At 42.0% G+C, this 209,658-nt stretch carries 214 protein-coding genes, 8 tRNA genes, 2 pseudogenes and 1 riboswitch (2 of these 225 only partly in view); of the genes and pseudogenes, 88 read left to right on the top strand and 136 right to left on the bottom strand.

Annotated features, from left to right (window positions below):
* From ACLIN2_RS31855 to ACLIN2_RS31820, 8 genes are all read right to left on the bottom strand, one after another.
* A tRNA-Met gene (locus ACLIN2_RS31855) sits at window positions 1-76 on the bottom strand (it extends 1 nt beyond the left edge of the window).
* A gap of 9 nt (window positions 77-85) precedes the next feature.
* Window positions 86-161 (bottom strand) — tRNA-Val (locus ACLIN2_RS31850).
* Window positions 162-164: 3 nt separating this feature from the next.
* A tRNA-Glu gene (locus ACLIN2_RS31845) sits at window positions 165-241 on the bottom strand.
* A gap of 13 nt (window positions 242-254) precedes the next feature.
* Window positions 255-347: transfer RNA gene (locus ACLIN2_RS31840), tRNA-Ser, on the bottom strand.
* Between the two features lies 1 nt (window position 348).
* Window positions 349-424 (bottom strand) — tRNA-Thr (locus tag ACLIN2_RS31835).
* Between the two features lie 6 nt (window positions 425-430).
* Window positions 431-506, bottom strand: a tRNA-Asn gene (locus ACLIN2_RS31830).
* A gap of 40 nt (window positions 507-546) precedes the next feature.
* Window positions 547-622: transfer RNA gene (locus ACLIN2_RS31825), tRNA-Ala, on the bottom strand.
* 18 nt (window positions 623-640) lie between these two features.
* Window positions 641-717 (bottom strand) — tRNA-Ile (locus ACLIN2_RS31820).
* A gap of 281 nt (window positions 718-998) precedes the next feature.
* Here ACLIN2_RS31820 and ACLIN2_RS31815 point away from each other — a divergent pair.
* A complete protein-coding gene (locus ACLIN2_RS31815; protein WP_411504713.1) occupies window positions 999-1,838 on the top strand; it encodes a hypothetical protein in 840 nt (279 codons plus the stop codon).
* 45 nt (window positions 1,839-1,883) lie between these two features.
* A complete protein-coding gene (locus ACLIN2_RS31810) occupies window positions 1,884-2,657 on the top strand; it encodes a hypothetical protein (RefSeq protein WP_411504712.1) in 774 nt (257 codons plus the stop codon).
* A 235-nt stretch (window positions 2,658-2,892) separates the two neighbouring features.
* On the opposite strand, the gene ACLIN2_RS31805 is transcribed toward ACLIN2_RS31810, so the two are convergent.
* The 21 genes from ACLIN2_RS31805 to ACLIN2_RS31705 all read right to left on the bottom strand — a co-directional run bounded on the left by ACLIN2_RS31805 (window position 2,893) and on the right by ACLIN2_RS31705 (window position 26,051).
* The gene (locus tag ACLIN2_RS31805) at window positions 2,893-3,633 is read right to left on the bottom strand and encodes a stalk domain-containing protein (protein WP_411504711.1); all 741 of its coding nucleotides are present in this window, start codon (window positions 3,631-3,633) and stop codon (window positions 2,893-2,895) included.
* A 377-nt stretch (window positions 3,634-4,010) separates the two neighbouring features.
* A complete protein-coding gene (locus ACLIN2_RS31800) occupies window positions 4,011-5,417 on the bottom strand; it encodes a CHC2 zinc finger domain-containing protein (protein WP_411504710.1) in 1,407 nt (468 codons plus the stop codon).
* Window positions 5,418-5,446: 29 nt separating this feature from the next.
* Entirely contained in the window at window positions 5,447-7,114 is a 1,668-nt protein-coding gene (locus tag ACLIN2_RS31795) for a DEAD/DEAH box helicase (protein ID WP_411504709.1), read from the bottom strand.
* A 224-nt stretch (window positions 7,115-7,338) separates the two neighbouring features.
* Window positions 7,339-8,244, bottom strand: a complete 906-nt coding sequence (locus ACLIN2_RS31790; protein WP_411504708.1) for a hypothetical protein — start codon at window positions 8,242-8,244, stop codon at window positions 7,339-7,341.
* A 3-nt stretch (window positions 8,245-8,247) separates the two neighbouring features.
* Window positions 8,248-8,835: a hypothetical protein gene (locus ACLIN2_RS31785; RefSeq protein ID WP_411504707.1), complete on the bottom strand. Its 588-nt coding sequence runs from the start codon at window positions 8,833-8,835 to the stop codon at window positions 8,248-8,250.
* Entirely contained in the window at window positions 8,832-9,017 is a 186-nt protein-coding gene (locus ACLIN2_RS31780) for a hypothetical protein (RefSeq protein ID WP_411504706.1), read from the bottom strand. The genes ACLIN2_RS31785 and ACLIN2_RS31780 overlap by 4 nt, the downstream gene beginning before the upstream one ends.
* Window positions 9,018-9,475: 458 nt before the next feature.
* A complete protein-coding gene (locus ACLIN2_RS31775; protein ID WP_411504705.1) occupies window positions 9,476-10,066 on the bottom strand; it encodes a hypothetical protein in 591 nt (196 codons plus the stop codon).
* Between the two features lie 184 nt (window positions 10,067-10,250).
* Window positions 10,251-14,987, bottom strand: coding sequence for a hypothetical protein (locus ACLIN2_RS31770; protein WP_411504704.1), 4,737 nt, complete (start codon window positions 14,985-14,987; stop codon window positions 10,251-10,253).
* Window positions 14,988-15,017: 30 nt separating this feature from the next.
* Window positions 15,018-15,884, bottom strand: coding sequence for an S-layer homology domain-containing protein (locus ACLIN2_RS31765; RefSeq protein WP_141295503.1), 867 nt, complete (start codon window positions 15,882-15,884; stop codon window positions 15,018-15,020).
* A complete protein-coding gene (locus ACLIN2_RS31760) occupies window positions 15,868-16,491 on the bottom strand; it encodes a hypothetical protein (protein ID WP_141295506.1) in 624 nt (207 codons plus the stop codon). Before ACLIN2_RS31760 ends, ACLIN2_RS31765 begins: the two co-directional genes overlap by 17 nt.
* A 344-nt stretch (window positions 16,492-16,835) precedes the next feature.
* A complete protein-coding gene (locus ACLIN2_RS31755) occupies window positions 16,836-17,420 on the bottom strand; it encodes a hypothetical protein (protein ID WP_141295509.1) in 585 nt (194 codons plus the stop codon).
* 12 nt (window positions 17,421-17,432) lie between these two features.
* Window positions 17,433-17,852: a hypothetical protein gene (locus tag ACLIN2_RS31750; protein ID WP_411504703.1), complete on the bottom strand. Its 420-nt coding sequence runs from the start codon at window positions 17,850-17,852 to the stop codon at window positions 17,433-17,435.
* 195 nt (window positions 17,853-18,047) lie between these two features.
* Window positions 18,048-18,479 (bottom strand): hypothetical protein, encoded by a 432-nt coding sequence (locus tag ACLIN2_RS31745; protein WP_141295515.1) that lies wholly within the window; start codon window positions 18,477-18,479, stop codon window positions 18,048-18,050.
* Between the two features lie 156 nt (window positions 18,480-18,635).
* Window positions 18,636-19,787 carry an RNA-guided endonuclease InsQ/TnpB family protein gene (locus ACLIN2_RS31740; RefSeq protein WP_411504702.1) on the bottom strand — a complete coding sequence of 384 codons (1,152 nt, stop codon included), beginning with the start codon at window positions 19,785-19,787 and terminating at the stop codon, window positions 18,636-18,638.
* 312 nt (window positions 19,788-20,099) lie between these two features.
* The gene (locus ACLIN2_RS31735) at window positions 20,100-20,312 is read right to left on the bottom strand and encodes a hypothetical protein (RefSeq protein WP_141295521.1); all 213 of its coding nucleotides are present in this window, start codon (window positions 20,310-20,312) and stop codon (window positions 20,100-20,102) included.
* Between the two features lie 33 nt (window positions 20,313-20,345).
* On the bottom strand, window positions 20,346-20,516 hold the full coding sequence (locus tag ACLIN2_RS31730) for a hypothetical protein (protein ID WP_170184427.1): 171 nt from the start codon (window positions 20,514-20,516) through the stop codon (window positions 20,346-20,348).
* 60 nt (window positions 20,517-20,576) lie between these two features.
* Entirely contained in the window at window positions 20,577-21,530 is a 954-nt protein-coding gene (locus ACLIN2_RS31725) for a hypothetical protein (protein WP_141295524.1), read from the bottom strand.
* Window positions 21,530-22,510: a hypothetical protein gene (locus tag ACLIN2_RS31720; protein ID WP_411504701.1), complete on the bottom strand. Its 981-nt coding sequence runs from the start codon at window positions 22,508-22,510 to the stop codon at window positions 21,530-21,532. The genes ACLIN2_RS31725 and ACLIN2_RS31720 overlap by 1 nt, the downstream gene beginning before the upstream one ends.
* Before the next feature lie 2 nt (window positions 22,511-22,512).
* On the bottom strand, window positions 22,513-23,862 hold the full coding sequence (locus ACLIN2_RS31715; RefSeq protein WP_411504700.1) for an ATPase, T2SS/T4P/T4SS family: 1,350 nt from the start codon (window positions 23,860-23,862) through the stop codon (window positions 22,513-22,515).
* A gap of 27 nt (window positions 23,863-23,889) precedes the next feature.
* Window positions 23,890-25,125: a hypothetical protein gene (locus ACLIN2_RS31710; protein ID WP_411504699.1), complete on the bottom strand. Its 1,236-nt coding sequence runs from the start codon at window positions 25,123-25,125 to the stop codon at window positions 23,890-23,892.
* A gap of 26 nt (window positions 25,126-25,151) precedes the next feature.
* The gene (locus ACLIN2_RS31705; RefSeq protein WP_141295535.1) at window positions 25,152-26,051 is read right to left on the bottom strand and encodes an SAF domain-containing protein; all 900 of its coding nucleotides are present in this window, start codon (window positions 26,049-26,051) and stop codon (window positions 25,152-25,154) included.
* 668 nt (window positions 26,052-26,719) lie between these two features.
* Here ACLIN2_RS31705 and ACLIN2_RS31700 point away from each other — a divergent pair.
* The 3 genes from ACLIN2_RS31700 (at window position 26,720) to ACLIN2_RS31690 (ending at window position 29,270) form a co-directional block, all read left to right on the top strand.
* Window positions 26,720-27,049 (top strand): ArsR/SmtB family transcription factor, encoded by a 330-nt coding sequence (locus ACLIN2_RS31700; protein WP_373863328.1) that lies wholly within the window; start codon window positions 26,720-26,722, stop codon window positions 27,047-27,049.
* A gap of 319 nt (window positions 27,050-27,368) precedes the next feature.
* On the top strand, window positions 27,369-28,622 hold the full coding sequence (locus tag ACLIN2_RS31695; protein WP_411504698.1) for a M20/M25/M40 family metallo-hydrolase: 1,254 nt from the start codon (window positions 27,369-27,371) through the stop codon (window positions 28,620-28,622).
* Between the two features lie 429 nt (window positions 28,623-29,051).
* Complete coding sequence (locus ACLIN2_RS31690; protein ID WP_141295541.1) at window positions 29,052-29,270, top strand: hypothetical protein; 219 nt, start codon at window positions 29,052-29,054, stop codon at window positions 29,268-29,270.
* Between the two features lie 166 nt (window positions 29,271-29,436).
* Here the strand turns inward: ACLIN2_RS31690 and ACLIN2_RS31685 are convergent, their stop codons facing one another.
* The 10 genes and pseudogenes from ACLIN2_RS31685 to ACLIN2_RS31640 form a co-directional block, all read right to left on the bottom strand.
* Entirely contained in the window at window positions 29,437-29,961 is a 525-nt protein-coding gene (locus ACLIN2_RS31685; protein ID WP_141295544.1) for a GNAT family N-acetyltransferase, read from the bottom strand.
* A gap of 500 nt (window positions 29,962-30,461) precedes the next feature.
* Window positions 30,462-30,953 (bottom strand): annotated as a pseudogene (locus ACLIN2_RS31680) (arsinothricin resistance N-acetyltransferase ArsN1 family A).
* Window positions 30,954-31,011: 58 nt separating this feature from the next.
* Window positions 31,012-32,244, bottom strand: coding sequence for an MFS transporter (locus ACLIN2_RS31675; RefSeq protein WP_411504697.1), 1,233 nt, complete (start codon window positions 32,242-32,244; stop codon window positions 31,012-31,014).
* Between the two features lie 112 nt (window positions 32,245-32,356).
* Window positions 32,357-33,760, bottom strand: coding sequence for an NAD(P)-binding domain-containing protein (locus ACLIN2_RS31670; RefSeq protein WP_141295553.1), 1,404 nt, complete (start codon window positions 33,758-33,760; stop codon window positions 32,357-32,359).
* A gap of 67 nt (window positions 33,761-33,827) precedes the next feature.
* Entirely contained in the window at window positions 33,828-34,292 is a 465-nt protein-coding gene (locus ACLIN2_RS31665; RefSeq protein ID WP_411504696.1) for a MarR family winged helix-turn-helix transcriptional regulator, read from the bottom strand.
* A gap of 103 nt (window positions 34,293-34,395) precedes the next feature.
* Window positions 34,396-34,953 (bottom strand): NAD(P)H-dependent oxidoreductase, encoded by a 558-nt coding sequence (locus ACLIN2_RS31660; protein WP_411504695.1) that lies wholly within the window; start codon window positions 34,951-34,953, stop codon window positions 34,396-34,398.
* A 30-nt stretch (window positions 34,954-34,983) separates the two neighbouring features.
* Window positions 34,984-36,054 carry an NAD(P)-binding domain-containing protein gene (locus ACLIN2_RS31655; protein ID WP_411504694.1) on the bottom strand — a complete coding sequence of 357 codons (1,071 nt, stop codon included), beginning with the start codon at window positions 36,052-36,054 and terminating at the stop codon, window positions 34,984-34,986.
* A gap of 56 nt (window positions 36,055-36,110) precedes the next feature.
* Window positions 36,111-36,560 (bottom strand): MarR family winged helix-turn-helix transcriptional regulator, encoded by a 450-nt coding sequence (locus tag ACLIN2_RS31650; RefSeq protein ID WP_411504693.1) that lies wholly within the window; start codon window positions 36,558-36,560, stop codon window positions 36,111-36,113.
* Between the two features lie 198 nt (window positions 36,561-36,758).
* The gene (locus ACLIN2_RS31645; protein WP_141295567.1) at window positions 36,759-37,211 is read right to left on the bottom strand and encodes a putative iron-sulfur cluster-binding metallochaperone; all 453 of its coding nucleotides are present in this window, start codon (window positions 37,209-37,211) and stop codon (window positions 36,759-36,761) included.
* A 103-nt stretch (window positions 37,212-37,314) separates the two neighbouring features.
* A complete protein-coding gene (locus ACLIN2_RS31640) occupies window positions 37,315-37,665 on the bottom strand; it encodes a hypothetical protein (protein WP_411504692.1) in 351 nt (116 codons plus the stop codon).
* A 348-nt stretch (window positions 37,666-38,013) separates the two neighbouring features.
* Here ACLIN2_RS31640 and ACLIN2_RS31635 point away from each other — a divergent pair, with 348 nt between their 5' ends.
* Together ACLIN2_RS31635 and ACLIN2_RS31630 are read left to right on the top strand one after the other, a co-directional pair.
* Window positions 38,014-38,412: a MerR family transcriptional regulator gene (locus tag ACLIN2_RS31635; protein ID WP_141295573.1), complete on the top strand. Its 399-nt coding sequence runs from the start codon at window positions 38,014-38,016 to the stop codon at window positions 38,410-38,412.
* Window positions 38,413-38,423: 11 nt separating this feature from the next.
* A complete protein-coding gene (locus tag ACLIN2_RS31630; protein ID WP_141295576.1) occupies window positions 38,424-38,750 on the top strand; it encodes a YnfA family protein in 327 nt (108 codons plus the stop codon).
* 139 nt (window positions 38,751-38,889) lie between these two features.
* Here the strand turns inward: ACLIN2_RS31630 and ACLIN2_RS31625 are convergent.
* The 17 genes from ACLIN2_RS31625 to ACLIN2_RS31545 all read right to left on the bottom strand — a co-directional run bounded on the left by ACLIN2_RS31625 (window position 38,890) and on the right by ACLIN2_RS31545 (window position 51,632).
* Window positions 38,890-40,247, bottom strand: a protein-coding gene (locus ACLIN2_RS31625) for an IS3 family transposase (RefSeq protein ID WP_327933914.1) whose coding sequence is annotated in 2 segments (ribosomal slippage) — window positions 38,890-39,794 and window positions 39,794-40,247 — 1,359 coding nt in all. Because the reading frame shifts where the segments join, the coding sequence is not laid out codon by codon here.
* Between the two features lie 208 nt (window positions 40,248-40,455).
* Window positions 40,456-40,854: a protein-tyrosine phosphatase family protein gene (locus tag ACLIN2_RS31620; RefSeq protein ID WP_141295579.1), complete on the bottom strand. Its 399-nt coding sequence runs from the start codon at window positions 40,852-40,854 to the stop codon at window positions 40,456-40,458.
* Window positions 40,855-40,896: 42 nt separating this feature from the next.
* Window positions 40,897-41,838 (bottom strand): thioredoxin-disulfide reductase, encoded by a 942-nt coding sequence (trxB, locus tag ACLIN2_RS31615; RefSeq protein ID WP_411504691.1) that lies wholly within the window; start codon window positions 41,836-41,838, stop codon window positions 40,897-40,899.
* Window positions 41,839-41,897: 59 nt separating this feature from the next.
* Entirely contained in the window at window positions 41,898-42,350 is a 453-nt protein-coding gene (locus ACLIN2_RS31610; RefSeq protein WP_276531835.1) for an ArsI/CadI family heavy metal resistance metalloenzyme, read from the bottom strand.
* 25 nt (window positions 42,351-42,375) lie between these two features.
* Window positions 42,376-42,801 carry an arsenate reductase (thioredoxin) gene (gene arsC / locus ACLIN2_RS31605; protein ID WP_251244428.1) on the bottom strand — a complete coding sequence of 142 codons (426 nt, stop codon included), beginning with the start codon at window positions 42,799-42,801 and terminating at the stop codon, window positions 42,376-42,378.
* 3 nt (window positions 42,802-42,804) lie between these two features.
* Complete coding sequence (gene arsB / locus ACLIN2_RS31600) at window positions 42,805-43,863, bottom strand: ACR3 family arsenite efflux transporter (RefSeq protein WP_251244429.1); 1,059 nt, start codon at window positions 43,861-43,863, stop codon at window positions 42,805-42,807.
* A gap of 18 nt (window positions 43,864-43,881) precedes the next feature.
* Complete coding sequence (locus ACLIN2_RS31595; protein WP_141295594.1) at window positions 43,882-44,205, bottom strand: ArsR/SmtB family transcription factor; 324 nt, start codon at window positions 44,203-44,205, stop codon at window positions 43,882-43,884.
* Between the two features lie 331 nt (window positions 44,206-44,536).
* Complete coding sequence (locus ACLIN2_RS31590) at window positions 44,537-44,674, bottom strand: YmaF family protein (protein ID WP_246071007.1); 138 nt, start codon at window positions 44,672-44,674, stop codon at window positions 44,537-44,539.
* A 259-nt stretch (window positions 44,675-44,933) separates the two neighbouring features.
* Window positions 44,934-45,728, bottom strand: a complete 795-nt coding sequence (locus tag ACLIN2_RS31585; RefSeq protein ID WP_411504690.1) for a DUF2935 domain-containing protein — start codon at window positions 45,726-45,728, stop codon at window positions 44,934-44,936.
* Between the two features lie 513 nt (window positions 45,729-46,241).
* Window positions 46,242-47,099 carry a cupredoxin domain-containing protein gene (locus tag ACLIN2_RS31580; RefSeq protein ID WP_251244430.1) on the bottom strand — a complete coding sequence of 286 codons (858 nt, stop codon included), beginning with the start codon at window positions 47,097-47,099 and terminating at the stop codon, window positions 46,242-46,244.
* A 42-nt stretch (window positions 47,100-47,141) separates the two neighbouring features.
* The gene (locus ACLIN2_RS31575; protein WP_141295606.1) at window positions 47,142-47,378 is read right to left on the bottom strand and encodes a DUF2933 domain-containing protein; all 237 of its coding nucleotides are present in this window, start codon (window positions 47,376-47,378) and stop codon (window positions 47,142-47,144) included.
* Window positions 47,379-47,455: 77 nt separating this feature from the next.
* The gene (locus ACLIN2_RS31570) at window positions 47,456-48,055 is read right to left on the bottom strand and encodes a class I SAM-dependent methyltransferase (protein ID WP_411504689.1); all 600 of its coding nucleotides are present in this window, start codon (window positions 48,053-48,055) and stop codon (window positions 47,456-47,458) included.
* An 88-nt stretch (window positions 48,056-48,143) separates the two neighbouring features.
* The gene (locus ACLIN2_RS31565; RefSeq protein WP_141295612.1) at window positions 48,144-48,407 is read right to left on the bottom strand and encodes a hypothetical protein; all 264 of its coding nucleotides are present in this window, start codon (window positions 48,405-48,407) and stop codon (window positions 48,144-48,146) included.
* A 108-nt stretch (window positions 48,408-48,515) separates the two neighbouring features.
* Window positions 48,516-48,725, bottom strand: coding sequence for a hypothetical protein (locus ACLIN2_RS31560; protein ID WP_141295615.1), 210 nt, complete (start codon window positions 48,723-48,725; stop codon window positions 48,516-48,518).
* A complete protein-coding gene (locus ACLIN2_RS31555) occupies window positions 48,722-50,098 on the bottom strand; it encodes a sensor histidine kinase (RefSeq protein WP_411504688.1) in 1,377 nt (458 codons plus the stop codon). Before ACLIN2_RS31555 ends, ACLIN2_RS31560 begins: the two co-directional genes overlap by 4 nt.
* Before the next feature lie 41 nt (window positions 50,099-50,139).
* The gene (locus ACLIN2_RS31550) at window positions 50,140-50,844 is read right to left on the bottom strand and encodes a response regulator transcription factor (protein ID WP_411504687.1); all 705 of its coding nucleotides are present in this window, start codon (window positions 50,842-50,844) and stop codon (window positions 50,140-50,142) included.
* A 38-nt stretch (window positions 50,845-50,882) separates the two neighbouring features.
* A complete protein-coding gene (locus ACLIN2_RS31545; RefSeq protein ID WP_411504686.1) occupies window positions 50,883-51,632 on the bottom strand; it encodes a sulfite exporter TauE/SafE family protein in 750 nt (249 codons plus the stop codon).
* A gap of 148 nt (window positions 51,633-51,780) precedes the next feature.
* On the opposite strand from ACLIN2_RS31545, the gene ACLIN2_RS31540 reads away from it, so the two are divergent.
* The gene (locus ACLIN2_RS31540) at window positions 51,781-52,119 is read left to right on the top strand and encodes a four-helix bundle copper-binding protein (protein ID WP_411504685.1); all 339 of its coding nucleotides are present in this window, start codon (window positions 51,781-51,783) and stop codon (window positions 52,117-52,119) included.
* A 55-nt stretch (window positions 52,120-52,174) separates the two neighbouring features.
* On the opposite strand, the gene ACLIN2_RS31535 is transcribed toward ACLIN2_RS31540, so the two are convergent.
* The 3 genes from ACLIN2_RS31535 to ACLIN2_RS31525 all read right to left on the bottom strand — a co-directional run bounded on the left by ACLIN2_RS31535 (window position 52,175) and on the right by ACLIN2_RS31525 (window position 55,414).
* Entirely contained in the window at window positions 52,175-52,624 is a 450-nt protein-coding gene (locus ACLIN2_RS31535; RefSeq protein WP_411504684.1) for a putative iron-sulfur cluster-binding metallochaperone, read from the bottom strand.
* 90 nt (window positions 52,625-52,714) lie between these two features.
* The gene (copZ, locus tag ACLIN2_RS31530; protein ID WP_411504683.1) at window positions 52,715-52,921 is read right to left on the bottom strand and encodes a copper chaperone CopZ; all 207 of its coding nucleotides are present in this window, start codon (window positions 52,919-52,921) and stop codon (window positions 52,715-52,717) included.
* Window positions 52,922-52,996: 75 nt separating this feature from the next.
* Complete coding sequence (locus ACLIN2_RS31525) at window positions 52,997-55,414, bottom strand: heavy metal translocating P-type ATPase (RefSeq protein WP_411504682.1); 2,418 nt, start codon at window positions 55,412-55,414, stop codon at window positions 52,997-52,999.
* A 356-nt stretch (window positions 55,415-55,770) separates the two neighbouring features.
* Here ACLIN2_RS31525 and ACLIN2_RS31520 point away from each other — a divergent pair, with 356 nt between their 5' ends.
* A complete protein-coding gene (locus ACLIN2_RS31520) occupies window positions 55,771-56,604 on the top strand; it encodes a hypothetical protein (RefSeq protein WP_411504681.1) in 834 nt (277 codons plus the stop codon).
* Between the two features lie 64 nt (window positions 56,605-56,668).
* Here the strand turns inward: ACLIN2_RS31520 and ACLIN2_RS31515 are convergent, their stop codons facing one another.
* On the bottom strand, window positions 56,669-57,736 hold the full coding sequence (locus ACLIN2_RS31515; protein WP_411504680.1) for a F510_1955 family glycosylhydrolase: 1,068 nt from the start codon (window positions 57,734-57,736) through the stop codon (window positions 56,669-56,671).
* Between the two features lie 171 nt (window positions 57,737-57,907).
* A complete protein-coding gene (locus tag ACLIN2_RS31510) occupies window positions 57,908-58,168 on the bottom strand; it encodes a metal-sensitive transcriptional regulator (protein ID WP_411504679.1) in 261 nt (86 codons plus the stop codon).
* Between the two features lie 120 nt (window positions 58,169-58,288).
* On the opposite strand from ACLIN2_RS31510, the gene ACLIN2_RS31505 reads away from it, so the two are divergent.
* Entirely contained in the window at window positions 58,289-59,965 is a 1,677-nt protein-coding gene (locus ACLIN2_RS31505) for a multicopper oxidase family protein (protein ID WP_411504678.1), read from the top strand.
* 37 nt (window positions 59,966-60,002) lie between these two features.
* Here ACLIN2_RS31505 and ACLIN2_RS31500 read toward each other — a convergent pair whose 3' ends face one another.
* The 15 genes from ACLIN2_RS31500 to ACLIN2_RS31430 form a co-directional block, all read right to left on the bottom strand.
* Window positions 60,003-61,337 (bottom strand): sensor histidine kinase, encoded by a 1,335-nt coding sequence (locus ACLIN2_RS31500; protein ID WP_411504677.1) that lies wholly within the window; start codon window positions 61,335-61,337, stop codon window positions 60,003-60,005.
* 3 nt (window positions 61,338-61,340) lie between these two features.
* Window positions 61,341-62,036: a response regulator transcription factor gene (locus ACLIN2_RS31495; protein ID WP_411504676.1), complete on the bottom strand. Its 696-nt coding sequence runs from the start codon at window positions 62,034-62,036 to the stop codon at window positions 61,341-61,343.
* A gap of 44 nt (window positions 62,037-62,080) precedes the next feature.
* Window positions 62,081-62,869: a prolipoprotein diacylglyceryl transferase gene (gene lgt / locus ACLIN2_RS31490; RefSeq protein WP_411504675.1), complete on the bottom strand. Its 789-nt coding sequence runs from the start codon at window positions 62,867-62,869 to the stop codon at window positions 62,081-62,083.
* Window positions 62,870-63,394: 525 nt separating this feature from the next.
* Window positions 63,395-63,961 (bottom strand): YdhK family protein, encoded by a 567-nt coding sequence (locus tag ACLIN2_RS31485; RefSeq protein ID WP_411504674.1) that lies wholly within the window; start codon window positions 63,959-63,961, stop codon window positions 63,395-63,397.
* Between the two features lie 175 nt (window positions 63,962-64,136).
* Window positions 64,137-64,922: a YwmB family TATA-box binding protein gene (locus ACLIN2_RS31480; protein WP_411504673.1), complete on the bottom strand. Its 786-nt coding sequence runs from the start codon at window positions 64,920-64,922 to the stop codon at window positions 64,137-64,139.
* Between the two features lie 437 nt (window positions 64,923-65,359).
* Window positions 65,360-67,900 (bottom strand): heavy metal translocating P-type ATPase, encoded by a 2,541-nt coding sequence (locus ACLIN2_RS31475; RefSeq protein ID WP_411504966.1) that lies wholly within the window; start codon window positions 67,898-67,900, stop codon window positions 65,360-65,362.
* A complete protein-coding gene (locus ACLIN2_RS31470; protein WP_411504672.1) occupies window positions 67,900-68,973 on the bottom strand; it encodes a flavin-containing monooxygenase in 1,074 nt (357 codons plus the stop codon). The genes ACLIN2_RS31475 and ACLIN2_RS31470 overlap by 1 nt, the downstream gene beginning before the upstream one ends.
* 219 nt (window positions 68,974-69,192) lie before the next feature.
* Window positions 69,193-70,569, bottom strand: coding sequence for an alkaline phosphatase (locus ACLIN2_RS31465; protein ID WP_411504671.1), 1,377 nt, complete (start codon window positions 70,567-70,569; stop codon window positions 69,193-69,195).
* Window positions 70,570-70,792: 223 nt separating this feature from the next.
* Window positions 70,793-70,963: a twin-arginine translocase TatA/TatE family subunit gene (locus ACLIN2_RS31460; RefSeq protein WP_411504670.1), complete on the bottom strand. Its 171-nt coding sequence runs from the start codon at window positions 70,961-70,963 to the stop codon at window positions 70,793-70,795.
* A 12-nt stretch (window positions 70,964-70,975) separates the two neighbouring features.
* Entirely contained in the window at window positions 70,976-72,175 is a 1,200-nt protein-coding gene (locus ACLIN2_RS31455; protein ID WP_411504669.1) for a ZIP family metal transporter, read from the bottom strand.
* 14 nt (window positions 72,176-72,189) lie between these two features.
* Window positions 72,190-73,170, bottom strand: a complete 981-nt coding sequence (locus tag ACLIN2_RS31450; protein ID WP_411504965.1) for a multicopper oxidase domain-containing protein — start codon at window positions 73,168-73,170, stop codon at window positions 72,190-72,192.
* A 237-nt stretch (window positions 73,171-73,407) separates the two neighbouring features.
* Window positions 73,408-74,499 carry a CopD family protein gene (locus ACLIN2_RS31445; RefSeq protein WP_411504668.1) on the bottom strand — a complete coding sequence of 364 codons (1,092 nt, stop codon included), beginning with the start codon at window positions 74,497-74,499 and terminating at the stop codon, window positions 73,408-73,410.
* 1 nt (window position 74,500) lies between these two features.
* The gene (locus ACLIN2_RS31440) at window positions 74,501-75,082 is read right to left on the bottom strand and encodes a copper resistance CopC family protein (protein ID WP_411504667.1); all 582 of its coding nucleotides are present in this window, start codon (window positions 75,080-75,082) and stop codon (window positions 74,501-74,503) included.
* 42 nt (window positions 75,083-75,124) lie between these two features.
* Window positions 75,125-75,409: a hypothetical protein gene (locus tag ACLIN2_RS31435; protein WP_411504666.1), complete on the bottom strand. Its 285-nt coding sequence runs from the start codon at window positions 75,407-75,409 to the stop codon at window positions 75,125-75,127.
* Window positions 75,410-75,438: 29 nt separating this feature from the next.
* Window positions 75,439-75,939, bottom strand: a complete 501-nt coding sequence (locus ACLIN2_RS31430) for a PCYCGC motif-containing (lipo)protein (protein ID WP_411504665.1) — start codon at window positions 75,937-75,939, stop codon at window positions 75,439-75,441.
* 188 nt (window positions 75,940-76,127) lie between these two features.
* On the opposite strand from ACLIN2_RS31430, the gene ACLIN2_RS31425 reads away from it, so the two are divergent.
* The 3 genes from ACLIN2_RS31425 to ACLIN2_RS31415 all read left to right on the top strand — a co-directional run bounded on the left by ACLIN2_RS31425 (window position 76,128) and on the right by ACLIN2_RS31415 (window position 79,374).
* Window positions 76,128-76,487, top strand: a complete 360-nt coding sequence (locus ACLIN2_RS31425; protein ID WP_411504964.1) for an ArsR/SmtB family transcription factor — start codon at window positions 76,128-76,130, stop codon at window positions 76,485-76,487.
* A gap of 292 nt (window positions 76,488-76,779) precedes the next feature.
* Complete coding sequence (locus ACLIN2_RS31420) at window positions 76,780-78,030, top strand: cell wall-binding repeat-containing protein (RefSeq protein ID WP_411504664.1); 1,251 nt, start codon at window positions 76,780-76,782, stop codon at window positions 78,028-78,030.
* A 327-nt stretch (window positions 78,031-78,357) separates the two neighbouring features.
* Window positions 78,358-79,374 carry a cation diffusion facilitator family transporter gene (locus tag ACLIN2_RS31415; protein WP_411504663.1) on the top strand — a complete coding sequence of 339 codons (1,017 nt, stop codon included), beginning with the start codon at window positions 78,358-78,360 and terminating at the stop codon, window positions 79,372-79,374.
* 54 nt (window positions 79,375-79,428) lie between these two features.
* Here the strand turns inward: ACLIN2_RS31415 and ACLIN2_RS31410 are convergent, their stop codons facing one another.
* Window positions 79,429-80,403, bottom strand: a complete 975-nt coding sequence (locus ACLIN2_RS31410) for a cation diffusion facilitator family transporter (RefSeq protein WP_411504662.1) — start codon at window positions 80,401-80,403, stop codon at window positions 79,429-79,431.
* 249 nt (window positions 80,404-80,652) lie between these two features.
* Here ACLIN2_RS31410 and ACLIN2_RS31405 point away from each other — a divergent pair, with 249 nt between their 5' ends.
* The gene (locus ACLIN2_RS31405; RefSeq protein ID WP_411504661.1) at window positions 80,653-81,102 is read left to right on the top strand and encodes a CBO0543 family protein; all 450 of its coding nucleotides are present in this window, start codon (window positions 80,653-80,655) and stop codon (window positions 81,100-81,102) included.
* A gap of 13 nt (window positions 81,103-81,115) precedes the next feature.
* Here ACLIN2_RS31405 and ACLIN2_RS31400 read toward each other — a convergent pair whose 3' ends face one another.
* Complete coding sequence (locus ACLIN2_RS31400) at window positions 81,116-81,823, bottom strand: ZIP family metal transporter (protein WP_411504660.1); 708 nt, start codon at window positions 81,821-81,823, stop codon at window positions 81,116-81,118.
* Window positions 81,824-81,951: 128 nt separating this feature from the next.
* Between ACLIN2_RS31400 and ACLIN2_RS31395 the strand changes: the two genes are divergently transcribed.
* Entirely contained in the window at window positions 81,952-83,523 is a 1,572-nt protein-coding gene (locus ACLIN2_RS31395; RefSeq protein WP_411504659.1) for a spore germination protein, read from the top strand.
* A gap of 140 nt (window positions 83,524-83,663) precedes the next feature.
* Here ACLIN2_RS31395 and ACLIN2_RS31390 read toward each other — a convergent pair whose 3' ends face one another.
* The 10 genes and pseudogenes from ACLIN2_RS31390 to ACLIN2_RS31345 all read right to left on the bottom strand — a co-directional run bounded on the left by ACLIN2_RS31390 (window position 83,664) and on the right by ACLIN2_RS31345 (window position 94,163).
* A complete protein-coding gene (locus ACLIN2_RS31390; RefSeq protein WP_411504658.1) occupies window positions 83,664-85,094 on the bottom strand; it encodes a peptidoglycan DD-metalloendopeptidase family protein in 1,431 nt (476 codons plus the stop codon).
* Window positions 85,095-85,413: 319 nt separating this feature from the next.
* Window positions 85,414-86,623: pseudogene (gene ccsA / locus ACLIN2_RS31385) on the bottom strand (cytochrome c biogenesis protein CcsA).
* A gap of 91 nt (window positions 86,624-86,714) precedes the next feature.
* Complete coding sequence (locus ACLIN2_RS31380; RefSeq protein ID WP_411504657.1) at window positions 86,715-87,005, bottom strand: hypothetical protein; 291 nt, start codon at window positions 87,003-87,005, stop codon at window positions 86,715-86,717.
* A 369-nt stretch (window positions 87,006-87,374) separates the two neighbouring features.
* Window positions 87,375-87,698: a hypothetical protein gene (locus ACLIN2_RS31375; protein ID WP_411504656.1), complete on the bottom strand. Its 324-nt coding sequence runs from the start codon at window positions 87,696-87,698 to the stop codon at window positions 87,375-87,377.
* 256 nt (window positions 87,699-87,954) lie between these two features.
* Window positions 87,955-88,263 (bottom strand): cytochrome o ubiquinol oxidase subunit IV, encoded by a 309-nt coding sequence (gene cyoD / locus ACLIN2_RS31370; RefSeq protein ID WP_411504655.1) that lies wholly within the window; start codon window positions 88,261-88,263, stop codon window positions 87,955-87,957.
* Window position 88,264: 1 nt separating this feature from the next.
* Window positions 88,265-88,885 (bottom strand): cytochrome o ubiquinol oxidase subunit III, encoded by a 621-nt coding sequence (gene cyoC, locus ACLIN2_RS31365; protein WP_411504654.1) that lies wholly within the window; start codon window positions 88,883-88,885, stop codon window positions 88,265-88,267.
* Window positions 88,885-90,855 (bottom strand): cbb3-type cytochrome c oxidase subunit I, encoded by a 1,971-nt coding sequence (locus ACLIN2_RS31360; RefSeq protein ID WP_411504653.1) that lies wholly within the window; start codon window positions 90,853-90,855, stop codon window positions 88,885-88,887. Before ACLIN2_RS31360 ends, cyoC begins: the two co-directional genes overlap by 1 nt.
* A 23-nt stretch (window positions 90,856-90,878) precedes the next feature.
* The gene (qoxA, locus tag ACLIN2_RS31355) at window positions 90,879-91,889 is read right to left on the bottom strand and encodes a cytochrome aa3 quinol oxidase subunit II (protein ID WP_411504652.1); all 1,011 of its coding nucleotides are present in this window, start codon (window positions 91,887-91,889) and stop codon (window positions 90,879-90,881) included.
* 813 nt (window positions 91,890-92,702) lie between these two features.
* On the bottom strand, window positions 92,703-93,545 hold the full coding sequence (locus tag ACLIN2_RS31350; protein ID WP_411504651.1) for a cytochrome c oxidase assembly protein: 843 nt from the start codon (window positions 93,543-93,545) through the stop codon (window positions 92,703-92,705).
* A 99-nt stretch (window positions 93,546-93,644) separates the two neighbouring features.
* The gene (locus ACLIN2_RS31345) at window positions 93,645-94,163 is read right to left on the bottom strand and encodes a toll/interleukin-1 receptor domain-containing protein (RefSeq protein WP_411504650.1); all 519 of its coding nucleotides are present in this window, start codon (window positions 94,161-94,163) and stop codon (window positions 93,645-93,647) included.
* A gap of 698 nt (window positions 94,164-94,861) precedes the next feature.
* Between ACLIN2_RS31345 and ACLIN2_RS31340 the strand changes: the two genes are divergently transcribed.
* Window positions 94,862-95,041, top strand: coding sequence for a hypothetical protein (locus ACLIN2_RS31340; RefSeq protein WP_411504649.1), 180 nt, complete (start codon window positions 94,862-94,864; stop codon window positions 95,039-95,041).
* Window positions 95,042-95,086: 45 nt separating this feature from the next.
* On the opposite strand, the gene ACLIN2_RS31335 is transcribed toward ACLIN2_RS31340, so the two are convergent.
* Window positions 95,087-95,524, bottom strand: a complete 438-nt coding sequence (locus ACLIN2_RS31335) for a hypothetical protein (RefSeq protein ID WP_411504648.1) — start codon at window positions 95,522-95,524, stop codon at window positions 95,087-95,089.
* Window positions 95,525-95,928: 404 nt separating this feature from the next.
* Window positions 95,929-96,915 carry a cation diffusion facilitator family transporter gene (locus ACLIN2_RS31330; protein ID WP_411504647.1) on the bottom strand — a complete coding sequence of 329 codons (987 nt, stop codon included), beginning with the start codon at window positions 96,913-96,915 and terminating at the stop codon, window positions 95,929-95,931.
* 224 nt (window positions 96,916-97,139) lie between these two features.
* Here ACLIN2_RS31330 and ACLIN2_RS31325 point away from each other — a divergent pair, with 224 nt between their 5' ends.
* Window positions 97,140-97,607, top strand: coding sequence for a CBO0543 family protein (locus ACLIN2_RS31325; protein WP_411504646.1), 468 nt, complete (start codon window positions 97,140-97,142; stop codon window positions 97,605-97,607).
* 115 nt (window positions 97,608-97,722) lie between these two features.
* On the opposite strand, the gene ACLIN2_RS31320 is transcribed toward ACLIN2_RS31325, so the two are convergent.
* Window positions 97,723-99,159, bottom strand: a complete 1,437-nt coding sequence (locus tag ACLIN2_RS31320) for a LysM peptidoglycan-binding domain-containing M23 family metallopeptidase (RefSeq protein WP_411504645.1) — start codon at window positions 99,157-99,159, stop codon at window positions 97,723-97,725.
* Between the two features lie 190 nt (window positions 99,160-99,349).
* Here ACLIN2_RS31320 and ACLIN2_RS31315 point away from each other — a divergent pair, with 190 nt between their 5' ends.
* The gene (locus tag ACLIN2_RS31315; protein ID WP_411504644.1) at window positions 99,350-99,637 is read left to right on the top strand and encodes a hypothetical protein; all 288 of its coding nucleotides are present in this window, start codon (window positions 99,350-99,352) and stop codon (window positions 99,635-99,637) included.
* Between the two features lie 45 nt (window positions 99,638-99,682).
* Here the strand turns inward: ACLIN2_RS31315 and ACLIN2_RS31310 are convergent, their stop codons facing one another.
* Both ACLIN2_RS31310 and ACLIN2_RS31305 read right to left on the bottom strand, forming a co-directional pair.
* Window positions 99,683-100,765 carry a M42 family metallopeptidase gene (locus ACLIN2_RS31310; RefSeq protein WP_411504643.1) on the bottom strand — a complete coding sequence of 361 codons (1,083 nt, stop codon included), beginning with the start codon at window positions 100,763-100,765 and terminating at the stop codon, window positions 99,683-99,685.
* A 71-nt stretch (window positions 100,766-100,836) separates the two neighbouring features.
* Complete coding sequence (locus ACLIN2_RS31305) at window positions 100,837-101,040, bottom strand: hypothetical protein (protein ID WP_411504642.1); 204 nt, start codon at window positions 101,038-101,040, stop codon at window positions 100,837-100,839.
* A gap of 69 nt (window positions 101,041-101,109) precedes the next feature.
* Between ACLIN2_RS31305 and ACLIN2_RS31300 the strand changes: the two genes are divergently transcribed.
* Window positions 101,110-101,613: a PepSY domain-containing protein gene (locus ACLIN2_RS31300; protein ID WP_411504641.1), complete on the top strand. Its 504-nt coding sequence runs from the start codon at window positions 101,110-101,112 to the stop codon at window positions 101,611-101,613.
* Between the two features lie 448 nt (window positions 101,614-102,061).
* Here ACLIN2_RS31300 and ACLIN2_RS31295 read toward each other — a convergent pair whose 3' ends face one another.
* Window positions 102,062-102,412, bottom strand: coding sequence for a hypothetical protein (locus ACLIN2_RS31295; protein WP_411504640.1), 351 nt, complete (start codon window positions 102,410-102,412; stop codon window positions 102,062-102,064).
* A 330-nt stretch (window positions 102,413-102,742) separates the two neighbouring features.
* Between ACLIN2_RS31295 and ACLIN2_RS31290 the strand changes: the two genes are divergently transcribed.
* The 5 genes from ACLIN2_RS31290 (at window position 102,743) to codY (ending at window position 108,115) form a co-directional block, all read left to right on the top strand.
* A complete protein-coding gene (locus ACLIN2_RS31290) occupies window positions 102,743-103,138 on the top strand; it encodes a MerR family transcriptional regulator (RefSeq protein WP_411504639.1) in 396 nt (131 codons plus the stop codon).
* Between the two features lie 18 nt (window positions 103,139-103,156).
* Window positions 103,157-104,146 carry an arsenic resistance protein gene (locus ACLIN2_RS31285; protein ID WP_411504963.1) on the top strand — a complete coding sequence of 330 codons (990 nt, stop codon included), beginning with the start codon at window positions 103,157-103,159 and terminating at the stop codon, window positions 104,144-104,146.
* A 213-nt stretch (window positions 104,147-104,359) separates the two neighbouring features.
* The gene (gene istA / locus ACLIN2_RS31280; RefSeq protein ID WP_411504638.1) at window positions 104,360-105,868 is read left to right on the top strand and encodes an IS21 family transposase; all 1,509 of its coding nucleotides are present in this window, start codon (window positions 104,360-104,362) and stop codon (window positions 105,866-105,868) included.
* The gene (gene istB, locus ACLIN2_RS31275; protein ID WP_411504637.1) at window positions 105,865-106,608 is read left to right on the top strand and encodes an IS21-like element helper ATPase IstB; all 744 of its coding nucleotides are present in this window, start codon (window positions 105,865-105,867) and stop codon (window positions 106,606-106,608) included. Before istA (ACLIN2_RS31280) ends, istB (ACLIN2_RS31275) begins: the two co-directional genes overlap by 4 nt.
* 730 nt (window positions 106,609-107,338) lie before the next feature.
* Window positions 107,339-108,115 carry a GTP-sensing pleiotropic transcriptional regulator CodY gene (gene codY / locus ACLIN2_RS31270; RefSeq protein ID WP_411504636.1) on the top strand — a complete coding sequence of 259 codons (777 nt, stop codon included), beginning with the start codon at window positions 107,339-107,341 and terminating at the stop codon, window positions 108,113-108,115.
* A gap of 158 nt (window positions 108,116-108,273) precedes the next feature.
* On the opposite strand, the gene ACLIN2_RS31265 is transcribed toward codY, so the two are convergent.
* The 10 genes from ACLIN2_RS31265 to ACLIN2_RS31220 form a co-directional block, all read right to left on the bottom strand.
* Window positions 108,274-108,576, bottom strand: coding sequence for a hypothetical protein (locus tag ACLIN2_RS31265; RefSeq protein ID WP_411504635.1), 303 nt, complete (start codon window positions 108,574-108,576; stop codon window positions 108,274-108,276).
* 324 nt (window positions 108,577-108,900) lie between these two features.
* Window positions 108,901-109,575: a hypothetical protein gene (locus ACLIN2_RS31260; protein WP_411504634.1), complete on the bottom strand. Its 675-nt coding sequence runs from the start codon at window positions 109,573-109,575 to the stop codon at window positions 108,901-108,903.
* Window positions 109,576-109,703: 128 nt separating this feature from the next.
* Window positions 109,704-109,988 (bottom strand): hypothetical protein, encoded by a 285-nt coding sequence (locus tag ACLIN2_RS31255; RefSeq protein ID WP_411504633.1) that lies wholly within the window; start codon window positions 109,986-109,988, stop codon window positions 109,704-109,706.
* Between the two features lie 21 nt (window positions 109,989-110,009).
* The gene (locus ACLIN2_RS31250; protein ID WP_411504632.1) at window positions 110,010-110,603 is read right to left on the bottom strand and encodes a hypothetical protein; all 594 of its coding nucleotides are present in this window, start codon (window positions 110,601-110,603) and stop codon (window positions 110,010-110,012) included.
* A 51-nt stretch (window positions 110,604-110,654) separates the two neighbouring features.
* On the bottom strand, window positions 110,655-111,110 hold the full coding sequence (locus ACLIN2_RS31245; protein WP_411504631.1) for a metal-dependent hydrolase: 456 nt from the start codon (window positions 111,108-111,110) through the stop codon (window positions 110,655-110,657).
* 3 nt (window positions 111,111-111,113) lie between these two features.
* Window positions 111,114-111,257, bottom strand: a complete 144-nt coding sequence (locus ACLIN2_RS31240) for a hypothetical protein (protein ID WP_411504630.1) — start codon at window positions 111,255-111,257, stop codon at window positions 111,114-111,116.
* 237 nt (window positions 111,258-111,494) lie between these two features.
* Window positions 111,495-112,097: a hypothetical protein gene (locus tag ACLIN2_RS31235; RefSeq protein WP_411504629.1), complete on the bottom strand. Its 603-nt coding sequence runs from the start codon at window positions 112,095-112,097 to the stop codon at window positions 111,495-111,497.
* Between the two features lie 118 nt (window positions 112,098-112,215).
* Window positions 112,216-112,509, bottom strand: coding sequence for a hypothetical protein (locus tag ACLIN2_RS31230; RefSeq protein WP_411504628.1), 294 nt, complete (start codon window positions 112,507-112,509; stop codon window positions 112,216-112,218).
* Window positions 112,510-112,534: 25 nt separating this feature from the next.
* Entirely contained in the window at window positions 112,535-112,738 is a 204-nt protein-coding gene (locus tag ACLIN2_RS31225) for a hypothetical protein (RefSeq protein ID WP_411504627.1), read from the bottom strand.
* 65 nt (window positions 112,739-112,803) lie between these two features.
* Window positions 112,804-113,145, bottom strand: a complete 342-nt coding sequence (locus tag ACLIN2_RS31220; RefSeq protein WP_411504626.1) for a hypothetical protein — start codon at window positions 113,143-113,145, stop codon at window positions 112,804-112,806.
* A gap of 462 nt (window positions 113,146-113,607) precedes the next feature.
* A riboswitch (cyclic di-AMP (ydaO/yuaA leader) is annotated at window positions 113,608-113,764 on the top strand.
* 7 nt (window positions 113,765-113,771) lie between these two features.
* Between ACLIN2_RS31220 and ACLIN2_RS31215 the strand changes: the two genes are divergently transcribed.
* Window positions 113,772-114,392: a CAP domain-containing protein gene (locus ACLIN2_RS31215; protein ID WP_411504625.1), complete on the top strand. Its 621-nt coding sequence runs from the start codon at window positions 113,772-113,774 to the stop codon at window positions 114,390-114,392.
* Window positions 114,393-114,712: 320 nt separating this feature from the next.
* On the opposite strand, the gene ACLIN2_RS31210 is transcribed toward ACLIN2_RS31215, so the two are convergent.
* The 5 genes from ACLIN2_RS31210 to ACLIN2_RS31190 all read right to left on the bottom strand — a co-directional run bounded on the left by ACLIN2_RS31210 (window position 114,713) and on the right by ACLIN2_RS31190 (window position 119,961).
* Window positions 114,713-115,873 (bottom strand): type I restriction enzyme HsdR N-terminal domain-containing protein, encoded by a 1,161-nt coding sequence (locus tag ACLIN2_RS31210; protein WP_411504959.1) that lies wholly within the window; start codon window positions 115,871-115,873, stop codon window positions 114,713-114,715.
* A gap of 365 nt (window positions 115,874-116,238) precedes the next feature.
* Window positions 116,239-116,859, bottom strand: a complete 621-nt coding sequence (locus ACLIN2_RS31205; RefSeq protein WP_411504958.1) for an HD-GYP domain-containing protein — start codon at window positions 116,857-116,859, stop codon at window positions 116,239-116,241.
* Window positions 116,860-116,930: 71 nt separating this feature from the next.
* A complete protein-coding gene (locus tag ACLIN2_RS31200) occupies window positions 116,931-117,350 on the bottom strand; it encodes a response regulator transcription factor (RefSeq protein ID WP_411504957.1) in 420 nt (139 codons plus the stop codon).
* A 15-nt stretch (window positions 117,351-117,365) separates the two neighbouring features.
* On the bottom strand, window positions 117,366-118,865 hold the full coding sequence (locus ACLIN2_RS31195; protein WP_411504956.1) for a hypothetical protein: 1,500 nt from the start codon (window positions 118,863-118,865) through the stop codon (window positions 117,366-117,368).
* Window positions 118,866-119,073: 208 nt separating this feature from the next.
* Window positions 119,074-119,961, bottom strand: coding sequence for a thermonuclease family protein (locus tag ACLIN2_RS31190; RefSeq protein ID WP_411504955.1), 888 nt, complete (start codon window positions 119,959-119,961; stop codon window positions 119,074-119,076).
* Window positions 119,962-120,088: 127 nt separating this feature from the next.
* Here ACLIN2_RS31190 and ACLIN2_RS31185 point away from each other — a divergent pair, with 127 nt between their 5' ends.
* Window positions 120,089-120,298 (top strand): small, acid-soluble spore protein, alpha/beta type, encoded by a 210-nt coding sequence (locus ACLIN2_RS31185; protein WP_411504954.1) that lies wholly within the window; start codon window positions 120,089-120,091, stop codon window positions 120,296-120,298.
* Between the two features lie 94 nt (window positions 120,299-120,392).
* On the opposite strand, the gene ACLIN2_RS31180 is transcribed toward ACLIN2_RS31185, so the two are convergent.
* The 11 genes from ACLIN2_RS31180 to ACLIN2_RS31130 form a co-directional block, all read right to left on the bottom strand.
* Entirely contained in the window at window positions 120,393-120,626 is a 234-nt protein-coding gene (locus ACLIN2_RS31180) for a hypothetical protein (RefSeq protein WP_411504953.1), read from the bottom strand.
* Between the two features lie 384 nt (window positions 120,627-121,010).
* Window positions 121,011-121,592, bottom strand: coding sequence for a hypothetical protein (locus ACLIN2_RS31175; protein ID WP_411504952.1), 582 nt, complete (start codon window positions 121,590-121,592; stop codon window positions 121,011-121,013).
* A gap of 32 nt (window positions 121,593-121,624) precedes the next feature.
* Window positions 121,625-122,086: a hypothetical protein gene (locus ACLIN2_RS31170; RefSeq protein ID WP_411504951.1), complete on the bottom strand. Its 462-nt coding sequence runs from the start codon at window positions 122,084-122,086 to the stop codon at window positions 121,625-121,627.
* Window positions 122,087-122,857: 771 nt separating this feature from the next.
* Window positions 122,858-124,396, bottom strand: coding sequence for a hypothetical protein (locus ACLIN2_RS31165; RefSeq protein WP_411504950.1), 1,539 nt, complete (start codon window positions 124,394-124,396; stop codon window positions 122,858-122,860).
* A gap of 1,887 nt (window positions 124,397-126,283) precedes the next feature.
* Window positions 126,284-126,625: a hypothetical protein gene (locus ACLIN2_RS31160; RefSeq protein ID WP_411504949.1), complete on the bottom strand. Its 342-nt coding sequence runs from the start codon at window positions 126,623-126,625 to the stop codon at window positions 126,284-126,286.
* A 245-nt stretch (window positions 126,626-126,870) separates the two neighbouring features.
* Window positions 126,871-127,041 (bottom strand): hypothetical protein, encoded by a 171-nt coding sequence (locus ACLIN2_RS31155; RefSeq protein ID WP_411504948.1) that lies wholly within the window; start codon window positions 127,039-127,041, stop codon window positions 126,871-126,873.
* Between the two features lie 74 nt (window positions 127,042-127,115).
* The gene (locus ACLIN2_RS31150) at window positions 127,116-127,355 is read right to left on the bottom strand and encodes a hypothetical protein (protein ID WP_411504947.1); all 240 of its coding nucleotides are present in this window, start codon (window positions 127,353-127,355) and stop codon (window positions 127,116-127,118) included.
* A 39-nt stretch (window positions 127,356-127,394) separates the two neighbouring features.
* Entirely contained in the window at window positions 127,395-127,793 is a 399-nt protein-coding gene (gene tnpA, locus ACLIN2_RS31145) for an IS200/IS605 family transposase (RefSeq protein WP_411504946.1), read from the bottom strand.
* A gap of 319 nt (window positions 127,794-128,112) precedes the next feature.
* Window positions 128,113-129,393 (bottom strand): hypothetical protein, encoded by a 1,281-nt coding sequence (locus ACLIN2_RS31140; RefSeq protein WP_411504945.1) that lies wholly within the window; start codon window positions 129,391-129,393, stop codon window positions 128,113-128,115.
* Window positions 129,394-129,908: 515 nt separating this feature from the next.
* Window positions 129,909-130,280 carry a hypothetical protein gene (locus tag ACLIN2_RS31135; RefSeq protein ID WP_411504944.1) on the bottom strand — a complete coding sequence of 124 codons (372 nt, stop codon included), beginning with the start codon at window positions 130,278-130,280 and terminating at the stop codon, window positions 129,909-129,911.
* Window positions 130,281-130,412: 132 nt separating this feature from the next.
* Window positions 130,413-131,012 (bottom strand): stalk domain-containing protein, encoded by a 600-nt coding sequence (locus ACLIN2_RS31130; protein ID WP_411504943.1) that lies wholly within the window; start codon window positions 131,010-131,012, stop codon window positions 130,413-130,415.
* A 194-nt stretch (window positions 131,013-131,206) separates the two neighbouring features.
* Here ACLIN2_RS31130 and ACLIN2_RS31125 point away from each other — a divergent pair, with 194 nt between their 5' ends.
* Together ACLIN2_RS31125 and ACLIN2_RS31120 are read left to right on the top strand one after the other, a co-directional pair.
* Window positions 131,207-132,127 (top strand): hypothetical protein, encoded by a 921-nt coding sequence (locus ACLIN2_RS31125; RefSeq protein WP_411504942.1) that lies wholly within the window; start codon window positions 131,207-131,209, stop codon window positions 132,125-132,127.
* A gap of 41 nt (window positions 132,128-132,168) precedes the next feature.
* Window positions 132,169-132,840 carry an SOS response-associated peptidase gene (locus ACLIN2_RS31120; protein ID WP_411504941.1) on the top strand — a complete coding sequence of 224 codons (672 nt, stop codon included), beginning with the start codon at window positions 132,169-132,171 and terminating at the stop codon, window positions 132,838-132,840.
* 48 nt (window positions 132,841-132,888) lie between these two features.
* On the opposite strand, the gene ACLIN2_RS31115 is transcribed toward ACLIN2_RS31120, so the two are convergent.
* Both ACLIN2_RS31115 and ACLIN2_RS31110 read right to left on the bottom strand, forming a co-directional pair.
* Entirely contained in the window at window positions 132,889-133,287 is a 399-nt protein-coding gene (locus ACLIN2_RS31115) for a hypothetical protein (protein ID WP_411504940.1), read from the bottom strand.
* Between the two features lie 28 nt (window positions 133,288-133,315).
* Window positions 133,316-134,248, bottom strand: a complete 933-nt coding sequence (locus ACLIN2_RS31110; protein WP_411504939.1) for a hypothetical protein — start codon at window positions 134,246-134,248, stop codon at window positions 133,316-133,318.
* A 391-nt stretch (window positions 134,249-134,639) separates the two neighbouring features.
* Between ACLIN2_RS31110 and ACLIN2_RS31105 the strand changes: the two genes are divergently transcribed.
* Window positions 134,640-135,227, top strand: coding sequence for a hypothetical protein (locus tag ACLIN2_RS31105; protein ID WP_411504938.1), 588 nt, complete (start codon window positions 134,640-134,642; stop codon window positions 135,225-135,227).
* A gap of 71 nt (window positions 135,228-135,298) precedes the next feature.
* Here ACLIN2_RS31105 and ACLIN2_RS31100 read toward each other — a convergent pair whose 3' ends face one another.
* The 8 genes from ACLIN2_RS31100 to ACLIN2_RS31065 form a co-directional block, all read right to left on the bottom strand.
* Window positions 135,299-136,456 (bottom strand): hypothetical protein, encoded by a 1,158-nt coding sequence (locus tag ACLIN2_RS31100; protein ID WP_411504937.1) that lies wholly within the window; start codon window positions 136,454-136,456, stop codon window positions 135,299-135,301.
* Between the two features lie 45 nt (window positions 136,457-136,501).
* Entirely contained in the window at window positions 136,502-136,819 is a 318-nt protein-coding gene (locus ACLIN2_RS31095) for a CPBP family glutamic-type intramembrane protease (RefSeq protein ID WP_411504962.1), read from the bottom strand.
* Between the two features lie 709 nt (window positions 136,820-137,528).
* Window positions 137,529-139,115, bottom strand: a complete 1,587-nt coding sequence (locus ACLIN2_RS31090; RefSeq protein WP_411504936.1) for a hypothetical protein — start codon at window positions 139,113-139,115, stop codon at window positions 137,529-137,531.
* Window positions 139,116-139,157: 42 nt separating this feature from the next.
* On the bottom strand, window positions 139,158-139,388 hold the full coding sequence (locus ACLIN2_RS31085; RefSeq protein WP_411504935.1) for a hypothetical protein: 231 nt from the start codon (window positions 139,386-139,388) through the stop codon (window positions 139,158-139,160).
* Window positions 139,389-139,500: 112 nt separating this feature from the next.
* Window positions 139,501-140,580 (bottom strand): MarR family transcriptional regulator, encoded by a 1,080-nt coding sequence (locus tag ACLIN2_RS31080; protein WP_411504934.1) that lies wholly within the window; start codon window positions 140,578-140,580, stop codon window positions 139,501-139,503.
* Window positions 140,516-141,439: a hypothetical protein gene (locus ACLIN2_RS31075; protein WP_411504933.1), complete on the bottom strand. Its 924-nt coding sequence runs from the start codon at window positions 141,437-141,439 to the stop codon at window positions 140,516-140,518. Before ACLIN2_RS31075 ends, ACLIN2_RS31080 begins: the two co-directional genes overlap by 65 nt.
* A 290-nt stretch (window positions 141,440-141,729) precedes the next feature.
* The gene (locus ACLIN2_RS31070; protein ID WP_411504961.1) at window positions 141,730-144,651 is read right to left on the bottom strand and encodes a type IV secretory system conjugative DNA transfer family protein; all 2,922 of its coding nucleotides are present in this window, start codon (window positions 144,649-144,651) and stop codon (window positions 141,730-141,732) included.
* Between the two features lie 448 nt (window positions 144,652-145,099).
* Window positions 145,100-146,407, bottom strand: a complete 1,308-nt coding sequence (locus ACLIN2_RS31065) for a replication-relaxation family protein (RefSeq protein ID WP_411504932.1) — start codon at window positions 146,405-146,407, stop codon at window positions 145,100-145,102.
* A gap of 953 nt (window positions 146,408-147,360) precedes the next feature.
* Between ACLIN2_RS31065 and ACLIN2_RS31060 the strand changes: the two genes are divergently transcribed.
* Window positions 147,361-148,701 carry a hypothetical protein gene (locus tag ACLIN2_RS31060; RefSeq protein ID WP_411504931.1) on the top strand — a complete coding sequence of 447 codons (1,341 nt, stop codon included), beginning with the start codon at window positions 147,361-147,363 and terminating at the stop codon, window positions 148,699-148,701.
* Between the two features lie 29 nt (window positions 148,702-148,730).
* The gene (locus tag ACLIN2_RS31055; protein WP_411504930.1) at window positions 148,731-149,348 is read left to right on the top strand and encodes a hypothetical protein; all 618 of its coding nucleotides are present in this window, start codon (window positions 148,731-148,733) and stop codon (window positions 149,346-149,348) included.
* 313 nt (window positions 149,349-149,661) lie between these two features.
* Here the strand turns inward: ACLIN2_RS31055 and ACLIN2_RS31050 are convergent, their stop codons facing one another.
* The 3 genes from ACLIN2_RS31050 to ACLIN2_RS31040 all read right to left on the bottom strand — a co-directional run bounded on the left by ACLIN2_RS31050 (window position 149,662) and on the right by ACLIN2_RS31040 (window position 151,553).
* The gene (locus ACLIN2_RS31050; RefSeq protein ID WP_411504929.1) at window positions 149,662-150,147 is read right to left on the bottom strand and encodes a hypothetical protein; all 486 of its coding nucleotides are present in this window, start codon (window positions 150,145-150,147) and stop codon (window positions 149,662-149,664) included.
* A 181-nt stretch (window positions 150,148-150,328) separates the two neighbouring features.
* Complete coding sequence (locus tag ACLIN2_RS31045) at window positions 150,329-151,171, bottom strand: hypothetical protein (protein WP_411504928.1); 843 nt, start codon at window positions 151,169-151,171, stop codon at window positions 150,329-150,331.
* Between the two features lie 253 nt (window positions 151,172-151,424).
* Window positions 151,425-151,553, bottom strand: coding sequence for a hypothetical protein (locus tag ACLIN2_RS31040; protein WP_411504927.1), 129 nt, complete (start codon window positions 151,551-151,553; stop codon window positions 151,425-151,427).
* Window positions 151,554-152,592: 1,039 nt separating this feature from the next.
* Between ACLIN2_RS31040 and ACLIN2_RS31035 the strand changes: the two genes are divergently transcribed.
* Entirely contained in the window at window positions 152,593-153,309 is a 717-nt protein-coding gene (locus ACLIN2_RS31035) for a hypothetical protein (RefSeq protein ID WP_411504926.1), read from the top strand.
* 218 nt (window positions 153,310-153,527) lie between these two features.
* The gene (locus tag ACLIN2_RS31030) at window positions 153,528-154,745 is read left to right on the top strand and encodes an IS256 family transposase (RefSeq protein WP_411503268.1); all 1,218 of its coding nucleotides are present in this window, start codon (window positions 153,528-153,530) and stop codon (window positions 154,743-154,745) included.
* Window positions 154,746-154,903: 158 nt separating this feature from the next.
* Here ACLIN2_RS31030 and ACLIN2_RS31025 read toward each other — a convergent pair whose 3' ends face one another.
* Window positions 154,904-155,266, bottom strand: coding sequence for a hypothetical protein (locus tag ACLIN2_RS31025; RefSeq protein ID WP_411504925.1), 363 nt, complete (start codon window positions 155,264-155,266; stop codon window positions 154,904-154,906).
* Between the two features lie 19 nt (window positions 155,267-155,285).
* Window positions 155,286-155,768 carry a hypothetical protein gene (locus ACLIN2_RS31020; RefSeq protein WP_411504924.1) on the bottom strand — a complete coding sequence of 161 codons (483 nt, stop codon included), beginning with the start codon at window positions 155,766-155,768 and terminating at the stop codon, window positions 155,286-155,288.
* A gap of 205 nt (window positions 155,769-155,973) precedes the next feature.
* Between ACLIN2_RS31020 and ACLIN2_RS31015 the strand changes: the two genes are divergently transcribed.
* From ACLIN2_RS31015 to ACLIN2_RS30860, 32 genes are all read left to right on the top strand, one after another.
* Entirely contained in the window at window positions 155,974-156,354 is a 381-nt protein-coding gene (locus ACLIN2_RS31015) for a hypothetical protein (protein WP_411504923.1), read from the top strand.
* A gap of 59 nt (window positions 156,355-156,413) precedes the next feature.
* The gene (locus ACLIN2_RS31010) at window positions 156,414-156,971 is read left to right on the top strand and encodes a thermonuclease family protein (RefSeq protein ID WP_411504922.1); all 558 of its coding nucleotides are present in this window, start codon (window positions 156,414-156,416) and stop codon (window positions 156,969-156,971) included.
* A 17-nt stretch (window positions 156,972-156,988) separates the two neighbouring features.
* Window positions 156,989-157,321 (top strand): PrgI family mobile element protein, encoded by a 333-nt coding sequence (locus ACLIN2_RS31005; protein ID WP_411504921.1) that lies wholly within the window; start codon window positions 156,989-156,991, stop codon window positions 157,319-157,321.
* The gene (locus tag ACLIN2_RS31000; RefSeq protein ID WP_411504920.1) at window positions 157,321-158,217 is read left to right on the top strand and encodes a hypothetical protein; all 897 of its coding nucleotides are present in this window, start codon (window positions 157,321-157,323) and stop codon (window positions 158,215-158,217) included. The genes ACLIN2_RS31005 and ACLIN2_RS31000 overlap by 1 nt, the downstream gene beginning before the upstream one ends.
* Window positions 158,210-160,333, top strand: a complete 2,124-nt coding sequence (locus ACLIN2_RS30995) for a VirB4 family type IV secretion system protein (protein WP_411504919.1) — start codon at window positions 158,210-158,212, stop codon at window positions 160,331-160,333. The genes ACLIN2_RS31000 and ACLIN2_RS30995 overlap by 8 nt, the downstream gene beginning before the upstream one ends.
* A gap of 16 nt (window positions 160,334-160,349) precedes the next feature.
* Window positions 160,350-162,374: a hypothetical protein gene (locus tag ACLIN2_RS30990; protein WP_411504918.1), complete on the top strand. Its 2,025-nt coding sequence runs from the start codon at window positions 160,350-160,352 to the stop codon at window positions 162,372-162,374.
* Complete coding sequence (locus ACLIN2_RS30985; protein WP_411504917.1) at window positions 162,374-163,870, top strand: M23 family metallopeptidase; 1,497 nt, start codon at window positions 162,374-162,376, stop codon at window positions 163,868-163,870. The genes ACLIN2_RS30990 and ACLIN2_RS30985 overlap by 1 nt, the downstream gene beginning before the upstream one ends.
* A gap of 50 nt (window positions 163,871-163,920) precedes the next feature.
* Window positions 163,921-164,526, top strand: a complete 606-nt coding sequence (locus ACLIN2_RS30980; RefSeq protein ID WP_411504916.1) for a hypothetical protein — start codon at window positions 163,921-163,923, stop codon at window positions 164,524-164,526.
* 365 nt (window positions 164,527-164,891) lie between these two features.
* Window positions 164,892-165,497 carry a hypothetical protein gene (locus tag ACLIN2_RS30975; RefSeq protein WP_411504915.1) on the top strand — a complete coding sequence of 202 codons (606 nt, stop codon included), beginning with the start codon at window positions 164,892-164,894 and terminating at the stop codon, window positions 165,495-165,497.
* Between the two features lie 45 nt (window positions 165,498-165,542).
* A complete protein-coding gene (locus tag ACLIN2_RS30970; RefSeq protein ID WP_411504914.1) occupies window positions 165,543-165,986 on the top strand; it encodes a hypothetical protein in 444 nt (147 codons plus the stop codon).
* A gap of 348 nt (window positions 165,987-166,334) precedes the next feature.
* The gene (locus ACLIN2_RS30965; RefSeq protein WP_411504913.1) at window positions 166,335-167,093 is read left to right on the top strand and encodes a hypothetical protein; all 759 of its coding nucleotides are present in this window, start codon (window positions 166,335-166,337) and stop codon (window positions 167,091-167,093) included.
* A 463-nt stretch (window positions 167,094-167,556) separates the two neighbouring features.
* Window positions 167,557-168,321, top strand: coding sequence for a hypothetical protein (locus ACLIN2_RS30960; protein WP_411504912.1), 765 nt, complete (start codon window positions 167,557-167,559; stop codon window positions 168,319-168,321).
* Between the two features lie 55 nt (window positions 168,322-168,376).
* Window positions 168,377-169,870 (top strand): IS21 family transposase, encoded by a 1,494-nt coding sequence (istA, locus tag ACLIN2_RS30955; RefSeq protein WP_411504727.1) that lies wholly within the window; start codon window positions 168,377-168,379, stop codon window positions 169,868-169,870.
* The gene (gene istB, locus ACLIN2_RS30950; protein WP_411504726.1) at window positions 169,867-170,586 is read left to right on the top strand and encodes an IS21-like element helper ATPase IstB; all 720 of its coding nucleotides are present in this window, start codon (window positions 169,867-169,869) and stop codon (window positions 170,584-170,586) included. The genes istA (ACLIN2_RS30955) and istB (ACLIN2_RS30950) overlap by 4 nt, the downstream gene beginning before the upstream one ends.
* A 372-nt stretch (window positions 170,587-170,958) precedes the next feature.
* Window positions 170,959-171,180 carry a hypothetical protein gene (locus ACLIN2_RS30945; RefSeq protein WP_411504911.1) on the top strand — a complete coding sequence of 74 codons (222 nt, stop codon included), beginning with the start codon at window positions 170,959-170,961 and terminating at the stop codon, window positions 171,178-171,180.
* A 171-nt stretch (window positions 171,181-171,351) separates the two neighbouring features.
* Window positions 171,352-171,678, top strand: coding sequence for a helix-turn-helix domain-containing protein (locus tag ACLIN2_RS30940; protein WP_411504910.1), 327 nt, complete (start codon window positions 171,352-171,354; stop codon window positions 171,676-171,678).
* Window positions 171,618-172,502: an IS3 family transposase gene (locus ACLIN2_RS30935; protein ID WP_411504909.1), complete on the top strand. Its 885-nt coding sequence runs from the start codon at window positions 171,618-171,620 to the stop codon at window positions 172,500-172,502. The genes ACLIN2_RS30940 and ACLIN2_RS30935 overlap by 61 nt, the downstream gene beginning before the upstream one ends.
* Before the next feature lie 211 nt (window positions 172,503-172,713).
* Complete coding sequence (locus ACLIN2_RS30930; protein WP_411504908.1) at window positions 172,714-173,742, top strand: helix-turn-helix domain-containing protein; 1,029 nt, start codon at window positions 172,714-172,716, stop codon at window positions 173,740-173,742.
* Window positions 173,743-173,775: 33 nt separating this feature from the next.
* Window positions 173,776-174,360, top strand: coding sequence for a ribonuclease HI family protein (locus tag ACLIN2_RS30925; protein WP_411504907.1), 585 nt, complete (start codon window positions 173,776-173,778; stop codon window positions 174,358-174,360).
* A 32-nt stretch (window positions 174,361-174,392) separates the two neighbouring features.
* Window positions 174,393-175,586 carry a S16 family serine protease gene (locus tag ACLIN2_RS30920; RefSeq protein ID WP_411504906.1) on the top strand — a complete coding sequence of 398 codons (1,194 nt, stop codon included), beginning with the start codon at window positions 174,393-174,395 and terminating at the stop codon, window positions 175,584-175,586.
* A 17-nt stretch (window positions 175,587-175,603) separates the two neighbouring features.
* The gene (locus ACLIN2_RS30915; RefSeq protein ID WP_411504905.1) at window positions 175,604-176,014 is read left to right on the top strand and encodes a hypothetical protein; all 411 of its coding nucleotides are present in this window, start codon (window positions 175,604-175,606) and stop codon (window positions 176,012-176,014) included.
* A 334-nt stretch (window positions 176,015-176,348) separates the two neighbouring features.
* Complete coding sequence (locus ACLIN2_RS30910; protein WP_411504904.1) at window positions 176,349-176,645, top strand: LysM peptidoglycan-binding domain-containing protein; 297 nt, start codon at window positions 176,349-176,351, stop codon at window positions 176,643-176,645.
* A gap of 12 nt (window positions 176,646-176,657) precedes the next feature.
* Window positions 176,658-176,954: a hypothetical protein gene (locus ACLIN2_RS30905; protein ID WP_411504903.1), complete on the top strand. Its 297-nt coding sequence runs from the start codon at window positions 176,658-176,660 to the stop codon at window positions 176,952-176,954.
* A gap of 59 nt (window positions 176,955-177,013) precedes the next feature.
* Entirely contained in the window at window positions 177,014-177,373 is a 360-nt protein-coding gene (locus ACLIN2_RS30900; RefSeq protein ID WP_411504902.1) for a hypothetical protein, read from the top strand.
* A 138-nt stretch (window positions 177,374-177,511) separates the two neighbouring features.
* Window positions 177,512-178,048: a hypothetical protein gene (locus ACLIN2_RS30895; protein WP_411504901.1), complete on the top strand. Its 537-nt coding sequence runs from the start codon at window positions 177,512-177,514 to the stop codon at window positions 178,046-178,048.
* A 111-nt stretch (window positions 178,049-178,159) separates the two neighbouring features.
* Complete coding sequence (locus ACLIN2_RS30890; RefSeq protein ID WP_411504900.1) at window positions 178,160-178,771, top strand: hypothetical protein; 612 nt, start codon at window positions 178,160-178,162, stop codon at window positions 178,769-178,771.
* A gap of 233 nt (window positions 178,772-179,004) precedes the next feature.
* Window positions 179,005-180,408, top strand: a complete 1,404-nt coding sequence (locus ACLIN2_RS30885; protein ID WP_411504899.1) for a hypothetical protein — start codon at window positions 179,005-179,007, stop codon at window positions 180,406-180,408.
* A 233-nt stretch (window positions 180,409-180,641) separates the two neighbouring features.
* Window positions 180,642-182,198, top strand: a complete 1,557-nt coding sequence (locus ACLIN2_RS30880) for a DNA cytosine methyltransferase (protein WP_411504898.1) — start codon at window positions 180,642-180,644, stop codon at window positions 182,196-182,198.
* A gap of 182 nt (window positions 182,199-182,380) precedes the next feature.
* The gene (locus tag ACLIN2_RS30875) at window positions 182,381-183,610 is read left to right on the top strand and encodes a hypothetical protein (RefSeq protein WP_411504897.1); all 1,230 of its coding nucleotides are present in this window, start codon (window positions 182,381-182,383) and stop codon (window positions 183,608-183,610) included.
* 305 nt (window positions 183,611-183,915) lie between these two features.
* Window positions 183,916-185,298: a DNA sulfur modification protein DndB gene (locus ACLIN2_RS30870; RefSeq protein WP_411504896.1), complete on the top strand. Its 1,383-nt coding sequence runs from the start codon at window positions 183,916-183,918 to the stop codon at window positions 185,296-185,298.
* Window positions 185,299-185,462: 164 nt separating this feature from the next.
* A complete protein-coding gene (locus ACLIN2_RS30865; RefSeq protein WP_411504895.1) occupies window positions 185,463-188,327 on the top strand; it encodes a cadherin-like beta sandwich domain-containing protein in 2,865 nt (954 codons plus the stop codon).
* 152 nt (window positions 188,328-188,479) lie between these two features.
* A complete protein-coding gene (locus ACLIN2_RS30860; RefSeq protein ID WP_411504894.1) occupies window positions 188,480-188,689 on the top strand; it encodes a hypothetical protein in 210 nt (69 codons plus the stop codon).
* A gap of 331 nt (window positions 188,690-189,020) precedes the next feature.
* On the opposite strand, the gene ACLIN2_RS30855 is transcribed toward ACLIN2_RS30860, so the two are convergent.
* Window positions 189,021-190,580 (bottom strand): IS1182 family transposase, encoded by a 1,560-nt coding sequence (locus ACLIN2_RS30855; protein ID WP_411504893.1) that lies wholly within the window; start codon window positions 190,578-190,580, stop codon window positions 189,021-189,023.
* Window positions 190,581-190,842: 262 nt separating this feature from the next.
* Here ACLIN2_RS30855 and ACLIN2_RS30850 point away from each other — a divergent pair, with 262 nt between their 5' ends.
* From ACLIN2_RS30850 to ACLIN2_RS30740, 23 genes are all read left to right on the top strand, one after another.
* Complete coding sequence (locus ACLIN2_RS30850; protein WP_411504892.1) at window positions 190,843-191,037, top strand: hypothetical protein; 195 nt, start codon at window positions 190,843-190,845, stop codon at window positions 191,035-191,037.
* Window positions 191,038-192,139: 1,102 nt separating this feature from the next.
* Entirely contained in the window at window positions 192,140-193,099 is a 960-nt protein-coding gene (locus ACLIN2_RS30845; protein ID WP_411504891.1) for a hypothetical protein, read from the top strand.
* Between the two features lie 241 nt (window positions 193,100-193,340).
* A complete protein-coding gene (locus ACLIN2_RS30840) occupies window positions 193,341-193,925 on the top strand; it encodes a hypothetical protein (RefSeq protein WP_411504890.1) in 585 nt (194 codons plus the stop codon).
* Window positions 193,922-194,290 carry a hypothetical protein gene (locus ACLIN2_RS30835; RefSeq protein ID WP_411504889.1) on the top strand — a complete coding sequence of 123 codons (369 nt, stop codon included), beginning with the start codon at window positions 193,922-193,924 and terminating at the stop codon, window positions 194,288-194,290. Before ACLIN2_RS30840 ends, ACLIN2_RS30835 begins: the two co-directional genes overlap by 4 nt.
* A 62-nt stretch (window positions 194,291-194,352) precedes the next feature.
* Window positions 194,353-195,705 carry a hypothetical protein gene (locus ACLIN2_RS30830; protein WP_411504888.1) on the top strand — a complete coding sequence of 451 codons (1,353 nt, stop codon included), beginning with the start codon at window positions 194,353-194,355 and terminating at the stop codon, window positions 195,703-195,705.
* Between the two features lie 12 nt (window positions 195,706-195,717).
* On the top strand, window positions 195,718-195,882 hold the full coding sequence (locus tag ACLIN2_RS30825) for a hypothetical protein (RefSeq protein WP_170184406.1): 165 nt from the start codon (window positions 195,718-195,720) through the stop codon (window positions 195,880-195,882).
* A 216-nt stretch (window positions 195,883-196,098) separates the two neighbouring features.
* Entirely contained in the window at window positions 196,099-196,743 is a 645-nt protein-coding gene (locus ACLIN2_RS30820; protein ID WP_411504887.1) for a hypothetical protein, read from the top strand.
* 140 nt (window positions 196,744-196,883) lie between these two features.
* Window positions 196,884-197,708 carry a hypothetical protein gene (locus ACLIN2_RS30815; protein WP_411504886.1) on the top strand — a complete coding sequence of 275 codons (825 nt, stop codon included), beginning with the start codon at window positions 196,884-196,886 and terminating at the stop codon, window positions 197,706-197,708.
* A gap of 116 nt (window positions 197,709-197,824) precedes the next feature.
* Window positions 197,825-198,154, top strand: a complete 330-nt coding sequence (locus ACLIN2_RS30810) for a hypothetical protein (RefSeq protein ID WP_411504885.1) — start codon at window positions 197,825-197,827, stop codon at window positions 198,152-198,154.
* Window positions 198,155-198,376: 222 nt separating this feature from the next.
* Window positions 198,377-198,922, top strand: a complete 546-nt coding sequence (locus ACLIN2_RS30805) for a hypothetical protein (protein ID WP_411504884.1) — start codon at window positions 198,377-198,379, stop codon at window positions 198,920-198,922.
* 990 nt (window positions 198,923-199,912) lie between these two features.
* Window positions 199,913-200,140 (top strand): hypothetical protein, encoded by a 228-nt coding sequence (locus tag ACLIN2_RS30800; protein ID WP_411504883.1) that lies wholly within the window; start codon window positions 199,913-199,915, stop codon window positions 200,138-200,140.
* Between the two features lie 642 nt (window positions 200,141-200,782).
* Window positions 200,783-201,229, top strand: a complete 447-nt coding sequence (locus tag ACLIN2_RS30795; RefSeq protein WP_411504882.1) for a MarR family winged helix-turn-helix transcriptional regulator — start codon at window positions 200,783-200,785, stop codon at window positions 201,227-201,229.
* 765 nt (window positions 201,230-201,994) lie between these two features.
* The gene (locus ACLIN2_RS30790) at window positions 201,995-202,222 is read left to right on the top strand and encodes an AbrB/MazE/SpoVT family DNA-binding domain-containing protein (RefSeq protein WP_411504881.1); all 228 of its coding nucleotides are present in this window, start codon (window positions 201,995-201,997) and stop codon (window positions 202,220-202,222) included.
* Window positions 202,223-202,451: 229 nt separating this feature from the next.
* Complete coding sequence (locus ACLIN2_RS30785) at window positions 202,452-202,964, top strand: hypothetical protein (RefSeq protein WP_411504880.1); 513 nt, start codon at window positions 202,452-202,454, stop codon at window positions 202,962-202,964.
* A gap of 63 nt (window positions 202,965-203,027) precedes the next feature.
* On the top strand, window positions 203,028-203,567 hold the full coding sequence (locus tag ACLIN2_RS30780; RefSeq protein ID WP_411504879.1) for a hypothetical protein: 540 nt from the start codon (window positions 203,028-203,030) through the stop codon (window positions 203,565-203,567).
* Window positions 203,568-203,855: 288 nt separating this feature from the next.
* On the top strand, window positions 203,856-204,185 hold the full coding sequence (locus ACLIN2_RS30775) for a DUF1643 domain-containing protein (RefSeq protein ID WP_411504878.1): 330 nt from the start codon (window positions 203,856-203,858) through the stop codon (window positions 204,183-204,185).
* Between the two features lie 652 nt (window positions 204,186-204,837).
* The gene (locus ACLIN2_RS30770; RefSeq protein WP_411504877.1) at window positions 204,838-206,058 is read left to right on the top strand and encodes a murein hydrolase activator EnvC family protein; all 1,221 of its coding nucleotides are present in this window, start codon (window positions 204,838-204,840) and stop codon (window positions 206,056-206,058) included.
* A 29-nt stretch (window positions 206,059-206,087) separates the two neighbouring features.
* Window positions 206,088-206,585, top strand: a complete 498-nt coding sequence (locus ACLIN2_RS30765) for a FixH family protein (RefSeq protein WP_411504960.1) — start codon at window positions 206,088-206,090, stop codon at window positions 206,583-206,585.
* 136 nt (window positions 206,586-206,721) lie between these two features.
* Window positions 206,722-207,306: a TVP38/TMEM64 family protein gene (locus ACLIN2_RS30760; protein WP_411504876.1), complete on the top strand. Its 585-nt coding sequence runs from the start codon at window positions 206,722-206,724 to the stop codon at window positions 207,304-207,306.
* On the top strand, window positions 207,303-207,818 hold the full coding sequence (locus tag ACLIN2_RS30755; RefSeq protein WP_411504875.1) for a TlpA family protein disulfide reductase: 516 nt from the start codon (window positions 207,303-207,305) through the stop codon (window positions 207,816-207,818). The genes ACLIN2_RS30760 and ACLIN2_RS30755 overlap by 4 nt, the downstream gene beginning before the upstream one ends.
* Before the next feature lies 1 nt (window position 207,819).
* Window positions 207,820-208,539: a hypothetical protein gene (locus ACLIN2_RS30750; RefSeq protein ID WP_411504874.1), complete on the top strand. Its 720-nt coding sequence runs from the start codon at window positions 207,820-207,822 to the stop codon at window positions 208,537-208,539.
* Window positions 208,536-209,324, top strand: a complete 789-nt coding sequence (gene lgt / locus ACLIN2_RS30745; RefSeq protein WP_411504873.1) for a prolipoprotein diacylglyceryl transferase — start codon at window positions 208,536-208,538, stop codon at window positions 209,322-209,324. Before ACLIN2_RS30750 ends, lgt (ACLIN2_RS30745) begins: the two co-directional genes overlap by 4 nt.
* A gap of 48 nt (window positions 209,325-209,372) precedes the next feature.
* On the top strand, window positions 209,373-209,658 hold the start of the coding sequence (locus ACLIN2_RS30740; protein ID WP_411504872.1) for a response regulator transcription factor. It continues 410 nt past the right edge of the window; the window shows 286 of its 696 coding nt (coding positions 1-286); the start codon lies at window positions 209,373-209,375; its stop codon lies off the right edge, out of view.

The following is a 209,658-nucleotide window of genomic DNA, read 5'->3' as shown; positions in this document are numbered from 1 at the left end:
GGTTGCGGGAGCAGGATTTGAACCTGCGACCTTCGGGTTATGAGCCCGACGAGCTACCGAGCTGCTCCATCCCGCGACGATAGTATGGTGGAGGCTGACGGGATCGAACCGCCGACCCTCTGCTTGTAAGGCAGATGCTCTCCCAGCTGAGCTAAGCCTCCATATGGTGACCCGTAGGGGATTCGAACCCCTGGATGACAGCGTGAAAGGCTGCTGTGTTAAACCGCTTCACCAACGGGCCATATGTATTTTGATGGCGGATGGAGTGGGATTTGAACCCACGAGACGAGTTAACCCCGCCTACACGATTTCCAATCGTGCTCCTTCGGCCACTCGGACATCCATCCATGGTGCTCCCGACTGGAATCGAACCTGCGACCTCTTCCTTACCATGGAAACGCTCTACCGACTGAGCTACAGGAGCATCATATGGCTCCTCGGGACGGTCTCGAACCGCCGACCGATCGGTTAACAGCCGATTGTTCTACCAACTGAGCTACCGAGGAACAATCTATAGGTAAGGCTATTCAGCCATGAAAAGGATCATGGTGGAGCTGAACGGGATCGAACCGATGACCTCCTGCTTGCAAGGCAGGCGCTCTCCCAACTGAGCTACAGCCCCATGAATGGTTATTTAAAGTGGTGGGCCTAGGCTGACTCGAACAGCCGACCTCACGCTTATCAGGCGTGCGCTCTAACCAACTGAGCTATAGGCCCGCTTCGCCTCATAGAATCAGAATATTAGCAGAGCATCAAATAAAATGCAATGGTATTATTAGGAATATATACTATACTACTGCTATTCGGACCAAACGTAGCGAATGTTCATTAACATCCTTATTAATTGGAATCTTACGTTTCATCAAAAAAGCTAATCCATTTTGCAAAATTCTAGGTGAATGATAGATGAATAACGGTATGTTTGTGTGTGCTCATGCCCATCTGTTCTGGATTTGCCCGTGGAAAAGCTTGCACAAGCGAATGAGGAGGCATTGGATATGATGTATGGTGTCCCGTTGAAAAGGATGGAGTGGCTGGAATTATCCCCCTTTATCGAACACTACAATTACACCTATAATACAGATTTTCACATCACAGAACCGGGTATTGACCTCAAGGATTCTTCCCGGAAGCATCCGGAATTGCTGGCCGTTGACAAAAAGAGTGGACAGCGGATGGTAATTGAGAAAAAAACGATTGTGGTGCCGAAAGATTATGTCGGCTTCGCTTCCAACAATCAGTTGTTTACCGATGAAATGGTGTTTCAACTGCGTCAAAAGATACCCGGGCTTTTTCAGTCGGAGGGGAATGTGCTGGTGGTGTCATCTCCAATTCCCAGAGATAAAAAGTTGATTGCCGCTTATGCTGAATCAATCGTGGATCAGATCCTGGAGAGGTTCAAACAAATTGTAGCGGGTTCAAAGTTTACGCCAAATGAAGATAACAGCACTGTTTCTTCCGAACTTCCAGTCAAATGGGCATTTGGAAAAAAGCGTATTGATGAAGATACCGGAAGCACACAGCCCTTTTCCGTTCAGTTTGTTGGCGGTACCTATGACCGCTTTCGCACAACGGCTTCGGATGTGCAGTATGTACAAGATGAGGTGAAAAAGCGCATTGAGGAAGCGAACAAAAAATTCGAGGGATATGAAGATTGTATAAAGCTTCTGATGTTCTCGTGCTATTCCCCTTATGTTGATACAGACCGTCATATTCAGGAAGCGGTTTCTGTCATACCGGATTACGGCAGAGTGGACGGAATCTGGCTGGAAGCTCCGGAATGGCTGGATGACGACGATCATTATGAAATGTCGTACCGTGTTTTAGGAGAGAGGTAAAAGGGGTGGGTATTTCTGATTGGCGATGTATGGAGAAATGTGCACGTGAAGACGGCTTTTGGTCGAGACGATGAAAAGGCCAAGCGTATGGTTTTACATGCAATCAACTTCATAACGGAAAAGTTGGAAATGGATATCGGGGGCATCAACCTATCGATTCTGTTTTCGGAAGACTATGCAGGAGATACGGCAGCCGTCCATTTTCAACCGGGACAAAACGGCAACGAGAACGGCATTTTTATCCCCGAGTTTTATCAAAAAGAGCAGGTCAGGGAGAGAAATATCCCCATTATTATCATTAATTGGGGCAAACTGTCTAAATTGAAAACTCCCATGAAAGATACCTTTCTTGTATCTGTCATCGTCCATGAGCTTGTCCATTACTATGATTATTGTGTTACCTATCCGTCCTGCATAGTTGAGCGGTACGGAAAAGTGCTGGAGAATGGGGCGCGAGGAAGCTTGGAAGGCTACATCGGCGGATATTTTCTGTATCGTTCGGAGTTGCGTGCGAAATTCTATCAGGAAACCTATATACTGACAAGTGAGAGAGTTGCATGCACCCTCGCCAATCTGTCAAAAAAAGCAACCAAAATCGAAGCCTCGTACTATTCGTTGGCACATGCAAGGGGGGAACTGCTTTGCTGGAAATCGTTGCTTGAGTCTTCCTTTCTTCCTGACGAGATGGAAATGCAAGCATTTCTCGCCAAGCGCGAGCAAGCGATTTCGCAAGTTGAAACAGGTAGATACGTGAACCTGGCTGAATTATTTGAGCTGGAACCATTTTTTACGTATTGTGATAGCATCAAACTGGAATAGAACGTGAAGTGAAACGAGCAGCGGTAGTCTTGGACGGGAAAACAGTGTCCTCGACTACCGTATTTTCATTGACAGCGGATTTCTGCACAAAACAGGTGTGATCGCAAAAGGAGCGGATATGCGCTCAATGGTGGAACACCAACCTTTTAATTTTGTTTTGCGTATTCATCCGAAATCATTTAGAGGATTACCATTCCCGCGTACATTCAAGACATTCCATCGTTATGGCCTTCCGTTATTTCCTGAAGAAAGCGTCTCCAAAGATGACTTTGGTATACCCATCCGCTCCTTCTACAGCAATCCTGATTTCCTTTTTCCCCTCTATTCGGATTGATACATGTTCCCCTTCGTCAGAGCTTTTCATGGGCTTATAAGTATCGGAAAAAAAGGCTACCTCTTTCCCATTTACCACTTCAAATGCACGGAGCGTAATGTTTTTTTTCGAAGATGATTTCTTCGTCTTGTTATTCGGATCCTGATACACGACAACAATATCTGATTCAAAGCTGCGGTAAGAACCTTCTGGGAAGGAGAAGGCTAATTTCGTGTTCCCTTTAATCACGGCCCCATGAGAAAAATCTGTATCCGCAACATTCAAATCCTTGTCCACCAAGGATAAGAGAACATTCCCTCCCAGTCGCCCCTTGTAGTCTACCAGTCGAAGGTCCCCTTCAGGTTGTTTCGTATTGACTTGGACTTCACGTTTTTGTTGATCATAATTTACCGTTAACCCAAGCCCTTCTCCAATTGTTCTTACAGGCAAATAGGTCACACCATTATAGATAAGCGGGGAGAGGACTCGTCCATTTTGATCTCTCATAGTCAGATAGCTTCCGTCCTTTGTTACTTTCAAGCTTGCATCTTTCACCGCTTGAACCACCTGCTGTGCCGGAGCTGCCGAACCAATTACAACTCCACCTGCGAATACTGATACAATTCCAGCAACAATGATAGCACCTTTTTTTATTGCACTCATGAGATAGCCCTCCGTATTATCGTCATTTTTGCCTCATTACCGGCGATCCTTATATCTACCGGGAACCGTGAATACCCCGAGTTAGAAAGTGAGACACAGTCTCCTCCTTGGTAATTGCCGAACCATTTCTCAGATAAAGTCTACGAAATCATCTTTGTTTGCTGTCTCTTTCAACGATCGCCAAAAGTCCAAAAAGAATAGCAATAGCAATCGAAAAAATACGGGAATCAAATACGCCAAAGAATCCAAGAGAATAAAACAACAGCGCACAAGTTCCGAGAACGATCGTAAGTAGCAGCACTATGTACATCAAGTCCACCCTTGGCACAAATTTATTTCAAAGTTCATAGCTTCAGATCTAAGCAGCCGTGTGTACTTCACACCTCGAAAACAGAGAAAATATTGGGTTTTAGTCCGGAAGTGTACAGATCATCGATTCCCTTGGATGACATTTTGGCGTCCCATATAGCAAGATCAATGCTTACCCCTTCACTCGCAAACGATCGTATCAAGGACCGAATGACCTCTCCCGCTTCCTCTCTTTCATCATCTGTATCTTTGTCTTTCACTGTATGCAATGCGTCTCCATCTACCGCGATAACGACTCTGTTCGGGTTTAATTTCATAGCTCCCTCAACCCCTAAGTACCACTGGGAAAGACCAGGAAAGCTCACAACCGGCTTCCCAATATACTCGCTTGAGATATCCCCCTTTAGTGGACCTTCTGTGACAAAGACAGTACTACAATCGATCGTAGATCCATCTGGTATTCCAGCAGGTGGGTAGGAAACGTGATAGGTAGGTACAGCCTTTGTTCCTTTCCGTCTTCCAGATGATGATAACCAGATATACTTATTCCTCTTCTTCAGTGTCACAGTACCGACGAGTTGACCGGCCACACGGATTGGGATTGTTTCGCTGCCGGTTACTTTTCCTGAGTAAACAAGGCGCTTCTTATAGAGAACAGTAAGAACTTGCTTGTCAGTGATCTCGGCTTGCAAGTGATGTTCCTCGACGGATTTAATTACGGGACTAAGCTTTGGTGATTCCACTCGGAGTTGAAAACCTTGAATGACGCCATATTCATCGCGAACGGGTATGAGGATCCCCGGTGTACCCGCTAGATTCCAATACGTACCGGAGTCATCTCGTTTTACGGATTCATAAAAGCCGGGCACTCCCTCTAAGGTAGTGAACTCTTCTCCAATATCCCTTGCTATTAGGTACGGCCGTTCCGGATAAGAGCGATATTGCCGTAGTGCGATGACACTAGGTGATAACTTGCGTTCATTCAATAAGTGATGGTAATGATCGATGTTAAGTGTCAGCTTATTAACGAGAGACTGATATACCGCTGTAATCAACTGAGGCTCCGCAAGAGGTGAGTCTCGCCTTTCCTCTATCTGAGTGTGCTGTTGAACGGGGCGATCCGATTTCATCTCCGTCCCATCCCGGTACATAACGGTATGCCCCATGAGATAGCAAACATCTTCCACCGCTTCGAGAAAGAATGACTCGTCAAATTTGCCCCACTTGTAATACATATAAAACGAGATACCGCCCTTCCCCCCGGTATCTTCGCAGCTGCCAAAGCACTTAAACCGATTCTTTTCTGGATCTATGCTTAAAGAGGGGGTCTTTTCTCCATGGACAAAGCAGCTAGTAAAATAGGATCGCCCCACTCTTTCCAGTGAAATGCCTAAGGCGCGTGCGAGGTCATACACATTGACGCTCTTTGCATAGTCAATCGTCTCAGCTGTAAGCTGTTTTTGATTCCCTCCCATCTCTATCCCTCCTAAGGTGCGAATTGTGGTTAGCGAATGATTTGAAGCTCCAGCAGCTTTTCGGTGATCTTAAATCGATCCAGAAGTAACGCTGCTTCCCCCATCGTGTTAGGGACTGGTAATTTCAAACGTCGTAACTCTTCTTCCTGCTCTGGTCTCACTGCGTCCTTTTTTTCTATGGCTTCCTTAAGCACCAACTGCTTCATCCAAGTTTCCTTGGCACGTTTCTCGACCAATTCCTCGGCCTTACTCTGTGCATCTCCTAACGTCGGAAACGGATCCAGGTTCATACAGCTAATGGAGTCCTTCTCTTTGGCATAGGCCCAAATATTCCATCCAGGATAATCAATGTCCGCTGAAGGGACCAAACACAAGCTGCCCGCTCCTAAATTAATGCTGTAACCGACCGGGAGCGGATTCCAGTCAAACTTACTTTCCTTTGGAAGCAGATCCACTGTCTCCACTTGTTGAAACTTCTCTTCCAGCGCTGCTTCATACGCTCGCATAATCAACTGCTGCTGGATGATATCAGATGTACTGATCTCAATGTCTTCCTTTACCCGGCCGGACGATTCGTCTTCACTAGTAATCCCTTTAGCACGCTTCACTTCTTCTTGTTCCTTTGTCGTTCCAATAATCGAGAGAAGCGTAACAAGCTGATGACGACTGGTATTCCCCGCAAAATCGATAACTAAGCAGTCCTTCTTGTCAGGAAACAGTCTCATTCCTCTCCCTACTGCTTGAACATAGAGAGAGCGACTTTGTGTGGGACGTACCATCAAAACACATGAGACTTCAGGGCAATCGAAACCTTCTGTTAGTACCATCACATTGGTTACAACCCGGATCTCACCTTTTGCGAAGCGCGCCAGGATATCTCTGCGCTCTTCATCCTTCATGGTACCGTCTACATGATGAGCAGAGATTCCAAAAGCACGGAAGGTTGCAGCCAATTCAATGGCATGTTGGACTGAACAGCAAAAGGCAACGGACAGTCTCCCTTCGCATCGATTCATATATGTTTCAACGACTAACTCGTTAATTTTCGGTGTGTTGAAGTTCTTGGATAGTTGAGCTTCATCAAAATCTCCATAGGATGTCTTAATCTTTGATAAGTCCACGCCTGTATCGACACGCTGCCCTCGAAGGTTTACTAGATACCCTTCCTTAATCAGGTCTAACATGTTGATTTCGAATATGATCTGCTCAAATACGCTGGAGAGTTCTTTCCCATCCGTTCGATCTGGTGTCGCGGTAACCCCTACGATTAATAAATCCGGATTTTTCTCTAAGAAGTAATCAATGACTCTGGTGTATGTTGGGCTTACCGCATGATGGCATTCATCGATGATGATGAGGTGTACGGTCTCTTTAATTTGATCCATGCGGTTCACGAGAGATTGTACAGAACAAGAAATGATCTGCTTCTCAACCTCGTTTTCTTGCCCTTTGATGATGCCTACATCTGCTTCTGGCCAAACTTGCAATAGCTTACTGGCTGCTTGGCGAACTAACTCATCGCGGTGTGCGATAAAGAGCGATTTCTTATTCATCCGTCTTAGGATCTCACTACTGATGATAGTTTTCCCCGCTCCTGTTGCTGCAATGATCAACTGTCTTTTCACTTCGTGCTGCAAGCGGAATACTTCGGATACCGCTTTTTCTTGGTACCACCGCATGGACATAGGGGCTGTCACGTTACATCCTCCTCTACGCCATCTTCATTCCCCTAATAGAAGCCTGTTTGACTACAGTTTTGGAAGAAGAAAGTATGACTAGGAATTGATTTGTGTATGTGGTCGCTGACCTGGAAGATGATTGTACTGTGGCATAGAAATCGTAAAGAAGAAAAGGGTTATGAAAAAAAGCAGGCTGATGGAACCAATGAGCATGTAAACCTTTTTGGTTTGAATGTTCATTTTCATCCATCACTCCTATCGGTTGGCTCCATTTGCTCCCCCACTTGTTTACGCTTTCGAAAAGCAGCAATATAATCGTTGGATTTAATCACCATCTCCGCGTGGCTTTCACGTTGCTGATTCTTCCGAAGCTTCCCGTAGATGACACAGTGCTTATCAACCAGCTGCTCATTGGTGTATGTGAAATAGGGGAAGTGAGCTTGGAAGACAACGAGAGTAAAATCAATGCCATTCACCGGATACAGGTTAATGAAAATCACCTTTTCACGCCGGTTCACATGCTTAACTCTGCCCAGAACGAAATACTCCCCAGTATCGTTATTCTCTGTTACGTACCGGTAGGCAACGTCAGGGGTTATCACCAGCTCGGAAAGCGGCAACTTTACCCGTTTTGGTCCCCGCTTCACGGAGAAGTAAATGTTCGTTAATTCATCCGGTGTGAGTTTGGTCAGGAGCTTTACAATGGACTTCGGAGAGGTACATTTGGTTATTTTCTTGTTGTCTTCTCCTACCTCTTCTTCTTCCGGTTTTTCCTTTTTCTTTGTAGGCTTTTTTTCATTTTCGTCATCAGATAAATACGTTCGATCCGGATCAATTCTCCCGAGATTCAGATCAATAACATACTCATCCTCATCCAATTGAGTAGAGGCCATGATCGTGCGATACTCATTGGCTTTTTCCAGAGCCTCGATTGGGTCTAACTTTTGGAAGAACCCACACTCAGGCTTATGCTGAGAGTCAGCATAACCGGTCGTTTTGAAATGTGGTACAATATCGCTATTTCCGCGATTTACAATTACACTTACCCGGCACTTTTCATCAATGCACTGAACCATACCATGTTCCGCTTGATCATAATCAGCTGCCAAAACGCTCCGTTTCACTTTCGTAGACCATGCCACCTTCACGGACTATCTCCCCTTTCGAACAGCTCGTTGCGGCTTCAACAATTCCCTAACGAGTTCTTCGTCTTCTGACTCCTCAGTACTATGTAGGTCCGTTTTATCTACCGAACTGCCCGCGTGATTAAGAGCGGCCACTTCAGTGGGATTGTTCTCTTCGATGTCGGCAGTGCTATTTTTAGACAGAATGGTAACGGAATGAGCAGCAGTCTTCTTTTCCTTCTTCTGTTTTGCTGCATGTCCAATTCGAAGGAAGAACTGAAGGGTATTTTGGCACATCAAGTACCATCCCATGAAGAAACCTCCAAATACTCCTAGGAGGAAGCCCTTAATCCGCTTCATTTCACGATTGAAACCTAAGCAAACCGCAACCGCCTGTAGGAGGGACATGTCGTGCTTGTGTTGGATATACCACCAGAAGCCCGGAAAAGCGAAGGCTACAAAGAGGAAGGCGACAGAACCCTTGCTTAAGAGTAGAACGACCATCTGAGTGATCGCCACGACAGCTAACAACAAATTCCCGATGACAACCGGCCAACTTTGTTTTTCAACGAAGACCGTATCGTTTGCAGTCGCATGTATCATACGTTCAGTCATACCCCCCTAATGAGAGAACCGTTTGCATCTAGGCGCCAATATCTACGATCGCGCAGGTCTTCTTTGATTTGTGCATCCTGGATCCCCACTCGCAATATCGTGCCAAATTCCGCTGCGGGTACACTCTCCAACCTTTTGATAATTGCATTCATTGGATCTGGCTTGACTCGTTTCTTGGACATGTCATTTGTTCCCCTCTCGTTTTGGTAGTTGATCGGAACCGTGTGACGCCTGAAAAAACAAAAAGGCGAATCCCCTTTCCTTTGGTTAAGGAAAAGGGATTCGCCGGGATGTCCGCCGATCATTATTGAATTCCAGATTATTATAGTACATGAGACTTAGAGTCCGCAACAATTGAATCTATGAATGCAGCTCTAGACTGTATTCATAGATGAGAACAGCTTACAATTTACTTAAAGGTCTTGTATGAATCAGTATCATAGTTCAACTTGATGCCAATTTAACTCTCCGCGCTTTATGCCAAGATCGTCTAAACCGTTTCCTCCAAACAGCATAATATGAAGGGAGGGATTACAGCAGGAAAAAGGGATGCCTTGAAATTATTTAGGCATCCCTTGAAATTTAATGTGGGGTATAATTTTTAATCAGATTGAGACTTTCTGTTAATACAGGTTCAGAATCAGTACTGAAGTATCTTGTTAAGATACTCTGTATAGCTTTTATCAGCTGCCAGTTTAGCATTAAATGAAGTGTCCCAAGCTTTATTTGAAATATCCCAGAATACTTTCTTATTCTGGTCTGTAGGCGTTGCATAAAGCACATACAGTTTGTTTATACTTTCTTTCTCTAATACCAATGCCTTTGAGTATTGAGACATAAAAACGTTCATATTCGATACATTCAGGCCATATTTAGCAGCCTCTTGAGTAATTTTATTTACATCTTTTTGTATTGAGGCATGTATGGGGTTTAAACCCTCTAAAAGGGTCTCGGGTAACAGAATATTGGTAAGATATCTCTCTTGATAATAACTAAGTTCCATGGCACTGTGGCCGATTAATACATGAATATCCCCTATCTGCTCATGAAAGATAGATAATCTTTTGTACATGTCTGCGATTTTTGCATAAACTTTAATTTTGTTCAAATCATTCTCTGTGATGGTCTTTGCTAGGGCCGGTTGCTGTGCGTAAGATATGCCTATGGGAGCCATGAGTAAGATGCTGGAGCAGATAAATACACCAAGAAAATTTCGCAACTTCTGAACCAAATGAATTTCCCCCCTTCAATTACTACTATCCTATTACTAAGACACATTAATCTTTCCTAGTTTACAACGTTTGATACTACACCCGGGTTTTTCACTTGGCATCAGCTATTTAACACCTTTCCCCGTAAGAAAAAAAGCATAAAATGCCATGATCGGCCATTTTATGCTTTATCACTTTTATCGCTTATTTGTAATGAGTTTTGTATCCTTGCCATTCGTACGCATTTCCGAGGATCTCCAATGGTACTTTATAATCGTCCATATTGTGTCCCCTCAATTGCGTCTTGTCATAGATAGGGTATCCCTTATCTACTCCAAACTTGAAGCGAGGCAGGAAGTACACGCTGTAGTTTCCACGCTGCAATCCTGTCCATACATCCCCCATCTTCATTGTATCCACGCCATCCTCACGCGATCCTAATTTCGCAACTTGGATTTGAGGCCCGTGCCATTCCAATCCAACTTTCACGAGATTGAGAGAGTTTCGCAGATCCGTACTCTTCCCGCCTCTTTCTTGCATCCAAGACGTTGCGGAAAGGATAACCGGATATTGATTTGAAAACGGATGCTTATGCCGTGGTTCGAAGATAACATGTGTGAGGATCGTTTCCCCAGCATAGAAAGAGTTGTTCGTACTAGCCTTGTAACGATCTCGGGAATGCTTTTCGACCCACTCAGGCGTGTGAAGCAGGATCCCTTTCGCGTTAGGCTCGTACACTTCAAATTGTGTGTCATCACCCAATACATTGATTGTGAAGCTGTTTTGGATGCTTTCCCTGTCGGTTCCAGGCGTACATTCCTTCGTTGGAGGTGCATCTGGATCATCTGGGTCAGGCTTTTCTTCGCACTTCTCGTAGCTTACATCAAAATCAACTTTGTAAGGTACATCGATCTGGAACGAATCAGCTTTCACAACATAATCCTCTGAATTGAGCTGCATAGCCCAAGTCGTGAGTGTCGGTACGGTCGTTCCATCATAAATATTACTTTGGACACTCAGTTTTGGGTTAAGTGCGAAGTTCTTATCAATTCCTGGTCCCGAAACAGACATCGGTACCGAAGACGGCCACTTCGTCATTGAATTTGTTTTGGAGTTCCAAGTAGAAGGACTCGCTGTAACCACTACATTTTCGTAATCCGGAGCTGGGTACTTCGCTTCAAAGTATGCCTTCTTATCCACGATCGCTTGGGCAATCTCCTGGTCTGCTTGTGCAAAGGCAGAGTTGATCTGATTTTGATCGATCTCTACTTCAATACGAGCTGGTTCCTTCTCCCACGTACCATCCGCAGTACTCACTAGTAAACGATTGTCGGAATCGTAAACCTTTACGTTCATTTTTCCACCCGGAATCTCGCCTCCGGGCTCGCATGACGTACACGGTGGTGGCTCCGATGGCATGTCCTGCCCGATGATAATAGTAACGGTGAAGTTACAACCGTTTGCGTTTGGCCATTGTGGATCATTTACCTTTGCGTTAATGGTATAGCTGCCTTCCTTTAATTGATCTTTCGGACGGAAACCAATATTTTCTGGTACCACGTTTTCCATCGGTGGTGGAGCTGTCCAATCCGCGCTTATCCACGACCCCCCAGATACTTCTAATATCGGGGCTGGGGAATCCCACAGAATGAGCGTAATCTCATCCGGTGCAGATGGATAACTCACTTGAGCACCACTTTTAACAACGGTTTCTTTGAATTCGCCTCCGAACCCTTCTACGATGTGGAGATAAACTGCATCGCAACCACCTGAAGTATCCGTAACCGTTATCGTTAAGTAAATCTCACAATTAAGTAGGGCGGGATAGCGAGAATCAGTTACCTTTGCCTTAATGAAGTACGTGCCTGCTGGCAACGCATTTTTCTGAAACATCTCGTTAGGATTTGATGACTGGTTTGTGAGGGACTGACCCGTTAATTTGTTTGTTGCTGTCCATGTTACTTTCAATCGATTGCTTGTGCTTGGATCGTCGTTCGTCGTGGTTACAGCAATCTTGATGTCGACAGGCTCACTACTTGTAAGTGGATGAGTCATTCCCGTTCCTGGGTTTTCATGACTTTCAGCACCTGTATCCGAAAACCACTTGTTACGAACTGAACTCCAGTAGTGAATATACATGTCATCGCAACCGGCTTCAGATATCGTAATCTCCATGTATTTAATACACGTAATTCCATCACCCTTGATAGTTGCTTTCAGTGTATATGTTGTGGCCGATGAATCGTTGAATCTCTTCGTATATGGGTTACTAGAGCTGGTGTTAGTCCCGTTCTTACCCACAAGCTCCCACTTAACCGAATCAATACCTTTCGTAGTTCCATTACCAGATCCGTTGTCAAAGAGAGCATAGAATTCAACATCATGAGCGGAGCCAGCAGTCATTCGAATTTTGTATGGATCCGATTGGGTACCTGATCCTTCTTTCTTTGCAAAAGCGCCGTCTACCTTAGCTCGCAAATACAAATTATCGCAGTCTAGTGCGTTCGGAGGATCACCCCATACCACTTTAATTGTGTAGCAGATCTCCACGCCTCCTTGGTCCGGATTTGTCCGTGAGACCGTTACCGTATAACCGTCTGGCACTGTAGCCGGATCGTCGTCAAAGGTATACGCAGTTCCATAATCCGCCCCACCCGAACCACCGAGCTTATACTTCATCCTCCAGTACACTTTCACCGATGGCTGACCGTTGTATAGCGCTTTGAATTCGGTGTAGTTCTCTTCTCCTGGTGAAATCGTCAAAATATACGGATTGCTCGGTGTACCAGTACCACTAGAAAAAGTTCTTTGGATACCATCAACCGTTACTGTACCTAATGAGAAACCTTCACAACCGGCGACTGGTGGACTTGTGGCAATGACGATGTTAATAACCCAAGGAGGACAATCCACCTCTTCGTATTCCTTCATCATTTCGTGTTGGTTGTTTCTAATTTTGTACGTTCCCGGTGTTGTAAACCATACTTGATACTTCGTAGGTAGTCCTTTATTGTATGTGGACTTGTAAGTAAAGTTATCGGTTTCATATTGGCCGTATCCACGATCACCTTCTATGATCGGCCACGGATGTACACTTCCATCTGGATAGACAACTTCCCACTCTACTGAATACGGCTGGTTATCGTCTCGTCCTGTATTGTACACAACATGAAAGTCAAATTCGGCAGTCTCAGGGGTGCGATAGATAGTGGTTCCAGATGACAAAAGTTCTCCACCCACATGCATGTTGTAGACTTTCGGACAACTCGCTTGGACTGGGCCTGTCCTCTTTTCAGTAGTCAATGTGACATTGTAGCACCACACCTTACCATTACTTCCTCGATATTCCACCTTAAAGGTCATCGAGTCATCCTCACTGATGCTGGTTGCATAGTCGCTGATTACCAGCCCTGTGCCATTGTACAAAACTGCACTAGCTTTAGCAGGAGCTCCGTCAACGTACCAGCTTGCACCAGATCCAGCATTGGAAGGTTGTATGGTTACCTTCTCTTGCTTGCTATTCATCCATTCAGCGTTAACTTTAACATCTGCAATGGCCGTAGCATGCGGTGTAAGAAGGGAATATTCTGTAGCCTCTGAACTACCTGAATTCAACTTATGCATAATATCCATCTTTTCCGCTTTTGAAGAATCTGATGGTGGACAAGGGATACTTCCTTGTGAGTTTACTTTCAGATAGAACGTCTTACATGACACGGATGATCCAGGTAGAGAATAGGTCACGACTAACGTTTGACCTTGGGCATCCGGAACAGTGAAGCTATATGCAGCAGTATTGCTTGCATTAAAAGCAGGATAGCCTTCAACTTTCCAGTCCCCTTTTGCTCCAGTTCCATTCGCTTCAGCAAAAAACTTTACAGCGTCTCCACTCGTGACAATTTGCGTTTCTCCGGGAGACATAGTTGGAGCTGATGCGTTTGTACCAAAGTGGACATTGATATTGGCGCAAACCGCTGGTGCTGCGCCACCGACTGTAAAAGTAGCGATTGCATCTGTTGCAACACGGATATCACTAGACTCGCGATTGGAGCGTTTCTTTGAGTCTACGATCAGCAGATGTACTTCGTATGTACCCGGTTCATGACCGCCTGCTGGTGGTTTGTATTCTAGCGGTACACCACCATTATTCCAGGTATAAGATGGCTTATCTGCATTAACTGGATCAGGGTAGTACTTCATTTGATCCTTGTACTGAAGATAACCCCTTCCCGTGGTCTTATTTATCACCCAAAGGTTTAATACCTCAATTCCTTTATCGTATTTAGAATAGTCAGTTGCCGATGGGGATATTTTTACAGTTTCATTTGGTTGGTACGTTGTTTTGTCTGTTTTTACTTCTCGGGTCGGTCTTGGCGTCGTAAAGAATTTTGCCTTACGCCTGTACTTTCCGCCACCTGTGTCATATAGGGAGCTATGATCGTAAACTCCCCAACCTCCAGAAGCAATTGCTACTTCTGCGAGGTTTTTCATGTTTCTATGGGTAGATAGCGAACCTTTGTTATAAATTTCATGACCATAAGCGTTTGACCCGCCACCATTTACATAACTTGGATTTCCATTGAACATTGTTGCCCATTCAGCAGCTTCTGAAAGTGTCCCAAAGATATACCCATTGTCAGAATCACTTTCCATCCAAGAGAAATTTAAGGCAGTTCCCTTCTTCTGGTCATCAATTAGCATATCTATTTTGGTTACAGCCATGTTTTTTTGTGTTAGAGATGGTCCTGTAATATCCGACAAGTCATACGAACCATCCACCGGTTTACCCTTGCTGTCTAGCCATCCAACATGAAAATCCAACTCAGATCCATTCAACTCCGCAGCAGGTGCAGGAGTAGCGACGTACGCCACTCCCGTAACAGCTATGCAAATACTTAACAATCCGTTAAGTATTCTTTTCCTTGAGGCATTAATTTTCATTTTCTACCCCGCCAATTTGGAGGTATCAATTTACCTTATCATGTCATTGATCCTCGTCAATTTTGGAAATTCTTTGTATACGTAACTTGCTACAGCTTCACCTTTGCCAGGAATAAATACCATAAACACCATATGTTTAATATCAGGTATCTTGGTCTTTATAGTCATCCCTGCCTTCAGATCAATTCTTGTACCATCCTTTTTAACGATGAGGCCATAGATCCTAAAACCCTTTAAGTTAGGAACTATCCCTGTTAACATTCCGTTATCTACTTTCAAACTGTAGTGAAACTGATCTGCTACCTTTCTACCAGCCGTAATTCCGTTGTACTCAATGTGTAGGAACTTAAATACCTGAGCCCCTTCCGCACGAAGAAACGGACTCTCAGGTGTTTGGCCCCATACTTTCGGAAGAATACCTCTAGAAATCAAGTGCTGGTAGTTGGTAATCCCTGGCCAGATTCCCCCACGATATGGTTTCCATGCGTTGTTCACAATTAGAGCAGCCTCTTCTTTAGTCACAAGACGATTTGGATCGATGGTTATACCCGCGAGAATTCCCTTTTTATGAGCTTTTTCATAAACATCCTTCGCCCAATGTCCTACTGGAAGCTGAGCAACCGGAGCTTTCTCTTTCAGTTGCATGACAGCAACCAAGCTCGTCAAAAGCTGCCCTTGGGTCATTTGAGTGTTAGGCTTGAACGTCCCGTCAGCGTATTTCCACATCACTCGTTTTTCCAGCACGTAATCAATGGCATCTTTATATTGGTGGTTCTGATAATCGGATTTAACACCGACAACAGCTGCCTGTGCATGAGCAGCTGGAGAAAATGTAGATACCGAAATACCCGTTACCAACAAAGAAGCCACCAGCAACGTGTTAACTTGTTTTTTCATTTAAAATGCCTCCTCGTGTTACGTAATTTTTACTTGCATAGACTTCATCCATTTTCCGAAGCAACTTGGCAGCGAAATCGTAATTGAGCGGTGCAACTGTTCCATCCTTAACGCCAACCCACGATTCAATGTCTTGAACAGTTACTACATGCTGACCGGTCTTTTTATTAATCGCGTACATTACGAACTCTGCACCCTCACGCAGCGAGAGCGTCCGCATAGGCTGAATCTTGCATCCACATGGAATCACACCATAAAACTTGGCAGACTCGTAAACTGCCTTATAAGCCGGGTCTTTGACTTCTGGGACATCTACATTTTTGGTGGAAATGTCGCCAAATTGGGTCATAACCATTCGAAGAAAATCACCTTGGAGAGGTTGTTCATACGTCTGGATTTCTTGAGTGATAAGTCCTTCTTGTTTAGCCCAGTCGACGTCCGACATAATAATCTGTTGGGGAGCTGCACTTGTCCGAGATTCATTTACATAGATCCCACCAAAGAAAGCACCAACAATGGAAACTGCTGCCAATCCCCCTACAATGATTTTCCCTTTAAACCTGTGTAAGAAACCTGTCCCTTGTTCGTTACGCTTGCTAGTTAACATCGAGATTCCTCTCTCCTCTTAGTATAATTAAACAACTCTACATATACAATTACTGGTGTACAAATAATGGTTCGAAAAAAATCTGGCCCTTAAAAAAACAAAAGCGGATCAAATCCCCTCTTTCTTTAAAAAGAAAAGGATTTAGATCCGCTGGTATTGCCAGTCAGTCGCATATTCATTTCTTTAAGATGCACTCCTGCATCTCTCTCCCAGCCAACTTGCTGAAAAGTGTGGTTCTCCCACAAACATTGATAGACACGTCGTCATATCAAAAGGAAATGACTTCGCTTTAACTATATCATTCCGATTTGGAAGAATCTACTGTTTTTTCGTGATCTGTTAGTTTAAAAGCGTAGTTCCTGTACACTGATGACCGGAATGAGCTGTCTACCTACTCGCGGGCTTATACCAGGATCATCCACGTAAGCAACCGCAACTAAACATGGCCCTGTCATTACCTTTGGAGGCAGCTCGTAGGTTGTTCCGTTTACTATCAAGGATGCACGAAGGATAGAGCCCGGTCCCATATCGGTAAAGTTGGTCTCTTGAATTAATGCCCCGTTCATGGTCATCGTAAGGTCGTAAGTGTTATGCCACTGTTGAAAGTCAATGTACTTCCAGCCAACAAAGACGTTTGTCTTGGTAATGGATTTAGGGCCAGGCATATAGGCACCCACCCCATTCCAAGTATAGCTTCCATTCTGATTCATACGGGCATGAAATCGCTCCAATGCGGTAGGCTTATCAATCTCAATCACGCCTTGGCGTTTTAACTCTTCAACCAAAGCAAAGGAAGCATGATGGTTCGAGTTGTCAATCAAACGCTCGATCTCCATCTTCTTCCCGGCAGTGACATCGGTATCGATCACCATGACACCCGCAAGAATCAAAACGAAATGTAAAAACAACGCTAGCAAGATCTTAGGCATACGTCGATCTCCTTAGGGATTAGCATCATACGGTAGCGGTTCCATTGTCCCGCGCATTGAAAAAACAAATTTCTTATTGTTTTGGAAAAACGCAACGAGTTTTGGTTTTTCATAGGTAAGAGTGCAAAGAAACTCATCGTTATATGTTAACGCATCATCGCTGATCCCGGTTGTGCGGGAGACCGTTATGTTCATTTTGTTAATATCAAGTCGAAAGTTCTTATTTGCAATTTCATCGGCTAAATAGGTTCGAAGGAGTGGCCCAGTATTGGCTGGAAGTAAGTTTCCCTCTGCTTCTACCTTTTTAACTGCATCTGCTTGCAATTCGCGCAGTTCTTGCTTCATTTGCTCTACCGTATGGACTTGTACAAATCCCGATGAAATCAAAAACATCACGAGAATCGATAATAAAGTCCCGAGATAGTTATTCATGTATTACTCCCCCTTTGGGGTATTGTTGAGGGACATAATCATGTCCCCCACGTATTCAAAAAGCGTAGTAAATGGTCAAAGATTGAAATAGTTTGTGGGTTAACGGACGTAGAGTCTGCTAGGAAAGTGTAGACTCCCATTACAAGGGTAAAAATGCTGATTACGATGATTGCCAAGCCGTCTCTCATAGAAGCATTAACCTCCCAAAAAGGGTATGTACTGGCTTTCTCGATCGTTTCGGAAGAGAAAATCTCCATTGCCTGTTCGTAACCAATTAACAATTTCCGTACTGAAACTTGGTTTAACACGCGTCTCCAAATGAACAAAGTTGACGTGGGGATCGACTTGACTGTAGACCGGCTTTAACGCTCGATTCATAGGATCCGTATGGGAAGCGGTAAAGAACGCACCTATTAAATTATCAAACCCTTCTTGTCTCAGTCGATCAGAATAATACGCAGAGACGGCGGGGTCGAGGTAACCAGCCCCCGCCATCTCTTTGATGACCTGAAGATGAACAGTTCTGACAGCAGCCTGCTCCTCTTCATACACAAATGTAATTGCCGACAGCGTAAAGAGAATTACAAAGGTTAATAGAGAGAGAAGGCTAGATGAGTATTCGGACATTCTATACAGTCTGCTACTGGAAACATAGACAAACGTTCATGTTCAGAGTGTTCCTGCTTCGACGTGCCCCGCCTCGGCCATAGCCTACTACGGTTTGCTATAGCACTCCACAGGCGTAAATTCCCGGCTAGCCACCGGTACATAAACGCGTTCCTGTTATTTAAGAACTACATAGTCACTTGCTCGCTTCAGGTTGATTGCTGCATTCAAGTCTCTATCAATTGATACACCACAGGATTCGCAAACATAAATTCGTTCGGATAACCGGAGTCGTTCTTTCTTATATCCGCAACAAGAACATAACTTACTAGATGGATAAAAGTGATCAACTTCTCGAAGCTCTGCTCCGATCTTTTTGCAAACGTTTAGTAGCTTCATCTTGAAATCATAGAATCCCTGATTGGCAATCGCTTTGCTCAAGTGACGATTTTTCATCATGCCTTTAACATTAAGTTTTTCGATCGTAATAAACGCCGGCTTGGTTTTCGCCAGCTCTCGTACGACATAGGCACGATATGCGGACCTTATGCGGGCAAGTCTCACTTGCAACTTTTGCACTCTGAGCACGTTCTTGGCTATATTGCGGTACGTTCCAGTAGAAGATTCTCCACCTTTCTTTTTAGATTCATATTTCCTCGACAGTGACCGCTGTTGTCGTTTCAATTTTTTCTCTATACGTTTAATGGCGGCAGTCTTGTTGATATTGAAAAATGTTTTTCCACTGGAGACGACCGCAAATTCCTTCAACCCTAAGTCGATACCGATGCCAGTGCCTGTAGGTATTTCGGGTTCTATTTCTTCCTGCTCAATTGTCACACTGACGTAATATCGATCCGCCTTCTGTGTCACGCTTCCGCCCGTTACTCTAGCATCCAGAGGGATGTAGCCGAACTCTTTGATACGTACCCATCCGAGCGTCGGGATTTTGATCCGATGGCGTTCTACAGTCCAGTCTCCAGTATTGTTCTTTGGCGCGTAAAAACCGGTGTTTTGGTCCCGTTTCTTCTTGAAACGAGGGAATCCGCTTTCTCCCTTGAAAAAACGTTTAAATGCCGTTTCTGCATTAACTATGGCTTTCTTACGGGCTTTAGAGGACACATCCTTGATCCACGGATGATCAAGTGAATAATCGTTATTTACCCATTTGTCGAACTCATTTGCATTCTGAAACGATATTCCCTTTTCGTGCCGTCTCATATTCGTCACGATGAACAAGTTGTACAAATAGCGACATACTCCAAATGTCCGATTGATTTTTCGTTTTTGCTCGTACGTCGGTTTGATCTCGGTTTTAAAGGCTTTTAACATGTTGGATCATTCTTAAACTTTTTTGTATTTCCCCACTCCATCGTTGCGACAAAGCACTAGATGGCTGATCGGAGATTAAATCCTGTACCATTTCTTCTCGCGGTGACAAGGATTCGTTGTCTACTTCGATATTCCATCCCACGTGACTCTTATACCTCCTTTATCGATTTGAGTTCAGATTGTTCGAGACAAATCTTGCTTTCCTTGCATCATGCGCTGCTCCTATATCTTTGTAACTGGTTAAGTTTTGAATGGCACCTACCATCACGATTACAAAGATGGATAAAAGGAGCGTACAGAGTAATGCCTTCATTACTTAATGATGTTTACAGAGGAGCTACCTGATTGCATTTCAGGTACATCCGCTGTACCGTTCATGGGATCAGCTGCGATCGTGGAAAATTGAACAGCAGTTTTTTGGCCAAGTTCAGAACCACCTACGGAAACCCCTTCAGCGATTACCCAAACGGTAAAGATTAGACCCAGCACAAGACCAACAAGCTTTCCAAAAGTACTATCAAACATCGTGTATTTCCTCCCTTGAATTGGATGATTAGTTTACTGAGGAACAATGCTCCACATGGTATCCGTTACTTCTTTTTTTAAGCTGGCCCTGTTTGCATCATTAGGATCCCCAGCGATGGAAGGGGTAAGGTCAGTGAACACATAGGTGAGAAACATGAGCATGAAGACACAGATCACTAACTTCCCCAGAGTCGAGTCAAACATCTTTTCCCTCCTTAATGGAACAAGTGATGTGAGCATCACCCCTTTCGAAGCGTGGGGGATTTACCACCCAATTAACTTACCAAGTTCCTGTTTTAAGAATTGATACCAAGGCAAACAGAGAACCCCGATGCAAATCGAAAACGGCCCGAGAATGAACGAGTTAAAGCCGACTTCGAGTTTCTTCAATTCTTTTTGTTCATCCGCTGAGCGAGCCTTTTGAATACCTATCTCGGCCCGTGTGATTTGACTCTCCTTGTTCTCAGGGTTGTTCATGATGTAAAGGAGCGTATTTTTAAACAAGATGGCTTCATCTGTGCCAACTCGGGAAGCAAACTCCTCCATCGCAGCAACCGGATTATGTTTGAACAAATCCACCCGGGGCGTATAGTTCTTTAAGATTCGGGTACCAGCAAGAGAGATCTCCAGCATACGATGGGAAGTTTCCTTGTTCAGGTCACCTAGCCGATTAAAGGCTCGCATGAAGTCATACTGAATGACGGATTCCCGTTTCTTTGCTTTCGATCTGATATGAAGCAGTAGTACACCCACTGCCGCAAATGGCGAGACCATAAAGGTAAACAAAGGGAATGAATTCGTTTTCCGAACCATGACATCAAAGAAAAACTGAAGGATCACGATCAAGGACACCAAGACTCCCACGGCGATCAAGAGCACAAACCATTCCCTCGCAGATAATCCCCAAGGATAATCAGCTAGCTTGACCAATCGCTCAAACTGAGCGTATTTCTTTGACTTACTCAACCCAACCTTTTCAATCTTGCTTCCGACTTGATTCACAGTCTTACGGAGTGTATCCACTCGCTGTTTTTTCGTTGGTTGAGGCTTATCCAGCCTGCTGGTAAACAAATAGGTGATGGCAAGGATAAACAGGGCAATCGGAACGGCCAAGACCGTAATGATTCCGAGACGAATAAGCAGACCTCCATCATCAGTTCCGGAAAGAACCCTAAACGCAAGTGGTGCATTCGAAAAGAAGTCAAGTATGGCATCCATTACAACCGATTCCCCCTCTTCGACCAAATGAGTGCGCCTAGGAAGGAAACGACCAAAATTAGTACGCTGATGGTCAGCATGTTAATCCCCTCTGGCGTTGCGAAGTACATTTGCTTCGCTTCAGTGAGAAATTCCATGTTCAGTTGCATAAGGAAAAATGCCACCACCGTGAGAACGGTCATGATGAGAAATACGACTTTTATGATGGCGTTGCGATCCAAGTCAACCGATTTTGCTGCCCAAAGCGAAATCGAAAGGTTGTTCAGAGCACCTTCAATGCTCTTGTACTCCCCGTTCTTACCACTGATCACGATCGAAACAAAATCGTGCGCCCACCCAAAGTTAAGGATCTCTGCAAATTTGAGAATCGATTTCTCGAATGGTACCGTCGAGTCCGCGATACAAAGGTTGATGTAATTGATCACCGAACGCATTTCTTCCGGGCAACGGTTCCCTAATTCCTTGAAAGCGAGGGTAACCACCCGATCATAGTCAAGGTATGTTTGTGTATAGGCATCAACGAAAGGAAGGAACACCTTCCGGGTGGCCGAAGCCACACTTAGAAATTTCACGTAAACGAGAAGGATCGGTAAAAGAAATCCCACTATTCCACATGCCATTGCTAAGAGGAAGGTCAATGTTACCTTCAGTACATAGATGAATACAAACACACCAAACCCCGTCGAGGTTACGAGAAACGCGTAGGGATCATATTTTGGCTTGTACCCATTGCCGATAACCATGAGCCACATCTCCATCGCATCAAACCACTCGATCTTCCATTCTTTCTGATATCGCTTAATTTTGCGCAAGCTATTTGCCCGGAGCGTATCATACATGGCCTTGGTTCGATTTTCTTTAGACAACCGGGAGCTACCCAGCATCAAGATGAAGAACATGAAGCTCGCAAAGAGTAATGTGATGGTCAGACTAAAGAAAATTGCGCCGAAACTGAAGTTGGAAAGAAAGGACTGGAACATGCTTAGACCTCCCTTTTCAAATCCGTTAGCTTCAGCTCTCGTAATACTTCCAGGTCGGCCGTCCCCTTATTTGTCATGTAGTGGACCATTTGATCAGGCAGCATGTTCCCAGTCCAAGCCAGTTGCTTCTCTACTGGATCGTACTTGGCAAGGACCCGCGCTCGTGGTTCTGGTGGAATATAATCACCACGTTGAGACAGATGGCCTTCCATAATTTCTGGAACGAAGATGGAATAATCGACGCGATTGCCTTTGATGTTCTCTAAGATCCAAAACAAATCGATCCCAGATGCGATATTACGATAAACATCGATGATGTTCGTTTTACGATAGTCATTCACCAAAGTGGCAAACTCACGAACAGCTGCAACAGGATTATCCAGATCAGGTACCCGTAAGTGAATGGTCATCACTGTTTGGTCTGTTCCTCGTCCACAACTAGTTAATGCGTAATGGGCTTCGATCCCCTCCCGTGGCTCCGCAAAAACGATGGTATGTGACCCATTTCGGAACACGTCACGTTGAACCGCGGAGAATCCTTGATCATGAATATCTTGTAGTTCCACTACTGTGCCTTTCCACTTTTTCTGGAACCGCATCTCATGTTCCGTTTCATAAATCGTGATGTTCTCGGTATTGGGATCCTTTAGGACCAATAAGCTGATCTGTCTCGTCGTTTTCCCTACTCCCTGCCCTCCACCAATGCAGATATTTAACCGCCCGTATACAGCTTGCTTGGAGAACTCCCTTGCTCTTTCATCCATTCGGATATCATCCAAGGAGAAGGATGGTGTTACAAATCTTCTCGTTCGAAGTGACCGGCTATAGGAGCGGGGTGGCATGTAGGATTGAATCCGAGTCTCCGTCGACTCGATGAAACCACGAAGAATGGGCTCAGACTTATTGTGTGGCTTCCCGCAGATTTCCTCTAAGCGGGATTGAATGGCTAGCATCTCTGCATCATCCGGAACGTAACCGAAGTAATCCTTCGTTAATCCACTTTCCACATACCTAGCAATTTGACCAGCAGACAGCCAAACGGATTCAATGGTTGGGGATTGGTGGATAATCGCGTCATACACGCCCAATCCATAAATTCGGAATACGATTCCTTCTACAGGGGGAACGTTTGGATAAATCTCATGTTCGTCCCCTAGAACGATGTTCTTCTTCTGTAACACCGTATCCAGGTCAGAGATTAGGTTCTGCTTGGCCACATTATCGTCTTCTTTTTGAATCTTAATGATCCAATCCCGAATCAGACTTTTTTGATTTTCGTCCGTAATCTCATTCATCTCTTTGTAGTAATTGGTTACGAACTCGGTTACCTCTGCTAAAGAAAGCCGACTCATGGTTTGCTACCTCCTCTCACTGTTTCCTTAAAAAGAAGCGATCCAAAGCTTCTTTTTCTTCTGTGATACTTTCACGTCCATTTCCCACTTGTACTCTGCAAATGCCTTCTGCATTTGTTTCGAGGGTTGAAGTAAATCTGTGGTTGTTTGCTTAGGAATGATCCCCCGCTCGTACGGCATCACCCCAAAGATAGGAAGGCCCAGATACTTCTCAATCTCGCTTTTCGAAGCATAATTCGCATCATAATGCGAGATGAGTACTTTTGATTTCAGCTTTTCCAGCACGTTCATATAACGAAGGGTCCGATTTAATGAAAAGCTATCCGGTCGTACAATTACGATGACTTCATTCGATTCCATCATGAGGCGAATCTTTGCATTTTGAGTGAGGACCAACTCTCCCATATCGAAGAAGATCATGTCAAACTCATTACGCACTTTTTCCAGGAACATGACTATCTCGTTAGGGGACCATTGATGCTGGTCTTGTACAGCGGATATCACTTTCAGATTCGGCAACTTTTTATAAGGCACGTGGTACTTCATTTCGATTTCTTCCAAGCTCTTTTTCTGGAACGCTGGCTTGAAGTAATGAAGACGATAGTTTTGAGAGTCGGTTGCTGCCACCAAATCCTTTTTGTCGTCATTAATATCGACCATAAGGAATTCTTTGTCGGGATTCAGCTCTGCAAGAAAAGGCACATGGTATAAAGCCAGCGTCGTTTGTCCCGAGGATCCCGGCCCTGTTAAGGTCACTACATGGCCTTTTCGTCCCTCGTCCCTTTGCGTAGCGCCGAGGAGAATGGACAGCTCATCCATTTCGTCTGGAGCGTTTGGTACAGATTCACCCTTTTTCTGATCCCGCTCTTTTCCGGACAACTGATCGGCCACTTCTTGGAAGGTAAGGTTGGCTCCCAGCAATCGAATCTGTCCTGTCCACTGGATTTCTTTCACCAATTCTCCAATTACGATTTGGAGATGGTAGTAGTCCATTTCAGACTTCGGCAAAATGAACAGGGTTTGATCCCCCTTCGTAAGGTAGCTCATGACTTCAGGAATCCACTTGTAAGCAGATTCGGTTAAGTCCGAATTTAATACCAGAATCATCTTTGGTTCGTATCCCTTCAGCTTTTGAACCAACTGCTCGTAGGAGGTTACATTCATCGGGTCAACTTTCTCAGGCGCTTGGTTCTGAAAAGAAATCGTTTCAGGGAGATATTGTGGTGCTTGTAGCGGGCGAGATGATAATACCAATGCGATCATGGAAACGTCTCCTTTCCGTTAGTGATTTACTTATTAATCGCTGTTGCTTGCGATTGATTACTGGAAGTACCTTGAGGGTTATCAGCAGTGATTACTTTCCCTCTCTTGTCGACCGAGATTTTGTTGGGTTGAGGCATATACACACCAACTTGCACGTCCCCGTACTTGAGTGCTTCCACGAAAATCTTGTACTGCTGATCTGACCAGTTAAATAGCAGTCTGCTTGGAATTGCGGAAGGAGCCCCACGATATGTCTGTTGCAGCCTTCTTTGTGTATCTGAGGAAGTTTCCGGTTTGTTATCGATAAACTCACCAACCGCTTGGGTTGCTTGTGCTGCTGGCGCTTGTAAGCTGAAAATCTCCTCCCCTTGTGAGCCTTTCACACCTGCTACTTGACTCGTAAATAGGAAGTCAGAAGCTGCGCCTGGCGTTTGCTTAAACTCAATCGGTACGCCAAGTTGTTCGATCATTTGCTCTTGTTTCTTAGCCGAGTATCGAACCCATACTTTCACATAGTCCCCTTTACGGATTTCCGTCATCGGGGTGAACTCCGTAATGGGAATCTCGTAACGTGTCTGGTCCAATGTAGGAAGCAACTTCTTACCGTCGATGATTTTCCAGTCCAGAAGCGGTTCCCCGTTTGCAATCGGAACCCATGCCATCTTCCCAATCACTTTGGGCAAATTACTTCCGCTGATCATGCCATCAACGAGGGCAGATTTTTCTACTCGCTTGATCTCCAAGTCTGTTTCTACAATGGGTGTGTATTGATTCAGTACCTTACCAGGTCGGATTGCCAAGATTTCCTCGTAGTTGTTTTGGCGAAACAAACTCTCGGATTTTGTAAACAAGAGATTTGCTGCAACACTGGCACATATTAACGACAAGGCTGCAAGCCCCATCATCTTCTTCTTGTTAACATTCACTCTCATTGCCTCCTTTTGCTTTTAAGCTTTTATGTACATATCGCTGAGATCAGTTTGCTGTTAAATTGTCTTAGAAAAAAATAAAAGCGCACCTCTCAACTACCTAACCATAGGTAGTTGAGAGGTACGCTTGGGATGTCCAGGCGACATTAGTAGTCTTTTTTCCTATAATACGTGACTTTTGTTCAAAATGAATTGTAGCATTTCCAATTCCCGACAGCAAGCAAAAATAACGAAATATTTCCATACCTACTAAACAAACTGAACTGTCGTCGTCTGGATCGTAATTAAAATAACTTCCGTGAGGTGTTTTATTAATGACCGTTAATAAAATGACGTCTATGGCATCTCAAAATATATGGGAACTCATCATTGTAATAATTCAGTTACCAGATACTTTCGTGACGTGAATTTTCTAACTTATCCTACCTCAACGACGGACTTATTCCTATATTTTGCCGCAACACACGTCACAGAAGATACATTCTGTCGCGTGTAATGGATAAGAGGTCAGTCACCTTTACAAAGCAAAGCTTTCCTAAATCACGCATAGCTTAAATAAAGAGTTATTCGATTATTTATCAAAAAATCTTGATATTCCTGTTGCATTTTGGAAAAATGAGGAGTATAGTAACATCATCAAGGAATTTTGATGAAGGGATGCAAATATGAACGAACTACCGATCATCTTAGACCAAATGGGTAGCACCTTTGAGACGTACGAGGCAAAGTTTAAAGCGTTGGCTGATAAGAAAAGACTTCAAATCATGTATGAATTAACACAGCGTGGAAAGGTTTGTGTTTGTGATCTTGCCGATCTAATGGGTATGGCACAATCCAAACTCTCCTATCATCTCAAAATACTTCTTGATGCGAATCTCTTGATAAAAGAAACAGATGCAACGATGAACTACTACGAATTGAATCATAAAGAGGTCAACCATCTGTTATCAGCTGAACTTTGCTGTCTCTTTCGTACAAACAACAACTGTTGCTAAATTTTTTTCATGAATTCATCAATTTTTTTTGATGTTTACATCAAATATATTTGATAAAAGGAGATGTTTCACATGCTGAATAACGACGTAGTTTTCGACCTTATCTATCGCGAGGAGAAAAGAAAGCTTGATCAAGTGACAAGGAAAGGATGGCAGTTTATTAAGCAAGACACTAAAAATTCTCTCCTTCCTTCTATTTCTTGCTGCAAGCTACCTGTAGTGCAAGTCCAGAGCGCTAACTGCACTACTTGCTAAAGGCCACTTAACTATTAAATGGAGCTATTAATTTCCGATCCCCTAGAGAGGAGAAGCTCAATCCATGGTTCAATTTGCAAAAAGGAACGTAGCCCGAATTTACCAGGATATCTTGTACCTTAGCAGCCCTGATTTATCCGGCAGGTTGTCTGGTACAGTAGGGGCCCGGAAGGCAGCCGCCTTTCTGTCCGAATCCTTACTCCAGGCTGGTTTATCACCGGCAGGAGAAAGGGAATACTTTAGTTCGGTCAATGTCCCGGCAGCTCGATTAGTAGGTCCAGCACACTTAAAAATTGGCGATCATGTCTTACAGCATCGAATAGATTTCTCGGAGATGTCTCCCTTTTCTTCAGGAGGTATTTGTAAAGGACCTTTAGTTACTGTCAGAGATGGTGATGATCTCTCCCCCGATCAATTGGCTGGGAAGATTGTGGTGATTCCAGAATTACCTCCCGATTTTGACCTTGGAAGTACCATTCAGTCTGCTGCCGATCTTGGTGTAGCTGCTCTCCTAATCGAATCAGGAGAACCCAATTGGTTTCATAAAACAGTGTTTGGCTCCACCCAAAGCAGAATTCCAGTTATTCGTTTGCGCCGTTCAATCGCAAAGGCTGTAGCAGATCACCCTGGTTTGAAGGTACATCTCGAACTACCTTTAGAAATAAATGTACTTGCTTGCCAGAATGTCATGGGATTTCTTCCAGGAATCAATCAGAATCGCACCTTATTATTATGTGCCCATTACGACCACCTTGGTGATGACCCCGATGGTCTTCGATTCCCCGGAACAATTGATAATGCATCTGGTGTTGCTGTCATACTTGAAGTTGCCAGATTGCTTGCTAAGCGTGAATACGCCCTTCCCTTTAACGTCTTAGTAGCCTTTTTAACTGGTGAAGAATCGGGATTGTGGGGATCAAAGCAGTTTGCCTCGAACCCACCGATGCCATTAACTGCAGTTGTAAATCTTGATTGTTTAGGGTTTGAGACAGAACTTCATGCACTTCGAATCGGTCATCAAGCTTCTGGAGACTGGCTAACCGAACTAGCTTCTAGTGTGATCAAAAATCATGGGGTTGATGTTCGGTGGTTGGCAGGCGGAGATGACTCTGTAGCATTTATTCAAAAAGGAATTCCTACAATTGGGTTGGGTCAGAAACCTACTTTACCTGAGTCGACCAGCATTCACACAGTAAATGACAGCCCAGACAATCTCCATCTGAAACCAATTGAAAAAGGCTATGCGATTGTTTGTGAACTTGTGAATAAACTCGTTGACTCCCCTCACTTCTGGGATCAAGAAAATAAAAACATTTAGGAGGATCGTATGACAAATTTTATTAAAAAACATGTGAATGTCGACTCTGAAAAAGGGCAAGGTTCCTGCTGCGAAATCGAAACTAAGATAGAAGTAACCAGCCAAACAAAGGATGTTGATTCATGTTGTGGATCCACGACGAATGAAAGCACCCCTTCATGTTGCACAACAGAAACGAAAGCAAACAGTTCTTCTTGCTGCGGATAATGGGCACAGGTGGATTTTTCGGTGATAACTATACTTTACTAACTCTGTTCTCTGTTCTGCTAATAACTGCTGAATACAGTGATAAATGATTTTTCAATGTTTATGGGCAGCATATAAGCTGCCCATTTTTCGCTATTTTTAAAGATCCAAGCTTGAGTGAGCAACTTTTTTGACTCCTTTCCTTCTGGTACAATGCATGAGAGGAAGGAGCGCGCAAACATTATGGAAAAAACTTTTTACTACTCTGTCTCCTGGCCAGATATCAGCTATTTAAAAATCGCACTTGAAATCATGGAAGTACCATTCTTAATAGAGCAACCATCTGATCGTCTTCAACTTCCCCCTGGAGAAGTGGCGTTCGTCTTTCCGGATTTGAATGTCCGCGTATATCAAGGTGTCCGCGAGTTATTTGGCAGCCACGGTCAACGTTATCCCAGCTAATATTCTAACTTGCATTCCTTACATGGCAACACTTTACCGTCCACTCTCAAGTTAAATACACTCGTTATTTCATTTGTTTTTTAGGAATAGGCTCTGTTAAATATAAATGTTGATTTTCAAAAAATATTAAAGGGCAGCATTAAATGCTACCCTTTTCAGCTCAAAGTCAATTTTCTATCCAGAACCTTTTGACAACCTTACCATTTTCTTCAGTGAAACTTGCATCTTGTTTCCCACCGTTTTTTATAATTGTTCTTTCAGACGCTAAATTGCTCTGGTCGCATACAACAAGAACTTTATTAATGCCCAATTCTTTAGTTTTTTCCAAAGCTAAGGCTAAAAGCTTGGTGGCATAGCCTTTTCTTCTTTCAGAGGGACGGATACCGTAACCAACATGACCGCCACAATTAAATAGTTTTTCTGAAAGCCCATGTCTGATGTTTACTGCACCGACTACTCTATTATTATCTGTGACTAACCAAAAAGTAGAATCTGGAACCCAATTTTCAGGTAAGTTTTCGCCTTTCTCATTATTCAACAAGAACTGAACCATTCCTTGGAAATCCGACGGGTCTTTACTTATAACCCATGGAACCATGTCTTCTCCACTATCTTTCCATTCCTGATAGAAATCTAAATATTCATTTCTCAAATTTACCGTGGGTTTCACTAATTGGACATTTTCAACCATTGGTTCCTCCCTAACATGATAATTACAACATTTTCCTCTTAATGTATTATACTGAAAATTTGTTCACAAGGGTCAACATAACGTTTCTGCCAATGAAAAGCTTTCGCACTTTTCGTGTGGGACTTAACTTATCTGAGAATTTAAGTCACTGAAAATAATATTATCTATTTTTGGCACATTCATTTGTGTTTGTCGTTTTATCAACACTCTACTTTAACAGAGCCTAGGAATAAGTAAAGGCTGCCACTAATACAAACGGCAAAAGATAATCTAAACCCTGCAGCATGATGACAATGTCAGCTCGTGATAAGCACTTACGAAGTTTTTATGTGTCTCTACTCCATAAGCATCCAAGTCACCACGAAAAAGCCGTTCTAGTGTTTTCAATTTAGCCTCTTCGGCATCACATTGAAAAACCAACATAACATGCTTAATGTAAGCGAGAAAATACTCCTTACTTAGAACACTTCCTCGGTTTACTTTCATAATCTCCACGCTCCTTAGAGAATTTTCTCCATTGCCATCACATCAACAAAATTCCCATCTAAAATGCCCTGGTTCTGAAAAACCCCCACTTCTCGATACCCACTTTTCTTATATAATCCCTGCCCTAGACCATTAAAAGGGAAAGTGAACAATAGAATTTTGTAAAATTGCTGGGATCGAGCAATCTCCTCAAGCTTCTCTAAAAGAACCTTTCCGACGCCTTTTCCTCTATAAGTTCGGTCGATATAAATGGATAAATCCGCAACGCCATCATAAGCGCTTCGTTGAGAGTAGCGATTGAGGGATGCCCATCCAATGATTTCTTCTTCCAAAACTGCGACTAGTACAGCTTATCGCCCCTGATGTTCATCAAACCACCTTTGGATGTAGCTGTAATCCTTCTCTTCAGATTCTAGAGTAGCAATTCGATCTGCAATACCTTGATTGTATATCGCTAAGATAGACTCAAGGTCTTCTTCCCTTGCTTTTCGAATAGAAAGGTTCATAGCAATTCCCCTTTACAATTAATCTGATCACTCGTTAACCAATCCCTGTTAAATTTCTTCACGAAACTTGTTCTACTCCTTTCTCATAAGGAAGATAGCCTAGTATCTTTCTACCTGAGAAATGCCAAGTCCCCCAAAGAATCAACCAAATTCCTGCTGCTACCCAATACGTAATTTCTAACCCAAGAACAGATACCATAAAATAGCCTAGTGTAGGTCCAATAGCTGCCCCTAAATCAGTAATGACAGTAAAGCCCGTCATCACAGCCACTCTTGACGTCCTTTGAGCAACATCCAATGCAATAGCATCCATAACTGTTGTCAGTACGGTCGCCATTAATTGAATCCCCATCAGAACCAATAACCAAAGGCCAAAAGAAATATCCATCGGTACCATGGCAAACAAAAAGGCTGTTATGAATAGTGATGCAACTAACAAAATAAGTCTCTTATTTCCCCCATCTGATAATTTCCCAAACCGAGGAGCAAGAAATGGTTCCCACCCCCATCGTATGGCTTGTAATATCCCTGCCAAAGACGCAGCTCCAATACCAACCCCCATCAGGTTGATATGTGGATTATTAGACTCAATAACATAGCTGAGAATCGAGATAAACATTCCCTGAAAAAGCATCGTTACTACAAGAGAGGTAACAAAAGTAAATAGAACACTTCGGTCCTTCAAAAATAATAGTCGCGACCCAACAGCTGCTATTTCTGAGCCACTGCCTTTCCCGGTGGATTGAATAGTCACAAGGGGTAACAACGGAAGGGCAAGTAGAGCCAGGAACCCTAATATCTTTGCCACAAGCTCCATACCTACGAAATCGGCAAAGATTCCACCAAGAAGCATTCCAAAAAGGCTTCCTAACCGATAAAGTCCATTAAAGGTTCCCATGAGGTGTCCGCGATTTTGTTCCGTGGATGCATCTAAAATTGCAAAGTATGAGCCTAACCTCAACAATGACCAGGCAATCCCCCATATACATCTCATGATCAAAAGGAGCCAAAACGTTGAAAATAGTCCATAAGATGTCGTGGTTATTACGGATAACAAAATAGCGATTAGCAATCCAGTTCGGATGCTCATTTTTCGGTAAATCCATCCAATAAGTGGACCCAATGGAAGTCTGATGAGCCGGTTCACTGATAGCAGGATTCCACCTTCCCACAATGAAGTTAATCCAATCTCCTCCCAATGTGTTGGTAACACAACATATAGCATGGAATCACCAAGTAAACAAATAGCCGTAATATAGGCCATGACCTTTACCTGTCTTGTCTGATCCATTTCGCACTTCATCCTTCTGTGTCTTGCTTATGAAAGAACCCCCATCTGGAAAGACAGGGGACTTTTAATGTAACATGATGCAACTCGGTTCCAATAAAGTGAGTAGTCTTACTTATCCGCAGCAATTGGACGATTTTACTGGCTGTGGCGTGCAGCTTGATGCTATTACCTGTTCGCTTACTTTTTGGGGCTCCACACCGCAACAACTGTTCGATTTTACAGGTGTTGTTGGTGCGCAACAAGACGACTCTTCCTGCAAACCTAACCCGGCATTGCTAATGCTACATACCCCTGTCTCTGGTAGGTGGAGTTCTACTCTCTTCGCAGCGTCCCAATCCCCCACAAGTGCAGCAACAACGGATCTCACTTGCTCGTAACCTGTCGCTAGCAGGAATGTCGGAGCACGCCCGTAACTCTTCATTCCCACGATATAAAAATCCTTCTCAGCCTGACGTAGCTCTGCTTCACCATGTGGTCTAACTGTTCCACAGCTATGAATGTTGGGATCAATAAGATCTGCTAGTGCAGGAACACATTCAATAGCCGGATCAACTTGGTATCTAACTTCTCGCAGGAAGTGAGTATCAGGGCGAGAACCCGTATTTGTGATGATTTCGTTGACGCCCTCCAGTTGGAACGCTTCACCGTTCATCCTTCCCCGAATGACAAGAACGTCACTTTGGTTTGAAATCTCCTGAATTTGAACCGGTGTATATACGGTTAGGCGGCCGTTCTCTACTAAGTTCTTAATGGATGTTCCTAACGCTCCACGTGCTGGCAATTGGTCAGCGTCTCCTCCACCGTACGTTTCCTGAATGCTTTTTTTCCGCAGCGCCCAAACAATTTCTGTAGATGGCACCTCATTTTTCAAACGATTCAATTCGAGAATCGTATTGATAGCAGAATGCCCACTCCCTACGACCAAAACCTTCTTCCCTGCATAGCGATCGCGTTGTTTTCCATATACATCAGGAATTCCGTAGGTGATACGATTAGAGGCCTCACTCTCACCCTTTGCGACAATACCTCCAGATCCAACTGGATTAGGATGTTTCCAAGTTCCGGATGCATCGATGACAGCTCTTGCTTCAAGTGTTTGCTGTTGGCCATTTTGTTCATAGTGAATAACGAAAGGTACTTGATCTCTTCCCTTGGTTTTCATTTTATCGATGTCTTTTTTCCCAACGGAAATGACTTTGCAGTTTACGTGAATGAACGGTGCTAATTCTGGAAGGTCGGCCAGTGGCTGCATATACTTTTCTACGAGATCCTTACCCGTTGGAATGTCATTTGGATCCGGTGCATCCCATCCATGCTTGGAGAGCAGTGTAACAGCAGTTTTGTCCATGTTATATTCCCAAGGTGAAAACATGCGTACATGTCCCCATTCCAGTACACTGGACCCTACTTGACTTCCTGCCTCCAGGATTACAAATGGCTCTCCTCTATTAATCAGCTGTGCTGCAGCTGCTAGCCCGACAGGTCCTCCACCGATAATAGCAACAGGTCGTTTCATCTTTCATCAATCCCCTTTTTAAACAATTGATATTTGCAACTATATCTGTTAAGTAAACTCCTCTAGGTTATAGAGGAGGGGTACAACAATCTGCGCTATTCCTCATTGCTTCGCTAACTAATTGAAGACTTTCCAAAACCTGCTCGTGCTTTTCTGCAGGAATTTGATTAAATACATTCAATATATACGTCTCCATGTAAGCCGCAATTTCCTTGTGTTGCTCTTCCCCTTTTTGCGTTAGCGAGAGAACAACATACCGCCTATCTTTCGAATCGGGCAACCGGTTAACCATCTCCATTTCTACAAGATAATTAACCTGGCGACTAAGCGTACTTGTATCGATGGATAAGATGTCTGAGAGTTCGTTCAAGGAAATGTTTGGCCTCTTTTGGAGCTCATAAAGAATATGACTTTGAACAACTGAGATGCCACAGCATTGCGCCCCATCCTTTTGTAAAACTCCAAAACGCCTTACTAATACCTGAAATATTTCTCTAACGTTAACGTATTGAGCTAACTGTTTCATCTTCATCACCTGAATCCATCTTACATCACAACAATTGATAAATGCAACTATTATTTTGTGAAATTTTCCAATTTCTAAATTGAAGTGCTTCCGTCAATGTCTTTTACAATTATGCACGATTGCTGAGTCTTTGCAGCGGATTCAGATTTATATCGGTAATATGCTCTACATAGGCTTTCGCGCTTTCGCAGATAATCTCCTGATCCGCATAGACTGCACCATATTGCACAAAGTGTGATAAAAAGAACATCCCTGTCAAATTTGCTGTTGCCTGCAACGGTCTTGTTAGTTCACTGATCGTGTAATGATTGGTTCCGCCTGCCTGGTAAGACTTCTCCCTTCCCCCGATAGATATCGCCAAGACCAGTTCTTTACCGTTCAAGGCCTTTCCTCCAGAGCCATAAGCCCAGCCATACATCAACACATCATCCATCCACTTTTTCAGAAGAGGCGGGGTGCTGTACCAGAAGAACGGAAACTGAAATACGATTCGGTCATGGGCCGCCAACAGTTCTTGCTCTCTTTTAACGTTTATGATTTCATCGGGATACTGCTCATAAAGATCATGCACCGTCACTTGCTGCACTTGCTCAAGTTCCTTCTTCCATTTACTATTCACACGAGATCTCTTCATATTCGGATGAGCTATGATAACCAGGATGTTCATGGCTTTTCTCTCCTTATTTCAAATCGGGACCTAGGCCTTCGACGTTCTTCCCTTCAGGTAGCGATCTAAATTTTTCACAACATATTTCGCGTCTGGCCCTACTCCCCTTAGTGTGGCAGAAGCGAAGGATCGCTGACCTTCCAACCCGACAAAATAAAGTCCAGGAACTGAAAGACTTATACCGGCTTTTTGTAACGGTCTCCCTTCGGAGTCAAGTGCACCAATTAAATTGAGATAAGAGTAATTGGGGCGATATCCTGTCGCAAAAATGACCGTGTCCACAGTTTCCTTCGTTCCGTCTGGCCAGACAATACCATCGGGGTAAAAGGAAGTAAACATGTCCCGTTGATCTGGCTTTCCAGCCTCTAGCTTTTGTTTGTAATCCCCTAAATCTGCAACCGAGCTCGGCACAGGTGCCTTTTTACCAAACCGCCAGAATGGGAAAGTATCCAAGCCGAGACCTCTTACCCAATAATGCAAATCCACTCCAAGTATTTTTTGTTTAACAAACTCAACCGGCTGTAGCACTGCTAGTGAGGTATAGCTGTGATCGGCCAACTCGACTGCAATTTGAACAGCTGAATTTCCACGTCCCACAACAACTACTCTTTTCCCCTTATACTTATTTGGATTTCGGTAGGCAGAAGAGTGGAGTACTTCCCCTTGAAAGGCTTCTTGATCTTTAATTTTGGGCGTATACGGGTTATGAAAAGAACCCGTTGCATTAATGATTGCTCGTGCCCTAAAAATGTCGCCTGTCTGGGTATGGATGCTAAAGCTATCTTCGCTTTTCTCCACGGCTGCAACCCGCTGATTCGTCCTAATCGGAAATTCGAATTTTTTGGCATAATCCTGTAAATAACGAATGACTTCATCTCGCTGTGGATGGTCTCTTGTTCCTCTTATTTTCATCCCTGGTAGTGATGACAGACTCGCTGGTGAAAATAGCTTTAGACTGTCGTAATAATGAGGCCAAGAACCAGTAGCCTGATCGCTGGCTTCCAGAATCAAAAAAGAGATTCCCTTCTTTTTCAAATGGTACCCAGAAGCAAGACCAGCCTGCCCTCCCCCGATGACAATTACATCCCAGTGTTTTTCCAAGTTGATCACCTCAAAGTATAATTATTTGCATAATGCAAGTTTTGATAAAGAAAAAACTACCCTTGGGTAGGAGCACAGCACTGTCCTGCTTTTGACATCGCCTCATTCAATAGCTTTACGGAACGAATAACCGTTTCTCTTTCAAAGTCATTCATATGCGAAAATATCTCATTCAGGTAAGCATTCATTTGCTGATCGATCGTCGCTGCCACAAAAGTTCCTTCTGTTGTCAACGATAGTTCAAATACTCTTCTGTCCTCTGGTGTGGGGGTTTTCTTCACTAGATTCATCTTCACTAATGATTGAACTTGTCGGCTAAAAGTTGTTATATCCGTTCCCAATGCCTCTGCAACCTGTTGGATAGACGGCTTATGTTGGCGGTCAATCTCATACAAAATTTGACTTTGGACTACAGAAAGATTCACCCCACCTACTGAACAACAGTTTTTATTTAGGAAACCAAAACGCCGAGTCATTATTTGAATTAAGTCGCGTACATCCTCCACGTCTTTCACCTCATGAATTATTTATACAGCATTAATTTGCAACTTTTTTATCGTTCGTTCCGGTTTGTATGTACTAATCACATTCTGTACAAAAAGTAATGACGACAATAGGGAAATCGACAAAAAAGGATGGTGGAAATAATACCAGCATCCCTTTTATTTTACTATTATATTGTTCCTAATTGATACAACAGAAGGCTATGTCTTGTCGAGGTCCTGAATAAACGAGTTGACATTGCCCAAACAACAGGTTCCTTGTGGGTTATTAACCTCGCAACCACAGCGGTTGGCTTGAACTTGTCCACGAATATGGTCAGTTGGATGTTGATTTTCTTGAACTGCCTGTATTATCCCTTCTCTGGTCCATCCAAAACAGTAGCAAACAGGCACATCCAATGCCTTATCTTTCTGGAATACCGATACTTTGAGCGTAGTTTTGTCTAAGGTATGCATATCGCTAAAATAGACCACATCACAAGACGAGTTTGAGCAAAAAGCGTAAGTAGATTCAGGATATATGGTTCCTAATGCTTTGGGTTTGAGCATCGCTTTGAGAGTAATCATTTGAACACTTCTACCCTTTTGATAACAAGCAGGGCATTGGCATGTTTGCGTCAACCTGTCGGTTGATGTATGACAACAATTATCCATTTTTTATCCTCCTTTATTCACCGAATTTTATGGTTCCAAGATAGTAAATAGCTTGTTGAAAAGAGCCTTAGTATTAAATTAACAACCAACTACATCTAAACATTTATGTCTCAACTTCATCTATAGATGCAACGACACTAATTTGGTTTTGAAACTCATTTTTTAGGTAGCTTTTTGCATCTTCTGTTCCAGTTAACTGTAATATGACAGGTTCCTCTTTGTTTGCAACAATCACTGTAAACGTCAGAAAAGCACAACACTGTCGTTCGAAGCTTATCCACTGAAATGAAAGCTGCAATGTATCATTGTCACTAGAGAATTGAAATTCCAAGCCATCTTCAATCTCAAGCGTTTGAAACCTACGTTTTTCTAGAAGACCCCAATTTTTTTTATATTCTTGAAGCTGTTCCTTATCAAATACTCCTGGGCAACAAGCAACAGGTTTCGTATTCATTTTCAAACCACCTCTTTCGTTACTCATATATTTGTTGTTTTACAACTACAAGTGGCATTCGAACAAGAACTTATCCTGCTCTTACGGTGCCTTTTGAAAACATACAATCCCGTTAATATCACCAAGACAATGACACTAATCCATGCAGGGCTTAAAAAGAACGAAGATACACCGAGAGTAGCTACCCCTCCGATAATAATTGGTAAAGCACAGCATAAACCACAAGCTCCAAGTACTCCGAGTCCTGTTAACCATGCTCCTCTTTTCATTTGCTTTCACCCTCTTTCCAGACTATACTTTGAATCATAAAACTTAAAGCTAACTTTAAGTCAAGAAGAGGGTGAGGAAGTGGCGACCTTTAGCATTGGTCAAATTGCTTCACGAGCTGAATTGAATTCATCCACGATTCGTTATTATGAGTCCATTGGTTTGATGCCTGAACCAGAGAGAATAAATGGACAAAGAAGATATTCTGAAGATGTTTTAGACCGTATTCGTTTTATCAAAACTGCTCAAGCCGCAGGATTTAGCATTCCAGAAATAACGGTACTTCTCGAAGGCTTCGAACCCCACATCTCTCCATCTGATAGATGGAAAGAACTTGCTAAGGAGAAATGTGAGGAGTTGGAAGAGAAGAAAAAACAACTGGATAACATGCTTCAAGTTTTAGAAAATGGCTTGAAATGTAAATGCCTAACTTGGTCGGAATGCTTTGTGAAAATGAATAGCGATGGCACTTGTTGCTAAGGGAGAACGGTATGTTATTGTCAATTTTGATTTTTATTATCGCAGGACTCGCAGAAATTGGTGGGGGATATTTGGTCTGGCTATGGCTTAGGGAATCCAAACCTATTTGGTACGGGGTGGTTGGAAGCATTATTCTTATCTTGTATGGGATTATTCCAACACTCCAGAGTTTCCCGTCATTTGGACGCGTATACGCAGCATATGGGGGCGTATTTGTAGTCCTGGCGGTGTTATGGGGCTGGTGGGTAGATAAGAAGACACCTGACGTATACGATTGGGCAGGAGCAGCCATATGCGTTATTGGTGTGTCAATAATGCTGTGGGCTCCTCGAAGCTAATCTTCATAAGTAACAGCTTATTCAGAGTAAGCATTGGCTCATTTGTAAGGCAGGACTTGTTGGCTTTAATAAAACACGTAAAAAAACGAAGACCGCCACTGACGTGAAGTGACCCCGAAAAGTTAGACAGATTAATTTATTAGGCAGCCTCTAGGGCTTGAATTCGGTATTGCACCGGACTCAGGCCTTTTAATTTTGCCTTAATTCGTTTGGAATTATAGTATTCAATATATTTGGCTAGTTCTGTCTTAAAGTGCTCCACGCTGTGAAATTCTTTTAGATATAGAAGTTCTGATTTCATAATACCAAAGAAATTTTCCATCACTGCATTATCGTAGCAGTTCCCTTTTCGGGACATACTCTGTGTGATGCCTCGCTCATGAAGGGCATGATGATATTGTTTCATTTGGTAGTGCCAGCCCTGATCAGAATGAATCATAAGAGTATGGTCATCTGTCAATTGTTCAAAAGCTTGTTCTAACATGGTTGAAACTAAGGAATAGGTTGGTCTTGAACCGATTGTATAGGTGATAATTTCGCCGTTAAACAAATCCAATATCGGTGAGAAATAGAGCTTTTCACCAAATAATTTAAACTCTGTAATATCTGTTACCCACTTCTCATTTGGTTTTTCAGCTTTGAAGTTACGGTCCAAAATATTTGGAGCAATCGTACCGACTTTTCCTTTATAAGAGCGATATTTTTTCATGCGGACAAGACATTTTAGCCCCAATTCCTTCATGATTCGCTGGACTTTTTTGTGATTGACTATATGCCCACGATTTCGAAGTTCATCACGGATACGACGGTAGCCAAAGCGTCCTTCATGTTCGTCATAAATGGCTTGAATCAACACTTTTAACTCCCCATCCAAATCTGGACGACCAAAGTTTTTCACGCAAAAATAATACGTACTTCTAGGAATATCTGCGAGTTGAAGAAGTGCTTTCACCGGAAATTCATGCCTTAGTTCATAGACTACTTGTGCTTTGTCTTGCCTGGTGATTTTTCCTTGTTTTGAACTAAGGCATTCAACTTTTTTAAATAAGCATTCTCCATACGCAAACGTTCATTTTCCGCCTTCAATGCCTCTAGTGATCCTTCTGCTGGTACTTGATTTTTCATTGAACTGGAGTTTTTCTTTTGCATAGATGGACGCCCCTTCTTCTTTGATTCAAGGGCATCCAATCCTTGCAATTCCAGCTGCTTTTTCCATTGAATCAGCAACGAATGCGAGATGTTAAACCGTGCAGCTGTTTCCCTGATAGACGTCCCTTGACCGTTCATATAATTGAGTACGTCTAGTTTAAACTGAACCGTGTAACCTGTATAGAGTTTCATAAACGCTTCGGTACCGTGGTGCTGGTAATGTTGAACCCATTTAACCACCTCAGATTTAGCAATACCCATTGACGAGCTAATGGAAGCAAAGCTTTCGTTACCGTTTAAATAGCGGAGAACCGCTGTTATTTTATCTTCTGGAGAAAATTTAGCCATAGAAAAAACTGCACCCCCAATCGTTAGATGTGTCTAACAATTGGGGTGCAGTTCAACGATGGCGGTCATTCTTTTAGTAATAGGAGTAATTTCGATAAGTATCACATTATAGACGATATCCTTTTAATAAAGTAGTACCTGTATCTAAAGTGATTTAAGTTCACATATTATCTGGTCGTTCCTATAGAATTTACTTAACAAGTATCCCCTATTTTTCTTCCGAGAACAACTTATATAATACCTGCCTTTGTCCCGGCTTAATGTTGATTTCAGAACGAATATCTTTCACTTTCTCTTCTGCTTCTTGAAGTGATTGACTCAACCCAAGCGTGAGATGTGTACCGGCAGCTACCGTACCCGTTCTTCCACGTCCACCACTGCAGTGGAAGGCAACTTTCTTGCCATTTTTATAGGCTTTTACTACTTCGTCGATCGCTTGTTTAAAAAGTTCTTCCTGATTGTCAGTCCCATTATCGCCAAGTGCGATCTGTAACCATTGAACAGCAGGGTTTGAAAAGGCTGGTTGTTCTGCTTCCCCACGTAGATCTACGACAATCTCTATCCCTTCATTTTTTATCATAGATTCCACATCGCTTGCTCCACCCATGAATATCTTATCTTCCACTAAGGCGTGGTACTTTTTTGGTTCTTACATGCCCCAATTGTGTACGGCATTGCCCTCCAGGTATTTTTCACAATCCAATGCCGCCATGCATCCAGTTCCAGCAGCTGTAATTGCTTGACGATATCGGTGATCTTGAACATCACCACATGCAAACACTCCAGGAATATTGGTTTCGGTTGTACCTGGGGTTACCATGATATATCCAGTCTCGTCCGTTTTTAATTGACCTTGTAGAAAAGCTGTATTTGGACGATGACCGATCGCAATAAAAACGCCATCCGTCTCGATGATTTCTTCGATGCCGGTATCATTATCTTTTACTTTAAGTCCTGTTACTCCTTTTTCATTAGCAATAACTTCAGTCGGAGTAGAGTTCAAACTCCATGTGATCTTCTGATTATTATGTGCCCGGTCTTGCATAATTTTTGATGCCCGCAGTTCATTTCTGCGATGAACGACTTTTACTTCCGTAGCAAATTTTGTTAAGAAATTGGCCTCTTCCATTGCTGAGTCACCGCCACCAACAATGACAACCCTTTTTCCCCTGAAGAAAAAACCATCGCAGGTAGCGCACGTACTTACGCCGCGTCCGATATTTTCCTTCTCACCAGGAATACCAAGCAGCTTTGCGGATGCACCCGTAGAGACGACGAGGGTCTCTGTTTGTATTTCTTCTGTTCCGTCAATGGTTAGTGAGAAAGGCCTTCTCACTAGATCGGCATTTGTTACCCACCCGGTCCGAAATGTTGCTCCAAATCGTTCTGCTTGTTTACGCATGTTTTGCATAAGCTCTGGCCCCATTATTCCATCTGGAAACCCTGGGAAGTTCTCCACTTCTGTTGTGAGTGTCAATTGACCCCCGGGTTCATTCCCTTCAATGACAAGTGGATTCATATTAGCACGTGCAAGATAAATGGCTGCAGTAAGACCAGCAGGACCTGTTCCGAGGACAACAACCTTATGCATTATTTCCCCTCCTGTATTGTTTAGTAAAATACCCCTCATATTTGAGGGGCATCCTGCTTTTACTTTTTCCAAGATCCAAATTCAATCGAGACTGGACCCGTAGGTGGTGCACAGCATAAGGATAAATCCCGTTGTTCGCCAGCAGACTCAAATTCCGAATCCGCGCTCGTATAGAAAATTTCCCACGCGTTTCCGTCCGGATCATATACCCAGACTTTATCCTGCACGGCATAGCAGCAAGTAGTTCCCATCTCATCAATGGTTAACAAACCTGCCTCGCGAAGCCTTTCCCCCATTTTTAACACATCTTCTGTATTGTCTACCTGGAATCCCAAGTGATTGAGCACCCCCTGCTTTTCAAAAGGGCGTACATTCAGTGAAAAATGGAGGGCTGGTGTATCCAACTCAAATTTAGCGTAGTTGTCCTTCACTTTGGTTGGCTCTGTTCCAAAAAAGCCACGATAAAATTTCAAGGAAGCTTCGAGATCGGTACAGTTTACAGCCACGTGCATCCTTTGTATCACGTCTGTCTTCCCCCTACTTGCCTTCAGCAAGGAATTTTTCAATACGTCCTTTTATGGAATCACGAACGGTACGAAAGCTTGCCATAATTTCCTCATCAGTTCCCGTTGCCTTCGCTGGATCATCAAATCCCCAGTGCCATTTCACTACGTTTTTATTAGAAATAACCGGGCAATGCTCATCGGCATGACCGCAAAGAGTGATTACATAGTCCGCACGATTTAATGTCTCAGGGTCGATGACATCAGAAGAATGTCCACTAATATCAACGCCTGCCTCGTTCATTACTTGAACGGCACGGGGATTTAAACCATGAGCTTCTAAGCCAGCACTTTTTACTTCGTATTTGTCGCTGCCCAATGCCTTTAAAAATCCATCCGCAATTTGGCTTCTGCAGGAGTTTCCTGTGCAAAGGAAGTATACAAGAGGTTTTTTATCCATGATTTAGGCTCCTTTTGTTTTGCCGAAATATTTCTTTTGAAACCAAAGGGCTACATTCACTAATGCGATCATGACAGGCACTTCTACCAACGGCCCGATGACAGCCGCAAACGCTGCTCCTGAGTGAATTCCGAATACCCCTACCGCCACCGCAATGGCTAACTCGAAGTTGTTACTCGAAGCTGTAAAAGCAAGTGTTGAGGTCACAGGATAGTTGGCTCCTGCCTTCTTGCCCATCCAGAACGATATTAAGAACATCACAACAAAGTAAATAAGCAGTGGAATGGCGATACGAACTACATCCAAAGGCAGTGCCACAATTACCTCGCCTTTTAGCGAGAACATCACAATAATCGTAAACAGTAATGCAATCAATGTAATCGGGCTAATTTTCGGGATGAATACCTTTTCATACCACTCCCGCCCCTTTGATTTCACCAGCGTATATCGTGTAATCATTCCGGCAATAAAGGGGATCCCTAAATAAATGAACACACTTTTGGCTACCTCTACAATCGTGATGTCCACGACCATCCCTTGTAAACCAAACCAACCTGGCAATACAGTAATAAAAAAATAGGTGTAAATGGAGTAGAACAAGACTTGGAAGATCGAGTTAAAAGCCACGAGACCTGCAGCGTATTCAGTATCACCTTTACAGAGATCATTCCATACAATAACCATCGCAATACACCTAGCCAGGCCGATCATGATCAAACCAACCATGTATTCTGGATATCCTTGTAAAAAGACAATGGCTAAAATAAACATCAAGATTGGCCCAATTATCCAGTTTTGAACGAGGGAGAGTCCTAGTATCTTTCCGTCCCGAAAAACTCGCCCCAATTCTTCATAGCGCACTTTAGCAAGTGGCGGATACATCATCAGAATGAGACCAATCGCTATTGGAATAGATGTAGTACCTACCTGAAACTCATTAAGTACAGACACGAAGTTCGGGAAAAGAAACCCACTCCCGATACCGACGGCCATCGCTACAAAAATCCAAAGAGTTAAGTAGCGATCAAGAAACGATAATCGTTTCCCCACCTTTTCACTCATGTTCGTAAAACTCCTTTCTTAGTCACAGGTTACCAGCAAGCCTTGTTTCTCCAGTTCATCGAATTCCGACGAAAAGTCAGGTAAACGAGTTAAAGAAAAACCAATGTCTTCAAGTTGCTTTCGATTCAAGGAATAAAATACCCATTGCCCTTTTCTTTGCTCTGTAACAAGGTCTACATTTTTCAATCGACTCATGTGCTTTGATATCGATGGCTGAGAAATACCAAAGATCGGCACCAGCTCACATACACAACAATCTCGCATGTTCAATAAAGCAATGATCTTTAAACGTGTTGGGTCGCCTAGTGCTTTTAAGGCATCTGCTAATTTGTTAAATTCCATGCTCGATCTCCTCCCCCTTCGATATTAATATAGCCATATGGCTATTTCAATATTTAGGTTCGTAAAGATTTTGTAAACTACGTCAATTTCATAAGTTATATGCTGAATGGAATTCGAGGTACAACTGCAATCGAAGGAATGAAACGTCATTCTCATAAGACAAACAACTTTTACAGACAGGTAAACAAATATGAGAACAAGAACCTGGATAAGAAATTATAGTAAAGAAGCCGGTTAACCCCTATGGGGTAACCCGGCTTCTTGATCGTTTCGCAGCAATAAAAAAAGCCACAGAGAAACATTCTAAAGAACAGTCGCATGCCGCCTTCTACTAAATTGCCTCACCAGTGACACCCCGATAATAATGAATGTGTCTATCGTCAAAAGTGGATTGACCTGAAAACTCATGGTAATGATGTCTGTCAGGTAATAGAATACGTGGACCAGTCCACCTTCTGTAGTAATGCACATGACCTTCGTCAAATGATGTGGTTCCTTCATAATAATGCGATTTTCGAAACCTGTGGAAGCTATGTTCTTCCAAACATTCGATGACGGTGACGACCAGAAATCGTTGTTTGGATGTAGTAGCTGTGTAGATGACCTGGATGAATGGCAATTCTCACAAAGCTCAATGAATGACTGTGGTTGTCATTCAACTTGAAACGCCTCCTTCGAATTATATAAGCCATCAGTAAGGGACAATCAGCAAGGGATTAATGAGGCAATTAGCACTTTGAGGAAGTTAGGGCCATTTCAAATGAATCTAAGATTTCGAGGAAATGTGAGGCTTCTCTAAAAACATGATCAGCGAGTAAAGGAGGGATTATACTTTTTATTCTGCATTCTTCAATCAGATCACGTGCAGTTTTCTTGAAGTCTCGCAACTGACGCACTGAGACACGACTCTGATCTACAAACTGATCAAGGAGGGGCTGGGTTTGGGATTGTGGTCGCATAGAGTCAAGGTCCTGTGCTTGAAATAATAATTGATCAAAATCATGGCTAAAATCTCTTGCCTGTTCCACTAGTTTTCTTTCAGATGGATCGAGCAAATGGTTAATAAACTTTGCGTGGTCAGCCATAATTCGTAGGAAAAAGACGTTCTCGTTAATAACAGCATCTGGCAGTGGATCAAGGGTTCCGGTGTTAAGTTGTTCTAATCGATTCCTAAAATATGCTGCTTCCCTACTCACGTGATCAACCAACAAGGGAAAATTGTTTCCACCGATTTTGCAACGAATGATTAACCCGAGTACGTGTCGTTTATATGCCCAAATATGAGAAACAGCATTGTAAACAACTTGGTTGAAATCGTAGATCCTCTGTGGATCAATATCAGGAGAAAAGGAGTGAGCTCGGTTCTCAATATCCTCAAAAATGCTATAAAAGCGATCTGCTTCATTAATTAGTTTGGTGTCGTCGCAGTTAAAACCAAGTTTCAAAAAAAGTGAGTGTTCCTTCATAATACGAGACCAAAAGCGAATTTCGTCTAATGACCTTTCAACAAATACGTCTGCCATATAGTACCTCCAATAATCATTTTTGAGTAGTGTATAGTACAAAGCAGCAGGCATAGCTACAGATAGATTTCAATTCTAGACGGTCCCTCTGTCAATTGAACCCGATGTATTTCTATGCGTTTACCCATAACCATGAATAGGTATTCGCCCAAAAATTCAAAAAGGACTGCGCCCATTTTCTGTGGAGAAGTCCTATAATGCAAACCTTACAAAACTCACGATGTCAAATTTTAGATATTTGGCTTTGAAACTCGTCTCATCCCATTTGTGATAAGAAAAAAAGACGATCGAGATATTCCGACCGTCTTAAGTACTGCTTATCTCTGAGTTTTTCAAATAAACGGACGCACATTACTTTTCATTAATATAGTCAATGCATCATTTACGGCTTAAAAAAGCTAAAGGCTTTTCAAAGTCTTCACTGGTTCAATGTGAACATGGACGTTATTAATTTCATGCTCTGATTTTACACGTTCCTCTATTTTTTCAGCCGTCCTTCCTGCTGCACTTCCTTTATTTCACAGTAATGGTCCCCCCAAACATACCCATCCCACAAGTATAGGAATAGACCCCAGGTTTCAGCCCATCCATCATGATGAAATTGTCTTTCTCTGCATCCAGAATATTATTGATCCCAAGCTCCTTTGATACTACTTGTCGTAAACAGCCTGCATCTGCGCCTGTCTTAAAGTTAATCTTTGCAGGTACACCTGCCTTTATTTCTATATTTTGCGGTCCATAACCAGAGGAATCTACATTTATCGTAGCTTCCTGTATCACATCCGGTATTTGCTCCAATGGTGATCCCTGAGCACTGACAGCCTTTGAACTAGCCGTGTTCCCTGGCAAGAATCCCGATTTAAAAACCATGATCATTCCTACTATCGCCACGAATCCAATGACCATTCCTACACTACCGAAAACCGGCCTTTTGCCTTCGGGATATTCTTTTTTTGTGCCCCCTGTTTCCTCTTCGATCAGTTGGAGCAGAACGAACATGACTGCAGCATAGAGGATATTAATAAACCATACCATGGTAGTTGGAATGACGAGCATGACACCCAACATGGCTCCCATCATACCGCCCATAATGCCCGCCAACATTCCGTCCAGTGCCGCCATGAGGCTTACCGGCTTACCCGCCGCGTACCCGGCGATCATACCCGTAATCACAGAAATGATGGTAGACTTCGTCAAGTCATGCTCAAAGTAGATGCCTAATAATACTCCAAGGCAGATGCTCACCATCATTCCAATTGTCATGGCAATCATCATGCCTGCCATACAGGTCAATTTATTGCGGCGCTGATAAACATCAAAAATGATATAAGCAGCTATTATTGCGATAATCATAGCATTCAGTAACGTCATCGTTCGTCCTCCAGGAAGTTCCCGTAAAAAATGTCAACCTATTTAATCAGCGATTGGTTTTGCAGGAGTATCCGTATTTTTGTTGGATCGTAATTCTTTCATCAAATTTTGATTCTGCTCCGACAGCTCGGCCACTTTTTGCTGAAGCTGTTGGAACTGCTCATGAGAAGCACCTTGAGTCCCATGCTTTTTGCAACTGTCTTTGCTAAACATGCCTCGCATGCAGAACAACATCATAACCGGACACGCAAGAATTGAGACAATCTGTAACCAGGTCATATTCCATCCCCCTTTTCGGCTGATGGAACCCATTATAAACAGAAAATGTGATAAAAGTTTGTTGGAACTGGGTTCACTTAGATTTCCTTGTTATTTATCGCTTCAATCGTTACAAAAAGTCTTTTGTAGTGCGTATTTATTCGAGTAACTCTAAATCCTTCCTGCTTCAACTCTTCTATCGTATTTCGATTAAGATGACATCCGTCGCACAGATGTTTCCATAGAGGCGTAGCCCAATCCTGTATGCGCCCTACTAATGGATGATCGAGACGAACATGCTCGAAAAGAAGAATCTTTGCATCTGGTTTGCAAACCCTTTTGATTTCTTGAAAAGCCATTTTAGGATTCGGAATCGTACAAAATACTAAGGTCGCTACAGCCGTATCAAAGCTGTTGTCTGTAAAAGGCATCCTCTCTGCCCCGCAGTCAACTACAAGAATAGGACTGTTAGCTTCCTTCAGCCTTGTCATGGACTTACTTCTCATATATGAGTCAGGCTCGATCGCAATGATTTCTTCAGCGTTCTTATAGTGAGGGAAATTCAATCCGGTACCAGAACCAATTTCAAGTACTTTACCGGTCGCTTTACTCAACAGTAGTTCACGAATTTCCCTCATCCCCCGTTGTTCTAACGGGCTCATCATAATGTCATAGTAATGAGAAAACCATTTAGCCATTTGCTTCTCCACTTCCTTGCTCGAATGGATGAATGCTCCTACAAGCCAAAAACCAGTGCCCTTACTCAGGCACTGGTTGATACCGGACTTACTTTGTTGTCCCGCCGTTTTCTGTTCCGTTGTACGATTCCATGAACTTACTGCAGCTCTTCATCATTTCTTGTCCCTCGGGTGAGTTCATCGCATCCATCATTTTCGTCATGCCATGATTGTCCATCATCTTCATCATATTCGTCATGCCGTTCGTCGTGGTTGTCTGATCCTTATCGGTTTCCGCTGCAAAAGAAACCTGACCTACTGCCAGCAGGGCCATCAAAGAAATCCCCAAGAATACCTTTGTCTTTATTTGCATGACTGATTCCTCCTCTTGTTTAAGGAAATTTGTACTTGCAAGGTCAGTATAGGAAATCAATGTGTTAGAACCTTGTTGAATATTTGATGAAATGATGGAGATCCCTCTTCAATCGTCTTTTTTTCCTCTCTTTTTCGCGATGACATAAAGCACGGATGCAACAAGAATCGGTATGCCAGACCATAAACATATTTTGAAAAAATTATGAAAGTACATTCCTATAGAATCTGGGCCCATCATCCATGTTGCTGACATGGTCAAACATGATAAGCCAATGACGACTAACAGAGAAACAATGAGCCAATCTCCCCATCTCATTCCTCGTCCTCCCCTATGCTGGTCTCGGATGTAGTGGGGAAGGTCAACTCAAAACGGGTCCCTTTCCCTAAGATGCTGGAAACGAGAATGTCCCCTCCCTGCAATTCTACCAAGTCCTTGACAATTGCCAGTCCCAACCCTGTCCCTCCAAATTGACGGGAACGAGATTTTTCCACACGATAAAAACGGTCAAAAATGTACGGCAGTTCTTTTTCTGGAATTCCCATTCCCGTATCTTTCATCGCAATCTTGATTTGAAGATCCTCTTGCCACATCTCTACATAAATACCGCCTTTATCCGTGTAGCGAATCGCATTGTCTAAAAGGTTGATGAAGATCTGTGTCATACGGTTCCCATCACAATAAACGAGTGGAAGCTTGTCTTGTACATTTAATTGTATGTTCAATCCTTTTTCTTTCGCTTGAATGGTAGCTTTTTGAATGGCTCCCTCCATCACTTCCGTAACATCGTTCCATTCCAATTGTAATGAGATTTTCCCTTCATCGATCTTGGAAAGGTCAAACAAATCGCCAATCATTCGCGAAAGCCGGATCGATTCGTCATGGATAATGCTGAGGTATTGGTCTTTCTCTTGCTCTGATTCGTACAACTTGTCTTTCAAGACTTTTGCATATCCTTCTACATACGTGATCGGGGTTCTCAGCTCATGGGAAATATTCGCGAAAAACTCTTTACGAGTGTCACGATAACGCTGTAGATCAAAAGCTAGATCATTAATCGCCTGAGCCAGCGAACCGATTTCATCTGTGGAAGTCAGTTTTACTCGTGTATTCAAGTCTCCCTTTGCTATCTTCCGGGCTGCTTTTTCCATCTGGATCAAAGGATTTGATAATTTCTTCGAGAGGATATAGGTTACACCCACAGCAAGGAAAAATGCCCCCAATCCCGCCAAGGTCAACATTTCTCTAACCTTTTGCAAGGATTGATCAATACCTTCGAGGGAGGACATTACATACACTCCCCCAAGGACACCTCCCTTGCTCACAATCGGCGTTCCGAAAACAAGGTATCGCTTTGCAGTAGCAGATTCTACGTACACCTTTTCAATTGCTTTCCCTTGGGAAAGGGTAGTCGTCTCTTCTACAGGTACACTTTCTCCTTTGATAAGGTCAGGCACTCCGGAAATCGCGATAATTTGTCCGCGGCTGTCCACGATATATAGCTTAACCTGAGAAAAACCAGCCATCATTTCCATCATCGGTATGATATTCGCATTAGGAGCAGTGGCAAGTACATTCGCATAATGAGCGGACAACTGCTCATTTTGGTCTCGTACTTCGTTGAAGTAAAAGCCAGAAAAAATCCGCTCGATCACGAATCCCACCGGCAGAAGCACAATGAGAAACAACAAGATTATCGTCCCGCCTAGTTTGAAAACAATGCGATTCCCAATCATTTTCGGTCATCTATCCCTTGAAATTTATAACCCACACCCCAGACTGTTTGAATGGGATTATAGGATAACCCGGCTTTTCTTACTTTTTCTCGGATGTTTTTCACATGGGTATCGACTGTTCGAATGTCTCCAAAATAATCATGTCCCCAAATATTTTCCAACAAATGATCCCGATTATAAACCCGGCCCGGTTGTTCTGCCAACAAAAGCAGCAGATCAAATTCCTTTGGCGTAAACTCTACCGGCTCACCTTGAACCAACACCTGTCTCTCCTCAGGGGAAATGGACATATCATGGTGAGTAATCGTTTTCCTAACAGTTGTTGGCTCTGATATACTTGCCCTCCTTAGCAGAGCAAAAACCCGTGCGATCAGTTCTTCCGGTTCGAATGGCTTTACGAGATAATCATCCGCGCCAATTTGCAATCCTTTTACTTTATCTTTTGTTTCGTTCCGTGCAGTCAGCATAATAATAGGTGTATCTTTCTTCTCACGTATCTTCGCGCAGACTTCCCAGCCATCCACATCTGGCATCATGAGATCCAAGATAATGAGATCAAAAGACCGTTGATTGAACAACGTGAGAGCCTCATACCCATTTGTCGCTTCTGTCACATCAAACCCGTTTTTCGCAAGATAAATGCGGAGAAGGTTACGCATGTTCCATTCATCATCAACTACCAACACCTGTAGTTTCATCATCATAATCCCTCATCTTCTTTATCTATACTTTCTTCTCCTTACCAAAACGTCAAAAAGTCAGATATGCCCATAAGAACAAAGATTCCACCGGCCAGTCTCTGGACGACAGATCCCCATTTTCTGGACTGTTTCATGATGGAGATTCTGTCTCCCATTACTGATAACAAGAGAAGAATAACCAAAAGTGGAATGGCAGTCCCTATCGCAAATACAGCCGGAAACATCGGACCTAATGAACTGGACAACATCAAAGGCATTGCCAGACCGAAAAACAACCAAAACATCGTGGGACAAAAACCCAGGGAAACTGTTAATCCAAGTAGGAAAGCCTGAGTTGGGCCTTCAACACGTTGTATTATCCGGTCGGTATTTCGAAACAGTGCTTGCGTTTTAAGGAATGGCAGTCCAATAGCCCCAAGCATGAACAACCCGGTCAGAAGAAACATCGGAGCGAGCATTTTTCTCGCCCATTGAAATACAGGAATCGCCTGTGTGGAAAGCTGTTCTCCAAATAGAAATACGATGCCGCCCAATGCAGAGTAAACAATCACTTTCCCCAGTATAAAAAGAAAAAGATTACGGCCCCATATTCCTTTTTCAATCATATTCTTTCCGAATACAGTAAAAGCCGCAACGTTTCCCGATAATTGGCAAGGAGCAAATGCCCCAATGAGGCCAAGTAGAAGTGCACCAATCAACGGTGCCTGTTCCCCCATCACGTAATACAGATTCGAAAAGGGCTGGGTGACCCATGAACTCCATTGGGACAGGTAGGCGTACCAATCCATAATCGTCTTCCTTTCACACCAATTGCGTGCATTTCATGCTACCAACCATTTTACGATACGCTTGTGAGGGAATTGTGAAGGAACCCGTTTAATTCCCGTTCCTTGATACATACTACTTCTGGATCATCTAAAAAGGAGGCCAACCACAATGCCCGTAACCGTCTCGAACACCTATCAACACTGCATTGATGCATGCATGAGATGCCTGCAGGCGTGCGAACAATGTTTGACAGCTTGCTTGCAGGAACCGGATGCACAAAACCGGACCATGTGCATTCAAACCCTTCGCGATTGCATTGATATCTGTGTCCTTTCCGTTCAGTTCATGTCACGTAACAGCCAATACGCAAAGCAGCTATGCGGTGTCTGTGCTACCATCTGCGAAGCGTGTGCCACCCATTGTGAGATGTATAAAGATACTCACTGCCAAGAATGTGCGAAAGCATGCAGAGAATGTGCAGAGCATTGCCGTAAAATGGCAGGATAGATTGAAGTGAGGGGCAAGGATTATTCCTTACCCCTCTTATTCATTAGTTGAATCATTATTTGCTTAATGTTTGGACAAAGGCTTTAACGTTCCCCAAACAACAGGCCCCTTGCGGATTATTCACTTCACAACCACAACGATCAGCTTTCACTTGATCACGGATGAATTCCAAAGGGTCATTGTTTTGTTCGAATGCATGGTTCAATCGCTCCCTCGTCCATCCAAAACAGTAGCAGACAGGTACTTGTAATTGATGATCCTTCTGAAACACAGCCACTTTCAAATCATTCGTTCTGAATGTGTCTATTTCACTGTAATAAACCACGTCACAGCTTGGCGTTGAACAAAAAGAATAATCCAAGTTGGAGTGCAGTATGGAGAGGGCGTTAGGCTTAAGCAATGCTTTCACAGTGATGATAGGAACACGACGACCATTTTCCTGGCAATCCGGGCAACGGTTGACCTTTGAATTCGTTTCTGAAGTAGTCTGACAGCAGTTCCCCATAATCCATTCAACTCCTGTTTCAGAATAGATTGTCTCTTTTATACAAACAAAGGCCGCGAATCAGTTCCGCAGCCTTCTCCCATTCCTACATCAAACGACGTCATAACCTTGGTCTTCGATCGTTTCCTTTACTTTATCCAGAGACACAACAGAATCGTCAAATGTCACCGTCACCTGGTTGTCAGCCAGGGAAACTTTCGCCGACTGTACACCCTCCAGTTTACCCAACGCCCCTTCGATAGAGTTCACGCAGTGATTGCAAGACATTCCTTGTACATTCAGAGTAACTGTATTCATGATCAATCTCTCCCTCTCTTTTAATGAGATTTATAAACACTCAGATTGCATTTGCTGCCGCCCCATCCTGGCTAATTAGATCTTTACCCGTTTCAGACGTAATGCATTCAGTACCACAGAGACAGAACTGAAAGCCATTGCAGCCCCTGCAACCCAAGGTGCCAACAGCCCTAATGCTGCGATTGGAATTCCAACACTATTGTAGAACAGTGCCCAAAACAAGTTTTGTTTAATGTTTTGCATGGTTTTATGACTAAGAGTAATAGCCTGAGGGATGTTGGTAAGCTCCCCTCGCATCAGGGTAACATCGGCTGCCTCCATGGCAATATCAGTACCCGTTCCGATCGCCATTCCTACATCGGCTGTCACCAATGCAGGAGCATCGTTAATCCCGTCACCCACCATTGCCACTTTTTTGCCTTGCTTTTTGAAGGCTTCCACTTCTTTTGCTTTGTCTTCAGGCAGAACTTCAGCGCGAACCTGAGTAATCCCTACCTGCTCGGCGATGGAGCGAGCTGTGCGCTGATTGTCGCCGGTAATCATGACCACCTCAAGACCCAGTCCTTTTAGTTGGGCGATCGCTGCTTTGGAGCTTTCTTTTAATGTGTCAGCAACAGCAACGATTCCGGAAAGCGTCCCGTTACCTGCCACCAGCATTGCCGTTTTTCCTTGATCCTCCAAGTGTTGCATCTGAATTTCCACAGAAGAAGGATCAATGCCGTGATTCAGCATGAGCTTCCTTGTTCCAATCAGAAGTTGTTCACCATTCACTTCCGCCTGCAAGCCATAGCCAAGAATCGCTTCAAAATTCGTCACCGGAGCCAAGGATATGCCTCTCTCTTGTGCTCCTTTTACGATGGCCTGCGCAAGTGGATGCTCAGAGCTTTTCTCAGCAGAGGCAACCAAAGTAAGCAGCTTTTCCTCGGAGTACTCACCAAATGGGAGGATGTCGGTTAAAGAAGGTTCTCCTTTAGTGATGGTCCCTGTTTTGTCCAAAACGACAGTGTTCAGTCTATGAGCTGCCTCCAAATGTTCGCCGCCCTTGAACAGGATGCCCAATTCCGCCCCTTTTCCGGTACCTACCATAACAGAAGTAGGAGTCGCCAATCCTAGAGCACATGGGCACGCTATCACCAGAACCGCAATTGCCGGTTCCAAGGCAGCTGTAAAGTTACCGGGCTCAATGAAGAAGTACCATACAATAAAGGTAAGCACCGAGATTCCTACCACAATAGGAACGAAAATGCTGGATATCTTGTCGGCCATCCGTTGGATCGGGGCTTTCGAGCCCTGGGCTTCTTCGACGACTTTAATAATTTGGGCCAACGCCGTATCTTTTCCAATCTTTGTCGCCTGAATGGTAAGCACGCCATTTTTGTTAATGGTAGCCCCGATTACTGCATCCCCTGCCTTTTTGTCGACCGGTACACTCTCTCCTGTAAGCATAGATTCATCAACAGCGGATGTTCCGTTCATGACTTCTCCATCTACTGGGATTTTCTCGCCTGGTTTGACAAGGATCAGATCCCCTACAATTACTTCTTCAAGAGGGACAACGGTTTCCACGTCGTTTCTGATAACTGTGGCTGTTTTGGCTTGAAGCCCCATCAATTTCTTGATCGCTTCTGACGTACGCCCCTTCGCCAGCGCCTCAAAAAGCTTGCCAAGAATAATTAGCGTAATTAGTACGGCACTCGTCTCGTAATACAATTTATCCGTACGTCCACCGAGAGTAGCAAAGAAACTGTAGAAATACGCAGCTGAAGTACCCAATGCCACAAGCACATCCATATTGGCACTGCCATTTTTTAATGCCTTATAGGCCCCCTTGTAGAAAGGCCATCCAATAATGAATTGGACCGGGGTAGCCAATGCGAATTGAACCCATGGATTCATTAAGAAATGAGGCATGTATATACCAGTCAAGCCAAGGTGTGCCACCATCGTGTAGAGGAGTGGTAACGATAATGCAGCTGCTACGAAGAATCGGGTCTTTTGAATCTTTATTTCCCTTCCGCGATCATCATCCTTTTTGCCTGCTTCTTCATGCAAACGACCACCATACCCCAGATCCTTGATTTTTTCTATCATCTGTCCCGTACTGACTGCACCGGAGTCGTACTGTACGGTCGCTCTTTCCATAGTCAGGTTGACATTTGCATCGATCACGCCAGGCATTTTCTTTAAGCCTTTCTCAATACGCACTGCACATGCCGCACAAGTCATTCCGTTAATATCCAGTTCGGCTTTTTCGGTGGATACTTTGTATCCAAGGTCGTTTACCTTCGCCTGCAAGGCTGTGAAATCCACTTTCGATGGATCATACATGACTGTAGCCTTTTCCATCGCATAATTTACATTGGCTTGCTTGACCCCTTCTATCTTGCCTAATCCTTTCTCAATTCGGATTGCACAGGAAGCACAGGTCATACCCTCGATCTTTAAGGTTGCACTGCTCTCATTCGTCTCTTTTGCAGTAGCTGCGGTGCTCATACAATTTGCCACCTCCATCGATACCAAAATCTCTTGTTGACACCATAATACTATACCCCCCTATAGTATGCAATACCCAAATTTATTACTTACCGCTACTAACCGTCACTGCTTACTTTTTTACTTTCGTCCGCTTTTCTTTCCAGTAACCATATATGTAATAAGCAACTCCACTTCCAACAATTAATGCGGTTAAATACAAAAATTCATCCAATAGACATCATCTCCTGTTTTTTACTGTATCCAATCTACCTTGCTTTATCCGATTGCCTCCTATAAAAGGGAATGAATCCATTGAATGCGTACATGCTATACAAAGACACTAGAAGAATGCATGTACGGAGGATGATGCGCCCGTGAAAATTACGCTATCATGTGTAATCCTAGCCAGTTTAATCGTTATGGGAGCCTGTACCCCTAATGCCAGCCAGCAACAACCGGCACAGGACCATACGAAACATAATCAACCAGCTACAGGAGGCAAAGAAACGACCAACAGCTCTCAAATACAGGCTGTCTGGAAATTTAGCAGTCAAACCCCTAAAAGCAATCAAAGTGAAGAAGTATCCATTCAGATACAGGACAACACAGGAAAACCAATCGAAAAATTTGACATCAATCATGAAAAAGAGATGCATTTGATTGTGGTAAGTAAAGACCTCTCCACTTTTCAACATCTCCATCCAGAGAACAAAGGAAATGGAATGTTTACCGTTACAACCACTTTTCCTGCCGGTGGCAACTACAAACTCATCGCAGATTTTATTCCTAGCGGCGGAGAAGCCAAAACGGAAAGCCAGTGGATTACGGTTTCTGGTCAAGCTCCTTCACCATCTCAACTCCAGCCTGACAAGAATATGACCAAAGTCGTGGAAGGAAAAGAAGTTACATTAGCCTTTGACAAATTGAAGTCCGGACAAGAAGCAACGATGACATTCTCGTTTAAGGACGCAACCAGCAAACAGCCAATTACCAATCTGCAACCCTATTTAGGAGCGGTTGGCCATGTAGTCATCATCAGTTCCGATGTGGAGAAGTATATCCATAATCATCCGTTGGAAGAGAAGGCAACGGGACCTGACGCCAAATTTGGAACGGAGTTTCCCAACTCTGGGATCTATAAGATTTGGGGGCAGTTTCAACAAAACGGAAAAGTATTTATCGTGCCATTTGTAGTTGAGGTTCCTTAGAAGTATCATTTCTGTATAATACGACTCCCCATACTAACAAACGGGGAGTCGCTTGTTTTTTCTTTTACTGTTCCGTTTTTTCTTCAGAAATAGTATTGCCTTTATCAGCAATTTTCCTCCAGTTCAGTCCTTTATCTTTGGAAATATACACGTCCTTATTAAAAGTGGCAAAGGTTATTTGGTTGTCATCGATAGGATTCTGGGAAAGGTACGCGATGGCATCGTCAGAAAAGGTAGGAATTGTAAATTGTTCTCCTTTTTTGTTCGAGATGTCCATTTTTTGCAAATATGCTTGATTTTGATATCCTCCTATAAACAGTTCCCCCTGTTTGTTAAAAAACAATGCGGTTGCCTGTCCATCTGACGCTATTTGTTCAAAACTATTTCCGTAATCCTTCGAAAGATAAACACCATTCGGAGTACCAATCGCCAATACAGACTCTTCAGAAGGATGAACAGCCATAGAGGAAGGCTCCACGTTAACCCCTTTCATTTCACTTTTTGTCCAGGTACCACCTTCGTCTTTTGAGTAATAAAGGCCGGCTGCACTCATTTTGGAATTGGGCTGAGGGTTTATTACGTATATGACATGAGATTGATATCCGACAGCCATATTGTGGAAATCAGTTTCACCTTCAAGACCAAGCATTTTCATCGACTTGCCTTCGTCCGTGCTCTTTACCATTCCGAGTGGATCCTTCAGGTCAGATCCTGGCGCAGGGTGACCACTGGAGTAAAATCCATCATTAACCGGAGAAAAACCCATGTAATCGTGCTTAGCTCCTTCCGGTGTTTCCCAACGACCTTCTCCGTAAGCTTTAAGCCCATCATGTGCTGGAATCAGTATTCGTTTACCGTCCGTTGAAAATCCCAGACCATGAACGTGCTCAAGGTATATGCCTTTATTCCCTTGTGAACCAAAGATCGAAAGGCTCCCTGTTACCACAACTCCTATAATAGTTGCTACTAATCCCCATTTCGCCATTCGTAGGCTTTTGGATAACAGCACACGCCTTTCCCTATCTTCTGCTCTCTTCACATTCTTCAAAGCAAGGATTTGCCGTTTGATCGCTACATACCATGCAAAGAAAAGTACAGTAATTAACGCCATTCCGATTAATGCCAGACCCATTCAAGTTACCCCTTTCAGCAATTTCAAGCTTGTCCAATTGTAACCGGCACTTGTGAAGAATCTATGATGAAAATGAAAAAAGCACCTCATCGCAAGGTGCCCTAGTAGCTATTACTTCATCAATTTATTTACAGTAACAAGGAGTTCATCGATAACTTCATGGTCCCCCTGTTAGACACGATCAATCACACAGCTTTTCATGTGCCCTTCCAAAAGCAGACGCGCCACACCGTTTAGGGCAGACTGAACAGCTGAGATCTGATTCAAAACGTCGTCACAATACGTATCTTTTTCAATCAATCCTTTTATGCCACGAACCTGACCCTCTATCCGATTGAGACGATTCATCAGGTTTTGTTTGGTCTTAGCTGAATGATGGCTGTGTCGAGAGTGTTCCGTTGCACAGCAATTGTCGATTGTGTCTTGTGACATGTGTATCGTTCCTCCTTTTCTTGTTATTTTACACATACCCCTATACCGTATGCAAATCTCCATCTTTTCTACATAATCATGTGATACTCTTTCGTCAGAAATAAAGAAGGAGGTAAGAACATGATTTGTAACCCAAACATAAAGAAGTGGATAGCACTTCCTGCCGTTCTGGCGGGTATTTTGGTGCTCTCAGCTTGCTCCAATAAAAGTCAACCAACTGACCATCAGGGTCACGATATGGGGACCATGACCGAAGCGAAGCCAGTAAGTGATCAGTCAAAACCTATGTCTGCTTCAGGTGATGCTGCAATGGAAGTGCTGACAGGAAATACATTTACGCTTACTGCAAAGGAAAGCATGCTTCACCTTGATAATAACACGATGAAAACGGCGTGGACTTACAACGGAACGGTCCCAGGCCCGCAGCTTCGCGTCAAACAGGGTGAGACAATCAAGGTTGTCTTGAAAAATGAGTTGCCAGAACCTGTGACCATTCACTGGCACGGTGTCCCGGTACCCAATAACATGGATGGAATACCGGGTGTTACCCAAAATGCCGTAAAACCTGGCGAAAGCTTCACCTATCAGTTTAAGGTGGACGTCCCCGGAACGTATTGGTACCACTCGCATCAAAACGGCGTGGTACAGGTCGATAAAGGGTTGTACGGATCTCTTGTAGTGGAACCAAAAGACCAACAGCCTGTTGACAAGGATTATACGCTTGTACTAGATGAATGGATGAAAGATGAGAGCATGGCTGGGATGAGTCACGGCGGAGGCCAATCAGATATGAACATGAGTAACAGTAATAGTGGTAGTAACAGCAATTCCAACGCTAGCCACTCTAATATGAACATGAGTAATTCCAGCAACAGTCACTCCAACATGAACATGGGCAGCTCAGATAAGCCGATGAGTGACGCCGAAATGATGCCGCTTATGTATACGATCTTCTCAGCAAACGGGAAGACTGGATCCGCAATTCAACCGCTGAAAGTAAAAGAAGGGGAGAAAGTGAGAATACGCCTCGTCAATGCTGGCTTCCTCTCCCATAAGCTCAACCTCCAGGGGCATGAGTACAAAATTGTTGCAACGGATGGCCAGCCAATTAATTACCCGCCCCTGGTTAGCGGACAATTGTTGAATATCGCTCCAGGAGAACGTTATGATATTGAATTTGTTGCCAATAAACCTGGAAGTTGGCTGCTGGAAGAGCGAAGCTCCAACCCGGGTGCAAAATCTCTTGCTGTACCAATCATTTACGAAGGTTCTGAAAATGTCGCACCGACATCAGAAACCGGTGACTTGCCATTGGTTGATATCACCAAGTATGGGGAATCATCAAAAAGCATTTTCTCATTGGATGGCAAATATGACATCGAGTATACAATGGATCTGAATACGGAAATGAGCAACGGAGAAATGGCATTTACGATTAATGGCAAAACGTTCCCTAACACGCCTCCTCTCAATGTCAAGGAAGGGGATCTCGTGAAGGTAAAACTGGTGAATAAATCTCCCAAAGATCTTCACCCCATGCATCTACATGGTCACTTCTTCCAAGTCCTAAGTAAAAACGGCAAACCTATATCTGGATCGCCATTAGTGAAGGACACGTTGAACCTTTTACCTGGCGAAGAATATGTAGTTGCATTTAAGGCTGACAACCCAGGGGATTGGATGTTCCATTGTCACGATCTGGGCCATGCATCTCAAGGAATGATGTCCGAAGTGAAATATGAAGGCTTTAAACCCGACTTTACAATTGATCCAACTGTAAACAATATGCCGGAATAAGTGGAATCAGTTTAGGGCAGGAACGATTGTTCCTGCCCTACTCTTTTCTTGCCGGAAATGTGACCGTAACGGTTGTCCCTTTTCCCTCATTACTGTTGATCTGAACTTCTCCCTGATGTGCCTCGACAATCCCCTTTACTATCGTTAATCCGAGCCCTGTACCCCCACTCTCCCGATTACGAGAACGGTCCCCTCGGTAAAATCGCTCAAACACAAATGGCAAATCTTTATGTGAGATACCACGTCCGTTGTCAGTTACGTTCACCTCAATGAAATCTCCTTTATTGATGACGGAAACCATTACTTCTCCGCCCTTGGACGTGTGCTTTAACGAATTGGTTAGCAAATTGGAAACCACTTGGGCCAATCTTTGCTCGTCACCAACTATCCACGAATCCGGGTGTATACTGCTTGTAAGTGAAATTTCCTTCTGTTGAAATACTGCGTTCATGGCATCTACGGTGCTTGCTACTACTTTACTAAGATCTACAGCATCACGGGAGATACTTAGTGCACCGGCTTCCGCCTGAATGACTTGATCGAGATCGCTGACGATCCGGATAAGCCTCAGTACTTCCGAACGGGTTGCCTCCAGATGTTCGGGAGTGGCTTCCCATATCCCATCGATCATTCCTTCCGTTTGGGCTAACAAAGTATTCAGCGGCGTACGCAATTCATGCGCAATATCGGAGGTAAGCCGTTTCCTCAAATCCTCTTGGTTTTGCAAGCTTTGAATAAGCTGGTTAAACGTTTCGACCAGGCTAGACAGCTCGTCCTTTCCACGGGGTACCGCGACCCGAACAGCCAAATTACCTTTCGATACGTCCATCGCTGCATCACTCATCATGACAATCGGCTTGGCAAAACGTTTTGCTGTAAATATGCTTACCAAACATACAATCAAAAGCAGCGCGAGCATCGTCCATTGCATCGCATTGGTATGGGCAATTTGGAAATGTTCCTCCAAAGAAATCATCCCAGAATTATCATATCGGATGCCTATGTATCCGAGTAATTCTCCTTGATCCGTTATCGGTATCATGTCTTCACTGAGATTTGAAAAGGCGGCAGACTTCGCTTCTCCAAACGAACGGATGAATTCTACATCTCGGTCATATAGTGTAATTTGCTGCCCGAGCAGAAGTGAAGCAGCTTCTAGTTTGAGCATAGACCCATTTTCCCATCCGTGTTCCTTTTTGTACTCCTCTTGGAGAAGAGATACAAGATCCTGCTTATGCTTTTGATTTACATCACTTAGATAAAGTGAAAAATGATAGTCCATTTCTTTAAGGGAAAGTATCGTTGAAATGAGAATACCACTGGCGCTGACAGCCATGAATATCAGCGCCAGTCTCATCCAAATGCTCTTCATCTGTTACCCCCGAGTCTTATCATGATTATCGATCCGGTACCCCAAACCGTACACTGTTTTTATATATACAGGTTGTCTTGGATCTTTCTCAATCTTTTGACGTAAGTTCTTAATGTGTGTGTCGATGGTACGATCGCTTCCCTCGAAATCCAATCCCCATACCTCTTCCACAAGTTCTTCTCGTGTCCATGTACGGCCTGGATAACGGAGTAGCGTTGTCAATAAACGATACTCATTCGGAGTCATATCCATCGGCTTTCCTTTCAGGGTTACATTCTTCTCACGTAGAGATACCATCAAGTCCCCTAATTCCACGATATCACTCAGTGACTGGTAATCACCTATCCTACGTAATATGGCTCGAACTCTGGCCACTAACTCACGGGGACTAAACGGTTTTACAAGATAGTCATCGGCACCAATCTCCAATCCAGTGATTCTGTCAGCTTCGCTGCTTTTTGCCGTCAACATTAGGATGGGTATACGAGAAGTTTTACGTATTTCCATACACACGTCTTCTCCAGTCATATCTGGCAACATAAGATCAAGGATAATGAGCTCCAAGGGATATGATGAGGCGATCTCCAATGCTTCTCGGCCGTTCTCAGCGGTCATTACATGGTAACCTTCCTTGCTCAGATAAGACGATAAAATTTCCAGAATCTTAGATTCATCATCAACAATTAGAATCGTAGACACCGCTACTGCACCTCCAGTAAAGATCGAAGAACGGATATCGAAAGCTAACGAGTCATTTCTGATGGTTTTCCCAAGCGCTCTTTGTACGTCAGGAAAGCCATGATAGTAAGCATAACCAAAACTACGATAAAGCTTGTCCACTGAGCAGCTGTCCAATTGAATAAATATCTCGGTGTGTCACCACGTAAAAACTCCAGAATAAATCTCCCCAGCGCATATAAGATTTGATAGGTGGCAAAGATCATTCCCTTTGGTAACCGCTTGTTTTTTATCGCTAGCAAGATTCCGAAAATGACAAAATCCCATTGACCTTCCCAAATTTCAGCTGGCCACAACGGCTGAGAGCCGTAACGTTCATAAGCAATCGTTCCTTCCGGATAGACAATACCGAAATTGCTGCCCGTTGGTGATCCAAACGCATCTCCATTCAAAAAACAGGCAATCCTTCCAACCCCTTGTCCGAAGACAACAGCCGGAGCCAATGTATCAACAAAGTCCCAGAATGACAACTTATGCCGCCATGTGTAGTAAATCGCTGATCCAATCCCTCCAACAATCGCCCCTTGGATGGATAAGCCACCGTTCCAAATTGCTGCCATTTCCAAGGGATGAGCGGAATAATACGACCATTGAAAGAATAAGACCTCCCACAGTCTTGCTCCTATGATAGCGGAAATGACTGCAGTAACAGTAAACGAGGATAAATGATCACGGTATACCGTTTCCCTTGCCAAGTACCTGGCAAGACCGAGTGATAAGAGAATAGCCAGGGCAACGACAAGACCATAGGAACGAACAGGATAATCCCCCAAATAAAATAAGATCACTCTCATAAGTAATTCTCCTTTCTAACAAACTTATAGGTTGCATTCAAATCAAGTATTTTTCATAGAAAAACCTTCACTGTATAGCTGAAAATTGCTTTCACATATCCAATCCAAAACAACCTACAACCTTGTTTCTGACCTTACTTAATGTAAGTATAGAAGTTAAGTTTGTTGAAATTATGGAGAGTACGATTTTAGATGGTCACAAATAGTCGAGAGTTAACTTAAAACATGCAATTATAAAATCCTCTCGTTACAAGTAAAATATCCCCTCTTAAAAGAGGAGATATCATTCGGTTCAATCTATTCTGTATATTGGAAAGGAAAACGTAAGCCCCCGTCACGAATGACAAGGGCTTTCACAAAAACTATCCCATCCGAAAAATTCGAATTTCGGTGATCTAATGGGCAGTCCTTAATATAGCGCTTTTATTTCACAGGCAACTATTACTCAATTTCAAATTTCTCTTCCTGAAGGGTAAACCGAGTTTGTTGTGTTCTAATTACGCAAATAGCTGCCAGGTTGACAGCTCACTTAGTTGATAATTCGCTTTCTATGACCCATTTATGATTTCTCACCATTGCTTCCCCCGTTGTCGGCATGTAATCAACCATATAAACCGTAGTAGGTTGGGCTGAATCAATAGTAGCGGTTACATCGTTCATACCACTTATATGATCCGCCTGTACTATCACTTCGGAGCCTGGTTTGAATGGTTCAGAACCTGCATTTTTAATCTCTTCATGAATAATCCATTTATGATTTTTAACTTTTGGTCCTCCTGTTGTCGGAGTATATGAAATAGAATAGGCTGTTGTATCATAAGCACCTACGACCGTTGCTGTAGCGCCGTTCATTCCTTCCATGTGATCTGATTTAATAATTACTTGCGAACCAACTTTATATGTCGGATTGCTTGCTTCTTTCAATCCTTTCGGAACTTCAGCCGAACCTGAATGATTCAAGTTAGCATGATTCATTCCTTGATTAACATTTTCTTGACTTTGGTTAGGTTGATTACTAGGGGTCCCATTATTTCCACAGCCACTGATAGCAATAATCGAAGCGACACAAATAATAGCTAGCTGTTTTTTCATCTACTAAATACCTCGTTATTGTTGTAATTAATACTAGCATTAAATCCTCCAGGAGTGTTTAAACATACAAATATTGGTTATTGTAATTATGAGATTCCATTTCCCCCAATTTGGACAAGGATAAGAACAAAGGTAATCATTCAGTGTGTCTTAAATACGTTAAGCCTACAACTACTTAATCAATAATGATAATGGGGAAACCAATAAACACAATTGTTTCCTCTCCATTACTACTCAAATGGGTATTCATTTGAATATTCACTTTTTTTCCTTTGCTACTCACAAATCTAGAGAGTTTTCCAGAATATCCCGTAACACTAGCAGATGCCTCTCCCCAAAACCCCTCCACAACAGTCCCGTTAAACTTATTGAGGAGAGAACGGATGAAGGATTTTTGAGTACTTATATCCATTTTTGCAGGGTAAACTCCTTTTAGCGAGACATTAATGACTGGCTGAATACCGGCCTCTCTAAGCAACTCAGTCAATTTTTTGAAGTTCATGTTTAATTGTTGCTCGTCTTTTACTTGTCCAATCATTTCTACTACAATGAATGTTTTATAAAGAATCTGGTTCAAAGAAACCCGCTCTCTTTCTCCTCCCCATACGACCCGAAGCATTTGACCGTCAGAGAGCAGTTTTTGTCCCTGAAATTTTATTAGACGGTCTCTCTGTTTTGTATGAGTGACTTCTTGCAAAGACAGTGAAAAGGTTGTCTCTATTTGTGTCTTCTTGGAGAGCACACTAGCAAGACTTTGGTTTCCTTTTAAAAAATTGCTGTGCTGTAAAGCCATTTTCTCCACCTTGAGTTGAGAATCGGTGTATGATTGGTACAATAAACGGGCGTCCTTTATACCGCCGTCCTCCACTCCATATACGGTTTTGACGACAACAAACGCTCCAAAGAGAATGATAAGACAAAGTATTGCGACAAATAAATTTCTTTCATACTTAATCCCCATATTGATCCCCTCCCTCCATATCAGTATGGTCATATCGACCAACAGATAATCTTACCAATAATGAACTTATGAACCTGTTTATGAAACCATTTTTCCATTTAATCAAGGCATTACTATAATGGAGCCAAAATATACGGCACCTCTTATCAAAAGCCCACATTTCTGAGCCCTTTACTGTTCCCATCATAACAGCTGTAGGCGTAGCGAGACCTACAGCATACAGGCAATCAATTAGAAAACTGTAACCGCACGATTCAGGGCTGGGCTGGTGTAAAGCCAATTGTAACCACTGCGATCCCAATGAACTATAAAATAAGACCGCCTTTTCCCGAGGCGGTCTTATTGTTCGGCATTTTTCAATGTAAGCTAGAAGAACTCTTGTAGGGTTCAAATAACAATGTACATAAATGGACTATAAAGGGCGGATGTCCCTTTACTTATTCCTTCATTTTCAACAAGCGCATGCTATTTAATATCACAATTAATGCTGCCCCGGTATCACTTAAAACGGCAAGCCACAAGGTGAGCCATCCCGGAAAGATGAGAACGAGTGCAGCCAGCTTGACGACAATCGAGAACCAAATGTTTTGTTTAATAATTTGCAGAGCTGTTCGGCTTAATTTTACTGTGTGCGGAAGTTTCTCCAGGTTATCCGCCATTAACACGATATCAGCAGTTTCCATGGCAGTGTCTGTACCTGCTCCCCCCATGGCAATTCCCAAATCTGCCGTCGCCAATGCTGGTGCGTCGTTGATTCCATCTCCAACCATTGCGACTACTTTGCCTTCTTGCTGAAGTTGTTTCACTGCCTTTACTTTCTCTTCTGGAAGCAATTCCGCAAAGTATCTGCTTACACCAGTTTGCTCTGCAACCTTCTTCGCAGTGCCGGTGTTATCTCCGGTCAGCATGACAACCTCGTTCATTCCGGTATCTTTTAATTTGCGAATGGCACTAACAGTAATGTCTCGAATGGAATCGGCAACTGCAATAAGCCCGAAGATTTTCTGGGAGTTACCGATGATGACCAATGTGTTCCCTTCGCTTTGTAACGACTGGATTCGAGGCTTCAAATCTTCGAACGAGATCCCAAGTTCTTCAAATAAGGCAGGTTTTCCAGCGTAATATTTCTCTCCATGAATCGTAGCCGAAGCCCCTTTTCCGACAATGGCTCGGAAATCCTCGGCCGCCATGGCAGAAATATTTTTATCTGCGGTGTATTTCATAATGGCCTGTGCGATTGGATGTTTGGAATGCTCCTCAATTGTACGTGCAATACTCAGCAATTCTTCCTCGCTATCTTGGAGCAAAATGATCTCCGATACCTTAGGTTTTCCTTCAGTTAATGTTCCTGTCTTATCAAACGCGATTGCGTTTATCGCTCCGGCAGTCTCTAAAAAAGTACCGCCTTTAATTAAAACTCCGTTTCTTGCTGCATTTCCAATGGCAGATACAATCGCTACCGGTGTGGAAATGACCAACGCGCAAGGGCAAGCAACCACTAAGAGCTCAAGCCCCTTATAAAGCCATTCTGTCCACGTCCCAAAACCAAGAAGCGGTGGAAAGACAATGACTAGCAATGCAAGAACCAACACAATTGGAGTGTAAATAGCTGCAAACTTATCAACGAATGCTTGGGTCGGAGCTTTTTTCTCCTGTGCTTCTTCCACAAGATGAATAATCCTCGCTATGGCTGTGTCCTCAACAAGCTTGGTTACTGTTATTTCCAGTGATCCGCTCTCATTCACGGTCCCTGCGTAAACGTCATCTCCCACTACTTTATCTACAGGGATTGATTCTCCAGTAATTGGGGCCTGGTTTACACTAGAAGCACCTTTTACAACCTTGCCATCCAGTGGGATTTTTTCACCTGGCTTAACGATAAGAACGTCTCCTACGTTAACCTCTTCAACAGGCGTTCGAGTAAGGGACTCGCCTCTCTTTACCCATGCTTCAGAAGGCGCCACATCCATCAAATTTCGAATGGAATTCCTCGTCTTTTCAATGGATTTGGTCTGCAGCATGTTTCCAAGTGAAAAAAGCCAAACCACTGTTGCCCCTTCGAACCACTCACCGATGAATGCAGCTCCAACCGCCGCAACCGTCATTAACACGTTCATGTCCAACGATCCACTCTTGATTGCGTAAAAAGCGCTGCGAGCTGGTCTGTAACCACCAACTAGAATCGAAAGGGCGTACAAAACAGTGATGACCAATGGGGATGCGTTTGTAAATGACCCTAAGAAACCAAGAGCTAAAAGAACGCCTGAAACTACCGTCAACGAAGTACCTGTTTTATCCGTAGCTGCCTCCTTCTTGGTTTTGCGTTTTGAAACCAGATTTGCCTTGTATCCTGCTTTGGAGACTTCATTCACAATTTCTTCAGTACTAAGCCCTTCTTGAACAATCTGCATTTTGCCTGTTGAGAAGTTTACATTTACTTCTTTGACAGCTGCATTTGACTTCATATGTTTTTCCAGCGTAAGCGCGCATGAGCTGCAATCCATTCCTTCAATCAAAAACACTTGAGCATTTTTTCTTTGATCAAGAACTTCCGCCCGATATCCAATTTTACCTACCTGCTGTTCAACAATATTTAATACAGATAGGTCTTCCACCTCAACCTGCATCTTGGCAGTGCTGTAGTTCACGTTAACGTTTCTAACTCCCTGGATCTTCCCTATTCCTTTTTCAATGGTGACAGCGCATGCCGGACAATCCATACCGTAAATTCGGTACTCCGTTGCATTCGAAGACAATACTGCTCTCGCGTTCTCCTTCGCTTTTGAATTGCATTGATCGTCCGCACAGCAATTAGCCTTCACTTTTGTCTCCAAAATCGGGAGACTCTTTATAAATGTAAAATCAGCTGGTTTGCTGGATGATGTAACTTCACAGCACGAATCGTTTTTCACCTTTTCCTGTTCCGCACTACAGCTATTGTCATTGCAGCAGGCGTCCTTTTTTATTTCTTCTTGCATCATCTCTCACCGCTTTCCAACATTCTGCAATTGATCTCTTTCATTAGGTACTCGGCATCCTTGCCAACTCCGCCAATCAATGCCGAACCTCGTCGATACTGCCATGGCTGGCCAAGAAAATATAAGCCTGAAATGGGGCTGATTCCTCGTTGATGGATCACGTTCCCTTTTTGATCAAGAACTCCGTCTATATCAATCCATGAATAATCACGATAAAATCCTGTAGCCCATACTACATTTTGTACTGTTATTCTGCTTTTATCGGGAAAAACAGCTTCCTTCCCAGAAAATCCGCTTACTTTGGGCATCAGTTTGATTTTTCCTTGCGCTACAAGTGATTTCAGTTCAGGACCTAATCCAAAAATAGGATCTTTTTGTTGCTTAAGCCATTTTCCAAACTTTGTGTCAATGTTAGCATGTAGCATTCCCAGTTTATCGAACCACCAAAATATGCTTTTGGTAAGAAGGTTCAAGGGCATAAATTTTCGTTCTTCACCTAGTGCAAGATAAACTTCTCTCTCTTTGGAAAGCTCAATTGCTATCTGAACCCCGGTGTTCCCTCCTCCTACGACGAGTGCGGCACCGGGACGCAATTCTTTAGGAGAATGATATACAGCGGAATGCATTTGATAAACTTTTTCGGAAACACTACCTGCCATATTCGGGGTAAAAGGTTTCTGAAATGGACCTGTTGCAATTACGACTTGTTTTGCATAGTAGTCACCTTGGCTTGTAAGGACATGAAATACTCCATCTGCGAATTCCATGCCTTGCACTTTTGTCTGTAAATCAATCGGAATTGAAAATCGATTCGCATATGCCTCAAGGTAATCAGCAACATCGTCTTTATTCGGTAACCCATTGGGATCACCAGGAAAAGCTAATCCAGGCAATGAACTATAGGAGCGAGGAGTGAACAGAACTAAGGAGTCATATCGATTCCTCCATACATCCCCCACTCGCTTTTCTGCGTCAACAAGTACGAATGATTTCGATTGCTGCTTCAAAAAGTACCCCATAGCCAGCCCAGACTGACCAGCTCCAATCACCAATATATCAACATTGCGGCCCATGCCAGATCTTCCCCTTGCTAATACATTTAAATACTCATTTGAATATTATAGTAACTTAGCATCATTACCGACGCAAGCGTTTTGTATAGAAATATCTGCCTATTTCTTGGTACAGAGTAGATATTTATAAATCAAGAAGACCTCATCCTTTGATGAAGTCTCCAGGGCAAAGGAACAGGCTGCCAAAGTTGCTCGGCAGCCTGTCACCACGGACCTTAATTATTTTTTACCTTTCGTTCCACCCAAAATTTCAAAAATTACTTCTGCATTTTTCGTGTTATCAATCAAACCAGAGAGCTTTTCTTTCCCAGGGCCAAACGCATATACGTTCACGTCTTCTCCTGTGTGTCCACCGGTTGTCCAGCCTGTAAAGGAACGGGTATTAATAATTGATTCGATCGCATTGTCGATATCCACTTGTTTTTTCGTTTCGGCAGCCTTCTTCACAGATGCGATTTCTTCCGTTGTCAGTTCCAGGTCAATATACTTCTTAAGTGTTTCTTCAACATTTGCACCTTTCGCGATTTCTGCAGAAATGACATCTGGCGTACGTTTCGCTGCTTTAATGGGTGCTACGAGGAAGTTGTATTGATCTTTTGCACCAACAGATAATCCACCTGTGGAGTGGTCAGCAGTAGCTACCACCAACGTGTGTCCGTCCTTCTTCGCGAAATCAATTGCCGCTTTAAATGCCTTTTCAAAATCCTCCATCTCGCTCATTGCGCCAACGATATCATTATCGTGTCCAGCCCAGTCTATCTGGCTTCCTTCCACCATCAAGAAGAAACCATCTTTATCTTTGCTTAGACGATCAATAGCAGCTGTTGTCATATCTTCGAGGGAAGGGGTCGCTTCAGAGCGGTCAATCATTTTGTCCATTCCGCCAGGGGCAAACAATCCGAGAATTTTGTCATTCTTATCTTTCAACAGATCTTGCTTATTTGTTACATAGCTGTAGCCTGCTTTCTTAAATTCTTCCGTTAGGTTTCGATCTTTACGGTCAAAGTTACCCAAACCACCACCCAGCATTACATCAATCTTATGCTGGCCATTGACCATTTCGTCAAAGTAGTCGTTTGCAATTGCGTCCATGTTCTTACGGCTTTCATCATGAGCACCGTAAGCAGCTGGTGTAGCATGTGTAATTTCAGAAGTAGCCACCAAGCCAGTAGACTTGCCCACTTTCTTCGCTCGTTCAAGGACTGTCTCAACTTCCGATTTGTCGTTGTCTACTGCAATCGCATTGTTATAAGTTTTTACACCGGCAGACATTGCAGTGGCTGCGGACGCAGAGTCTGTAATGTTTTGCTTATCATCATCAGCGTAAGTCATTTGGGTTCCGACAAGATATTTGTCGAACTCTGTTAGCTCCTTAGTAGGAGTTGTCGGGTCATCCTTCATATAACGGTATGCTGTTGTATATGCCGGACCCATACCGTCACCGATTAAGAAGATGACATTTTTAATTTGTGCATTATTCTCTTTATTTTCTTCTGCTTTTACAGGACCAAGATTCACTCCATAAAATGCGGCCGTAATAGCTAAAGAAGAGATCACAGCCATGGGTACCAGCTTTTTGGGGAATGTACGTAACATCTTGTACCTCCTAAAGAATGAATTTTCGTATGCTTCATATAAGATTCTAGTATTCGTATATTGAGAAATAGCGATCTGTATGTAAAGAAGTGTAAGGAAACGGTAAAGTAGGGTTAAATAACGACATAATTTCTCATCATCAAATAAATGAGCCCTTGTTCTCCCCACTGGGCAAGAACAGGACCCCTATAGACTTTTCTTATTGGTTTCTCATTATCAGATGTTATCCTTTACTACTAGTATCATCTTCAAATACGTCTTTTGTTGATTTCTTAAACTCCCGAATGGAATCGCCGATTGCCCGGCCGATTTGTGGAAGTTTGCTTGGTCCGAACATGACAAGAGCGATGACAAGTATCAATATCAACCCTGGTATTCCAATGCTCGATAGCATACCTTTCCCTCCTTAAAACTTCACCAGAAAAGCAGTCGCGTACATGATGACAATTCCCACAAACATGCTTGCGACATTCAACCAAGAAATAGAAGGCAACTTCCACTCGTTGCTCTCCTTAAACAAGTGACGAGTGATGACGTAAATCACCTGAATGATTGCCCCAGCCCCGATCCCCAAAAATAGCGTAGCCAGGATCGGAGAAAAGGCAAATCCACCAATCCATGTTCCAAAAATAGCAGGTGCCCCAGCTATCACAGCAAGCGACAAGAAAGTACGCGCCTTGGGTTTCTCATTTAACAACGGTGCCGCAATCCCTATGCCTTCTGTAATATTGTGCAGGGTGAACCCGATGACTAAGAAGGTACCAAGAGCTCCTTTTCCCAACGCAAAAGCTGATCCTATCGCCAACCCTTCCCCCAAGTTATGAAGACCGATCCCACTAGCGAGAAGATATGATGTACGTAAACCTGAATGATTCCCGCATAGCTTTCTATCGTTATATTGGTCAAAAGCAACTAGCCCTAAAAAGCTGAGAAGTGCTCCTAAGAATAATACACTTACCCCTTGATATACAGCCGCTGCTTCACCTGCTATTTCCAATCCTTCCTCAAATGTATCCACCACAAGGAAAACCAATAATCCAATGGTCAATGCCAACATGGCGTGAATGCCTCTACGGGAGAAATTCCTCATAAATGGATACCATAGCAGTCCCAACCCAACAGGTACGACACCGACATACAATCCGATTATGGCGTACTTCGCAAACAACCCCGCAGATGGTACAGGCGTTATCTGCGCGACTGGAACTTCCGTTTCAAAAGCTATGGCATTGGCTGTCATCAATTTAATTCGGTGTGGCTCCCCATATATCCACGGATAAGGGATGTATATCTTCCCTGACTCAAACCTGGCCAATTTATTGGATGGTTGAAAATCAACGTTCCAGATTGCATCATTGACCATCAGCATAGCTATTGTCACATCTTCAGGTCCAACATTTTCTACATCCAGAACAAATCCGTCCTTCACCACTTCTACCCGTTTTATGGACACATTTTCGATTGGTGCTGCCGGATCTTGCTCTACTCCAATACCCAGAGTAAAGAACAGGGACAGAGCCACAATTAATAATCCGGCGGGCAGAAGCGCTGTCAAAAACCATCTGCTGGCCTTTTTTTCTTTTCCATACGATTTCAGGTGGTTCATCGTCTACCCTCCTATTACTTGGCTTCAAAAAATCCCATCCAGCCTAATTCGGAAAATTCGCTTTGATGAGCATGGAACATATAGCGCCCTGGCTCAGGGAACACAATTTCAAGTATTCCTCGTTCCCCTTGAATCTGGGAGATGGTATCCGTGAATATACGCGGATTTGACTCATGTCCATTTGCTGTATAGTGGAAAAAGTTTGCATGCAAGTGAAACGAGTTCAGCAAATCAAATTCGGTCATATTGCTGAGATAAATTCGGATAAGTTCTCCTGCTTTAACCTGGATAGGATGATTGTGAAAGGCAAACGCGTATCCATTGACAGTGTAAATATCGTTTTCGCCATCCAAATCCAGATCAAACCCGTTCATCACCATATTAAGTTCCAGAGCCTTCTCCCTCGGTTTTTTGGGGTCGATTATGAAATTGCCGTACATTCCTTTATGGATGTGGCGTGACAGTGGCATGACGTGGCAGTGATAAACATGTAGGCCATGCGGTTTGCAATCAAATTCATACGTAAAGGTTTCTCCCGGTGCCACCGGCTCCAGCCCATCCATATTCGTCGGATGTATACCGTGAAAGTGAATGTTATGCGGATGACTGGACAAATTCTTGAAAGTGACGCGAATTCTGTCTCCCTCTGTACAACGGATGGTTGGACCAGGGATCCGTCCATTATATACCCACCCTGGAAACATCATCCCTTTGGCCACCTCAACAGATTGCTCCGTTGAGGTGATTTCAAACTCCCTTAACGTCTGCCCGTTGGGTAGAATACTCACCTTTCCGTAATCAAAATCGGTCAGCACCTTTTGTGCCATTTTCAATCCTTCCGTAATCTCGTTTCCCGGGTTGTAGCCGTGTCCCTTGCGAGCATGGTCCATTGTTGTGCTCGTCATTGCACTCACTTGCATACCGGAACCAAAAACCCGTTCGAATGGCGCTAAAACAGTTGCCCCCAATGCGCCCAGAGTACCGAACATCCCCATCTTTAAGATTTGACGCCTATCCACTTTTTTCGACAAGACTATTTCCCCTCCTCAAAAAAGTTTTATTAAATTATAAAAGTTTCCCTGATGCAACATTAAGGATAAAAAAAGGCATGTTTCCTATGTGACATTTTTTTGCACCAGGCAAACATCCTGATCTAATCATATGTCGATTGAGCTTATTTTGTAAACCATTATTATAAAAAGCCCGTCCTTATTTGGACGGGCTTTAGTGATTTATACAACTGCAAGCATCATTGAAAGATATCCAGAAAGAACGAACATAACCCCCATAAAAACACCGAAAAATGGAGACATTTTCTTTTGGAAAGTGAGGAATAACATAACCCCAAACAATAACGCCGCAATTGCAAGCAATAAACTCATGGGAGTCCATGTAAGAGTCAGCTGCGGATTTTTCGTCAAAACACCTTGGTACAGCTGCACAAACAAGGAAGATGGATCAGCCATCTTCAGCGTCTGTGCCACATCGTGGGGCGGTTCCTGTACACTCATGAAACCAGTTGCTGAAAAAACCATCAATACAAGGATACTTTCTGCCCTGGTCCAAGGAATCGGGGTGAAACCAACCTCATTTCGTAACCGCCTTTTCACCAAGAAACCATTGATAACTCCAAAAATGAGGAGTGGTACAATCAGTAAATGTTTGAATAGCAAAGCCTGACCATAGGGTAGGATCCAGGAGTTGTAGTAGTCGGGTGCGATGTAAATTGTGAGAACAAGACCGGCAACGATGGTTACTAAAACACAAATGGCAGCAACAGGATGAAACCACTGTAAGAATCGATCCCAATTTGAATCGCTCTTTGAAAACCATCCCGACAAAAGAAGAATCCCAATCCAGATACTCATTGCCATGAAATGTGCGGTATGTGCGATGAAGCCTCCCCACTCATACAAGGACGCAGCGTGACTCGACCAGCCTAAAGCTATTTCAAGACCTATGGCTACCAAGATTGATATAACCATGAGCTCTGGAGAAGCATTTCTTTGGTAAGCAGCTGTGATCAGACCAAACAATAGAACAGAAAGGACCAGGGTTACAAGCCATCCTTTTCCTACTTCAAACGTGAACAGGATAGAGGTAATGAGATCTGCTAGGGGTATATTGGGATCAGAGATGAAATACAAGATAACCCGTAGTACTGGCATAAAGGATAATAAAGCAATCCCTGTCACTGAAAGAAGGATTACTGATTTCGGCAACATAATCGGGGGCTTACGATCCTCTGGAACTACCTGTAGGATCAAGCCTCCCATAACAATAGAAAAACAAAGATACAATAGGATTTCACTTATAATAAACACGTTACTTTCCCTTCTTCCGAAGGATCAAGCCGATACATACAAGGACTATCACAAAAATGACGATCGCCGCGATCCACAAGATCGTATAGGAATTTGAATTCCCGCTAGAAACTGGCGTTTGGGCAACGCTAGGTTCCGGTGTAACAGTTGGTTCTGGTGTAGCAGGTGTGGTAGTTTGATTTTGGCTTGTAGGCTGCGTTTCTGTCTTATTTCCTTTCACTTGAAAAGAATACTTCCCTTCAATTGGATGACCGTCGGCACCAATTATCTTCCAGTTAACTGTATAGGGCCCGTCTGAGATAGTGCTAGGTACGCTCCCACTCATTACCTGGTTGTTAATCTGTATGGAGTCAACAGGAACCAGCTCGCCATTTTCGTTCATTAAGCTAAAAGAGCTTCCCTTCTCTACTTTGGACTCGAATGTAAGGGTTATCTCATTTACATCCTCTACAGTTTCGCCATCTTTTGGTGTGGATTGTTCCAATCCAGTATGGGCAAACACAACTGATGGAATCATTGTGAAACAAAAAACCATAATAAGAAGAAGCACTTTACCGAGATGAGTAGATCGCCTAACATTCATCATCATTTCCTCCAATACCCTAACATTTAAAGGGCCAGAAATTCACTTTCCACTTTGAACTTGCCAATTATTACCACAATCTAAACACTTACATTTCGTAATCTTTCTCTTCTCCAACATTAACCGAATAACAAATAGAACAAATGAAGCACCTAAACCGATAAGTAGATAAACCATAGGTGATCCTTGCGTCGCTATGGCTATCCAAGCTGCGATTCCAATCATTACAACATATAAAGAACCGTACAGAACACGATTGATGGTATGTGTGATGTCAACTTTCTTTGAAGTGCAACTAGGACACTGTTGCTCTAGTACATTTTCCATGGATATTTACTCCTATCTATATTTATTTCCTAGCTTGGCATGGGAGTTGGTGTAGGTTTACCGTAACCGTCTTTATAGGTGTCATCAATAAAGGTCCGAATTTCTTTTATACTCTTTCCCTCTTTTAACATCTTGGAAGAAGTGAACGCAATCTCCAAACAAGTTCCACACCGTGTTCCATGGTCATCCCAAACAACAGACCCATCCTTCTTTACCTCTTTAATAAAGCAATTTCCGTTATTCTTGTGACCGGCCTCTTCCCCACATCCACAATAACAAGGGATCCATTGTAATAAATCATTGCTCAAACCTGCGATTTGATAAATAAGTTTGATTTGCGGATCACCCTTGTCCAAAAAAGTTGGAAGCACTTTTATGGAGGCCGTTGTTTCTTGAATGTCACTTGGCATGCTACTATGCTGTTGCCGGGAATGCTCATCGGTTGCTACCGGAGCAGCATTTTGAGTTGAACACCCTGTTATTAGGATAGTAGCTATGATACCGATCAACCATGAAAGTGATGATTTCAACGTAATTCTCCTCTCCTGTACATCCTTAATCAAATAATCTTTTAATCATTTTAATAGTACATGAAAACCTTTTTAAGCTCTACAAAGCCATCAAAATGTCACTTTTCCTTTTCACTTTTCATTAGAATGACTATACTAAGAAGACACTGTAAGTATGTAAGAGGTGATTCACGGTGGCTAAAAAAGAAATGGATGATGTCTGCGAGGTTCAATGTTTTGATGATGAGAAAGTGAATAGACTTAAACCTTACGCCGCTGAGTCTGAGGGCGTTGCAAAAATTTTCAAGGCCTTAGCGGATGATACACGCGCCAAGATTGTTCACCTTTTGTCATTAGATGAAGAACTCTGTGTTCACGATATTTCCTCCATTATTGGCAGTTCTATTGCCAATACTTCGCATCATTTGCGACTGCTGCACAATATGGGGCTGACTAAATATCGTAAGGAGGGAAAGATGGTTTTTTACTCCTTAGATGATGATCATGTGCGTCATCTCATCTCAGCAGGCGTGGAACATGCTAAAGAACAAAAATCATTGATTCGCTGACGCAATCGAATTACACAGTTGTATATTACTTTTAAACCGGTACGTCCTAACAAAGGACTACCGGTTTTGTCTTTTCTGAATACTATCCAGGAAGTTGGAGAAATTCAGACAAATAGGAGATGTTTACCTCCTTCAGTTTAATAGCCTGTGATCTTTATTTCGCTGACCTATTTGAAGTACTAATGCATTCGTTTCTTTTGTTCCACATAATTTCTTCACAACTAATAGGTAAACTAATCCTAACGTTACTTAAGTTGTAAATAACCATAGAAAAGGAGTTGATTATTTTGGTATGAAAATTAAAAAATTTGCAGGCATTATATGCTTAACTTCTGCACTTTTAGTTGCAGGATGTACAAGCGCCGTTCCTGAAAAATCCCCCTCTAGAAATCAGCCAACGGGGAGCCAGTTAGAGAATAAGATACCTTGGGTAGCAACAAAAAATACGACGAGAATTAATACAAGCGATCCTTTCGAGGCTGCAGTTATAGTTTCGAAAACCATTTGGACATCGACCAACGATCAATCCCGTCCTGGTGGAGTCGTGCTTGTAAATCCAGATGATTGGCAATCAGCATTGGTTAGTACCGATTTAATCCACTTCCCGAATAACGGTCCTGTTTTGTTTTCTAGGCAAGATCAAATCCCCGATGTTACTATAAATGAGCTTAAACGCTTAAACCCGATTGGATCGCCTCAGAACCAAAACATACAGGTCATTCTTGTGGGGAATTTTGATAAGAACGTGGAAGAGCAAATAAAATCGCTTGAGTTCAAATTTGATCGAATCCAAGGAAAAAACCCAGCGGATTATGCCAAAGCAATTGATGCTTATTACGCGAAAGTTGCGGGATCTGTACCCCAATCCGTAATAATCGGTTCAATGGATAGTCCAGATTTCACGTTACCCGCAACTAACTGGATTGCCCACATGCCGGAACCTTTACTTTATGTAAAGAAAGACGAAATTCCACAAGAAACGAATGATGCCCTGAAGACCAGAAACGGACAAGCAAATATCTACCTATTGGGTCCCGAATTGGTGGTTTCATCAAACGTAGAGCAACAGTTAAAACAATACGGCAAGGTTACAAGGATCTCTGGTAACGATCCATACGAAAATGCCATCGCATTCGCAAAGTTTAAAGATTCTGCAACGCAATTTGGCTGGGGTATCACATCGCCGGGACACAACGTATCCTTTATGGTAATAGGATCACCTGCATTGGCGATCGCACAAACGCCTTTTTCACATATGGGAAAACATGCCCCTTTATTATGGACTGGCCAAGATAAAATGCCATCGCCAGTTATGTCTTACCTAATGTCCATTCAACCAAAATATAAACTGTCCCCCGCAGAGGGGCCTTACAACCATGCCTGGATTACTGGTGACCAAAACACTATGACATCGAATGCGCAAGCAGAAATTGATAGTATGTTGGAAATCACGTCTGAATCAGGTGGTGGACATGGTAACATGGGGGGAATGGATAACAACAAACAAACAGACTCAACCCAAATGCCTGGGATGAAGCACTAATTCGTTGAGGGTCGCTGATTGCTGATTGCAACAGCGATTTTCTTTTTGATACCAGAAAAATAAACATCTTATCCATTCCCTAAAAAGTTAACCCCTGCTGGTTGTTGCATGGCTTATCGACTCGCTTATAGTTAGTAGTCATGACTCAGCGATACATGTTTTAGTCCATAGATAGTTGGATAGAACCCCTTCAATTTATTGGCATGGTTCCATTTCCGTTTATACCCATTTTTCCGTGACATTCAAATATTCATTTGAACATTTGTTTATAATCGTCTATAATCTGAGTTACATTAGGAACAATAATCGTTATAAGGAGGGATTTCATTGGGACTTCATCATGGACATTCCCACGATCACGGACATGGACATAGCCATGGAAAAGGGGCTAACAAAAAGGCACTTCTACTTTCCCTGGTGATTATTACGACGTTTCTTATTATTGAAGTCATCGGAGGATTTCTTACCAACAGCTTAGCGCTTCTTTCTGATGCAGGGCATATGCTGAGTGACTCGTCTGCTCTGTTTCTTAGCTTAGTTGCTATGTATTTTGCAGCAAAACCACCTTCGCCTACCAAAACGTATGGATTTTATCGCACCGAAATCCTTGTAGCACTGCTGAACGGAATCACACTCGTTGTGATATCCATCTTCATTTTCTGGGAAGCGTATCAGCGACTATCTGCCCCACCCGAAGTAGCCAGCCTTTCCATGATGGGGATAGCCTTTATCGGTCTTTTGGCCAATATTGCAGCAGCTTTTGTTTTGATGCGGGGAGATTACAAAAACAATCTGAACATGCGAAGTGCTTTTCTCCACGTTCTCGGTGATATGCTCGGATCTGTCGGGGCAATCGTTGCGGGCTTTCTTATGTGGAAATTTGGTTGGTATATTGCAGATCCGATCATTAGCATTATCGTTGGTATTCTAATCATGTCCAGTGCTTGGCGTGTAACAAAAGAATCCGTAAATGTTCTGATGGAAGGAAGCCCTTCGAATATCGACACCCAGAAAGTAAAAGACGCACTTACCACCATCCCAGGAGTTACTAGCGTCCATGATCTTCATGTTTGGACGGTTACGTCAGGTTTTGATTCGTTGACTGCACATATTCATGTTAAAGATGATCTTCCAAGTTATCCAGTTCTTCAAGAAGCTTTGCACTTGTTAAAGGATAATTTCGGGATTACGCATGCTACTATTCAGATAGAAAATTCCTCGGTCCTACATGGTGAAATGATGTGCCAGGTTGGCCCATCTCATGAGCATGACCACCAGCACGACCATAATAATGATGATCATATGCACCATCAACACAAAAATAACGATGGACACGTTCATTGAGCGAAGACGAAAGCAGTAAAAACCAGATTAAACCCTCCACTGCCTATTAGCACATCAGTGCACCCACTCCCGGTCAATTCCAAACATATCCGGATGTGGGTGCCCCTCATCTTCCACTTGTATCGTGACGTGCCCAATCCGGAATTTTTGTGCAACCTGCCTCTCCAACTCACGTATGATCCCCTGTGCTTTGCCTACTGTCATTCCCCCATCTACCACAATATGTCCGCTCATTGCGTTACGATTGGATGTTAGACTCCAGATATGCAGGTCATGTATGTCTTTGACACCTGAAATGGAACGAATGGTCGCTACTACTTGATCAAAATCAATCCCAACGGGTGTACCTTCCATAAGTACAATGTAAGATTCTTTCAGTACACGCCATGCACTGACCGCCACAATGAGGGCAATGAAAAAACTTAAAATCGGGTCAACAATATACCATTTGGTAAAATACATGATAATCCCTGCGACAATTACACCTGCTGATGCAGCTGCATCCCCTAGTACATGCAGCATCGCACTCTTAATATTGACATTGTCAGCTTGATCACGCATTCCCAAACCGATATATAAATTCACAACCACACCAATTGTCGCGGTAATGAATAATACTGTACTTTCTACTGGTTGGGGATTTAACAATCGCTTATATGCCTCTCCTCCTACAAAAAAAACGATACCAATCAAAGTTAAGCCGTTAAACAAAGCAGCTAGTATGGTTATCCGATGACGCCCAAATGTCATGAGTTTTGATGGCGGTGCCGTCGATGCTCGAATTGCGAAGTATGCCACAATAAGGGCCATTACGTCTGTTAACATGTGAGCTGCATCAGTTAAAAGAGCTAGGCTATTTGCCCATATCCCGCCAATTACTTCGCCTGCTAATACAATAAACCCTAGAATAATTGCCGTTTTCAGCTTGCTTTGTGCAACGTGCACGTGATGACCACCTCCAGTTGAATGGTTGTGGTCATCACCATGTTGGACCTTGTTGTCACGGTGTTTTGATTCTTGTTTGCTCATTTGCATATCCTCCTGCTATTCACCATATAACCAGTTTGTCTTTTAGCAAATTTGTACTTAGTTTTATGCCATTGCACGCTTGATATACGGATGAGGCCATAATTTAGCCCATATGGATCACAGATGCACTTCCGACATACCCTATAGATTCACAATGAAAACACGAGCCTTTCCCCTTATTTTGGGAGAAGGCTCGTATTGGGTTAGCCATTACATTATGGAGCAGAATATAAACAGGTGATGAACAGTATGCTTTCCAACATCGTATTAGGATTTATTCTTCCCTGGATCGCTGGTGGACTTCTCTTCAAAAAAAACCCTAAACTAGTGTTAACAATTGCCCCTTTCGCAGCCGTTATTGCTTTGTCGACCAATGAGTTTGGGGTGTTTCTCGATTTTTGGGATATACTCCCGAAAGAAACAGAGTTTATGAATTGTTTACCACTTGATTTGGGTGTTTATCCGGTACTTGGCTCCCTTTTCATCCACTTCGTTCAAAGAAAGAAACTCTCTACATGGTTAATTCTTTTTCTGTTTAGCTCATTTACAACCGTTTTAGAACTAACCTACGTGCTAATAGGAAAAATCGTTTATCACAATGGCTGGAACATTACCTTGACATTTTTTTCGTATATACTCACCTATACATTAGGGTTATTGTATTATTTTCTCTTAAGAAAACACTCCGTCTTACCGTGAATACCTATTATCTTCATAGCAAAATAACGCTGGCATAGTAGCCAAGTATAAACAAGAGAAACGCTACAGAAACATAAATCCCTCGTAAGGATTTTAGAAACACTTCAAACCATGATACGTACAAGATTGTTCCTGATGCAAGGCCAATCATGAGAGCCAAGAGTCCAACTTCCTTTAGATCGACGAGCGCCCCCAATACAGCACCTATCGCGAATGGAGCGCTTACTAGCAAGACGAGCATCATTACATTTACGGGTCTTACTTTTGCCATGACCAGGGGAACACCCATAGCCAACCCTTCGGGGACATTGTGAAAAAACATGACCATCCCTAATTCCCGTCCAAGGTGTGGCAAATGTATAAAGGTATTGCCCAGTAATAGTCCTGCTGGAAAGTTATGCAGAGCTATACTTGCTCCGATCAGCATCCCGGATCGCATGAATGAGTTATTTTCCTCTTGATGAATATGTTTATGCGAGTGAAAACGACGGTCGAATGTGTATCCAACTAGATACCCGATTACTGCCCCTGCAGCTGCCCACGAGACTCCACCTATTTCCACTGCCTCTGGCAAGAAATCCGTGAATATGAGCCCTATGATTACACCCGTTGACAATGCAATGATGGCTGAGAGCCACATCTGGTTCAGCTTGTTTCCAGCATATGCAAGAAAAGCACCCGCACATAGCCCTAAACTACAAAAAGTCATAATCCCAAGCATGCTTATCCCCCCATGACTGATATATGTATGCGGGGTTGACGACATGCCATTTACGGGAATGGCTTTCCTACATATTAATTCACCCAACATCCCATAATACAGGTAAGTTTCCAGTGGTTGGTGAAGAGATGATATTCTCAAAAGAAGACAACACAAAAGAACTAATTGAAACTATCGATAATTGTAGTCTGATTGAACTGGACGGCTTTCCCCTTTTTTACAAACTCGAGGATAACATCTCCTTTTTGAAACGTCTTTTCTCAGACTGCTCTGATTTCGTTATTCGAGAATTCAAGCTAAACAACAGTGTCAATGCAATTCTTGTTTTTGTGGACGGCCTGATCGATACCAAGGAAGTGAATCAAGTACTACAAACCTTGATGGTCCTGGAAAATGGAGACGATGATATCCATGTAATTGAAAAAGCTTTACTGCCAGTCTCGCAAATTACTAAAGTGAACGAATACAAAAATCTATTGCAGGCAGTTCTCTCTGGCACTACGGGGATACTCGTAGATGGAAATGAGGAAGGCCTAACACTAAGCATCCAAGGAGCGGAAAAACGCTCAGTAAACGAACCAGAAGGCGAAGCGGTCGTGCGCGGTCCCCGAGAAGGTTTTATTGAAAATATTAGGACGAATACCTCGATGCTCCGTCGGAAGCTAAAAACCCCCAGACTGAAAATGAAGTCGTTGGTCGTCGGTAGAGAATCGAGTACCAACATTAATCTGGCTTACTTGGAGGGAATTGCGGATCTGCAAATCGTGGAGGAAGTGTCTCGTCGGATCAGCAACATTGATATGGATGCCATCTTGGAGGGCGGATACATCGAAGAGTTGATCCAGGACAGCACGTACTCGCCGTTTCCCCAGGTCATGTACACAGAACGGCCTGACACCGTAGCGGGAGCACTCTTGGAAGGGCGTGTCGCCATTTTCGTAGACGGAAGTCCGATGGTGTTAATTGTACCTGCTACCTTCTGGATGATGATGCAAGCAAACGAAGATTATTATGAACGATTTCAAATGGCGACATTAGTCCGCTGGTTGCGCTATCTGTTTTTGGTTATCGCGCTGCTCACTCCTGCCTCCTATGTGGCTATCACTACTTTTCATCAACAAATGCTGCCTACCACTCTTTTGCTTAGCATTGCCGCAGCACGAGAGTCCATTCCTTTTCCGGCTATAGTCGAGGCACTTATCATGGAAATATCCTTTGAAGCTTTGCGGGAAGCGGGAATTCGCCTCCCGAAGGCGGTTGGTCAATCGGTCAGTATACTTGGGGCGCTGATTGTTGGCCACGCGGCTGTCCATGCGGGGATCGTCTCTTCACCGATGGTCATTGTCGTTTCCATCACTGGAATCGCCTCGTTTACGATCCCCCACTTTAACGCAGCCATCTCCCTTCGGATGCTTCGCTTTCCCCTGATGATTGCGGCTTCGATTCTTGGAGTATACGGAATCCTGGTTGGTGTCATGGTACTTATCGGACATATGGCAAACCTGCGTTCTTTTGGCATGCCTTATTTATCACCGATTGCACCAATGTCGGTAGGAGATTTCAAAGATATCCTTATTAGAGCTCCCTGGCCAGTGATGGAAAACCGACCGAGCTTTGAAAGGACTCATGATGTTAGGCGAATGGACGATGGTTTTGCCAACCTAGTTCAACAAGGGGGAGGGCAGGACGGAGGGCCGTAAAACAAGCATTTCCTTCGAATAGGAACAATCGTGAAGCATACAGCTCAATGGTCCGAAGTGGGGATGACTTTTGCAATAGTGATTTTATATAAACAGAACCCCACTGCGCTTTTAAAAGAGCAGTGGGGCTGGTAGCGGTTTTATCTTTTTAAGTAATTCATCGGATTTTGGACCTGTCCACCTTTCCTCACTTCAAAATGGACGTGTATCCCAGTCGAATCACCGGTTGATCCCATAATACCAATTGATGTACCTTTGCTAACCTGTTCTCCCTCGCTTACACGCAAAGATTTCATATGTCCATATAAAGTCTGGACACCGTTCCCATGGTCAATAATGACGGCGTTCCCGTAATCTCCGTACCAACCAGCTAAAACTACCTTTCCACTTCCTGTGGCCCGTATGGACCCTGAGCCTGCAATATCTAACCCTTTATGTAGTCTACCCCATCGCTGACCATAACGGCTCGTCAGTACTCCGTTTGCTGGCCAAGTCATATTTCCTGTGGCTGAAGCGACCTTCGTACCCCGTTCTACGATTTTTGCATTAGGTTTCGTAATGGTTTCTTCCTGAATTACTTTGCGTTCTACCGCTTTTCCATTTTCTTTAATAATCTGGTATGTAACCCTTTTCGTGCCCTCTATTCCTGGTTGAATTACCCTTGTTTCGCCTTTCGGTAGTTTATCAGTTGTTCTGGTTTCTAAATTAAAGGGGATTCTCTCGCTTTTCTCAACCTCTTCTGTAACTTCAACTGTTAATAGAGGTTTCGATACCGTAACATTTATTTGCTGACCAATCTGCAATAACGAGTTTTCATTTAAACCTGGATTACTGTCAAGGATATCGGAGAGCTTAACTCCGTATTTATTTGCAATACACCCGAGGCAATCTCCTTCACTGACAGTATGAATAGTTGGGGTCATCAAGCCATTCGAAAAGACTTGTATCAACTCGTCAGTAGAAAGGATCTCAGAAGCAGGGGCCGAGCTTTTCCCCGTTTCAACAGTTTCTTTAAACTTTACCTGCTTTACCTTTGTTTGCTCATCGAGAGAGGCTGCTGTAACATTACTTTTGGAATTTCCGACATATTGCTGCTTAAGCTGCGAGAGTGCCTTATCAATCTCCTCTTGATTAGCTGCATAACCAACTATATTGCCTCCAACTTCAACTTTTACTGCTGATACTTTCAACTCCGTCTCTCTAGAAAGAGCCTCTAAAGCAGCTTCATTGTCATAGCGACCATTAAGCTGTTTTTGTTCCTTAAAAGTAATACGGTCTGCCAATTTTAATTCAATGGCATTACTCTGTTTTCCGCCTTTGTTCAATTTGGTATTTAGCCACTCTTGAATAACCGTAGGGCTGCTTACAACTCCTATTTCTTTCCCGTTCAGTTCCAGCTGATAAACAGTTACCATATGAGAGTTATCAATATGCTCCGCATATGCAACACCCGTTGTTGTAAGCAAGAAAGCTAACCCAACAAACAATTTGACTTTTTTGTTTTTTGAAAAAATGGACTTTACATCTTTTACTTTTTCTCGAAATAGGGCTATCCAATTGGTACCAAACATTTTACTGCCTCCTGGACGTCCTTTGGATTTTGGAATTATCTTTTTCCCGACATATTCGACTTTATCATACAAAAATCGAGTTCGACAAGTAGATGGACTGAAGGATTCATCAAATAGTCATTTAAATGTTATAAGATGTACAACCGTTGCAAACTATATAATGAACAATTGTATTTAATTCGAAGCTGACTCTTAAAGAACTGGTTTCAAATGTTATCTTGAGTTGATTATCGTCAGCTAAGAAAAAAGTAAGCCCTTACTCAAGGTCGGGCTTACTTTTTCTGCAAGGCTATTATAAAAAAACAAATTCATCTATTCGTTATGCGTAGGAATGTAAACCAGCAATTACTAGGTTCACGACCACCAATGTGATCAGAATAATAACGAAGCCAATGACCGACATCCACGCAGACTTTGTACCTACCCAACCACGAGAGAGCCTAAGATGTAGGTACGCGCTGTAAAACAGAAAGACAATCAACGCCCAAACTTCTTTGGGATCCCATCCCCAGAACCGACCCCATGCTTCTTCAGCCCAGATCATAGCGAAAATGAGAGCGCCAAGTGTGAACACTGGGTAACCTATACTAATGGCACGATAACTAATTTCGTCCAATAATTCAGGATCAATCCCTTTAAGCGAAGGTTGCATAACGGCACCTAATCGTTTGCGTAAAAGCAAACGAAGTATTCCGTAGAGCACGACACCAGAGAGAATCGACCAGAACATTGTGTTCAATTTCCGTGCTGAGTCTTTCCCCACCATCCAAGCAGGAGCTTCAAACCATGGGGACATTGGTCCTGGCATTCTTATGGTAGAATTTGCTGGGGCTACTATAGCAGGGAGAACGTACTCCACAGTCTGATTCACCAATTGTCCCGAATTATCCATCACTTTTTGTGGCATTTGAAACATGGTACTTTGATTTAATCGTGAAAAAGTCATATCCATACCGATAAACCCAACGAGCATGAGTACGACTACCAGTACAAACTCTAACCATCTTGTTCCTTTAGTAACAATATCTTGAGGTATTGTTCGAATTAAATACATCAATCCAGCAGCAAAACCGACTGTTAAAATTCCTTCTCCCAAGGCTGCTGTGGTTACGTGAATTTGTAACCAATAGCTTTGTAACGCTGGAATGAGTGGAGTGACTTCATTTGGGAAGACGTAGGCATAGCCCAACATGATCACTCCAAGTGGTAGAACAAATGCCCCAATCACGTTCATTCTATAGATTCTGTAGATGATCAGGTATGCCAAAATAATACAGAAGTCCAGGAAAGCCATGAATTCAAACATGTTACTTGTTGGGCTATGACCACCCGCAATCCATCGGGTAACAATGTATCCTCCCTGAGCGAGAAAGCCAATAAGCTACACTACTATAGCGTTGCTCATGTTGCATCGGATCCCGTCCCGCCCAGTTCCTTCCTGTCAATGCGATGACAAAAGTAATGGACGAGAGCACGTAAAGTACAAAAGCCAAATCCAATAGCCAATCACTTACTTGGATTAGCATCAGTGTTATCCTCCTTGGTCGTGCTTAGATCTAATAATCTGTCTTTATCATCTTTCTGATCTGTATATTAGAGAAGCTATTCAATTGTAAATTCCTAACGCTGCGTTTCACTTTCCATCGGCTGTCTCAATCCATGTGAATGATCAAGGTAATTAACTTTTTCCCCACTACCGAATATTGATAATCCTACAGTTACTGATACAGCAATAATGGCTACACCCAATCCAAGTTTTAAATTAAAGATTGTTTTGTGCATTTCCGTATGCCTCACATTTTCTTTGTGAGTTTTCATAGTCTGTTGTTGGTCGAATTGGCTTCTAGTAACGATAAAAAGAACAAAAAGGATAAAGGCAATTAAAGTAGTTCCTAGTAATGCAAGGCCCATTAATTATTCTCCTCTCTTTTGTCTTTTCATTTATTTTCGAAACTCTTAATGTAAATCTTCAAATAGTATTACACAGGGGGGAGACTCAATACTTTTATCTTTTAGTACATCTTTTCCTCACCGTTAATCATCCCTATTACACATAAACATTCAAACAATCGTTTCATTATTTTAATAATACATTAAAACATGGCCGGACTCTACAGAGACATCAAAATGTCATTTTTCGATCCTATTAGTAACATAGCAACACTGTGTTAACTTTCACGATCCGTTTATGTATATATAATTTGAATAAAATGCTGCTAAAGTAGGGTTCACATAAATGACTGTACTTTTACAAAAAGACTTAAAACTGCTCATTCGCAATCATTCAAATAACCACGCTGGATCTTCCCGCAAAATTGAAGATTGATTTATGGCTCGATACCATGCGGTCTGAGTTTTCCCATTCTTCTGGTAGCTAATTTGATAAATCGTATTCCCTTTACCACTTTTTTCGAAAGGGCTGTCTACATAGCTCACCACTTTAATATTAAGTACTCTGCCTCCCTTCATTGAAATTTTCCCCTTAATTTCCTTTATCTGTTCCTGATTGGCATTAACTGAGCCCCTATAAGCAAAAATCCCTATTGTTATAGGAATTGCTATACATGCGAGCACGATGATCTTTGATTTCGTTTTCATATCCATTTGTAATTTTCCACCCTCCATTTTGGGGTAGTGATAGCTTACCAGACACTTCACTAGGTATTGATTAACAACTAAAGTTCTATAGTCATCATTGACAAATTAACTAAAAATCTGTGCTCTATTCCCATTTCTAGGTGGCCTTCGTACGTTTCTCTCGGAGATTTAAACTTTGACCTTTATATAAGAAGAGATAAGACACAGCTGATGAAAGGGTTGTGTCTTATCTCATGGTTAGGAAACGGACTTTTTCAATAACTTACGTATTAAATGTCATAATCCAAATCGAACCAGCCACGATTGTAAGAACAATTACAATCCCCAAAACAAGAGCTTGAACATTGTAGCGCGGCTTTTCTCCTTCTCTAATGTGCATAAAGAAGTATAGCTGGACAAAGAATTGCAAAATGGCCATAACCATAATTGTGATTACAAGAGCCGTTTTGCCAAGCATTTGATTCATGACAAGCACAAGCGGAATAATGGTCAACACGATCGACAGAATATAGCCGATCACATACGACTTTAGTGAGCCGTGATGTTCTGCATGATTCTCATGATGGGTCATCCTACATCACCCCCAATAGATAGACAACTGTGAAGAGGAAGATCCAAATGACGTCAAGGAAGTGCCAATACAAGCTCAGGTTGGTCACTTTACGACGTGTTACTGGTGTTATGCCGTGGCGTTTCAACTGTATCATGATCGCCACCATCCAGAACAAACCTACCGTAACGTGCAGACCATGCGTCCCAACCAGTGCAAAGAAAGCCGAAAGAAACGCACTTGTTGAAATACTCGCACCTTCCTCTACCATTTTGGCAAACTCTGTGATCTCTAGTCCGATAAAGGCTAGTCCTAATATTGCAGTTACAGCTAGCCACCCAATCAACTCTTTCACTTTCCCTTTATTCATCGCCAGTATAGCCAAACCACTTGTAAAACTACTGGTCAACAAGATAAAGGTCGATGCTATAACGCCGGGCATTTCAAAAAGCTCTTTTCCGGTTGGCCCCCCCGCGTAATTGTGCATCAATACTGCGTAAGTGGCAAACAGTGAACCAAACAAGATGCAGTCTGTTACAAGGAAAATCCAAAATCCGAGTACTTTAAGTTGCTCATGTTCCTCGTGGCCATGCTCATGATCATGAGAATGACCATCGCCATGTTTTTTTACCAGTGTTTGCATCATAAATCCCTCCCCAGTGAGGCTTCCGTGCGTCGCACTTCATCTACCGGTACATAATAATCCGTATCATACTGAAAGGAACGTGCCCACATTGTCATAGCAACACCGATTAACCCAACAACTGCCATCCATACCCATCCAAAGGTAAAGCCAAATCCAGCAATAAACCAGAAGACAGACATGATAAATGGAATCCCAGAGTTTTTCGGCATGTGGATCGGTTCAAGGTGTACTTTCTCTTTCTTAGCAGTGCTATCAGCCATTGCTTCTTTTGTCAGCCACCAGTCATCGGTATCTTTCACTTGTGGAATGACTGCAAAGTTGTAAAACGGTGCCGGAGATGGGATCGACCATTCTAATGTACGTCCGTTCCACGGATCCCCTGTCGTGTCACGCTCGCCATGTTTGATACTGTACGCGATTTGCCATACTTGGAAAATAAAGCCTGCACCCATCAAGAAAGCTCCAATGGTCGATATTAGATTGAGTGGTGCCCATCCCAAGTCCCATCCGTACGTATAGTAACGTCGGGTCATACCCATGAAACCAAGCGCGTATTGCGGCATGAAGCAAACATAAAAACCGATATTCCAGAACCAGAAACCCCATTTACCCAAACGTTCATCCAGCTTGAAGCCGAATATTTTCGGCCACCAATAGTAAATGCCTGCAAGGAAACCAAACACAACCCCACCAATCAGTACTTGGTGAAAGTGGGCAATGAGGAAATAGCTATTGTGATATTGGTAGTCTGCAGGAGCAACTGCTAGCATGACACCCGTAGCTCCCCCGATAAGAAAACATGGAATGAACGCAATCGTCCATAACATTGGTTGTTTGAACGAAATTCGTCCACGGAACATGGTAAACAGCCAATTGAAGATTTTTACCCCGGTCGGAATCGCAATGACCATGGTTGAGATCGCGAAAAATGCAATTACGTTAGCACTTGTCCCCATGGTAAAGAAATGATGTGCCCACGTAAAAAATGCAACAACAGCAATGCTCATCATGGCAATAACCATGGATTTATACCCAAAAATCGCCTTCCTGGAGAACGTTGCAACGATCTCAGAGAAAATACCAAAAGCTGGGACAACTAAAATGTATACTTCTGGATGTCCCCACATCCAAATAAGGTTGATATACATCATCGGATTACCCGCGCCATCCATCGTAAAGAAATGGGCGCCTGCGAATCTGTCGAGGAAAAGCAACGCCAGTGTTACAGTTAGAATAGGGAATGCCAAAATGATCATGATACAGCTTGACAGAACAGACCAGCTGAAAAGAGGCATTTTCATCAATTTCATTCCTGGAGCACGCATTTTAAGAATCGTTACAAGGAAGTTAATCCCTGTGGCCAAACTACCGATACCGGAAATCTGAATGCCCCAAATATAAAAGTTTTGACCAGGTCCAGGACTCAGATCATTTTGTGATAAAGGTGGATACGATAACCACCCTGCATCCGGAGATCCTCCTATAACGAATGACAAGTTAAACAGCATTGCACCGAACATAAATAGCCAGAAACTGACTGCATTCAAAAACGGATAGGCGACGTCACGCGCTCCTATTTGCAATGGAATTACCATGTTGAACAGGGCAAACATCATCGGCATTGCCATAAACAAAATCATGATCGTGCCGTGCGTCGTGAAGATTGCGTTGTAGTGATCAGATTGTAAAAACCCTAAGTCTGGGAACGCTAGCTGTACACGCATCAAAAGAGCGTCCACTCCACCGCGGAACAGCATTAAAAGTGAAGCGATCAGATACATGATCCCAATTTTTTTGTGATCTACAGTAGTTAGCCATTCACGCCATAGCCATCCCCACTTATGGTATTTGGTAAGGACAAAAACGATAGCAACAATCGTTAAGGCAATCGAAACATCCGCACCATAAATTAAAGGGTCACCTGTAACAAAAAACGTTGATGCAAAAGATTTAATGTTTTCCCACATTAGGTGTTCCTCCTTCCTTCCATTTACTGATTCATGTTCATTTCGGTCATGTTGTGTCCAGACATTTGCTGGTCGATCTCGTTTGTTGCTTTATTCGCATTATCGTTTTTCACTTGATCTTCTGGGTCATTGGAATTACTCATAGGCTGTCGGGTTTTCATGTCATGCTTCTTTTTGTCATCGTGACCATGGCTGTATTTCATCACAATTTCATCAAACAGTCCTGTTGGAAATGATGAATACAGCATTATTTCAGAAAGACCAGGCTTTCTAAGCTTCTCGTAATCCTGTTTTGTCATGGCTGGACTATTGTTCTTCACCTGCTGCACCCATTGATCAAATTCGTTCTGGGGCTTGGCAACTACTTTAAACTGCATATGGGCAAAACCTTCTCCAGTAAAGTTAGCACCCTTCCCCTGATATTCGCCCGGTTCATCAGCTTGCATCCATAAGTTCGTAGCCATTCCAGCCATCGCATAAATTTGGCCAGCAAGCTGCGGAACCCAAAAAGAGTTCATAGGACCGTCAGCAGACACTCGGAATTGTACCGGAACCCCTACCGGAATCTCTAAGTAATTGACTGTGGCTATGTTTTGCTCAGGATAAGTAAACATCCACTTCCAGTCCATAGATGTAACTTCGATGGTGATCGGCTTCACTTCTTTATTGGGCGATTCTACCAGTGCATAAATGTCTCGTACTGTGAAGTAACCCAAAATCGCAATGATAATAACGGGAATCCCCCACCATATTACTTCCAACGCCGTGTTGTGCGTCCAATTCGGTCTGTAAGGAGCTTTATTGTCCGCAGTGTCTCGATAGCGATACACAATAAAAGCGGTAAGCGCCAGAACCGGTATAATGATGATGGAGCACAAAATAACTGATATGATAATGAGATTGTACTGCGTTTCTGCCACTGGCCCTTTTGGATTGAGGACAACGTACTCGTTTCCACATCCTGAAAGCATGAGGACGGCTATTGTTGCCAATATCCAAAAGTGGATTTTCTTCAACATCTTTCTTGCACCCATTTCTCCTAACCCCTCCCTCAATCATCAAAAAATTGTCCTAACAATTTTTTAACTTAGTTAAACACCAACTTGCTTCAACAGCTTTTCTAAATGCTATCAGAAAATCTAGAACTGTGTACGTTGGTTCCAGCAGTGTTCATTTTTGTGTCGCTTTTCTGTGACAAAGTATTCACCTAAGCTTCACAGTTTTTCTTAGTTAAGTAATGATTAAATCAGGAGATATTATCTAATGAGTTAATCTGATATTAGAACTAGACTCACCTTGTAACAGTTACCCTTCGCTTCAGAAAAAAAGGCCAACCAGAAGCTTCTGGCTGACCAAATAATATGAAAATCAATTTGATTGTCTGAAACGTCTTCTCTCTCAATTTATCCCACAAACAACTACTGCTTTTTTTCCTAAGGTCAGAAGTAATAGTTGTAAAAAAAATAACTTGCACAGTTTATGTTAACTGATAAACTTTACGACAAAATATATGACTAAAGGTGAAATTACAATTGGACTAAGAATTATGAATAACCAAGCAATCCATTTTCTTCGGGGGGTCCCCTTTAGAAGATACACAATTCCAAAATAAAGTGGCAAAGAAATGGAACCACCTACAACTACGGAAAGTATGAGTAGATTATCCTGTTTCGGAATTTCAAACATAATGAATACAACCCACATTAACAAAAACATGCAGCCAAGTAAGTATAACTTATTCATGATTATATCTCCCCTACCCTCTATTTTTCATTTCCCTTGGTATAGTTAGAAAATAGGGAAGTGGCTCTGTGCCTCTTCCCCTTACTTTTATATCCAGCTAAACTTTATGTTTTCTGATCCATAGACAAATCCTCTTGCTTTTCCTGTCTGTACCAATGATAGAAGACGTATGCAAGCACGAATCCGTATACTAATTCCTGCATTAGATTCATGATAATCCCACCTAGTCTTTGGTCACTGAACGTATCCAGGCTTGGAAACAGTCGCGGAGCCTGAATGTAAGTATCGTATAAGGGATCACCAGCAAAGATAATCAATGCACACGCAGGAGTAATTAGCACTCCGTTAGCAAAGATATAACCAAGTTTTTTTAATCCAGATAGCTGCTGTTTATCCGATAATGGACTAACTATCGGCCACCACATGGCGAATGCTGTAAACACTAGCACCAGATGATAAACCAACATCCATTGAGCATTGTCAGCTATTGCATCGAAAATGAACGGTACATGGTAGAAGGAAAATAAGGTATTGAACATCAAAGCAGCAACCAACGGATTGGTTGAAATCCTCAAAATTGACTTTAATAGCTTCAGTTTGAAGATTTCTTCCAAGATCCATTCAGGTATCGCCAAAAGAACAATCGGCGGCAAAGCGAAATATAAGAGAGACTGCTGTAACATGTGAAGGCTAAACAGATAATGATGTCCATAATAACTAATAGGACTTCCTTGCGCAGCATAGAACAAAATCAGCGCAAAAACAAATAGGTACCTTTGTTTGCTGGATGCTGGAGTAGCATTGGCAAACCGTTTGTGTAGTGGACCCGTTATCAAAAAATATACAACCACCATCAATAGGGTTAAGAGCATCATGTTAGGACTCCATAATTCAGAAAAAGACGCTGTACCCATACTTGATGACATGCCCTGATGTTCATTGCCCATGTATATCCTCCCTTCGTACTGATTCACTCTTAAATATCTACGTTATCAGCGTTAAAATTATCTGACAATAAAGAGTGTAGATGCAGTGAGATCATTCACTTATCCTTCTAACCAAGTACGAAGTGCTCTATTGCCGCCATTTGGGGAGACAACTGTCCATTGCCCGGCAACCTGCTCTTCAATCACATTGTAAATACCATAGTATTCCTTTTCTTTCCAAACTGTTGATGATTGTACTATTGGCAATATTGCGATACTATTCAAACCTTTTTTACCATCTGCAATACCTAATTCCCAAGGTATCCATTTTGATTCGATACTATTCGGTGTAGCGAGTACGATAAATTTCGTACTTGCCATAATTTTTTCCTTAATAGAACTTGCAGTTGTCGCATTAGTAGTTCGTGGAATTTGGTTGGGTAACCAATCAATATGCACGGATCGACCAAACTGAGCTAAAAAACCTATTACTGCTTTTATTAATTCTTGGTCCTCGTGCCAATAGGATAGAAAAACAGGTGTCTTTTTTGTATATTTTTTTGCATGTTCATTTTGAGTGAAAGCTCTTCCTAATGTATTGGAATAATTTCTAATACGGTCAAAAGTTAAATATGACATATAAACACCGCCTTATCAGTGATTGATGTCTATAATGAGCTACTTGGAATATACCTTAATCGATATAGTAAACTCATCATTATCAAATGATAATGAACAACATCGAATAATTTTACGGCATTGTATCATTTAGTCTTGGTGTGAATAAGGACACTTGCTTTACCCAACTCTCTCCTCCCTTAAGCGATACATATAAGATTGCCTTTCTGATTCAAGTAACACTCCGTTGCTAAACCCGTTTTGAGGCTCCTATGATATAAGGTATGAACATTATTACTCTCCTAACATTCCCAATTAGAAATCATCATTCAAACATTCATTTTATTATTAAAGTATATGATTTACCTTAACAATGCAAGTACCCTTCCCCGTATGTTCACGAAGTGTTCAAGTAATTTAATTAGAATATCCACTTTATGTTAATGATGGGGTCGAATCACACATTTCATTGCTACATTAGTATTATCGCTAGTTTTTTCATGTATTTTATGCAATAACAAAATTTGACCTTTCTAATGTCTTTTACTTCATCGATATCTCAAACAAATAGCTATAGTGAGCCATTAATAGCATGAAAATGAGATGCTAAAATATAAAGGTAATCAATCGATCTCATAATAGTGGTTATCATACGACATTTGTTTAGACTGGTTTTTTCTACACTATTAAACAAGGTGAAAGAAGTTGGAGTGAATCTTATGAAGTCTGCTGCTGCTGTTGGCATATGTCTTGTATTTCAAGTTTTTATGGATAACCGCCAAGTAGCAGAATGGAAAGGAGAAAAGCCGTTATCGCGAAAGATTATGCCTTCCGTGTCTCTTTCAAGCTTTGATGAAGAACAGTTGCATCAGTTTTTAGTTAGACAACCATTAAAATAACAAAGAGGAGCCGTATGCGTGTAAAGCAAATTGGCTCCTTCTTTGTTATTTCCTCCTATTCATGCCCTTTATATGATTGACAGTTTCCTCGTCCAGTCTCTTAACGAGCTCAACGAGTAATTGCACAGTTAGATCTAAATCATCTCGACTTACCACAGAGACATGACTATGAATATAGCGTGCAGCTACACTAACTACCATTGAAGGTACACCGTTATGCGCCATATGAAATTTACCCGCATCCGTCCCTCCACCCGGCATAATGTCTGTCTGATAAGGAATATTATGTTCCTTTGCTATATCGATGACAAAGTCACGCAAGTTTAAATGAGGAATCATACTGCTATCATAAAAACCGAGAAGGGGACCTCCTCCTAGTTTAGAATAGCCATCTTTATGACTCATCCCTGGAGTATCACCTGCTACCCCGACGTCCAAAGCAAACGCAATATCCGGAGAAACTTTGTCCACGCTACTATTCAAATTGAAAACTCCTCTATTCATCATGATGAAATGATGTGTCAAGTAGGACTAACACACGAACACGAACACGAACACGAACATGAGCATGAACATGGACACGGAAATCATAATCATGATCATGTTCACGAGGGCCATCATCATCACCATAAAGACGACGGTCAATTACATTAAAAGACTCAGGGACTAGATCCTTTACTCGAATCACCTGGAAATCTGTAGATTATTTACAAATTTGATATTCGTTTCTGAATTAACATAAGCACCACTTAAGTGGTGCTTATGTTATGTAAAGGTGAATACCTGTTTTACGGTTTGCATGGACTTCTTCCACTCTCGATATGTTTTGCTACCCTTCTCGTTTACTGCAGTTGTGCCTCATCTATGGTCTGATTAAATCATCTTATTTAATGCTTCCACTCACGATCAATCCCAAACATCTCTGGATGCGAATGTCCTTCATCTTCAACTTGAATCGTTACGTGTCCAATACGGAATTTTTTAGCTACTTGTGCTTCAAGATCCTTAACAATCCCCTGCGCTTTTTTAACAGTCATACTACCATCCACTACTATGTGTCCGCTCATAGCGTTACGATTCGATGTTAAACTCCATATATGCAGATCATGAATGTCTTTGACTCCAGAAACAGAACGAATTGTCGCTACGACTTGGTCAAAATCGATACCAACCGGCGTGCCTTCCATAAGTACTACATATGTTTCTTTTAAAACTCGCCATGCACTTATCGCTACAATTAGTGCGATAAGGAAGCTTAAAATCGGATCAAGGATATACCATTTTGTAAAATACATAATGATACCAGCAATAATTACTCCTGCTGATGCAGCTGCATCCCCCAATACATGCAACATCGCGCTTTTGATGTTGACGTTATCTGCTTGTTCTCTCATTCCCAAGCCAATGTATAAATTTACTACGACACCAACCGTTGCTGTAATAAAGAGTACAGTACTCTCGACTGGTTGAGGATTAAGCAAACGTTTATATGCCTCGGCCCCAACATAAAAAACAATTCCAATTAACGTTAGACCGTTAAACAGTGCAGCTAATATTGTGATCCGATGTCGACCAAAAGTCATGATTTTTGATGGTGGAGCCGTCGAAGCACGAAGTGCAAAGTAGGCCACAATTAATGCCATTACGTCGGTTAACATGTGAGCAGCATCTGTCAATAGAGCAAGGCTGTTTGCTAACATGCCGCCAATAACTTCACCTGCAAGCACAATGAATCCAAGAATAATTGCTGTTTTTAGCTTTCCCTGCGCAACGTGAACGTGCTGACCACCTCCACTTGAATGAACATGCTTACTTTCATGTTGATGTTGTACTGTTCCTTTGAAAGGACTGCGTTTTTTTTCTTTTGTTATCATACTGATCCTCCTGAACGTAACAATATTCCTTGAGGGTTTTAACAAAGAGTTTGTTATTTAGTTTTTGTAATTCAACTGTGGGTATACAAAAATAAGCAGGAGAAAGTGCATTCAGATATCGTTATGAATTCAAAGTGTACTTTTTAAGCAAATAAAAAAACACGACCTTATTTATCAATAAGGCTCGTGCCTGGTATATAGATCGATTTGATCAGCAATATAGAATGAAAGGGGAGAGTCCGATTCTTTTTTACATAGTTTTCGGTTTTATTATTCCTTGGATTATAGGCGTTAATCTTTTTAAAAAGAATCAAAAAGTGGTCTTAACGATTGCACCATTCGACTCGGTGATTTCTCTAGTGTTCAATGAGATCGGCCTATTCCTGGACTTTTGGGACATACTGCCGAATAAAACAGAGTCATTAAATTGCTTGCCAATTGATTTAGGAATTTATCCTATCTTTGGTTCACTGTTCATACACTATTGTCAAAAGAACTTGCTTCCTCACTGGATCCTTCTGCTGTCATTTAGCCTGTTCACTTCTGGATTAGAATATATCACAGTGTTAACAGGTAGTATTGTTTATCATAATGGTTGGAACATTTTTTGGACATTTATATCGTACGTATTAGCGTACATATTAGGATATTCATACTATGTCCTTTTAAAAAGAAACCTCATCCTCAGATGACACACTATCATTCATACACAAATAAAAGGTTAGAATAATGTCCAGTGGCCCTTATTGCATTTCTTGTTGATAAAACCCGTCCCAGAAATGGAACGGGTTTGTTTTGTTCATATCCCTATCGTTTTAAGTAGTTCATTGGATTTTCTATCTTGCCACCTTTCCTTACTTCAAAATGCACATGCACTCCTGTGGAATCACCAGTTGATCCCATAATTCCAATCGAAGTACCTTTATTAACTCTTTCCCCTTCACTTACGCGTATCGATTTCATATGCCCATATAAGGTTTGGACACCATTTCCGTGGTCAATAATCACAGCGTTTCCATAATCCCCATACCAACCAGCTAAGACTACTTTTCCACTTTCTGTAGCCTGTATGGATCCGGAACCTGCAATATCTAAGCCTTTATGAAGCCTTCCCCATCTCTGACCATAACGACTGGTTAGGACCCCGTTCGCCGGCCATGTCATATTTCCTGAAGAAGAGATTGATACGGTTTTTGTACCCTGTTCTACGATCTTAGTAACAGGTTTTTCTATAGTTTCTTCTTGAATCAAATTACGCTCAATTATCTTTCCATTTTCTTTAATGACCTGGTATGTAGCCCGTTTCATTCCTTCTTTACCCGGTTGAATGACCCTAGTTTGGCCTTTTGGTAATAAACTTGATGTTCTCGTTTCTAACTGATAAGGAACTCGCTCGTTTTGTTCTACCTCTTCCGTAACTTTCACTGTAAGAAGGGGTTGAGATACGGTAATATTTATTTCCTGACCAAGTTGCAACAACGAATTCTCATTAATTTCAGGATTGTTATCAAGAATTTCAGAAAGCTTAACTCCATACTCGTTTGCAATACACCCAAGACAATCCCCTTTACGGACTGTATGAATAATCGGGGTAGCAAGGCCATTTGTAAGGACCTGTAGCAGTTTGTCGGATGATAGTATATCAGGAGCAGGAGCTGTGCTCTGTTGCATACTAACTGTCTCTTTAAACTTCACCTCTTTAACCTCTGACTTTTGGCTATCGATGGAAGCAGCAGCAACTTTGCTTTTGGAGTTTGATACATATCTTTGTTTCAACTGGGCGAGCGCCTTTTGTACTTCTTGTTGGTTAATGGCGTAACCTACTGTGGTCCCTCCAACCTCAACCTTTACTGTGGATACTCTGAGCTCTGTCTCTTTAGAAAGTGCTTCTATAGCTGCGTCATTGTCATAAACACCATTGAAGAGCTTTTGTTCCTGAAACGTAATTTGGTCATCCAGTTTTAATTGACTATAATTCTTAGCTCCACTGTTACGCAAACTCACATCCAGCCACTTTTGAACAACATCAGGGCTGCTTACTGCTCCAATCTCTTTTCCATTTAGCTTCAGCTGATAAACGGTAACCATATGGTTATTATCAATATGATCAACGTAAGCAAAACCTGAGGTTGTCAGCAAGAGAAAGAACCCAACCATCAGTTTGAGTTTTTTGTTTTTTGCAAAAATAGCCAATGTGTGATTCACTTTTTCTCGTAACAGGGCTAGCCACTTGGGTTCATCCATGATCTGCCTCCTGGAAGTCCTTTGAATTATCTTAATTATTTACACTCAACTTATTCGACTTTATCATACAAAAAACGCGCTCGACAAGTGGATTGACTACATGGTTCATCAAATATTCATTTAAATGTAATAGGATATACATCCGTTACAAAAACTATAGAACGAACACAGCATTAAAGGAGAGTGGGACATGAACGGACCAAATTCGTGGGAAGTTGAAACGTATCACGAAGGGAAATGGAGAATTAGTGTAAGACACAATCTTGAGAACGACCGTTTGGATGAAGGCGATTATCCAGAGCCCTCATCCGCATTCTCGGGGTACGGAAAAACGTATCAAGTTTTTATGGATAACCGCCAAGTAGCAGAATGGAAAGGAGAAAAGCCGTTATCGCGAAAGGTTATGCCTTCCGTGTCTCTTTCAAGCTTTGATGAAGAACAGTTGCATCAGTTTTTAGATAGACAACCATTAAAATAACAAAGAGGAGCCGTATGCGTGTAAAGCAAATTGGCTCCTTCTTTGTTATTTCCTCCTATTCATACCCTTTATATGATTGACAGTTTCCTCGTCCAGTCTCTTGACGAGCTCAACGAGTAATTGCACAGTAAGATCTAAATCATCTCGACTTACCACAGAGACATGACTATGAATATAGCGTGCAGCTACACTAACTACCATTGAAGGTACACCGTTATGCGCCATATGAAATTTACCCGCATCCGTCCCTCCACCCGGCATAATGTCTGTCTGATAAGGAATGTTATGTTCCTTTGCTATATCGATAACAAAGTCACGCAAGTTTAAATGAGGAATCATACTGCTATCATAAAAACCAAGGAGGGGTCCTCCTCCTAGTTTAGAATGGCCATCTTTATGACTCATCCCTGGAGTATCACCTGCTACCCCGACGTCCAAAGCAAACGCAATATCCGGAGAAACTTTGTGCGATAAAGTTACCGCCCCCCGAAGGCCCACTTCCTCTTGAACTGTAGCGCCGCAAAAAACGGTATTATCAAGCGTTTCTTGTTGAATTCTTTCCAATACCTTTAAGGCAACATAACATCCAGCTCTGTTATCCCATGCTTTTGCCATGAGCATTTTTGGGTTTTTCAAGACTTCAAAGGGGCATATCGGGACAACAGGATCCCCTACCTCCACGCCAAACCCGTTAGCCTCATCTTTACTTGACGCCCCAATATCTACAAACATATTGCTGATTTCAAGAACATTTTTTCTTTCCTCAATTGAAAGGACATGCGGAGCTTTTGACCCAATTACTCCAGTTAGCTCCCCCTTTCTAGTGAGAATCTTTACTCGTTGGGCTAACATTACATGCCCCCACCATCCACCAAGAGGCTGAATCCGGAGGAAACCATCATTTGTAACATGGGTAACCATAAACGAAACTTCATCCATGTGTGCTGCTAGCAAGATTCTAGGACCTGTATTTCCGTGTTGCCCTACGATACTCCCTAAATTATCCTCAAGGATCTCGGGAGTTAACTGTGTAATCCGATCCTTCATTAGGCTTTGTACGCTCATTTCAAAACCAGGCGGACCAGCCGTTTCGGTTAAGTCCCTCATTAATTGTAAGTCTGTATCCATGGTAATCCCTCCTTTTCGTTAGAATGACCATGCGATGAGGGAGATATGTGAAGCCATTTACAATCCGAGAGTTAATTGTATAAGGCCCAGTTGAGCAACCTCAAATCTGCCATCTCCCCTGCAGAAACACCTCTCCCTGTGTTAGTTGTTTTAATCAATTCAATGTCTAAGCGGTTAGGGTATTTCCCCAAATTATTTAATTGATCGGTACCTCTAGCGGCTGAACATATAAAATCTGTCGTCGGTTCACTAATTGTCCATTCAATATAGCTCACTTGAGCCATCTCTTTTTAATATCACATTTTATATAATCATCCTGTATGTAATGGAGAGGAGTAATCAACATGTTAAAAAGGTGGAACCGTACCTTACATCGTTACGTTGGATTGATCGTTAGTCTATTTTTAGTCATGTGGGCGATAACAGGCTTTCTCCTTCTAAACGTCCCTTGGTATCAGACCCAAGCAACAGACCTAAAAACAGAGATGATCTCTTTACCATCCGATCCTGATGAGTTTACGATTGCCTATGTTGGTGCAAAGTTAGTTGAAACCGGAGAATATTCCTGGGATGAAATCAGATCCATCACGAAATCAGGAGATTCCTTTAAAGTCTATGTGAAAAGAGATCCCATCCTACGACTGACTGTTTTTGCAGATGGACAAATTGACGCTTTAAAACAAGACCCCATATTAGATTTCTTTTATGGGTTACACGTTGGAGAATGGGAAGACTTAAATTTCGTCACATTATTAGAGATTATTTCAGTCTTAACCATTTTGCTTGTCTTATCCGGGCTCATTTATTTCCTACCCAAACGTAGGTTTAAGAAAAAGGAGGCTCCCTAGGTAACCGCACATATACGCTATGCCTTTTTCACTTTAAATCCATACTTACCGCTATGAGATTCCACTCATCCTTTAGATTGAAATCACATTGAAAGGATAAAAAGCTAAAAATAATACCCTGTATCTGCATGTTTACAGAGACAGGGTATTGAAATCTATTTACCTTCTATGAAGAAATTGTCTTCCTGCTTTTGATTTGCCTCGTCCCGCATCTTTTCAGTCTCGAGTACATGATTCAATAATTGACTTCTTATTACTTCTTCGTTACTCATCTTAACCTGGCTAGGTAAGGATGTACTAACTATTGAATCTGACGTCTTTTCCATAGTCCCTCCGTATACCTTTTATAATATTGTTTTATAACCTTAGCTTTTCTATGCAATACCTTCCCCTAATCCTACTCCCTGGAAAGTTAAATACCGAACTCCTCAGGAGTCTCACGAGCAACTTAATTCTCTTGGTCAACCCGAGATATCATGTTAATTTTCTCTTGCATTTCTGTTCGCAAGAATGCTTTCGCTTTTTCGTTTCCAGTAAGCTCTAGCATAATAGGTTTCTCTTCGTTGCATGCAATGACCGTAAACGTTAAAAATGGACAGCATTTTCGTTCCATCCGTACCCATTCATTTACCAGACGCAACGTTTCCGAATCGCCTTGAAATTGATACTGATACCCCTTTTCAATCTCCGAAATGCTAATTCGTCTTGTTTCAAGCTCTTCCCAAATACTTTTGTACTCCTCCCTTTGTGATTTCGTATAGACAGTATGACAACATGCTACCGGTATTTCTTTACTCACTTTGACTCCACCTTTCATTTTGAGCATGAATTGCAGTTACATCCTGTTTTTATGCAAGTCGATCCGTTTGCCTTACGACGATGATAAATAAGGCTCCATACTATAACAAGCACAAGGGCTAAGACCGCAACAATCACCGGATTCAAAAAGAAGGATGATATGCCTAGGGCTGCCGCACCGCCGATCAGCGGTAAAGCGCAGCACAAAGCACACGCGCCCAGTAACCCAATCCCCGCGAGCCAACTCCCTTTCTTCATTTACATCACATTCCTTAACGAGATATAATTAAGCATAAAACTTAAAGTTAACTTTAAGTCAAGGGGTGAAGTTATGTCAGATCTTAGCATTGGGCAGCTTGCTGCAAAAGCAGAATTGAACGCATCGACACTTCGCTACTATGAATCCGTTGGTTTGCTTCCATGTCCTGAACGAAAAAACGGTCAGCGCCGATATGACGAGGGGCTGCTAGACCGTATCCACTTTATTAAAGTAGCTCAGCAGACTGGTTTTAGTATTCAAGAAATAGCTGTTTTACTTGAAGTCTTTGAAGCCGACCATTCACTTTCCGAACGTTGGGAGCTGATGGCGAAGCAAAAACGCTCGGAATTAGAAGATCGGAAGAAACAGATCAATTCCATGATACAGATCTTAGATAACGGGTTAAGGTGCAAATGTCTTACGTGGTCCGAGTGCTTACAGAAGATAGAAAATACGGGTTCGTGTTAGGAAGGGGAAGTGCCAGAAGTGATTTCAAGAGAACAATTAGAAAATAATCAAGTTTGGCTCTATGCTTTCGTACTAATTATTGCCGCTGGTTATGGTTTGTTGTTGCCAGAATCCAGCGAAAGTTTAGATCGTATGATTTCATTTGTGCTTGCCATCTTAATGTATGGAATGTTTGCCCAAATCCCTTTTTTCCGTTTAAAAGAGGCACTAACAAATCGAAAGTTCATCTATGCGCTACTTATTACTAATTACTTAGCCGTACCTATCCTTGTTTTAGGGTTAACACGGTTTCTTCCAACCGACCCAGCAGTACTATTAGGTGTACTTCTTGTTTTGCTTACTCCCTGCATTGACTATGTAATTGTCTTTACACATCTTGGGCGTGGGAACGAGAAGCTCGTTTTGGTCTCAACACCTATACTCTTTGTCACTCAAATGCTTTTTTTGCCCATTTATCTGTGGCTTTTTATAGGCGAGAAAGCAGCAGAGATTGTGAGTGTCGGGCCATTTTTCGAAGCATTTTTAGGTCTCATTGTGGTTCCGCTGGTACTTGCGCTACTTACGCAATGGTGGTCAAGGCGACAACCACAGGGAGAGCGATTGCTTGATGCTACAGCGTGGCTTCCTGTGCCTTTTATGGCGCTAACCCTTTTTGTTGTCGTTGCATCACAAATCTCTAAACTATATACCTCGTTTGATTCTATTATCCAGGTGATTCCTGTCTATGTAGCCTATATGGCCATTACCCCGATTATTGCGCGTATAATTTCTCGTACATTCCGTTTAGATACCAGAGCAGGACGGGCTCTTATCTTTAGTGCGGGTACTCGTAACTCTCTTGTCGTTCTTCCGTTTGCACTTGCGCTACCTGAACCACTAAACGGCGTTGCGTCTACAGTAATTGTAACGCAAACAATTGTAGAATTAATTGGGGAGCTATTCTATATTCGTCTTGTTCCAAAGGTACTGTTAAGAGGGAATGATAAAAATATTTATAAACAAGAATGATTAGTTTTATACATGATTAAGTAAAATACAATTGTTACGATTTTAATATTTATTACATTAATAATTATCTATATTATGAGTAGTGTCAGATGTGAATGCTAATCTAATTCTTGACCACCCAGTGGTACATCGCTCATAAAAAAGTTGACCACCTGAGCACCTCTTTCCTGTATCTTGAAGTTGCTGAGACAACAAGATATAGGAGGAAAGGACATGCTTCAGATGGCTAATTATGAGTTTATCAGGAAACAACACATTCTGCTAGGGAAGCCGATTCGGCAAATTTCTCGCGAAACTGGCTATTCCCGTCAAGTCATACGAAAAGCCTTAAAATCAACGGAGATCCCTGTGTACCAGCTGTCGAAACCGAAACCCAAACCAGTCATTGATTCCGTGCAGCCCATCATCCTGGAATGGCTGCGTCAAGATGAACAGGCTCCTCCCAAGCAGCGTCATACTGCCACTCGTATCTACCAGAGACTTGTCGACGAATACGGATTCACCGGCGGTGAATCTACGGTCCGACGTTACGTCAGACAACTACGCGTTTCTCCTCCAAAAGCGTTTGTCCCCCTCGAATTCCCGCCAGGGAAATTTGCTCAATTTGACTGGGGCGAGGTTACTGTTCTTTATCAGGGTATGCAGGTAAAAGTTCAAGTCTTTTGTATGCGTTGTACTTACAGCAGAAAGATTTTCGTCAAAACATTCTTTCATCAAAAGCAAGAAGCTCTCCTTCAAGGGCATGTCGATGCCTTTGAGTTTTTCGGTGCTGTTCCTCAGACCGTTACGTACGACAATCTGACAACTGTCGTAAAGAAGGTGTTGGAAGGTAAAAACCGCGAGGAACAAGAGCGATTTGTCCAGCTCCGTGCTCACTACCTGTTCGAAAGTCATTTCTGTGATCCGGGAAAAGGGCACCAAAAAGGTCAAGTCGAAAATCTCGTAAGGTTCGTCCAAAAGCAGTTCTTTACCCCAGTTCCAAGTGTCTCTTCACTGGAGGAATTAAATCATTTCCTCCTTGAGAAATGTATCTCTTACGAGACAACTACCATTCCGAGATCATCCTTGACCGTTGGAGCAGCGTTTGTGCAAGAGCAGCAGATCATGCTCCCATTGCCTCCACAACCACTGGATTGTTGCCGTGTCGTCTCTGTAAAAAGCAATACCTTGTCTATGATTCACTTTGAGAAAAATGCCTATTCTGTTCCCGTTTCATACGCATCTACCGAGCTTACTTGTAAGGTGTTTGCCGAACGGATCGAGGTATACCATGGAAACAAATTGATTGCTGAGCATGAGAGATGTTTGGAAAGCGGCAAAGAGCTTTTGCAATATGATCACTACCTGGATTTGCTTCTTACTCGACCAGGTGCGGTTTTGTATGCTAGACCTTTGCATCAAGCGGGGTTACCTCCAATTTACCAACAGTTCTTGGACAAGTGCCGTAACCGACCGGGAGGGATGAGGGAGTTTGTTAGACTTCTGCTTCTACATCGTGAATTCGATACTTCTCTCGTCGAGGAAGCACTAGAGGAAGCTTGTCAAAAAGGGATGTTACAATATGATGCCGTAAGGCAATTATTGTTTCAGCGTACGCTTCCGGAACATCGTGTCCCCCAACTTACGTTGGCTGAGGACAGTTCTATTCCGCGTATTCAGGTAAAATCCCCCGACCTAAGCCAGTACAATCGTTTGTTACAGAAAAGGAGTGTGGTTCATTGAGTACGACATTCTTGCTCGAAACCTACGCGAAACGCCTTCGCTTACCCGCCATTAAGCGTGTCTATAAGGAAATTGCCCATGATGCTGCCGAACGACAAATTCCCTACGAGGAGTTCCTCTTGGCCCTCTTGGAACAGGAGGTGCAACAACGAGATGCTAACCAAATCGCAAGTCGTATCAAGCACGCCAAGTTTCCGTCAGTGAAAACGCTCGATCAATATGAATTTTCAGCAGTCCCATCTCTTAATAAGCCCAAGTTGCTTCAACTGGCTCGTTGTGAGTACATCGAGAAGGCGGAAAACATCATGTTTATCGGAAACTCCGGCACCGGAAAAACTCATCTTTCCATTGCACTTGGCAAGGAAGCCTGCCATTACGGCTATTCTGTCCAGTTTTGGACTGCAGCCAAAATATGCAACGAACTTATGGAAGCTCAGTCCCAAAAACGCATCCTCCAGCTAGAGAAACAATGGTTGAAAACAGATTTGATCATTTTAGATGAGGTCGGGTTTGTCCCTCTTAGTCGGACCGGGGCAGAGTTATTATTTCAATTTTGTGCAGCTCGTTATGAAAAAGGGAGTATGATAATCACCAGCAATCTAGAATTTGCCGATTGGACACAAATTTTTAAGGATGAGCAAATGACGTCAGCCCTAGTTGATCGTCTTACCCACCGAGCCCATATCTTTGCGATGAATGGAGATAGTTATCGCTTTAAACAAAGCATTCAAAGATCGTGATCATGAAAAAGTTACCCACCCAACGGGTGGATTCATTTTGTCCTGGTGGTCAATTTTTTGATGAGCACGGTGGTCAACTTTTTGATTGACATTCACAGTCAGATTTGCTTGAACTACTTCTGAAATGGCGCTGCTTGCAGCGTCAAACTAAATTTTTAAACACTGTAATGCTCCCCGTCTTTCGGGTGAGTCGATGTCATGCACAGAAGTATGTTTATAATTTTCGCTATACTGTGTGAGGAGTTAGTTGATAATTAATAAATTGTTTTCTTTTTGTTTGTACCCGTTATTTGTACTTTTAGTGTGTCCATAAATTTTATGGGCACCGCGAGCTGAAAATTCATGTGGTTCACTGCATAAAGTCCTGTTCAATACCATAAGTACGACTGTCTCTCAAATTGATATTATTCTGCCAGTTAGCGTAACACTCAGCTCTTTCAAAAAGCATGCTTTATGACACATCAGAAAACAATTCATATTTCATATGTCAAATTGTGTATTATTCATAATTGAAATATTTCCTTTTTTCCTCACGTTTTTTGACATGTTTGTACTTAATCAATCGCAATGATGTATTGACTCTGTTGTACACTTGTGTGGGGAAGATCAGGTATGTAGATCGCCACCATTCCAGGCAATGAGATGAATGAACTTCTCTATATCTTTGTATATAATCTGACTCTTCAACCAATAATATCAATATATCTATAAGACCAGGGGGATAATAAAGGTGAACCTTTTAGAGAAGACAAGAAGATTTAATTCGTTATTACAAGCAAACATTGATGGTCGTAGTACATCATATCAAAACCTTGCTCTTAAGTTTTCAGAGTTGATGGGTGCAAGCGTATTTATCGTAAGCAAAGATGGGCAGATTCTGGGGAGCAGTACGGACCAAATCATCGATGGGATTGATCAGATATCAAACATGCTGCCGTCGAGTCTTACTCAGAAGCTCATCGAAGTAGAGCAAAGTTTATCCAATGAACCGGTACAAAGTTCGTACACCATCATTCCGGATGTTCTACGTTCCAATTTTCCGCGGTTGATGACTACAATAATTCCTATTAACGGGGGAGGCACCCGGTTAGGGACATTCATTCTGTTGCGTTTTTACAATGGATTTACCGAAGAAGATCTAGTCCTTGGAGAAATTGCTGCTACTGTGATTGGAATGAAGATGGTAAGACATCGCACAGATGAAATTGAGGCAGAAATACGAGAAAAAACATACGCAAAGATCGCTCTGTCTTCTCTGTCGTATAGTGAGCAATTTGCCATCGAAAAAATCATGGAACATATGGAATCAGCACGGGATCGACTTCTTGTAGCAAGTGACCTTGCTGATAAGGCTGGTATCACCCGCTCTGTAATTGTTAACGCTCTTAGGAAGTTAGCTAGTGCCGGAGTATTAGAGTCTCGCTCACTTGGGATGAAGGGTACTTATATCCGTGTACTAAACTCAAAGTTCTCCACCGAGCTTGCAAAATTAAAAACATCTTCATAATGAAGATACACCTCTCTTCGATTGAAGAGAGGTGTTATTATTTGGGATTACTATATTTGAATTGATAAGGCAATCCAATTCAGTCCTGCCATTTACTCCTAAAATTTTCTGCACGCGTAAGACTGGACCTATACTGTCTCTTCACAGCTTCACTTTTGCTACTTTTTGATATAAGTCGGAAATCTCCCCTCATCGCTGTCGTATATGATTTGTATACTTCCTTTATCAATCCCTCTCTTTTCCAATTCCCGCTCCAGAATACTAATGGTCGCTTCATATTTAGCTAAAGCTTTTTCTTTAGACAATTCGGGATTAACTGTCTTTTCCCGACCATCTTTAAAACTCACAACATATCCAACAGTATCCCAATACCCGATTACTAGCTCATTATCTGATAATGCGCTAAAATCCTGATTTATTCTAATAATCTTACTAAGAAATGCTCTAATTTGATTGAGCATATAATTTATACCTCTCCCATTCTATTTACATAATATAAATTATGTTAAACCAGCTTAAATAGCCTTTTCTCACAATTGGAGCAATATGCTACTTTACCACCTTTGAGTGACAGGGAATCGTACATTTGAGTGTTTTCACGCTCAGATCCATCAAACCCAACATGACACCAAACTGACCCAGAAGCCTGCATTTTGGTGAAGTAGCCTCTATCTGATCCACAATGTGGACACTCTTTGATTAGAGCATTATTTTTCACGAGGACATCCCCTTTTCAAACAAAGTATTATGTTTCAGGGTTCTCGATGATCATATCCTACATACTCTTAACGCAAATCTTCTTTGAATACAATAACTGCCTTACCAGACTTTGAATGCACATTGTAGATTTCATCTTTTAGTACTCTAGATACCGCATATACTGTACCTTTCTGTAATACGCCATCTTTTTCAAAAGTGATAGTGTCGCCTTTTCTAATCGATTTTACAGCCTCATGATCCTTTTGATCTTTTATAATCTCAGAGAACATATGGTGAGCCTCGTCCAAATACATGCGTTTAATCCCCTCTACCTGTTCGTTATTCTTCAATACTTCGTTATACCGAGCAGCATATTGCTCATATGAAAATGAATGATTCAATTTTTCTTTTATAAAAGCTTCAATGTTTCTATAGCTATTATCTTTCCCGTGGATATTTCTATATTCTTTAACAATCTGTAGCCATTGTTCACTTGTTAAATAGATATATTCATCCTCATTAGAGCAGGTCATGTCTGTTTCCAAGATTGCCCCATCTTCAAATAGGAAAACGACTACGCCCTTCTGATAATTTTTCGTCATTAAAGCCAGCTTGCTTCCGTATGCATTCATTCCTGGTGGCCCAAAAGTAAATTCAACAACATCGCCCATGTATGGGTAATGTATTAGATCCTTCCTCTCATCCAATCGTTCTTCTGATGAGACAATTTCCCCGCTATATATATTCCGGTATGTAAACATTCCTGTTCCTCCTTGAATGCTGTGATGACTCCTCGCCCTCTATAGCAAACTGCTTAACTTGTCGCCATGGATAGCTAAGCTCCAATTTGTGAACGCCTCTGATCAGATGAACTAACTTATAATAAAACTCACTGATAATAAAGAACATCTTGCTCATCCAGGAGCGTAAGTTGCTTTAGAAGTTCTTTTCGAAAGAAGGGAATACGAATAAGCTCTGAAGCAAACAACTGCTTTCCTTTGTCGTCCCATACGATAATCGCTTGTTTGCCATGATCGATCTCTAGACAATGTCCATTAAGCTCCTTCATGCTATCGTCTGAAAACTGGATGTCTACATAGACTTCACTTGCTGCTTCAAAATTCACGAAATTTCCTGTACCAATAATGACTCCCATATATCGAATCTCAACCATCTTGTAAGCCTCCTAGTCCGTCTACTCCTCCAAAATTACATAAAACATCGGAGCTTTCCCATCCTTAGACCTCTCATATTCGATGAGCCCCTGCTCATGCAGGGCGTCCCTGGATGTAGAAATGGTGTTATTAGCGATCCCTACAAATGTCCTTATATCATCGCGTGTCACTAAAATCGGATCTTGTCCCTTTTTTTGCTGTTCCATTCGAAAAATATGTAATGATAAGTATAGGCGCAGGGCAGATTTAGGGACGCGAAACAGCTTTTCGATCACGAGCGGGCGCAAAATGATATATTTCATCTGTTCTAAAACCCGCTCCGTAATGTGATAATAGTTGATGTTTTTGCCAACCCGTTTGACATCAATAAACTGTATATCATGCAGCCTTCGAATGGCATGCGTGATTGTATCACTACTTGTTCCAAGCCTTTCCTTGATATCCCCGTAACTGACTCGAAACCAGCCTTCTCCATCCGCTCCGTTTACACAACGATAGTATTGAAGGGCCAAATAGATTAACATAACCGCCTTCTGTTCTTCCAAAAGCTGATCATACACAAAGACATCTATAACAATACGATCATACTGGGTAGAATTGTTGGTGTTGTCCATTTCCTCCTATTACTCCTTCCACGCACTATGAACGATCAAACCTGAAAACGATTATCCTAGAAGATCGATTCCTTTCTCATAGGCCCAGTATACACTATAGCCAATAGCTGCGTAGAAAACGAGAACATCTACCATCCGGTACAAGAATTTCGGGAGCGGGATCCCAATCCATCCTTGCCGAATCGGCCAAAACAGTTGGATCTGACCAACCAAAGCGTCACTGATCAAATGAGAGAGCAACCCTAATAAAGCAGCATGGGCAATAGATGGATTCCCTAACAAAAGAGCCGGGAGAAACAACATGATCCACGAGTGTGTCAGTGTTCGGTGTCCGATTCCCTTTTCCACCAACCACGACAGTGGCCATATCATTTTCCCGGCCTTGCTTCTTGCTTTATCAAGATCTGGTACCAATGCAAACGCAGCTCCCGCTACCATACCTGTCCAAGAGGCATTAGCATAGTAACCGGCCATTGCCCCTAACACGAGATGTGTTTTCCAGGTCATCGCTTAGACACCGACTTCCTTCGATTTGCTTTGAAACTTACGCAGGATCATAGTCATAGCCACCACGTAAACAGCTACAAACCAACCAAAATATTGCATGTTCAATCCGTGAATGACTCCCAACATCATGAGATTTAACAGCAACATCATGACTCCCAGTGCAATCATGTCCTTATAGAAGAAGGAAAGGACCGACAAAAGTGCAAGAACAGAAAACATTATTGTAAATGCCAGGACCATAAAAGACACCTCGTCTCTTTTATCTCATATACAATTACTGGTTTGCTCGTAAGTTCATCTTATCATACAGAAATATCCAATAGCAACCCATTTTTTGTACATCAAATAATAAAAAAGAGCACCCAGCTTTTGTTCCGCTGAGTGCTACCTTGTTTTCTGTTCTTGATATATTTCATATCTGGCTTCGGCTAGGTCAAGAATTCCCATTGTCTGATTGTGGAGTTCAAAGATGTCTCCCTCGTCCCCATCGTCAAACTTGCTTCTCAATACCTCTATTTGGCGCCACTCATCTTCCGTTACAAAGTGGATCGGCAATACGTTCTCATTCTCAATCGCATGGCGCACTTCATTCGGAACCAAATGTAAACCATTATGTACATCGTTCCTGATTTCAGCTTTTGAGAGGACCTTCTTGATTTCCCTCATCCGAGAAATAATATCCTCTTTATCGAGTGACTCATTAATTTGCTGCTTTAGAGAACGAATGCGATCCCACTCATCAGCATTTAAAAAATCGATTGGAACCAATTTACCTCCAATGGGTTCTGTGACAGCTTCGTCAAATAAGGCCGAACGTTTATCGGTACTCGTTATCTTAGCTTTCCTAATAATACTCACCATCTCTTGAAGATAGGACACGTTGATGGATGAGTCTAAACTCTCGTGCAAAAGACGGTCTAATAAGACCAATCGCTGATACTCCGACTGATTCATCACATCGCTGAGTAAATTGACGTTTATCTTCATCCTGTCCACCCCTTCTTCTCCTCATCTTATCATAAGAGAGGAAATGTCAGGAAGAAGCTGGCAAAATAAATAGAGCCCAACTGAAAGATCAGATGAGCTCTATTGCGATCGATTGAGATTACTCTGAATGATCGATCTGTGTGATCCTGCTTTCGAGTTCCTCATCCAAGCAATTATTGTATAGCCATTCGATACTGGCGGATGGATCCTCCTTTTTATATGCCTCAAACATGACATCTAATCCTTTTTGATTACTCGTGGATTTCATTGCAGCGTGAAATTCCTCAATGAACTCCGGTTCGCACCATAGCGTATACGTATTCTCTCGAAGCCACACCTTGTCTTCCTCAGTCTCGATTCGTTGGAGATACTTGGTCGCAAAACGTTTCAATACTTGCTGATAGGTTGCCATCTATAACACCTCTGTTTAACGAAGATTATGACGCTGGGACGGAAAACTGCTGCCTGATTTTATAGTCTTCATACCGTTGTTCCGCTTGATCCAAAATGAACATAATTCGCTCCTGCAGTTCCTTTACTTCCATTTCGTCATTGGATATCTGTTGTCTGGCGCGTAAAGTGACGATCTCTGCCCAATCCCATGTGGAAACAAAGTCGAGTGCACTCTTTTTTCCTGACATTACACAATCCCCCACTCAAACATTTTCGTTATGTAAGAGGAGAAGCGGGTGCTTCTCCTCGCTTACTATTCTTCTTTCCCCATTCGTTTCAGTCTCTCTTGAAACTCCGCATCTGCATCTTTTTTGGCTTTCTCAACGTCACCACTACCAGAGTTCTTATCGAGCCAAGCAGCTCCCAGGTAGCCCCCAATAGCTGAGAGCGTTAGAATCTTACCGATTTCATTTTGTCCGAGATAGTTACTTGCTGCGATCGCAGCAACCCCTCCGAGAATGGTGTTTCCCGTAAATCCAAACCAGTATTTACGAGAACCCTTTCGATAGGGGGTTTGTGCGATATATTTAGCAGCAGCCGTTACGCTACCTAATGCTAAGGGAATTAATACTTGATACCAAACGTCAAAAGTCATAAACATTCCTCCTCTGGTCGGCCATCTCTTGGTGGCATCTATTACACTTGCAAATTTAGTCAGGCATTCTCGCACTCTGTGTATCATTTCAAGATCTATGAAGAGTCCCTAACGTAAAAAAGCCACAGCTTTTCTCCATCAACATTGAAGAAATTACTGTGGCCATATAACAACCTTTCAAATTCAAAACGCAAAAAGGCTCTGCAAGCAGACGAATCCCTCAAAATTAAGGTTCATCATGCTCAACAGAGCCATACAAGTTACGTAGTTAACCTACGAATATGACCAAACAATGGTCATAAACATGCAAAATAAAAAAGAAAGGTATATGTGTATTTTAGGATAGTTCTGAGATAATCTCAAGCAAGATTTGGAAAAAGGAGTCTTTAGATAATCCTCATTAATCATACCAAATTTTATGGGTTTATTTCATCGGTAAATCTCTGTTATTCTGGGTCATGCCAAACAAAACAGCCGAAACTTCCTCTCGAATGGAAGTGCGGGGGATCTTCTTACTTGCAGATGAGAGATCTGCATGGGGTGAATCGCCAATGGGCGTAGGGTTGTTTCCTCAATCCGAATCCGTCAACTAACCTCGTAGGCCAAAAAAAGGAGACGATGTGAATATGAAACGCCTTGGTACGATTACAATCGCGACTTTGGGATTGGGATTTGTTCTGTCCGGCTTTTCTAACACAGCCTCTGCCGCGGCATTACAACCTCAAACCCAATCGTTCCCATATACAGCGCAATACGGATATCAACCAATGATTCAACAACCTATTCAACCGCAATATGCAACGCCAGTTCAGCAACAGCCTGTACAGCAACCAGCAGCTACTCCACAACCTGCAAAGCAAGCACATCAACAAGTTGACGCTTCCTCTGTAATGAAACAAGTAGCTGACCTGGTGAACCAAGAGCGTGCAAAAGCGGGTCTGAAGCCAGTTGAACTCGACGCTTCCTTGAACAAAGTCGCTAAAGCAAAAGCGGCTGATATGTCCAATAACAACTACTTCGACCATACTAACCCTACGTACGGATCTCCATTTGATATGATGAAACAGTTCGGTGTATCTTACATGACCGCTGGGGAAAACATTGCTATGGGTCAACGCACCGCTGATGAAGTTATGAACCAATGGATGAACAGCGAAGGACACCGTCAAAACATCATGAATCCTTCCTTCACCAAAATCGGTGTAAGCTTTGTGAATGGATACTGGGTACAAGAATTCATCGGATAATGAAATTGTTATTGTTATTGTTATTGAAAGCCGAGCCCTCTAGCGAGGGCCCGGTTTCTTGTTTTTCCCAAGAAAGAAGATACTTGCTGAGGAGCGGGCTGCTCCTACTCCAATGCAAATTGTAATTGTTTCTTTAGTATTTACTTATCTAGAGCTGTCATTCCGTATAATTGTACCGCTGGTCACAAATCTCCGTTGCTCGGAACTTTTCTTTTCCTTCACCAATACAGATCTAGGATTCTTAATACGCTTGGTAAACCCTTCTGTTAGTGTATTCGAGCCATTTCCTTCACTTTGAACCTCTCTGGCATGTGCTAATCTTATAACTGGTTCAGTTTATGTCTCCTGAATTCATCTCGATAAAGTGAGTATTTGATTATCCTTCCAAAAAATTCTCTTACATCAGGTTGATCCCAGGAAAATTCTTTCCTGTTATCTAAAATTCCTAAATCGATTCTACCCTTTTGATTTACTAATGATTGATCAATGTCTTTTACAAACTGGATAACCTCATTCCATTTCATTGGCCCCTTATTACTAAGTGCAAGACGTCCATTATGATCAAATTGATACAGATCCTTATCGATTTCTTGAACGAAATCTTGGATTTGATATTGCAATGAATTGTGGCTTTTTTTATAGTCATCGATAGCAACAACTAAATAACCGTGAAGGATCGCAAGACTTACTATTTGGTTGTTTTTCTGACTATCCTCGATTATCATTGATCGATAATCAGCTGTCCAATCAAACCCGGCTGCATTCCCAAAGGAGGTATATCTAACTCCTATATCCCTAACCACCCTCAGCCCCGAAAATGTATGCGCTTTTATCTTATCGGTATCGTCCCATAACAATTCATTCATATTAATGATTAACTTCCAAATATCACTTTTGGCTTTCTTACCAAAATGGTTTCGATAAAAGTTGAGAACTTCCACAGATTCATATGTGCTGTATTCACGTTTGTGGTAGAGAAAAGGTGTATATTCAATAAACTGTACGTCTTTATTTAGAAGTTCCAAGTATGTAGGTAAAACAGATATTTCCTTAAAGGTTTCTTCCATACTATCCCAGGATTGTATAACAAACTCTACCCCGTTGGTAACGATCAAATTATTCGTCTGCAAGATTTCTTCATATTTATGTATTTGGTTAAAGTAATCATCTAACAAAGGTTTACCGGTAGCCTTTGTTTCTACGATCAAAACAGGTATACGCTCTTGTTTATCATTTATTGCGTTAACAATGATGTCAGCTCTTCCTCTTGCTTTTGGATTGTAGTATGACATCGGGACTTCAACATCAATCATTTCCTGAGGCACTTTCATTTCCATGATCAATAGCTGTATGACTTTTTGTCTAACTTCCTCTTCAGGGGTTCTAGGTATGAGTTTTTTTCTAACGGGATCTAGAAAACATGCTTTGCCCTGTCTCATGTAGATTTTGGGTAAGTTGAACTTATCCAGATTAATTTCCACTACGACCACCGCATTCATCAGATTTATGGTTAGTACCAAGGTTGCTTTGTTCGATCGAATTCAAAATGAACTCAGCCTTGTATAAATTCAGTCTATTTCAGCCATACTATTACTGCAAGGTTCCTGATCGAAGTGGGCGCCCTAGAGATGGATGCTTTCCTTGCACAGCTTTACACCAATCCGATGGCTGCGTACGAGCCATACCGGGTACAGAATACATACGCGCAATATCCTGTATTGAGGCTAGGGGAGAGCTACCCTGGCCTATTGGTGTTGATCATAAAGAGATTCCAAACGATGTATATTCACCGTAACAACCGTGGGCGGTATCTGCAATACATAAAGAAGGCAATGCCCACACTCACCTAAGTTACAAGATGGCTGGACATTGCCTCCAAAAATAAATCTACAACAATGGGATCAAACTGCGTTCCTTTCCCCTGTAAAAGCTGCTCTACGGCCTTACCATAATCCAACGAGGGTCGATAATGTCTGGCCGTTGTCATGGCATCATAAGCATCCGCTACCGAAACAATTTTCGCACCTAAAGGAATATCAGCAGAAAAGAGACCCTCAGGATATCCCTTTCCATCCATACGTTCATGATGATACAGGACAGTTTTATCAATCCCCCGCTTATGAAGAGGCGAAATCACTTGTACGATCGAAAAGCCTGTCTCTGTGTGTTTCTTCATAATATCGAATTCCTCTTTTGACAGTTTCCCATCTTTCATAATGATGGCATCAGGTGTGCCAATTTTCCCGATGTCATGAAGTATGCCACCTATATAAACATTGACACATTCCTCTTCGTCTAACCGAAATTGTTTGGCGATTTTCCAAGCATAATAGCCAACGTTAATAGAATGCTGATACGTATAGGAGTCGCGGGCGTTCACACTTGAAACAAGTGAGTGAATCGTTTCGACCATCAGATTCGTAGAAGCACTGCTACAATGTAGCATAGTCGTTAACAGTTTTCGCATGGGTGCCTCCCCCGGCCATGTAATCTTGGTATCCTCTCTCCCCCAGTGCTGCCGGATCTGGATGAATACAATTACACGATTTTCGCGTAGGAGGTTTGGAAAGCAAAAATGACTGCCTGCGTACGGTTTTTAACGTTCATTTTTAATAGGATACTGGATACGTGATTTTTGACCGTCTTATCACTGATACCTAGTTTTTGCGCAATATCTTTATTTTCGTCTCCCTCCAACATTAGATGAAACACGGCTATTTCACGATCTGTTAGAAGACCCCAGTTAAAGGAATCTGCCCGCTTCAAGACAACCGGACTAATAGCTGCTCTTCTATTGGACCGTTGAACGTGTACCGATACTTTCGGGTTACCCATGATCGACTCCACTACCTGATCGATGGTTTCATCATCGTTGTTAGGAGGCAAAATAAAGATATTTACGGCCGATCCTCCGCTCCAATCTTGATCCTTCTTCTCCGCTTGTACTGTATATTCCATCATTTCCACCTCTTCTCATCTATTAGCGAACATACTACGAATGACCCGGGTGACTTTCTGCCCCATATTTTCTTTGGGAACGAATGCCTTTTTATCGATGAATTGGGTTAAGAAACCCTCTGCCACGTCGGATATTTCCTCATCCTCAATTGGCTTGTGCTTCCACTCTAATTCAGCAAAGTAGGTACCCTTATCCGGGAACCTCATGGAAACAGGGACAGATATTTGCTCCCGAAGCGGGTTTTCTTCCTCTGATTCTAAATAGACATAGACCTGATCCTTAATTTCCTTATAGGTGTCGGTATACCGGTTTAAACAAACACTGAACCGATCTCTGTACCGCTTGGTTAAATACTGAACGGAGGGCACAGCAGACCACAAACGACTGTTTGAACAGTCTGTTACTCCTACAATCGCATCCGCTTGCAGCATCCAATGCTCAGCATACCGAGAACGCCAACCGCGACCTATATCCACGATGACAAATGGATGCTGACGCGTATTGCTAATGAAAAGAAGGTTCTCCTCTTCGGAGTATTCGTAAAGCGGGCATTGCGGATCTAACGGGGCCCAACGAATTCCATATTTTTCCCAATGAAGCTGAATCGTCCCCTCTTCTTTTGTTTGTCTCATCCAGCTTTTCCAAACCCGTTCATCTTCGTATTCAGGGATATTCCCTTGTCCAAGGTATTCCATCATTTGAGGGATTCGACCTTGTGTGTATGCCTCCACGACAGCGGTATACGGACCTATTTTGGTTAACACCGTAGCTAATGAGTGGCATACTGTCGAAGCCCCCGATCCTCCTGTCGCATTCAAGCTCCCCACAACGATTAGAACCGGCTTAATGGTTACGCTTTCGTTGAGCCGTACCACCTCTTTAACGACTTTCTCAACAATGACGGGCTCTTTCACTCGCTTATAGATAACTTTTGTCTCTGGAGCTGTGTAAGAAGGATTTGAACTGGGTGCCTCGTTTTTAATCTCATCCATGCCCTCAGATTCTGGTTCCTGTCCGTTATCTTGTTGAGTGGCAGGTGGGTTGGGTGTCCATGAAAAGCCCTTGCTCATGTCGCTGAGGTAATCGACATCCGTGTAATCTAGGCGATTCTCATCCAAAAAATGAAAAGCAAACTTCTGTGGATCTATGGTCTTCTGGTGCCAGATATCATAGACACCCATATGGACCAGTTCCCCCAAAAACCCATCCCCCTCCTTTCTTGGAGGGTGGATAAGGGAAAGGAATATGACGCGGATACGCTTTTGTCGTAGGACTTTCATGATCTGAAGCAAAGCTGCATCACGCTCCTGGGGGAGCTCATTTCTTTCGTCTCCCAGGAGCTTGTCACTCATGACAACAATATCTGGAGAATACTGCTCAACATGCATGAGAAGGAGGCTACGAACATTAATGGAGTCATCCAGGATGGGAGTCATGCCTGAATCCGTAGCTGTTTTCGCTATAAAGTCGTAAAGGCTCTTCGAAGCATTGAGGGCAATTAATACCTTTTTCACCTAAATTCGTCTCCCTTTTGGCGAATCAATAATACTGCTCTAAAAAATAAAAAGAGCGATTCACTTTGCCTATCAGGCAAAGCGGATCGCTCGGTATTTCCGATGCTCGTATGAAATTATGGAAGTTTCAACAAACTACCATCCCATTATAATCCAAAAGGACGATACGTACAAGAACCTGTGAGTAAAAAGTCTTACTATTCTACTTTCAACTTCCTGCCTTCACAAATCCTGCTGCCTCAGCCTCTTCCTCTGTACAAAACATCATTTCAGCTTTGGTCTTCTCATAATAAGGGGAAACGCCCTTAACATGATAGAGTTTTTTCCCTTTGGAGTTAATATTGCCCTTAATGGTTGGATTCGGACATGCTGCCTTTTGATCTGTTGTGGTTTTGGTCACCGAAGATGAAGCTTTTTCCCCTGACTTTTCTTTTTCAAACGGGCTTTTTCCATCTATGAATACGTTACTGGAACTTTTTGCTTCATCCGCGTATATCCCCAGCGCCCATAATCCCTTGTTCCCCTCCCGGCTCTCTTTCTGAAGGCGAACAAATCGATCCTGATATTTCACGTTCGGCGGGATCGTCATGAGTTGAGCATACCCTTCACGAAGAAGAATCGCGTTAAACATGTAGTTCTCGATATCCGCTTCGGTTTTGGGTTCTTGTAAATAGACATATCCAAGGGTACGGCCAAATTTATCGGTCGGTTGAACGTCGACCTCGACAAATACTTTCTTGCCAGTTAATGCTTTCTTTGTATATTCACTTGCTTCCTTTCCATATGGGAAGACTGGTTCTCCAGGCTTCACAGTCTCCGGTGTGTTAACTCCGATGAGTCTAACCTTTTTGGAATCCACCTCTAGGGTGTCTCCGTCACTCACCTTGGTTACAGTCCCCCACCATCCCTGGAGCTGCACCGTTTGCTGCTTTGCTCGATTATCATTCTTTGATGACACTGCCTCTTGGCCCGATTGATTGGATACTGTGTCTTGACTGTTGATTTGGGAAGCGGGGGATACAGCAGACGGTGCAGCACCACAGCCAGTCACGAGTAGAACCAGAATGGTCAATATCGGCAAAATACGTTTCTTCATTGTCTTGATTTCCTTTCGAGTTGACGTCGATATGGCACTGGAAGCGGGGATCCGGTCCCCCCAACCAATTAAGAATAAACCTCGGAATGTATGTAAATATTATCCTCAACAAGGGAGGTGATTCCTCATGCTTACAAACAGTGGAAACAATCGCAATAATGTTTTGGTCCCAGCTGCTAATCAAGTGTTGGATCAGCTTAAGTACGAAATTGCATCTGAGTTTGGTGTAATCCTTGGACCAGATACGACTAGCCGTCAAAACGGTTCAGTTGGTGGAGAGATGACTAAGCGTTTGGTGAGTTTCGCAGAAAGCTCTTTGGGACAACGCCTTCATTAATTCTTGGCTTAAGCCAACTCGGGTATAGCGAAAGAGGTAGCTCTCGTTTCTAACGAGAGCTTGGCCTTTTTGAAGAGTGTTACACTGTTTCCTTCTAATCCCACTCGTAAATCACAACGAATTTCTCGTCGCCATTATCAGCAAACAGCTGCTCCACATCTTTTGTCCAGTGAGATACTTTCAGTGTCTGGACATCTTCTATCCTCAACCCAATCTGGCTTTTAATCATTTCTTCTGTCAGTGGATGACTCACTCGCCAATTTTTTCTGTCATAAATCATATACAGACCGAAATGATCCCGGATCATCACCAAAGCGAATTGTTTCATATTACCACCTCTTTTGATATGCCACTATTTTACCCGTTTCCCTTCACGGTGTCTCGCTGTTTCCTAATGGCCCCTTTTAAATGTCGTACCCATTGTAACAATGAATTGGGAATACATAGGCTACATAATAAGACTTCCCATCTTGGTGACAAAAACCCCTTCAAGAGGCTTTTGGGGCCAAGAAGGGGTTTTACATGGCAAACTTAGAGGTAACCAAAGAATATCAGTTTGAGTCTAGTTAACGTGACTTTGAGAAAGACTTCTTCTCGCAGCTTTAAGATTAATGTCTCTGTTTCTTCGGTTAATCGCATGGCCTGTGCTAGCCTGTTTTATCTTGATGTCATTTACCTTCAATGTAAAGCTTTACCCCGAGTAGAAGAACTATTAACTATTTAGGATATTCCTACAGAATTGTGGAACATCGTCCCCATTGGAAGTTGATACAAACCCTGCCTTCAGAAGAAACCTTTCTAACGTCAGATACTTGTCACGTTCCGTCATCGGATCAAAGTTGGACGATGCGATCACAAAAGAGACATGTAAGACTTTGGCCAGATATTCCATCACCTCTTCAAGTGAGCTGGTACCAAGTCCGTTATTTCGATATCCCTCAAAGATCTCCAAGCTCGTCATCACGGCTACCCGTCCATATACGATTGATGCCATTGGCTCTAAATAATTTGGATGATTGGTTGCATAAAGGAACCGAACAGATCTTAGCGCCCGTAGCAGCTGGGGATGGATTTTCTCAGCCATCTGATACAAATTGGACTCTAACCAATTCTCATCAATCAGATAGATTTGCGCTTTGCCAACTTGCTTTAGTTCCTGGTGAACAGTTCCGTATATTTTTACGTCCAGCTGTTGATACTGCCTTTGATACTGAGAAGCGGCATCGATATGAGAGAAGCCAAATTCCTTTCTTGGATCTAAGCCCTCTTCAGAAAGAAAAGAGAATGTTTCCATGTAATAAAACCTCCACAACTCAATTTGATTACTTAGGCGAAACTTACGGGGACGACCTGCAACCCAGCTTCACGTGCAACTAGATATTGCTCTATGTTGCCAATCAAGCTACGGTTCTTTTCTTTAACAAGCAAAGGTTGATCCAGCTGACCGAATAATTGAACATGGAAGCGGATCGGAGCTAGTTCGCTTTCCTTAACCTGACGCGTTTTCGCTGCCTTGGGCAATGAGATCTCATCAATTGAGACAACCTTTTCCGTTCCGTAAGGCGTAGCGGGGCCCCACATCCCACGAAAGAAAAATTCAACGCTGCTTGGTTCCCATAATCGCCAGCCAGTCAGCTCCTTTACTTGAATCTCGTGCACTGGGATAAATGCTCCATCATCATCAAAGAGAACGGATTCTGAGATGTTTTCACTAATCATCTGTTTACATCGATCCCAGACGTGGTAATTTCCTGTCTCTTTTAATTGAATCAATGCGTAGCGCTTCACAAGTACACCACCATACCCTGAATTCCATTTCATTGAAATACACTGCGAAAAACAAAAAAGAGACAGGCCTACCCAACTGAAATGGGTAAACCTGTCTCGGTATTTCCGCGACCTTTTATTTAACTGTTACTTAGTTTATCACAATTTTGATAGAAAACAATAACCTTTATCGAAATAAAGGAGTTAATTTTGTTCTAAGGATTGGAATTAAAACATACTACTATAATTATCAGAAAGCTTTTATAGAAATAGAAAACTACTATAGACAAGAAGATACTTACTGGTTCTAAGAGCGAAGCCTCTTTTTGAGAAATAAAAGCTAGAAAGAGGCGATGAAAACGCACTGAAAAACTAGAAGCTTATTTTATTTAGCAGATAATTGCTAGAAGAATTTGATTCAAATGGGGATCCATTCAGGATTGTCTCGGATATGGCTCAATCTGTCCACAAAGCAGCCGATATATACGCATAATGCACATATCTAACTAATTTGTTTTAACTTTTGTCTGTTTCCCGAAGCGGGGCTTTCCGATTTAATCCACATTACTCACTTTAATCACATTTACTACCTGTTTCTTTCTAGGTTTTATCTGCTATCGTCGTTAACGAGAATGGAATGTGGCAATCAACAAGGTTATTTTCATGCAGAAATAAGTGAATACCGGATTACCGGTAGCTCTGGGAATGAGTGCTGTAACCGAATACAGCAAATTGAAAATAAATCACAGAAAACACGAATAGCCCTCGTTTTGTAATAAAACAAAAGAGAGCTTAGGATGCCAGGACAGATGGAAAATGACCTTGTAGATATGACTCTAAATTAAACGAGGATGGCACCACGACGATCCGTTCTGCGTTAGGAAGTTTTTCTACTTCTGCCAATAACCAGTCGATGATTTGCGAGTCTGATAAATCCCCGCTTCGAGTATGTATTCCATTTTCAAGGGAGATATACGAATCAACATGTTTCTGAAGGACAAAGGCTTTTTTGCGAACTAGTTCGATCCCCTTCAGCTCTTTCCCCGTATAGTCCCCTCTGTACTCTGCATAATCATATTGGACTGTGCGAAGATATTTACCGGTCAGTTGAGGAGCAGCAGCTGCACATGCTTTTTCAACCATTCGTGGTTGATAGCTGCATATTGCATTTAAGAACTGACTCCAGCGCTGATCGTGATCGTCTGCATCGATCGGGGCAACGAAATCGAGAAGGCCCGTTCGTTTGAGAATGTTCCGGTAGGTGAACTCAGTCACCGATCGAATCGATTTTACCAAATAACCCACGATGTTCTGTGGTAAATTGCGGTGCTTATTAAAATACTGCTTGAGAATTTCCAAGGCAGGGCGGATGATTCGATATCCTTTGCCCTTGAAATAACGAACGAGTTCATTGATTTCATCATCGGTTACGAATTCTCTGATAGAGAGTGCGCTTAAGATCCGCTCAATGAACAGGGCCGTCCGTTTATATACCTTCCTTGGCTTTAAAACTTCCCGATACTCTACACCCTTCTGAGCAGAAAGGATGAAGTCCGGATTAATGGCCAGGGATGCCTTATATTGACCAGAAGCTTTGTGGACTTCTGCTTTTGTAAAAAACGGCGTCTGCATAAACAGCGTGCGAGAAGTCAGTTCATCCAGGACCTTTCGGATCTGATATGGGTGAGCTTTATGGAGAAACTGGTATAGCCCCATAAATTGGACATCCGTATTGCGGTTTGAGAACAATCGTTCTACTGCCTTGTGTTTATTCTCACCCTGTTGAGCTGCAACTGCATAAAATAGCTTTTTACCCGAAAGGGACAGCGAGGTGAAAGCAGCACTAAAAACCACCGGGTGTAGCATGAAGTAACGAGCGGCCTTTGGGCGCTCCGACTTCATCCACGGCAGTTCATTCTCACTTTCTTCTTGGTGGAAGTAATTGATCTTGTAGCTCACAACACCATATTCGTGTTGCTCTTCAAAAATCAGGTGATGTAGCTTGAACTTTTCTAGAGCTTCATAGAATTGAGGGGAAGAGATCGGGTTCTCATAGAGTTCTTCCAAACGTTGATAAATAGCATGCCGAGATACACGATGGATAGAACCATTCGTGTTGCATAGGCTAAAGAGTACCGTTGCTACATACAAATCAGCTTCAGTGACATGGTTCAACTGGCGCTTACGTCCCCCTTCGTTAATCGAAAAGGTCATGCTCTTATCAGCGAATCTCTGTTCGATATTAAATAGAGCTCGCAAAAAGGGTGCGCTCATTGCAACCGGTTTTGTTTTTTGTCCTCGGGTGCCTCTCGCATTTGCCAAAATCAACATTTCTCCCCCCTTCCCTCATTCAAATAAGATCTAAATTTTGGTATAGTATAAAAAAGGCAAACCTTAATTGGACCCGGGGTTCTCATTTTTTCAAAATGAAAACCAGGCTGTCACTATTGAGGCTATTGCTTTGAAAGAGATCGGCTGGTAACCGATTCTCACATGAATTGCGCACATTTTGGTAAGGTGCTGGTAACACCTTATCGCGAGGCTCCCGATGGTAGCGGGAGTCTTTTTATTACAGAAGTCTTTTGGTGGAAGACTTCCTCTTCTGTCTATGACTATATCTTTCCTTTTTTGATCACGCAATATGTCCAAATCGAGACAAAGTATTGTACAAAACAGTATATCCCAGCGGCATTCAGCTGCTGGGATATTGTACTAAAAAGTATATGTTGGGGTGTGGCCCGATTTTTCAAAGTATTGTACTTAAGAGTATATTTTAGGGAGATGACATATTGTACCAAAAAGTATAGGGTGGATGCGGCCTGCTTATAAATCGATATTGTACAAAACAGTATAATTCAAGTTTGGATGCCAGCGAAGTATTGTACTAAAAAGTATATTTGCATGTTCTTCGAATCGAATTTTCCAACCGAAGGTATTGTACTTCTGAGTATATGATGTTGGGAAGGAAGCGAATGAAGATATTGTAGTAAACAGTATATATTTTTAAAAAAGTTAGATAACCCAAACCGATCAATGGTTTTGATTAAAGTAATGTATTGTACTACAAAGTATATAATGAATAACGCCGCAGATGAAACGTATTGTACAAAAGAGTATAAGTGAGGAATGTAATTGGAATTCCCAATAAATATGGTTACTCGGATCCAGGTATTGTACTAAAGAGTATATCTGACATCGTTCTCTAAGGGTGGAGTATATTGTACTAAAGAGTATATGCTGCCAGAAATGTGACCCCCTAAGTATTGTACTTAAAAGTATGTTTTCGGCGAAACACGGTATTGTACCAAACAGTATATAGGTAGCCTTTGGCATAGTCAGAGTGTTGTACTAAACAGTATAAAATTAAGTATAAAAAAATATCGACAATAATCGACATTGTAGAAATGACGTATGATAAATGCTGATGTAATCCTAAAATGCCTTTATCTAGGTAGTTTCCCTTTCATACTGTTTGGCGACTTATGGACAGTTTCCGATACATGGCTATCACCGGTTTGTTATTTTCCTCCCACTCTTTATCGCGGAGCAGTGGGATTCGAAATTCGCCTTCCATTATTGTCATTAGCGCTGATAACTTCTTGTCCTTTTGATAAGGCTTAATATCTAATGCAAGGATAGCTTCGTATTCCCGTTGAATTTCAGAGAGTCTCGACATTTTGCTATGGTCCCCCTAAAAGTATTCACCTGATCTTCTCCTCTGCCTCTCCCTGGAACCTACCTTCAACCTTTTTGCTGCAAGTTAATTCTAGATTCCCGAGCGGCCAATAAATGCTGATAGCCATTACATTGATTAAACTCGCCAAGATCTTAGTTAAATATACTCTAGTTCCCTTTCATATTCATCCGATATTGCAAAGTGAAGATCCAAATACTTACGGATAGGCATCCAACCGGTATTAGGGTTAATAATAGCCAGCTGGAATGCCAAGAAGACATTTGTGACAAGTGACATGGGTTCGGCCAGAATGAGGTAAACGGTCTTTTCGACCTTCAATTTTAAGACCGCATATCGTTTTCCCATGTTCAACAACTGCATGAGTAGTTGATGTTGTTGATTTGAACAAGCCTAGTAACTTCATATTACTATCACTCCTTTTTTCAATTTACAACCGTCTTCTGGATAGGAGCGCGTCTTACTCCACCCAAGCTTTTGTTGACATACCAGATTGGGGGAGAGAAACGTCTACTATTATCTGCTTATCTGCTGTTCTGTTCTTCCGATGGATCCCAATCGCCAAACCACAGACTCATCAAGTAAGCTACTCCTGCTTCCTTATGCTCATGTTTTGGTTCCCATGATTTCATTACAGCACGTAAATGACGCCCCGCTTTCTGAGGGTCGATACGTTCTACACCTGTGAGGGTTCCTGGTGCCTCTCCTTTAAAGAAAATCAACGAAAACAGTTTGTTCCACTTTGTACGGCCTTTTTTAAACTCCTCCGGAATCTCTGACCAGTCTGGCAGTAACGTGGCCATATTCCGCCCCCCAAAGGCAAGCTCAACATCTGTTACTTCAACGGGCACAAATTTCACAGTCATTATATTCTCCTCCCCCTAACTACAATGTTAAAAAATTCAGTAACCATCCTCTTTTATTTCTAACAACTGCTTTTACATCTCATTAATTAAAGCTGCAAGAGAAAATTAAATTTCCTAGTTCAAATTGTATCCGCATGGGATTGAGCCGGTTGACACAATCACATGCGGATAAGCCTTCAGCGTCACGTTGCTGCTTACTGATTGCTCATTTCGTGTACCCTCTCCTTATACTGGGAGGTAGTGAATCACGCTTGATGGTTAATAAATTCAGCAACCTCGTAATCTTCTCCCTCAAAAACTTTCTTGCCGTTTTGATAAACTTCAAACTGTTCTATGTTCCTTCTGATTACTGTAAGATCTCCAAAGCTTCTTGCTTCGTTTTCAATTGACATGATGTCCATATCTGTGATTTTCATGATTTATTTCCCTCATTTCAGCAGAAGATCCCCACCACATGAATGTGCGAGTGTCCTGTTCTGATTTCTGATTTTTAATTTTCCTCAGCTAATAAACCGTATGTTCGTTTGCAAAATTCAAACAGGATATAACCTTCAATTGATGATATCGGAAAGTTAATAGAATTAGATCCTTCAAAGTCTGCATGAACAGCGCGTACGATCCCATCCTTCACGAGAACACCGGTGTTCCTGAACTCTACTAATTCGTCAAATGCCTTTTTAAGTTCGTAGTTTGTGAGCTGCCCAACAATCGATTCCAAAGTTCGTTTCATGTAATCTTCTCCTTATCTTATAGGGTATTTGCTAACCTGTTACCCTCTCTTCTTTTGTTGAGAAATGTAATCCTGAATCAGTCTATTCGGAACCGCTTCTTCTGTACTGACAAAAAACGATCGTGTCCACAAGCTTGGCAAGTGGGAGAGATGGTGGAATTCCTCTCGTAGTATCCGAGATGTCCAACCTTTAATCTTGACCATCACCTCGGCTGGAGAGACATTTGGAGTTGCTCCCAGATAAAGATAAACATGATCAGGGCTCAAGTTGACCTGAATAATTTCCCACAGTTGCTCCTGGCTAACACTCGAAATCAATTCGTGAAAACGAAGTGCAACCTCCTCTAGCAATACTTTTCTACGATACCGAGTACAGAAAACGAAATGATAGCGGATATGATAAACGGCCTGACCATTGGATATGTAAGAGTTTTCCATGTCTTAATTGTATCAGTATGTGTTGTGTACTACAACAAAAGGTTAAAATCAATCCTATCGAATTATTGTACTAGAGAGTATGAACTGAACATACAGACTGCATTTAGGATGTTTTGATGAAGAATTATATATAGTACTAAAGAGTATAAAGTGAATGCTCCCAACCCCTCCCCTCTTAAACCAAAGAGAAAAACTATTGAACTAGAGAGTATAATGATGTCATTGTCGGTGGATTGCTTCTCGCCAAATATTGTACTAAAGAGTATATTCCGCATCCTTGAAAAAACAAAGACCTTAAAAGGAGCGATCCCTTTAAGGCCTAGACATTAATAATAGTGCGTTTTTCCGCAACTCGCTTCTCTTCAATTCGTTCAAGTAGGAGCGGGATATCATGGGCTTTCTCATCAATGACTTTCCCTTCCGTATTGATAATCGTCGCAAACCATTCAGAGGGATAGAGTAACACTTTAGAAGTACCTCTGGGGTATTGATGACGACTTAGGACCTTCACCTCGATCAGCTCTTGGATTGCCTCATTTAGAAGCTGCTTCTTTTTGTATTTGGGGTATTCCTTCTTAATGCCGATGATATCGCATAAATCATCAAATTCGTACTCACAGCGACCGAACTCATTTATTTTACTACTACTGAGCAGCAAGTAAAGGTGATGAGCGGTATCCTTCTGAATATCTTCCAACAGGGCGAGGCTAATGTAGCTCACATAGCCTTCAAGTAGAGACAGCTGAAGCAAGTCAGAGAAAATAACGGCTCGTTTAATGTTCAACGTCTTTTTGGTCTCAGAAGAGATGATCGTCTCGGTCGTATCAGCGGATAGCATATGGAAGCGGGTGGTTACGATTTTCTCATCCTTATGCTTGATGTAGTACCGCATTTCAACGGATAAGTTATAGAGAACTTCCAGGGCGTGCTCAATGTTTTGATAGTTCTTCCCATTAGCAGTGAGGTTCAGAACCTTACATAGCTCATACAGCGTGAAAGTGAATTGTTGATTCTTTCCTTTATCTTCCCAGAGCTTATGAAGGCCAATGAACACCCGGGAATCGAATTTGGAAGCTTTGCCAAGAGGGTTGTAGTATGTAAGAACCCGCTCACCGTTTGCATGCTTTTCGATTGGAATGACTTTGGTATTCTCTTTTGTCTTTCGGGAGCTGGCAAACATGATTGCCCCGGATTCGAGGATTGCTTTGGAAATAGTAACCTCGTTTTTTTGATGGCCCTTTTCCCGCTTCTCCTGTGCCAAGCGAATAATTTTAATGCTGTAATCTAATATCGTTAAGTCATCGATATCCATATCGATAGAGGAATCGCGCTGGCGAACCAGCTCATTCTCTTTTCGAATCAGCTCCGTATAGCTATGTTTCGACTGGATAGCAGATGCAGCTTTCTCAAACACTTCTTGCTTCAAGCTAGCCTTATCTACTTCCGTTGCTGTTTTATCAATGTGGATCAAGTCCTTGGTGTACTTTTCAAGGCTCTTTTGAATTTTGGTTTGCTTGGTAGAAGTAGCCACTTCGATCACACTCCCCCTACCCTTCATTCTGCTTGACTTCTCCTCAGGATTCAAGGATTTTCTGTTCATCAATTTCACCTCTTGTTGTTAGGTGTGCCCTTGTAGAACAAGCGTGAGAAAAAAGAAAAGGGACAATAAACCCCTCTTGTTAGGAGTTTATTGTCCCGGGATGTCCGTGACGGGTACATTCAATTGACTGTCATTATACCATAGGAGAAAACCAATAGGCTAGAATGGAACGTAGATTCGATTCAACCCTATCTGCCTTGTATTAGATAAGGTTTCTTACCTTGGAAGCGGTAATGGAGTTGAATGGTATCAAATTGTACGGTGAAAATATCTGTTTCCGTAGAATGCTCGATAGTAAAAGCATGAGGGTGCAAATCATGGAGAATCGTAAACTGCTTGATCACTTTGCGAAGGGGCTTTGTTGAACGCATATGAAGATACCACATCATAATTACAATTGCTACGCAGACACCAGCGCTTATGAGTATGAAAAAGTAGGATGGGATGATTTGTAATTGATCAAATACTATCGGAATTGACTCCACTTCTTGCTCTCCTTCTCAGAGCCTTTCCTACTATTTCTTTGGAGGAAGGCTATTAAATAATTGGTTCATGTTTTCCTGGATTTGTGGTGCCAGTGTATTCATATCATAGCGGGACAGATCCGTTTTTCCCCGCTGCTGCCAAATAACAAAATACTCCCCTTGGTCATATTTATTAGATAAAATGCGGATCTTGTTCTTGGATAGCTCCTGCTGAGCGAGGTTCAGTTGTTCATGAGCCATTTTCTCTAGTTGATCGAATATGTAGGAGGTTACCGCTGGAATCTTCAAGGGAGCGGTTTGCAGCAGCTCTTCTCTATCCGCATGCATCGCTTGAGTCGTTTTTAACCAGGAGAACCAAGTAAAGATGAGCGTCTGTATGTTTTGATCGCTATCTCCCGACATGTTAAAACCCCTTTATAGTAAGAATATAAGTTAGCTTAACATGTAGTTATCTGGCAAGCTATTCTGTGAAATGAGTTTAACACGAGACAAGCATAAACTCGATAACTTTGAAAAGCAAGGACCTAGTCTTAATTAAAATGCAATCCCTATATCTTGTTGAACGGCAGTGTTTTTATACTCCCATTTCCACTTTGACAGATATGCGAGGGTGTTATTGTCTTTTTTGTACTGTATTAGATCGCTTTTTTGGATTGTAGCAATATTGGCGCTATGATCCCCATAAGAAAAAAGGATGACGACGTATTCAGCAATCGATTGTTCCATAAGCTTCGATAGATTGATTACTCTCGTGATACGCTCCTCCTTACTTTGGTTTTGGATTTTTGTCATATCAGCTTTTATTTGTATGTATGGTTTTCCTGTTGTCATATGGTATTCAAGCGATGCCGTGGCAGCATCGAATGCGATGTCTGACCAAAATGCAAGATTTGTATTCGCGACTCGTAGTGATTTTGTGGAGAGATTGACCGTCTTCTTTTGCTCATCGACTTGGACATCTACTCCCATCTTTTTTAATGCTTCTATGGGAATCATTACTTGCCCGTTAACTACTACTGGTTGAGCTCCTTGATACTTAACACCATGCAATGATAACGAATAGGTTGATGAAGCTGCGCTTACTGTACCAGCAAGTAATAGTGATAATGCAGTTAGAACAAGTACTTTTTTCAACGATAACAACCCCCTTTATTGGATTAACAAGTTAAAAAACAGAGCGATTCATATCTGATCTTAGGTTGCTTTTGGACTACTTTTGCAATGTAAGTAAAGAAATCGGGGGTAGGTAAATATCCCCATCACTTATTATATAATCGAAGTTGTAGCAAGAGTACAAAGAATATATCTTATAGATGAGGGAGTACTATATGGGACGTTTCAATCCTTTTTTGCTACGGTACAAGAAGGAAGAGAATCAGGTAACAGAGCTACTGATCCATGTCTTAGATGAAACAGGTTTAGCTGGGCCTTTTCTTTCCATTCTGCTAGACCAGCCGAATTTAGAAACGCAGAGTTTTACCATGGATACACAGTTACACCGGAACTTCTCAAATGATATTAAATCTGGAATCGTGCTTGGAATCAGCGCTAACGCAGTTCTTAACGAGAGCAACTCTGATCTTATAGATGGTGATCCGGACGGGTATTTCTACTCCTCGTCCAGTGAGTTTATCGTTCTTCTTGAAGTGAAGGTCGGAAGCGCAGAATTGTATAGCGACCAGCTCGATCGACACGCGAATAGAGTACCTGTTACGACGCTTGAGCACAAAAGGTGTAAGTGGGAAGCGGTGGTTACTTTTTTTCAAGAGCAGCTGGGGCGTGAACCAGAGGGCACAAAGAACGGGTACATCATTCAGAATTTCTTGGACTTCTTAAAGAAGCAGGCGCTTGGTTTAGAACCCGACGAGGAGTCATTGTTTTACAGGAGCGGGAGGCATGAGAAAACTGTTCGGATGATTCACGATTATTTGACTGCTCTTAACTATCAACCTGAGTTTTACAACAGGCTAGACCCGTGGGCCATGGAATATAAAAAGAGCGGGAAAAGCCACGCATGCGTGGATCTCAAATTGGAGAGGATGGTATTTAAGTTTCATTACACCGGTCACAAAGAGAAGATGGAAGATAAGATTCGGGATCTGTTCGGTCGTAACTATTCAGGTTCCTATGCAGACATCCGTAGTGAAGCGTGTGTGTACTTAGAAGACATCGCACCTTCAGATCTTGATAAGATCAAAACACTACTTGAAGATACGATCTCTTTAAGGCAGCAGAGGCAAGGTCAGTAATTGTGATTCAACATGCTAAGATTCGAAAGGTGGGATAAACGATGTGTGGCCGTTTTACACTTGCAGTTGACCCTGAGGCTCTCATGGTACGATATCATCTACAGGATATCCCCTTTCCTTTCCAGCAACGGTATAACATCAGCCCCAGTCAGTACATACCGGCCGTTATCTCCAACGATGGAGTAAATCGCGTTGGTTTATTAAAATGGGGCCTGGTACCGTCCTTCTCGAAAGATGACAAAATGGCTTACAAAATGATCAATGCTCGTGCAGAGACCGTAAGCGAAAAGCCGTCCTTTCGGAATTTATTGAAACGGAAGCGGGCAATCGTTCCGGGGAACTCCTTTTTCGAATGGAGGTCGGATGTGAGAGGTAAGCAGCCGATGCGAATCATGATGAAGAATGAGGAGATATTTTCGTTTGCTGCTCTCTACGACACGTGGGTGAATCCAAAAGGAGAGAAACTCCATACGTGTACCATCATTACGACAAGTCCGAATGAACTTGTACTACCGATTCATAATCGGATGCCAGTCATTTTGCGTCCCGAGAATGAAACTGATTGGTTGAACCGAGAAATTGAGGATACAGACTACCTGAAATCTTTCCTGGTTCCCTACGATGAACAAGAGATGAAAGCCTACCCAGTGCATAACATGGTGGGCAATGTACGAAATGATAGTCCTGAATGTATCGCTCCTCTCGCCCAATAACGAGAGGAGCTGTTTTGTGTTTGAATGGAGGTGCACACGTAAGACTGCTCATGATTCTGATGTATACACGTATTTTGATCCCAGCCCCCAATATTCATAATTGTAAAGTTTAGGGTTTTGGATAAGCTGCAAAGATCTTTGAACCCATGTTGTAAGGTTTTCATTTTTTAAAGAGTCGGTTACTCTTTTCAATATAACCGTTAATTGATGAATATCTTGCTCATTCTGAGATCGAACGACATCCCCGACAAAAACGTAAAGGCAACCTAGAAAGAAACGTGTATGCTTGCATTTAGGATCATCTACCAACCCGCATATCATTGGTATGTTAGGAAAATTAATCACGGCCAGTTCCCAGTCCTGTTCAGGGATTCTGGAATCGCTGTACGCCCACGACTTGATATCATCTTGGTTGGGATTCCAAATATGTTGGATATCTCTCCACACGATGACAATCCTCCCTCTCTTTGACCTATCATCCATTTTTGATTAGGATAGGTTTAATTATTTCACTCGCTAAGATATGCAGACCACGCAAGCCAATACCTTTAAAGCCTCGCTCAAAGAAGTCTGATAAAATAACTATCATTCCCCAATCGCCGATCGGGTCCGAAATAAACACTTCGGGTCTGTCTTTGGTAAGACTAATTGTTTTTTCGGGTGGAAATGTTGCATCCATGTAACGTTCAAAGAAATTCTTCTTGGAAGCTTTGTCGCCTATTCCAATAAGGAGCGGGAAGCGGTATGTGGAAATTGCCCTCGTCAGATACTGGGCGCGAGCATCACGTAGTTGCTTGTATTCCTCTTTAAGCCCGCTTTGATCATGAAACGAAAATGCTCTATTATACTGAGATTGCTTAATGTTATGATATGGCCAATGTTTCCCGGTTTGTCCCTCATCCCTTCGCGGGAATGGACGTAAATCGAGAAGGGCCGAACCTACCTTTGCGTTCTTTTTGTATAACCCTGAATGTTCGTATTGTCCTACATTTCGATAGTAGTCTTTAATCAGTTTATAGGCTGTAGGTTCCTTTGGTGAGGTTTGAAACCAATTACCTGTGAAACCATTTTCAACATGAAGCATGATTCTTGCTTGATATTCAAGCATAAGCGATGAGAGCTCTTCGGGTCTCCGAAGACTGCCCCGTATTTGAAGCATTTCCTGATTAAATAGATGGTCTGATTCTTCTCCTATCTCAAAGTAGCCATCTCTCCATGTCGATCCGAAATACGTTTTCGGATTTGACCCAAAAGCCGCACTCCTCGCTTTTATCCCGTACTTTAGTTCATACCCACCGAGCCCTTCTTCATTGCCCATAAAAGCGATCTTTGCGGTAGGATAATGGCCATACCCACAAAATGCGAGCAACTTTTCTTTTTCGTGCTGCTCCAGAAAATACTTTTCCATAGTTTACCTCCCGATAGATATGAGAACATTTTATTACAGCTGGATGCAGGGGAGATAGAGTCTACTTTGATTATCTTCGAATAACACAAAAAGCCTAACCGGCGTCCTGGTCAGGCTTTTTGTGACATCATCCTTTTTAGATTATTTTCTGTACTAGTCTATTCCTCCGTTACTAGAATATGCCTCTTTCCCAAAATGATTATTAACATTTGGGTTATCTATTGATTCGACTCCATTTAATCTCATGGTTAGAGAGGATAATTTTAAAATACGATAATGCTTCAGGGGGATTCCTAAGTCCTCGCCTACTCTTTACTATTTCTTCAATCGGTTTATCATATAGGTAGAAGTTACCAGTCCAAAATCGAAAAAGAGAGGAGTTTACCTATCGATGAAATATACAGAAATGAAAAGCGGTTGTCTTTTCCATGCGTCTAGCAATACAAACCTGCAAAAAATCCATCCATATCCAAGTGGTGCTTATGAAGGGCAATCTCTGGTCTTTGCTTCACGTCTTCCCAATATTGCAGCTACATTCCTTCACGACATCGGAAAGGGCATTACGTGCAACATTGAATCTATAGTAAGTAATGTTCCCATTCTTCATGAGAAATACGTCGGAGCATTTGAAACTAAATATCGGAATGAGCCCGGAGCAATATATATCGTTCCAGCTGCGAATTTTTCATGGGCTCCTGAATCTCAACCAGGAAAACAACGCTGGAATGAGGATTATGTTTCTGCCGTTTCTATTAGTCCTATTGAGAAAATATACATTCCCAATGTTCGCTCGTACATTCTAGATCTTATTGACAAGGGAATGATCGTATTTAAAAAGCATGATAAAGGAATGACACTTGAGCAAAGGTTGGCCGAGATCTTTTCTCCAGGTTCTATTTCTTATCAAAACAATTATGAATTTCTTAGTAACCCGGATCGTATTAAGGCTGAAATTAACGCTAGGCAGCAAATAAGATGAAACAATGTATCTCTAAAAAACTAGAAAAGGCCCCACTTCCTATGTCGGAAGAAGGGTCTTTTCTAGTTGATTTATCCCGTGTAAAAATCGGCATAGTTTTCAACATATCTTGCCAACCAGTTATGGTTCATAATATTTCTCTTTATGCCCGCTTCAAAAAACGTTTGGTTCTCTGGTAACACAATCAGTCCGTGATATCCAGTATTTTTGAAGTGTGATAAGACAGCTGATTGTAAGTTGTTTTTGTGTACAGACGTAATTTTTTTATATAGTGGATTTGCCATGATGCGTCCCATAAACGTAAAGGGTGTGGTTTTCCAAACCGTTCTATCTACGAAGGTATCCTCTACCCATTGATTCATGATATAAATGGTGTCTCCTGAAAGATAAGATGGTGCATCAAAGCGGGTAGTCAATCCTTCTGGATCGAACTCAATTCCGGTTTGTCCATTATGAGGGAAATCGGATACGTCATGGATCTTTATTGTTCTGTTATCAAGATGATCATACAGCACAAGGTGGCCATCTTTTCTTTCAAAGGAAAAATGATACCGTATGGGTGCAGCTCCACTCATGTAGTGCTCACCTTTTATCTCTTCTCCTCTCATCATGAATCCGTCCGAATTCATGGCAGATAACGAAAAGATAGGTGATATTCCAAGCTTTCCATACGAAGAGGATCCGCAACGAGATAATATGAATTTTAACTGCCGTCGGATTACCTCTGCGGTATCAAATGGATAAAAACCACCACTCCGTTCAAGGTGACGTTGAATCTCTTGTTCTAACAATTCGCTAACCTTAGGAATCTGAGAACCGCTTCCTAATACAATAACCCCATCTTCTATTACCCGTATTCTAAGGCCATTACCCGCTTGGCCAACTAACTCAAAATACAATGATTGATTATTAGCTCTATCCCAATATACACCAATCCCTCCGAACATACCGTGTGTTTTCGGGGATCGTTCAATTAGTGACCTAAGAGAAGAATGAAGCGGTCCATCTTCGACTGCAACATTTTCAAAAGTAATACCATGGGTATTTGCTTGGATGATGGATGCAGCTTGTCTCCAGAGATAAACGGACCCTGCCGTGAAGAATCCCATCTTATCATCTACAATAAAGAATTTTGAAATGGCGTCCACTTGATTCGAAGCAAAAGAGACGCGAAAATCTGCCACGATCGAGATAGCGTCCCCTTCTTTGAATGCAGCAAGTATAGTCATTTTGCTTCCCCCTAAATACGTAGACATCATAGTATATCATATGTCTCATTTCGTTAGGCGTTCAACGATTATCTCGAAATAATCGGCAACCGGCATGGACAAAACATTATACGTAAAATGTGCCAAGACAGCTGATACATACCCATAACGAAGAAATAAAATCCCGTACAAGAATCCACCTATGAAGTAGTTAGGAAATAGGGAAAGGGAGGGTCCGTGGCCAAGAGAAAAGAGGGACGAAGTTATAACTAGCCAACCAAATAAAAACCAACGATTATGCTCGATGAAGAGATTGTGATACAGAAAACTTGCTACTTTAACCAAGAAGTATATGTCATTTTTTTCACTATACCGCTTTAACATTATCAAAAGTAAACTATAGGGAAGAAAGCGGTCGGTTATCTCCTCAATAAATGCTGCTGATCCAACACTCAAAGAATACCTTCCACCGAAATGGTTTCATTGGGTACAAATTGAAAACTACCTGGTTGAAGAACATCTTTGCCAAAGAAAACGGGTGAAATAATATATCCGTAAGATGTAACTAAATGCAGTATCCCCGTCAATATACCCAAACCAAGGCCAACCAGAATATTTCGTTTATATAGGTGGATAGTAAATTGATCTCGTAGTGATTTGGAGAGGAAAAGGGGTATAAGACTTAGTGTTATTCCCCAAAAAATCGACTTCATATTTTCTGCTGGAATTCTTAAGTGGAACATGATGTTTATCATAGTTAAGGAAAGCATGAAGACGAGAAAGAATATGCAGAAGTAACAAAAACGGATTATAAGAACCTTATCACTCACCTTTTGCACTGCTATCCCCCCTATATGTCCCGCTTGTACAATGTATGAGAGAATTAGGTTTCCCATCCATATTTCAGTTGAATGGTAATAAAGAAACTTATAAGAATAGCGGTTCGAGTCAACGTACCAGGACCAAATTGAAGAGCTGGGGGGCTATTACTCCCCCTCGAATTGGGTCCATCATGCATTTCCTTTCTTAAATAATCCGAAGAAGCCGACATTGCTGAAAGAGCGCATGTTGGCTTCTTCGGGTAGTCTCTTATCTACTTGATGTCCTTCTGGAGCGGGATGGGGACGTTCTTCAGTAAAACAGGATATAAGTGCTCCTCAGACGTACCTCGAAACAGTGCGATAGACGATTGCCCGACAAGTGTCTCCCCGGTACCCTGATGAAGAAAAGGTTCATCCATCCGCAAGAGCATACAGACAGAAGCGTCGTAAATGTCAGCGAAAATTAGGCGGTTACGAAACGAAGCAAGGATGTTCTCTATTTGGGTACTGGTACACGTGTCCCTAATTAAAGAAAACCGCGGGACGCCCATCGTAAGAAAAACCCCTGTCTTTCGGGCCCTTAAAAGAAAATGAGATCTCCCTTGAAGGTTACTCTCAATCAAGTAACGAGTGGCCTCTCCGATGAGTAAAGAATGATCGGACAGGTTAGAACGGGAAAATATAGCTTGTTCGATTTTACTCATGAGTATGGTTTCGAATAAGAAACGGGCAGGTTCGTTTTCCCATGTCTGGTCGGTATTGATGACCAGGATGCCTCCACTATCAAAATGCTCCATCAGATTTATATAGTTTTGGCCAATCATGAGCCTCCGGAATGCGGTATTGGTACGGAGGAACATACACAGACTGATGACGTTGGATATTTGATCCGCGTACACATCAAATACAACCCACTTGCCCTCGTGTGGATGTCCTGGAGGATAACAAACATACTCACCAGGCTCCCGATCGATAAAATACAAGGGTGTCCCAGTTGCTTGAGACAATCTAATGGCCTTCCATTGATCATTCTGTTTGTACGCATAACAGGATGATAGAAAGGAAAAAACCTTTTGTGATTCCTCAATAAATTCGTCTACCGCAGTTGCTTGATCGGAAGAGCTTGCAGGAGGTTTCCCTTTTTGCTTGATGAGGTAGTGTAGAGTCCTTGTGGCCTCTTTGGCTATATAGGGATCTGCGTATAGTTGGAGCCACTGATCAAGTGTGCATGAAGTTGTATGAAATAGCTCCTGATAAGACAAGGGAGGTGCATTCTTTTGGAATAAGAGATGTTCATTGACGATTGCTTCAATTTCAATCTGATGGGAATGGAGCATCTTCAGTAGCTTGGTATGAAAATACACGTGGTCTTCTGCTAATCGGTTCTCGGTGGTATCGGACGACGAAGAGCCTGTCATCAACGAACACATCGTTCTGGCAGCATCCTCTGCCGATCCATCGAGCGGGTTTAATTGCCATGGGTACGTGCTTGTAATGTCCCAACAAATAGTTTCCTTCCCGGTGTAACCATGGGAACGAATGATATCAGTTGTCTTTTTCATAAGTTCTCTGCTGGGGACGATTAGAGTTAGGCCGGACATCCTACGTAGGTTCTCTTCTCCACGGATATGGGACAAATCTTGGTGCAGGATGGGAAAAAGGAAGTCTTCCCAAATGTTTGAAGTTTCAGAGCCAGCGATGAGGAGCGGGAACCTTCTGTCTTGAGGCTGTAAACGAATCGATGCTGACGATGGCGTGGGAGCGGGAGAAACCCTCTCCCCTAATACGATGGTTCCAGTCGGGTTTGTGGATGAGTTAGCTGGTTGATCGTGGAACACTTCTATGGTTAAGTCGGCCATTAGATATCCCCCATTTCAGTGAATATACCGGGCTTATAGGTATTAAATAAAGAGCGTCGCTGTATAGGCTCCCCCTGCTATTCCAAGCAAGCTGCCTAGAACGGGAGCGAGCTGCAAGTGATAGAGGTAAGGCTGGCGAAATACTTGAATCACTGATATCAAGATAACAATCAAAATGGGAACCAAAAATGCATCGTTGTGATAGAGCGTTTGAAAAATACAGCTGAAAGTAACGATCCCAAATGAACATAGAAACCATATGATATGCTTCATGGTTTATCCCCTCTGTAGGAAAAGTAGAGTATTCCTCTCCGTTACATGAGGTGCGTTCTTAAAGAAGGGAAAGAACGTACCATAATGGAACGGAAAAAAGCGAGAAGAGAGGTTATTCCCCCTCTCCTCCTTGAAAATCATCCGCATTGCCAAATGAAAGTGGAACAGGATGAATGCTTTCTTTCCCGATCCCGAGAATACCCTGTTGAAACCCAAGCGGGCTAAAGAGTCGTTCGTGGCTAATGAACCACACATAGGGATAAAACTCTTTATGTGTATTAGCAAGCTCGTGAATGTGATAGGTTTGGATAAGCTGCTGGATGCATGCATCACTTGGAACCACAAATAGTAACGCAAAGTCTTCATCCATCAATCGTTCTTGGTTTTGAGCGTACTGGGAATAGAGAGGAATCCGCTGTGACAAATACTGGTCGATTTTGGCCATGCTTGATATTCGTTCGATCACAAGAGAAAAGGGGCCGTCCGGTAAAGCAAAGGAAGCGGTACTGGCAACTCGACCGAACGTTGTGAGCTGGCTATGTTCCTCCCAGCTTAATAGAGCATTTGCTTCGATCAGCTGCAATTTAATTTCATTGGTTGCGATCAAGTTGATTGGTAGCTTTGGTGACTTTAAAAAGTCGGAGCTACCCATGCAATGCGTTCCAGGCATGGTAAGTCTTATGTAATCTTTGCCGGTATCCGTCAACGTAATGATACCCGGATATTGCTGTTCAGGATCGCGCTCTCCATTAAACTTTCTTCGTTCGATCAATCCCCATGTTTCCAACATATCTACGCGCTTGTTAATTGTACTGTTGGTCAATGGCTTGCAAGCTCTTCTGATTTGATGCTCGGTTAATGCCTTTGCTACCGCTACCGTCATAAGGATTTGATGGTCGTTCTTGGTGAGGATACCCTTATGCTTCGCCTGCACGGCATATTTGGGCATGGAATACCGATAGCGGGATTCTACTACATTCACTTGCCAAGTTGGCACGTCCCATTTGCTGAAGCTTCCGTCTGCGAATGTAAAGGTAAACGAGGGGGCTACTCGTGCAACCTTCATGGCAGATGTATCCGCTACCCGAAGCCCCTCTCTAGGAGGAGCTTCGGATACATTTTGCGGATTAGGATTGCTGTCTTGCCTTGCGACGGCTAGTGGTGATGAACTTGTTGTATTTGCTGGTCTCATTGAAGGCGTTCTCCTTCCGATTGATCACCTTAATAATGCTTCCGCGCCCCTTCCGATCCGTTTCATTCAGGTACTCAAGTCGAAGGTTAACTGTGTCTCCCGAAGCGGGTGGTTGCAGTCCCGCACGAGGAGTGCATCGAAGGACAACACCGGCATTATGAATACGTACAAAGTAACCTTGTCTGGATTCAATTTCATTTAGAGAAATGTTCAACACTTCTCCTGAGTAGAAGTCTCCAACCTTCAATCGATCTTCAATTCCGCTCCATGGGTCTGGAATCAGTGCTTTCCGAGAAACTTGCAGCAATCGAGTTTCAGAATTGAAACGAGATACCTTCAGCTCGATTTCATCACCTGGTTGAAGATCAATATCATAGGCAGCACGAGGGACAAAGCTATGATCCCAATCTGTTTTGTCCATCCATGCGTTCTGTCCGTAGATATTGAAGTGAAGGATTCCGGTTTCGGCATTCATGCTTCGGAAGCTGCCAAGGATGACTTGATCAACTTCGATCGTTTTCCATAGATTTTCACGAAGGATTTCGAGTGCCTTGATCCGGTTAAGTATGATCAAGTTGTTGGTCTCATCTACTCGCTCCACTAGGAACGGTTCATCATAGCCGACAAAACCAATCAAAGATTCGAATTGGTAATCCTCAAAGTTATCTGCGTAGCAAACACCAAGAGTGTTGTCAGGGAAAGTGACTTCAACTGCCTCAACAGACAGGACCTCGCCATTGATTCTTTTTTGAGCAGTACGGCGGTTGGTGATTAACCCAGTGAGCATCGTTCCTTTGCGCAGGTACTCACGGAATTCTTTTGCTTTCTCCGGGGTAAGACGGAATTGTTCCAAACTCATTCTTCTTCTCCTCCGATTTCATAATGGTTCTGGTATTTTGACTTGTATGTGCATCAGTAATGATTGTTGCTCTCTAAGCTGGTATCGAAAGGACGTCTTACAAATGACTACACACATTTGTAAGGACCCTATCGATTTACTTAATCAGTTTCCGCTACTCGTACAGGCTATGTTGTCTCCAAGAGGTACCTTTACCAATTGAACCAACAACAAGTAAATTATGAGCGCGATCTAATCGAACCTTTTCATCTTGAGATGATTCTTCGCTTCTAAGAGTCCCCATTTCAATTTCAATCCTCTTCCCCTCCTCCGATTCCTCTTCGCCTTCGTGTCTTTTGACTTGCAAGTGCATCTGCCTTGAATGTTTGTAATAGTTGTTCTGTATCAGCAGGTTCAGGGGCAAGTGCAAATGATTCAGCTAAGGTAACTTTGGCGGTAAGTTCTTGCTCACTCAGACGAGGTTTTTCGATTTGAGTAACCTCTGGTTGTTTATTAGAAGCGGGCGTTGGCATTAAGCTGGACAAATCCACATTTGCGAGAGGAGTGGGCATTCTTTCTTGCGAAGCCGCTTCCGTTGGTGGTACCTGTCTGTGTTCAGGTGGTGTCGACATAGGAGTCTCCACCCTTTGTTCTGGTTGTTTACTTACCTCGTCTGTAAGGTGGCGACGATTTGATTCATGTTTGATCACGTTATTGACCACGTACCCTGCTGTGACTCGGCCGGGTTTTTGTGGTCGTGACGAAGAGCTTCGCTCATTTGGAAGAGGTGCTGTTTTCATGGGATCTTGTGGAACCATTTTTTCCCGTTGTTGTCGCATTTCCTGTACGGACATCCGCTTTCGATCAATCTCATGGAGATTGTGCGGGGTGGTTCTTTCCCCTTCCAGTTGGATAGCCTCTGGTTGCGGTTGAACGGAAATCTCTTCTTTCATTTCCTTGGCGTTTTCCTTAGTACGGTAAGGATATCCAATAGGATCAGTGGACGAGACCACATTCTCCTCGTTCCCTTCCTCTGTCAGAGGAACAGGCGGTATCGTAAAATCAAAGGGCTTTCTTTCGGAAGTAGTTTCTTGATGTATTGGCCGGGAAGCGGGAATCGCTTTTTGATTAGGGATAGGTTTTTGTGAGTTTTCCTCTCGCTTTTCCCCTTCTTCACTCATACTCCTCGTTTTCTTCTGAGCAGGGAGCGGGGTATCATCCATGTGATCCTCTTTATTGACGAGGTCTTTCCCTGTCAAGTAATCAGCTGCTTCGTCGTCAATCAACCCGGAAACATATGTTCCTTTTGTAACCGGCCCTTTTTGTGCTTCGATTTGGATCTGATTGATCCATGCTCGTAGAGATGCTGGGTCGGGTTTCTCCTTAGCATCTATGAATTCTTGTTTTGGTACAAAGTCTGCTTTCACTCGTCTTGCAATTTGTTGTTCGTTATCGATATTTAATTGCAGGACCGCTTCAAATGCTTTGCTTTCCGATATCTCATGCGGAGCAAATCGAGGGACTTCTACCAGTTGGTATTTTTCGCTTTGCGACATGCCCGGAGAATCTTGAGTAGCAGCTTGATAGTTTTTTCCCACGGCAACTTGATACACTTTCTTCGTTCCAAAGTACTTGGAGAAATATTCCGCGTCCAAGAGTGGAACGCCCTGATAGACCATTCGATTACGGTGAACACCAATGATCGTTTCCAGGTATGCCTTGGAGAACTTCATCTCCATTTGGGCCATCGTCTGCATACCGATCGTGACAAACCCACCGTATTTCCGGGCATTTGCCGGGAAGTCCGGGTACGTTTGATATGCGTACTTTGGAAACTCGTCAACGATAATGTGATGGCCATGTGGCTGTCCTTTTGAAATATCCCGACGATACACGGCTTGTACCATGGATTGCAGCATGATTTGGGCGAAGTACCCGGAGAGTTTACCCATGACCCCATCCGCGGTGTTGATCAGCAAGATCCCGCCAGTCCTCAAGTGAACATCCAAATCAAGACCACTATCTCCAAACATGACTCGTCTGAAGAACGTATTCGAAGCCATTTGATTGAGGACATTGGTTAATCCGGTTATCTTTTCTGCATAGGTATCTTCAAGTTCGATATCACCAGCGTGAGGACTCTCAGGATCGTAGAGTACAACCTCACCCCTAAAGGTTTTCTTGTAAACGACGATCTTATCGATGAACGTTGTTACCTGTTCAATAATCGAATAGTATGAGAGGTCATCACCTGTGAATTCGTTCTCCCAATTCTTAGGTAGCAATAATCGCAGGGAGCGGGAAGCTTGTTTCACCAACCAGGGATCTCTGTACATTTTCATCAGAGTATCCAGCGTGCAAGCGTTACTGCCGAAGATTTGCTCGTAGGTCAAGTAGGATTTGCCATTGGTTGGTATAAGCGGGTCAGGGTAAGTAGGTCGCTCCGTCCTGATGATACGCTCGATTTCTTCCCTTCCATCGTGGAGCAATTTTAGCAATAGTATGTGATTGTATAAGTGGACGGCCTGCGTGTTTTTGTAGAAATCTTCTTGATCAGGCTGAAGTCCCTCTAGTACAAATACAAACGTAGCTGCGACAGTTTCAGCTGGTCCTCGAAGCGGGTTGTAGCTTTTACTGTGTTTGTTCTCTGGATCCAGATAGAAAACAGCTTCATCGGGTAGGCCATGTGCTTTAGCGAGTTGGTATGACTTTGAACACAAGTCATTACTCGGATCAATAATCGTCATACCTGATAGCCGTTGGGATCGAGTCTCGTAGTCATCCGTTTGAAAGTTGTTAATGTAGGTTACGACATGCTTCATATCCAATCGAATGAGCGGTAAAAGAGCTGCTGCCGATTTACCTGTACCAATAGATCCAACGACAATCGTGTGTGTCGCCCGATCTTTCCCTCGCATGATGGCTTTAATCTTTCCTGCTACATCAGTGTAGATCCCGATACAAATGTCAGCGTAAACGCCGGGACGTTGCATTTCTGCTACTGTTTCGATAGCGTGGTGCCGGAACTCATAGGTTCCGAACCACTCATTCCACCTTTCCGCATGCTCCATTAGCAAACCGCTGAACCACGCTGCAAAGAAGTAGACTGCATAGATTGGGAGGAATAGAATTCCCCAAGTAAACCACACCACATTGTCTTGTAAGAACTTGTCCATGTGCTCGGTCTTACCGAGATACTGGACCATGATTTCGGCGATCCACGGTGTCCACATCACTTTCACTGGGACGGACGCCCATGCAATCCACTTTAGGAATAGAACCATATTTGCGATTGCAAAAATGATGTAGCGGACAACGAGTCTTCTTAGCTGCTTTACCTTTGTGCTGAATAACCATGTACACAGTCCGAGTAGGAGCACGTACAGGAAGGAGAAAAAACCGATTCCCTCCGGATTGAAGTACACAATCGTGAACAGTGTCTTCCAGACTCCGTCGTTCACATTTTGAATGACGGTTGTCTTATCCCACATCTCAGGTGGATACTCCCAGATCACCATGATTTGAAAGACAGTCCCTAGGATGGAGCACAAGGTCAGGAAAGAAAGGAAGATTGTAACGGAGAGCGGGGCTCCTCGTACGAATTTGTCCAGTCTTAGTTTTTTTACCCAGTCATCTACACGTTTTCTGACACGTTGGATCAGTGGAATTTGAGTGGATAGTTTACTCAAAGAGGTCCACCTCTACTCTCTTCCATGCACCTTTGCTCTCTGACCATTTCCACGCATGCTTAAACCCCTTTTGGCTTAGGGTCTGCATATCAATGGAGTATACGTTGTCAAATGTTTGAAGGACCGGAATGTCATCCATCCGCTTTTCAGGAGTACGGTGTACAAGGTAAACGAAGCAGTCGTAATCGGCATTACTCATCGTCTTTGCAAGTGTAGATAGTTCGGCGCAATTGGCTTCCGTCTGACAGGAGCCGGGTTCTGAGTTTATTTGAAAAATCACCTTATGCTTACCTTTTTGATCAGAACTTGAAAGGAAATGAACCTTATCGCAGCGGGGAATTTGATATCCCAACTTCTCACACGCTTCAACGTAATCGTACTGGCCAATAGTTCCCGTAGAATTTGGATCGTAGTAGAAGCGCAAAGAATCAGAGAATAGATCTCGAACCTCTACATCAACTAACTTCGATAAGTTAGAAATCAGCCATCCGCTTGTTACGTCAATAGAGCCTTCCACTACTTCGAGTTTGCCACTCCGGATATATTCACCGAGTATTTCAAAGGCTAGGTTCTTGATATGCCTCCTTCTGGTGATGTTTCTCTCCGTATGGGAAGTGAACAAGATTGCATGTGTCCCTTCCTGGGGATTATCCCGTAGCCATTCAGCGTAATGGAGAAACTTCGCAGTGAGCTTTTTCTGATTCATTGTTCCCATGTCCATTTCCAGATTGACCGTTAAATTGCTTTGGCCAACGGTGATGATCCAATCTGGACGATGAGTGATTCGACCAGAGAGATTGAGGTAAGAAGCAACTCTTTTGGGCTCTTTGAAAGATACATCCAAACCCAGTAGCACATTCTGCCCGTAAAGAGAGCGGAAGGTTTGGATGAACTCTACAATCCAGTTTTGTGTATGGTAGTGATGAGGTAATAGGCGTTCGGAGATAAGGAGCTCTTTGGCTTCGAAATGGTTTCTCTCAATGATCTTGTTATTGGGACCATATCGATTAAAGGGTATTCCTAGATATTCTACCGATTTGCTAACCCCCAGATCTGTGAGGTAATACACATAAACGGGATTGCCGACGATCCCAATTAGGCCCAATCTTTTCCTGCGAATACAGTTTTGGGCCATTAATACTTGCAAGCGGCGATTGATCCTCAAACGATATCTTTGCTCTGAATCATACCCACACAAAACGCAAAGTTGAGGGAGAGTTAAATGCCGATGGTCATATAAAGCTACCAGTATCTCGTTGTCCAGTTCTTCCGTGGCCTTCCTTTTCAAGAGTCCTGCCACGTATTACTCCCCTCCTCTCAGTGTCTGAAAAACAAAAAAACCGAGCAAAAGTACAAGATGTATAGGAATACACCTTCTACCAATGCTCGGGATGTCCGACGCAGCACATTTAATTTTGAGTCAAGCTAAGTACGGGATTACTATAACACGATTTGCACAAAAAAGGAAATACATCCAGCAAAAAAATGAAATTAATCCTTTCCGTTTCGATAGTGCAAGTAAATGTATATTATATCCGGGTTTTACCCATGAAACTGGTGTCTTCTTTTCATAATGGCATTAATTTCATTTGTTGGTTCTTGAAATGCCTAGATGCTAGTAGGATTTTTTTAGTTTTAGCCTTTGAAAATAAAACTGATTTTAACTGTGAAAATGATAAGGATATATCCGTAAACTATAAATTTGATGGATTTTGTTCTCGATCTCGTAGCTTTCCATGGGAGCAGAAGACTTCAAAATCTAGAGTTTTAACTCCAAATACACATTTTTTCATTTTATGATCTGGCTACTCAGAGCAAAAAATTAAGGGGATTTTTCCGAGCGGCAGCTTTAAAACTTCCGTCAAGTGATTTTCAAGTTGTTCCAAGCCACCTATTATCTATTTATAAAAGGGGTATAAATCAATGTACTTCTATATTTTTTAATGCGCTTCAATGTGCCTCAGACTTAATCTGAATTAGTAGAGTCAACGGGCATTATAGTGGATTTTTGAGTGATATTAAATCCGATATCAATTGTGAAATACGTATATCATGCTTAATTGTTGACTCATAGATACCGAAGATTCTCTAGAATGGATTGGAAAGGGAGCCGAAAGATCAAGTGTTTGAAGGTACATAATTATATCTATAAACATATATATAAATATATTTATAATTACCCTTGTTTTCCAGCTCTTCTGATGGTAGTCTATATTTGTGCCTACCAAAATATTCTTCTAAAGGGTGATTTGAATGATTACACTTGAGGATGTTCAATACTACTTGCTCATCGGTCCTGACGGTGGCAATACAAATGTAAAAGCTAGTTACTTGACTCCTAGCGGTGAGATTAAAGATCTTACTATCCCAACTACAATTGCAATCGCCCCCTCCTATGTTAGCGAGCTGGGTAGTTCGAAATCAGTTAACTCTACAGATAATCTCCACATTCTGCTTAAGCCAATTGATACAGATGGGTTTGTGAAAGGTGGTTACTACTTCGTTGGGGCAGCTGCGAAGCTAGCTGAGGATCCAATCGAGCCAACTGAGGGGGTCAGTAAGCACGATTCTCAACTCCACATTATTACCATGCTGACTGCTGAGGCTATTGCTGCACTTGATAATGGATATGAGGGAAAAGTCGCTATTCCTCCGTCAACTGGTCTACCGGTTAAGTTTGTCAAAGATGGGGCTAGACAAGCGTTCTTGAATAGATTGAAGGGATCCTTTGAGATTACTTTCCTGGATGGATTGTACAAAGGAAAAACTATCACTCTCGTACATATCGTTGATGAAGACCGACCTGCAAGTGCATATATTCACGCAGAAGCGACTAAAGCCGGACTGGGACTATCCTTTGATATTAAAAACTATGAGTTGGTAGAAAATGATGTGTCTGAGGATATCAGTGATCCGGAAAAACCGTACATTGTTAGTGATCCTGGTGGGGTTACTTTTGATATCGCTGTTTTCGAGGAAGATGGAATCAACAGCTCTCTTACTACGACCTATACGGAGGTTCCAGAGCAATTTAAGAGTGCGAATCTCGGGCATTTGGTGGGTAGAAAAGTGGGAGGAAACCATGTGGTTGAGGCCCTTCAAGAGAAAGTAAATAAAGCGATCGTACAAGCACATCAGGAACAAGGACTTCCGATTTTTCAGGAAACATTTTTCCGGAACCGAGCTGAATTTATCGACTTGATCTTAAAACCATACACAGATGAGCTAGTGGATGGTGTGAAGAGTCCGAAAATCATTCGTTCGTTCGGAAACGCTGTTAATATCGATCTAACTGACATTGTCGTACCTGCTCTCGATGAATACGGGGAAATCGTTTTCTTCCTGAACATGCTTACTAGACAAAAAGCGAGTACGATTCAAAATAATATGATTACTGGTGGCGGAGTATTGCTGGGATATAAAATCCTTCGAGATCGACAAAAACTGGCTAACGGTGTGAAACTCTATGAATTGCCACCAAAAAAGAAAATTTATATTGCGCCATATATTAATTCTCGTGGGTACCTGATTGAATCCTTCTTGAATCATCCTGATATCGTGGAACAAATTCGTAAACAAAAAGTGGCCCGTTAATATGGTACGAGTAGATTGGAGGGAGTGTAATGACGAAGCCTAAAAAGCCACTTGCTATATTTGAACAAGGTAAGGCTACTCCCCTACTCCCCAATTCGGATGCTGAATGGGTTGATTCGTTTAATCTTCTTTTACAGAAATTAAATGAAGAACAAAACGATCACCCGTTGTTAAGAAGTTTGGGTGCGAAACCTTCAAGAAATTCTTTGGTTCAGATGCTCATTACTATTGGGCTGGATACAGTATTAAATTATCACAATCGTGTATTTATCGATTCGAATAACTTATCCCAGGAGTTCATCGAGTTGCTACATACTCCTGCTGGCCAAAGAGTAGTTTCAAACCTTCTTGCAACGATGGATGGTAAGGGAAACAATCATGTATCGTTTCCTATGGAGACTGCTGCTACGGTTGTTCGTAATGAAACAACGAACATCCCCTTTCAAAATCCACGAATCGAAGAAGTTTCACCAGTAGAAATTCGAAGTGAAAGTCTCATAGAAACGAGTGAATTTACTTCTGTTTCTGAAACACTTTCTGCCGATCACTCTGAAAAGGTGGATGTCAGTACTCCCCCACCGAAAGCAAAGCTTAGCCCATTAGAGCGAGCAAAATTGATGTCAAGGCAATCTACTTTAACCACCTAATCTTCTTTTCTTAATTGTAAGTATTTTGCTTTTGGTTTATGATAGGCGTATACCCTTGATTTTGGTATGCGCACACAAAAGAGGAGCCCTAGGGCTCCTCTTTTAATTTATAATTTTCTTCTTTATAGACAAATGTGGTAACGGGATGGCTAAATTGCAATTTAATATAATTTTCTATAGTGGAATTGTTGTTCTTACGTAGTTCTCTTGTAAAAAACTCCTGCCTCTACGAGAATAAATGAAACTGCGGCGAGCTTAGACTCGAAAATATAGTCTTAGACTTGCCGCTGCTCATTTAAGCTTTCGAACTCCGCTAGTTAAACGAATCTGGTGCCCACGTAGAGATATCTCCTCCAGGAGTAGCAACTATAAGCCATTCTTGACCAGAGTATCCTGGCCCATCTCCTGCTTGCCAACATTCATACTTTTCATGGTATCCATTTACAAAAAGTGTTTTTCCTGATTCGAATTCGATATGTAAATGTGGATATAGGCTACTTAATCTAACTGAAGTTACTTTCTCTCTACGTAACAAAAATACTGATTGATACGCTTCTTCTTCGGAGAAATCTTTCATCTCAGCTTCAGAATTAGGAAAAACTCGTGTTTCTTTAGGGAACACAGCCCATCTTGATTCAATGTTTAACCATAGTTGGTCTGGAGAATGATTTGTGTAATGCTCAAAACGTATTAAAAACGCTCCCGGACCTAGACCAAATTTAACTCCATCTAATTGGCTGCCAACAAATATATGATTTAACACCTTCTCCGAGTATTGTTTATGTTCACTTTCCAACACAGTCACCTCTTTCATACTGGACAAACTACCATACTTACACACCTGGTATCCCTTCTCCTGCAATGATCCATCACTAACGATACTTTGTGTTTTGCCCGAACTAAACTGCCGGATAGCGTAGAAAGGCAGCGGACCTTATGGCTTCCTTAATGTTTGGATTGTTAACCCGTTGTGTAATGACCTATTCAACCACAGAATATATTTCCCAATTCGTTAATTCCACGAGTGATACTTTATTAGAAGAGTCAAGAACCTCTGATGGGATAATATATTGATTTCCTTCTATTTGAATTTCATAATCGCAAGACTGAAATAATTGGGTCTCCGCATCTAAATGATAAATACGAGTTATTTGAACAGAACCATTTCCAACAATAAAAGTGGGATTTTTAATATGATAACGGACACCTCTTTTCAAACGTATTTCATTTGTAATGTTCAATAGCCCACTTGACTCACACTCGTCTGTGAATGTAATTGTTTGAGACTTAATATCATCATAATAGGTTCTTCTAAGACTTTGATTGCGGTAATCTTCTATTGGAGAAAGTAATTGAAGAACAATAGTAAAGACAAGTTCTAAACCAGTAGTAGTAATCTCTATATTGATTGGCGTGCCTTTTTTTGTTTTATATGAGCAAGTCAGAATATTACTGTTAACTTCAAACGCTGTTTTGGAATGAATCGATGCATTACGTAGCGCCTTTAGAATACGAAAAATTTGACTGTGTATTATTTCGTCATCGTTAGACTTCGGTAATTCCTTATACTTTTTTAAATACGATTTTCCTTCTAAGTGTGGAAAGTCCATGTCAACTTTTCCATCAAGAACGCTGAAAAATAGAATAACCACTAAGATATAATTTTCTGAAATACTGGCTCTTCCGTAGGTATCGGCAGACATCTCTGTCATTGATAGAGGATTGTTATCTTCATATATGATTTGCCGAATTTCAGTTTCGTGTACCCGAATATCAGTTTTTTGAAGAAACGATATTGTTTGTTTGATGAATTCAGCGAGCATTATTCTTCCTCCTTCAGAATGAGGGGCTGTTTTATACCCTTATGGGCATATATTAGGATAATTTTACCACACACGCGTATTGTCCTGCCCGTTAGCGTAGCGATACATGATGCGGCCCGAAATCCGTAGAATTGATCCAAGTTGTGCCCATGTGGTTAAAAGTCCCGTATTTTTATGAGTAATGGTTGTTGGCATCAACACTTTCAACCTCGTCTCAGTTGTCGTAAGTGGTTGGCACACGGGCATTTTTATATCACTCCCCTGCCCTCCGGTACTTGGAGATCGGGTAGCAATTACTGTCTTCGAGATGATCTGTGCGTCGGGCTACAGCCCATCGGGCCATCTCATAGTTCTTTTCAGGAATATCAATTGATTGCGGCATCTAACCTCCCCCCTTTTGGAAACGTTCCATTAATTTAAGTGCCATAAACATTTGTTCTAGCCATGAATACACTGGTCTGTTTAGGTGAGTTCTGGTTCTCTACCAAGTTTTTAAGATTCCCTTCTTTTCTTATTAGAATAGTGAAAAAGGAGAGTGATGCAGTCTGATGGACTAACTTTCGAAGTGCGTCAATGTGCCTCAATGTGCATTGTTGTAAAAATACATCGATAAAACGCAATGAATGACTCTGACGGACAAAGTATCGATGTACATCAATTCATAATGATGTACGTTGAAATACTGTTAAAGTAAATCGACTCATCGCCTGGTTTTTTGATGCGCTTTGACGCAAGAGTTATTGATGCGCTTTGAAGTACCTTGTGTCGGATCGAGGGAAATTCAGATTTTTAATATATAGATATATATATGATCATAACATGTATATAAATATAAGTTTTCCTTTGTCGTTGGTAATTGTATTCATCCAGAGTTTAGCTGTGATGGAGTTTGATTGACTGAGTTACGAAGTGGATCGATGCACTTTGACTGACTATCATCGGAAAAATTTAAATGGTTCGGTCAAATTTTCAAAGATCCAATGTGTTAGTAATTATGAAGAGTGCCGCTATAAATGGGGCATCGTAGGTGAAATAAAAGTATATATATAAATATAATTATAATCTGTATATGATCCTATATATTGATTTAGATATTCATTCATAGGTTAACAGAAGCTGTAGATGCTAACACTTTAAGGGTCCTTGGTGAAATTTGTGCGAGATTCCTGGTATTGACGCACTTTGAAGGGCTAGATTTCAAAGTCCATCGGAGTGCGTCAATCTGCGTTGATAGATTTTTGAGTTAATCCTTAAGTTAGAAGGGAGTAGGGGAGTGGTCTGTGTTATGAATTCGGCGAAAATATATGAGTAAAATTAGAAATCTATCAGCGTGCGTCAGTGTCCGTTAAAGTACATCATTGACAAGCGATTCTTAGTATGGAAAAGTATAGTTATATATGTAGTTGAGGAGGGGAAGAGGAGTGAACAATTCACCCTCAACGATGTACTACTATACTCACCAGATTGCCAAGATAGTTGGTACGAGTAACTCAAGTATTCTTAGATGGGCAGAAGTATTAAGTGGTGCAGGTTACCAATTTGAACGAGAAACTGAATCCGGGCAATATAGATTTAAAGAACAAGATATTGATGTGTTTGTTCGATTTAAAACGTATCGCGAACAAGAAAGGCATAGCCTGCCAGTATGTGGAGCGAAAGTTATAGAAGATCTGAAGAACATGCTCGTACCATTAGATGAAGCAGTAACGACAGAAGCTTCCACCACAGTCTCTACCAGTTTGTTAGATGATCTTGTTCGAGATAAAGTTAGGGAAGAGTTAGAACCTCTTCTTATTCATCTGCAAAATATACAAAATAATATGAGCGGAGTGGAAGAGTTAAGATCTCAACTCAAAGCGCTTCCTCAACCTCCATCCCATGATGAGATAAGAAGGATTGCGAGAGAAGAAGAAAAACTACGTGCTCGAATTACGTTCGATGTTAAAGCCAGGTTACGGGAAAAAGCTATCAAAATGTGGAATGAGAAACCGGATTCGGAAAGAATGATTAAAGTAGGTTTCTTTAAGAAAATTGAGAACGAATCATTGAAAAGTGATTTCATAAGAAAATTCATTGGTGAAAACTTTCAGCAAGAATTTGATAGAGAATACGAGGAACTCGGTGACAGAGAGCAATAAAGCTCTCCATACCGAGTTTTTTATTTGGAGTTGATTTTCATGTTCGTTTGCTTCATCAACCGGGGGGCTTCAAGGGGCGTGAACATAAAAAAGAGACCAGGTATTCTGATCTCTGTATAGCGAATCGATTACATATCTATATACTCACGATAGCAGGGACGAGAGCGTAAAAAGTTTTGTGTAAATGGTTAAACTTCCCATTAAGGAGATGATCATCTATGCAAGACAAAAGAGACATGACGATCAAGGAGCTAGCGAAGGATTGCCGCACTATTGAAGACGTGCACGTCATGCTAAAAGATTTGTTCCGTGACACCATCCAGCAGCTGTTTGAAGCAGAAATGGATGACCATTTAGGCTACGCCAAACATAGTGTCGATGGCGATCATTCAGGAAATAGTCGGAATGGGTATAGCAAAAAAAAGCTGAAAACGAAGTTCGGAAATACAGACATTCGTGTACCTCGTGACCGCAACGGTGAATTTGAACCACACGTCGTGAAGAAGCATGAAACAACGGTCAATGGTTTGGAGGAGCAAATCATTGCACTCTACGCCAAAGGCATGTCTACACGAGATATTGAGGACCACATGAAGGATTTGTACGGGATTGACGTTTCTCCTGGCATGGTTAGCAAGGTGACTGACAAGATTATGCCTATGGTGGCGGAATGGCAGTGCCGACCGTTGGATCGGATATACCCTATCGTATTTCTGGACGCAATCCACTTTAAAGTTCGTCAAGAAAGTCGAATTGTCAACAAAGCAGCGTACAGCGTTCTCGGAATCTCAATGTCTGGTCATAAGGACATTTTAGGGATCTGGATCGGTGAGCACGAAAGTGCGAGCTTTTGGCTCAATGTGTGTACAGAGCTGAAAAGTCGCGGTGTAGAAGACATTTTGATTGCCTGCAAGGATGGACTCTCTGGCTTCTCCGAAGCAATCAACGCAGCGTTCCCAAGAACCCAGATTCAATTGTGCGTCATTCACCAGATACGCAACTCAATGAAATATGTACCGTTCAAGGAAGAAAAGGTAGTTTTGGCAGATTTAAAGAAAGTTTATCAAGCCCTTACGTTAGAAGAAGCTGAGACTGCGTTTTCAGCATTCAAAGACAAGTGGGAGAAAAAGTATCCTGTCATAATTCGTTCCTGGGAAAATAACTGGATCGAGTTAACCGCCTATTTTAGCTATCCTCCAGAGATCCGCAAGATGATCTATACGACCAATGTCATCGAGGGTTATCACCGCCAATTAAGGAAGGTCACCAAAACAAAAACGGCGTATCCAACCGACGACGCCCTACGGAAGATCATCTATCTGGCTACCGTAGATGCATCGAAGAAATGGACTATGCCGCTTCGGAGTTGGAAAGAATGTATATCGCAACTTGCCATTCAGTTTGAAGACCGATTGCAAGGGGAGCTGTCCGCCTAATCCAACTGTTGAGTCGGCTTGACATGGAGCCTCTACGGGCATGATCTCTTGCGATTGGGCAATGCCAGTGAAACATGCATCGCACGGCAAACGAGCCTATCATGCCCGCCTCTCCATGTAAAGCCGTTGTCGTAACCATCCGCCTGTTAAAAACCCATTTACACAAAAAAATTTACATTCCCGCAGGGACCGCAGGGGCGTTCTACTAATGGCGTTCTTCCTTGTAATGTCAAAAAAGCAGCTTGTTTGATCGTGGCCTCTTTACTGTTCTCCCTGATATAGGAAAGATCGCATCCCGCTACACTACATAATTCTGTTACAATCAGCCAACAACCTTTGTCACTACCAAAATGATGCTCGTCATAGTAATAGTCAAAGGAAAATGAAGCATTCTTGTTATGAACTTGGTTAATAAACTGATCAATTTTTTGGTCTATCATATTCCAATCTCTAATCAGAGAAATTGCCTTCTCATATTGTCTATCTGACAAAAAAGTTGGACGAACTAAGGTGTGTTTCATACCAAATCACTCCTTGAGATTACCGTGTATGTCTGATCCTAACAAGCTTACCATTGCCTTTACGTCGGTAACCTGGTGGAATTTCCTGTTGCCTTTTCAATAATTCAGCTTCATATCTTTCCCGGTCGATCTTTGATTCTTGGATCCTCCTATAAAGGGCAACAAAAGGGACACCGATGAAGATAAGCGCCATGGTAACAATGAAAATAATGAATGCGGCCACTCCTAGATAACCGCTGAGAATAACGCCAATGGAGCCGAGCGTAAGGATTTTCATTCCAATTTCATGTGGCCATAGTGTCATGTTATCTGGCCAAATACCTGCTTCAATTAATCGCTGACCAAAATAGGAGGATTCAAACCAAGGTATGTATGTAGGAGCTCCGATGCAAAGAGCAATGATGATTGCGACCGCAAGAAATTTGATGAAAGGAGATTCAAAAAATGCGCCCAAAAAAGAGAACATTTCTACCACCAACTTTTCCTTGAATTGTAAATTCATTATACTAGCAAACCAGTAATTGTACAACAAAATTTTCCTTTCCAGAATTCCTTTCCCATGGTAATATGTTATCGACAATCAAATGTAGCCGAGGAAATACCTGGCGTTAGACTTTCTTGAGCAGTGAGCTCAAGAGGGTTTAACGCCTTTTTGCGTTTTCTTAGGTCTACACTTGCTAACTACCGGTGAAAGGAGGTTGAAGGGCTTGGTCAAGAAAGTAAACCTGCTTGTTCTACTTATGATGATAACGGTGCTTTTTGGTCTTAACGGAGTCGCTGATGCAAATATGGGGAATAGCGGTGATATTAGCAAAATCTTAGGAAGTGAATTAGCACCTAATGGCGCAGCGATTGACGACACTAAGATCCAAGGTAATATCGCTGACATTGTTGGCAAGGTAAGAATGGTCGCAATCGGTGTAACTTTCATCATGATGGTTATCACTGGCATCATGTTCAGTACATCTGGGAAAAACGAGCAAAGACGAACAGGAGCGTTCCTTTCCATGATCGGTATTGCAGCTGGTGTTTTTTGTATCATGCAGGCTGCAACACTCGTTGGATGGTTCAGTAACTTGGGGCAATAATGGTCAAAGCCGCTAGTGTATTACACACTAGCGGCTTCCCGTTAGCAAAAGAGGAGTGAATGATTGATAAAATGAAACGTTTTTTGGTAAAAATCTTGTTTTTGTCGACCCTTCTTCTGCTAGTCGGGTGTTCACCATTTAAAAATGAAGGCCCTGCCATGATCCAGTCAGCAGCTACTTCAACCAATGCATTTGTAAAGGTATTGCGGGTGATTGATGGCTCAACCATAGTCGTTGATCAGAATGGGCAAGAACAAATCGTAAAGTACGCCATGATTCAAGCGCCTGAATCAAAAGATAAAATGTATGCTGATCACGCGAGAAAATATAACGAAACACTAATCAGTCAATCCGATGGAAAAGTAAAACTCATCACGGACTTGGCTATTAAAAGCCAATTAAAAAATCCAGGTGTGCTAGTGGCGTATGTAATCTTAACAAACGGCAATGTTGCCAACGAAGAAATGATAAAAAGTGGTCTTGCTAGCGTAACTGAAAAAGTTACAAATGAATTCAAACGAGAAGGGAAGGACATTAGCCAAGTACTCCATTCCCAATTAAAAGTTGTGGAGGCTAAAGCCAAAAAGCAGATGCTTGGAATCTGGAAAAAACCATGATGATCGGGTGATGACGAGTGAAAGTTAACGTTGTTCATGTTGATATAGTTAGCGAAGAAAAAGATGTAATGGGAAGGTTGAGCTGGAGGCAGTTCTATTATTGCGCTGCTGGGTTAGTGATTGCCTACAACGTGGCAAAACCGCTTCTTGTAAACAACCCAACATTCGATACATTCATGCTTCTTTTTATGTTCTTATTCACGCCATTAATTCTGTTGATTTGGGCACTTGGGTTTCTATATTTAGAGACACCTGATATGTATTTCGACCGGTGGCTAATATACTGGCTGATTGGGAAAAAGGAGAATTCAATCTATCTCTACACGAATGAGGACGAGGGGGAGAATTAATGGATGCAAATCCTGTTTTTAGCTATATCGTGCTGATCGTCATGTTGGCATTAATCTATTACTTTTGGGATCGAAACCGAAAGAATGAGCCTCTAAATCCTTTTTATAAGAGAAAGAAAAAGATCGTTGCGTATGATGATGCCGACGATACCGATGACACTGCAAGAGAAAATATGGGAAGGAGCAATGAAAAGAAAAAGCGAGTAAACATAAAAGAATTGCTTGAGGTCGAAGACATTAAGCATGGTTTGATGCGATTAAAGAATGATCGGTTTGTACTCGTAGTGAAATCCGGTGCAGTGAACTATTATCTGAAAAGCCAGGAGGAGCAAGAAGGAATTGATGCTGCATTTGAAGCAGCAATTTCAGCGTATGATGGGCCAGAGATGATCATCTATACACAAAGCCGAAGGGTCGACTATGACGATCATATTGAGTTTCAGTTGAACAACGTAAAAAACAACAGGAATCTAAATGACATACAAAAGTATTACTCATTTAGTGTTTTAAATTTCGTTGACGTATGGCAGTCAAACACGGAAGTCTACGAGAAGCACCGGTACTTTCTGCTGCCATACGATTTAACAAGTAAGGATAAACGGAAGTTTAAAAATGAAGACCAACTCTATCGTAGGATATTTACGATCATGGCCCGACGAGCGAAGCTCCTCATCGACACCATGGGTAGGGCGGGAGTACGAAATGTAACAGTAGCAACGGATCGGATGATTTATGAAATGCTTCACTTCGCCCTTCGAAGAAGTGATGCAAGACATTTCAAACTAGAAGATGCACTGATGCGAGAATCCGACTCCTTATTCGTTACGGCTGATAGGGATGAGCATCAATTGGAATTGGTTGAAAAGATTGCAAAGGAGGTCAGTGCAAGTGCTTAAAAACTTGTTCAAATGGCGAAAAAAAGAAACGATCACAGAAGAAGACGAAATGTATGCTGATGATTTACTCCACCAGAATGAAGAGGAGATTAAAGACTTATTTGCAAACGGGGCTTCTAATCTATGGAGTATTGTTTTACCGGACGGCGCGGATTTAACTGCGAGGGATATTGGATACTTACAAGATAAGATTGGAAAAGAACGTGTACTTCAGCCTTTATACGTAACTCAGGGTGGATGGCCAAGAAAGATCAAAACAGCTGCCTTTCACCAGCTAATCAATGCACCAGACACAGACGTGATGTTTTATCTTCAAAAATCAAAGAGAAAAGACGCGATCAAATCGCTTCAAAAAAAGGCCACGATCCTAAAGTCAAATTTGAGACTTGAAACCAAACGCGGTAATGAAGATCAAGTTTTCGACCTTCAGACGAAAATACACGATACTGAAATGCTTCAGCAAGAAATCGCCATCGGCTTAAACGATCAATTCTTGGTATCTGTAATTGCGAATGTCTATGCAGACAATGAAGATGACTTAGAGGCGTTAACGCAGGACCTCTCAGATAACATGGCCGGGGACGGTTTTAATTTACGTACTACCTACTCCCGAATCAAGATGGGGTATGTATCCGGATTGCCATTGGGACGAAACCAAATCAGGGAGTCCTGGAGGAATCTTGATCGTTATGCAGCAGCATCTGTGTTCCCATTCGCCACGAATGACTTAAAGTACGCTGGCCTTCACTCGATTCCATGGGGAAAGAATAAGATAACGGACAATTATGTGTTCTTTGATAACTTCTCTCGGGCGAATCGAAACTATAATCTCGGTATTTTCGGAGTGAGTGGAGCTGGGAAAAGCTTTGCTGTGAAACTACTCGCTGCAAGAGGCCTTATTGATGATATCGCCACTGTGTTCATCGATCCTGAAGGAGAATACCGGGATATGGTATTGCAATTAGGTGGCGTTTACATTTCGTTGGTCGAAGAGCGATTATCAGAGAAACCGCCTATAACCATCAATCCATGTGCAATGTGGCCAACAGAGATTGAATTAGATGGTGAAGAGGACGATGAACTTGACCATATTGATCATGATAAATGTGAAGTCTACAAAGATGATGAAGGACGTACTTTCATCCGCTTCGTCAATATTAACGAGAAAATGAACGAGATTATTGATTTCTTTGAAATGATCGTGAAAACCAAAATCAAGCCAGGTTTGAATGCGTTCGAACGTGAGTTCCTTGAAGATGCCATAGTTAAAGTTTTTAAGAAGAGGGGATTCAATCAGCATCCTGACTCGCTGTATGAAGATGGCCATATGGATGGCTCTGGCATGATTCACACCGGTAGAGTTCGAAAACAAGAAATAACGATCACGGATATCTACAACCAACTTGAAGGTGACTTCGGTAATCGAGAGGAAGCAAAAGAGCTTCTATCTTCTATTCGCCCATTTCTTCGTTCACGGAAATCCCGCGACTATGAAACAGAAGAAGATGTAAGCATTCGTGGGTCCATGTCTATGTTTGATGGCCAGAGCTATTTCGGGGAAGGCATAACAGCTGCTCTTGAAGATCAGATGCTCGTTGGGTTTGATTTATCCGCACTGGAATCAAACGATCGATTACTTCAGATCGCCTATCATGTGATTTTCAACTGGTGTTGGGAAAAGTTCGTGAAAGGTAACCCGATACGTAAGAAACGTCTGCTTTGTGATGAGGCATGGAAAATGGTTGATAATGAACAGGCTGTAAATTTTTTGGAAAAAGCAGCGCGAAGAGCGCGGAAACGGAATTGCTCCCTTACGATTGCAAGCCAAGACTTTCAGCGTTTGGCCGAAAGCTCTAAAGCACGTGGTGTAGTCTCTAACTGCCATACGGTTTTCTTTATGAAGCAGGATGATCTTGGGCGGGATCTGGTTCGTGATACCTTCCAGTTGACAGAGGGAGAAATCAGTCTAATCAGCGGGGACTTGCCACCTGGTGAAGGAATTCTTCGTGTAGGACAAGAGAGTGTCTGGATGCGTACAGAAGCTAGCCAAGATGAACTTCCGTTCCTAGAATCAAATCTTGCCGTTCAGCAAGCTATGAAGAGATCGGTTTCGTAGGAAGGAGGGTTATGTAATGGAAATAGGGAGCCTCTTAATTGATGCGATTGTTGAGCTAGCTCAGCCTATCCTTGATTTTATTACAAATCATACGGATACGATAATGGAGTTGGTATTCAATTACAATGTTGTTAAGGATCCAATTACGGGACAAGTTATCAGTAGCGGTGTCACATCAAACCTTTACGGGCTATTTACAACAGAAGAATTAAAAACTCTGATTCAACCTGGAGTAAATGGATTGATGAAAATTTGCTCCCTATTACTGCTCTTGGGCTTGATTTACTACGGTGTCCGCTTGTCTAGGCAGGGGGCGAATGAGAGATTACGAAGCGAGAACATGTCCATGCTCTTTACTTTGTTTTTCTCAATGTTCATATTAAATAACATTTGGACCCTATATGACATGATGTTTCTCTTTAATAACATCATAGTTAATACCTTCCGATCGATGGCCTTTAGTAAATTAGGTGGTGCCGATTTCACTTCCGGTGCAGAAGACAGTAGTAGTGCGATTCTAGGGTTGGTATTAAGTATCATCATGGTTGGTCTTTCAGTTTGGGCAAACTTCTTCTACATCATGAGGAAACTGATGATTATTCTATTGATGATAACTGGGCCAGTTTTCATAACCTTGTCAATCTACCCTCAAATGAGACAAGTAACTAGTACATGGGGCAGAGAATTGTTCTCTAATATAATCTCACAAGGGATCCACGCGATGATGCTTTGGATTTTTATTGTGATGTCTAATTCAACAACCGGATGGTTGATTCAAATTGTCTTTCTGGCAACGTTTATTCCAATATCGGAAGCGATCAAAGGTTTGCTTGGGGCTTCAGGAGAAACAGGGAAATTGGCTATGGGCGCCAGTATGTCGGCACTTGCGGGTGCAGCTGCGCTAACAGGTAATATCGCAAACGCAGTGGGATCGAACAACATATCCAGCATGTTAAGTAAATTTGGAGGAGCTTCGAATGCAACAGGTGGTACTGGCCGAGGTGGGGGAGGAAAGTTCGGTTCAGGTTCAGCAGGGTATTCTCCAGCAGAGAGTAGTTATTCTGAATCATCAGCTGGAGCAGGAACACATACGTTGTCTCCACCAGCCCTTACCAACAGTCGTACTATGAACCGCGCATTGAGAGCTGGGAGAGTTCTCGGAAGAATTGGTGCTACAGCCGGTGGGCTTATAGGTGCTACCGCTATGGCACCCCTTGGACCTGCTGGTATGGCATTAGGGGCATCTTTAGGAAGTAATACGTTATCAGCAGCTGGGACAGTAGCGGGTCGAGCTGCTGGGCAAATCGGAGAAACTGTTGCTGGTGCAGCTTCTGAAGTATACAACGGATTTAAGCCTGGAGGTGCAATTACTCAAGCAGGTCAAGGTAGGAGTGGTACAGGCAGAAAAGCTGCACAGGTTGCAACAATGTTTGCATCTCTAGGTAAGGGGGCTGCTAAAGGAATTGGTATTCACGGTGGTTTCGAAAATTCCCTCCGCGGTGTAGCATCTAATGCAGCTGGTGTTGTTTTTGGTGAGAAAGGATATAACAATACTTACGCTGTCGCAGATGCAGCATTGGGCTTCGCAACCAAACCTCGTATGGGGGATCTCAAGTCAAAGTATGATAATAAAGAGCTTCGTGGTATGAGAGTTGTACAGACCAATGATGGCACATATTTAACAGGAAGAGTAGGTAAAGGTAAGGATAGTAAACGAGAGAGAATATCTCGGATTGGAGATTCGAATCCAGCACTCAAAACGGGTGAATCTATTGAAATTGATGCCACCTTTACAAAAGGTGGAAGATTACACATCGATGAGAGCTCGATGAGATTTAAGGACATTTCTGGACAAGTACGTCAGACTAGTGGGAAGAATGGAAAGGACATAAACGATAATGCGTACGCAAGGAGCAAATACACGAAGGTAGAGGCAACAGACTTCTTTAAAGAAAGTTATCCGGAAGTACGCGGGAAACGCTCGCAACGAGATAATCACTCCAAGTGGCTTCAAAAAAATGCGTATGGAGGTAAGAGGTAATGTCGGCCCCGAAATATCAAGGGGGAAGTAATCTTACCACTAAGATTACTCAGAAGGCGTTCAATACCTCCAAAGACATTGCTGGCCGACTAATAGGTATTGCTGGGAGACGCGGTGGATCTGTTGTAAAAAACTTTGGGAAGGAGCTAGCCAAAAAGGCGATTAAAGAACTATTTAAGTTGATCGCCCGGATGATTCTCAAAACCATTATATGGTTTATTGCTACATATGGCTTAGTCGCCTTCCTCGCGATCCTTGTGATCATCATCGTATCCATGTCACTTTACTTGTACATGGACAGTGACGGTGATGGACTAAAAGATCAGAAGGGTATCAAACATTACGAGCAATACGTAGAGCTAGCCAAAACAACGGTCGATCCAAACAAACCGGAACAATTCTTCTTCCGCTCAAATGAGTATATGTTAATGGTAGCAAGTAATATGGCGGAACAGAAAGGTGTCATGTCAGCTACCGCAGCAGCTCAATCAATTATAGAAGCTGTACAACCGACATTTGTCTATGAGCCCGTTGCTGAGTGGGATATGCAAAGAGTCTGTAAGCCAGATGGATCTTGTTCTGCTCCCTATAAAGCAAATGAACGGAAGGTCAAGTTGTTGACCGAAGCTACCAACTATATAGGCACATGGGCATTAGAATACGAAGTAAAACCGGTCCCGATAAGTGAGCAAAATAGTCTTGATCCAAGTTTGCAAATGATTGAAGACCATTCCAGAGATCACAAGGGTTCATGGCATACTGTTAGTTGTGACAAAGATAGCTGTATTGAACAGAAGGATCACAAAGCTTATTTACAACGAAAATACGTCGCAAAACCGGATCTGACCGGACTAACAGATGCATTTGCTGAATTGGAGTTTCAGAAGTTTGATTTTGAACTGTTCCAAGTAATGTACAACGAAGCGGTGGAACAAAATCTAGACATTTACTTCACTAATCTGGAGAACATCGATGGGTATGGAGACGGAATAAGTAGTGGCGATCGAACAGGGGCAGTAGACACAAACATCGTGCAGCGTCCACCTACTCCGGAGATGATAAATGCAGGGGAATGGATGTGGCCTACACCGACAATCACCCACATTACATCGAATTTTGGAAAACGACTGAGAAATGGAACGTTTGAAGGGCATCAGGGCATTGATATTGCTCCCAGTGGTGGAAAAGGATTAGCAGCAGGCCACATGGTTTATGCTCCTAGGGATGGAACGATTATCAAGGCAGGGAAGTCAAATGGTTATGGTATCGCGGTATTTATAAAACACAAGGACGGAATGACTACAGAGCTGGGACACTTGCAATACAATGGGATTTTCGTTAAAGTAGGTGACCATGTTAAGAAGGGAGACCCTGTTGCTACCATTGGTTATGGTAAGGTTGGGGACTCCTCAGGCCCACATCTTCACGTATCTATTGACCTTCCTAATAGTAGGGTTCGAACGAATCCAATTTACTACATTCGTCCACCTAAATAACAGGGTGCAGATTGCACCCTGTTTCTATCTATCCAAATTGGAGGCTGTTTATGAAGAGGAACCGGCCATTAATGATCATCGTTGGAGCAGTGCTTATTCTGACAGTTGGCTATCTCATGTGGGATGGATATACCTCAGGAGATAAACAGGATATAGATCAGAAAGCTCAACAGTACCAAGAAGATTTAAAAAGAATCACAGAACAATCTAAAGTCACGGATGACAAGCAAATTACAGAACGTAACCCCTATGAGCATAAGCACGAAGACGGAGTCACTTTACCTGAGAATGACGTCACGTACATGTTTACAGCTGCAAAGGCAAATGATGTGGAAGGTTTCTACGATTCCTTTACGGCTGATACAATTCTTGCATCTTTTCCGGATCCAAACACGATGAGAACGCAAATGGTGGAATATCTACAAGTGATTACACAAAACGGGAAACTCAAAGATATAGGTATCCTTGAAAAGCGGGTAGTTGATGAGGATCCTGTGAATATGAAGGTAGATGTAACAATCGCGCTATTGTATGACGGAATCAGTCGGAAGCAAATCACCCTTCAAGTACAGAGATTTCAAGATGAGCATGGAGGACAGTCCTGGAAGACAATAACACTTGTGACCAATATCATTGAACAATTAAAAGAGAAATAAATGGGTTGAAAAGGAGTCGAAAAAAAGATGAGTATGGTTACCTTACTGGTTGGTTTATTTGTATCGGTAGCCCTTTTTAATCTACTTATCAGAACAAAAAATTTTTTGTTAAAAGCTGCTGGTATACTGTTGATACTAATCTTTGCTTACTTCTACACGTTGAATGACCATTCTGTTCAGATAGTGAGCACCGAATTTAACCAGTACATATTGTAACGTCACATTGGGACTTCTACTTTCTCCCAATGAATAGTACAATGGTGGTAATTAAATGTGGCTAGGACATCCCTGGCTAAAAGACCAATGCCGTTAGGTTTATGGTTTTTTAGTCAGGGTTTTTTATTTTGTAGAGGAGAGTGGACAATATGAAAATGCTACGGGGAATCTTTGTAGTGGCAATTCTTCTTCAAGGATGTACAAACGAATCAGCGGTATCGGAAGAGCGAAACAAAGTCGTTGATGTTGCAGAAAACGTTCAGCTTATTGACCCAATAGTGAATATAGGATCTGGTGTTGCGAATGCAAACACAATTTCAAAGCAAAAAGCTCAAATTACACAATCAGACGCATCTTCACTCCCGGTAGAGAAATCAGAGAAACCAATCGCTCAAGCAAAACCAGCAGATGCATCACATGACGAACCAATGGAGAATCAAAACACCTTTAAAAAGCAAAATGGTCCTCTTGTGCCCCGCTATCAATACAAGCCTCAAGCAAATGAGGTAAAAGCATCCGATAAAACTATCGCGGAAACATCTGTCTCAGAGAAGACTTTCAAAGAAAGATTAGATGAAATGATCAAATCAAAACAAGTAATGAAAGAAGCAGAAGAAAAGGGATACTCGATCAAACTTGACTCAAAGGGGCAAGTGATCGTAGAGGATGAGCCGATAATTGCAAAAGATCAAAATGGAGCATTCTTTTTCAAAGATCCGAATGAAGAAATTCAGTTACTTAAAACGAATCCCTAAACAAGTCAACGCTTATTTGGCGGTAATAAAGAGGAGGTAAATACAATGCTATTGCTATTAGAAATAATAGGCCAATATAAAGTAGTTATAGGACTTGGGCTTTTACTCAGTTTGGTAATACCGTTTTACTTATTCGTAGATCGTGTTCGAAAACAAGACAGAGCTTTCGCTGCAAGGAAGAATAAGAAAGTACAAGTGAAGAAGAGCAAATCCATTATTGAAGAACTGTCTGAGGAGGAAATGACATCAATTGAGCAGGAGATTGCTGAAAATAATGAGCTGCATAAGATTGACAGCATACGTCAGATGTCCGATCAGGAACTCAGTCAAGCTTATAAGCGAATTAGGGCAAGTCTCCCGAATGTAGATTATCTGATACAAATGAAAAAGATCCCCAAAGAGGAGGGGAAGAGAGTGCGGGATCAACTGGATGTCATGATATCTATATTGTCAGAGAGGCAAAGGTCAAAGGGCCAGGATCAAACGTAACGATTTAGCGTTTGACCCTGGGCTTTTTCTCATTGGAGAACATTGCCATCTGCTTTTGATTTAGATATACTAAATTTAAATCTTCCTTTTGTATGACTTTTTTGATGATTTAAATGTTCACGATCAGCAGATCGGATCAAGGTAAGAGCTTGTTAGCTCGATGATCATTTTGGTCACTTTGTATGCTGATTTAGTCGTGGACAAAACCAAATACAATGAAGCCAGTTACCGCTTTATGTGGGAACTGGCTTTTTTATTTGTGAAATGGGGGATCCATTTTCGAAATGAATTGAGGTTGTAACCTGATCTGTATTACATACTAAATCGAGTTATTGGAGGTAACGGATATTGAAAAAACTACTTACTGTTATTAAAGGTTTACCGCTTTTCATCAAGTTCCCGCAAACTGAAATGTTGATACTTGCATTTGAGCTGCTGATAAGCTATCTATTATTCTGCTTTGGCAGTATGGCTTTAGTCGAGTTAGCGTTACATTTAGGAATTTCAAAAACGTATATAAAAGCGTATTACTTGTTCTTCCAGTTTGTAAGTCCAATCTTAACGGTTATTACTTTTGTAATTGTCGTAGGGACTCTGGTCATCATACTACTGTTCCATTTCAAGAACCGAGTTACATTAACTGACCTGACTAAGTTATGTAGAGAAGCTGCGATCTACAACTGGACAGTAGTGAAGAAATTAGATATTCACCTAGATGGACCAAAGGGATTGAAAGCTCTAAAAAGTATGGATGAGCCTACAAAGCTAAAATATTTCATTACAGAGTTCATTGATACATTAGAGTATTTAAAACAAAACATGGAAACTGATGAGCGGTTCAAAGAGTACTTGTTAGTCACTGGCAGATCTCCAAAGATCAGACCTTACCTATTTGAGAAAGCTGGAATCAAGGTTGAAAAGAGAGGCTCTTGGCTATCCAAGGCAATAGTGGCATTTAGCATTGCCACTGCAAAGAAGACAGGTGTTAAAGATTTCTTTTATCAACTGTCTTCAAACTACAGAAATAGCTATTGCTTCACTTTGACAGTTGAAGAGTTAAAAGCCCTTGACGTCCAAAAGCTCAAGAAAATATTCCGAGTTAAATGAAGGAGCTATCGGAAGGTATCCAAAGTGTAATGCTTGCTTAAGATGGTCAGATGGCCAGGTAAGGTCAGTTCCTATCTTCAAGGAGGATCGGGAGATTACCTTACACCAATGTTGAGTTTGGGTGCAAAAGATATCTTGCTCAGCTTTTCCTTTGATTCTGGATCGATACAAAGTATAGCCTTGTTACTAGCGGTTTCAGTATATAATAATTCCAAATTTCCTATAAAGACGGCTCAGTTTCGGGCCGTCTTTTTGTTATTGCAATCGAGCAATACCGCAAAAGGATCTAGTCTAATCGCCCTTAATACCCTGTATGAAGAAACGTACGTTAACTGTAAATTATATGCAGGGGCAAAAAGAAAAGGCTTGAATTATTGTAGTGAATATTGTGAATTCAGTTGTCAAGTTGCTGTAAAATGATAAATACTTATGATAATAGTTGTAAGTCGAAGGGTGGGTTATTATGAGAAAAGTCCTTGTTTTTATGTTTTTGTTCTTATTTAGTACATCAACGATTGCAGTAGCTAATACTCAAAATGATGTTCAGCCTCTAATTATTGCAGCATTAGACGAGACTCCTGTTTACAGCATGCCAAAAGAAGATCCTAAGAATTTGATAACGACAGTAAAATACGGGACTTGGTTCCCACCGAATTATCAAGTTTCGAATGGTTGGATTACAGTAACTCTCCAAGACGGTACAAAAATATATTTATCAAATAAGCATGTAGCAGCATTTTATCCACACCAAGGAAATTTTCAAGGTCATCAGGTAAACGTAAAAATTGCTTATATGTTTTCCGCACCTTCTAGTAATAGTAACGTAAGGGCCATAATCCCGAACGGAAGTATCGTGTTCTCATTTGGTACAAACGGTGATTTTTATTATATAAGCTACAGCTACAATAATCAGACGAATTTTGGGTTTATCTCGAAAAACGTATTAAAAACCCTTCCGCCCACACAACCTGTAAAACCGATCCCCCCTCCAGTTAATTATAATGAATTCCTGTTATATTCTAACGATGGGCGTACCTATCTCGGGAAATTAAATTCAAACTCGTATGACACTGAGTCTGTTTGTAATCAGTATGGAACCTATGGAAGCAAATACAGTTCTTTTAGTATTTGGAATCAATACGGATGTGTTTGGCAAAATAAAAGTACACGCTTTGGCAACCGAAAAGTGCAGACTATTTCCGAAAATGAAAAAAGCCTTGCCAGCTAACTAAACAACCCTCTACTCTTCTATTTGCGGAACAGATAGGAGAGGGATGAAAGGAATGCTGGCAATGGCTCAACAACACTATATCAAATACTTACGAGATGTAAAAGATCAATCCATCTCCCATATTGCAGAACAACTTGGTGTTAGCTGGAGAACGGCAAAGAAATATGCAGACTGTTCGGATTGGAACAAAGCAGAGCCTCCTCTTCGAGGAAAATTCCCTATCATGGAAGCTTACCGTGAGCAAGTGGATACCTGGCTTATAGAAGATCAAACCCGCCCCAAAAAACAACGCCATACAGCAAAACGTATCTATGATCGTCTTGTTTCCGAATTTGACTTTGCAGGATCAGACCGCACCGTACGGTACTATGTTGCCAAACGGAAATCAGAACTGCAAATCGAAAAATCGGAGCCTTATGTTCGTTTAGAACATCCAGGGGGAGAAGCCCAGGCGGACTTTGGAACATTTCAAGCAATCATCGGTGGTGAACTGGTGGAGCGGAAAATGCTGATCCTCTCCTACCCCTACAGCAATGCTGCATTTGTCTTTGTTACTCCGAAGGAGAACACCGAGTGTTTCTTGGAAGGGTTACGGCAGTTATTTGAAATGAGTGGTGGAGTACCTAATCGAATTTGGTTTGATAATCTTTCAGCAGCTGTTGTATCTATTGGAACCGATGGAAAGAGAAAACTTACAGACGAATTTCAACGATTTGCTCTCCATTATCGCTTTCAGCCTGTCTTTTGCAACCCAGCTCAAGGGAACGAAAAAGGACATGTTGAGAACAAAGTAGGCTATGCTCGAAGAAATTGGTGTGTCCCATTACCTGTAGCGAATGATTTGGAACAACTACAGAAAATCATCAATCAGCAAGCTCTCGAGGATTTGAGAAGATCCCATTATTCGAAGGGAATCTTACAGCAAGACCTTTGGGAGCAAGAGAAAATCAAACTTCTGAAACTCCCTCTCGTACCTTATGAAGCTTTCCGTTTAGAATCCGTAAAAGCCAATGGATATGGTGAGGTTCTCATTGATCAAAAGACAATAAAGATTCCTTCTATTCGTTCTCACGAACGAGTATGGGTGAAGTATTGGTGGAACAAGGTAGATGTACTGAATGACAGCTATGAAGTGCTGATTACACTGCCAAGAGGGTATATGGATGAATCGGTCCCAGTTGATCTACAAACTCTGTTACAACCGCTTTATAGTAAGCCAAAAGCTCTCGACTACAGTTCTGTCCTTGCTTTCCTTCCCAGTCAAACAAAGGCTTTTCTGCAATCTGTGGAAGGGAAAAGTCGCAAAGCAAGAATCGGCTGGATGATTCGGATGTTAAAAACATATCAAGTTGAAGAGATTGAAAGATGTCTTACTCAAGAAAATCACAATGACGCAAGTCAATTGGAGCATGTCCTGTACCGTTTACGTCATCCAGAAATCATCCCGACACCTATGAAAGACAGTCGTACACCATCTGCTTTCGTTGGATATCAGCCAGATCTAACAAGATATGATCAACTTCAACGGACAGAGGTGCGAAAATGAAGGAAGAATTACGCCAGCTCTGCAAGCAGATGAGATTAGCCCATGTAATGAATACCTATGAACAAGTCCCATTTGAACACCCTACTCAATTCCTTCACGCTGTACTATCAGCGGAACGGAGTTCCCGTGAGCAGGGAAAAATCCGACGATTGTTGCAGAAAGCCAGATTTACACAGATAAAGACCTTTGAAGGGTACTCTTTCGAGTCGATTTCGTTACCTGATAGCGTAACAATTGAGGAGTTGAAGGGAGCATCATTTGTAACACGCAAGGAAAATGCCATATTGCTTGGTCCCGTAGGGACAGGAAAGACACATCTGGCAACGGCAATTGGTGTAGAGGTGTGTAAACAGGGGAAAAACGTGAGGTTTTATCGGGTGGCAGAGTTGGTTTCCATATTGCAAACCAAGTTTCAAGCTGGCAACCTTCCACGATTTCAGAAGGAATTACTGGACACTGATGTATTGATTTTAGATGAGTTAGGCTTTGTTCCGTTTCACAAGGACGGTGCTGATCTGCTTTTTCATCTAATCTCAGAATGTTATGAACGGATCAGTATAATTGTGACCTCGAATTTGGAGTTTAGCCAATGGAATACGGTTTTCGGAGATAACCGCCTCACCGCTGCCTTGATCGACCGTCTTGTACATCACGCTCATATCGTAGCTTTCACAGGGGAGAGCTATCGCCTTCGGCATGCTCTTTCCCACCGTTAAAATTATGAAAATTTAGCCTGGCAAGGCTATGCACAAAATGGTTGCCGAACTCTGCATTTTTTACTTGCCAAATACATACGGAACATATGGCAGCGAATATTCCTCTGAAAGTGCTTTTAATCCTTATACCACTACACCTCCAATAATTATTAGTAACGGGAAAGTAATTGGTTACTTAACAGTGAACAGTTTTCTCTCAAACGCGATAAGCCCTTACGGTATTTGTAAATAAATAAGGCTCTGTTAAACAGCGTTGTTGTTTTTATATTGAAGCAGCGGGCAGCATAGGAATAACTTATTTCAGCTTGACTCTATCATGGATGTCAGTGTTTAAAATGAGATGATCTCGAACAGAAAGGGAAGATGCCTGTTATGGATATTACGCCACAAGAAGAAATCATGATTAATGCTCTCCGTGAGGTTGCATTACCTCCTTTATTTGTACTCATACGAATTAGAAATGATATTATAAATGACACTGCAAATGTCGAAGAAGGTCGAAGAGATGACATCGTAAAAACATTAGAAAAATATATCGGCCCACTATGGGAACACTATCATGAGGGGAAAAATTTACAAGCCAAAGAAGAGTGAACCGCTGCATTTGGCGGTTTTCCTTTTGACAGAAATCAAGACTCAAGGATAACAGAGCCATAAATAAAAAAGCCCTCTTTCGCTGATTCCGAAGATGATGTGCACCCCTTAAAGTAGACATTGGAAAAAACCCTACGGTTTACCGATGAAAACTTTAGGGGGTGCATTTTTATGCCAGCAAAGAAAGGCCAAAAGTTTAAACATTATGGTGAAGAGCTAAAGTTGCAGGCGGTTCAGATGAAATTAGATGGTGTTTCCCATCGTGAAATAGCAGAGAGGTTACATATCCATGATGAAGGACGAATTAAGATTTGGATGCGGAAGTATAAGAAACTCGGAGAGTTTGGGCTTCTGGATCAACGTGGACGCCGTAAGGAATACATCGATTCGAACCGATATTTGGAGAAGTTAGAGAGGGAAAATAAGATGCTAAAAAAGTGTTTGGAAATCTGGATGCAGGAGGTGCAGTCCATAAGTATGCAACGATCAAACAAGTAGCGAGTGAGTATACCATTAGTGAACTTTGCAAGCTGTTTAGAGTCTCAAGAAGTGGATACTATGCTTACCTAAAACGACAAGTAACGGATAGGAACAAGCCCGTGAAAGACTTCATCCAGGCAGTGTATAGGAAGTATGACGGAAAATATGGATATAGACAAACCCAACTATTTCTCCTGCAAGATTACGGGGTGTGGGTCAATCATAAGAAGGTACTTCGACTAATGCAAGATATGGGGCTTCGTTCTCGAATTCGCCGCAAATATCGAAGTCATTATGTTTCGTCTGTAGGGAGACGAGTTGCCGAGAATGCCCTACAACGTGATTTCAAAGCGTGTGCACCGAATCAAAAATGGGTAACAGATGTCACACAATATCGTGTTGCGGATACTTGGATCTACTTATCTGCTATTAAGGATTTGTTTAACAACGAGATTGTAGCCTACCACATGGGAGTTCGTAACGACAATGAACTGGTCCTGCGGACCTTTGAGAAAGCTTTTGAAAAGACGAAAGACGTGACTGGACTGATCGTTCACAGCGATCAAGGATTCCAGTACACGTCCTACGCTTACCACGACATGCTGCCAAAGGTTGGCGCCCATATCAGCATGTCTCGGAGAGGCAATTGCTATGATAACGCCTCGATGGAGAGCTTCTTCTCGCATCTCAAAACGGAAGGGCTCTACCCCTATGATATCCGAAGTATAGATGAGGCACAAAGGCGAATTGAGGAATATATTCAATTCTACAACCAAAGTCGACCACAACGAAGATTAAAAAGGCTAACGCCTGTTGAATTCAGGCGTCAGCTGTCGGCCTAGCGGCCGGGGTTTTTCATACTGTCCACCAAATGGGGTCTTGACCAAGAGGGCTTTTGTCTTATTTCCTTAGTTTCACTCAGCATTATAAAAAGAAAGGTTTAAAACTGATGCAGATTAATTAAATTACATGGTAATGTATGAGTAAAAAAGTTATAATCTTGATAGATGATTTTTCCAATAACAAGAGTATTTAAGATAGGGATGGTTTCATTTGAAACAATTTACGATAAAAGAAGCTGCTGCATTAATTGGAGTCACGCCTGGTTACATATATCGTGTATTAAAGTCGGATAAACTGGGGCTACAAAAAGTGTCCGAAAATGACCGTAAGCGAAACACATTGTTGGATGAAGATAAAGTTATGCAGATTAAGCAGCTGTACAGCTCTGCTAACGAAGGATTAAGTTGCGCACAAGCTTCGGCTATTCTGGGTATATCACCAAAGACTCTTTGGCTAAAGGCGAAGAATGGAGAAATCCCTTCCTATACTGTTGTCCAGAAGGGGAGGCCCGTCTACCGATTTGAGCCAGAAGTATTGCACCGCTTTCAGCAAAAGCTCAAAAGTAATGAACCTGAAGTATTATCGACCAAAAATGGTGAATTTCTCTTTCAACCTTGGACGTCCTCTGATCAAAATCAAACGGGTAGGGTTGTAAGGATTGAACAACTCTCAAAAGGGAATTTCTCCGTATGGTTACTTACAGCGGATGGGGAACGGGGACAAATTACAGCCTTTAAAGAAGCAGGTTGGAAGCCGTTAATTACTTTAGAAGATGAACATGTCAGAAGATATAGTAATGGTACGGTCACACTTAGATACCCAATCCCTGAACATATACATGATTATATGTATGACCACTTTGTATACTTGTTCGTTGAATTGGGGCTGCGAAACATTCAGCTAACCTATGAAGAGGATTCAATTGTAATTGAGACTAAAAAATATACCTCTACCGGAAAATGGGAAGACTTACACGTCTTACTTCTTGAACAAGCTATTGTCCGTGGAAGTGGCAGCATCTCTTGGCACAAAGAAAACTTTACAATTGAACCAGACCTTGAGGGCTACTTGGCCAATCTTACTGGTAAGAAGAGACAGATAATAAATGAGGTTATTCAAAATGACCAGATTACAAAACAGGAATTGGTAGAAGTTGGTATCGAGCTTTATTTGAAGAAGAGACATCCGGATAAGTATAAACAACTTGATAAACTTGGTTTGCTAAAAGGGAATGAGTAGGGTAAGTAACTTCCTCTATAGGTGGTGGAAATTATGTATTTGGCCTTCAGCGATGGTTATGCACACCGTCCATCCGGACAAGCGAGTGTTGCTTATCTCATCATCAAAGATGAGAAGGTGGTCTCTGAACATGCGACCAAAATCGGAAAAGCATCTATCCATGAGGCGGAGTACCAAGCCATTCTTACAACCATGCAAAAGCTCATTTCCCTTGGGGTAAGAGAAGCCTGCATTTATTCAGACGACGCATTGGCAGTAAATCAAATAAATGAAGCTTGGCTAACATTAGATGAAAAGTTGAAACCATTACTCGAAGAAGTGTCCCGATTAAAAAGCAATTTTGACACCATCTCGTTTTCGTGGATTCCTGAAGAAGAGAACAGCCGAGTATCATCCCAAAGTAAGAAGTGTTTTACTGTAAAACCTCGGCCGTATACGGGGTATATTGAGCGGACAGGACCATTTCAATTTCTTGTCAAAGGCGATCATGAGTATGTTGTGGATCTAGTGATGTCAACATGTACCTGCCCCGCTTATCGGAACCGATCAACCGTTCCATGTAAGCATATATTGTTTGTCCGTGAACAGGATCCTGCCATGGATTTCGAGATTTTGTAGGGCAGTTGACAAATAGGGAGTTTAGATATTTCATGCCGATAGTTGAAATTATACTCCGAAAGGAAGAACGGAGTAATTACCGGGAAAAGCTCCTGAAGTTTTGGAGCAGCTTCATTATCGTTATCAGTGTCATCGGTGGAGTATGGCTCAAAACCTATTCTGACACTCTGACACCATTGATTCTTTGCAGCTTCATTCTTCCTCTGATAATTTGCTTAACATGGGTATTCCAGCATAATGGTACGACAAAACAGCTAAGGTGGTCACTGGCAGGAATCCCTGTATGCATGGTTCTTACAGTTTCTGGGGCATTAATGTTTTGGTCGATTGAGCCCTATGTGGTATCTTATCCAGGCAAAGTATCACAAGTTGATGAAACGATATTAAAAATGCCTTTTTCCAAGAGCACACACATTTATCAGGTGTCAGCTGGGTCTCAGACCGTGAACAATAAGCTACAGGAGATCTATACTTTGATTCTTGGGGCAGGTAGAGCAGACAGAAGGTACCTTTCCGATTCCCAAGCACAATTAACGAACGAGGTTCTAGATTACACCTCTCAAGAGGCTTCCATCAAGCCGGTTATAGCAGCTTTATCGTATCTTGGGAAAAAGCCTAACTATACGGAAGAGTCGCGCATCATTATGGTGCAAGATCCCAATAAACTTTTCCATAATGGAGACATTCTAATATCGATCGATCAACATCAAATTCGTTCTACTGATGAATTAAAGAACGTATTGATTAACCCTGATCACAAACTTACCTTTCAGATTAAAAGAGATGGTGTCCCACTGACATTCATGATAGGAACTCGGGAGTTTGTACATTTAGCTAATGAAACCAGCCTGCGGATATCCTCACAGATTCGAATAAAGGACCCCTTGCCGATACAATCCGAACAGGCTTCAAGAATTCAAGGGGACTCCAATGGCCTTCCAAAAGCAGTGGAAATTGTCCATCAAAGCTCTAGTGACCTAATCCGTAATAGAACGATTGTAGCAACCGGTAGCATCCAAGCTGATGGAACGATTTCGGCGGTTGGTGGACTTAATTACAAGTTGATTTCGTTATCGAACGTAGATTTTGACATATGTTTCATTCCAGAAGCGAATAAAAGAGAGGTAGAGAGTTATCTATCGTCGGGATTAGTCCCGATGCTCTCTGGAAAAATCGTGTATGTTTCCAGCTTATCTGAAGTGATTTCTTACTTGAGAAATACTTAAACGGAGAGGTTGATCCTATGGTACTTGTAGTGAATTCTCTCAGGAGCATTGACTTCGATAAATTTATGGTGTTCCAGGTAGGACAAGAAATGATTGAACCTGAATTTGAGTCTGCTATAACTGGAAATGGTGCACTCATACGGACGCTGACCATTGAAGTGGATCCAAGACGACAAGCAGAAGCGATTAGAAAAAACATAGTGGGCGCAATTCCGGGCATCCTTCTGAAACAGATTGAGTATATGGAGTCGCTGCCATCGTATCTAGAAGAAAGATGCTATGTGATCATACTTCGAACAGATGAAGAAGAGATTCGGGGACTTGCTTCAGAATGTGACATAAATCTCATTCAAGTAACCCAAGAAGATATATGGGATCTGATTGAAAAATCGACGAAAGACAATAGAATACCGGCACCGCTTCATTGATAAATGGTTACTCTTGCCAGTTATCAGTGCTTTTAGTATAGTATTGGTATAGAATTCTTCTTCTTTCAATTTTCTTAAGGTCTCGTTAATAGACCAGTTTCGTTGAATTTTATTCAACAATCTAGAAATTAGCCTGTTGGCTACCTGATGGAACGATCTTCGTTTCTATAGGTGTGCTGACGGGCTTTTTTGCGTTGTACACCATAACAAGGAGGGATACGAACAGAACCCTAGATTTAATCATGTATGAAACTCGCTGGCCATGCACGAAAGTCATGGTCTTTTGTCATTTCACAAAATGAAGGAGGGAAGGATCAAATCGATCCGCTTAGACATGAAGATGAAATGGTGGGCAGTACTTGTAATTGCTGCAATCTCCTTTTATTTCGGTAATATGACTGCAACCGTAGATGACGGCTCAAGTGAACTCGTTGTTCCTGAGACACCAAATTATACAGTCAAACAAGGAGATACCCTGTCAAAGATTGCTCAAAGGCTAGTTGTTGAGAAAGGAATGGACATTAATGAAGCCATTCAAATTCTCAAAGATGCGAATGAGCAAAAAGGGAATGAAATTCAAGCGATTATTTACCCTGGGCAAGACATCTATATCCCGACCTATCAAAACTAAGGAGCGAAAGATATGAATATGCTTAATACTTTTCAAGGACAACTCACAGCAACTGTTGTACAGAATCACGTTGAATATCACGAGCGTGTTCAATATACAACTCCCCGAGGTCCGGTATGGACGCAGTCGAGAACAGTAAGTGTTTCGGAAGGCAACTACCGACTTGAATTTGTTTTTGACGATGTATTGGACAAGCTCGCGTGGGTAAGAGGAGGAGAATTTGCGAATCCGAGTGACGAAGTGATCGTATATTCCTATCCGTTCAAGGATTACTCCAAGTTCGATATGCGCGGAAGATTAATTTCTTAATCGGTAGGGGCCACTAGAGGGGCCCCTTTCTCATTTTGAATATATAGGAGTAGGTAAACATGCTAGGGACAACTGTAAATTATCGAGAACTTCGAGACTTCTTGTCAACGGATGGGAACGTAGAGTGGGTGTTTATGCCATTCAAGGATAATACTTTCCTCCGCGAACAGTACCAACAAGCAGCTGAGCAAAAAGGATTCATTATTGAAGATGATTGGGATTACTCTCCCGCATTATTAGCCGTTCTACAAAAAGAAGAAGAAGGAATTATTCATGACTGCTCATTTGGTCCAGGACGAAACGAGGGTTACTCAATCGTTATTCGTTTTACTACAGGGCAGGTAGTCAGAATTAAAACCTTCGACAATGACACAATTAATCGTGTGTTCGAGTGGATAACAAAGAAGGCTCAAAATTAAGGAAGATAAGCATAACTCGATGCATGCACTCGTGCTCTTAAGACTTACATTCTCTAACAGGCATGAGGAACACAACTTTCGGGACATCCGGACAATTCGTTGCAGGGTAATAATATCAGATAATAGGAGGTTTTTAGCATGAAAGCACTTGAAGGGATTTGGACTCCGCGTGGACGTGTAATTTGTTATAAATGCCATGGACCAGTTTTCCCAAACAATTCTTATATCGAAGGCTCTGACCGGTGGCTGGAACTCACATCTCCACAGAAGCTAAAAGACGATCATGGAATTACATGTTGTGATAAGTGTGGAGATGATGTTCAGGTGTGGGATCACTTAGCTAAAGAGCATAATCTAGTCAAACGTCTACGTGAGCACGGCATTGATGCAAGCATGTGGCAAACGGGTGGTATGTGCAGTGCAGTAGGCATAAACTTTAAAGGCACTGACCACGTTAGTAATGACAAACTTGCCCACATCTTAGTTACATACGGAGAAGGTTACGTTGATGATAACCTGGTTACCTATCAACTGGGCTGGTATGACAACGATGGTGAATATGTTGAAGATGAGTCTGACTGCTTCGGTACAGAGGATGATGTCTTCGCACGTATTTTCAAAATGAAAGATCAACTAGAGGAGATTGATAACGGCCGAGATAAATTCAAAAAGTAATTTTGAGGCCTAGAGTATAGATAACTGATATTTCGCCTACCGTCAGGGCGTGAAAGTGATGGCTCGTAGTTTTGGGCCGTCACAGGGCCCCTACGTGATAGGAGAGACAATATGACTGAACAATGCATGTCTGTAAACGTTGTAGCCCCTGCGATCGCTAATGATTGGAAGAAGACTGACCGTTGCCAATTGAAAGGTCAAAGAGGAATTTTTGAAATCATCTTTGTTTTAGATGGTAAGTTTCCTACAGTAACGCTGGCAAAGGTAAATAAGGATGGCCTACTGTCAAAGAGACGTTATACAGGCATTTCGATCAAAGAACTGCTTCGCTTGGATGAAAAGCAGCCCTCTGTAGATAATGCGGGTAGAACCGCTTATGAAGTAGCAATGGAGTTAACGAAAAGCGGGTATGTCATGACAGACTTCTGTAGGACTACCTCCGAAACTCTTGCAAAAGTAGTTCAAGTCACAAAGAGTGGTCGCATTCAAGTTCAGGAGTTACGTATTATTGGGGGATTATTGCCGAGATATCACGGTCAAGGTAAAAATAAGGTTCGTGATATTGAGGTGGATATCATCGATTATGCCAACTTGCAGTATAAAGAGGATGCGGAAATTCTTACGTTTATCCCAAAACTCTTCTCAGGTGAATGGAAATTTTGGCATAAACAGAACAAGGTTTTGCGTCATCCGAAACTGACAAAAACCAATTTGCTGGATTAAAGCTAGACAAAGAGGGATCCTTGTGGTCCCTCGTTTTTATTTCAAAAATACCGGCGAACGAACATGAATGAATTAAAAGGGAGCAATATCAATTGGAAAAAGAAATGTCTGTAACTGTTTATACGATACTCTTACTGCTTATTCTGACAGGTGCATGGATTTTTAGAAGGTTGTTTAAAACTCTGCAAACTTATAGAGAAGAATAGAAAACAAATTGAAGAGGGGTAATCATGATGGCAAAAATGAAAGACGAATGGCTGTATGGTGAATATGGTTTACTAGGAGCATACGATGAACAGGGGATAGTAAAATCTGAGGAAATTGAATTTGGGGACGATGTTACTGGGAAGGATCATGAAATAGATCCATTTGAGGAACAAGACGAAGGAAGCAGTTCACAGTACAGCCGAACTTCGATGCAGCAAAAAAGGGTATTTTCCTATCTTGGAGTGCTTGAAAAGGAAGCATCTTTTCCTCTGCTAGTAGGAGTCGGTTTGTATCAAGAAGTAACCGTCGCCAGGTTAAAACATTTCTATCCAAAGATTGAGGCTGATTTGAAAAGGGTCTTTTCAAACCTTACTTTTGGGGGGACCGAATTAAACGATCGGTTCATCCGTACTTTTCTGCGTCTATTTGCGAAAAATGAATACGATCTTTTGGAAGCACAAATAATTCAGAAGCTTGGTACGAAGCCTCTCAATACCCCATATTTACTGACACGTTCATTTGGTAGAGTATGTTTTGGTGCTTATCATAGTGTAGAAACAGTGGTTTACTATCTTGAGGAATTCCGGAAATTATCACTTACAGCAAAACAACTTAAACTACCCGATGAGCTTCAAGATGGTGATGTTCTGTATAATGGGAAGGTAGTTGTAGATCGCGGATTCCATTTTAAATATCAATTTTCAAGCACTCTGGATTTGAATAACCCCTACAGCGCCGGCCCCAGATGTGATCAGATTCGATGGCCCGAGTTTGTTATTGGTAATTCAAGAGGAATCAAAATTGAAAAAATCATATGTAAATGTGTGGATGCTGCTAATGGTCAAACAATGGAAGAGTGGAATGATATTCTCCGGATACTTCGAACAAAATTCTATGCTTCTCACTATGAACGAATTGAGGGGAAAATGGATACTATTGAAGGGATAGGGGGATTATTACAACCTCTGCTCTACAAAAAATATGTTGATTGGTACCGTTCCCATATGAGAGATGTCAAGGAATATTTTCTATCCAAGGACAGATTACAACAGGCGCCTCTTATGCTGTCTGATCTTTCAACAAATATGAGAAGGAAAGTAATAAGAGAAACAAGAGATGCTCTTATCCGTATGTCCGCATGCAATATTGACTCGGATGGCGTCCGGGACGCGAAAAGAGAATACGAAAGATGTGGCATTAAATGGATTGGGAATTATTATGCGCTTCCTGATTTTTCAGGATTTCTTGGAGAACCCATTTTACGCTTCTTAACCGAAGCGTCAATTGAGGATGCGTACTCTATTGACTGGCCCTTATACATAAGGGATTTTAAAAGTCTTGATGATATATTAGAACCCGATATCATCGTTGATTCAAATGAACTGGTTTCAGGAGAATCGTTCACCTTTGAGCAAATAAGTCTGTTTTAGTAAAGTGTTGATAATGCAGGATGCTAAACACCTTTTCTTACCTAGATTTAGCTGTTATAATGCAGCTATGACTAACATTTACCTTTTTTTGTTTTATACAAAGTAGTTTTTTCTCCCGGCTGGGAGATATGATGATAAAGGCCTGTCGGCTTGAGCGAACACCCCAATTTTGGTGTGCCTCATTCCGACTGGCCTTTTTTTGTTGTCAAAAAGGCGAAGGAGAGGGATAGGACATGGCTTTAATCAAAAAGAGAACGGCTAAAAGATCGGATCGAGGTCTTTATTTACAAGATAAGGAGCTCAATCAAACAAGTTTCACTCCAGGCACAAACTATAAATACGTTGTAGATGTCAAAAATCGAAAGATCGTCATTTTGACTTCCTCAGATACGAATGATAACAAAGTTTCGAGAAGAAAACTCAAAAATGAGATGATGAAACCTGTTCTAGATATTCGCGACAAGAATGCCCTGTCTGCCTTTGAGGGGTGCGAATATCTCCAGGTTTCTATTTTTGAGGACAAGGTTGTTGTCGAGGGTTTTGTTGAGGAAAAACAAAGTGTTGTTTCTTCAATTGGTAGAGCGGTTAAAAACGTCTTTTCCTCTAAGAAACAACGCAAGGTCGTAGACATTCGTGACGTACTAAAGGTTAAACAAATTGCGTCTGTTGTCCTTTCAAAAGCAGGGTTAAGTAAAGCAGCCGGTCATGCTTTTGAACAGCTGTCATTTGATCTGTTTGAGAGCATCCCTACTGTAAGTAAAGGACAGCTAGTCAATATCCAATCTGCATTAAAAAACATCCATATCCCGTTACAGATCTCCAGTCTCTTTTCCGCTTCGGGTATTCTGGATTCGGCCTTTGAGGAAGAGGGGTTCGAGATTGCATTTACGCTGGAGAAGGATACAAATGCATCGATCACATACGAACATAATTTCAAGACGAAAGTAACATGTGTGGATATTCGAGACTTTGATTTGAATAACGTAACAAAGTCTCCCGTTATGTTGGCCGGGAGTCCTTGTCAAGGATTCTCCAACTCAAACAGGTACACACATTATTTAGACAATCCTAACAACTTACTCATACGAAAGTTTATCGAAGCAGTGAAAGGTAATGAAAACTGTCAGGTTTTTTGTCTGGAAAATGTACCACAGGTATTATCAGCAGGAAACGGACAGTTTAAAAACGAGATTTACGAGGCTCTATCAGATTTTGAAATTGAATCTGGAGTACTCAATGCAGCCGATTTTGGATCCGCTCAACTCCGGGAGCGAGCTGTGTTTATAGGATCAAAAATTGGACGTATTGAGCTTCCTAAGCCAACAGTTTCACCGGAACAAAGGAAAACTGTCAGACAAGCTTTCGAAGGGCTACATGATGGCATACCCAATCAAGATGATGTATCTGATCCAGAAGAAGTAACGATGCAGCGAATAAAATCGGTCCCACCTGGAGGTAATGTATTCTCGATTCCAGAGGAAATCCGGCCGAAAGGAAAACATAGCAATATGTATCGTAGACTGAAATGGGATGAGCCGTCTATGACGATCGTGAATCCCAGAAAGGCCATGCTCCTTCACCCTGAGGAGGATCGTATCTTATCGGTACGAGAATGCGCACGTCTATTTGATGTTCCAGACACATTCAAGTTCCTGGGGACACTGAATGCGAAGCAGCAAATGATCGCGAATGCAGTTCCGCGGCAATTGGGGAAGTCCATAGCCCAAGTAATCAAGAACGCTATTATCAAATGGAATTTAACTCAACGATTCGAACGAGCACTTGTATAAGTGCTCGTTTTGTTCGTATCGAGCAGCATTGATTAAGCATTATATCTGAATGCTGTTAGTTAATATCATCAATCAGAACTGAATAGCCCCAAGCGGGCGACTCCTACCTTCATGGTACTGGGAGAAGAGACAAATTTAATTATTTGTCCTCCCAGTCTTGGGAGGACGAGGAGGATATCAAGATGGATAAATACTGGTTTAGAACTCGAAAACAGGAAAAGAAATTTTTCAAGAATAACCCAGTCTACAGAACGGGCATTGGTAAAGAACACCGAATTCAGGAAGTGACCAAGGACCATTTATATATCCAGTCACAAAATAGTGAAAAGGTAATCCCGATTCCAAGGAAAGAGATAAGAAAAGCGATTCATTTTACATTTCACGTACGAACGATTACACGGAAAGATCTTGAACGATTTAGCAATTTTAACAGTGCGATGTTTGGTATCATGATACTGGTTTTTCAGGATATTGCTTATCAGTATCAGACTCCTCGTGGGTTACTCCGCCTTACGCTAAAAGGCATTCGGTTCTACTTTTCCGGGTTAGCTAGATCGCCAAAAGACCGCGAGCTCGTGCTAAAAAACGGAGGAGATAGCCTTTGCTTATCGTACTTCCACCTACGTGATATGAACCCGGATCGCTGGGTACCCGACATTCGGAATAAATGCAAAGTCCTTATTGATTCAGGGGCATTTAGTTTATTTAATGCGGAACAAAAGATGAGAAAGAAGCTAGGTATCACTGGAAATGGCATGCAACTATCCTTATTAGATGATTGGGGATATGACCAGGAACAACAACCTAATTTAAAACCAATATTGTGGGAGGAGTACGGCACTTGGGTAAGAACGTATTTGGATATGGGTGTAGTTACTGATTACATTAATCTCGACGTTTTCGGTAACAGCGAGGAAACGAAACGAAATCAGAAGCGGTTGGAGCAGCTTGTGGGAAAAGCGCCAATCCCTGTTTATCACTGGGATGCACCTATCGAAGACTTAGATGAGCTTGTTGAAGAGGGGCACCCCGTAATCGCATTGGGTGGTATTGTTGCTCTACACGGGGAGAATGAAAAAAGAGCATTCTTCCAGAAGGTTTTTGAGCGTCATCCTGGCGTTCGTTATCACTGGTTGGGAGGCAGCAGTAAGCTGTTATTTGAATTTAGCTTCTTCAGCGCTGATAGTACCTCATACCTCATGCCCCGGATTAATGGTGACGGTACCATTATCACTCCATATGGCTTCGACTACAAACCAGAGTGGTCGACCCAAGAGTGCATCGCCTTTAACATAAGAATGTTGTCCTCACTTGAAGAAGCTTATCATCCGGAGTTCCAGTTAGAGATGGCATTTTCCTATCCCGAAGAAGTATCAGGTTATGAGTCTGGCCAATTACAATTAGCGATTTAGATCATATGGTGGAAAATATTGAATAAACTTATTGTATCGGATATACTTAGAGAGTATCATTTTTTTCCATTTTCCTTTTTTCATGCATCTCTACTTGAGGTGCCGTCCATTTTTTCTTACTAGCCAGCTGGCTATCTTCTTATTTCAACTTGAATGAATGTAACCGAAAATTTGACTATGAAACCAATCCATTTTGGATTGGTTTTTTTATTTAGGAGGGATATTTTAGCTGATCTTGAATTAATTAGTATCACTTTGTAACGAACGGACAAAGTTTGGTTATGATGAAAGGATGTGTTCTGGTAATGGAACGTAAAGAGATCAAGTTTTTAACGACAGAGATGGACGTTGTGGTGAAACGAGTGGGAAAGATGATTGCCCAACTTGAATCAGGTGAAATCATTGTGGATCCTGAAGCACAAAGAAAATTGTCCAACTCCCATGCAAAAGATATTGCAGGGTATATACGCAACGCTCTTGAAGGTAAAACACTAGGGGCATACTTCCCGGCAATAACAGCTTCGAGACGTCCTAACGGCATTGATGCTATTATGGATGGCCAACATCGGTTCTTTGGTGCTTGGGAGGCCTTAAAGCAAATTCAAAAAGAAATCAAAGCAGCATCGAAAGCAGAGTCGATCGATGAGGATTTGTTAGCAAAGCTTCAGGAGTTTGAAGAACTCATTATAAATTCTGTGATTCCAATGGTTGTCTATATTGGATTATCCAAGGAGCAAGAGCAACAAGCCTTCCATGATTTTAACCAAAAAGGAAAGAAAGTGAGCAAGGCGCTGGCATTGTCCTTTAATCACAGTGACCCGATGGTTAGTTTGACCCAGAGGGTTTGTGATATGGAAAGTATGAAGGCATACGTGCAGCCGTTGAATGCTGGGACAAAATTGAAACCAGAATATCTCTTTCTCTTCTCTACGGTATATACCGCGATCAATACGTTTTGCGGAAATCCCAAAAACAAAAAGGGGATCGATCAGGAAGCTTTATTCAATGAACTCGAAGACTTCTTTAATATCCTAGCGGATCACCTTCCAGAGGATGTTTCTGGAGGGGACAGTTTGTACAAACACGCCGGGACTTTACCTGGGATTGCGCTGTTTGTCAAACGGATAAAAGAAGCGGAAGGTGTGTCTTGGAGAACGACTTTGAAACATATTCTAGATACTATACCGTTTTCCAATGAAAACCTTCAGTTTGTAAGGCACGGAAGAGCATCGATGAGTGCTGATCAGAAAGTACTCTTCTCAGGTTCTAAGGGAGCGATTTCTGCGGTTGTAAAAACGCTGGAAAGTACAGCTCAGTTGTTGGATAACCAAGGGAATGAAGTCTTCTGGGCGTATTCCACTCTTCAGCAACAAGAGTCGGTGACAATCGTCTCTGAAGAAGAGGCAGTGAAAAAAGCGGAAGAGGCAGCAGAAATTCTGAGTCAGGTACCGGATGAAGATGAAGAAGCGAAAGAAGAGCAAGAGGATCTGTCTGCTTCTGAAAGAGCTGTATTAAAAGCAATTGCAGAGGCAGAGAATAAATCACTCTCGGGATCGTTTACCCAATTGGGTAAGCAACTCAATTTTGCGAGGTCCACCATTACGGAAGCGATTCGGAAGTTAGAATTGAAAGAGAAGATTACCGTTCAAAATGAGAATGACATGAAAGTACTTAAGCTCGCTAATTGATAACACGATGTCATCGATTGATTGACACATGTTTGATTAGTCAGTATAATCACCGTAGAAAAGTGAATGTACGGGCGAAAATATCGGCCGAAGAATCCATTATTTAATGGACTCTTCGGCCTTTTTTCGTTTCCGAAAAAATTGAAGAATGAGGAGGATGTATGTTGAAAGTCAGACAATTACTACATACGTTGTTTTCGCTGCTTTTACTCAGCGCCATATTGTTCCCTGGACAAATGGTTATGGTTCCTTCAGCAAAAGCTGCCATGAAAACGAAGACACAGACTATTACCTATCCTGAACAGACTCAACAGAACCAGTCACAGGTATTGAGCATCCCTAAATTAAAGTCAGTTGTAAATGTGAGTGTGAATACAGGTAATGTGAGCTACACCGTTAATGGAGAAACAGTTACTTTCACGCTATCAAATGGAACACCTTCCAGATCAGTTCAAACCGGCGGAAGTCCAGCGGATAGTAAGCAGGTATCTGATTCAGTTTCCTACTATCACGTAGGGTGTGGATTCGCGTCACATGTATATTCCTCATCAATAGGATACAATTCAGGTGGTTATTCCGGGACTCTTTACCATAGTGGTACCTCTTCAAATAATCACTACTCTACTGGAGAACCCTGCGGGGATTCTACGTGGTATGAAAGGTATCACACCGAAGTATATTCAGGGACAGTCAGCAAGCCCGATACACGGACTTATCAGCACTACTATCAATATACAGTCACGATAGAGTACATCGACAATACCGCTCCAGAAATCACGGTAATGACCCCAGTAGATAATACTGCGAAAGGTATGGCGTATGCGATTGATGTTACGGGTACAATTAAGGACATCGATGGTGGTGATGTCGTAACTGTCCTTTATAAGGTGGATGATGGTCCATCTGCTGAATTGACGCACCTTACAGCAGACGGAAACACCCAATCCATTTCTGGAAAAGTACCTCTTTCCACCTATTCTCGTGGTACACATACCTTAACCTTGTGGGCAGAGGATGACAACGGAGGGATTTCACCGGTTATCTCCCGAGTCATCAAAGTATTAAGCTCAAACACCAATCTGGGCAACTTCACATCTGATTACACTGGTCCTGAAGCGATGAGGCCTTCTTTCAAGAAGGAGACGACAGGATATCTTCTTACAGTTGAACATGAGGTAACTAGTATCCGGGTCACACCAACAACCGAAGAACCTTGGTCCTCAATCAAAGTAAATGGTAATGATGCGACCAGTGGGGCGGAAACTCCGGAGATCCCGCTTATCGTGGGAGTCAATAATGTAAACATGGAAGTAACGGCTGAGGACGGTGTGTCCAAAAAGAACTATCAACTTCGAGTTACCAGGAAGGCAAGCAGTAATGTCAAACTGACAAACGTAATCCTTTCGGAAGGGACATTGTCTCCTGCCTTTAATGTTAACGTATTCGACTATACGGCCTCCGTACCATACGGCACTGAGACGGTCACTGTTACACCAACAACTGAAGACTCTCAAGCCAATATCCTGGTTAACAATGTTGCTGTGGTAAATGGTTCGGCATCAAAGCCTATTCCTTTGGAGGTAGGAGCAAACTCGATTGGGATACGTGTTAAAGCTGCCGATGGGGAGACAACAAATTCTACTCAGATCACAGTGACCCGCCAAGGGAATGCCGATGCTAAACTAAATCAGCTGCAACCATCTACTGGCGGTTTAGAACCCGCATTTTCTCCGGACCATTTCGATTATTCGATGACGGTTCCAAGTAATGTTAATATGATCAAGTTCATACCACTTTCCTCCGATTCAAATGCATCAATTACTCTCAATGGACAATTGGTAATGAACGGTGAAGAGTCTAGGGGGATCTCCTTAGTCGATGGTAAAAACATCATCACGATCATTGTTACGGCCCAAGATGGTACAACGAAACAATATACAGTTGAAGTAAATCGGGAAGTAAGCGCAAATGCATTATTGGCCGACGTTCATTTCACGGATGTCAATGTGCGCCCCGGATTCGATCCTTACGTCCACAATTACACGGGAACAGTACTCACCACTGTTACTTCCACTACGGTTACAGAAAATACTCAAGATCCAAAAGCAACCTTAAGGATAAATGGCAAGAATGTCGAAAATGGTGAGCAGCTTCAGGTGAATCTTAACGTAGGTACGACGCTGGTAGCAGTGACAGTCGTATCGCCTAGGGGAACTGAATCAACCTATACATTTACCATTACAAGGCCGGGAAGTAGCAATGCCTTACTCGCGGATATGTGGGTGTCCTCGGGAACATTAACACCTGCATTCAGTCCAACGACAAACGATTACTCAATAGACGTTTCCAGTGATATCGAGACCATCCAAGTGACAGGGGTAGCTGATGACATCACCTCTAAGGTCAAGATAAAAAACGAAGTTTTCGGAAGCGGTGAAGCTTCAAGGCCCATTCAGCTTGTACCAGGCAAGAACGAGATTCAGATAGAGGTTGTCGCAGGAAATGGCATTACGACAAATACTTATACGATCACTGTGACGAAGCCATTATCAAGCAGCGCAGAATTGAAGAAACTGAGACTATCATATGGTGAAATCTCGCCTGAACTGACAGCTGGTGTATATCAATACTCTGTTGAAGTTCCATTTAGTGTTCCAAGTATTTCTGTAACACCTTCTGCTGAAGAAGGTAGTAAGATTCGAGTTAACGGCAAAGTGGTTCTGAGTGGCGGATCCTCATCAAGTATCCCGCTTGCACCTGGGAGTAACACAATTACAATCGAAGTATCAAGTCCGGATGGCTCAAAAAACAGTACGTATCAGATCGTAGCGAAACGCCAATCAGACAGCTCAGGTTCAAATTCTGGATTTATGGTAAGTCCCATTGATACTCAATTGATTGCGATGTTCTACAACCCCAAAAGGGATCTCGTAACCGGTGAACTGTGGCACAATGGAGTGAAAGAAGCTACTGTTACATCTAGAACGAACACGGTTGTTTTTGGCAGCAATGGCACCGTATCTCGATAAAAAAGGGCGAGAATTATACCGTCAAGATTACTTATAGAACGACTGGAGAAACTGCCCAAGAAACGGTTACAGCCCTCGGATCAGCTGATGTAAAGGCCACACATATATACAACCTAAGAATTGATTCAAATACGGAAACTTCTGCAACGTTAATGTGGGATGCTCCTACTGATCGGACACCGGCAACAGAATATGTTGTAACCATCTACAATATTGATAACGGGAAAAAAGTTCAGTCCGTGCGTGTCAAGGATGAACGATATGTCTTCAAAAAAGTGATTGCTGGGGCCCGCTTCAAGTATGAGGTGCAACGTCTCGATGTGCATCGGAAACCATCAGAGACAGTCGTAATCACCGATTAGAGGACCTGTAGGAATCTATATTTGAGAGTAAAGAGAGGGATCATTATCCCTCTCTTTACTATTTTAGTATTTGATTATGGGGAACCTTGGATTTATAATTTCAGTATCAAATTATTTTCTTATTTCTTTTTTATGGGATTATCCCAGTTTGGAGTCTGCTGACTCACATCTACTTATGGGCCAGTGGGCAATTGTTGCTTAGTTTATTTTTATGTATTAACCGACATTACGTAACATGAAGGGGCTGTCCCAAAAGCAGATAAATTTCTGAGGGGCAGTTCTCTTGTTTTGAAAAATGATGCATGAATTGAAAAAGTGGTTGAGCAGGGGGTTATTGCTGCTCAACCACTTTTCTTTTTTGGTCAATAGCCGATTTCTTGAGCAAATTATGGGCAAGCGAAAGCCACCCGACCTCCAAGCTCACTTTAGGCAAGCCGCGAAGCAGGAAACGCCGGAATCCCCGGTTGTTTTTCATTTGTCCAAACACACTCTCCGGCTCAATCATCCGTCGAACGGAAAGCGAATAGCCTTCTTCACTTTGTAATTTTTCCCGTATCTGTTGCTTAAAGCGTAGGTATCGTAGGCTTACCTTCACTTCACGGTTGCCAACTGCCTTCGTGCAAGACGGTTTGAGAGGACATCCCGCGCAGTTCGTACTGCGGTAATGTCGGTACCGGATTTCAAATCCACTTTCCGTTTTCTCCTTGCTTTCATAACGAAAAAGCAACTTCTGGCCGGCTGCGCACGTCCATGTATCTTCGGTTTCGTCATACTGCCAGTTGTCGATCTTGCTGATGTCTTTCTTCCACGCTTTCGATTTTTCCTTGTGGTAGGTGCTGTATTTCATTAACGCCTCGAGTTGTTCGCTCTCCAAGTACGCATAGTTTTCTTCCCCGCCGTATCCAGCGTCCGCTATCACGGTTCCAGGCAATTTACCTAAAGTGTTTTTTACCTTCTCTAAGTGTGGCTTTAAGCAGCGGGTATCCGTTGGCCGCTGATGAAGACTGTACCCAACGATGAATTGATTCTCGGTTCCGATCTGGACGTTGTATCCGGGTTTGAGTTGGCCGTTGCGCATGTGGTCTTCTTTCATCCGCATGAAGGTGGCGTCGGGGTCGGTCTTACTGAAGCTGTTCCGGTCTTCGAGAATTTCTTGGTGTGTCTCGTACTTTTGAAGGCGAGGAAGCAGGTCTTTACGGATCTGGCGTACCGCTTTTTTCAGAGGCTTGTCCTTTGGCTTCGCTTGCAGCTTTTCTTCCAGTTGTTTGACAGCAGTCTCCAGCTTTTCACTTGTGATCTTCGTTGCTTCGCCAAGTTCGCTCAGGTCTTGGGATCTATGTTCACGGTCTTCTTGTTTTTCCGCTTCGTCAATGGTAGCAAAGAGCGTCTGGACTTTCTCCTGTAGCTTCATTTTCTGTTTGACGACTGCTTTTCCCCAGACAAAGGTGTAGCGATTGGCATTCGCTTCGATTTTTGTCCCGTCGACAAAGTAATGTTCCAGTTTGACGTATTTCTCCTCGGCAAGAAACTGAAGAACGGCAGTGAATACCGTCTCCAGCACCTCTTTCATCCGCTCGGAGCGAAAGCGGTTGATGGTGCGGAAATCCGGGCGTTGTCTTCCCGCAATCCACATGAACATGACGTTTTCACGAACAGCTTTGGCGATTTGACGGGAGGAGTAGATTCGTTGGGTGTAGGCGTAGATGATGACTTTGATGAGCATTTTAGGGTGGTAGCTGTCTCGACCACCGCCGGGGTACGCCGCAGCGAAGATCTTGTCGTCTAGCCGATTTACGGCATCGTTGACGACTCGAACGGAGTGATTTTCAGGGATGTCTTCTTCTAAATCCATTGGCAGGCTGAGTTGGTCCATGCTATATTGAATATACAAAGAAACCTCTCCTTTTCGTGATTTGGTTGGTGGTACTTCCATTTTACCAAAGGATGGTTTCTTTTTGTTTTTCTAGACAGAAAAACAGGGGCTATCCCTCAGCCATTTTCATGGCTTTTGGGACAGCCCCTTTTTTATTTCATTAATGGAAATGAGGGAAGAACAGAGCACTGGGAGCAGCTGGAGTTATTTGATTGGCTCGAAGAAATATATATTGAAGTTGCATAAGGTATCATCTTGCTTGCCTAATGGAGGGGTTACAATGAGAGAATTGATTCTATATTCGTTTCGGTTAAGTGTAGATGGGGATGAACAATTTAGTTCCGGAAAAGGTACAAACCAATTTGAAGCTGAGAATAATGCTATATTAAAAGTGATGCGCGAGAAGGGTGTAAAGTACAATTCTATTTCAGTCCTAGAGGTACTATCGAAAGAAACCACGGATGAGTGGATATAAGCGGAATTACAAGCAGAGAGGGGTCACCCTCTCTTCCATTTTTTTCTTTACTTTTGGAATAATATTGGGTATGATGAACGCATAAATAACTTTCAATTTTCTTTTTGTAACATCGGCGATCTATTTTGCCCTGAGATGATTCGTCTGTTGACGAGATACGAGATATCGGCCTGTTGGCTGCTTTGATTTCAATGGTAACCCTTTATCACAATGCTCAGCATCGTGAAGAGGGTTTATCATTTCATCAAGTAGTCGGCGGGCTTTTTATATTTTTTAGCCTTTGTCGAAAGGATGTGAACGTCATGTTACCATGTGTTGGCCGTGCTTACTTCTGTGGTAAGCCATATAGACGTACCATTGATTTTGAGTCGTAAGTAGGTAGTAAGTGGAGATCTAAATGATTCGGGTGGTAGCGCGTGTGATCCGACTGGATGTGACGTAGCGACATTTTCTTGCGCTTCCCAAAGCGTAGAGACCTATCAGTAATGATAGGCTCCCCTACAAACGTAGGGAAAGAAAATGTCCAGCTCTTGGGCCCCGACTTCTCTTACAGATAACAATCTGTAATTGAGAAGATCCACTTGTTTTCAAGCTGCTCTTCCAAAAAAAGGAAAGGGATGCAAGAAAACAACTCTTATTTGTCTGTACGCTACAGTTCCTCTCATATGAGGGTTGAGCAGTGGACGTGCTTTTCATTCTACAGTACCTGCTTTCGCGAGGTGGGTCGTTGGAACGAATGACATGACAAATGAGATTACTACCGAAGACTGGTCTGGGGTAGTATGTTTTTTTCCGCCATGCTATGAGATGAAGAATGGCAAATTTCAAATCCAGGTTCGAAGATTGCATCGTCTGATGTGATCGAAAGGACTTTGAGATCTGATTTAGTTGCTATTCTTCCTCAAGCGGTGTCACCTGGTGTGCAGGGAGCAGCAGTTCTCATTAGAGAATATGTATTAGCTCCTCTGTTTTACTGGGGAATGAAATAATGCTATCTGATATTGAAGTACCTAAAAAGCAGGTATCCTAAGTGCTATTGCACATTACGGGATAGCTGCTTTTTTTATAGATAAAACGATCGATTACGATGAAGGTGGTCATTATGAAAAACTGGATCAAAAGCAAAATACCATTTAGGGAATCACTATTTGAGTTGTATGCAACAGTTTACTCGCTGGTCATGGTTTCTCTTTTGCTATATGGGATTTTTGGAGATAGTAGTTTTTTAGAGAAAGGGATCTTAGTAGTTGTATTTGTCTTTATGTGTGCGAAGCTTCCGGTCTATTCGACTGTAAAAGAAAAGAAAAAACCAAAAGCAAAAAAGGCATTCTCTCCAGCTATCAAGGAAAATTACTCAGAAGAAATTAAAAAGAAGCCTAGAAGAAGGCGTAAAAAGAAAGCGAAGGACGTCAAAGTTCAAACACAAAATCAAAATAAAAAACCTGTGATCCACAAGGAGGATGTATCTCGTAAGAAACCACAAATCAAATCATCAGAACTTCTCGTTCCTATTGGGGAACTGCAAAGAGTAGGTACTAAAAAGGAGAAGATTCAAGCTACCCCGCTCTCAAACAGTGTAGAGGTACAAATCCCAGTCACTCCAACAGAACCCCAATCACCTGTTGACGTAGGAATTTCTATCCCTACTGAACTCATGTTGATCGATGACATTGATCACGCTCCAGAGCAAGAGGACGATCGGGAAGAAGCTCAGGTTCCAGAGAACATAGATCAAATCGTAGCAGCACTACGCACGAGGGTTTACGAAGAAGATGATCGGGTTGTGAACATCACACACTTGCGAGCGCCAAAAGAAAATTTACCGCCTCTTCCAAAGGGGCCAGGTTTTGAGAGTATCACTAAAAATGCTTCCATTATCGATGCGGTTGTATGTAATGTGCAAAATGGTGTGGCAAGAATGGTAGATTCAGACGGGGAATTCAGGTGGATACGACTGCCTGAGGATATTAACCACAATGACTTGAGGAATAACCATCCAGTAAAGTTAGAGCTTCGGAAGGTAAGCGGTAAGTTCGAAGTTCTCTCAGCATCAATATCATAATCATGAATAAGGGGGATTCCCCCCTTCAAATGGCAGCATTTGATTGGAGTAACATTCAAATGTGGCGATTTGAGAGGGAGAATTAGCTTCTCATCCTGGGACTAGGGGGAATGATCAATCACAAAAGGTAAAGACTACACTTTTCTTTTGACTCATTTACCGTTGTTTTGTTATAGTAGAGTAGGCACCTAAATCTGTTTCCATGAAATGACAAACAAACCTTAATAGGAGAGTGCCAAAGATGATGAAGCACATGGTATATAAAGCACTTATGAATAAACCATTGCTAGAAAAATCCTTGCTTCTTAGGGTGAATGCACGAGATATCACTGTAGAGAACAATTTTGCCGTTGTTGGGGGTACTCCCTTTTTTCTGGATGATATGCAAGTGGGATATTTAGCTGAAGCAATTGATGACTTGTGTGATTTTGACCACTTCGATCAGGTGGATTTGCTAGTGCATTTAAACCTTGATAGCGTCTATTTAATAGAAAGCGTAGATGTTAGAGTAGCATTCCGTTCTATTGAAGGATTTAAGAGAATTGCCAAAAGCATACTCTTTAGATTTAATCCTACTGATACCGTTGAAGTAAAGGTTTCTATGGATCGAGGAGAGGTAAAGGGTTTGATGATCCTGCCCAAAATCAGCATGACGATCGATATGGACGCATGCATGAGTAACATCTTCTTTCTTACTTCTTACCTTCCGACCCAGTTCCAAAGTAATCAGCAGGAGTTTTTCTTGGAAGTAATTGAAGGAGAAATTAGCGGTGTATGCTCATTCATAGGGAAATCAGAACAAGCTTCTTTGGAGGTTGTAATATGAAAATGACACGAATGATTGTCTTGCTGCTGACAATTGTGGTACTAATGTGCTTACAAACATCTGTATTTGCAGAATCAAAGCAAGCGAACAACGAATTGATATACAAAGTATCTGGCCAAAAACCAGGCGAAATGAATTTGGATACAGATACAGCTGATGAGGCAACGATTGACTCGGGTGTAGCCATTGCAGAAGTTGCATCGAAGGCATGCGTAATTATCTTCTTCATCGCATTACTTATTCAGTTGTTCGGGAAAGTAATTCAACATCCTGGCTATACAAAGTGGTCACGGTTACTGATTGGGAGTACAATAGTCGGGTTCGTTATCATTAGAATGGCCCCGGTCATTTTATACGGTATGTGAAGTAAAGAGAAAGGGAAACTTCTAGAGTGAGGTTTCCTTTTTTACTAGGGGGTGAAGTATCCATGAGTGATCAAGAAATTTCAAACGACCTAGTAGAAATCATCAATGAAAGAATGGAATATCTTATGATCAAGCAATTAAACCTTGTTCATAAGATGAACGAGATATTGGAACAAGAAGGATCTGATCAACGTTTTGAAAAAGGAGCAGTTCATCACATATTTAGTCGCAAGCGGGGAATGAGTTTGCGTTTCTTAATATACGCTTGCAAAGCCTTGGGATTTGCTGAGGGTGAATTCTTTCCAGAGTATATTAGCCAATATCTAATTGTTCGAAGTAAAGAAAACCCTCAAAAATTCTTGATTAACATAAAAAAACTCAGAGAGTTTGTTAAGGTTTGCTTGGATAGAGGCCTTTACGAATATTGTAGATTGGTTGTCGATAAGCTCAAGAAGGTAGACAATCCCCCGCTTTCGTTTTTAAAAGACTTGGCGGAAGACTATGAAGGATTAAAGCTAACCAACGAGGCTTTTTATGTGTATGAAACGATAACCAGGCTGATTAATCATCAGTTGGGGGAACATTCATCCGTCTATTTAAAGAAATTCCTGATCCAAAGAGAAATGGGTCTTCAGCAGGCTTTGGAAAGTGCAATTGAACTTGGGGTTTATGTGAAATACATGGATGAGAAGATAAAACAGCAAGCTTACGATAAGCTCATTGCCACCTATTTTACACTTGAGGACTGGGACAAAGTCTATCTGTACTGCGACGAACAAGTAGTAATCACACGTGGGAAGAATAATGAGTTTTACGGAAATGCATTGGTGTATAAGAGCAATGCAGCACGATCAAAACGAGATTATAAACTTGCTCTGGAACTGATTGACTTGTATTCACGGTTGCCTGAAGAACATTTCAAGCAATGGGCAGAAATAAACCGTTTGAATGTTTACATAGAGATGGGAGATACATCCGTTATCCCAATAATGCTTAGCTGGATTAAATCGCACCCCAACAATAGCCCGTCAAATGATCCGGCACAAAAAACGCCCTTTCGCAGTTTAGCAGCTATCTTAACTACATACGTAAAGCAATGTGAGTTGGAAAACATTTCAATCTTCTTGCGGGATTTTGCGGAAGAGATCTCCTTTTTGTGTGCACAGACCAATCCGTTTGACCTAAAATACGCATGTGCATTCATCTTATCCAGGGCGGAGTATTACTTTTTACTAGGTAAAATGTCGCAAGGATTGGATGATGTCATACAAGCGCTGAGCATCAGTATCACTCTTAAATCGGACAAGGATTTCGCGAAATGTGTATGGAAATATAGTATGTACAGTAGCCATGCATCGCCATTGCAGCAAGGGAAATACTCTGAGCTTTGTGCGACCGCTACTAAAATCTTTTGAGGAGGCTTTACATTGAAAAAAGCAGTTTTCACATCTATCGCAGTAGCTGTATTCCTTATCCCGGCATTACTAGTGGCGCCTGCAAGTAGTGATGCGAAAGCACTAAAAGAAACGAAGAAATATAATAGCGAAGGCCCGGGGTGGATCTCACTAAAGAGTGAAGGGCCGGGCTGGTAATAAGTAAATAATGTCATATAATGTCGAAAAAAGAAGAACGGTTGTCACGTTTCCTAAGTCTGGGATTCGTGACAACTCATGATATTATTACTATTGTAGTGGGAATAAAGTTCTACAAATCGATAGTAAGGCTGATATGTAATAGATTATTCTAACGGATTTTGTAGAATCTTGTAATACATAATCAGTTGTACCACGCAATAGAGGTGAAAGGGAATGAGTGAAATCCTTAGTGATCTACAAAAAATGCATGATGTGGAACCGCACCTGATACGGAATTCTCGTATCAGCATTCAGGTGCTGCCTATCGGTAACGATTCGAAATATTGCCTACGTCCTTTTAGTATCCAAACAGAGGAGATGGACCCGATCCCAAACACAATTATGCAAGACAATCTAAAAGGGATCATAAGGGCCCTTACACAGGTAACCCCTCTACCACAGCATAAGGATGAAAACACGATCACTACGTTTGCGTTTGATCAAGAAGGGCGATTGCAATCTTTCGAACACGAAATTATTGCTGGGTTTAAAAACTTAACACAATATCGAAATGTAATGACTAGATTGCTTAAGCAGTTGATTCCTGACGAGTCTGGTATGGTAGAGGTAAAAGTGGGTCCACTCGGAAAGTTGGCGTATTCTGGTACAGCAGATTTCTCTGGATCCATCAAACTAACAAAGTTTCGATTTGCGACTGATTCAGAAGATGACCAGATGGTAATTGAAATGAATAGTTATGTTATGCTCTCATATTTACCAAAGGTAATGAAGCACGGAGTTCGATACCTCGTACACGTTGAAGAAGGAACACTTGGGAGCCCAATTCCTGTTCCAACTATGAGATTATATAAAAACTAAGAAAACGAGCCTTCGCTTAAGGTTCGTCTTTTTCCTAATATCGTGAATTGAGTAAGTTTGTTCCAATTGATTATATTTATCACGTCATGTTAGTATTTTAATTATATAAAGAAAGAAATAGGGCGGGAGATATATGAAAAATGCCAGTTAGCCCTCTTAGTCAAGCTTTTTTTGAGTATTATGATGAATATCTAAGAAAATCCAAATTAAGCGATGAGACGATTCACTACTACATGGCCGAGGGAAAGAAATACATTAAATGGTGCACTGACAATGGATTGAGTCCAACTTCTATAGAAAATATTTCAGAATACGGACGTTATATGAGAGAAAAGTATTCAATATCTGTTATTACAAAGAAAAAGTCAGCAATAAGTACTTTTGAGAAATTCGGGATCGAAATAGGGATATTTAATAATCATCCAGAAGAAAATAGTTACAAAATTAAGCCTTACACTGACAAAGAGATTACATATTTAAAAACGATCATGTTAGCAGCTGGGAAGAATGTTACTCGTTATAGAAATCTACTCGCTTTTGAGTTGGCACTACACGGATTATCACTCAAAGAAATTGTAAGCATTAAGTCTACTCATATCAATTTAGACGAAAACATGATAAACCTAGAAGATCGAGTAGTTCCATTTCATGTTGAAAACGATATCTCAGAGTATTATGAAAAATGGCATGCAAGCAGAAGTGAAGCTGATGGTAAACAACCATACACTTATATTATTACGACGTTACATGACTCTACAAAACCCCTTAGAAATTCCGTATTACTTAAGTCATTTGATTTAATTACAGACCTAGGAAGTCTTGAACTTTCTATTGAACGATTAAACTCAACACATCTTGATATACTCATAAAATCAGGCATTTCAGATCGAGAAATAGTAAAACAAATTGGCCCTCACATTAAGAGACTACCTGAAATGATTACATTTGTAAGATCAATCACTTGAAACAATTTGTAAGTCCCCTTTAGGCAAGAGGAAATACGTGGTATAATCAATATATTAGTGGGTATTAATGGGGCGAATAGATATCAATTTACTTAGTTGTCAGGAGGAGAGCTTGGATGTCAGCTCAAAGGCCTATTCAATATTATTTAACACAATTAGAGGTTGACGTACTTGATAATGGCAGCGGGCAAACAACCATTTTTCGTACCCTGTCAAAAGACGACGTGACAAGTATTAAAGATATTGGCGATGCCCCGTACAAAAAATTTATTAAGCGAGAAAGAAGAGTCATTCAAAAATGTGACCTAGTGGATTATCCGCCATTAGTTGACTTGATAGTCAAAGTAGATGAAGATAGTCTTGCCACAAAATCATTAATGGATGATGAGTGGTTTAATCAATTAGTAGAAAGTGGTCAGGATCAATCTCCTCAACAATTAAATTAAGCGCGGCCATCCCGTGCAGAGAACCTATTTAATAGGTTCTCTGCACGTTTTTAATTTCCAGTAACAAGTAAGAATGGATCGAGGAAAATGAATATATCACAAAGTATAACCAATCTATTGGGATACGAAAAACATAAAGGGCTTTGGAAACTGGTGTACGATCAAACCATTAGTCGAATGAAGAGACTACATCAACAACTCAAAGAGGGGATGCCCCCAAAGTTGACGACAGCGTTGATACAAGTGATAGAAGAGGACATTTTGTTATTAGAGGTACTACGTAAAGACATCAGAGATCATGAATACACTACCACGAAGTTAGAACTCCTAAGAAAGAACCTACAAGTCATACAAAGTACAGCTGCACGAAATAAGTACAAGGTTCGAATTGGTAGACAGGAACTAATGCAGATCCTACATACAGCAGGTGATGATACTGAGGAAGTATTGCATAAGGCAAAGGACTTATTGGGATTTTCATCTGAAAAGGCCGGTGAACTACCAGGAGAGTACACGGATGGTGGACTATACAATACCCTGAACATCGATATGGATGATATGACCGAAAGGCAAAGGGAAACCTTTTTCTCGTGCCTTAATTCTGACGTTCAAAAAGATGTCCGAAATGCCATGCAAGCAATGTGTGGGTTCATTGAGAATTCCGAAATGGATCCTGAATCATCTTTAGGACATTTTGAAAGTTATCTTATTCTCGTAATGATCGAGTTAACCTTAACCGCATTACACGAAGAAGCCTCCTCAGATTGAGGAGGCTTTTCGATTCATCAGGGACTCTAAAGAAAACGTTTAATGTACACAGACATAAGTTTTAATAAAACAATCATCCAAACCGCACTCAATTCAGTTTGTCATCGAGAGAAAAAGAGGGGGGACTCCTCATACTTTCTGTTATTTTTCTCGGTGACTTTGTGCTGTAAGAGAAACTCCTCAAGCCGGTCTAGTGTTGATCCGAATTTTTTTTGCTCCATCTTGGTTTGGTGTCCAACGTTCCGTGCATTCATCATTTTAAAGCCTCCTGGAATAGTAGATGTCAAACTTTATCGGCTACGATTTACCGCAGGATCAATTTCCCATGTGCTAAGCCATTTTGAGTGCCTGCATTCGTTGGATTTTAGAGATAGCCAGTATAACTTGTTTTCGAAACATAATGTACACCTCCGATTAAATTCAAGAACGCGAACAAAAAAACCGTTTGGCACACACACCAAAATGGGTTGGTGTGAAAGCCAAACGGCTCTTTCATTCGCTCTCCGAGTTCTCTCGGATAGATTAGATGCGTCAACCGCGCATAAAAAGGAAAAATGGTTGATCACGAAACCATATTCATGGGCTCAACTGAGCTTGCCCAAATTATACCACAACCTTTTTGCGATTTACAAGCAGCGAATGATAGACATCAGAACTTGGTTAACCATAATAACATTACGTCATATATTTCTTGTATTTTCCTTTCTTTTCATCTGGAAGTGAATAGGGTATAACGAATGTTCCAACACAAGTAAAAGATATACGTGCGCTAGCCATTGCATACGATCGCTTAGGCGTACATTTCGAGAACGGGACGGCATGTGGGTGGAACGGCAACACGTTAAGGGCACCATATGTTATCCAATTGAAAGGCTCTTACGATGCTGCTCTAACGCAGAATAACGATGGCACATTCAGTATCTCCGCAGACTGGAGTATGGGGAAGAATCTCGTTGATGAGATAGGGAAACATAGGGGTAAGCTGCCCAGATGTATGGTGCTGCCATTTTACATATGGAGGCAGAAAGTCAGGGAATGAAGGTAGAAGAAACGTTATTAGAGGGCGGGAAGATCGCTAGTATCAAAGCGAAGAAGTCTCTACCCGCCTTCGGTATCATGCAAGCTTATATTTTAAACAGGGTGGAGGTAGGGAAATTGATCGGGAGGTTGCCATTTCTTAATAGCGCAGTTTCAGGTTTAAGGCTGCATGGCAAGTAAAACTGCAGGCTACTTTGTATCTGTGTATTTTGAAAAGGAGAGAATCACATGTTTAGAAGAATAGGAACAGACTTGGGGCGGATAGGTTAACTGAATCGGTTAAAGTAGAAAAACCATACGGACTACAGCTGAACGAATATAAAAAGGCATCACAGCCAGATTCATAAATACTACCGCTAATAATAAACCCCCGTAAGACGAAATAAGCCCAATTCTTTATAGTTAGTCCGTTTTAAACGCATCACGCACTTGTTTTATAAGTTGTTTGGTAACAATTGATTGCCTAGTTTTGATTCTCGAGAAGTGTGAAAAGGCTACTACTTGGTCATAAAGGTCATTCGAGACTGATTAGACTCGTGCGTACTGGTTAAACGTTGATAGTACCAAAAAAAGTCCTTCCGTTTGAGGAAGGAATGACTGGTAGATATTTGGCTGATGAACTGTTTTCAATATACGCAGAGGTATCGATTTTGCCTTCACAAATTTAAAGAAAATATGAAGTAAAAAGCTTCGACACCTCCAGGTACATCTATGATCAACTAATACAACGTTAGAACGAATAAGCAGTTGACAATTGGTAAAAAAGACCTCTAATATGTGTATAATACAACAAATGTACCATGCACAAAAGAGGTGTTAAGAATGAATCGTGATCAAATTCTGTCGCTTAGAACAACTGTTCAACAGTTCATTCGATTGTTCGGTGTGTTAGAACAAACGGTTACTCCATGCGGATTTTCCATGTCATTATCCCAAGTATTTGCTCTACAGGAGTTAGAGAACCGTTCTATGTCGATTAAAGATCTTGCGGAAGAACTTCGATTGGAACGCAGCTCTGTGAGTCGTTTGGTAGATGGACTGGTAAAAGGGGGATTTGTCTTAAGAGAACTAAACGAACAAAACCGAAGAGAGGTAATCCTTTGTCTAACAGAAAAAGGGGAACGAACTATGAATAGACTGCGAGAACAGTCCATTGAGTTTTATGAGTCAATTTTGAATCATCTATCTGAAACAAGCCAAGAAAAAGTATTAGAAGGATATCAACTGTTTACCGAATCTTTAGTAAAATTAAGGAGGGGAGTACAATAAATCACAATCAACCTCAAATTAACTCTAACTCCAAATTACAAGTAGTTACATCTATTGGCTCCATTATATTATCGTTTATCGCATCATCTCATCATTGGCTTCATATGGCGATAGTATTCTTATTAGGAAGCTCTACAGGGATGATGGCATCCATGTCAACGATTGAATGGGTTAGAAGGTTCATGATTATTGCTACTCTGATAACCACGATGTTCTCCCTTTATCGTCTGGTTAAACATAAACATGTGTCCCCTGTCATGAAGTCAATCACGATTATTTCCGCTGTGATTTCTTTAGGGTTTGTTATTTACACCATCTATAATTTTGGGTGGTAGAGCCCTAACGTTTTTCTAATAACCATGCAGCTAAATGACGAAAATGAATTCGTGAAAAAAATGGTATCGTGCTGGTTGGAAATTAACGAGTGTGACTACTGCACTGAACAGGATCGTTAGTTTATAACAGGCATAAACTCTGAAAATGCTATAGACGCCATGGACGTCTTTTTTATAATACTGGTATGTTTCACGCAACATATTGTTTCTTCTGTGGTGGTTAAAAAAGGGGTGGGGATTATATCCAAAAAAGTTGAAATTCCCCGCCCATGTACTGTATGATCCTACCCGTAAGCTTAATGACGCAATGTCCCGTATCTAGGAGGAGTTATCAATCCTAGGGACGGGCTTTTTCATTGGAATATTTAATTAGGACAAGCATAAGTAAGTAATGTAAGGAACGTCTTACTTTCTGGAAGGAGGGAGCATAATGTTTGAAAAACCATTATTCTCAAAAGTTTCCTCGAAGGGGCAAACTGTTATCCCAGCAGAATTAAGGGATAAGATGAAAATCCAACAGGGTAGCGTCTTACATTTTCAGCAGCTATCCATCAATACGTTCGTGATACGGGTGATGGGGGAAGGGGAGTCCGTAGCTCTCCGTCCAACTACTATTCACGCCAAAATACCCGCTATAGGTCTAAAGAAGACTTTCTAACGGTCTCTTGTCGGTTTCCTTTTTGTGACCTTTGGTATTCCAACGATCTTTTCTTGTTCAGTAAGTTTCCGGGAAAGTAACTCTATATAGGATTCCGAGAACGTCCGTGCTCCGGTGGGGAATGGTATGATTTTTCGATTCATGATTTCTCCGTTCCTCTCTGCTCCATAGTAGTATTAGTCTTCCCTCGGAATTTTGAGTTTATTCAGAAGAGAGGAGTGTTTGAAACATGAGGCTGAATTGGTTCCAACGGGCAATCCAAGATTATCGTCGTGTACCGTTTGAAATTGAAAGTAAGCAAATTGTTCAACTCGATCGATTACAGCATGCCATCAATTATTATAGAAGCAAAGAAGACAACGGCAGCGACACTTATGTGGAAACGGATATTCCGTCGATATGCAGGGTCTTCATTATTACGGGAATCGAGCATGCCATGAAAGTAGGATTTTCATCCTTTACCAAAGCTTTTCGTCATTATATGGACGAGCAGCGGATCCGGACAAACATACAGTATAAGAGCACCTTCGCGTACTTACAATCTGCTGAACAAAGGGCCCTTCAAGATCTATACGCATTAGTCAATGAACACCTCGAAGATGAACACTTGAGTCATTATCAACCACATTACGATATTGTTGTCGATGATGTGGTTTGTTTTTTCATTCAAAATGGGTGTGAAGAGTTTACGCGCATTTCCATTCCGAAAGCATCCTCGATGCTGGACATACGCTCTGTCTAAAGGATGCGGACATTGGACATTGGACACTGTCCATGCGATAAATTTGGTGGAGGGGGCATTTTTATGGTGAAGAGAGTGGGGGAGAGAGGAGTAAGAAAGGAGAGGGCCGATAAGAAAAAGCAGCTGCGACCATGGCTTCCTGGTACTCTTCGTTCTGAAATCAATTCGCTAACAAAATTCTTGGGCTCCCCTTCCCGGGCTGCCATCATGGAGAAGCTATTGAACATAACGGTTACTAATCGCGGATTTATTGATTACATCAAGCCATATATGGTCAGAACGGTGAGCCTGCCGGTAAGCTCTGATGGTGCATACCATTTCACGGTGTTTGCAAATCCAAACGGTAAGAACACCGCTGAAGATCTGTATACTTCGCTAAAGGCCGGTGTAAGCAACCGTGCATCATTTTTTGTGACAAAACAGGTAGCTGAAACGTACCTTCATCCGCTTACCTCTGGATTGGACATCTCATACGATGGTCTGACCACACTTATCATTGATTACGGAATGCGCGAGTTGGTGGACAGGCTGGCACCGGGGTATACATATAAATATATATATACGAAGAAGCATTCCCAAAAATGTGCGAGGCTTTTATCATGAGTGATTAGAAAATGTAAAATTGGGAGCGAGAGAGTTCATGCCAAAAAGCATACTGAAGAATTCGATCATACACTTGCTCAGTCAATTGTCTATTTAAGAATTTCAAAAATCGTATCATACCTGGCTGAGAAGCTGGGCTGTACCGAACAGTCATGGCCCCAAAAATCATTTCGAGGGTCTTACTTTCCAATCTGCCGTTCATACTTCTGTCTTAAATCAGGAAAAGGATAAACGTAATTTCTTAGAACGGATTTGGGAACCGAATAAGAAAAGGCAGCAGCAATCCTAATGAATCCAAGTGTTGCAAGTGAGCTGACCGGGGATGAGACTGTCGACTTTCTAGTCAATTACTTGAAACAAGAGCTACTGGATTATGGGAGATTGACGATCGTTAATACCAGTCCAATCGTAAAAGGCAGCAAAACAAGAAAAGCGGATTTTATCATGGATCAGGTAAATAACGATATTATCTCGGAAATTCTTGAAACTGCTGATCTTATCATTCTCGAATGGGGGAAAAATGGACAGAATTTCGGGGTGCCCTTGATGTCAGCCACTTTACGGAGCCTATTTCTTAAGACCTTTCAAAAGTTATTTGTTTTCGGGTACGGTAAATGAAAAGAATAAAATATACCCAAATCATCCTCATCCGCAATTAAATGAGGATCAATTTTCATTGGTGCATGATCTTATCCCATTTTAGACGACACCTTAATGTGTGGTTCGATCGTAAGTGGTAAAGGAAGTAAAAATGGCAACATACCTAAGGTAAGCACGATCCAGAAATGGATCGTTTTTTTTGATTTATTTATTGAAGAACACCGAGATGCATTAACTGGTGCCCCCTAGCTCTTAACAAAGTCGGTTTTTGGTTTCAACTAGTTAGTGGAATGGGCACATATGTAAGATATAAGCAGTCGGAGTGGTATACATACTTGTGCTGAATCGGTGCTAATCATCCAAGAGGAGCATAAATCATGAAGTTAGCTTACAAAGAGTACAAGTGGCTATTGATTGTATTCCTAATTCCAATTATATTTTTCAGTTACTTTATTTACAGGGATTTCAAAGACGAGCAGTTTCAAAAAGAGTATAAACAATTTATCGCAAAAGATATAATCCCCTCAATTTCTGGACTAAAGCCGTTAGACATGTGGAATTAAATTCTGATCAATTCGACAAAATTCTACTACCTCCATATTTTCTACATACTTTTCAGGTATACTCCTACTGTTTCTATCATACTCTTGAGAAAATTAGGAGTTTACATATGAAAACTAATGGAGCAGTTTTTTCATTGTTGGCATGTTTAATTACGTGGAGTATCTTCCCCATGCCAAACACCTGGGCAAAACAAGAGTCAGCGGCAAGCATTCAAAAACAGTTGGATGATATTCGATCACAAAAAAAGAAAAAAGCACAGTCAGTGAAAAGTATTGACTCTGAACTTGAGAGTATCAACAAACAAGAAAAACAATTAAACCAGGATTTAATGGTCATTGATTTAAAACGCAATGAGATTCAACTTAAAATAGATAAGTTAGAACAGCAAATCGCCTATACAAGAGACGAGATGGTTATGACTCAAGAAGAACTAAATGAAATTTCGTTACGAATGGCAGAGAGGGAATCGATTCTCCGTGCAAGAGTAAAGGCTTTATACGAACAAGGGAATACGACCTATTTGGATTTGCTTTTAGGGTCTAAAAACTTCGGAGAATTTCTAATACGCTTGGAAAGTATTCAAATGATCGTCAATCAAGATAATCAAATCTTGGAGGAGCATCAAAAAGATAAAGACTTGCTTACCAAAAAAGAGATATCGATCAAGAACTCTATGGATTCCGTTAAATTACTTATGGAGGAATCTGAGACATTCAAAATAACACTTGATCAACAATACCAGAAGAGTTTGGTTCTCCAAGCTGCATTGAAAGAAAAACAGGATAAGTTAACGGAAATCAAGGACGAGGAAGAGCAGGCTTTAAAAGAATTAATGGCAGTGGAGGCTAAGAAAATTGCAGAAACAAAGAAGATTAAGCGACCCTCTCCGTCAGCTCCTTCTAAATCAACCATGAAATCATTTAGAGGAGGAGAGCTATTTCTTCCTCTCCCATCTAATAGCTATAGACAGACCTCTGCATTTGGTTTAAGAACTGACCCATTTACTGGAAAGTCAGCAGGTCATAATGGACTTGACCTTGCTGCGCCAAAAGGGACTGCTATATATGCGGCTGAAGATGGTGTAGTTACAATTGCCAGCTATATGGGCGGATATGGTAACGCGATCGTTATTAAACACAACGATGAAATCAGTACTTTATATGCTCATATTCGCGAAGGGGGACTCATGGTTGAGAGCGGACAGGAAGTGAAAAGAGGTCAAAAAATCGCAGAAGTCGGGTCGACCGGGCGTTCAACAGGGAATCATCTGCATTTTACAGTATATAAAAATGATAATGCTGTAGATCCCAATGAATATCTAAATTAAAAATAGCACGACAGGAGAACGGTTATTTGATGAAAGTATTATATTCTTTTTTGTGCCTATTTCTTGTCTGGATGATGACCATTCCTCCAGCAGAAGCGGATATAGAAAACGGTTGGTACATTACCGGCATATCTTATGAGAAACAATTTATAGTTGGTACAGAGTCATTATTTTATGTGGGGGTTGTGGATGCAAAAACTAAAACAGGTCAAATAGGCGCACTTGACAGCACATCTCCAGTAACAGGTGCTGTAGTGTCTGCCGTATTTACGAAAGACCAAGAAAGGAAAGAAGTGTCATTAACCCACGATCAAAACGGCGAATACAAGGGTAGGGTATTACTGTCAGAAAGCGGTGAGTGGAAAGTCAGTATTAAAGCTACTGATGATCACCATGATACACTCCTTTCTACCGCGATAAAGGTTACAGAGCCTGAATCTAATGGGTACACTTTCTTTATTATCTTGTTGGGAATCGCAACAATTGCAGTAGTTATATTTATTTTCAAGGTAAGGCGTTCAAGATAATATGATGCTCATTCATATAGGTGGTCACGATATTGTTTGTGGCCATCTTTTTCTTTTCTTGACTCCATAATTCCTACATATTTTGGCCCTATACTTACCTTACAAGAGTAAATGGCAATTGAAACGGGAGGAAATTGTGGATTGGATTACAAACGTAGAGACAATAGCAGAATGGATACGGTCCTGGGGCCCAGTGGCCATAGCTGTCAGCATATTGCTGAATATACTAATCAGCATTACGGGAGTTTTACCGTCTATCTTTTTATCAGGAGCAAACGCAGTAGTTTTTGGGCTGGAGCGGGGATTTTTTGTTTCACTTGCCGGTGAAGTGATTGGTGCTGCTCTTGCGTTCATGTTATATCGTTGGGGTAGTACGAAAATTATAAAAATACAGAAGTGGAAAGAAAGTAAATGGCTTAGTAAGATTAATAACTCTTCAAGTATGAGACAAATGACAGGTATTGTTCTGTTACGAATCAATCCAATGATACCATCTGGACTTGTCAATTTTGGAACTGCATTAACGAGAATCTCACTCCTTCACTTTATGATTGCGACATTAATTGGGAAGACTCCATCAATGGTATTTGAAACAATCGTAGGACATGATCTGGTTTTTCTCTCGGAAAATAAGTCCCGTCTTATCATCTCCCTTTTATTGGGTTCTCTCGTATTTTTCCTATTCTGGTCAAAACGTAAAAAGGAGGAGGATAAAGTATGAAGAAACTGCTAGTGGTACTGATTATTATCGTTTTGGCTGTTCTAGCTTTTTACAATAATCAATCCAAAAAGGGGACACTAGATCAGATTCCAAAAGTAGGCTTTTCTGCCCCGAATTTTTCTCTGACGGCTTTGGATAAGCAAACATATGGAATTGCAGGGGAACGTGATAAGCCAGTGATTATCAATTTTTGGGCGTCCTGGTGCGGTCCTTGCAGACAAGAAGCACCCGATCTGAAAGCAGTTTACGAAAAGTATCAGGATAAACTGGATTTCTACGCGATTAATATGACATCCAACGATGATCTTGAATCAGCAAAGTTATTTGTGAAAGAATTTGCTTTTCAATTCCCAATCCTCCTAGATGAAAAAGGGACCATTTCCGATCAATATCAAGTAATATCTATCCCCACGACTTACTTTATTGATAGAAATGGGATTATCAAGCATAAAATTATAGGTGCGACCGACCGTGGATCGTTTGAACAATACGTGAAAGAGTTGGTACGCTAATATGTTTATTCGGCTAATTCATCAACTAACGGATGTGGAATGGGTCTCCATGATTTTTTCCGCCCTAATTGGATATCTGGTTATCTCCAGAATGTTAAAAGGGGATCCATCTAGAGAACAGATTACGGATAGTTTGTTTAAAGGTGGATTAATACTCTTGGCTATTTGGAAGCTATCCCCCCTTTTCCTGCAACCTTCTATGCTTACAGACAGCAGTCTGAATTTGTTTTCATTTTTACTCTCTATTGGTACTGAACTAGGATATTATTTAGGTGTCGTAGCAGGGGTAAGTTATGTCATCCTCAAGCTCCGAAAAGGCAAAATACCGAAAGATAAATTTGCTGTAGTTTTCCCATTTGGATTACTTAGTACCTTCACATTATTTTTCCTTATGACTCGAAATATTGGTACCGAAACCGACCTATTCTGGGGTGTTTCGGTAGACCAATCTGTGTACAAATATCACCCTATTGGGGTATATCAACTCATATTTGGGGTGCTTACTGGGGCATTTCTATTTTTGAGAAAAAGAAAAGGAACACCTGTACCCTTTCGTACATTCTTAGTCTGGTTTAGTCTGGGACAAATGGTTTTGACTCTTGTCCAGTTTACCATACCATTCTTTGCAGGGTTTTCGCTCCAACAGATCTTCTATCTTTCTGTTGCTGGACTTTTAATTTTACTGCCGATGTCAAAACTGGAAGGGAAGAGAGTGTCATGAGAGTGATTTTATTTTATATTGGGGATTATCCCGTCGGTTCCTACGGTCTTGTCGTAGCTCTAGCTATCTTGTTGTCCCTCGGTCTTGCAAGGTATTTGGCAAGGGACACTATCTACCGAGAACATATACACCCGTTTACGCTTACAGCAGTCATATCTGCAATTCTCGGTGCAAGATTATGGGAGGTTCTCTTTTTTCAATGGTCGTATTATTCGACCCACCCCCTAGAAATCTTTGCAATTTGGAATGGCGGATTATCCATTCAAGGAGCAATTGTAGGGGGATTAGTGGCAGCGATATATTACGCTTGGTGGAATAAATTGCCGTTTTGGGACTTCGTTGATACATTAGCCCCGGCTGTTGTCTTCGGCCAAGGGATTGGCCGGATTGCTTGCTTCTTAAATGGTGATGCTTTTGGATCGCCAACGGGGAACGGATTTGGTATTGTCTACCCTGAAGGAACAATCGCTTACGAACGGTATGGTTCCCAGCCACTGTGGCCTGCAGAAATTTGGGAAGGTCAATGGGATATTTTGATTTTCGGTTTACTATTAGTTTTAAAAAACAAGCGCTTGCCTAAGGGAATGCTATTCATTACTTACCAATGTTTATATGCATTTGGTAGATTTGCTTTAGAATTTTTACGCGGTGATACCCCGCGATTTTTATTCAATTGGACTGCAGCTCAGTGGACCAGTATTGGGGTAATTGTTATTATGCTCACGATTTTAGCTTACCTAGTTAAACGAGATCGGGGCAGTAAAATTTCCGAAATAAACGCGTAATTAATAGCTAGATCATCGTTGCATTCGAACGACTGAGGGGTGCTACAAATGTCCACGATTCTAATTGTTGATGATGAGCCGCAAATCCTTGAAATCCTTTCATCCTATTTGAGAAAGGAAGGGTACCATGTTATTACGGCAGAAGATGGTAGGCAGGCACTGGAATGTGCGGCCACCTATCCAATTGGCCTTATCATCCTCGATCTAATGTTGCCTGACATGACCGGTGAAAATGTATGCAGGGAAATCCGTAAAACTTCAAGAGTGCCGATCTTGATGCTGACGGCCAAAAGTGGGGAAGCCGACAGAATCACCGGTTTGGAGATCGGGGCAG

Origin of the sequence: Brevibacillus centrosporus (assembly GCF_046622605.1) — a bacterium.
In the GTDB taxonomy this organism is placed as follows: domain Bacteria; phylum Bacillota; class Bacilli; order Brevibacillales; family Brevibacillaceae; genus Brevibacillus; species Brevibacillus centrosporus.
This window is presented reverse-complemented; position numbering and strand designations above follow the sequence as displayed.

Bases quoted from the DNA above. Each gene is read 5' to 3' on its own strand.
- ACLIN2_RS31815 (WP_411504713.1), top strand. From the start codon at position 999: ATGATGTATGGTGTCCCGTTGAAAAGGATGGAGTGGCTGGAATTATCC.
- ACLIN2_RS31805 (WP_411504711.1), bottom strand. From the start codon at position 3,633: ATGAGTGCAATAAAAAAAGGTGCTATCATTGTTGCTGGAATTGTATCA.
- ACLIN2_RS31800 (WP_411504710.1), bottom strand. From the start codon at position 5,417: ATGGGAGGGAATCAAAAACAGCTTACAGCTGAGACGATTGACTATGCA.
- ACLIN2_RS31785 (WP_411504707.1), bottom strand. From the start codon at position 8,835: ATGACTGAACGTATGATACATGCGACTGCAAACGATACGGTCTTCGTT.
- ACLIN2_RS31780 (WP_411504706.1), bottom strand. From the start codon at position 9,017: ATGTCCAAGAAACGAGTCAAGCCAGATCCAATGAATGCAATTATCAAA.
- ACLIN2_RS31770 (WP_411504704.1), bottom strand. From the start codon at position 14,987: ATGAAAATTAATGCCTCAAGGAAAAGAATACTTAACGGATTGTTAAGT.
- ACLIN2_RS31765 (WP_141295503.1), bottom strand. From the start codon at position 15,884: ATGAAAAAACAAGTTAACACGTTGCTGGTGGCTTCTTTGTTGGTAACG.
- ACLIN2_RS31760 (WP_141295506.1), bottom strand. From the start codon at position 16,491: ATGTTAACTAGCAAGCGTAACGAACAAGGGACAGGTTTCTTACACAGG.
- ACLIN2_RS31755 (WP_141295509.1), bottom strand. From the start codon at position 17,420: ATGCCTAAGATCTTGCTAGCGTTGTTTTTACATTTCGTTTTGATTCTT.
- ACLIN2_RS31750 (WP_411504703.1), bottom strand. From the start codon at position 17,852: ATGAATAACTATCTCGGGACTTTATTATCGATTCTCGTGATGTTTTTG.
- ACLIN2_RS31745 (WP_141295515.1), bottom strand. From the start codon at position 18,479: ATGTCCGAATACTCATCTAGCCTTCTCTCTCTATTAACCTTTGTAATT.
- ACLIN2_RS31740 (WP_411504702.1), bottom strand. From the start codon at position 19,787: ATGTTAAAAGCCTTTAAAACCGAGATCAAACCGACGTACGAGCAAAAA.
- ACLIN2_RS31735 (WP_141295521.1), bottom strand. From the start codon at position 20,312: ATGTTTGATAGTACTTTTGGAAAGCTTGTTGGTCTTGTGCTGGGTCTA.
- ACLIN2_RS31730 (WP_170184427.1), bottom strand. From the start codon at position 20,516: ATGTTTGACTCGACTCTGGGGAAGTTAGTGATCTGTGTCTTCATGCTC.
- ACLIN2_RS31725 (WP_141295524.1), bottom strand. From the start codon at position 21,530: ATGGATGCCATACTTGACTTCTTTTCGAATGCACCACTTGCGTTTAGG.
- ACLIN2_RS31720 (WP_411504701.1), bottom strand. From the start codon at position 22,510: ATGTTCCAGTCCTTTCTTTCCAACTTCAGTTTCGGCGCAATTTTCTTT.
- ACLIN2_RS31715 (WP_411504700.1), bottom strand. From the start codon at position 23,862: ATGAGTCGGCTTTCTTTAGCAGAGGTAACCGAGTTCGTAACCAATTAC.
- ACLIN2_RS31710 (WP_411504699.1), bottom strand. From the start codon at position 25,125: ATGATCGCATTGGTATTATCATCTCGCCCGCTACAAGCACCACAATAT.
- ACLIN2_RS31700 (WP_373863328.1), top strand. From the start codon at position 26,720: ATGAACGAACTACCGATCATCTTAGACCAAATGGGTAGCACCTTTGAG.
- ACLIN2_RS31695 (WP_411504698.1), top strand. From the start codon at position 27,369: ATGGTTCAATTTGCAAAAAGGAACGTAGCCCGAATTTACCAGGATATC.
- ACLIN2_RS31690 (WP_141295541.1), top strand. From the start codon at position 29,052: ATGGAAAAAACTTTTTACTACTCTGTCTCCTGGCCAGATATCAGCTAT.
- ACLIN2_RS31685 (WP_141295544.1), bottom strand. From the start codon at position 29,961: ATGGTTGAAAATGTCCAATTAGTGAAACCCACGGTAAATTTGAGAAAT.
- ACLIN2_RS31675 (WP_411504697.1), bottom strand. From the start codon at position 32,244: ATGGATCAGACAAGACAGGTAAAGGTCATGGCCTATATTACGGCTATT.
- ACLIN2_RS31670 (WP_141295553.1), bottom strand. From the start codon at position 33,760: ATGAAACGACCTGTTGCTATTATCGGTGGAGGACCTGTCGGGCTAGCA.
- ACLIN2_RS31665 (WP_411504696.1), bottom strand. From the start codon at position 34,292: ATGAAGATGAAACAGTTAGCTCAATACGTTAACGTTAGAGAAATATTT.
- ACLIN2_RS31660 (WP_411504695.1), bottom strand. From the start codon at position 34,953: ATGAACATCCTGGTTATCATAGCTCATCCGAATATGAAGAGATCTCGT.
- ACLIN2_RS31645 (WP_141295567.1), bottom strand. From the start codon at position 37,211: ATGGATAATTGTTGTCATACATCAACCGACAGGTTGACGCAAACATGC.
- ACLIN2_RS31640 (WP_411504692.1), bottom strand. From the start codon at position 37,665: ATGAATACGAAACCTGTTGCTTGTTGCCCAGGAGTATTTGATAAGGAA.
- ACLIN2_RS31630 (WP_141295576.1), top strand. From the start codon at position 38,424: ATGTTATTGTCAATTTTGATTTTTATTATCGCAGGACTCGCAGAAATT.
- ACLIN2_RS31620 (WP_141295579.1), bottom strand. From the start codon at position 40,854: ATGGGTGGAGCAAGCGATGTGGAATCTATGATAAAAAATGAAGGGATA.
- trxB (WP_411504691.1), bottom strand. From the start codon at position 41,838: ATGCATAAGGTTGTTGTCCTCGGAACAGGTCCTGCTGGTCTTACTGCA.
- ACLIN2_RS31610 (WP_276531835.1), bottom strand. From the start codon at position 42,350: ATGCACGTGGCTGTAAACTGTACCGATCTCGAAGCTTCCTTGAAATTT.
- arsC (WP_251244428.1), bottom strand. From the start codon at position 42,801: ATGGATAAAAAACCTCTTGTATACTTCCTTTGCACAGGAAACTCCTGC.
- arsB (WP_251244429.1), bottom strand. From the start codon at position 43,863: ATGAGTGAAAAGGTGGGGAAACGATTATCGTTTCTTGATCGCTACTTA.
- ACLIN2_RS31595 (WP_141295594.1), bottom strand. From the start codon at position 44,205: ATGGAATTTAACAAATTAGCAGATGCCTTAAAAGCACTAGGCGACCCA.
- ACLIN2_RS31585 (WP_411504690.1), bottom strand. From the start codon at position 45,728: ATGGCAGACGTATTTGTTGAAAGGTCATTAGACGAAATTCGCTTTTGG.
- ACLIN2_RS31580 (WP_251244430.1), bottom strand. From the start codon at position 47,099: ATGACGTTACTGAATGCTATGATTATCGCAATAATAGCTGCTTATATC.
- ACLIN2_RS31575 (WP_141295606.1), bottom strand. From the start codon at position 47,378: ATGACCTGGTTACAGATTGTCTCAATTCTTGCGTGTCCGGTTATGATG.
- ACLIN2_RS31570 (WP_411504689.1), bottom strand. From the start codon at position 48,055: ATGGCTAAATGGTTTTCTCATTACTATGACATTATGATGAGCCCGTTA.
- ACLIN2_RS31565 (WP_141295612.1), bottom strand. From the start codon at position 48,407: ATGCAAATAAAGACAAAGGTATTCTTGGGGATTTCTTTGATGGCCCTG.
- ACLIN2_RS31560 (WP_141295615.1), bottom strand. From the start codon at position 48,725: ATGAGATGGGGAGATTGGCTCATTGTTTCTCTGTTAGTCGTCATTGGC.
- ACLIN2_RS31550 (WP_411504687.1), bottom strand. From the start codon at position 50,844: ATGATGAAACTACAGGTGTTGGTAGTTGATGATGAATGGAACATGCGT.
- ACLIN2_RS31545 (WP_411504686.1), bottom strand. From the start codon at position 51,632: ATGGATTGGTACGCCTACCTGTCCCAATGGAGTTCATGGGTCACCCAG.
- ACLIN2_RS31540 (WP_411504685.1), top strand. From the start codon at position 51,781: ATGCCCGTAACCGTCTCGAACACCTATCAACACTGCATTGATGCATGC.
- ACLIN2_RS31535 (WP_411504684.1), bottom strand. From the start codon at position 52,624: ATGGGGAACTGCTGTCAGACTACTTCAGAAACGAATTCAAAGGTCAAC.
- copZ (WP_411504683.1), bottom strand. From the start codon at position 52,921: ATGAATACAGTTACTCTGAATGTACAAGGAATGTCTTGCAATCACTGC.
- ACLIN2_RS31525 (WP_411504682.1), bottom strand. From the start codon at position 55,414: ATGAGCACCGCAGCTACTGCAAAAGAGACGAATGAGAGCAGTGCAACC.
- ACLIN2_RS31515 (WP_411504680.1), bottom strand. From the start codon at position 57,736: ATGGGTCTGGCATTAATCGGAATGGCGTTAATTACTGTACTTTTCTTT.
- ACLIN2_RS31510 (WP_411504679.1), bottom strand. From the start codon at position 58,168: ATGTCACAAGACACAATCGACAATTGCTGTGCAACGGAACACTCTCGA.
- ACLIN2_RS31505 (WP_411504678.1), top strand. From the start codon at position 58,289: ATGATTTGTAACCCAAACATAAAGAAGTGGATAGCACTTCCTGCCGTT.
- ACLIN2_RS31500 (WP_411504677.1), bottom strand. From the start codon at position 61,337: ATGAAGAGCATTTGGATGAGACTGGCGCTGATATTCATGGCTGTCAGC.
- lgt (WP_411504675.1), bottom strand. From the start codon at position 62,869: ATGAGAGTGATCTTATTTTATTTGGGGGATTATCCTGTTCGTTCCTAT.
- ACLIN2_RS31485 (WP_411504674.1), bottom strand. From the start codon at position 63,961: ATGAAAAAACAGCTAGCTATTATTTGTGTCGCTTCGATTATTGCTATC.
- ACLIN2_RS31480 (WP_411504673.1), bottom strand. From the start codon at position 64,922: ATGGGGATTAAGTATGAAAGAAATTTATTTGTCGCAATACTTTGTCTT.
- ACLIN2_RS31475 (WP_411504966.1), bottom strand. From the start codon at position 67,900: ATGCAAGAAGAAATAAAAAAGGACGCCTGCTGCAATGACAATAGCTGT.
- ACLIN2_RS31470 (WP_411504672.1), bottom strand. From the start codon at position 68,973: ATGGGCCGCAATGTTGATATATTGGTGATTGGAGCTGGTCAGTCTGGG.
- ACLIN2_RS31465 (WP_411504671.1), bottom strand. From the start codon at position 70,569: ATGTTACGTACATTCCCCAAAAAGCTGGTACCCATGGCTGTGATCTCT.
- ACLIN2_RS31460 (WP_411504670.1), bottom strand. From the start codon at position 70,963: ATGCTATCGAGCATTGGAATACCAGGGTTGATATTGATACTTGTCATC.
- ACLIN2_RS31455 (WP_411504669.1), bottom strand. From the start codon at position 72,175: ATGAACCACCTGAAATCGTATGGAAAAGAAAAAAAGGCCAGCAGATGG.
- ACLIN2_RS31450 (WP_411504965.1), bottom strand. From the start codon at position 73,170: ATGGGGATGTTCGGTACTCTGGGCGCATTGGGGGCAACTGTTTTAGCG.
- ACLIN2_RS31440 (WP_411504667.1), bottom strand. From the start codon at position 75,082: ATGAATGTTAGGCGATCTACTCATCTCGGTAAAGTGCTTCTTCTTATT.
- ACLIN2_RS31435 (WP_411504666.1), bottom strand. From the start codon at position 75,409: ATGGAAAATGTACTAGAGCAACAGTGTCCTAGTTGCACTTCAAAGAAA.
- ACLIN2_RS31425 (WP_411504964.1), top strand. From the start codon at position 76,128: ATGGATGATGTCTGCGAGGTTCAATGTTTTGATGATGAGAAAGTGAAT.
- ACLIN2_RS31420 (WP_411504664.1), top strand. From the start codon at position 76,780: ATGAAAATTAAAAAATTTGCAGGCATTATATGCTTAACTTCTGCACTT.
- ACLIN2_RS31410 (WP_411504662.1), bottom strand. From the start codon at position 80,403: ATGAGCAAACAAGAATCAAAACACCGTGACAACAAGGTCCAACATGGT.
- ACLIN2_RS31405 (WP_411504661.1), top strand. From the start codon at position 80,653: ATGCTTTCCAACATCGTATTAGGATTTATTCTTCCCTGGATCGCTGGT.
- ACLIN2_RS31400 (WP_411504660.1), bottom strand. From the start codon at position 81,823: ATGCTTGGGATTATGACTTTTTGTAGTTTAGGGCTATGTGCGGGTGCT.
- ACLIN2_RS31395 (WP_411504659.1), top strand. From the start codon at position 81,952: ATGATATTCTCAAAAGAAGACAACACAAAAGAACTAATTGAAACTATC.
- ACLIN2_RS31390 (WP_411504658.1), bottom strand. From the start codon at position 85,094: ATGTTTGGTACCAATTGGATAGCCCTATTTCGAGAAAAAGTAAAAGAT.
- ACLIN2_RS31380 (WP_411504657.1), bottom strand. From the start codon at position 87,005: ATGGGCCTTGCATTACTAGGAACTACTTTAATTGCCTTTATCCTTTTT.
- ACLIN2_RS31375 (WP_411504656.1), bottom strand. From the start codon at position 87,698: ATGGATATGAAAACGAAATCAAAGATCATCGTGCTCGCATGTATAGCA.
- cyoD (WP_411504655.1), bottom strand. From the start codon at position 88,263: ATGACCCATCATGAGAATCATGCAGAACATCACGGCTCACTAAAGTCG.
- cyoC (WP_411504654.1), bottom strand. From the start codon at position 88,885: ATGCAAACACTGGTAAAAAAACATGGCGATGGTCATTCTCATGATCAT.
- ACLIN2_RS31360 (WP_411504653.1), bottom strand. From the start codon at position 90,855: ATGTGGGAAAACATTAAATCTTTTGCATCAACGTTTTTTGTTACAGGT.
- qoxA (WP_411504652.1), bottom strand. From the start codon at position 91,889: ATGGGTGCAAGAAAGATGTTGAAGAAAATCCACTTTTGGATATTGGCA.
- ACLIN2_RS31350 (WP_411504651.1), bottom strand. From the start codon at position 93,545: ATGGGCAATGAACATCAGGGCATGTCATCAAGTATGGGTACAGCGTCT.
- ACLIN2_RS31345 (WP_411504650.1), bottom strand. From the start codon at position 94,163: ATGTCATATTTAACTTTTGACCGTATTAGAAATTATTCCAATACATTA.
- ACLIN2_RS31340 (WP_411504649.1), top strand. From the start codon at position 94,862: ATGAAGTCTGCTGCTGCTGTTGGCATATGTCTTGTATTTCAAGTTTTT.
- ACLIN2_RS31330 (WP_411504647.1), bottom strand. From the start codon at position 96,915: ATGATAACAAAAGAAAAAAAACGCAGTCCTTTCAAAGGAACAGTACAA.
- ACLIN2_RS31325 (WP_411504646.1), top strand. From the start codon at position 97,140: ATGAAAGGGGAGAGTCCGATTCTTTTTTACATAGTTTTCGGTTTTATT.
- ACLIN2_RS31320 (WP_411504645.1), bottom strand. From the start codon at position 99,159: ATGGATGAACCCAAGTGGCTAGCCCTGTTACGAGAAAAAGTGAATCAC.
- ACLIN2_RS31315 (WP_411504644.1), top strand. From the start codon at position 99,350: ATGAACGGACCAAATTCGTGGGAAGTTGAAACGTATCACGAAGGGAAA.
- ACLIN2_RS31310 (WP_411504643.1), bottom strand. From the start codon at position 100,765: ATGGATACAGACTTACAATTAATGAGGGACTTAACCGAAACGGCTGGT.
- ACLIN2_RS31300 (WP_411504641.1), top strand. From the start codon at position 101,110: ATGTTAAAAAGGTGGAACCGTACCTTACATCGTTACGTTGGATTGATC.
- ACLIN2_RS31290 (WP_411504639.1), top strand. From the start codon at position 102,743: ATGTCAGATCTTAGCATTGGGCAGCTTGCTGCAAAAGCAGAATTGAAC.
- istA (WP_411504638.1), top strand. From the start codon at position 104,360: ATGCTTCAGATGGCTAATTATGAGTTTATCAGGAAACAACACATTCTG.
- ACLIN2_RS31265 (WP_411504635.1), bottom strand. From the start codon at position 108,576: ATGCTCAATCAAATTAGAGCATTTCTTAGTAAGATTATTAGAATAAAT.
- ACLIN2_RS31260 (WP_411504634.1), bottom strand. From the start codon at position 109,575: ATGTTTACATACCGGAATATATATAGCGGGGAAATTGTCTCATCAGAA.
- ACLIN2_RS31255 (WP_411504633.1), bottom strand. From the start codon at position 109,988: ATGGTTGAGATTCGATATATGGGAGTCATTATTGGTACAGGAAATTTC.
- ACLIN2_RS31250 (WP_411504632.1), bottom strand. From the start codon at position 110,603: ATGGACAACACCAACAATTCTACCCAGTATGATCGTATTGTTATAGAT.
- ACLIN2_RS31245 (WP_411504631.1), bottom strand. From the start codon at position 111,110: ATGACCTGGAAAACACATCTCGTGTTAGGGGCAATGGCCGGTTACTAT.
- ACLIN2_RS31240 (WP_411504630.1), bottom strand. From the start codon at position 111,257: ATGTTGCTGTTAAATCTCATGATGTTGGGAGTCATTCACGGATTGAAC.
- ACLIN2_RS31235 (WP_411504629.1), bottom strand. From the start codon at position 112,097: ATGAAGATAAACGTCAATTTACTCAGCGATGTGATGAATCAGTCGGAG.
- ACLIN2_RS31230 (WP_411504628.1), bottom strand. From the start codon at position 112,509: ATGGCAACCTATCAGCAAGTATTGAAACGTTTTGCGACCAAGTATCTC.
- ACLIN2_RS31225 (WP_411504627.1), bottom strand. From the start codon at position 112,738: ATGTCAGGAAAAAAGAGTGCACTCGACTTTGTTTCCACATGGGATTGG.
- ACLIN2_RS31220 (WP_411504626.1), bottom strand. From the start codon at position 113,145: ATGACTTTTGACGTTTGGTATCAAGTATTAATTCCCTTAGCATTAGGT.
- ACLIN2_RS31215 (WP_411504625.1), top strand. From the start codon at position 113,772: ATGAAACGCCTTGGTACGATTACAATCGCGACTTTGGGATTGGGATTT.
- ACLIN2_RS31205 (WP_411504958.1), bottom strand. From the start codon at position 116,859: ATGCGAAAACTGTTAACGACTATGCTACATTGTAGCAGTGCTTCTACG.
- ACLIN2_RS31200 (WP_411504957.1), bottom strand. From the start codon at position 117,350: ATGGAATATACAGTACAAGCGGAGAAGAAGGATCAAGATTGGAGCGGA.
- ACLIN2_RS31190 (WP_411504955.1), bottom strand. From the start codon at position 119,961: ATGAAGAAACGTATTTTGCCGATATTGACCATTCTGGTTCTACTCGTG.
- ACLIN2_RS31185 (WP_411504954.1), top strand. From the start codon at position 120,089: ATGCTTACAAACAGTGGAAACAATCGCAATAATGTTTTGGTCCCAGCT.
- ACLIN2_RS31180 (WP_411504953.1), bottom strand. From the start codon at position 120,626: ATGAAACAATTCGCTTTGGTGATGATCCGGGATCATTTCGGTCTGTAT.
- ACLIN2_RS31175 (WP_411504952.1), bottom strand. From the start codon at position 121,592: ATGGAAACATTCTCTTTTCTTTCTGAAGAGGGCTTAGATCCAAGAAAG.
- ACLIN2_RS31165 (WP_411504950.1), bottom strand. From the start codon at position 124,396: ATGTTGATTTTGGCAAATGCGAGAGGCACCCGAGGACAAAAAACAAAA.
- ACLIN2_RS31160 (WP_411504949.1), bottom strand. From the start codon at position 126,625: ATGACTGTGAAATTTGTGCCCGTTGAAGTAACAGATGTTGAGCTTGCC.
- ACLIN2_RS31155 (WP_411504948.1), bottom strand. From the start codon at position 127,041: ATGAAAATCACAGATATGGACATCATGTCAATTGAAAACGAAGCAAGA.
- ACLIN2_RS31150 (WP_411504947.1), bottom strand. From the start codon at position 127,355: ATGAAACGAACTTTGGAATCGATTGTTGGGCAGCTCACAAACTACGAA.
- tnpA (WP_411504946.1), bottom strand. From the start codon at position 127,793: ATGGAAAACTCTTACATATCCAATGGTCAGGCCGTTTATCATATCCGC.
- ACLIN2_RS31140 (WP_411504945.1), bottom strand. From the start codon at position 129,393: ATGAACAGAAAATCCTTGAATCCTGAGGAGAAGTCAAGCAGAATGAAG.
- ACLIN2_RS31135 (WP_411504944.1), bottom strand. From the start codon at position 130,280: ATGTCGGGAGATAGCGATCAAAACATACAGACGCTCATCTTTACTTGG.
- ACLIN2_RS31125 (WP_411504942.1), top strand. From the start codon at position 131,207: ATGGGACGTTTCAATCCTTTTTTGCTACGGTACAAGAAGGAAGAGAAT.
- ACLIN2_RS31120 (WP_411504941.1), top strand. From the start codon at position 132,169: ATGTGTGGCCGTTTTACACTTGCAGTTGACCCTGAGGCTCTCATGGTA.
- ACLIN2_RS31110 (WP_411504939.1), bottom strand. From the start codon at position 134,248: ATGGAAAAGTATTTTCTGGAGCAGCACGAAAAAGAAAAGTTGCTCGCA.
- ACLIN2_RS31105 (WP_411504938.1), top strand. From the start codon at position 134,640: ATGAAATATACAGAAATGAAAAGCGGTTGTCTTTTCCATGCGTCTAGC.
- ACLIN2_RS31100 (WP_411504937.1), bottom strand. From the start codon at position 136,456: ATGACTATACTTGCTGCATTCAAAGAAGGGGACGCTATCTCGATCGTG.
- ACLIN2_RS31095 (WP_411504962.1), bottom strand. From the start codon at position 136,819: ATGTTAAAGCGGTATAGTGAAAAAAATGACATATACTTCTTGGTTAAA.
- ACLIN2_RS31090 (WP_411504936.1), bottom strand. From the start codon at position 139,115: ATGGCCGACTTAACCATAGAAGTGTTCCACGATCAACCAGCTAACTCA.
- ACLIN2_RS31085 (WP_411504935.1), bottom strand. From the start codon at position 139,388: ATGAAGCATATCATATGGTTTCTATGTTCATTTGGGATCGTTACTTTC.
- ACLIN2_RS31080 (WP_411504934.1), bottom strand. From the start codon at position 140,580: ATGAGACCAGCAAATACAACAAGTTCATCACCACTAGCCGTCGCAAGG.
- ACLIN2_RS31075 (WP_411504933.1), bottom strand. From the start codon at position 141,439: ATGAGTTTGGAACAATTCCGTCTTACCCCGGAGAAAGCAAAAGAATTC.
- ACLIN2_RS31070 (WP_411504961.1), bottom strand. From the start codon at position 144,651: ATGTGGACACCGTGGATCGCCGAAATCATGGTCCAGTATCTCGGTAAG.
- ACLIN2_RS31060 (WP_411504931.1), top strand. From the start codon at position 147,361: ATGATTACACTTGAGGATGTTCAATACTACTTGCTCATCGGTCCTGAC.
- ACLIN2_RS31055 (WP_411504930.1), top strand. From the start codon at position 148,731: ATGACGAAGCCTAAAAAGCCACTTGCTATATTTGAACAAGGTAAGGCT.
- ACLIN2_RS31045 (WP_411504928.1), bottom strand. From the start codon at position 151,171: ATGCTCGCTGAATTCATCAAACAAACAATATCGTTTCTTCAAAAAACT.
- ACLIN2_RS31040 (WP_411504927.1), bottom strand. From the start codon at position 151,553: ATGCCGCAATCAATTGATATTCCTGAAAAGAACTATGAGATGGCCCGA.
- ACLIN2_RS31030 (WP_411503268.1), top strand. From the start codon at position 153,528: ATGCAAGACAAAAGAGACATGACGATCAAGGAGCTAGCGAAGGATTGC.
- ACLIN2_RS31025 (WP_411504925.1), bottom strand. From the start codon at position 155,266: ATGAAACACACCTTAGTTCGTCCAACTTTTTTGTCAGATAGACAATAT.
- ACLIN2_RS31020 (WP_411504924.1), bottom strand. From the start codon at position 155,768: ATGAATTTACAATTCAAGGAAAAGTTGGTGGTAGAAATGTTCTCTTTT.
- ACLIN2_RS31010 (WP_411504922.1), top strand. From the start codon at position 156,414: ATGATTGATAAAATGAAACGTTTTTTGGTAAAAATCTTGTTTTTGTCG.
- ACLIN2_RS31000 (WP_411504920.1), top strand. From the start codon at position 157,321: ATGGATGCAAATCCTGTTTTTAGCTATATCGTGCTGATCGTCATGTTG.
- ACLIN2_RS30990 (WP_411504918.1), top strand. From the start codon at position 160,350: ATGGAAATAGGGAGCCTCTTAATTGATGCGATTGTTGAGCTAGCTCAG.
- ACLIN2_RS30985 (WP_411504917.1), top strand. From the start codon at position 162,374: ATGTCGGCCCCGAAATATCAAGGGGGAAGTAATCTTACCACTAAGATT.
- ACLIN2_RS30980 (WP_411504916.1), top strand. From the start codon at position 163,921: ATGAAGAGGAACCGGCCATTAATGATCATCGTTGGAGCAGTGCTTATT.
- ACLIN2_RS30975 (WP_411504915.1), top strand. From the start codon at position 164,892: ATGAAAATGCTACGGGGAATCTTTGTAGTGGCAATTCTTCTTCAAGGA.
- ACLIN2_RS30970 (WP_411504914.1), top strand. From the start codon at position 165,543: ATGCTATTGCTATTAGAAATAATAGGCCAATATAAAGTAGTTATAGGA.
- ACLIN2_RS30960 (WP_411504912.1), top strand. From the start codon at position 167,557: ATGAGAAAAGTCCTTGTTTTTATGTTTTTGTTCTTATTTAGTACATCA.
- istA (WP_411504727.1), top strand. From the start codon at position 168,377: ATGCTGGCAATGGCTCAACAACACTATATCAAATACTTACGAGATGTA.
- istB (WP_411504726.1), top strand. From the start codon at position 169,867: ATGAAGGAAGAATTACGCCAGCTCTGCAAGCAGATGAGATTAGCCCAT.
- ACLIN2_RS30945 (WP_411504911.1), top strand. From the start codon at position 170,959: ATGGATATTACGCCACAAGAAGAAATCATGATTAATGCTCTCCGTGAG.
- ACLIN2_RS30940 (WP_411504910.1), top strand. From the start codon at position 171,352: ATGCCAGCAAAGAAAGGCCAAAAGTTTAAACATTATGGTGAAGAGCTA.
- ACLIN2_RS30925 (WP_411504907.1), top strand. From the start codon at position 173,776: ATGTATTTGGCCTTCAGCGATGGTTATGCACACCGTCCATCCGGACAA.
- ACLIN2_RS30920 (WP_411504906.1), top strand. From the start codon at position 174,393: ATGCCGATAGTTGAAATTATACTCCGAAAGGAAGAACGGAGTAATTAC.
- ACLIN2_RS30915 (WP_411504905.1), top strand. From the start codon at position 175,604: ATGGTACTTGTAGTGAATTCTCTCAGGAGCATTGACTTCGATAAATTT.
- ACLIN2_RS30910 (WP_411504904.1), top strand. From the start codon at position 176,349: ATGAAGATGAAATGGTGGGCAGTACTTGTAATTGCTGCAATCTCCTTT.
- ACLIN2_RS30905 (WP_411504903.1), top strand. From the start codon at position 176,658: ATGAATATGCTTAATACTTTTCAAGGACAACTCACAGCAACTGTTGTA.
- ACLIN2_RS30900 (WP_411504902.1), top strand. From the start codon at position 177,014: ATGCTAGGGACAACTGTAAATTATCGAGAACTTCGAGACTTCTTGTCA.
- ACLIN2_RS30895 (WP_411504901.1), top strand. From the start codon at position 177,512: ATGAAAGCACTTGAAGGGATTTGGACTCCGCGTGGACGTGTAATTTGT.
- ACLIN2_RS30890 (WP_411504900.1), top strand. From the start codon at position 178,160: ATGACTGAACAATGCATGTCTGTAAACGTTGTAGCCCCTGCGATCGCT.
- ACLIN2_RS30885 (WP_411504899.1), top strand. From the start codon at position 179,005: ATGGCAAAAATGAAAGACGAATGGCTGTATGGTGAATATGGTTTACTA.
- ACLIN2_RS30880 (WP_411504898.1), top strand. From the start codon at position 180,642: ATGGCTTTAATCAAAAAGAGAACGGCTAAAAGATCGGATCGAGGTCTT.
- ACLIN2_RS30875 (WP_411504897.1), top strand. From the start codon at position 182,381: ATGGATAAATACTGGTTTAGAACTCGAAAACAGGAAAAGAAATTTTTC.
- ACLIN2_RS30870 (WP_411504896.1), top strand. From the start codon at position 183,916: ATGGAACGTAAAGAGATCAAGTTTTTAACGACAGAGATGGACGTTGTG.
- ACLIN2_RS30860 (WP_411504894.1), top strand. From the start codon at position 188,480: ATGTGGGATGCTCCTACTGATCGGACACCGGCAACAGAATATGTTGTA.
- ACLIN2_RS30850 (WP_411504892.1), top strand. From the start codon at position 190,843: ATGAGAGAATTGATTCTATATTCGTTTCGGTTAAGTGTAGATGGGGAT.
- ACLIN2_RS30845 (WP_411504891.1), top strand. From the start codon at position 192,140: ATGAAAAACTGGATCAAAAGCAAAATACCATTTAGGGAATCACTATTT.
- ACLIN2_RS30840 (WP_411504890.1), top strand. From the start codon at position 193,341: ATGATGAAGCACATGGTATATAAAGCACTTATGAATAAACCATTGCTA.
- ACLIN2_RS30835 (WP_411504889.1), top strand. From the start codon at position 193,922: ATGAAAATGACACGAATGATTGTCTTGCTGCTGACAATTGTGGTACTA.
- ACLIN2_RS30830 (WP_411504888.1), top strand. From the start codon at position 194,353: ATGAGTGATCAAGAAATTTCAAACGACCTAGTAGAAATCATCAATGAA.
- ACLIN2_RS30820 (WP_411504887.1), top strand. From the start codon at position 196,099: ATGAGTGAAATCCTTAGTGATCTACAAAAAATGCATGATGTGGAACCG.
- ACLIN2_RS30815 (WP_411504886.1), top strand. From the start codon at position 196,884: ATGCCAGTTAGCCCTCTTAGTCAAGCTTTTTTTGAGTATTATGATGAA.
- ACLIN2_RS30810 (WP_411504885.1), top strand. From the start codon at position 197,825: ATGTCAGCTCAAAGGCCTATTCAATATTATTTAACACAATTAGAGGTT.
- ACLIN2_RS30800 (WP_411504883.1), top strand. From the start codon at position 199,913: ATGTATGGTGCTGCCATTTTACATATGGAGGCAGAAAGTCAGGGAATG.
- ACLIN2_RS30795 (WP_411504882.1), top strand. From the start codon at position 200,783: ATGAATCGTGATCAAATTCTGTCGCTTAGAACAACTGTTCAACAGTTC.
- ACLIN2_RS30790 (WP_411504881.1), top strand. From the start codon at position 201,995: ATGTTTGAAAAACCATTATTCTCAAAAGTTTCCTCGAAGGGGCAAACT.
- ACLIN2_RS30785 (WP_411504880.1), top strand. From the start codon at position 202,452: ATGAGGCTGAATTGGTTCCAACGGGCAATCCAAGATTATCGTCGTGTA.
- ACLIN2_RS30780 (WP_411504879.1), top strand. From the start codon at position 203,028: ATGGTGAAGAGAGTGGGGGAGAGAGGAGTAAGAAAGGAGAGGGCCGAT.
- ACLIN2_RS30775 (WP_411504878.1), top strand. From the start codon at position 203,856: ATGAATCCAAGTGTTGCAAGTGAGCTGACCGGGGATGAGACTGTCGAC.
- ACLIN2_RS30770 (WP_411504877.1), top strand. From the start codon at position 204,838: ATGAAAACTAATGGAGCAGTTTTTTCATTGTTGGCATGTTTAATTACG.
- ACLIN2_RS30765 (WP_411504960.1), top strand. From the start codon at position 206,088: ATGAAAGTATTATATTCTTTTTTGTGCCTATTTCTTGTCTGGATGATG.
- ACLIN2_RS30755 (WP_411504875.1), top strand. From the start codon at position 207,303: ATGAAGAAACTGCTAGTGGTACTGATTATTATCGTTTTGGCTGTTCTA.
- ACLIN2_RS30750 (WP_411504874.1), top strand. From the start codon at position 207,820: ATGTTTATTCGGCTAATTCATCAACTAACGGATGTGGAATGGGTCTCC.
- lgt (WP_411504873.1), top strand. From the start codon at position 208,536: ATGAGAGTGATTTTATTTTATATTGGGGATTATCCCGTCGGTTCCTAC.